The sequence below is a fragment of the Gryllotalpicola protaetiae genome, assembly GCF_003627055.1.
Lineage (GTDB): Bacteria > Actinomycetota > Actinomycetes > Actinomycetales > Microbacteriaceae > Gryllotalpicola > Gryllotalpicola protaetiae.
This window is the reverse complement of sequence record NZ_CP032624.1, coordinates 2423724-2654409: the sequence shown is the minus strand read 5'-3', so window position 1 is coordinate 2654409 and position 230686 is coordinate 2423724. Positions and strand designations below refer to the sequence as shown.

The 230686-nt window shown below is 68.9% G+C and carries 199 protein-coding genes, 2 tRNA genes, 3 pseudogenes and 1 riboswitch (2 of these 205 only partly in view); of the genes and pseudogenes, 98 read left to right on the top strand and 106 right to left on the bottom strand.

The window, feature by feature from the left end; genetic code table 11:
• Positions 1 to 473, top strand: the final stretch of a protein-coding gene (locus tag D7I44_RS12835) for an NADH:flavin oxidoreductase/NADH oxidase (protein WP_120789852.1). 613 nt of this gene lie to the left of the window's left edge; the window shows 473 of its 1086 coding nt (coding positions 614-1086); its start codon lies off the left edge, out of view; the stop codon is at positions 471 to 473.
• Between the two features lie 159 nt (positions 474 to 632).
• Here D7I44_RS12835 and D7I44_RS12830 read toward each other — a convergent pair whose 3' ends face one another.
• From D7I44_RS12830 to guaB1, 3 genes are all read right to left on the bottom strand, one after another.
• Positions 633 to 1670 carry a hemolysin family protein gene (locus D7I44_RS12830; RefSeq protein WP_120789851.1) on the bottom strand — a complete coding sequence of 346 codons (1038 nt, stop codon included), beginning with the start codon at positions 1668 to 1670 and terminating at the stop codon, positions 633 to 635.
• Entirely contained in the window at positions 1663 to 3015 is a 1353-nt protein-coding gene (locus tag D7I44_RS12825; RefSeq protein ID WP_120789850.1) for a hemolysin family protein, read from the bottom strand. Before D7I44_RS12825 ends, D7I44_RS12830 begins: the two co-directional genes overlap by 8 nt.
• Positions 3016 to 3102: 87 nt before the next feature.
• Positions 3103 to 4542 (bottom strand): GMP reductase, encoded by a 1440-nt coding sequence (gene guaB1, locus D7I44_RS12820; protein WP_120789849.1) that lies wholly within the window; start codon positions 4540 to 4542, stop codon positions 3103 to 3105.
• 149 nt (positions 4543 to 4691) lie between these two features.
• On the opposite strand from guaB1, the pseudogene D7I44_RS12815 reads away from it, so the two are divergent.
• Positions 4692 to 8380: pseudogene (locus D7I44_RS12815) on the top strand (multifunctional oxoglutarate decarboxylase/oxoglutarate dehydrogenase thiamine pyrophosphate-binding subunit/dihydrolipoyllysine-residue succinyltransferase subunit).
• 97 nt (positions 8381 to 8477) lie between these two features.
• Here the strand turns inward: D7I44_RS12815 and D7I44_RS12810 are convergent.
• Both D7I44_RS12810 and D7I44_RS12805 read right to left on the bottom strand, forming a co-directional pair.
• Complete coding sequence (locus D7I44_RS12810; protein ID WP_120789848.1) at positions 8478 to 8720, bottom strand: zf-HC2 domain-containing protein; 243 nt, start codon at positions 8718 to 8720, stop codon at positions 8478 to 8480.
• Positions 8717 to 9325, bottom strand: coding sequence for a sigma-70 family RNA polymerase sigma factor (locus D7I44_RS12805; RefSeq protein WP_181445630.1), 609 nt, complete (start codon positions 9323 to 9325; stop codon positions 8717 to 8719). The genes D7I44_RS12810 and D7I44_RS12805 overlap by 4 nt, the downstream gene beginning before the upstream one ends.
• Before the next feature lie 125 nt (positions 9326 to 9450).
• Here D7I44_RS12805 and aroA point away from each other — a divergent pair, with 125 nt between their 5' ends.
• The 4 genes from aroA (at position 9451) to bcp (ending at position 13495) form a co-directional block, all read left to right on the top strand.
• A complete protein-coding gene (gene aroA, locus D7I44_RS12800) occupies positions 9451 to 10827 on the top strand; it encodes a 3-phosphoshikimate 1-carboxyvinyltransferase (RefSeq protein ID WP_120789846.1) in 1377 nt (458 codons plus the stop codon).
• Positions 10824 to 11906 carry a ribosome small subunit-dependent GTPase A gene (gene rsgA / locus D7I44_RS12795; protein WP_120790951.1) on the top strand — a complete coding sequence of 361 codons (1083 nt, stop codon included), beginning with the start codon at positions 10824 to 10826 and terminating at the stop codon, positions 11904 to 11906. The genes aroA and rsgA overlap by 4 nt, the downstream gene beginning before the upstream one ends.
• Before the next feature lie 86 nt (positions 11907 to 11992).
• Positions 11993 to 13003: a LacI family DNA-binding transcriptional regulator gene (locus D7I44_RS12790; RefSeq protein WP_120789845.1), complete on the top strand. Its 1011-nt coding sequence runs from the start codon at positions 11993 to 11995 to the stop codon at positions 13001 to 13003.
• A gap of 9 nt (positions 13004 to 13012) precedes the next feature.
• Positions 13013 to 13495 carry a thioredoxin-dependent thiol peroxidase gene (gene bcp, locus D7I44_RS12785; protein WP_245979602.1) on the top strand — a complete coding sequence of 161 codons (483 nt, stop codon included), beginning with the start codon at positions 13013 to 13015 and terminating at the stop codon, positions 13493 to 13495.
• A gap of 68 nt (positions 13496 to 13563) precedes the next feature.
• On the opposite strand, the gene D7I44_RS12780 is transcribed toward bcp, so the two are convergent.
• Positions 13564 to 13959 (bottom strand): hypothetical protein, encoded by a 396-nt coding sequence (locus D7I44_RS12780; protein WP_162940267.1) that lies wholly within the window; start codon positions 13957 to 13959, stop codon positions 13564 to 13566.
• A 217-nt stretch (positions 13960 to 14176) separates the two neighbouring features.
• Here D7I44_RS12780 and D7I44_RS12775 point away from each other — a divergent pair, with 217 nt between their 5' ends.
• Complete coding sequence (locus tag D7I44_RS12775) at positions 14177 to 14425, top strand: WhiB family transcriptional regulator (protein ID WP_120789842.1); 249 nt, start codon at positions 14177 to 14179, stop codon at positions 14423 to 14425.
• 136 nt (positions 14426 to 14561) lie between these two features.
• On the opposite strand, the gene D7I44_RS12770 is transcribed toward D7I44_RS12775, so the two are convergent.
• The 3 genes from D7I44_RS12770 to D7I44_RS12760 are packed head-to-tail and all read right to left on the bottom strand — an operon-like array spanning position 14562 to position 17972.
• Positions 14562 to 16070 (bottom strand): sensor histidine kinase, encoded by a 1509-nt coding sequence (locus D7I44_RS12770; RefSeq protein ID WP_120789841.1) that lies wholly within the window; start codon positions 16068 to 16070, stop codon positions 14562 to 14564.
• On the bottom strand, positions 16054 to 17340 hold the full coding sequence (locus D7I44_RS12765; protein ID WP_120789840.1) for a CpaE/TadZ family protein: 1287 nt from the start codon (positions 17338 to 17340) through the stop codon (positions 16054 to 16056). The genes D7I44_RS12770 and D7I44_RS12765 overlap by 17 nt, the downstream gene beginning before the upstream one ends.
• Positions 17340 to 17972 (bottom strand): hypothetical protein, encoded by a 633-nt coding sequence (locus D7I44_RS12760; protein WP_120789839.1) that lies wholly within the window; start codon positions 17970 to 17972, stop codon positions 17340 to 17342. The genes D7I44_RS12765 and D7I44_RS12760 overlap by 1 nt, the downstream gene beginning before the upstream one ends.
• Positions 17973 to 18059: 87 nt before the next feature.
• Here D7I44_RS12760 and D7I44_RS12755 point away from each other — a divergent pair, with 87 nt between their 5' ends.
• Positions 18060 to 18338 (top strand): helix-turn-helix domain-containing protein, encoded by a 279-nt coding sequence (locus D7I44_RS12755; RefSeq protein WP_120790950.1) that lies wholly within the window; start codon positions 18060 to 18062, stop codon positions 18336 to 18338.
• 12 nt (positions 18339 to 18350) lie between these two features.
• On the opposite strand, the gene D7I44_RS12750 is transcribed toward D7I44_RS12755, so the two are convergent.
• Positions 18351 to 18941, bottom strand: coding sequence for a hypothetical protein (locus D7I44_RS12750; RefSeq protein ID WP_120789838.1), 591 nt, complete (start codon positions 18939 to 18941; stop codon positions 18351 to 18353).
• Positions 18942 to 19022: 81 nt separating this feature from the next.
• Here D7I44_RS12750 and D7I44_RS12745 point away from each other — a divergent pair, with 81 nt between their 5' ends.
• Complete coding sequence (locus D7I44_RS12745; protein ID WP_220093771.1) at positions 19023 to 19493, top strand: Rv3235 family protein; 471 nt, start codon at positions 19023 to 19025, stop codon at positions 19491 to 19493.
• Between the two features lie 11 nt (positions 19494 to 19504).
• On the opposite strand, the gene secA is transcribed toward D7I44_RS12745, so the two are convergent.
• From secA to mtrA, 6 genes are all read right to left on the bottom strand, one after another.
• On the bottom strand, positions 19505 to 22315 hold the full coding sequence (gene secA, locus D7I44_RS12740; protein ID WP_120789837.1) for a preprotein translocase subunit SecA: 2811 nt from the start codon (positions 22313 to 22315) through the stop codon (positions 19505 to 19507).
• Between the two features lie 175 nt (positions 22316 to 22490).
• Positions 22491 to 23195, bottom strand: coding sequence for a ribosome hibernation-promoting factor, HPF/YfiA family (gene hpf, locus D7I44_RS12735; RefSeq protein ID WP_120789836.1), 705 nt, complete (start codon positions 23193 to 23195; stop codon positions 22491 to 22493).
• 98 nt (positions 23196 to 23293) lie between these two features.
• On the bottom strand, positions 23294 to 24004 hold the full coding sequence (locus tag D7I44_RS12730) for a ComF family protein (protein WP_120789835.1): 711 nt from the start codon (positions 24002 to 24004) through the stop codon (positions 23294 to 23296).
• 63 nt (positions 24005 to 24067) lie between these two features.
• Entirely contained in the window at positions 24068 to 25774 is a 1707-nt protein-coding gene (locus D7I44_RS12725; protein WP_120789834.1) for an LpqB family beta-propeller domain-containing protein, read from the bottom strand.
• Positions 25771 to 27396 (bottom strand): MtrAB system histidine kinase MtrB, encoded by a 1626-nt coding sequence (gene mtrB, locus D7I44_RS12720; RefSeq protein WP_120789833.1) that lies wholly within the window; start codon positions 27394 to 27396, stop codon positions 25771 to 25773. The genes D7I44_RS12725 and mtrB overlap by 4 nt, the downstream gene beginning before the upstream one ends.
• Before the next feature lie 23 nt (positions 27397 to 27419).
• Positions 27420 to 28097, bottom strand: coding sequence for an MtrAB system response regulator MtrA (mtrA, locus tag D7I44_RS12715; RefSeq protein WP_120789832.1), 678 nt, complete (start codon positions 28095 to 28097; stop codon positions 27420 to 27422).
• A gap of 63 nt (positions 28098 to 28160) precedes the next feature.
• On the opposite strand from mtrA, the gene D7I44_RS18255 reads away from it, so the two are divergent.
• The 6 genes from D7I44_RS18255 (at position 28161) to aqpZ (ending at position 34272) form a co-directional block, all read left to right on the top strand.
• Positions 28161 to 29297, top strand: a complete 1137-nt coding sequence (locus D7I44_RS18255; protein WP_162940265.1) for a hypothetical protein — start codon at positions 28161 to 28163, stop codon at positions 29295 to 29297.
• A complete protein-coding gene (locus D7I44_RS18250; protein WP_162940264.1) occupies positions 29294 to 29944 on the top strand; it encodes a DUF4129 domain-containing protein in 651 nt (216 codons plus the stop codon). The genes D7I44_RS18255 and D7I44_RS18250 overlap by 4 nt, the downstream gene beginning before the upstream one ends.
• Positions 29941 to 30993: a DUF4350 domain-containing protein gene (locus tag D7I44_RS12705; protein ID WP_120789831.1), complete on the top strand. Its 1053-nt coding sequence runs from the start codon at positions 29941 to 29943 to the stop codon at positions 30991 to 30993. Before D7I44_RS18250 ends, D7I44_RS12705 begins: the two co-directional genes overlap by 4 nt.
• Positions 30990 to 31952 (top strand): AAA family ATPase, encoded by a 963-nt coding sequence (locus D7I44_RS12700; RefSeq protein WP_120789830.1) that lies wholly within the window; start codon positions 30990 to 30992, stop codon positions 31950 to 31952. The genes D7I44_RS12705 and D7I44_RS12700 overlap by 4 nt, the downstream gene beginning before the upstream one ends.
• A 92-nt stretch (positions 31953 to 32044) precedes the next feature.
• Entirely contained in the window at positions 32045 to 33364 is a 1320-nt protein-coding gene (locus tag D7I44_RS12695; protein WP_120789829.1) for a DUF58 domain-containing protein, read from the top strand.
• 116 nt (positions 33365 to 33480) lie between these two features.
• Positions 33481 to 34272: an aquaporin Z gene (gene aqpZ, locus D7I44_RS12690; protein ID WP_342768580.1), complete on the top strand. Its 792-nt coding sequence runs from the start codon at positions 33481 to 33483 to the stop codon at positions 34270 to 34272.
• 129 nt (positions 34273 to 34401) lie between these two features.
• On the opposite strand, the gene D7I44_RS12685 is transcribed toward aqpZ, so the two are convergent.
• Together D7I44_RS12685 and D7I44_RS12680 are read right to left on the bottom strand one after the other, a co-directional pair.
• On the bottom strand, positions 34402 to 35691 hold the full coding sequence (locus tag D7I44_RS12685; protein WP_120789828.1) for an MFS transporter: 1290 nt from the start codon (positions 35689 to 35691) through the stop codon (positions 34402 to 34404).
• Complete coding sequence (locus D7I44_RS12680; protein ID WP_120789827.1) at positions 35692 to 36687, bottom strand: stage II sporulation protein M; 996 nt, start codon at positions 36685 to 36687, stop codon at positions 35692 to 35694. It abuts the gene before it with no gap.
• A gap of 18 nt (positions 36688 to 36705) precedes the next feature.
• Between D7I44_RS12680 and D7I44_RS12675 the strand changes: the two genes are divergently transcribed.
• Positions 36706 to 37569, top strand: coding sequence for an RDD family protein (locus tag D7I44_RS12675; protein WP_120789826.1), 864 nt, complete (start codon positions 36706 to 36708; stop codon positions 37567 to 37569).
• A gap of 37 nt (positions 37570 to 37606) precedes the next feature.
• On the opposite strand, the gene D7I44_RS12670 is transcribed toward D7I44_RS12675, so the two are convergent.
• The gene (locus D7I44_RS12670; RefSeq protein WP_120789825.1) at positions 37607 to 37819 is read right to left on the bottom strand and encodes a DUF3499 family protein; all 213 of its coding nucleotides are present in this window, start codon (positions 37817 to 37819) and stop codon (positions 37607 to 37609) included.
• 90 nt (positions 37820 to 37909) lie between these two features.
• On the opposite strand from D7I44_RS12670, the gene D7I44_RS12665 reads away from it, so the two are divergent.
• Complete coding sequence (locus D7I44_RS12665; RefSeq protein ID WP_120789824.1) at positions 37910 to 38350, top strand: metallopeptidase family protein; 441 nt, start codon at positions 37910 to 37912, stop codon at positions 38348 to 38350.
• A 34-nt stretch (positions 38351 to 38384) separates the two neighbouring features.
• Here the strand turns inward: D7I44_RS12665 and D7I44_RS12660 are convergent, their stop codons facing one another.
• The 4 genes from D7I44_RS12660 to manA form a co-directional block, all read right to left on the bottom strand.
• The gene (locus D7I44_RS12660; protein WP_120789823.1) at positions 38385 to 39809 is read right to left on the bottom strand and encodes a DUF5719 family protein; all 1425 of its coding nucleotides are present in this window, start codon (positions 39807 to 39809) and stop codon (positions 38385 to 38387) included.
• Between the two features lie 3 nt (positions 39810 to 39812).
• Positions 39813 to 42788 carry a glycosyltransferase family 2 protein gene (locus tag D7I44_RS12655; RefSeq protein ID WP_120789822.1) on the bottom strand — a complete coding sequence of 992 codons (2976 nt, stop codon included), beginning with the start codon at positions 42786 to 42788 and terminating at the stop codon, positions 39813 to 39815.
• A gap of 59 nt (positions 42789 to 42847) precedes the next feature.
• Positions 42848 to 43171: a WhiB family transcriptional regulator gene (locus D7I44_RS12650; protein WP_120789821.1), complete on the bottom strand. Its 324-nt coding sequence runs from the start codon at positions 43169 to 43171 to the stop codon at positions 42848 to 42850.
• 247 nt (positions 43172 to 43418) lie between these two features.
• On the bottom strand, positions 43419 to 44711 hold the full coding sequence (manA, locus tag D7I44_RS12645) for a mannose-6-phosphate isomerase, class I (protein ID WP_120789820.1): 1293 nt from the start codon (positions 44709 to 44711) through the stop codon (positions 43419 to 43421).
• Positions 44712 to 44824: 113 nt separating this feature from the next.
• Between manA and D7I44_RS12640 the strand changes: the two genes are divergently transcribed.
• Positions 44825 to 46039 carry an acyl-CoA dehydrogenase family protein gene (locus D7I44_RS12640; RefSeq protein WP_120789819.1) on the top strand — a complete coding sequence of 405 codons (1215 nt, stop codon included), beginning with the start codon at positions 44825 to 44827 and terminating at the stop codon, positions 46037 to 46039.
• Positions 46040 to 46085: 46 nt separating this feature from the next.
• Here the strand turns inward: D7I44_RS12640 and D7I44_RS12635 are convergent, their stop codons facing one another.
• Together D7I44_RS12635 and D7I44_RS12630 are read right to left on the bottom strand one after the other, a co-directional pair.
• A complete protein-coding gene (locus D7I44_RS12635) occupies positions 46086 to 46487 on the bottom strand; it encodes a PIN domain-containing protein (protein WP_120789818.1) in 402 nt (133 codons plus the stop codon).
• Positions 46484 to 46729 (bottom strand): AbrB/MazE/SpoVT family DNA-binding domain-containing protein, encoded by a 246-nt coding sequence (locus D7I44_RS12630; RefSeq protein WP_120789817.1) that lies wholly within the window; start codon positions 46727 to 46729, stop codon positions 46484 to 46486. The genes D7I44_RS12635 and D7I44_RS12630 overlap by 4 nt, the downstream gene beginning before the upstream one ends.
• A gap of 96 nt (positions 46730 to 46825) precedes the next feature.
• Between D7I44_RS12630 and D7I44_RS12625 the strand changes: the two genes are divergently transcribed.
• From D7I44_RS12625 to D7I44_RS12615, 3 genes are all read left to right on the top strand, one after another.
• Positions 46826 to 48151 carry an O-antigen ligase family protein gene (locus tag D7I44_RS12625; protein ID WP_120789816.1) on the top strand — a complete coding sequence of 442 codons (1326 nt, stop codon included), beginning with the start codon at positions 46826 to 46828 and terminating at the stop codon, positions 48149 to 48151.
• On the top strand, positions 48148 to 49458 hold the full coding sequence (locus tag D7I44_RS12620; protein ID WP_245979600.1) for an O-antigen ligase family protein: 1311 nt from the start codon (positions 48148 to 48150) through the stop codon (positions 49456 to 49458). Before D7I44_RS12625 ends, D7I44_RS12620 begins: the two co-directional genes overlap by 4 nt.
• A 75-nt stretch (positions 49459 to 49533) precedes the next feature.
• Positions 49534 to 51558 (top strand): cell wall-binding repeat-containing protein, encoded by a 2025-nt coding sequence (locus tag D7I44_RS12615; RefSeq protein ID WP_120789815.1) that lies wholly within the window; start codon positions 49534 to 49536, stop codon positions 51556 to 51558.
• Here the strand turns inward: D7I44_RS12615 and D7I44_RS12610 are convergent.
• The 6 genes from D7I44_RS12610 to D7I44_RS12585 all read right to left on the bottom strand — a co-directional run bounded on the left by D7I44_RS12610 (position 51555) and on the right by D7I44_RS12585 (position 63428).
• A complete protein-coding gene (locus D7I44_RS12610; RefSeq protein WP_120789814.1) occupies positions 51555 to 52550 on the bottom strand; it encodes a glycosyltransferase family 2 protein in 996 nt (331 codons plus the stop codon). The two genes, D7I44_RS12615 and D7I44_RS12610, sit on opposite strands and share 4 nt — an antisense overlap.
• Position 52551: 1 nt before the next feature.
• Entirely contained in the window at positions 52552 to 53502 is a 951-nt protein-coding gene (locus D7I44_RS12605; RefSeq protein WP_120789813.1) for a glycosyltransferase, read from the bottom strand.
• 96 nt (positions 53503 to 53598) lie between these two features.
• Positions 53599 to 56064, bottom strand: coding sequence for a glycosyltransferase (locus D7I44_RS12600; protein ID WP_120789812.1), 2466 nt, complete (start codon positions 56062 to 56064; stop codon positions 53599 to 53601).
• Between the two features lie 10 nt (positions 56065 to 56074).
• Positions 56075 to 57643 carry a DUF2142 domain-containing protein gene (locus tag D7I44_RS12595; RefSeq protein ID WP_162940263.1) on the bottom strand — a complete coding sequence of 523 codons (1569 nt, stop codon included), beginning with the start codon at positions 57641 to 57643 and terminating at the stop codon, positions 56075 to 56077.
• The gene (locus D7I44_RS12590; RefSeq protein ID WP_120789810.1) at positions 57630 to 60347 is read right to left on the bottom strand and encodes a hypothetical protein; all 2718 of its coding nucleotides are present in this window, start codon (positions 60345 to 60347) and stop codon (positions 57630 to 57632) included. Before D7I44_RS12590 ends, D7I44_RS12595 begins: the two co-directional genes overlap by 14 nt.
• A 159-nt stretch (positions 60348 to 60506) precedes the next feature.
• Entirely contained in the window at positions 60507 to 63428 is a 2922-nt protein-coding gene (locus D7I44_RS12585; RefSeq protein ID WP_120789809.1) for a rhamnosyltransferase WsaF family glycosyltransferase, read from the bottom strand.
• Between the two features lie 144 nt (positions 63429 to 63572).
• On the opposite strand from D7I44_RS12585, the gene D7I44_RS12580 reads away from it, so the two are divergent.
• From D7I44_RS12580 to D7I44_RS12565, 4 genes are all read left to right on the top strand, one after another.
• Entirely contained in the window at positions 63573 to 64475 is a 903-nt protein-coding gene (locus D7I44_RS12580; protein ID WP_120789808.1) for an ABC transporter permease, read from the top strand.
• A gap of 25 nt (positions 64476 to 64500) precedes the next feature.
• A complete protein-coding gene (locus D7I44_RS12575) occupies positions 64501 to 65766 on the top strand; it encodes an ABC transporter ATP-binding protein (RefSeq protein WP_120789807.1) in 1266 nt (421 codons plus the stop codon).
• Between the two features lie 24 nt (positions 65767 to 65790).
• Entirely contained in the window at positions 65791 to 66960 is a 1170-nt protein-coding gene (locus tag D7I44_RS12570; RefSeq protein WP_120789806.1) for a glycosyltransferase family 2 protein, read from the top strand.
• Between the two features lie 106 nt (positions 66961 to 67066).
• A complete protein-coding gene (locus tag D7I44_RS12565) occupies positions 67067 to 67777 on the top strand; it encodes a hypothetical protein (RefSeq protein WP_162940262.1) in 711 nt (236 codons plus the stop codon).
• Here the strand turns inward: D7I44_RS12565 and D7I44_RS12560 are convergent.
• Entirely contained in the window at positions 67755 to 70043 is a 2289-nt protein-coding gene (locus tag D7I44_RS12560; RefSeq protein WP_120789804.1) for a glycosyltransferase family protein, read from the bottom strand. The genes D7I44_RS12565 and D7I44_RS12560 overlap by 23 nt on opposite strands.
• 75 nt (positions 70044 to 70118) lie before the next feature.
• Between D7I44_RS12560 and D7I44_RS12555 the strand changes: the two genes are divergently transcribed.
• The 3 genes from D7I44_RS12555 to D7I44_RS12545 all read left to right on the top strand — a co-directional run bounded on the left by D7I44_RS12555 (position 70119) and on the right by D7I44_RS12545 (position 75216).
• Positions 70119 to 71012, top strand: a complete 894-nt coding sequence (locus tag D7I44_RS12555) for a glycosyltransferase family 2 protein (RefSeq protein ID WP_245979598.1) — start codon at positions 70119 to 70121, stop codon at positions 71010 to 71012.
• A gap of 22 nt (positions 71013 to 71034) precedes the next feature.
• Complete coding sequence (locus D7I44_RS12550; RefSeq protein ID WP_245979596.1) at positions 71035 to 72186, top strand: glycosyltransferase family 4 protein; 1152 nt, start codon at positions 71035 to 71037, stop codon at positions 72184 to 72186.
• Positions 72187 to 72261: 75 nt separating this feature from the next.
• Entirely contained in the window at positions 72262 to 75216 is a 2955-nt protein-coding gene (locus tag D7I44_RS12545; protein ID WP_162940261.1) for a cell wall-binding repeat-containing protein, read from the top strand.
• A gap of 53 nt (positions 75217 to 75269) precedes the next feature.
• On the opposite strand, the gene D7I44_RS12540 is transcribed toward D7I44_RS12545, so the two are convergent.
• From D7I44_RS12540 to D7I44_RS12525, 4 genes are all read right to left on the bottom strand, one after another.
• On the bottom strand, positions 75270 to 75938 hold the full coding sequence (locus D7I44_RS12540) for a class I SAM-dependent methyltransferase (RefSeq protein ID WP_162940260.1): 669 nt from the start codon (positions 75936 to 75938) through the stop codon (positions 75270 to 75272).
• Between the two features lie 61 nt (positions 75939 to 75999).
• Positions 76000 to 76506, bottom strand: a complete 507-nt coding sequence (gene purE / locus D7I44_RS12535; RefSeq protein ID WP_245979592.1) for a 5-(carboxyamino)imidazole ribonucleotide mutase — start codon at positions 76504 to 76506, stop codon at positions 76000 to 76002.
• A 10-nt stretch (positions 76507 to 76516) separates the two neighbouring features.
• Complete coding sequence (locus D7I44_RS12530) at positions 76517 to 77245, bottom strand: glycosyltransferase family 2 protein (protein WP_120789800.1); 729 nt, start codon at positions 77243 to 77245, stop codon at positions 76517 to 76519.
• Entirely contained in the window at positions 77242 to 78207 is a 966-nt protein-coding gene (locus D7I44_RS12525; protein WP_120789799.1) for a UDP-glucuronic acid decarboxylase family protein, read from the bottom strand. Before D7I44_RS12525 ends, D7I44_RS12530 begins: the two co-directional genes overlap by 4 nt.
• Before the next feature lie 173 nt (positions 78208 to 78380).
• Between D7I44_RS12525 and D7I44_RS12520 the strand changes: the two genes are divergently transcribed.
• Positions 78381 to 80612, top strand: a complete 2232-nt coding sequence (locus D7I44_RS12520; RefSeq protein WP_162940259.1) for a cell wall-binding repeat-containing protein — start codon at positions 78381 to 78383, stop codon at positions 80610 to 80612.
• Positions 80613 to 80634: 22 nt separating this feature from the next.
• Here the strand turns inward: D7I44_RS12520 and D7I44_RS12515 are convergent, their stop codons facing one another.
• Complete coding sequence (locus D7I44_RS12515; protein ID WP_120789797.1) at positions 80635 to 81801, bottom strand: 5-(carboxyamino)imidazole ribonucleotide synthase; 1167 nt, start codon at positions 81799 to 81801, stop codon at positions 80635 to 80637.
• A 109-nt stretch (positions 81802 to 81910) separates the two neighbouring features.
• Here D7I44_RS12515 and D7I44_RS12510 point away from each other — a divergent pair, with 109 nt between their 5' ends.
• Positions 81911 to 82489: a GtrA family protein gene (locus tag D7I44_RS12510; RefSeq protein ID WP_162940258.1), complete on the top strand. Its 579-nt coding sequence runs from the start codon at positions 81911 to 81913 to the stop codon at positions 82487 to 82489.
• Here D7I44_RS12510 and D7I44_RS12505 read toward each other — a convergent pair.
• Together D7I44_RS12505 and D7I44_RS12500 are read right to left on the bottom strand one after the other, a co-directional pair.
• A complete protein-coding gene (locus tag D7I44_RS12505) occupies positions 82486 to 83061 on the bottom strand; it encodes a PH domain-containing protein (protein ID WP_120789796.1) in 576 nt (191 codons plus the stop codon). The two genes, D7I44_RS12510 and D7I44_RS12505, sit on opposite strands and share 4 nt — an antisense overlap.
• Positions 83062 to 83067: 6 nt before the next feature.
• Positions 83068 to 83862, bottom strand: coding sequence for a biotin--[acetyl-CoA-carboxylase] ligase (locus D7I44_RS12500; protein ID WP_245979590.1), 795 nt, complete (start codon positions 83860 to 83862; stop codon positions 83068 to 83070).
• Positions 83863 to 83893: 31 nt separating this feature from the next.
• Here D7I44_RS12500 and D7I44_RS12495 point away from each other — a divergent pair, with 31 nt between their 5' ends.
• The 13 genes and pseudogenes from D7I44_RS12495 (at position 83894) to D7I44_RS12435 (ending at position 98336) form a co-directional block, all read left to right on the top strand.
• The gene (locus D7I44_RS12495; protein ID WP_120789794.1) at positions 83894 to 85519 is read left to right on the top strand and encodes an acyl-CoA carboxylase subunit beta; all 1626 of its coding nucleotides are present in this window, start codon (positions 83894 to 83896) and stop codon (positions 85517 to 85519) included.
• A complete protein-coding gene (locus D7I44_RS12490) occupies positions 85516 to 85752 on the top strand; it encodes an acyl-CoA carboxylase epsilon subunit (protein ID WP_120789793.1) in 237 nt (78 codons plus the stop codon). Before D7I44_RS12495 ends, D7I44_RS12490 begins: the two co-directional genes overlap by 4 nt.
• Positions 85737 to 87032, top strand: a complete 1296-nt coding sequence (locus D7I44_RS12485) for a hypothetical protein (RefSeq protein WP_120789792.1) — start codon at positions 85737 to 85739, stop codon at positions 87030 to 87032. Before D7I44_RS12490 ends, D7I44_RS12485 begins: the two co-directional genes overlap by 16 nt.
• A 150-nt stretch (positions 87033 to 87182) precedes the next feature.
• Positions 87183 to 87468 (top strand): annotated as a pseudogene (locus D7I44_RS18760) (TRAM domain-containing protein); the annotation flags it as partial.
• A 99-nt stretch (positions 87469 to 87567) separates the two neighbouring features.
• Positions 87568 to 87768 (top strand): annotated as a pseudogene (locus D7I44_RS12475) (carboxyl transferase domain-containing protein); the annotation flags it as partial.
• Positions 87765 to 88001 (top strand): acyl-CoA carboxylase epsilon subunit, encoded by a 237-nt coding sequence (locus tag D7I44_RS12470; RefSeq protein ID WP_120790942.1) that lies wholly within the window; start codon positions 87765 to 87767, stop codon positions 87999 to 88001. The pseudogene D7I44_RS12475 and the gene D7I44_RS12470, both read left to right, overlap by 4 nt.
• A 227-nt stretch (positions 88002 to 88228) precedes the next feature.
• Positions 88229 to 91240: a cell wall-binding repeat-containing protein gene (locus tag D7I44_RS12465; protein ID WP_120789791.1), complete on the top strand. Its 3012-nt coding sequence runs from the start codon at positions 88229 to 88231 to the stop codon at positions 91238 to 91240.
• Positions 91241 to 91409: 169 nt separating this feature from the next.
• A complete protein-coding gene (locus tag D7I44_RS12460) occupies positions 91410 to 92702 on the top strand; it encodes a class I SAM-dependent RNA methyltransferase (RefSeq protein ID WP_120789790.1) in 1293 nt (430 codons plus the stop codon).
• A gap of 21 nt (positions 92703 to 92723) precedes the next feature.
• Positions 92724 to 93386, top strand: coding sequence for a response regulator transcription factor (locus D7I44_RS12455; RefSeq protein WP_120789789.1), 663 nt, complete (start codon positions 92724 to 92726; stop codon positions 93384 to 93386).
• A complete protein-coding gene (locus D7I44_RS12450) occupies positions 93373 to 94587 on the top strand; it encodes a sensor histidine kinase (protein ID WP_120789788.1) in 1215 nt (404 codons plus the stop codon). The genes D7I44_RS12455 and D7I44_RS12450 overlap by 14 nt, the downstream gene beginning before the upstream one ends.
• Positions 94584 to 95573 (top strand): hypothetical protein, encoded by a 990-nt coding sequence (locus tag D7I44_RS12445; protein WP_120789787.1) that lies wholly within the window; start codon positions 94584 to 94586, stop codon positions 95571 to 95573. The genes D7I44_RS12450 and D7I44_RS12445 overlap by 4 nt, the downstream gene beginning before the upstream one ends.
• A 242-nt stretch (positions 95574 to 95815) precedes the next feature.
• Positions 95816 to 96466: a Maf family protein gene (locus D7I44_RS12440; protein WP_181445566.1), complete on the top strand. Its 651-nt coding sequence runs from the start codon at positions 95816 to 95818 to the stop codon at positions 96464 to 96466.
• Between the two features lie 97 nt (positions 96467 to 96563).
• Positions 96564 to 98336, top strand: coding sequence for an acetyl/propionyl/methylcrotonyl-CoA carboxylase subunit alpha (locus D7I44_RS12435; RefSeq protein WP_120790941.1), 1773 nt, complete (start codon positions 96564 to 96566; stop codon positions 98334 to 98336).
• A gap of 21 nt (positions 98337 to 98357) precedes the next feature.
• Here D7I44_RS12435 and D7I44_RS12430 read toward each other — a convergent pair whose 3' ends face one another.
• A complete protein-coding gene (locus tag D7I44_RS12430; protein ID WP_120789785.1) occupies positions 98358 to 98945 on the bottom strand; it encodes a TetR/AcrR family transcriptional regulator in 588 nt (195 codons plus the stop codon).
• A gap of 89 nt (positions 98946 to 99034) precedes the next feature.
• Here D7I44_RS12430 and D7I44_RS12425 point away from each other — a divergent pair, with 89 nt between their 5' ends.
• Positions 99035 to 101167 carry a YhgE/Pip domain-containing protein gene (locus tag D7I44_RS12425; RefSeq protein ID WP_120789784.1) on the top strand — a complete coding sequence of 711 codons (2133 nt, stop codon included), beginning with the start codon at positions 99035 to 99037 and terminating at the stop codon, positions 101165 to 101167.
• Between the two features lie 117 nt (positions 101168 to 101284).
• Here D7I44_RS12425 and D7I44_RS12420 read toward each other — a convergent pair whose 3' ends face one another.
• Positions 101285 to 102721 (bottom strand): NAD(P)H-quinone dehydrogenase, encoded by a 1437-nt coding sequence (locus D7I44_RS12420; RefSeq protein WP_120789783.1) that lies wholly within the window; start codon positions 102719 to 102721, stop codon positions 101285 to 101287.
• A gap of 65 nt (positions 102722 to 102786) precedes the next feature.
• Between D7I44_RS12420 and D7I44_RS12415 the strand changes: the two genes are divergently transcribed.
• The gene (locus tag D7I44_RS12415) at positions 102787 to 103614 is read left to right on the top strand and encodes a purine-nucleoside phosphorylase (protein WP_120789782.1); all 828 of its coding nucleotides are present in this window, start codon (positions 102787 to 102789) and stop codon (positions 103612 to 103614) included.
• On the top strand, positions 103611 to 105302 hold the full coding sequence (locus D7I44_RS12410) for a phospho-sugar mutase (protein WP_245979588.1): 1692 nt from the start codon (positions 103611 to 103613) through the stop codon (positions 105300 to 105302). The genes D7I44_RS12415 and D7I44_RS12410 overlap by 4 nt, the downstream gene beginning before the upstream one ends.
• A 91-nt stretch (positions 105303 to 105393) precedes the next feature.
• Here D7I44_RS12410 and D7I44_RS12405 read toward each other — a convergent pair whose 3' ends face one another.
• The 9 genes from D7I44_RS12405 to D7I44_RS12365 form a co-directional block, all read right to left on the bottom strand.
• The gene (locus tag D7I44_RS12405; protein WP_120789781.1) at positions 105394 to 105834 is read right to left on the bottom strand and encodes a PTS sugar transporter subunit IIA; all 441 of its coding nucleotides are present in this window, start codon (positions 105832 to 105834) and stop codon (positions 105394 to 105396) included.
• A 32-nt stretch (positions 105835 to 105866) separates the two neighbouring features.
• Positions 105867 to 106985: an adenosine deaminase gene (locus D7I44_RS12400; protein ID WP_120789780.1), complete on the bottom strand. Its 1119-nt coding sequence runs from the start codon at positions 106983 to 106985 to the stop codon at positions 105867 to 105869.
• A 58-nt stretch (positions 106986 to 107043) separates the two neighbouring features.
• The gene (locus D7I44_RS12395; RefSeq protein WP_120789779.1) at positions 107044 to 108339 is read right to left on the bottom strand and encodes a thymidine phosphorylase; all 1296 of its coding nucleotides are present in this window, start codon (positions 108337 to 108339) and stop codon (positions 107044 to 107046) included.
• Positions 108339 to 108809 carry a cytidine deaminase gene (locus D7I44_RS12390; protein WP_120789778.1) on the bottom strand — a complete coding sequence of 157 codons (471 nt, stop codon included), beginning with the start codon at positions 108807 to 108809 and terminating at the stop codon, positions 108339 to 108341. Before D7I44_RS12390 ends, D7I44_RS12395 begins: the two co-directional genes overlap by 1 nt.
• Complete coding sequence (locus D7I44_RS12385; RefSeq protein ID WP_120789777.1) at positions 108799 to 110085, bottom strand: ABC transporter permease; 1287 nt, start codon at positions 110083 to 110085, stop codon at positions 108799 to 108801. Before D7I44_RS12385 ends, D7I44_RS12390 begins: the two co-directional genes overlap by 11 nt.
• Before the next feature lie 4 nt (positions 110086 to 110089).
• A complete protein-coding gene (locus tag D7I44_RS12380; RefSeq protein WP_120789776.1) occupies positions 110090 to 111391 on the bottom strand; it encodes an ABC transporter permease in 1302 nt (433 codons plus the stop codon).
• Positions 111388 to 112908 (bottom strand): ABC transporter ATP-binding protein, encoded by a 1521-nt coding sequence (locus tag D7I44_RS12375; protein ID WP_120789775.1) that lies wholly within the window; start codon positions 112906 to 112908, stop codon positions 111388 to 111390. Before D7I44_RS12375 ends, D7I44_RS12380 begins: the two co-directional genes overlap by 4 nt.
• 96 nt (positions 112909 to 113004) lie before the next feature.
• Positions 113005 to 114093 (bottom strand): BMP family lipoprotein, encoded by a 1089-nt coding sequence (locus D7I44_RS12370; protein ID WP_120789774.1) that lies wholly within the window; start codon positions 114091 to 114093, stop codon positions 113005 to 113007.
• A 142-nt stretch (positions 114094 to 114235) separates the two neighbouring features.
• The gene (locus D7I44_RS12365) at positions 114236 to 115360 is read right to left on the bottom strand and encodes a mannose-1-phosphate guanylyltransferase (RefSeq protein ID WP_120789773.1); all 1125 of its coding nucleotides are present in this window, start codon (positions 115358 to 115360) and stop codon (positions 114236 to 114238) included.
• Between the two features lie 190 nt (positions 115361 to 115550).
• On the opposite strand from D7I44_RS12365, the gene D7I44_RS12360 reads away from it, so the two are divergent.
• From D7I44_RS12360 to D7I44_RS12325, 8 genes are all read left to right on the top strand, one after another.
• Positions 115551 to 116690, top strand: a complete 1140-nt coding sequence (locus tag D7I44_RS12360; RefSeq protein ID WP_120789772.1) for a glycosyltransferase family 4 protein — start codon at positions 115551 to 115553, stop codon at positions 116688 to 116690.
• Between the two features lie 151 nt (positions 116691 to 116841).
• Complete coding sequence (locus tag D7I44_RS12355) at positions 116842 to 117978, top strand: magnesium and cobalt transport protein CorA (protein WP_120789771.1); 1137 nt, start codon at positions 116842 to 116844, stop codon at positions 117976 to 117978.
• A gap of 135 nt (positions 117979 to 118113) precedes the next feature.
• Positions 118114 to 118530, top strand: a complete 417-nt coding sequence (gene sdhC, locus D7I44_RS12350) for a succinate dehydrogenase, cytochrome b556 subunit (RefSeq protein WP_425459315.1) — start codon at positions 118114 to 118116, stop codon at positions 118528 to 118530.
• A 2-nt stretch (positions 118531 to 118532) separates the two neighbouring features.
• Complete coding sequence (locus D7I44_RS12345; protein WP_120789769.1) at positions 118533 to 118964, top strand: succinate dehydrogenase hydrophobic membrane anchor subunit; 432 nt, start codon at positions 118533 to 118535, stop codon at positions 118962 to 118964.
• 40 nt (positions 118965 to 119004) lie between these two features.
• Positions 119005 to 120801, top strand: coding sequence for a succinate dehydrogenase flavoprotein subunit (gene sdhA, locus D7I44_RS12340; protein ID WP_120789768.1), 1797 nt, complete (start codon positions 119005 to 119007; stop codon positions 120799 to 120801).
• Positions 120801 to 121586: a succinate dehydrogenase iron-sulfur subunit gene (locus tag D7I44_RS12335; RefSeq protein ID WP_120789767.1), complete on the top strand. Its 786-nt coding sequence runs from the start codon at positions 120801 to 120803 to the stop codon at positions 121584 to 121586. The genes sdhA and D7I44_RS12335 overlap by 1 nt, the downstream gene beginning before the upstream one ends.
• Before the next feature lie 59 nt (positions 121587 to 121645).
• A complete protein-coding gene (locus tag D7I44_RS12330; protein WP_120789766.1) occupies positions 121646 to 122236 on the top strand; it encodes a sulfite oxidase-like oxidoreductase in 591 nt (196 codons plus the stop codon).
• Positions 122233 to 123009, top strand: a complete 777-nt coding sequence (locus D7I44_RS12325) for an FAD-binding oxidoreductase (protein WP_181445565.1) — start codon at positions 122233 to 122235, stop codon at positions 123007 to 123009. Before D7I44_RS12330 ends, D7I44_RS12325 begins: the two co-directional genes overlap by 4 nt.
• Here the strand turns inward: D7I44_RS12325 and ptsP are convergent.
• Positions 122984 to 124633: a phosphoenolpyruvate--protein phosphotransferase gene (gene ptsP, locus D7I44_RS12320; protein WP_120789765.1), complete on the bottom strand. Its 1650-nt coding sequence runs from the start codon at positions 124631 to 124633 to the stop codon at positions 122984 to 122986. The two genes, D7I44_RS12325 and ptsP, sit on opposite strands and share 26 nt — an antisense overlap.
• Before the next feature lie 87 nt (positions 124634 to 124720).
• Here ptsP and D7I44_RS12315 point away from each other — a divergent pair, with 87 nt between their 5' ends.
• The 10 genes from D7I44_RS12315 (at position 124721) to ribH (ending at position 133253) form a co-directional block, all read left to right on the top strand.
• Entirely contained in the window at positions 124721 to 125842 is a 1122-nt protein-coding gene (locus D7I44_RS12315; protein ID WP_120789764.1) for a YihY/virulence factor BrkB family protein, read from the top strand.
• 33 nt (positions 125843 to 125875) lie between these two features.
• On the top strand, positions 125876 to 126718 hold the full coding sequence (locus tag D7I44_RS12310; protein WP_245979587.1) for an exodeoxyribonuclease III: 843 nt from the start codon (positions 125876 to 125878) through the stop codon (positions 126716 to 126718).
• Positions 126719 to 126788: 70 nt separating this feature from the next.
• Positions 126789 to 127796 (top strand): tryptophan--tRNA ligase, encoded by a 1008-nt coding sequence (trpS, locus tag D7I44_RS12305; protein WP_120789762.1) that lies wholly within the window; start codon positions 126789 to 126791, stop codon positions 127794 to 127796.
• Positions 127793 to 128422: a GNAT family N-acetyltransferase gene (locus D7I44_RS12300; RefSeq protein ID WP_120789761.1), complete on the top strand. Its 630-nt coding sequence runs from the start codon at positions 127793 to 127795 to the stop codon at positions 128420 to 128422. The genes trpS and D7I44_RS12300 overlap by 4 nt, the downstream gene beginning before the upstream one ends.
• Positions 128419 to 129153 (top strand): HAD family hydrolase, encoded by a 735-nt coding sequence (locus D7I44_RS12295; RefSeq protein WP_120790938.1) that lies wholly within the window; start codon positions 128419 to 128421, stop codon positions 129151 to 129153. Before D7I44_RS12300 ends, D7I44_RS12295 begins: the two co-directional genes overlap by 4 nt.
• A 59-nt stretch (positions 129154 to 129212) precedes the next feature.
• Complete coding sequence (locus D7I44_RS12290; RefSeq protein WP_120789760.1) at positions 129213 to 129473, top strand: hypothetical protein; 261 nt, start codon at positions 129213 to 129215, stop codon at positions 129471 to 129473.
• Positions 129474 to 129586: 113 nt separating this feature from the next.
• A riboswitch (FMN riboswitch) is annotated at positions 129587 to 129713 on the top strand.
• A 69-nt stretch (positions 129714 to 129782) separates the two neighbouring features.
• Positions 129783 to 130853, top strand: a complete 1071-nt coding sequence (gene ribD / locus D7I44_RS12285; RefSeq protein WP_245979584.1) for a bifunctional diaminohydroxyphosphoribosylaminopyrimidine deaminase/5-amino-6-(5-phosphoribosylamino)uracil reductase RibD — start codon at positions 129783 to 129785, stop codon at positions 130851 to 130853.
• Positions 130854 to 130865: 12 nt separating this feature from the next.
• The gene (locus D7I44_RS12280) at positions 130866 to 131498 is read left to right on the top strand and encodes a riboflavin synthase (RefSeq protein WP_120789759.1); all 633 of its coding nucleotides are present in this window, start codon (positions 130866 to 130868) and stop codon (positions 131496 to 131498) included.
• Entirely contained in the window at positions 131495 to 132754 is a 1260-nt protein-coding gene (ribA, locus tag D7I44_RS12275; protein WP_120789758.1) for a GTP cyclohydrolase II, read from the top strand. The genes D7I44_RS12280 and ribA overlap by 4 nt, the downstream gene beginning before the upstream one ends.
• Before the next feature lie 22 nt (positions 132755 to 132776).
• The gene (gene ribH, locus D7I44_RS12270) at positions 132777 to 133253 is read left to right on the top strand and encodes a 6,7-dimethyl-8-ribityllumazine synthase (RefSeq protein ID WP_120789757.1); all 477 of its coding nucleotides are present in this window, start codon (positions 132777 to 132779) and stop codon (positions 133251 to 133253) included.
• Positions 133254 to 133422: 169 nt separating this feature from the next.
• Here the strand turns inward: ribH and D7I44_RS12265 are convergent, their stop codons facing one another.
• Together D7I44_RS12265 and D7I44_RS12260 are read right to left on the bottom strand one after the other, a co-directional pair.
• The gene (locus D7I44_RS12265; RefSeq protein WP_120789756.1) at positions 133423 to 133869 is read right to left on the bottom strand and encodes a pyridoxamine 5'-phosphate oxidase family protein; all 447 of its coding nucleotides are present in this window, start codon (positions 133867 to 133869) and stop codon (positions 133423 to 133425) included.
• A 48-nt stretch (positions 133870 to 133917) separates the two neighbouring features.
• Entirely contained in the window at positions 133918 to 134364 is a 447-nt protein-coding gene (locus D7I44_RS12260; RefSeq protein ID WP_120789755.1) for a DUF2269 family protein, read from the bottom strand.
• Positions 134365 to 134560: 196 nt separating this feature from the next.
• On the opposite strand from D7I44_RS12260, the gene D7I44_RS12255 reads away from it, so the two are divergent.
• On the top strand, positions 134561 to 135967 hold the full coding sequence (locus D7I44_RS12255; protein WP_120789754.1) for an MFS transporter: 1407 nt from the start codon (positions 134561 to 134563) through the stop codon (positions 135965 to 135967).
• Between the two features lie 125 nt (positions 135968 to 136092).
• Positions 136093 to 137913 (top strand): ABC transporter ATP-binding protein, encoded by a 1821-nt coding sequence (locus tag D7I44_RS12250; protein WP_120789753.1) that lies wholly within the window; start codon positions 136093 to 136095, stop codon positions 137911 to 137913.
• Between the two features lie 68 nt (positions 137914 to 137981).
• Here the strand turns inward: D7I44_RS12250 and D7I44_RS12245 are convergent, their stop codons facing one another.
• From D7I44_RS12245 to D7I44_RS12230, 4 genes are all read right to left on the bottom strand, one after another.
• Positions 137982 to 138797 carry an ABC transporter permease gene (locus D7I44_RS12245; protein WP_245979583.1) on the bottom strand — a complete coding sequence of 272 codons (816 nt, stop codon included), beginning with the start codon at positions 138795 to 138797 and terminating at the stop codon, positions 137982 to 137984.
• Positions 138794 to 139642 carry an ABC transporter permease gene (locus D7I44_RS12240; RefSeq protein ID WP_245979580.1) on the bottom strand — a complete coding sequence of 283 codons (849 nt, stop codon included), beginning with the start codon at positions 139640 to 139642 and terminating at the stop codon, positions 138794 to 138796. The genes D7I44_RS12245 and D7I44_RS12240 overlap by 4 nt, the downstream gene beginning before the upstream one ends.
• Positions 139639 to 140565: an ABC transporter ATP-binding protein gene (locus tag D7I44_RS12235; protein ID WP_120790934.1), complete on the bottom strand. Its 927-nt coding sequence runs from the start codon at positions 140563 to 140565 to the stop codon at positions 139639 to 139641. The genes D7I44_RS12240 and D7I44_RS12235 overlap by 4 nt, the downstream gene beginning before the upstream one ends.
• A 92-nt stretch (positions 140566 to 140657) precedes the next feature.
• Entirely contained in the window at positions 140658 to 141140 is a 483-nt protein-coding gene (locus D7I44_RS12230; RefSeq protein WP_120789752.1) for an NUDIX hydrolase, read from the bottom strand.
• A 42-nt stretch (positions 141141 to 141182) separates the two neighbouring features.
• Here D7I44_RS12230 and D7I44_RS12225 point away from each other — a divergent pair, with 42 nt between their 5' ends.
• Positions 141183 to 142643: an aldehyde dehydrogenase family protein gene (locus D7I44_RS12225; protein WP_120789751.1), complete on the top strand. Its 1461-nt coding sequence runs from the start codon at positions 141183 to 141185 to the stop codon at positions 142641 to 142643.
• Positions 142644 to 142710: 67 nt separating this feature from the next.
• Here the strand turns inward: D7I44_RS12225 and D7I44_RS12220 are convergent, their stop codons facing one another.
• Positions 142711 to 143304, bottom strand: a complete 594-nt coding sequence (locus D7I44_RS12220; protein WP_120789750.1) for an isochorismatase family protein — start codon at positions 143302 to 143304, stop codon at positions 142711 to 142713.
• A gap of 94 nt (positions 143305 to 143398) precedes the next feature.
• Positions 143399 to 145060, bottom strand: a complete 1662-nt coding sequence (gene dacB, locus D7I44_RS12215) for a D-alanyl-D-alanine carboxypeptidase/D-alanyl-D-alanine endopeptidase (protein ID WP_245979579.1) — start codon at positions 145058 to 145060, stop codon at positions 143399 to 143401.
• Positions 145061 to 145217: 157 nt separating this feature from the next.
• On the opposite strand from dacB, the gene D7I44_RS12210 reads away from it, so the two are divergent.
• From D7I44_RS12210 to glpX, 4 genes are all read left to right on the top strand, one after another.
• Positions 145218 to 147863, top strand: a complete 2646-nt coding sequence (locus D7I44_RS12210) for a lamin tail domain-containing protein (protein WP_120789749.1) — start codon at positions 145218 to 145220, stop codon at positions 147861 to 147863.
• A 118-nt stretch (positions 147864 to 147981) separates the two neighbouring features.
• Entirely contained in the window at positions 147982 to 149697 is a 1716-nt protein-coding gene (locus tag D7I44_RS12205; protein ID WP_162940256.1) for a cation:proton antiporter, read from the top strand.
• A 90-nt stretch (positions 149698 to 149787) separates the two neighbouring features.
• On the top strand, positions 149788 to 151251 hold the full coding sequence (locus D7I44_RS12200; protein WP_120789747.1) for an NAD-dependent succinate-semialdehyde dehydrogenase: 1464 nt from the start codon (positions 149788 to 149790) through the stop codon (positions 151249 to 151251).
• 73 nt (positions 151252 to 151324) lie between these two features.
• The gene (gene glpX, locus D7I44_RS12195; protein ID WP_245979576.1) at positions 151325 to 152323 is read left to right on the top strand and encodes a class II fructose-bisphosphatase; all 999 of its coding nucleotides are present in this window, start codon (positions 151325 to 151327) and stop codon (positions 152321 to 152323) included.
• Between the two features lie 101 nt (positions 152324 to 152424).
• On the opposite strand, the gene D7I44_RS12190 is transcribed toward glpX, so the two are convergent.
• Positions 152425 to 153870 (bottom strand): helix-turn-helix transcriptional regulator, encoded by a 1446-nt coding sequence (locus D7I44_RS12190; RefSeq protein ID WP_120789746.1) that lies wholly within the window; start codon positions 153868 to 153870, stop codon positions 152425 to 152427.
• A gap of 123 nt (positions 153871 to 153993) precedes the next feature.
• On the opposite strand from D7I44_RS12190, the gene D7I44_RS12185 reads away from it, so the two are divergent.
• Positions 153994 to 155850, top strand: a complete 1857-nt coding sequence (locus D7I44_RS12185) for a phosphoenolpyruvate carboxykinase (GTP) (protein WP_120789745.1) — start codon at positions 153994 to 153996, stop codon at positions 155848 to 155850.
• Here the strand turns inward: D7I44_RS12185 and D7I44_RS12180 are convergent.
• The 3 genes from D7I44_RS12180 to D7I44_RS12170 form a co-directional block, all read right to left on the bottom strand.
• Positions 155847 to 156185, bottom strand: coding sequence for a hypothetical protein (locus tag D7I44_RS12180; RefSeq protein ID WP_120789744.1), 339 nt, complete (start codon positions 156183 to 156185; stop codon positions 155847 to 155849). The two genes, D7I44_RS12185 and D7I44_RS12180, sit on opposite strands and share 4 nt — an antisense overlap.
• Positions 156186 to 156263: 78 nt before the next feature.
• Entirely contained in the window at positions 156264 to 156992 is a 729-nt protein-coding gene (locus tag D7I44_RS12175) for a DUF1361 domain-containing protein (protein ID WP_120789743.1), read from the bottom strand.
• Between the two features lie 13 nt (positions 156993 to 157005).
• Positions 157006 to 157716, bottom strand: a complete 711-nt coding sequence (locus D7I44_RS12170) for an amidase domain-containing protein (RefSeq protein ID WP_162940255.1) — start codon at positions 157714 to 157716, stop codon at positions 157006 to 157008.
• Between the two features lie 88 nt (positions 157717 to 157804).
• On the opposite strand from D7I44_RS12170, the gene D7I44_RS12165 reads away from it, so the two are divergent.
• The 3 genes from D7I44_RS12165 (at position 157805) to D7I44_RS12155 (ending at position 160481) form a co-directional block, all read left to right on the top strand.
• On the top strand, positions 157805 to 158407 hold the full coding sequence (locus tag D7I44_RS12165) for a hypothetical protein (RefSeq protein ID WP_120789741.1): 603 nt from the start codon (positions 157805 to 157807) through the stop codon (positions 158405 to 158407).
• A gap of 635 nt (positions 158408 to 159042) precedes the next feature.
• Positions 159043 to 159759 (top strand): hypothetical protein, encoded by a 717-nt coding sequence (locus D7I44_RS12160; protein ID WP_120789740.1) that lies wholly within the window; start codon positions 159043 to 159045, stop codon positions 159757 to 159759.
• A gap of 2 nt (positions 159760 to 159761) precedes the next feature.
• Positions 159762 to 160481: a hypothetical protein gene (locus D7I44_RS12155; protein WP_120789739.1), complete on the top strand. Its 720-nt coding sequence runs from the start codon at positions 159762 to 159764 to the stop codon at positions 160479 to 160481.
• Between the two features lie 171 nt (positions 160482 to 160652).
• Here the strand turns inward: D7I44_RS12155 and D7I44_RS12150 are convergent.
• The 6 genes from D7I44_RS12150 to topA all read right to left on the bottom strand — a co-directional run bounded on the left by D7I44_RS12150 (position 160653) and on the right by topA (position 167621).
• Positions 160653 to 160728, bottom strand: a tRNA-Thr gene (locus D7I44_RS12150).
• A 48-nt stretch (positions 160729 to 160776) separates the two neighbouring features.
• The gene (locus tag D7I44_RS12145; RefSeq protein WP_120789738.1) at positions 160777 to 161430 is read right to left on the bottom strand and encodes a TetR family transcriptional regulator; all 654 of its coding nucleotides are present in this window, start codon (positions 161428 to 161430) and stop codon (positions 160777 to 160779) included.
• Positions 161431 to 161487: 57 nt separating this feature from the next.
• Positions 161488 to 163053: an alpha/beta hydrolase gene (locus tag D7I44_RS12140; protein WP_120789737.1), complete on the bottom strand. Its 1566-nt coding sequence runs from the start codon at positions 163051 to 163053 to the stop codon at positions 161488 to 161490.
• Positions 163050 to 164216 carry a DNA polymerase III subunit delta' gene (locus D7I44_RS12135; protein WP_120789736.1) on the bottom strand — a complete coding sequence of 389 codons (1167 nt, stop codon included), beginning with the start codon at positions 164214 to 164216 and terminating at the stop codon, positions 163050 to 163052. The genes D7I44_RS12140 and D7I44_RS12135 overlap by 4 nt, the downstream gene beginning before the upstream one ends.
• Before the next feature lie 10 nt (positions 164217 to 164226).
• On the bottom strand, positions 164227 to 164874 hold the full coding sequence (gene tmk / locus D7I44_RS12130) for a dTMP kinase (protein WP_120789735.1): 648 nt from the start codon (positions 164872 to 164874) through the stop codon (positions 164227 to 164229).
• Entirely contained in the window at positions 164871 to 167621 is a 2751-nt protein-coding gene (topA, locus tag D7I44_RS12125; RefSeq protein ID WP_120789734.1) for a type I DNA topoisomerase, read from the bottom strand. The genes tmk and topA overlap by 4 nt, the downstream gene beginning before the upstream one ends.
• A 149-nt stretch (positions 167622 to 167770) precedes the next feature.
• On the opposite strand from topA, the gene D7I44_RS12120 reads away from it, so the two are divergent.
• Positions 167771 to 168013, top strand: a complete 243-nt coding sequence (locus D7I44_RS12120; protein ID WP_245979572.1) for a hypothetical protein — start codon at positions 167771 to 167773, stop codon at positions 168011 to 168013.
• Between the two features lie 5 nt (positions 168014 to 168018).
• Here the strand turns inward: D7I44_RS12120 and D7I44_RS18245 are convergent, their stop codons facing one another.
• The 3 genes from D7I44_RS18245 to D7I44_RS12110 are packed head-to-tail and all read right to left on the bottom strand — an operon-like array spanning position 168019 to position 168966.
• Entirely contained in the window at positions 168019 to 168390 is a 372-nt protein-coding gene (locus D7I44_RS18245) for an Rv3654c family TadE-like protein (protein WP_162940254.1), read from the bottom strand.
• Positions 168387 to 168734 carry a TadE family type IV pilus minor pilin gene (locus D7I44_RS18240; RefSeq protein ID WP_162940253.1) on the bottom strand — a complete coding sequence of 116 codons (348 nt, stop codon included), beginning with the start codon at positions 168732 to 168734 and terminating at the stop codon, positions 168387 to 168389. Before D7I44_RS18240 ends, D7I44_RS18245 begins: the two co-directional genes overlap by 4 nt.
• A gap of 37 nt (positions 168735 to 168771) precedes the next feature.
• Positions 168772 to 168966: a DUF4244 domain-containing protein gene (locus tag D7I44_RS12110; RefSeq protein ID WP_120789731.1), complete on the bottom strand. Its 195-nt coding sequence runs from the start codon at positions 168964 to 168966 to the stop codon at positions 168772 to 168774.
• A gap of 303 nt (positions 168967 to 169269) precedes the next feature.
• Between D7I44_RS12110 and D7I44_RS12105 the strand changes: the two genes are divergently transcribed.
• Positions 169270 to 169746, top strand: a complete 477-nt coding sequence (locus D7I44_RS12105) for a hypothetical protein (protein ID WP_162940252.1) — start codon at positions 169270 to 169272, stop codon at positions 169744 to 169746.
• A 19-nt stretch (positions 169747 to 169765) separates the two neighbouring features.
• Here the strand turns inward: D7I44_RS12105 and D7I44_RS12100 are convergent, their stop codons facing one another.
• Both D7I44_RS12100 and D7I44_RS12095 read right to left on the bottom strand, forming a co-directional pair.
• Positions 169766 to 170806 (bottom strand): type II secretion system F family protein, encoded by a 1041-nt coding sequence (locus tag D7I44_RS12100; RefSeq protein ID WP_120789729.1) that lies wholly within the window; start codon positions 170804 to 170806, stop codon positions 169766 to 169768.
• A complete protein-coding gene (locus tag D7I44_RS12095; protein WP_342768578.1) occupies positions 170803 to 171948 on the bottom strand; it encodes a TadA family conjugal transfer-associated ATPase in 1146 nt (381 codons plus the stop codon). The genes D7I44_RS12100 and D7I44_RS12095 overlap by 4 nt, the downstream gene beginning before the upstream one ends.
• Positions 171949 to 172316: 368 nt before the next feature.
• Between D7I44_RS12095 and acs the strand changes: the two genes are divergently transcribed.
• Positions 172317 to 174290 carry an acetate--CoA ligase gene (gene acs, locus D7I44_RS12090; RefSeq protein WP_120789728.1) on the top strand — a complete coding sequence of 658 codons (1974 nt, stop codon included), beginning with the start codon at positions 172317 to 172319 and terminating at the stop codon, positions 174288 to 174290.
• Positions 174291 to 174467: 177 nt separating this feature from the next.
• Positions 174468 to 175316: an endonuclease domain-containing protein gene (locus D7I44_RS12085; protein ID WP_120789727.1), complete on the top strand. Its 849-nt coding sequence runs from the start codon at positions 174468 to 174470 to the stop codon at positions 175314 to 175316.
• Between the two features lie 94 nt (positions 175317 to 175410).
• Here D7I44_RS12085 and D7I44_RS12080 read toward each other — a convergent pair whose 3' ends face one another.
• Both D7I44_RS12080 and sp36 read right to left on the bottom strand, forming a co-directional pair.
• Positions 175411 to 175881 (bottom strand): RidA family protein, encoded by a 471-nt coding sequence (locus tag D7I44_RS12080; RefSeq protein WP_120789726.1) that lies wholly within the window; start codon positions 175879 to 175881, stop codon positions 175411 to 175413.
• Between the two features lie 9 nt (positions 175882 to 175890).
• Positions 175891 to 176049, bottom strand: a complete 159-nt coding sequence (gene sp36 / locus D7I44_RS12075; RefSeq protein ID WP_120789725.1) for a Sp36 family protein — start codon at positions 176047 to 176049, stop codon at positions 175891 to 175893.
• A 75-nt stretch (positions 176050 to 176124) separates the two neighbouring features.
• Between sp36 and D7I44_RS12070 the strand changes: the two genes are divergently transcribed.
• The 8 genes from D7I44_RS12070 to D7I44_RS12035 all read left to right on the top strand — a co-directional run bounded on the left by D7I44_RS12070 (position 176125) and on the right by D7I44_RS12035 (position 186288).
• Positions 176125 to 178881, top strand: a complete 2757-nt coding sequence (locus D7I44_RS12070) for a transglycosylase domain-containing protein (protein ID WP_120789724.1) — start codon at positions 176125 to 176127, stop codon at positions 178879 to 178881.
• A gap of 2 nt (positions 178882 to 178883) precedes the next feature.
• Positions 178884 to 179822 (top strand): metallophosphoesterase, encoded by a 939-nt coding sequence (locus D7I44_RS12065; protein WP_120789723.1) that lies wholly within the window; start codon positions 178884 to 178886, stop codon positions 179820 to 179822.
• Positions 179823 to 179908: 86 nt separating this feature from the next.
• Positions 179909 to 182302 (top strand): transglycosylase domain-containing protein, encoded by a 2394-nt coding sequence (locus tag D7I44_RS12060; protein WP_120789722.1) that lies wholly within the window; start codon positions 179909 to 179911, stop codon positions 182300 to 182302.
• Positions 182303 to 182361: 59 nt separating this feature from the next.
• Positions 182362 to 182438 (top strand) — tRNA-Pro (locus D7I44_RS12055).
• Positions 182439 to 182709: 271 nt separating this feature from the next.
• Positions 182710 to 183795: an efflux RND transporter periplasmic adaptor subunit gene (locus D7I44_RS12050; protein ID WP_120789721.1), complete on the top strand. Its 1086-nt coding sequence runs from the start codon at positions 182710 to 182712 to the stop codon at positions 183793 to 183795.
• Positions 183795 to 184493 carry an ABC transporter ATP-binding protein gene (locus D7I44_RS12045; RefSeq protein ID WP_120789720.1) on the top strand — a complete coding sequence of 233 codons (699 nt, stop codon included), beginning with the start codon at positions 183795 to 183797 and terminating at the stop codon, positions 184491 to 184493. Before D7I44_RS12050 ends, D7I44_RS12045 begins: the two co-directional genes overlap by 1 nt.
• On the top strand, positions 184490 to 185719 hold the full coding sequence (locus D7I44_RS12040; RefSeq protein ID WP_120789719.1) for an ABC transporter permease: 1230 nt from the start codon (positions 184490 to 184492) through the stop codon (positions 185717 to 185719). The genes D7I44_RS12045 and D7I44_RS12040 overlap by 4 nt, the downstream gene beginning before the upstream one ends.
• Positions 185720 to 185838: 119 nt before the next feature.
• Entirely contained in the window at positions 185839 to 186288 is a 450-nt protein-coding gene (locus D7I44_RS12035; RefSeq protein WP_120789718.1) for a MarR family winged helix-turn-helix transcriptional regulator, read from the top strand.
• On the opposite strand, the gene D7I44_RS12030 is transcribed toward D7I44_RS12035, so the two are convergent.
• Positions 186285 to 187295: an LLM class flavin-dependent oxidoreductase gene (locus D7I44_RS12030; RefSeq protein ID WP_120790930.1), complete on the bottom strand. Its 1011-nt coding sequence runs from the start codon at positions 187293 to 187295 to the stop codon at positions 186285 to 186287. The genes D7I44_RS12035 and D7I44_RS12030 overlap by 4 nt on opposite strands.
• A 75-nt stretch (positions 187296 to 187370) precedes the next feature.
• On the opposite strand from D7I44_RS12030, the gene D7I44_RS12025 reads away from it, so the two are divergent.
• Positions 187371 to 187829, top strand: coding sequence for a VanZ family protein (locus D7I44_RS12025; protein ID WP_120789717.1), 459 nt, complete (start codon positions 187371 to 187373; stop codon positions 187827 to 187829).
• 8 nt (positions 187830 to 187837) lie between these two features.
• Here the strand turns inward: D7I44_RS12025 and D7I44_RS12020 are convergent, their stop codons facing one another.
• The 15 genes from D7I44_RS12020 to D7I44_RS11960 all read right to left on the bottom strand — a co-directional run bounded on the left by D7I44_RS12020 (position 187838) and on the right by D7I44_RS11960 (position 205427).
• A complete protein-coding gene (locus D7I44_RS12020; protein ID WP_162940251.1) occupies positions 187838 to 188401 on the bottom strand; it encodes a hypothetical protein in 564 nt (187 codons plus the stop codon).
• A gap of 170 nt (positions 188402 to 188571) precedes the next feature.
• Positions 188572 to 189132 carry a hypothetical protein gene (locus tag D7I44_RS12015; RefSeq protein ID WP_120789715.1) on the bottom strand — a complete coding sequence of 187 codons (561 nt, stop codon included), beginning with the start codon at positions 189130 to 189132 and terminating at the stop codon, positions 188572 to 188574.
• A gap of 256 nt (positions 189133 to 189388) precedes the next feature.
• Positions 189389 to 189970, bottom strand: a complete 582-nt coding sequence (locus D7I44_RS12010) for a hypothetical protein (protein ID WP_120789714.1) — start codon at positions 189968 to 189970, stop codon at positions 189389 to 189391.
• Positions 189971 to 190169: 199 nt separating this feature from the next.
• Complete coding sequence (locus D7I44_RS12005; RefSeq protein WP_162940250.1) at positions 190170 to 190706, bottom strand: hypothetical protein; 537 nt, start codon at positions 190704 to 190706, stop codon at positions 190170 to 190172.
• Positions 190703 to 192529 (bottom strand): DUF4012 domain-containing protein, encoded by a 1827-nt coding sequence (locus D7I44_RS12000; protein ID WP_162940249.1) that lies wholly within the window; start codon positions 192527 to 192529, stop codon positions 190703 to 190705. The genes D7I44_RS12005 and D7I44_RS12000 overlap by 4 nt, the downstream gene beginning before the upstream one ends.
• A gap of 95 nt (positions 192530 to 192624) precedes the next feature.
• Positions 192625 to 193398, bottom strand: coding sequence for a hypothetical protein (locus D7I44_RS11995; protein WP_120789711.1), 774 nt, complete (start codon positions 193396 to 193398; stop codon positions 192625 to 192627).
• A gap of 590 nt (positions 193399 to 193988) precedes the next feature.
• Positions 193989 to 195092, bottom strand: a complete 1104-nt coding sequence (locus D7I44_RS11990; RefSeq protein ID WP_120789710.1) for a glycosyltransferase — start codon at positions 195090 to 195092, stop codon at positions 193989 to 193991.
• Positions 195089 to 196249 (bottom strand): hypothetical protein, encoded by a 1161-nt coding sequence (locus D7I44_RS18235; RefSeq protein WP_162940248.1) that lies wholly within the window; start codon positions 196247 to 196249, stop codon positions 195089 to 195091. The genes D7I44_RS11990 and D7I44_RS18235 overlap by 4 nt, the downstream gene beginning before the upstream one ends.
• Before the next feature lie 107 nt (positions 196250 to 196356).
• A complete protein-coding gene (locus D7I44_RS18230) occupies positions 196357 to 197553 on the bottom strand; it encodes a hypothetical protein (RefSeq protein ID WP_162940247.1) in 1197 nt (398 codons plus the stop codon).
• Positions 197554 to 198750: a glycosyltransferase family 4 protein gene (locus D7I44_RS11985; RefSeq protein ID WP_245980312.1), complete on the bottom strand. Its 1197-nt coding sequence runs from the start codon at positions 198748 to 198750 to the stop codon at positions 197554 to 197556.
• Between the two features lie 17 nt (positions 198751 to 198767).
• Positions 198768 to 199160: an acyltransferase gene (locus D7I44_RS18755; RefSeq protein WP_120789708.1), complete on the bottom strand. Its 393-nt coding sequence runs from the start codon at positions 199158 to 199160 to the stop codon at positions 198768 to 198770.
• 1290 nt (positions 199161 to 200450) lie between these two features.
• Positions 200451 to 201482: a glycosyltransferase gene (locus D7I44_RS18750; protein WP_120789707.1), complete on the bottom strand. Its 1032-nt coding sequence runs from the start codon at positions 201480 to 201482 to the stop codon at positions 200451 to 200453.
• A gap of 131 nt (positions 201483 to 201613) precedes the next feature.
• A complete protein-coding gene (locus tag D7I44_RS11970; protein WP_120789706.1) occupies positions 201614 to 203104 on the bottom strand; it encodes a sugar transferase in 1491 nt (496 codons plus the stop codon).
• A 200-nt stretch (positions 203105 to 203304) separates the two neighbouring features.
• On the bottom strand, positions 203305 to 203955 hold the full coding sequence (locus D7I44_RS11965) for an arsenate reductase/protein-tyrosine-phosphatase family protein (RefSeq protein WP_120789705.1): 651 nt from the start codon (positions 203953 to 203955) through the stop codon (positions 203305 to 203307).
• Positions 203952 to 205427 carry a tyrosine-protein kinase domain-containing protein gene (locus D7I44_RS11960; protein WP_120789704.1) on the bottom strand — a complete coding sequence of 492 codons (1476 nt, stop codon included), beginning with the start codon at positions 205425 to 205427 and terminating at the stop codon, positions 203952 to 203954. The genes D7I44_RS11965 and D7I44_RS11960 overlap by 4 nt, the downstream gene beginning before the upstream one ends.
• A 163-nt stretch (positions 205428 to 205590) precedes the next feature.
• On the opposite strand from D7I44_RS11960, the gene D7I44_RS11955 reads away from it, so the two are divergent.
• Together D7I44_RS11955 and D7I44_RS11950 are read left to right on the top strand one after the other, a co-directional pair.
• On the top strand, positions 205591 to 206262 hold the full coding sequence (locus D7I44_RS11955; protein WP_120789703.1) for a CPBP family intramembrane glutamic endopeptidase: 672 nt from the start codon (positions 205591 to 205593) through the stop codon (positions 206260 to 206262).
• An 89-nt stretch (positions 206263 to 206351) separates the two neighbouring features.
• Positions 206352 to 207167 carry an SGNH/GDSL hydrolase family protein gene (locus D7I44_RS11950; RefSeq protein ID WP_120789702.1) on the top strand — a complete coding sequence of 272 codons (816 nt, stop codon included), beginning with the start codon at positions 206352 to 206354 and terminating at the stop codon, positions 207165 to 207167.
• Between the two features lie 4 nt (positions 207168 to 207171).
• On the opposite strand, the gene D7I44_RS11945 is transcribed toward D7I44_RS11950, so the two are convergent.
• From D7I44_RS11945 to fgd, 4 genes are all read right to left on the bottom strand, one after another.
• The gene (locus D7I44_RS11945; protein ID WP_120789701.1) at positions 207172 to 207432 is read right to left on the bottom strand and encodes a hypothetical protein; all 261 of its coding nucleotides are present in this window, start codon (positions 207430 to 207432) and stop codon (positions 207172 to 207174) included.
• A gap of 198 nt (positions 207433 to 207630) precedes the next feature.
• Positions 207631 to 208980 carry a glycosyltransferase gene (locus tag D7I44_RS11940; RefSeq protein WP_120789700.1) on the bottom strand — a complete coding sequence of 450 codons (1350 nt, stop codon included), beginning with the start codon at positions 208978 to 208980 and terminating at the stop codon, positions 207631 to 207633.
• On the bottom strand, positions 208977 to 210290 hold the full coding sequence (gene wecB, locus D7I44_RS11935; RefSeq protein ID WP_120789699.1) for a non-hydrolyzing UDP-N-acetylglucosamine 2-epimerase: 1314 nt from the start codon (positions 210288 to 210290) through the stop codon (positions 208977 to 208979). The genes D7I44_RS11940 and wecB overlap by 4 nt, the downstream gene beginning before the upstream one ends.
• Positions 210291 to 210540: 250 nt before the next feature.
• Positions 210541 to 211557: a glucose-6-phosphate dehydrogenase (coenzyme-F420) gene (gene fgd, locus D7I44_RS11930; protein WP_120789698.1), complete on the bottom strand. Its 1017-nt coding sequence runs from the start codon at positions 211555 to 211557 to the stop codon at positions 210541 to 210543.
• A 529-nt stretch (positions 211558 to 212086) separates the two neighbouring features.
• Between fgd and D7I44_RS11925 the strand changes: the two genes are divergently transcribed.
• The 4 genes from D7I44_RS11925 (at position 212087) to D7I44_RS11910 (ending at position 215609) form a co-directional block, all read left to right on the top strand.
• Positions 212087 to 212656, top strand: coding sequence for an alternate-type signal peptide domain-containing protein (locus D7I44_RS11925; protein ID WP_120789697.1), 570 nt, complete (start codon positions 212087 to 212089; stop codon positions 212654 to 212656).
• Positions 212657 to 212788: 132 nt separating this feature from the next.
• Complete coding sequence (locus D7I44_RS11920; RefSeq protein WP_120789696.1) at positions 212789 to 213391, top strand: SipW-dependent-type signal peptide-containing protein; 603 nt, start codon at positions 212789 to 212791, stop codon at positions 213389 to 213391.
• Positions 213388 to 214971: a hypothetical protein gene (locus D7I44_RS11915; protein WP_162940245.1), complete on the top strand. Its 1584-nt coding sequence runs from the start codon at positions 213388 to 213390 to the stop codon at positions 214969 to 214971. The genes D7I44_RS11920 and D7I44_RS11915 overlap by 4 nt, the downstream gene beginning before the upstream one ends.
• 20 nt (positions 214972 to 214991) lie before the next feature.
• Entirely contained in the window at positions 214992 to 215609 is a 618-nt protein-coding gene (locus tag D7I44_RS11910) for a signal peptidase I (RefSeq protein ID WP_162940244.1), read from the top strand.
• A gap of 13 nt (positions 215610 to 215622) precedes the next feature.
• Here the strand turns inward: D7I44_RS11910 and D7I44_RS11905 are convergent, their stop codons facing one another.
• From D7I44_RS11905 to D7I44_RS11900, 3 genes are all read right to left on the bottom strand, one after another.
• Positions 215623 to 217188 (bottom strand): response regulator transcription factor, encoded by a 1566-nt coding sequence (locus D7I44_RS11905; RefSeq protein WP_120789693.1) that lies wholly within the window; start codon positions 217186 to 217188, stop codon positions 215623 to 215625.
• 42 nt (positions 217189 to 217230) lie between these two features.
• A complete protein-coding gene (locus D7I44_RS18225) occupies positions 217231 to 217389 on the bottom strand; it encodes a hypothetical protein (RefSeq protein WP_162940243.1) in 159 nt (52 codons plus the stop codon).
• Positions 217390 to 217567: 178 nt separating this feature from the next.
• Positions 217568 to 218257 carry a thymidine kinase gene (locus D7I44_RS11900; RefSeq protein ID WP_120789692.1) on the bottom strand — a complete coding sequence of 230 codons (690 nt, stop codon included), beginning with the start codon at positions 218255 to 218257 and terminating at the stop codon, positions 217568 to 217570.
• Positions 218258 to 218399: 142 nt separating this feature from the next.
• Here D7I44_RS11900 and D7I44_RS11895 point away from each other — a divergent pair, with 142 nt between their 5' ends.
• Positions 218400 to 219086, top strand: a complete 687-nt coding sequence (locus D7I44_RS11895; protein ID WP_162940242.1) for a CHAP domain-containing protein — start codon at positions 218400 to 218402, stop codon at positions 219084 to 219086.
• 43 nt (positions 219087 to 219129) lie between these two features.
• The gene (locus D7I44_RS11890) at positions 219130 to 219696 is read left to right on the top strand and encodes a YbhB/YbcL family Raf kinase inhibitor-like protein (protein WP_162940241.1); all 567 of its coding nucleotides are present in this window, start codon (positions 219130 to 219132) and stop codon (positions 219694 to 219696) included.
• A gap of 58 nt (positions 219697 to 219754) precedes the next feature.
• Here the strand turns inward: D7I44_RS11890 and D7I44_RS11885 are convergent, their stop codons facing one another.
• The 5 genes from D7I44_RS11885 to D7I44_RS11865 form a co-directional block, all read right to left on the bottom strand.
• On the bottom strand, positions 219755 to 220903 hold the full coding sequence (locus D7I44_RS11885) for an Rv2578c family radical SAM protein (RefSeq protein WP_120789689.1): 1149 nt from the start codon (positions 220901 to 220903) through the stop codon (positions 219755 to 219757).
• A gap of 62 nt (positions 220904 to 220965) precedes the next feature.
• Positions 220966 to 221742: an SDR family NAD(P)-dependent oxidoreductase gene (locus D7I44_RS11880; RefSeq protein WP_120789688.1), complete on the bottom strand. Its 777-nt coding sequence runs from the start codon at positions 221740 to 221742 to the stop codon at positions 220966 to 220968.
• 64 nt (positions 221743 to 221806) lie between these two features.
• Positions 221807 to 223225, bottom strand: coding sequence for a malate dehydrogenase (quinone) (gene mqo, locus D7I44_RS11875; RefSeq protein ID WP_245980311.1), 1419 nt, complete (start codon positions 223223 to 223225; stop codon positions 221807 to 221809).
• Positions 223226 to 223286: 61 nt separating this feature from the next.
• Positions 223287 to 224348, bottom strand: coding sequence for an aspartate-semialdehyde dehydrogenase (locus tag D7I44_RS11870; RefSeq protein WP_120789686.1), 1062 nt, complete (start codon positions 224346 to 224348; stop codon positions 223287 to 223289).
• A 4-nt stretch (positions 224349 to 224352) separates the two neighbouring features.
• Positions 224353 to 225657 (bottom strand): aspartate kinase, encoded by a 1305-nt coding sequence (locus tag D7I44_RS11865; RefSeq protein ID WP_120789685.1) that lies wholly within the window; start codon positions 225655 to 225657, stop codon positions 224353 to 224355.
• Between the two features lie 97 nt (positions 225658 to 225754).
• Here D7I44_RS11865 and D7I44_RS11860 point away from each other — a divergent pair, with 97 nt between their 5' ends.
• On the top strand, positions 225755 to 226849 hold the full coding sequence (locus D7I44_RS11860; RefSeq protein WP_120789684.1) for an NAD(P)/FAD-dependent oxidoreductase: 1095 nt from the start codon (positions 225755 to 225757) through the stop codon (positions 226847 to 226849).
• 360 nt (positions 226850 to 227209) lie between these two features.
• Positions 227210 to 227665: a hypothetical protein gene (locus D7I44_RS11855; protein WP_120789683.1), complete on the top strand. Its 456-nt coding sequence runs from the start codon at positions 227210 to 227212 to the stop codon at positions 227663 to 227665.
• Positions 227666 to 227685: 20 nt separating this feature from the next.
• On the opposite strand, the gene recR is transcribed toward D7I44_RS11855, so the two are convergent.
• Both recR and D7I44_RS11845 read right to left on the bottom strand, forming a co-directional pair.
• Positions 227686 to 228285 (bottom strand): recombination mediator RecR, encoded by a 600-nt coding sequence (recR, locus tag D7I44_RS11850; RefSeq protein ID WP_120789682.1) that lies wholly within the window; start codon positions 228283 to 228285, stop codon positions 227686 to 227688.
• Positions 228285 to 230686: the 3' portion of a DNA polymerase III subunit gamma and tau gene (locus D7I44_RS11845; protein WP_120789681.1), read on the bottom strand. It continues 142 nt past the right edge of the window; the window shows 2402 of its 2544 coding nt (coding positions 143-2544); the start codon falls outside the window, past its right edge; the stop codon is at positions 228285 to 228287. Before D7I44_RS11845 ends, recR begins: the two co-directional genes overlap by 1 nt.

Below are 230686 nucleotides of genomic sequence, written 5' to 3'. Positions count from 1 at the left end.
CGCTCGAGAACCGTGCGCGCCTGCTCATGCGCGTGCTCGACGCCGTGACGGATGCCGCGGCCGGCCGCGCCGCCGTCTTCGTCCGCTTCTCGGCCACCGACTGGCTCGAGGGCGGCTGGACCGAGTCGGACACCGCGACCGTCGCCCGGTGGGCGCGCGACGCCGGCGCCGACTTCTTCGACATCTCGACGGGCGGCAACGCCCACGCCGACATCCCGGTCGGGCCGGGCTACCAGGTGCGCTTCGCGCAGTACGTGCGCTCGCTCGGCGAGGTTCCGGTCGGCGCGGTCGGCATCATCACCGACGGCGCGCAGGCCGAACAGATCGTCGCGAGCGGTCAGGCGGATGCCGTGCTCATCGCCCGCGAGGCGCTGCGCGACCCGCACACCCCGCAGCGCTGGGCGCGCGAGCTCGGCGCCGATGAGCCGGCTCTCTGGCAGCCGCAGTACGAGCGCGCCCGCGTTCGCCGCTGAGCTGTGCGCGGGTGAAGACGCGTTTCCGCGGGTGAAGGTTCTCCCGCAGAAACGTTGTTTCACCCGCGCACGCGCGTGCGCGGGTGAAATGACACTTCCGCGGGCGACGTTTCTGCCGCGCACGCGCGGTTTCACCCGCGCACGCGGAAGGCGCCGGCGTCACTCCCGCCGCGTGGCGTCATGCACCTCGCCGACGAGCTCCTCGAGGATGTCCTCGAGGAACAGCACGCCGATCGCGCGGCCGAACGGGTCGGCCGTGCGCGCGAGGTGGGTTCCCGAGCGACGCAGCACCGCGAGCACCGATTCGATCTCGGCGTCGGAGTCGACGTCGACCAAGGGGCGGATGCTCGCCGCGGGGATCGGCACGTCGAACTCCTCGCCCTCGAGGTCGAGCACGTCTTTCAGGTGCACGTAGCCGACAGGGGTCCCCCGCTCGTCCTCGATCACGTACCTGCTGAACCCGTGCTTCGCCACCGCGCGCTCGACGTCGGCCGGCGTCGCGGACGGGGGCAGGGTCTCGATCGAGGCGAGCGGCACCGTGACCTCGCGCGCGGTCTTCGCGCTGAACTCGAAGGCGTTGGTGAGCGCGCCCGTCGAGTCCTGCAGCAGCCCCTCGCGGGTGGACTGCTGCACGATCGTCTCGACCTCCTCGAGCGTGAAGGTCGACACGGCCTCGTCGCGCGGCGTCACCCCGGTGAGCCGCACGATGCCGTTCGCCGCCCAGTTGAGCGCGTGCGTGATGGGACCGAACACGCGCCCCACGAAGACGAGCGGCGGGGCAAGCAGCACGACGGCCCTGTCGGGGAACGAGAACGACAGGTTCTTCGGCACCATCTCGCCCAGCACGACGTGCAGGAACGACACGATCACCAGGGTGATGACGAACGACGTGACGTCGATCGCGGTGTCGGACAGCCCGGTGAGCCCGAGCGGTCCGTGCAGCAGGTGGTGGATCGCCGGCTCTGCCACGTTCAGGATCAGCAGCGAGCACACCGTGATGCCGAGCTGTGTCGTCGCGAGCATGAGCGTCGCGTGCTCCATCGCCCACAGGGCCGTGCGTGCGCTGCGCTTCCCGCGCTCGGCGGCCGGCTCGATCTGCGAGCGCCGGGCGCTGATGACGGCGAACTCCGCGCCGACGAAGAACGCGTTGCCGGCGAGCAGCACGAACAGCCAGACGATGCCGGCCCAGTCAGACATCCATCTCACCCGCCTGCGCCGCGCTGTTGATCTCGACGGATGCCTGTGGCCGGGGTGTGAACGCCAGGCGGTCGACCCGGCGGCCGTCGAGCGCGGTCACCCGCAGCGTGCCGCCGTGGACCGCGACCGTGTCGCCGAGCTCGGGCAGGCGGCCGAGGCTCGCCATGACGAAACCGGCGACGGTCTCATAGCGCTCGTCCTCCGGCACCTCGATGGCGGCGCGGTCGAGCAGCTCGTCGGGGCGCAGCAGCCCGCTGAACTCGATCTCGCCCGTCGAGCCCGGAGCGAGCACGATGTCGATCGGTCCGGTGTCGTGCTCGTCGGCGACCTCGCCGACGAGCTCTTCGACGAGATCCTCGAGCGTCGCGACGCCTGCGGTGCCGCCGTACTCATCGACGACGACCGCCATCTGCAGGCTGCGCGCCCGCAGCTCGGCGAGCAGGCTGTCAAGTCGCATCGTCTCGGGCACGCGCAGCGCCTCGGACTGCAGCGCGCTCACGGGCACGCGCCCGCGGCGCTCGCGCGGAACCGCGACGGCCTGCTTGATGTGGACGATCCCGGCGATGTCGTCGATTCCGTCGTCGATCACCGGGAACCGCGAGTAGCCGGATTCCTGCGCGAGGGCGATCACATCGGCGGCCGTGTCGTCGCGCTTGACCGTCTCGAGCTGCGGGCGCGGGGTCATGACGTCGCCCGCGACGCGGCCCGAGAACATCAGGGTGCGATCGAGCAGGCTCGCGGTGTCCTGCTCGAGCACACCCTGCTCGGCCGAGCGGCGCACGAGGGAGCTGAGCTCCTCGGCGCTGCGGGCACCGGAGAGCTCCTCCTTCGCCTCGACGCCGAAGATCGCGAGCACTGCGTTGGCACTCCCGTTGAGCACGGCGACCGCGGGGCGGAAGACGCGGGTGAACACGGTCTGAAACGGAATCACGACGCGCGCTGTCGCGACCGGCAGCGCGAGCGCGAAGCTCTTCGGCACCAGCTCGCCCAGGATCATCGACGCGAGCGTCGCGACGACGATCGCGACGATCGACGCGGTGACGGTGGCCGCGGCATCCGTCATTCTCAGGGCGTCGAAGGCGGGCCGCAGCAGGCCGCCGATCGACGGCTCGAGGGTGAAGCCGGTGAGCAGCGTGGTCAGGGTGATGCCGAGCTGCGCGCTCGAGAGATGAGTCGACGTGTGCCGCAGCGCCTCGATCGTCATGGCGAGGCGGCTCTCGCCGCGCTCGCGACGGGCCTCGAGCTCGGCCCGGTCGAGGTTCACCAGTGCGAACTCGCTCGCGACGAAGAAGCCCGTTCCCACGATCAGGACGACGCCGATGCCGAGCAGCACCCACTCGTTCATGACAGGACGCAACTCAGCCGGGTGATCGGCCGAGGTCTATGGCTGCGCGCAGACGGGGGCTCCATACGACGCCAGTGTATCGAGCGACTACCAGCTGACCGGCAGCGCCTTGCCCTCTTCGTAGCCCGCCGCCGACTGCAGGCCGACGAGGGCGCGCTCGTGGAACTCGGCCACCGAGCGCGCGCCGGCGTAGGTGAACGACGAGCGGACCCCCGTCGTGATCATGTCGAGCAGGTCCTCGACCGAGGGCCGCAGCGGATCAAGATAGATCTTCGACGACGAGATGCCCTCGGCGAACAGCTCCTTCCGCGCCCGGTCGTATGCCGACAGCCGGGCGAAGCGCGCCTGCACGGCCTTGTTCGAGGCCATGCCCCAGCTCTCCTTGTACAAAGCCCCGGAGGCATCCGCCCGCAGCAGGCCGGGCGCCTCGATCGTGCCAGCGAACCAGGAGCCGATCATGACGGATGCCGCACCGGCGGCCAGCGCAAGCGCGACGTCCCTCGGGTAGCGCACCCCGCCGTCGGCCCAGACGTGCGCGCCCAGCTCGCGCGCGGCCTCCGCCGTCTCGAGCACGGCGGAGAACTGCGGTCGCCCGACGGCCGTCATCATGCGGGTGGTGCACATGGCGCCCGGCCCGACGCCGACCTTGAGGATGTTCGCGCCCTCTGCGACGAGGTCCTGCACGGCGGCGGCCGTGACGATGTTGCCGGCGACGAGCGGCAACCCGAGGTCGAGCCCGGCGACGGTGCCGAGCGCGCGACGCATGCCGTCCTGGTCGCCGTGCGCGGTGTCGAGCACGAGCACGTCGACGCCGGCATCCCGCAGCGCGATCGCCCGCGCAGCCACGTCGCCGTTGATGCCGATCGCGGCCGCGAGGCGCAGCCGGCCCTGGGCGTCGACGGCCGGCGGGTAGATCGTCGAGCGCAGCGCCGAGGTCTTCGACAGGGTGCCGATCACGCGCCCTTGCGAGACGACGGGCGCGAACTCGACGTCGGCCGCGTCGAGCAGGTCGAAGGCGGCGCGCCCGTCGGGAACGTCCTCCGCCTCGAGCGCGGCGAGCTCGCCGTGCACGAGGTCGCCGAGCCGGGCATCCGGCGGCACCACGGCGAGCCGCGACGCGAGCACCGCGCCGACGTACCGCTCGTCGGCGTCGTGCAGCACGATGCCGAGCCCGTGCACGGGCGGAACGTGCTCCAGGGCGTCGGCCGCGGTGTCGTCCGGCGACATCACGATGGGCGTGTCGTACGCGACCGGCTGCGATTTGACGAAGCGGATGCCTGCCGCGAGCTCCTGCGGGTGCAGGTCCTGCGGCAGCACTCCGAGACCGCCGCGCCGCGCCAGCGTCGCCGCGAGCCGCGGACCGGTGACCGAGTTCATGTTGCTCGCGACGATCGGGATCGTCGCGCCCGTGCCGTCCCCTGGCGCGAGATCGACGTCGAGCCGGCTGGTGATCGCCGAGCGGCTGGGTACCAGGAAGACGTCGGAGTACGTGAGGTCGTGCTGGGGTGCTTGGCCATAGAACCGCATGGCCCAACGCTATTGCGGACAGGGCACGTCGGGCACGGCGCATTGTGCACAGGGATTAGGCTTGATGCTCGTTGGGCTGCGTGGCCGGAACGCCTCGAAGTCCGGCGATTGAAAGACCTGACGTCAATGGAGAAGGTGGGCGATCAGCTGTGGCAAGCCAGTTGACTGGCACGGAAGAGGGACAGTTCGGAGCCAACGACTGGCTGGTCGAAGAGCTCTACGAGCAGTACCTCGCCGACAAGAACTCGGTGGACCAGTCGTGGTGGCCGATTCTCGAGCAGAAGCGCGCTGAGAGCGCCCAGGCCCCGACCCCGCCCGCTCAGGCGGCCTCGGCCCCGGCATCCCCCGCCCCTGCCACAGCTGCGACTGCAGCCCCGGCCGCGCCCGCAACCGGCCAGACGTCGACGCAGCAGCCGGTCGCGCGCACCACGTCGGTCGCGCCGAAGCCGACCCCTGTGCCTGCCGACGCCCCGGCCGCCGCCCCGAAGAACGACGGGCCGGCCGAGGCGAACGAGGTCGTCCCGCTGCGCGGCATGTCGAAGACGCTCGCCGCCAACATGGACGTGAGCCTGACTGTCCCGACCGCGACCAGCGTGCGCACGATCCCGGCGAAGCTGATGATCGACAACCGCATCGTCATCAACAACCACATGGCCCGCACGCGCGGCGGCAAGGTGAGCTTCACGCACCTGATCGGGTGGGCGCTCATCAGGGCGCTGAAGCAGTTCCCGACGCAGAACGTGTTCTACGACGTCGTCGACGGCAAGCCGTCGCTCGTGAAGCCGGCCCACATCGGCCTCGGCATCGCGATCGACCTGCCGAAGCCCGACGGCACCCGCTCGCTGCTCGTGCCGGCGATCAAGCGCGCCGAGACGCTCAGTTTCACCGACTACCTCGCCGCCTATGAGGACCTCGTCAAGCGCGCCCGCGGCAACAAGCTGACCGCAGACGACTTCAGCGGGGCATCGGTCTCGCTCACGAATCCGGGCGGCATCGGCACCGTGCACTCCGTGCCGCGCCTGATGAAGGGCCAGGGCTGCATCATCGGCGCCGGCGCCCTCGAGTACCCGGCCGAGTTCCAGGGCGCGAGCCCCGAGACGCTCAACGACCTCGGCATCTCGAAGACGATCACGCTGACGAGCACCTACGACCACCGCGTCATCCAGGGCGCGGGAAGCGGCGAGTTCCTGAAGATCGTGCACGAGCTGCTCGCCGGGGGGCAGGACTTCTACCAGGAGATCTTCGCCGCGCTCCGCATCCCCTACGAGCCCATCCTCTGGGCGCAGGACATCAACGTCGACCTCGCCCACCAGGTGAACAAGACGGCGCGCGTGCACGAGCTGATCAACTCGTACCGCGTGCGCGGCCACCTGATGGCCGACATCGACCCGCTCGAGTACCAGCAGCGCACCCACCCCGACCTCGAGATCGCGAGCCACGGCCTCACCTTCTGGGACCTCGACCGGAAGTTCGTCGCCGGCGGCTTCGCCGGCAACTACGGCGAGATGAAGCTGCGCGACATCCTCGGTGTGCTGCGCGACTCGTACTGCCGCACGGTCGGCCTCGAGTACATGCACATCCAGGACCCCGCGCAGCGCCGCTGGTTCCAGGACAAGCTCGAGCGCCCGTACGTGAAGCCGGGGCACGACGAGCAGCTGCACATCCTCACGAAGCTCAACGAGGCCGAGGCCTTCGAGACCTTCCTGCAGACCAAGTACGTCGGCCAGAAGCGGTTCAGCCTCGAGGGCGGCGAGTCCACGATCCCGCTCATCGATGCACTGCTTCAGGGCGCGGCGGATGCCGGGCTCGACGGCGTCGCGATCGGAATGGCGCACCGCGGCCGCCTCAACGTGCTGACCAACATCGCCGGCAAGACCTACGGCCAGATCTTCCGCGAGTTCGAGGGCGAGTTCGAGCTCGCCGGCACGGGCGATGTGAAGTACCACCTCGGCACGGAGGGCACCTTCGTCGCGGCCGACGGCAAAGAGGTTCCGATCTACGTCGCCGCGAACCCGTCGCACCTCGAGGTCGTCAACGGCGTGCTCGAGGGCATCGTGCGCGCCAAGCAGGACCGCAGGCCTGCCGGCACCTACACCACGCTTCCGGTGCTCGTGCACGGCGACGCGGCGCTCGCGGGCCAGGGCATCAACGTCGAGGTGCTGCAGATGTCGCAGCTGCGCGCCTACAAGACCGGCGGCACGGTGCACGTCAACATCAACAACCAGGTCGGGTTCACCACACCGCCATCCGAGTCGCGCAGCTCCGTGTATTCGACGGATGTCGCGAAGACGGTCCAGTCGCCGATCTTCCACGTGAACGGCGACGACCCGGAGGCGGTTGTGCGCGTGGCGAAGCTCGCGTTCGAGTACCGGCAGGAGTTCGGGCGCGACGTCTTCATCGACCTGATCTGCTACCGCCGCCGCGGGCACAACGAGGGCGACGACCCGTCGATGACGCAGCCCCTGATGTACGGCCTGATCGAGGCGAAGCGCTCGACCCGCAAGCTCTACACCGAGGCGCTCGTCGGCCGCGGCGACATCACGGAAGAGGAGTACGAGGAGGCGCACCGCGACTTCCAGTCCCGCCTCGAGCGCGCCTTCGCCGAGACGCACGAGGCGCAGACCTCGCCGATCCCGATCGTGACCCAGGTGCCGAAGAACGACGAGCCCGCGGCTGGCGAGCTCGAGACGACCGGCGTGCAGGAATCCGTCGTGCAGGCCGTCGGCGACGCGTTTGCCAACGTGCCAGACGGTTTCACGGTGCACAAGAAGCTCACCTCGCTGCTCAAGAAGCGCGTCGACATGAGCCGCGAGGGGGGATCGACTGGGGCTTCGCCGAGCTGATCGCGTTCGGCTCGCTCGTGCTCGAGGGCACCCCGGTGCGCCTCGTCGGGCAGGACTCGCGCCGTGGCACCTTCGCGCAGCGCAACGCCGTGTTCCACGACCAGGTCAACGGGCAGGAATGGGTGCCGCTCGCCAATCTCGGCGAGAACCAGGGCCGCTTCTACGTCTACGACTCGCTGCTGTCGGAGTACGCGGCGATGGGCTTCGAGTACGGCTACTCGGTCGAGCGCCCGGACGCGCTCGTGCTGTGGGAGGCGCAGTACGGCGACTTCGCCAACGGCGCGCAGACCGTGATCGACGAGTACATCGCGGCATCCGAGCAGAAGTGGAGCCAGCGCTCCTCCGTCGTGCTGCTCCTGCCGCACGGCTACGAGGGCCAGGGCCCCGACCACTCGTCGGCCCGCATCGAGCGCTACCTGCAGCTCGCCGCGCAGAACAACATGACGATCGCGCGCCCGTCGACGCCCGCGTCGTACTTCCACCTGCTGCGCCGTCAGGCCTACGCCCGCCCGCGCAAGCCGCTCATCGTGTTCACCCCGAAGGCGATGCTGCGCCTGCGTGGCGCGACCAGCGACGTGGCCGAGTTCACCTCGGGTCGCTTCCAGCCGGTCATCGACGACCCGGACGTCACGGACAAGGGCGCGGTTCGCCGCGTGCTCGCGTGCGCCGGCAAGATCTACTACGACCTCAAGGCCGAGCTCGCGAAGGAGCCGAACCCGGCGATCGCGGTCGTCAGGCTCGAGCAGTTCTACCCGCTTCCCAAGGCCGAGCTCGAGGGCGTCTTCGACAGCTACCCGAACGCGGAGGTCGTCTGGGTGCAGGACGAGCCGGAGAACCAGGGGGCTGCGCCGTACTTCGTCGACGCGGCGCGCCGCGCGGGCAAGCGCGACATCAGGGTCGCCTCGCGCCCGGCATCCGCCTCACCCGCTGTCGGCACGGCCAAGCGCCACGCCGTCGAGCAGGCCAGGCTGATGCAGGATGCGCTGAACATATAGTCGCGCCGGACGCGACCGCCGCGTCGCTATGGCTGGGTTGGGTGCGAAAAGGCCGCCGCTGCGTCAGCAGTCGGCGGCCTTCGTCGTTGTCGGGGTGTTACGCGTGCGTCTGGAGCGCGCGGAGCTTCGCGAGCACCTGCACGCGCAGCTCCGCGGGCGCCGTCTCGCGGCACGCGCGCTGCACGGCCTCGATCAGCACCACGCCGACCTTCGCCTCGCCGGCGCAGTCCGCGCACGTCTCCAGATGCTCGCGGATGTCTGCGGCATCCGCCGCCTGCAGCTCGTGGTGCAGGTATTCCTCAAGGTCCTTCTTGGCTTTGTCGCAGCCGCAGTCGGTCATCGTGTTCTCCTGGCAGGTGGGGTCTGGGCAGCGCTCCCCCGGTCGCGCGCGTAGTCGGACAGCAGATCGCGAAGCAGTCGCCGGCCACGGTGCAGGCGGCTCATCACGGTTCCGATGGGCGTCTTCATGATGTCGGCGATCTCCTGGTAGGAGAACCCCTCGACGTCGGCGAAGTACACGGCCATCCGGAAGTCCTCGGGGATGGCCTGCAGCGCGTTCTTCACGTCGGAGTCGGGCAGGTGGTCGATCGCCTCTGCCTCGGCCGAGCGCGTCGAACGCGACGTCGTCGACTCCGCGCCGCCGAGCTGCCAGTCCTCGAGATCGTCGATCGGGGTCTGGTACGGCTCGCGCTGCTTCTTGCGGTAGCTGTTGATGAACGTGTTGGTGAGGATGCGATAGAGCCACGCCTTGAGGTTCGTGCCCTGGCGGAACTGCGCCCACGCGGCGAAGGCCTTCACAAAGGTCTCCTGCACGAGGTCCTGTGCATCGGCCGGGTTGCGCGTCATGCGCAGCGCCGCGGCGTACAGCTGGTCCATGAAGGGAAGCGCCTGCTCTTCGAACGAAGCGGGCGGTGTCTCACTCGAGATCTCGAGGTCGTCTGTCATCGCCGCCAATTCTACGGCCCAGCCACTCGCCGACTCGGCGTCGGCTGCAGGCCGCTCGATGAGCGCGGTCGCGACCACAGGCATCCTTTCGCTGGCATTACGACATCTTCGATATCCTGCAACCGATGCAGTTCCGCACCTATTCCGCCCCAGAGTTCGAGCCGTACGGCGACAGCCGCCAGCCCGAGACGAACGAGCTCTGGGCCGCCCCGGTCGCACAGACCCCGATCGACGCCGATGTGGCGCTGCCCGGGTCGAAATCGCAGACCAACCGCGAGCTGGTCCTCTCGGCTCTCGCGGACGGCCCCTCGCTGCTCACGGCTCCCCTGCACTCGCAGGACAGCGACCGCATGGTCGAGGCGCTCGCAGGCTTGGGCACGGGCGTCGAGCGGATGCCTGAGGAGGGCCCCTTCGGCCCGGATCTGCGCATCACCCCGGCCTCAGAGCTGACCGGCTCGACCACGATCGACGCCGGCCAGGCGGGCACCGTCATGCGCTTCGTGCCGCCGGTCGCGGCGCTCGCACTCGGGCCCGTGACGATCGACGCCGACGACTCGGCGCGCGGCCGGCCCATGCATGCCATGGTCGACGCGCTGCGCGCCCTCGGCGTCGACCTCGCCGACGAGGGCCGCGGCGCTCTGCCGTTCACGATCCACGGCACCGGCCGGGTCGCGGGCGGCGAGATCACGATCGACGCCTCGAGCTCGAGCCAGTTCGTCTCGGGGCTGCTGCTGTCGGCGCCGCGCTTCGAGAACGGCCTCGTGCTGCATCACGCGGGCGAGCGCCTGCCGAGCCTTCCCCACATCGAGATGACGATCGCCGCGCTCGCCGCGCGCGGCGTCACGGTCGAGACGCCGGAACTCGGCACCTGGGTCGTCGCGCCCCAGGCGATCGGCGCGCGCGACCTCGCGATCGAGCCCGACCTGTCGAACGCCGCACCGTTCCTCGCCGCCGCGGTGGCGACCGGCGGCCGGGTGACGATCGGCAACTGGCCGGCCGAGACCACGCAGGTGGGCGCGGACCTCGCAACGTATCTTCCCCTGTTCGGCGCCGAGGTCACCCTCGACGGCGACCGGTTGACCGTACGCGGCACGGGCCGCATCACCGGCGTCGACCTCGACCTGTCGACCGGGGGCGAGCTCGCCCCCGCGCTCGCCGCGCTCGCCGCGCTCGCCGACACCCCGAGCGAGCTGACCGGCATCGGCCACATCCGCCACCACGAGACCGATCGGCTCGCGGCCCTCGTCGCCGAGATCAACGGGCTCGGCGGCCACGCCATCGAGCTCGCCGACGGTCTGCGCATCGAGCCCGCCGAGCTGCACGGCGGCGTCTGGAAGTCGTACAAGGACCACCGGATGTCGACCGCGGGAGCCCTCATCGGCCTGCGGGTGCCCGGCGTCGAGGTCCACGACATCGGCGCGACGGCGAAGACGCTGCCGCAGTTCCCCGAGCTGTGGCGCCGCATGGTCGCCGCCGCCCCGCACGGGGTGCTGCCCGCTTGAGCTGGTGGTCGGACTCAGACGACGATGACGAGCCGTACGGCGAGTACGACGAGTCCTCCGTGCGAGTCAGGCCGAACCCCAAGGGGAACCGCCCGCGCACGAAGCAGCGCCCCGGGCATGAGGACGCGCTCACCGGCCGGGTGCTCTCCGTCGACCGTGGCCGCTACACCGTGCTGCTCGATGAGGACGAGCCGACCGAGCACCAGCTGACCGCCTCGCGGGCGCGCGAGCTGCGCAAGCAGGCGATCGTCACGGGCGACCGCGTCGACCTCGTGGGCGACACCACCGGTGAGGACGGCACTCTCGCCCGCATCGTGCGCATCGGCGAGCGCACGACCCTGCTGCGGCGCTCAGCGGACGACACGGACGCCGTCGAGCGCATCATCGTCGCCAACGCCGACCAGATGCTCATCGTCATCGCCGCGGCGAACCCCGAGCCGCGGGTGCGGCTCGTCGACCGCTACCTCGTCGCGGCCTACGACGCGGGCGTGACACCGCTCCTGTGCATCACGAAGACCGACCTGGCCGACCCCGCCCCGTTCCTCGCGAACTTCGGCGCCCTCGACCACCTGACCGTGTTCACGAGCGCCCGCGACGCGATGCCGACGGCCGAGCTCGCGGCCGCGCTCGTCGGCCACACGACGGTCGCCGTCGGCCACTCCGGCGTCGGCAAGTCGACCCTCGTCAACGCTCTCGTTCCCGATGCGCACCGCGCGACCGGCCACGTGAACGAGGTCACGGGGCGCGGACGGCACACGTCCAGCTCCACCGTTTCGCTTCGGGTGCAGACGGATGCCGGCCGCGGGTGGATCATCGACACCCCAGGCGTCCGCAGCTTCGGCCTCGGCCACGTCGACCCGGCCAACATCCTGCGCGGCTTCCCCGACCTGGACGCCATCGCCCAGGAATGCCCGCGCGGCTGCACCCATCTGCCTGATGCGCCCGACTGCGCCATCGTCGAGGCGGTCGAGGCCGGGAAGCTCGGCCCGGCGGGGGCCGTGCGGCTCGACTCGCTGCAGCGGCTGCTCGCGACCCTGAAGCCGGGACTGGGCGGCTCCGCGTCGGCAGACGCGCCTTAACCGGTTCGCGCCCCGCGCCGGAATCCGTCGATATCATCGGCCCTAGGCGCACGACGTGGGCGTCACGTTCGCGAGGAGGCGCAGAGATGGCACGCGTGACCATCGCCGACATCGCCGCGCGCCTTGGAGTGTCGAAGGCCTCCGTCTCCTACGCGCTGAACGGCCAGGCCGGCGTCAGCGAGGCCACCAGGCAGAAGGTCGTCGCGATGGCGGCAGAGCTCGGCTGGCATCCCAGCTTCTCGGCGCGCGCGCTGTCGCGCTCGCGTGCCGACGCGATCGGCATGGTGCTGCGCCGTGACCCCGCACTGCTCGGCACGGAGCCCTACTACATGCGGCTCCTGGAGGGCGTGGAGGACGTGCTCTCGGATGCCGGGCAGAGCCTGCTCCTGCGCATGGTCGGAACCACGCCGGGCCGCGACATCGCCGTCTACGAGCGCTGGGCCGGCGAGGGGCGCGTCGACGGGGTCATCGTGCTCGACCGGGCCATCGACGACCCCCGCCCCGCGCTGCTCGCCAAGCTCGGGCTGCCGTTCGTGCTGCACGGCGTGCTGCCGGGGAACGAATCCGGCGCGGAGCGCATCGAAGACCAGCACCGCGACGCGCAGCTGCTCGTCGAGCACCTCTTCGAGCTCGGCCACCGGCGGATCGCCCATATCACCGGGCCGCTCGCGCTGGCACACGAGGTCGACCGCCGCAACGCCGTGCGGCAGGAGTGCGCCGTGCGCGACATCGCGGTCGAGTTCGCCGAGGCCGACTACACCTTCGACACGGCGTACGCCCGGGTGACGGAGCTGCTCGGCTCAGGCATCCGCTTCACCGCCCTGATCTTCTCGAACGACGTGATGGCCGTCGCCGGCCTGCGCGCCCTGGCCGACGCGGGCGCGCGCGACATCGCGGCCGTGAGCTGGGACGACTCGATGCTGTGCCAGTTCTCCTACCCGACCGTCACCGCGCTCGAACGCTACCCCGACCGCGCCGGCCGGCGCAGCGCGACGATGCTGCTCGAGCTGCTCGACGGGCGCAGTTGGAACACGGCCGCACCGAGCCCCAGCACCCTGGTCGTGCGCGAGACCAGCAGAGCCGCCGCCAGCCCGTAGGGTCGAATGGTGACTCTTGCTGTTCCGGGCCGCCTCGTTGCAGGCGATCGCGCCCCGCTGTTCTCCCTGCCCGACGCCGACGGCTCGCCCGTGTCGCTCGCCTCATTCGCGGGCCGGCACGTGATCGTGTACTTCTACCCCGCGGCTCTCACGCCCGCGTGCACCACGCAGGCGTGCGACTTCCGAGACGGGCTGCAGTCGCTGACGGATGCCGGCTACACCGTGCTCGGCATCTCGAAGGACCCCGTGGCGCAGCTCGCGAAGTTCGTCGAGCGTGAGAACCTCAACTTCCCCGTGCTGTCGGACGAGTCCCTCGAGGTCCACCGTGCCTACGGCGTGTGGGGCGAGAAGCAGCTGTACGGCAAGACGGTCACGGGCGTGCTGCGCTCGACGTTCGTGGTCGGCCCTGACGGCACGCTCGAGCACGCGCTCTACAACGTCAAGGCCAAGGGCCACCTCGGCATGCTGCGCAAGAAGCTGCGCCTCGCCTGACCTTCCCTTCGTGTGCGCGGGTGATACCGCGCTTCCGCGGGGGTCGTTTCGCCCGCGGAAACGCCATGTCACCCGCGCACGCGGGCGAGTGCGCGCGTGACGGGCGGGGTGAAGACCAGCACGAGGCCGGCGAGGCCCAGCGCGATGAGCACCACACCCTCGAGCGGCCCCGCGATCAGGCCCTCGAGGGCGCCGACGCCGACCACGAGCTGAATCAGCTGCCAGACGACCGTCAAGGGACGCGCCCAGCGCCGCTCGAGCCACACCCCGACAGCGGCGAGGCCGGCCCACAGGAATCCGATCACCAGGCATGCGACGAATGCGAACCCGTCGGCCTCGACGCGCGCGCCGTGCGCCGCGAACTGCACTATGGTGAGTGCGGTTGCACCGAGCACCAGCACCGCCTCGATGCTCAAGATCACCGCAAGGGTTGCCACGACCGCTCGCGATCCCTTATCAGACACGGGTTTCAGGCTTGTGTTCACAGGGTTATCCCACTCAAAACTATTGATCTGACTCCACCCCCCATGGGAGGATATAGGGGTCCGGTAAATCGCTCACGGGGCTGTGGGCAGGTCGAAAATCCCCACGATCTTAGGCCCTGATCCCCGGTCGTCATTTAAGCCGACGAGTTGACCCGAACCACCCTCGTCTGCTGTCTGCAACAAGAGGAGCATCCCCATGGACTGGCGCGACAAGGCTGCATGTCTGACCGCTGACCCCGAACTGTTCTTCCCGGTCGGCAACACCGGCCCGGCGGTCGATCAGATCGAGAAGGCCAAGCAGGTCTGCGGCCGTTGTCCGGTCACCGAGGTGTGCCTGCAGTACGCCCTCGAGACCGGCCAGGACTCGGGTGTGTGGGGCGGCCTGTCAGAAGACGAGCGCCGCGCACTCAAGCGCCGCGCCGCTCGCGCGCGCAGGAGCGCATAACGCGTCGCGCCCGCGCCGTAGCGCATCAGGTGCAGCTCGCGCCTGCCACGGCCCGTAGGAACCGGCCCTAGGACGCACGCTTGTTCCTACGCGCCGGCCGTTGCATAGGAACAATCCGGCGAATTAGGGCCCGACCCTACTGCGCGTTCGCGCCGGCCCCGCTCGTCAGGTAGCGCAGCGGGACCTCCACCGTCACCTCGGTGCCGGCGCCCATCATGGTGTGCCAGTCGATCGAGCCGCCCAGTTCGCCCTGGATGAGCGTGCGGACGATCTGCGTGCCGAGCCCGGCGCCGACCTTGCCCTCCGGCAGGCCGGTGCCGTCGTCGACGATCTTCACCGTGAGCTGCTCGTCGCTGCGCTCGGCGATGATCTGAACCTCGCCGGAGCGGTCGGCGAGGCCGTGCTCGACCGCGTTCGTCACGAGCTCGGTGAGCGCGAGCGCCAGAGGCGTCGCCGCCTCGCTGGGAAGCACGCCGAAGCGGCCCTTCTTCACCGGGTGCACCGAGGTGTTGTGGCCTGCGGCGACCTCGGCCACGAGCAGCAGCACGCGGTCGAAGACGTCGTCGAAGTCGACCGTCTGCGCGAGCCCCGTCGACAGCGTGTCATGCACGACGGCGATCGCGGCGACGCGGCGCTGCGCCTGACTGAGCGCATCCTTCGCCTCGTCGGAGTGGGAGCGGCGGGCCTGGATGCGCAGCAGCGAGGCCACCGTCTGCAGATTGTTCTTCACGCGGTGGTGGATCTCGCGGATCGTCGCGTCCTTCGTGATCAGCTCGCGCTCCTGATGGCGCAGCTCGGTGACATCGCGCACCAGCACGATCGCGCCGACCCGCTCGCCCCTGTTGCGGATCGGGATCGCGCGCAGCGACACCGTCACACCGCGCACGTCGATGTCGGTGCGCCACGGCGCCCGGCCGGTGACGACGAGCGGCAGCGACTCGTCGAAGGCCGCGTGCCCGGTGAGCAGACGCGTGGTCACCTCGGCGAGCGACTCGCCCTCGAGCTCGTCGGTGAAGCCGATGCGGTTGAACGCCGACAGCGCGTTCGGACTCGCGAAGGTGGTGATGCCCTCGACGTCGAGGCGGATCAACCCGTCTGAGGCGCGCGGAGCGCCGCGGCGCGGCCCGCTCGGCGCCCCGAGGTCGGGGAAGTCGCCGCTGGCGATCATCGAGAACAGGTCGTTCGCGCAGTCGTTGAAGGTGAGCTCCTGGCGGCCGGGGGTGCGCGCCTCGCTCAGGTTGGTGTGGCGGGTGAGCACCGCGATCGGGGAATCCGTCGTCCTCGCGCTCGCCGAGCCGAGCCGCCGCAGCACGGGCACCGCGCGCACCCGCGTCGGCGTCTCCTCGTACCATTCGGGGGCGCTCGAGTCGACGATCTCGCCCGTGTCGAACGCCTGCATCACCTGGGGGCGCCATTCCGGCCGGATCTTCTGCCCGACGATGTCGCGATAGAACAGCGTCGCCGCGCTCGACGGGCGCGAGTGCGCGACGGCGATGAAGCCGTCCTCGGTCGGCACCCACAGCACGATGTCGGCGAACGCGAGGTCGGCGAGCAGCTGCGCGTCGCCGACCAGCATGTGCATCCACTCGATGTCCTCGGGGGTGGAGCGCCCATGCGCGATGACCAGGTCACTGAGGGTCGACACGACTCAAGTCTAGAGAGCGGGCCGCTGCCTGCGCGGCGGGGTGCGCCCGCCTCGGTCGCGCGCTGCGGCGTCGCCGTGCCGGCGCGGGCTCTGCCAGGCCGAGCAGCGTGGAGTGCACCAATCTGCGGATCGCCTCGCGCGCCGCGGAGCGCGGGGCCGCCGCCGCCAGCGGGCAGGCCGCGAGCATCGCCACGTCGAACGCCTGAGGGTCGTCGGGGACCAGTGCGGCCGGGCTCACCCCGCCGAAGCGCTGCAGCGCGGCGGTCACCTGTCCACCGGGGTTCGCGCCGAGCACACCCGCTCGCACCCGGTTCACCACGAGGGAGTGCCGCGCGCGGGGCGCCGCCGCCTCGGCATCCGCCCGCCCGCGCAGCAGCCGGGACAGCCCCAGCGGGTCTGCGAGACCGACCGACACGAGCTGTGTCGCATGCTCGAGGGTCGTGAGCGTCGCCGCGTTGCGGCGCGGCGCGAACAGGTCGCTCGCGATCTCTTCGTCGGCCTCGAGGTTGAACCCCACATCGATCACCACGTGATCGACCCACCCGGCGACGGCGTCGATCACGCGCGCGACGCGCTCGCTGCCGAGCTCAGGCCAGCGACTCGGCCGGGCGATGCCGGTGAGCACGGCCAGCGAGCCGCGCGGCACGGGCACGTACTGCGCGACGCGATCGAACTCGGCGCGCGTGAGTGCATCGTTTCCCGCGAGGCGGCACGCGGCGGCGAAGCCGGGGGTCTCGTCGAGCAGCCCCAGCCAGGGCGCGACGGCGCCGCCGTAGCTGTCCGCGTCGATGAGGGCGACCGTGCTGCCGACGAGCGCCAGCTCTGCCGCGATCGAGATCGCGAGCGACGTGCGGCCCGGCGCCCCCGCAGGACCCCACACCGCGATGACGGATGCCTCGGCCGTCGCCGCCTGCGCCTCGCCTGCTGCGGGCACCGTCTGCGCCGAGAGCAGCCGCTCGAGCTCGGCCCAGCCCGCCGGCTCTGCGAAGACCTCCGGCGCCCCTGCGCGTGCCGCGACCTCCCGCTCGTCGGCAGTGCCGGCGAGCACGACCAGGCGCGTTCCGGTCGCGGCGGCCGCCGCGCGCAGCTCGGGCGTGAGGCGCGAGCGCGTCGCAGAGACGACCGCGATGTCGATCTCGTGCGCTGCGAGCGCCGTCGACAGCTCCCCGGCGGTCTGCACGCGCGCGACGACGGCGTGCCCGGCTGCGAGCGCCCCCGGCAGCAGCGCGTCCTCGGTGCGCCGGTCGAGGCTCAGCGCGAGCTGCGCCATCAGGCGCCCGCCGGCAGCACGGTGATGTCGTCGCCGTTGGCGAGGGATTCGAGCAGCTCGGCCGTCGAGTCCTTCGGCAGCCGCACCTCGACGGCGACCCCGCCGCCAGCGCCCAGCCCCGAGTCGCGCACCACCCGCACCACGGTGCCGCTCGGCACCAGCACGCGCGGCGCCTTGAACTTCGGTGCCCCCGCGCCGGCGCCCGCACCCGAGGCCTCGGCCGACCACACATCCACCGAGCTGCCGACGTCGACCGAGGCGGGCAGCTCGCCGTCGACGCTGATCACGACACTGGTCTCACGCTGCGCCGACGCCGCCCCGAGCGCCCCGACGGGCACGAGCTCGCCGGCGGCGATCGTGCGCGTGACGACCGTGTCAGGCTGCGGCGCCGCGTGCAGGTACGCCGACGCGGTCTTCCCGAGTCGCACCCGCACTCCCACCAGGTCGCCGGCCGCGACCTCGTCGCCTGCGGCGAGCGCGTGCCGGGCGGCGTACACCTCGACGCTGCGATCGGACGCGGCGACCAGCCCGGCCACCCCGGCGACCGATGCGACGACGAGCACGAGCCCGAGCAGGAAACGGGGCTCGCGCCAGGCGGGGCGGGGTCGGGGCGCAGGGCTGGGCGAGCTCATGGCACCATGCTGGCGAATCCGCAAGGGTCAGGAGAAAGTTATCCACACCGCACCCGGCGGCGCGCAGGTGTCGACACAATGGATGACATGATCAGCCACTCGGCAGGCGACGCCGCCCGGTTCCTGACGACGGCCGACTGCGCGGAGATCCTGAACGTCGAGGTCGCCGACGTGAGCGCCCTGGTCGAGACGGGCGAGCTGCCGGCGATCAAGGTCGGGGCGCAGTGGCGCATCGAGCGCGAGGTGCTCGAGTCGTACATCGCGAGCCTCTACGAAGAGCAGCGGCGGCACGCCCTGTGGGAGCAGTCGGACTACGCGAGCCTCGCCGAGCTGTCCGGCGGCACCATCATCCGCCCCGGGGACTGAGGCGGCGCGGCGTCAGAGCCGCAGCATCGTGATCGCCCCGAGCGCGACGACACGGCGCTCGAGCACGCTCGACTCGCGCCGCACGGCGCCGCGCTCGTGCACGGCGAGGTCGAGGTGATCAGCACCCACGCGGTCGATGGTGCCGTGCACCGGCGCCGGTTGCGCGCGGTCCGCCACGTCGACCGGGACGCGCCGGCGCGCGAGGTCGCGCAGGACGACGCCGATGCCGATCTTCCCGGTGAGCGCCTCGGCGGCGCCGGGCTTCTGCTCCGGCATCCGCCCTCTGCTCGCCTGCAGCTGCGCCGCACTCAACGAGACCGATGCGATCGCGCCGAGCGGCACCACGCACTCGCTGCCGCCTGCCAGTTCTGCCGCGAGCCAGTCGCGGCCCACAGTGGCGAGCGTGAGGTCGACGGCCGAGCCGTCGAGAAGGCGCAGCCGGATGCTTCGCTCGCCGGTCGCGACGAGGGCGGCGAGCCGCTCGCGCAGGCTCGTGCGAGCCGCCCGCAACCGTTCCTCCTCGCCCCGCTGCTGCGTGTTTTCGGTCACCAGCTGGGCCTCGAGCTGGGCCTCGAGGTCGTCGAACAGCAGGTCGAAGCGCATGGCCCGACGCTACCCGCGCACCTCAGGCGGGGAAAAAGTTATCAACAGTCGAAAGATCCTCTGGTGCCGCATGGGTGACCCATGAAAGGGTCACAAGCACTCGACGAGCGTCTCGTCGAGATCGCACAGGTTCTTGGGGGGAAGATGGCGAACGCACAACGCCATGAGCGGTTCGATGCCGATGATTTCTTCGGGGTTCAGCGCACGGCCGATCTGCCGGATCCCGAGCCCCTCATCACCAACCTGACCCGCTGCGTCATCGAGATCCTCGCGGGCGCCCGCGAGCTCGAGCAGATCGCGCGGTGGATCAGCGACGACGTCTACACGAGGCTGTCGCGCCGAGTGAGCTTCGCGGCCCGCTCGCGGTCGCTGAAACGCACACCTGCGCAGCGACCGCGCATCACGATCCTCTCCATCCGCACCTTCGAGCCCGACGCCGGCGTCATCGAGGCGACCGTGGTCGTGCAGATGCCACAGCGCGTGCGGGCCGTGGCGCTCCGACTCGAAGGCCTCGACTCGCGCTGGCGCGCGACGAGCATCAGCGTTCTCTGACGCGCTCTGAGCTACCTGCGGCGGTTCTGGGCCCGGCGCTCAGCGCGGTTCTGCGGCTCCGGCGCATCGGCGGCGGTCTCCGTTCGCTGGCCGAACGCCCCACGACCGCCCTGCTGCGCCGCGGGAGCCTGAGGCTCGCCCTGCTGCAGCTCACGACGGCGCGCTGCGCGCTCTGCGCGCTCCGATGCCGCCCGGTCGACCTGCCCGCCCTGACCGCGCACCTCGACGCCGCCCGAGTCGCTCGGCGCCGAATACGACAGGCCCTGCTGAGCAGACTGCCCGAGGCCCTTCGCCGCGACGCCCGAGACCTCGCCGGCGGCCTGCGTCACCTCGACCTCGAGGTTGAACAGGAATCCGACCGTCTCTTCGCGGATCGCGCCCATCATCTGCTGGTACATCGCGAAGCCCTCGCGCTGGTACTCGACCAGCGGGTCGCGCTGCGCCATGGCGCGCAGGCCGATGCCGTCCTTCAGGTAGTCCATCTCGTAGAGATGATCGCGCCAGCGGCGATCGACCACCGAGAGCACGACGCGGCGCTCGAGCTCGCGCATGGCCGGCGAGCCCAGCTGCTCTTCGCGGCGCTGATAGGCGACGTGCGCGTCTGAGATGATCTCGCGGCGCATGAAGTCGCGGTTGATGCGGCCCTTCGAGCCGGCCTCGGCGATGACCTCGTCGATCGAGATGCCGACGGGGTAGAGCGTCTTCAGCTCGCTCCACAGCGCGTCGAAGTCCCAGTCGTCGCCGTTGCCCTCGCCGGTGTGCTCATCGAGGACTTCGTCGATCACGTCGTCGAGGAACTTCTGCACACGCTCGTGCAGGTCGTCGCCCTCGAGGATGCGGCGGCGATCGGAATAGATCGCCTCACGCTGGCGGTTCAGCACGTCGTCGTACTTGAGGACGTTCTTGCGGATCTCGGCGTTGCGCGCCTCGACCTGCGACTGCGCGCTGCGGATCGCGCGCGACACGAGCTTCGACTCGATCGCGAGGTCGTCGGGCGTCGAGGCCCTGCCGAGCAGCGATTCGGCCGCGCCCGCGTTGAACAGGCGCATCAGGTCGTCGGTCAGCGACAGGTAGAAGCGGCTCTCGCCCGGGTCGCCCTGACGGCCGGAACGGCCGCGCAGCTGGTTGTCGATGCGGCGCGACTCGTGGCGCTCGGTGCCGAGCACGTACAGGCCGCCGGCGTCGCGCACCTTGTCGGCCTCTTCGGCGGCGGCGGTCTTGAGCTTCTCGAGCGTCTCGTCCCACGCGGCCTGGTACTCCTCCGGCGTCTCCTCCGGTGAGAGACCGCGCGCGTTCAGCTCGGCGACGGCGAGGAACTCGACGTTGCCGCCGAGCATGATGTCGGTGCCGCGGCCGGCCATGTTGGTCGCGACGGTGACGGCGCCGAGGCGACCGGCCTGCGCGACGATGGCGGCCTCACGGGCGTGGTTCTTCGCGTTCAGCACCTCGTGGCGCACGCCGCGCTTGGCGAGCAGCCGCGAGAGGTACTCGCTCTTCTCGACCGAGGTGGTGCCGACGAGCACGGGCTGGCCCGCCTCGTGACGCCGCACGATGTCCTCGACGACCTGCGCGAACTTGACCTCTTCGTTCTTGTAGACGAGGTCGGACTGGTCCTTGCGGATCATCGGCTTGTTGGTCGGGATCACGACGACGCCGAGCTTGTAGGTCGACATGAACTCGGCCGCCTCGGTCTCGGCGGTACCGGTCATGCCCGACAGCTTCTTGTACAGACGGAAGTAGTTCTGCAGCGTGACGGTCGCGAGCGTCTGGTTCTCGGCCTTGACCGGCACGCTCTCCTTCGCCTCGATGGCTTGGTGGATGCCCTCGTTGTAGCGACGGCCCATCAGGATGCGGCCGGTGTGCTCGTCGACGATGAGCACCTCGTCGTTCATGACGACGTAGTCCTTGTCGCGCTTGAACAGCGCGTTCGCCTTGATGGCGTTGTTGAGGAACGAGATCAGCGGGGTGTTGGCCGACTCGTAGAGGTTGTCGATGCCGAGGTAGTCCTCGACCTTCGCGATTCCTGGCTCGAGCACGCCGACGGTGCGCTTCTTCTCGTCGACCTCGTAGTCCTCGCCGGGGGTCAGGCGGGTCGCAAGCCGCGCGAACTCGGTGAACCAGCGGTTAGCCTCGCCCGACGACGGGCCCGAGATGATGAGCGGCGTGCGCGCCTCGTCGATGAGGATCGAGTCGACCTCGTCGACGATCGCGAAGTTGTGGCCGCGCTGCACCATGTCGGCGGCCTGCCACGCCATGTTGTCGCGCAGGTAGTCGAAGCCGAACTCGTTGTTCGTGCCGTAGGTGATGTCCGCCGCGTACTGCTCGCGGCGCTCCTCGGGCGTCTGGCCGGCGAGGATCACGCCGGTCGTCATGCCGAGGGCGCGGAACACGCGGCCCATGAGCTCGCTCTGGTAGCTCGCGAGGAAGTCGTTGGTGGTGATGACGTGCACGCCCCTGCTCGGGATCGCGTTGAGGTACGCGGCGGTCGTCGCGACGAGGGTCTTGCCCTCACCGGTCTTCATCTCGGCGATGTTGCCGAGGTGCAGTGCCGCGCCACCCATGATCTGCACGTCGAAGTGCCGCATGCCGAGCACGCGCCTAGCTGCTTCGCGAACAGCCGCGAAGGCCTCTGGGAGCAGGTCGTCGAGGGTCTCGCCCTCGGCCCAGCGCTCGCGCAGCTCGACGGTCTCGTTGCGCAGCTCTTCTTCGGTGAGCTCCTTGAAATCGTCTTCGAGGGCGTTGACCGCCTTGGCGTACCCCTCGAGCTTGCGCAGCAGCCGGCCTTCGCCGACGCGCAGGACCTTTTCCAGGACTGAGGCCACTGAAGAACTCCATGTTCATTGAGCGCCGTCGCTTCGGCGGCGCAGGCTGCGCAGCCCTACGGGCCGCACTGTTGGGACGGAATCCCGGCAAGTCTAGACCGGCAGGTTACTGAAGCCCTGAACGCAGAAAGGGGGTGGGGATGCCTGATGATCCCCACCCCCGATCACAGAACCGCTACCTGACGGACTCGAGCTTGCGCGCGGCCGTGGCGGCCTCCTGCAGCTCGTCGGCGTCGTCGTCGAGCTGGATCACGCCGTAGTCCCAGCCCTTGCGCCGGTAGACGACGCTCGGCCGCTCGGTCTCGGCGTCGATGAAGAGGTAGAAGTCGTGGCCGACGAGCTCCATGTAGTAGAGCGCGTCGTCGACGGTCATCGGAACGGACGCGAACGTCTTCGTACGGATCACGACGGGGCAGTACTCGTCCTTCTCCGGAGGCTCAGCGGCCTCGGCCTGCACCGGCACGGCGCCCGTCGCGAGCTGGGTGAGCGTGTTCCCCGAGATCGGCGTCAGGTCGGTCTGGGCGAACGCGCCGCTCGCCGCGTCGTGCAGCGAGGTCGGCCGGTGGGCTCCGCCGCGGTGCACCTTGCGGCGGTCCTTCGCGCGGCGGACGCGCTCCAGGAGCCGGCCGATGGCGATGTCGAATGCCGCGTACTTGTCGGCAGCCGTCGCCTCCGCGCGGACCACGGGCCCCCGTCCGACGAGAGTGAGCTCGACCTTGTCGTCGCCGGGGGTGCCCTTGCGGGTGGTGAGGCGCGAGAGCTTGATCTCGAAGACAAGAGCTCGCTCGGCCAGGTGGGAAACCTTGTCGGCCTTCTCGGTCACGTATTCGCGAAAACGGTCCGTGATCTGGGCGCCGCGTCCGACGATGTCGATTTCCATCGCAACCTCCTGTTCGCGGTGCGTTTCCCCCGTCGTTGCCGGTGGGAATCCTCGCACCTGCTATGTGCCGACCAACCTAGTTCGGCGCTCTGGCGATGTCACGAGGCTTTTCTCCGCATTTCGACGTCTGCTCCCAGCTTCGGCAGGCGCCGCTCGGTGCGTGCGAGCGCGACGGCGCCGAGCACGACGCAACCCACCGCGCGAAACGCCCGGTCAGCCTCCAATACGGTGGCCCCGGTGGTCACGATGTCGTCGATGATGAGCACCGCGCGCCCCGCCGCGGCAGATTTCACTGTCAGCGACTGCGCACGGTTCGCGAACCTCGATGTGGTATCTAAGTTGGATTGATCTTGAGTCTGTCTGACGGTGCGCAGCAGCCGGGAGTCACTAAAGCCGGCGTGGCGCAGCAGCAGCGGGACGTGTCGGTACCCACGGCGACGGAACGCCGAGCGCGAGCTCGGGATCGCCGCGACCTCGACGCGGCCGTGCAACGCGATTGGCGCCTCGACGAGCGCGGCGCGCACGACGCGGCGCAGCACCCCGGCGAGTGCGGGCGCGGCATCCGTTCGCCCACCGTCTTTGAAGGCGAGCAGGATGCTGCGCGGCGCTCCCCCGTAGTCGAGCGCGTGCCACACCGGGAGCTCGCTGCCGTCGTCGCGGCGCAGCGTCTCGTGCACGACCGGCGCCGCCGCGAGCTCTGCGCGGCACGCCGAGCAGAGCGCGCGATCAGGTTCGCCGCAGCCGGCGCACTCGGTCGGCGCGAGCACCGCCCAGGCATCCAGCACCGCTTCGCGCACGCCGGCCCACATGGCCACCGATCCTGCCCGACCCGCGCGTGGCGTGCGTCGCCGCCGGGCGCGGGCTGTGGACAGTTACTGGCCGCGACCCTGCTGCGTCGCGAGCACGTCGACATCGGTCGCCGCCGTCTGCCAGCCGTTGCCGGCCGGCGTCTCGAGCGAGCCGTCCGAGCCGAGCACCCAGAGATCGTTCGCCGGGTTGCCTGCGGCGAGCATCACGCCGCCCGCGGGGCCGGTGGTCGGGTCGGAGAGCGTGCCGCCGATCTGCTGGGTGACGATCGCGGTGCCTCCCTGCGGGCTGACCCCGAGCACCGCGACCGACAGTTCGTCGGTCCAGGCGAGGCTGAGGCCGGACGACAGGCCGAGGCTGCCGAGGTCGACGGGCTCGGCGATGCGCGTCGGGTGGCCGGTGGCGTCGCGCACGATGCCGGCCACCATCAGATGCGACTGCCCGTCGGTCGTGCTGACGAGGGCGGCGAGCCTGGTGCCGTCGCGCGAGACGGCGAAGGAGATGAGTTGCCGCGCGTCCGGCCAGGCGGCCGCCAGAGCCGCCGTCGTGCCGTCGCCTGCCGAGACGGCGAACGGCTTGCTCGCATCGGAGGCTCCGGACCACACGATGCCGTGGCTGTCGATCGATGGCGCGATGAGCCCGGCCCGCTGATCGACGCGCACCGGTGCGGACAGGCTCTGGGACACGGCGTAGACCGAGCCCCCCGCGAGCGCGGCCGCAGCCGTCCCGTCGCCGAGCGCCGTGACCGCGGTCGGGTGCAGTGCGACCACCTGGTCGGCGATGCCGCCGAGCGAGACGACGGATTTGCTCGAAAGGTACCCGAACTTGCCGCCCTTCAGCACGAGCGGGTTCGAGGCGATGGCGGGGTCGCGTGAGGCATCCGTCGCCCCGCTCACGCTCTGCGCCACGCCGCCGACGGTGAGCGCGACCGATGACGCGGTGGCGCCGAGGCTCTCGGTGAGCTGCTCGTCCATGCGGTTCACGGTCTGCTCGTCGGCGCCGGCCGCGACGGCGTTGAGGGCGACCTGCGCGACGCCCCCGTTCACCACGACCGCGCCGCTCGCAAGCTGCGTGCCCTTCGGGAACGCAGTGACGAGCGCGTCCTGCAGCCACGGCGAGGGGCCGGCGAGCAGCGCCTTGGTGATGCGCGTAGCGATCGTCGTGCGCGACGACGGGAACCAGCGCAGGTCGGGCACGAGGAAGCGGAAGTCGGGGCTGTAGAAGTACAGCTGATGCGGGCTGAACACATTCTGGAACTGGTCGCCGTCAATCACGATGCCGTTGGGCGCCTGCGAGATGCGCCATTGCCCGTGCTGCTTCACGAAGGAGTACGGCAGCGCCACCGGCGCCTGCGAGTCGGCAGCACGGTATTCGCCGGTCTGGTCGATGAACGCCTGCGGGGTGATGTCGACCTTGAGCTGGGTCGAGTTCACCCGAGTCGCCTCGGTGCGCAGCGCCGCGCGGTCGACCGTGACGGAGTAGTCGGGGTTCCACTGGCTGCGGAACGAGTCGGAGAGGAACTCGCGCGCGATCTGATAGCTGGTCTCCGGGCTCACGGCCGCCGCGATGAAGCCGTTCAGGATCTGCTCCTGCGACTCGCCGTCGCCCGGCCCGAGAGGGTGGTAGTCGATCGGCCCGAACGGGTCGTCGTGCGCGGACACCGACCCGCCGCGGGCCACGGGTCCGCTGCGGGGGATGGTGGCGCACGCGGTGAGAACGGATGCCACGAGCAGCGCGACCACGGCCAGCAGCCCTGCCGTGCGGAGCCTCATGACGCGCCCCCTTCCGCGTCGGCCGGCTGCAGCGGGATCGGCGACTCGGCGATCACCGCGCCCCGCCCTCGCGGCAGGGTGAGCCGGAAGCACGAGCCCTCCCCCGGGCGCGACCACACGTCGATGACGCCGCCGTGGATCAGCGCGTCCTCCTGCGAGATCGCGAGGCCGAGGCCCGTGCCGCCGATCGTGCGGCGCCGCGACGGGTCGGCCCGCCAGAACCGGTCGAAGACGTGGCCGACGTCGCTCTCGCTCATGCCCATGCCGTGGTCGCGCACGGCGAGCGCGACGGCGGTCGAGTTGCTGTCGACGATGACGTCGATCGGCTTGCCCTCGCCGTGCTCGATCGCGTTGCCGAGAAGGTTGCGGATGACGCGGCGGACGCGGCGGGCATCCATCGGCACCTCGGAGTAGCCGCCGGGGGCCGAGAGCCGCAGCTCGGTGCCGTTCGCGTGCGCGAGCGGCTCGAACTCCTCGATGGCGTCCTCCGCGAGCTTGACGACACTCGTCGACTCGATCTCGAGCGACACAGAGCCCGCGTCGTAGCGGCTGATCTCGAGCAGGTCGGACAGCAGCAGATCGAAGCGCTGGACCTGCGCGTGCAGCAGCTCGGCCGTGCGCGAGGTCGTCTCGTCGAAGGCGCCCTTGCGGTCGTAGAGGTGCTCAGAGGCCAGGCGGATGGTGGTCAGCGGCGTGCGCAGCTCGTGCGAGACATCCGACACGAATCTCTGCTGCAGCTGCGAGAGCGTCGCGAGCTGCGTGATTTGCTGCTGCAGGCTGTCGGCCATGGCGTTGAACGAGCGGGCGAGCGTCGTGAAGACGTCCTGCCCGTTCTCGGGGATGCGCACCTCGAGGTCGCCCGCGGCAAGACGGCGGCTGGTGACGGCGGCGAGCTGGATCGGCGCGACGACGAAGCGCACGACGACGAAGGTCACCGCCCCGATGAGCGCGATCAGGGCGACGCCCGCGAGCACGAGGGTGCGCTGCACGAAGTTCAGGGTCTGCTCCGCATCGCTCAGGTCGTAGCCGAGGAAGATCTGATACGTGCCGGCGGTCGGCAGCTGGATCTGAGCGCCGACGATGACGCCGGGGTGCGTCACCGTGTCCGGCGCGCCGTCGACGGGCAGCGCGACCGACTGCGAGTACAGCGTGTCGGACGACTTCGCGACGGCGGCCGCGAGCTGCGGCGAGATCATGGCCTGCGTCATGCCGCCCGCCGTGTAGTCGGTGGGCGCCTGCGGGTCGGCCGCCTGGCCCGGCTTGCGGATGAAGGCGAGCATGCGGCTCGACGAGGCTCCCTGGACTCGGGTCTGCACGACCTGGCCGAGCCCGAGCACCGTGGCCGGGTCGCTCGCGTCGGTCGCGTCGAGGGTCGCCTGCACCTGCTGCTGGGCACGGCTCGCATCGCGCAGCGCCTGCTCGAGGCGCGAGTTGTAGAGGTCGCTGCCGACCGAGTACGAGATGACGAGCCCGGTGACGAGGATGGCGACGCCCGAGAGGCAGACGGTGATCACCACGGTGCGGAACTGCAGCGAGCGCGACCACACGCGGGCGATCGCCGCCGGCCAGTCGGCGGGGCGGCGCCACCACGCCGTCGTCACCCGCAGAGCAGCCGTCGTCATGGGGTGAAGTTTAAGTGCGCGCGCTACGCGCCGGCGCGGTACCCGACGCCGCGCACGGTCTGCACGATGCGCGGATTGTCGGGGTCGTGCTCGACCTTGGCGCGCAGGCGCTGCACGTGCACGTTCACGAGGCGCGTGTCCGCCTTGTAGTGATAGCCCCACACCTGCTCGAGGAGCATCTCGCGGGTGAACACCTGCTGGGGCTTGGTCGCGAGCGCCAGCAGCAGGTCGAACTCGAGCGGCGTCAGGTTGATGCGCTCGTCGCCGCGGCGCACCTCGTGGGCGGCCACATCGATCGTGAGGTCGCCGACCTGGACCGACTGGCTCGCCGCGGCTGCGCTCGACGGGCGCAGCCGCGCGCGCACCCGGGCGACGAGCTCTTTCGGGTTGAACGGCTTCACCATGTAGTCGTCTGCGCCCGTCTCGAGCCCGCGCACCACGTCGGCCGTGTCGGACTTGGCCGTCAGCATGATGATCGGCACGCCGGAGAACGAGCGGAGCCGCTCGGCCACCTCGATGCCGTCGAGGCCGGGCAGCATGAGATCGAGCAGCACGAGATCTGGAGTGCTCTGCCGGAAAGCGTCGACGGCGAGCGCGCCGTCTGCGCAGAACACGGGATCGAAGCCTTCGCTGCGCAGGACGATTCCGATCATCTCCGCAAGCGCCGTGTCATCGTCGACAACGAGGATTCGTGTACTCAACTTCTCCCCAGATGGAGGCTCAAAAACGCAAGCCGATGGTCTGCGCTGTCTAGGTTAGTCGTTATGAGCGATCCGGCCGCCTGGCAGCCACCCCAGTACGGGGCCGCTCCCGCCTGGACCCCGCCGCCGAAGCCCGGGCTCATCCCGCTCCGGCCGCTCACCTTCGGCCAGCTGCTCGGCACCCCGTTCCAGGTGCTGCGCCGCAACGCGGGCGCGTTGTTCGGCTCGGCGATCCTCATCCAGGTCGTCGTGCTGCTCGGCACGCTGCTGATCGTCGGGGGCGTGACCGGCCTGTTCCTCTACCGGCTGTCGCGGGCGACGGATGCCGATCGCGACGCCATCACCGCGGGCGGCGTCGCCGCGGTCATCCTCGCGGCGCTCGTCACCGTCGCGCTCAGCGTCATCGCGAGCGGGTTCCTGCAGGGCATCGTCGTGATCGACGTCGCCAACGGCGTGCTCGGGCACAAGCCGCGCGCCGGCCAGCTGTGGCGCGCGACCCGCGGCCGGCGCTGGGCGCTCGTCGGTTTCGTCTTCCTCGTCGGCGCGGGCTTCGTCGTCGGCATCGCCGTGCTCGGCGGCATCGTGGCCGCGATCGTGATCCCCGGCGCCGTTAACGGCGGGAGCGGCGCCGGCGCGCTCATCGCCGTCGGCGTGATCGTCGGCATCCTGCTCTTCCTCGGGTTCCTCGTGCTGTGGGCGTGGGTGTGGGCGAAGACCTCGCTCGCGGCATCCGCCATCATGCTCGAGCGCCTCGGCGTCCGCGCCGGAATCGCGCGCTCGTGGCGGCTCGCCCGCGGCGGCTTCTGGCGCGTGTTCGGCGCCCAGCTGCTCGTCATCGTCATCTGCTCGGTGGCGACGCAGGTCGTCAGCACACCGATCTCGCTCGTCTTCCAGTTCGCAGTCGGCGCCGCTTTCCCGACCGGCACGCCGAGCTCGCTGACGGGCGTCGACACGACGTCGCTCACGATCGCCGCCGTGTCCTACGGCGCTCTGCTGCTCTTCACGCTGGTGATCGGCGCGGTGACCAGCGTCATCCAGGCGGCAGCAGGCGTCGTCGTCTACGTCGACCAGCGGATGCGCCGGGAGGGCCTCGACCTGACGCTCACACGCTTCGTCGAGGACCGGCAGGCGGGGCGCCCGCTCGGCGACCCGTTCGCGACGCCGCAGTTCGCGCCGCAGCCCGCGCCCGGCACGTGGTGAGCCCCAGCGCGGCGGGCGGCGGGCCACCGCTCACGCCCGACGACGACACCGCCCGGCGCTGGCTCGTCCAGGAGCTCAGCAAACCCGAGTACGCGTCGGCGCGGCCGAACTGGTTCGACGAGCTCAGCCAGCGGGTCTCGGACTGGTTCGACTCGCTGCACCTCGGCGGCACGGGCGGCTCCGGCGGCTGGCTCGCGGTCGCAGGCGGGGCACTCGTGCTCGCGATCGTCGTGTTCGCGGTGCTGCGCTTCGGCCTGCCCCGGCTGAACCGGCGCTCGCGCGCCGCGCGGCTCAGGGGTGAGGTCGCCGACACCCGCACGGCCGAACAGCTGCGCGCCGCCGCCGATCGCGCAGCCGCGCAGGGCGACTTCTCGCTCGCCGTGCTCGAACGCTTCCGCGCGATCGCGGCGTCGCTCGCCGAGCGCACGGTCGTCGCGGTGCGGCCGGGCACGACCGCGCACGAGGTGGCGCTCGCTGCAGCGGCCGTGTTCCCCGGCGACGCCGCCGGCCTCCGCGATGCCGCCGACACCTTCGACGCGGCACGCTATCTCGGCCGCGCGCAGGACCGCGGGTCGCACGAGCGGCTGCGCGAGCTCGACGAGCGGCTGCGGCGCACTGCTCCCGCCTTTGCGGCGGTGGCGCGATGACGGCGACGGATGCCCGTTCTGCGGCAGCGCCGGACCAGGCATCCGCCCCCGTGCTCACGCCCACGCTGGGTCGCCGTCTGCGCGCGTCCCGCGGCCGCATCGTGATCGGCGTGGTCGCCATCGTCGTGGCGGTCCTCGGCGTCCTCATCGCCGGGCAGTCGGCGCAGCAGCGGCCGCCGCTCGACCCGGCGAGCGCAACGCCGACCGGTGCGAAGGCGCTCGTCGAGGTGCTGCGCGCGCACGGCGTCGACGTGCGGCCGGCGACCACGCTCGAGCAGGCCGCCGACGCCGCGGCCGACGCGGCCCCGGACCAGGTGACGATCGCGGTGTACGACCCGAACCGTTTCCTTCCGGTCGCGAAGCTCGCCGGCGACGACCGCCTCGCTGAGCGCACGGTGCTCATCGCGCCGCCGAAGGGCATGGCGGACGCACTGCGGGCAGCCGGCCGGGACGTCGCCGTGATCCGCACGGCGAGCGTGCTCGAGAACCAGCACATCGCCGAGGGAGGCAACGCGGGCGAGGCGATCCGGCTGCTCGGCGGCACGCGGGTGCTGGTCTGGTACACGCCCGGCCTCAGCGACCTCGGAGTGACCGCGCCGAAGACCATCGCCGACCTCACGCCGCCGTGGGTGACGCCGCTCATCGTGCTCGCGGCGCTCATCGTCGCGGCGGCGGCCGCGTGGCGCGGGCGGCGCTTCGGCGCGCTCGTCATCGAGGACCTGCCGGTCGTCGTGCGCGCGAGCGAGGCGCTCGAGGGGCGCGCTCGGCTGTACCAGCGCTCCGACGCGCGGCTCACGGCGCTCGACGCCGTGCGCATGGGCGCGGTCGGGCGACTGGCGACGCGTCTCGGGCTGGGGCCGGGGGCGGCGGTGACGGATGTCTGCGCCGCCGTCGCCGCGCGACTGCGACTCGACCCGGCCGGGGTTCGCGGGACGCTGCTCGACGCCGAGCCCCGCACCGATGCCGAGCTCATGGAACTCACCCGGCGGGTGGCGGCGCTCGAGGCATCCGTCACCGGATCGAACCAACCTGGAGAATGGCACCGATGACAGCGGAAGACGATCAGCTCAGGCAGGCGTTCGCGCGGGTGCGCGACGAGGTGGGGAAGGCGGTGGTCGGGCAGGGCGGCGCCGTGAGCGGGCTCATCATCGCCCTGCTCGCGAACGGGCACGTGCTGCTCGAGGGCGTGCCCGGCGTCGCGAAGACGCTGCTCGTGCGCGCCCTGTCGACGGCGCTCGCCCTCGACACCAAACGTGTGCAGTTCACACCCGATCTGATGCCCGGCGACGTGACCGGCTCCGTCGTGTTCGACCCCGCGACGGCACAGTTCGAGTTCCGCGAGGGGCCTGTCTTCACGAACATCCTGCTGGCCGACGAGATCAACCGCACCCCGCCCAAAACGCAGTCGGCGCTGCTCGAGGCGATGGAGGAGCGGCAGGTCTCGGTCGACGGCGTCTCGCACCCGCTGCCCGCGCCGTTCATCGTCGCGGCGACGCAGAACCCGATCGAGTACGAGGGCACGTACCCGCTGCCGGAGGCGCAGCTCGACCGGTTCCTGCTCAAGGTCACCTTGCCGCTGCCCGAGCGCGACGCCGAGCTCGAGGTGCTGCGGCGGCACTCTGCGGGCTTCGACCCGCGTTCGCTCGCCACCGCGGGCGTCACGCCGGTCATCGGCGCGACCGAGATCGCGGCCGCCCGCGCAGCCGTCACCCGGGTCGGCGCGCGCGATGACGTGCTCGGCTACGTCGTCGACCTCGCCCGCGCGACGCGGCTGTCGCCGTCGGTGCGGCTCGGCGTCAGCCCGCGCGGCGCGACGGCCCTGCTCGCGGCCGCGAAGGCATGGGCGTGGCTGTCGGGCTACGACGCGATCACGCCCGATCACGTGAAGGCGATGGCCGTGTCGGTCTGGCGGCACCGCATCCAGCTGAGGCCAGAGGCCGAGCTCGAGCAGGTCACGCCCGACGCCATCCTGCAGTCGATCCTGCAGCAGGTGCAGGTGCCGATCTAGATGCCTGCGCTCGCCGAGACGTGCCAAAACGTCGCTGAGGCGGCGCGGACACCGCATTTCGGCACGTCTCGGCGCGGGCGCCGGAGGCGGCGATGGCGCTGACGGGACGGTTCACGGTGCTCGTCGCGCTGGGCGCCGTGCCGCTCGTGCTGCTCGGCGACACCGTCGGCGCCGCCTGGGGGGTGCTCGCCGGCTGGGTCGTGCTGTGCGCGCTGCTCGCGTCGGTCGATCTGTGGCTCGCCGCGTCGCCGCGCACGCTCGGGCTCGCGCGCGAGCTGCCCGCGCGGGTGCGGCTGGGCGAGTCGGTCGCGTCGGTGCTGCTCGTCGGCAATCAGGGGCGGCGGATGCTTCGGGCCGTCGTCCGCGACGCGTGGCAGCCTTCGGCCGGGCCCTCGACGGCGCGCCAGCGCGTCATCGTTCCCGGTGGCGAGCGCCGTGCCCTCACGCTGACGCTCACGCCGACGCGCCGCGGCGAGCGCCGCGTGGAGCAGGTGACGGTGCGGTCGTTCGGGCCGCTCGGCCTCGCCGCTCGACAGTCGGTGCTCGCCGCACCCGGGGCCGTGCGCGTGCTTCCGCCGTTCCTCTCGCGCAGGCATGTGCCGTCGCGGCTCGCGCGGCTGCGCGAGCTCGACGGGCGCACGGCGGTGAGGATCCGCGGCCAGGGCACCGAGTTCGACTCGCTGCGCGAGTACGTGCGCGGCGACGACGTGCGGTCGATCGATTGGCGGGCGAGCGCCAGGGCGACGACTCTTCCTCCCAAGCTCGTGGTGCGCACGTGGCGTCCGGAGCGCGACCGGCGCATCGTCGTCGTGGTCGACTCGAGCCGCACCTCTGCGGCGCGCATCGGCGACGAGCCGCGCCTCGACACCGCGATCGAGGCCGCCCTGCTGCTGTCGGTGATCGCCGACCGGGCCGGCGACCGCGTCGATCTGCTCGCGTACGACCGCCGGGTGCGGGCTCGGGTGCACGGCGCCTCGGGCGCGGAGTTGCTGAGCCAGGAGGTCGACGCGCTGGCATCCGTCAGCCCCGAGCTGATCGAGATGGACTGGCGCGCCGTGCCCGGCCAGGTGCGCGCGCTCACCGCACAGCGCGCGCTCGTCGTGCTGCTCACCTCGCTCGACTCGATCGGCGCGGCGCAGGGGCTGCTGGCGGTGCTCGGGCAGCTCACCGCCACGCACACGGTGCTCGTGGCATCCGTCACCGATCCTGTGGTCGCAGAAGCCGCGCGTCGCCTCGACGACCGTGCCGCGGTGTACCGCGCGGCCGCAGCCGAGCGCGCTCTGCTCGACACCGCGCGGCTCGGCGAGGCGGTGCGGGGACTCGGCGCGCACGTCGTCACCGGGACGCCCGAGGCGCTGCCGCCGGCCGTCACCGACGCGTACCTCGCGCTCAAGGCCGCCGGCCGCCTGTGACGTCGGATTTCGCGCCTGTCGGCGTTCCTGTTCCGCCCAGCGCGGCCCGTCGCTAATGTCACGCGTACGGGGGCACGCACGCACGCGCCCCTTCCTGTCGGAACAAGGAGCGCATCGTGACCACCGAGCCCGCCATCCCCGCTGAACCCTCGATCCCCGAGCCGAACCCGTCGTCGAGCTTCTTCAACCGCCTCGTCGCCGAGGCGCTCGGAACCCTGCTGCTGGTCGCCGGCGGCATCGGCACCGCGATTCTGGCCGCGAACTTCCCATCGGCCGCCCACAACTCGCTCGGCGTCGGGCACCTCGGGGTCGCGCTCGCGTTCGGTCTCACCGTCGTCGTCGGGGCGTACGCCTTCGGCCCGATCTCGGGCGGCCACTTCAACCCCGCCATCACCCTCGGCGTCGCTGCCGCCGGCCGGTTCCCGTGGAACGAGGTCGTCGGCTACATCGTCGCCCAGCTCGTCGGCGGCATCGTCGGCTCGTCGATCATCGCCGCCATCGCCTCGAGCAAGAGCGGATTCTTCGCCGCGGCCCGCGACGGCGGCTTCGCCTCGAACGGCTACGGCGACCACTCGCCCGGCCACTTCGGGCTCGGCGGCGCGATCATCGTCGAGATCGTCTTCACCGCGATCTTCGTCTTCGTCGTGCTCGGCACGACGGCGAAGATCGGCGCAGTCGGCTTCGCGCCGCTCGCCATCGGCCTCGCGCTCACGCTGATCCACCTGATCACCATTCCGGTCGACAACACCTCGGTGAACCCGGCCCGTTCGCTTGCGGCGGCGGTCTACGGGGGCGGCTGGGCGTGGGCCCAGCTGTGGGTGTTCATCGTCTTCCCGATCGTGGGCGGGCTGCTCGCGGGCTTCACCTACCGCCCATTGTTCGGCAAGACCTTCACCGCGGTCGCGTAGGCGCCCTGGCGCCCTGGCGCCGGTCGGCACCATACCTTCGGCGAGACAACACGTCGACTGGCTCCGCGACTCGGCCGGCGGCTCCGGCAGAGCCCTCGCGAGCACAGATCGCTCGACGCCGGCCGCGCGTCACTCCACCGACGCGACGCCATCCGGCAGCCGGCGCATCGTGCGCAGCGGCGAGAACAGCACGACGACCATCGGGGCGACGACAGACAGCCCGACCCCGAGCCACATCGTCGGCACGACGCCGAACCACCCGCCGAGCCATCCGGCGAGCGCGGCCGCGATCGGCATGACCCCCCACACGACGAAGCGGATCGACGCGTTCATCCGCCCCAGCAGCCGCGGCGGGCACAGCCGCTGCCGGAACGACACCTGCGCGATGTTGTAGTTCAGCACCGTGAAGCTGAACACGAACATGCCGCCGATGAGGAACGGGATCGCGGCGGTCGGGAACACCGCGGCGAGCATGAAGATCACACTGCCGATCCCGCTGGCGATCGCACTCCACACGATCAGCGAGCCCTCCCCCACTCGCCGCATCAACGACGGCGTCGCGAGCGCGCCGAGGATGCCCCCGGCCGCGCCGATGCCCTCGACGACGCCATAGACCGTCGGCGTGAAGTGCAGCTGTCGCAGCACGAACAGCGGCACCAGCGTCGTCATGAGCCCGTCGAAGAGGTTCATCGCGCCCGTGTTGATCGTGATGCGCGTCAGCAGATCGTGCGTGAAGACGAAACGCAGGCCCTCACCGATCTCGGCGAAGAGCGATGAGCTCTCGGATGCCTCACGCCTCGGCTCCTCGTCCCTGATCGTCGCCACCGCGATCATCGAGGCGACGTAGCCGAGGGCGGTCGCGAAGAGCAGCAGCGGCGCCTTGACGACGGCCAGCAGCGCGCCCGACAGAGCGGGACCGCCGACCCGCGCCACCTGCGCGCTCGTCTCGAGACCGGAGTTCGCGGGCGCGACGTGCTCAGAGATCACGAGCCGCGGCACGATGCTCTGATAGGTCACGTCGAAGAACACGGTCGCCCCGCCGACGACCGCCGCGACGGCGTACAACTGCCAGATGTGCAGCGCGCCGAGCAGCCACGCCGCCGGGATCGTCAGCAGAGCACCCGCACGCACGGCATCCGCCGTGATCATCACCCGCCGCTTGCGCATCCGGTCGACCCACGCGCCGACGGGGAGCCCGATCACGAGGAACGCGAGCTGCTGCGCGGCGGTCAGGAAGCCGACCTCCTGCGCGGTCGCGTGCAGCATGATGACCGCGATCACCGGGATCGCGAGCGTCCCGAGGTTCTCGCCGAGCTGGCTCAGGCTCTCGCCGACCCACAGCCTCCGGAAGTTCGGGTTGCGCCAGACACTGTGAAGGCGGGATGCCTCCGCCGAGGCATCCGCCGTCTCATTCGCCATCTACCCGGCCACCAGCTGTGTGGCGCCGCGATCGGCCTCGTCGAGATCGCCCGTCTCGCCTGCGCGCGCCGCGCGCCCGCCGACGACGAGCATGTACGCGAGGAACGCGAGCAGCGCGCCCGCGCCGATCAGCAGCTTCGCCCACACGGGCAGATGCGACGGCGTCACAAAGCCCTCGACGATTCCCGACACGAACAGCGACATCGTGAGCCCGATCGCGACGATGAAGAGCGCGCGGCCTTCCTCTGCGAGCGCGCGGCTGCGGGTGCGCGGGCCCGGTGCGACCCACGCCCAGAAGATGCGGAAGCCGGCAGCCGCCGCGACGAACACCGAGGTGAGCTCGAGCATGCCGTGCGGCAGCACGAACGAGAAGAACACGTCGCCCTTGCCGTAGGCGAACATCGCGGCGGCGTCGATGCCGACGTTGACCGCGTTCTGGATGATCACGAGCGCCGGGTAGATCCCCGTGATGCCGAAGGCGATCGCCTGCGCGGCGACCCAGGCGTTGTTGGTCCACACCTGGCCGGTGAAGCTCGCGGCGGGGTTCTCGCGGTAGTAGTCGACGAAGTCGCTGTCGACCAGCTTCTTGAGGTCGGCCTGGTTCGCGAGTGCGGCGAGCACGGCGTGGTCGCCGTTGATCCAGGCGGCGAGCAGCACCGCGATGCCGATGGTGGCGACGGCGACCGCGAGCGTCACCCAGCGCAGGCGGTACAACGCGGCGGGCAGCTGCAGCACGAAGAAGCGCGGCACCGCGCGCAACGGGTTGTCGGATGCCCCGGTGAAGCGCAGCCGCGCGCGCGACAGCGCAACCGACAGGCGTTCGCCCGGGATGCTTTCGCCCGCCGTCGACGCGATCGTCGACAGCTGCGCCGAGCCCGTCTGGAACAGCTCGATCAGCTCGTCGGCCTCGCGGCCGGTCAGTCGCCGCTTCGCAGCCAGGTGGGCCAGCCGTTCCCACTCGCCACGGTGGGCGGCGGTGTAGGCGTCGAGGTCCATCGTGCTTTGATGATAGCCATGGCCCAGGACGCGCCGACCGTCATCCCGCTCGCGGCGGGCAGGCGTGCCGACGAGGCCTCCGACGCCGTCGTCACCGGCGAGGCCGTCGCCCTCGCGGTGCGCCCGGCCGGGTTCCTATGGCGGGCCCTGTCCGGCGTCATCGACCTGGCGTGCTCGGTCGCGGTGCTGATCGGCCTGATCGTCATCATCACCTCCTTCGGCGACCGACTCGACAACGCCGTGCAGAACGCGCTGAGCGTCGTCGCCGTCGTGCTCGCGTTCCTCGCGTACCCGATCGTGTGGGAGGTCGCCTCGCACGGCCGCTCGGTCGGCCGCTTCGCCGTCGGCGCGCGCATCGTGCGCGACGACGGCGGCGCTGCAGGCACCCGCCATGCCTTCGTGCGGGCGCTTTCGGGAGTCGTCGAGATCTACGCGACCCTCGGCGGGCTCGCCGTGATCGTCGCCCTGCTCAACGGGCGCTCGAAGCGCATCGGCGACCTGCTGGCCGGCACCTACGCGCAATACGAGCGGGTGCCGGCGCTCACGCCGTCGCTGCTCGCAATGCCGCCGCAGCTCGCCGCATGGGCGCAGGTGGCCGACGTCGCCGCGCTGCCCGACCCGCTCGCGCGCCGGGTGAGCGCGCTCCTCGCCCAGCAGGCCAGGCTGTCGCCGCAGGCGCGCGCAGGGCTGTCAGCCGAGCTGGCGCGCGAGGTAGCGCCGTTCGTGCACCCGCTGCCCGCCGTCGACGCCGTGACGTTCCTCTGGGCGGTCTCGGCGGCGCGGCGTGCGCGCGAGGTGCGCACCCTCGACGGTGAGGCGCGCAGGCTCGCGGCTCTCACGCCGACGCTGGCGCGCCGGCCGAACGCCTTCCCCGACCGCTGACGGGCACTGCTGCGCCGATCGGCCGCCGGGCCGCGCGTCAGCCCGCGTTGCCGAGCGTCTGGTGCCGCACGACCTGCCAGCCGAGCGGCGCAGACAGCCGATCCGCGTGGTCGGCGCACAGGTCGAAGCCGTGCGGCGTCTTCACCGGCGCGAGCGGCCCCACGACGGCCATCGAGTCGGCGTAGACGTAGGTCAGAGTGGCGACCGCCTCGCGCTGACATGACGACTTGGAGCACTGACGGTCGAGCATGCCCCGAGACTACGCCAGGGTGCCGACGCGGGCCGTCGGCCTCGCCGAGCGCCAGGCACCCCGCGGGCCGGGGCGACGTAGGATTCGTGCATGCCCCGACCCCGCCGCGCGCAGCCCCCGGCCCCCGCCACGCGTCTCAACCGACACGGGCGGCGCGGGGTGCGCGGGCCGATCACCGGGCCGCACCTGCCGCTGCTGCAGGGGCGCATCGACTTCTTCGAGATGACGGTCGCATCGTGTGCCGACTATCTGAAGGGCCTGTGGCCGGACGCCTTGGGCGACGTCCGCTTCGAGATCGCCGCCGCCCCGGCCGGGGCACTCGGCCCCGAGGAGGTCGAGCGATGGGCGGTCGACGCCGGGCGCGGCCGCATCACGCTGTTCCGCGTGCCGATCGAGCGCCTCGCGAAGCTGCACCGCAACGACGAGCTGCACCGCCGCATGCTGATCGAGAGCTGCGTGTTCCGCGCGGTCGCCGAATACCTCGGCAAGGACCCGTGGGATCTCGCGCCCGACCGGTTCCGGCACTTCTGAGCCCATGGTCGCGGGTTATCGACGCGACTGACAGTTAGCGCGAATAGACCGTCAGGGCCGACGCGCTCGCGCCCGTCGGGTAGGCGACGTAGCCGGCGAGCTGACCAGGCGCCGAGTAGCCCACGGTGACGTAGAGCCCCTGGGCGTCGGTCGCCGTCAGGACGCCGCGCTGCGAGATCGGGCGCGAGATCGAGGCGCCCGCAGGCACGGCGACCGTGCTGCCGCCCGGCCCCTCGAGCTTCAACGTCACCGCGGCGCTCGTCGGATTCACGAAGTGCAGGAAGGCGGCGGGCCCGGGTGCGAGCGGGATCGCGATCGGCCCAGTGAGCGGCTGAGCGGCGGCGTACCATGCGAAATCCGACCCGGCAGCGGCATCCGTCGTCGTCGAGTGCACCGCGGCCACCACGGGCTCAGAGCTTTCCACGGTCACGGTGTAGGTGCCCTTCGCGAGCTTGTCGAGCGGCACCTCGGAGACGACGCCGTGGGTGACGGTGACGGTCGAGGCGGTGCCCGTGCCGCTGGCGCCCTCCGGCTTGACCCCGATGGTCAGCTTCGCGTTCTTGCCGCCGATCGGCAGCACGCGCAGCACCGGCACTCCACCGCCCGTGTCGGTTCCCGCGGTGCCCGCGCCTTGGGCCGCGGGCACCACGACCGCCCCTGGCACCACCACATGCTTGGACGGCGGCGCGGTCGGCCCCACGAAGTCGACACCCTGCGGTGTCACACCGGTGATCTCGGACTCCTGCAGCGCGGCGCTCACGGTACCGCCGGTGCTCGTCACGTGAACGACCGTCGCGCGCGCGTTCGGTGCGAGCCCCGAGAGCGGCACGGCGTGCTGGGTGTGCGGCTGCACGACGATTCCGCGGCCACCTGCTGCTGCGGCCTTCCCCTGCTCGAAGTACACGTCGATGCTCACGGTCGCGGCGACGTCGCCGGGGTTCGTGAGGATCACAAGGGTCGTCGCACCGAGCGAGGTCGCGCCGCCGACGAGCCACTGCTCGAAGTCGGGCTGTGCGCAGTTCGCCGCCGCCAGGCCGCGCAGATCGGCCGAGTTCGCGCTGTACGACTGCGCGGCGGCGAGCAGCGGCTCATGCTGCGCGCTGGACGCCGGCTGCTGGAAGGCCCCGGGGCCGGCGCCTCCGCCCGTGACGTCGGCGGCGGTCAGCTCGATCGATGCCGGCGACGAGCCGTCGCCGCCGGAGACCACGGTGGGCGCGCCGAGCGCGGACAGGCCCGAGGTGGACGCGCTCGACCCGAGCGCCAGCACCGGGCCGGGGCAGGCGACGGTCGCCGCCGCCGGCACGGGGGTGACGGTGCGTGACACGGGCTGCGCCTGGGCGCTCGGCAGCGGCAGCGTGAACGCGGCCACGGCCACCGCGGCGCTCGCGGCCAGTCCGGCTGCACCGGCGAGCACGCGCACGCCTGCGCGGGTCAGCGTCGTTCTGCGATCGGTCGCCACGGCTCAGGCCTCCTCGTCGTGGCCGCCGACGGCGGCGTAGGCGGGCTCGAGCCCCTCGTCCGGTTGTGGCTCGAGGGCCGCGGGTGCGCCGACCTCGGCATCCGCATCGGGCTGATCCGATGCCTCACCGTCGGTCGCACCGCGCGCAGGCGCCGCCCCGCCCGGGCCGCTCCGGCCGTTCTTCGGGCGGCGAGGTCGCCGCCGCGGCGCTGCGGTGTTGCCGATCGGAATCGCGAGGAGTGCGAACACCCCGAACACGACGACGAGCATCAGCACGATGAGCGGCTGCTGCCATCCGCCCGGGTCGGCAGGCACCGCGATCGGCGTGACGTCGGCGGCAGTGCTCCAGAGCGTGCCGGCCGCGGTGGTGCCGACGCGCGCGAGCAGCGCGTTCCCGTCCAGCGCGGTCGCGGCGCGATCACCGAACGAGCGGGCGCTGAGACCGGGCGAGGCGCCCGTGTGCAGGAACACGAAGCCGATTCCGAAGCGCGACAGGTCGTCGGATGCGTCGTAGCCGCTGCGTGAGACGAGATTCACCGCGAGATGGGCGAGGGCGCTGTCGCTCGGCGAGAGCTCGGGGTCGGTCGACGCCACGGTGCTCTGCTGATCGAGCGTGTCGCCCGAGCCGTGCACGATGCCGGCCGTCACGGTGCCCTGCGACACCGGGGTGACGACGAGCGTCGCGGTGCGCGGCTGAGAGGTCGCCTCCGCGATGACATAGGCGGGCAGCTGCCCGGCCGGGTTCGCGATCACCGCTGCGCCGCCGAACACGCCGACGAGGGCGAGCGGCACGATCGCGAGCAGCGCGCCGATGGACGCGACCCACGCCGGCGTGACGGAGAACCGCCCGAGCCCGGCGAGCGCGAACAGCGCGGCGCCGGTCAGACCGAGCCAGTACAGGCTGAGGCCGGAGCCGGTCCACAGCCCGACAGCGTGATCGCCGGAGACCTGCAGAGCGGTCTGCGCGCACAGCAGCGCGGTCGCGAGGCCGAGGAACGCGCCGAGCAGGGCGCCCGCGGTGCGCACGCTGGGGCGCAGGAACAGTGCGGCGAGCGCGAGCAGCGCAAGCGGAGCGACGAGCACCGTGAGCACGACGGCCACGACACCCGCCGGCCAGCCGAGGGAGTCCGCGAAGGAGTTCCACCCGCCGGTCGCGCCGCCGGGGAACCCGAGCATCAGCTGCCAGGTCGACGCCGAGTCGCCCGGCACGGGCACGCCGGGGTCCGCGAAGATGCGCACGGGGGTTCCCGCGGCGAGTTGGGCGAGCGCGAGCGGCAGGAACAGCGCGATCGCGGGCAGCGGGACGAACAGCGCGCGGAAGACGCTGCGTCCGCTCGCTGCTGTCCACAACAGCCACGCGATCGCGAGCGCGGGCACGAGCGACGGCGCGCACGCGGCGACCGCCGCGGCGAGCAGCGCAGTCGCACCTGCGGCCGACCACGAGCGCCGTGCGGTCACGGCGGCGAAGATCAGCCAGGGCAGCAGCACGTGCGCGAGGACGGCGGCGGGGCGCCCGTCGGCGAGCGCGGCGAGCAAAGGCGGCGCGAACGCCCAGGCGAGACCGAAGAAGGCGCGGATGCCTGCGCGGCGGGTGAACCGCGCGGCGAGCAGCCACGCGCCGATGGCCCCGAGCGGCATCGCGGCGAACCACACCACGACGAGCGACAGCGAGGGCTGCCAGAAGGTCAGCGTCCCGAGCAGGGCGAGCACGGCCTGGAACGGGTCGCTCGGCCCGACGAATCCGACCCCGACGTCGCGCCAGCCCCAGCCGACACTCGCCCACAGGTGCCCAACCGAGTCGTTCAGCGGCAGCAGGCCGCCGCCGCCCAGCGTGCTCGCGCCGAGCAGCCGGCCGCTGATGGCGACCGAGCCGGCGAGGGCGGCCAGCAGCACCCAGCCGCCGCCCGAGCCGAAGAAGTCCAGCTCGCGCCACTCTCCGTGCGCTGCGGTCATGGCGGCCTCGCGGGCGAGCATCCGCCTGCGTCGCAATTCTGATGGCGGCAGGCGCAGCGGCGCGATCACGGCCCAGCCGGCCCGTTTCGAGTGCGCGACATTGCGCCGGGCTGCGGCGAGGTGGCCGTCGGCGAACGCGGCTTGGAACGCGGCGGCGAGCTCGCCGCCGACGGCGCCCGGGCGCTTGCCGATCAACCACAGGATCGCGCGGGCGATGCCGAGGGGAACGAGCGTGAGCCAGTGCAGCACGAGTGCGGCGCCCGGGGCGTAGGCCATGCGCCGATGGAGCTGCGCGACCCGGCGCTGCCGGTGGCCGACCCGCTCGGCCCCAGTGCGCTGCGAGAGCCGCGGGCCGACGACGCCGTCGCCCCCGATGGCGAGCCGCGCACCGGGGGCGACCACGACGCGGTGCCCCGCGAGGCGCACGCGCACGCAGAAGTCGAGGCCGCCGTCGACGACGGGCAGAGCCTGATCGAGGCCGCCGGCCTCGGTGTAGACGCTGTGGCGCACGAGCATGCCCGCCTCGTGCACGCCGAGGACGTCGGAGGTGCCGTCGTGCTGGCCCTGGTCGAGTTCGTCCTCGACGAGCGGAACGGTGGCGCCGAACCTCGTCATGGTGACGCCGAAGCCGCGCAGGCGGGCACGATCGTCCCACTCGACGAGCTTCGGGCCGGCGACGGCGACCGAGGGCGACACCTCGCCCACGGCGAGCAGCTGCTCCAGGGCGGCGGGCTCAGGCGCGGTGTCCTGGCCGAGCAGCCAGAGCCACTGCTCGGAGTGGACGGGCGCGTCGAGGGCTCTGACAGCGGCCGCGACGGCGGCCGGGAAGCTCAGCTTCTCTTTGGTGGCGAGGTGCTGCGTTGGGACGAATGCGGCGACGGCGGGGGTCACGTCGCCGTCGGAGCCGGTCTCGATCACCACGACGGAATCGGGACGGCGGGTCTGTGCGCGAAGCGACTCCAGTGTGCGCTGCACACGCGCCGACCCGTTGCGGACGACGATGATGGCGGTGACTGTCTGAAGCATCGCGGTCAGCCTAGGTAGCCGAGAGCCTCACCCCGGGAGCGACTCGCGCCGCCGCGAAATCAACCAGCCCGTCGGCGCAGCTTGCGGCGTTCGCGCTCGGAGAGGCCGCCCCAGATGCCGAAACGCTCGTCGTTCTGCAGCGCGTATTCGAGGCACTGCGCGCGCACCTCGCACGAGGTGCAGATCTTCTTGGCGTCTCGGGTCGAGCCGCCCTTCTCCGGGAAGAACGCTTCGGGGTCGGTCTGCGCGCACAGCGCGTCGGACTGCCAGGCGAGGGCGTTCTCGTCTTCATCGACGTCGGCTCGGCGGACGCCGGGCACCCCCAGTCGTACAGGATCGACAAACCAGTCGTCCGGCACTGCGGAGCGATAAGCGTCAGTCATCGGTCTCCCTTTCCCCACCTGCTGCCGGTCGCGCCCGTCCGGCGCTTGACCAATTACACCCGTGTAATTCGCTCCGCGTCAAGTCGCGAATCGTAAAGGCAGACAGATCGCTCGCGTGGCCCGGGCGTGTCGCGTGTCGCGAAATTAATCGAATTGACGCCAAACGATGTCCACCCCCCAATGGGCGTCACACCCGAATCGGTCGCACCCGCGCGGGGGTAGACGAGTCGGCAGGCGGGCCGGGCGGCTATGCGCCGAACGCGACCCCCGTCGTCGCGAGGAACAGCTCTCCCGCTCCGCGCACCGTGAGCTCCTGCTCATCAGGCGTGATGTAGACCGCTTGGCCGCGGGCGAGCGAGAGACCGCCGGCCTGACCGGCGAGTTCCAGCGTGCCTTCCGTCGCGAGGGCGATCGCCGGTGCGCCGGGACGGAGCCTCACGGCATCCGTCTCTGTGCCCACCGTCGCGTGCACCAGTGCGAAGTCGGGCACGTCCGGCCGGAACACTTCGACGCCCGGGGCGAGCTCGACCGCGTCGAGCAGCGGCGCGGGCAGGGGCGTGAAGTCGAGCACGCGCGCGAGTTCGGGCACGTCGATGTGCTTGGGAGTGAAGCCGCCGCGCAGCACGTTGTCGCTCGCGGCCATGAGCTCGATGCCGAGGCCGGCGAGATACATGTGGATGTTCCCCGCCGGCATGTAGAGCGCCTGGCCCCGCACGAGGCGGACTCGGTTGAGCAGCAGCGAGATCACGATGCCGGCCTCGCCCGGGTACGCATCGCTCAGGGTGATGACCGTCTCGAACGGCAGCAGGGCGGGGTCGAGCGCGTCGACGCTCTCGAAGTCGTCCGAACCGCATTCGGCGAGCACGAGGCGCGCGGCGCGCACGGTCTCTGCCACGAGCTCGGCGACCTCTCCCCCGCCGGTCAGCAGCCAGGTCACCGCGTCGCGCAAAGCCGCGCCGTCGTCGGGCGCAGCTGAGAGCCGGTCGCCGAACTCGGCAAGTCGCGCCGCCGGCGCGTCGGCGCCGCGGGCCGCGCCGATCAGCCGCACGAGATCGCTCGCGACGGCTGCGCGGCTGCGGAATCCGCACAGGGCGTGGAACGCATCGGAGAGCGCGAACAGCATCTCGGGCTTGTGGAACGGGTCCTTGTAGTTGCGATGCGCGGCGTCGACGGGCACACCGGCCGCGTTCTCGCGGGCGAAGCCCTCGGCCGCCTGCGCGGGCGACGGGTGCGCCTGCAGCGAGAGCGGCGCGCCGGCGGCGAGAACCTTGAGCAGGTAGGGCAGGTGGGGCGCGACGCCCGCCGCCTGGTCTGCGGCGACCAGCTCGGGGCCGAGCGCCGATTGGGGGTCCGCCGCGATCCACGCCGCGAGGTCGGGCGCGGGCGAGCCGCCCTCGATGCGCGCGGGCGAGCCGGCATGCGCGCCGAGCCACAGCTCGGCCTCCGGGTCGCCGGACGGCGCGCGGCCGAGCAGCCGGGCGATCGCGGTCAGCGAGCCCCAGGCGTAGTCACGGGGGGTGTTGTCGATCCGCACAAACATCCGGGGCGCTCCTCGCGTCATCACGTCAGCAAAGCCACACCAGGCTACCGACCTGTCCAGCCCCGCCCGTAGCGTTTGCTGTGACCACCCAGCAGCAATGGAGCTCACCGGACATGACCGTCGAAACCGCACCCGCCACCGTCTTCGAGCCGCTCGCCGCGGACTTCTATGGATTCGCCAACGAGCTGACGGATGCGGAGAAAGCCGCCCTCGCACGAATCCGGGCGCACCTCGCCGCCGAGGTCAAGCCGCTCATCACCGAGAACTGGGAGAAGGCGGCCTTCCCGTTCGAGATCATCCCCGGACTGCACGAGCTCGGCGTCGCCGCCTTCGCGTGGGACGAGACGAAGCCGTTCCCCAACTCCGCCGTCTTCCGCGGCTTCGCCGCCCTCGAGCTGGCGCGCGTCGACGCCTCCGTCGCCACCTACGTCGGCGTGCAGAACGGGCTCGCCGCCGGTTCCGTCTCTCTCTGCGGCAGCGCCGAACAGCGCGCATACTGGCTGCCGAAGCTCGCCTCCGGCGAGATCATCGGCTCCTTCGGCCTCACCGAGCCGCTCTCGGGCTCCGACTCCGCGCAGGGCCTGCGCACGACCGCCCGGCACGAGGACGGCCCCGACGGCGGCCATTGGGTGCTCAACGGCTCGAAGCGATGGATCGGCAACGCGACGTTCGGCGACATCACCGTGATCTGGGCGAAGGACGAGGCAGACAAGCAGGTCAAGGGATTCATCGTGCCGAACGACACCCCCGGCTTCGTCGCCACCAAGATCGAGAACAAGACGGCGCTGCGCATCGTGCAGAACGCCGACATCACGCTCACCGACGTCATCGTGCCCGACGCGAACAAGCTCGTGAACGCGAACTCCTTCCGCGACACCGCGAAGGTGCTGCGGCAGACCCGCGCCGAGGTCGCCTGGTGCGCCGTCGGCATCGCGGTCGGCGCTTATGAAGCAGCGGTCGCCTACGCGAAGGAGCGCATGCAGTTCGGCAAGCCGATCGCCGCGCACCAGCTCGTGCAGGACCTGCTCGTCAAGTCGCTCGGCAACATCACGGCGTCTCTCGCACTGGTGGTGCAGGTGTCGCGGATGCTTGACGCGGGCGTGCAGCGCGACGAGCACTCGGCCCTCGCGAAGGCGTTCGCCACCGCCCGCATGCGCGAGAGCGTCGCCTGGTGCCGCGAGTCCATGGGCGGCAACGGCATCGTGCTCGACAACGACGTGGCCCGCTTCTTCGCGGACGCCGAGGCGATCTACTCCTACGAGGGCACCCGCGAGATGAACACCCTGATCGTGGGCCGCGCGATCACGGGCGAGGCCGCGTTCGTATAGTCCTGAGCCTGGACGCCAGGATTCCCACCGCGCCGATTGCAGCCCATCACACGAGGGTGTAGCCGACGCTGAGCGCGTCGTAGGTGCGTCTGGCGCGGGCATCTCGCGTCAGCAGGCGCAGCCCATGGTGCTGTGCCGTCGCACCGATGAGCCCGTCGTAGATCGCCCCGCCCGAGACTCCGGCTTCGGAGGCCCGGCGAATGAGCTCGCGGTGGGCGGGTGGGGGCAATGACACCGCCGTCCACGCGAGGCGGTCAAGGGCTTCGGCGGCTGAAGCCGCGCTGATACGGTGCCCGACGGGCAGCCGTGTCAGCACACTGAAGCTCTCGACGAGAACATGCGCCGGCACCGAGGTCACGGCGGAAACGGCCTCGCGGGCCGCGACGTGGGCCACGTGCCAGGGCAGCAGCGCCGGAATCAGCACGCTCGTGTCACAGGTCGACGTCATCGCCGCGTCGACTCGAGCGTCGCGCGAACGGCCTCGTCGCTCAGCCCCGCCACGTCGCCTCGCGGCACGATCACCGGGAGACCATCGCGGGACTCCACCGAAACCTCCAGGGGAGCGAACTCGATCTCGATGCGGCCGTCGGTGAACGACACGTCGACCGCAACGCCCGGGGTCAGCCCCATCGCGTCACGCACGGCCTTCGGCACAACGAGCCGGCCGGCAGAGTCGATGGTAGCAAGCATGGCAAAACGCTACCATTCGACCTCCCTTCGATGGGTCTCGGCACTTCGCGCAGCTCCTCGGCCATCGGCAGACGGCCCGCCGATACCCTTGGACGCATGACGAACCCGGTCGCGCGGCTGCACCCCGCTGCAGGCATCCTCGCGACTCTGTCGTTCTTCACCGTGTTCGCCGGTGATTTCTGGCGCAATCTGATCGGCTGGCCCGCCTATCTCGCGCTGGCGGGCGTGCTCGCGATCGCCAACGTGGTCTGGATCTTCATCGCCCGCCCGCAGCTGACTTTTCGCAAGTGGCCGAAGATGCTGCTGCTGTTCGTGGCGCTCGCGATCGCGTCGATCGCCTGGGCGCGCTACGAGGGCGTGAGCGGCCCCGGCGGGCACGTCGATGTGACGCTCGGCGTCGCCGCCCTGCTCGCGGCCGGCGTCGCGGGCCTCGCGCCCGCGCTGATCCTGAACCAGCGGCTGCTCGTCAAGGTGCTGAGCAGTGCGCTGCGCTGGGTGCTGGGACTGTCGCTGCTGTTCGAGCTGGTCGTCGCGCTGTTCGTGCGGCATCCGATCCTGCCGCTCATGCGCGTCGCGGGTGTCGACTACACGGGCAAGGTGCCCGGCGCGTTCTACTGGAGCCGCAACGATCTGCTGCACGGCGGCCCGATCCAGGGCATCGTCGGCAACGCCGACCTGCTCGCCATGTGCGCGCTCATCGGCCTGATCGTCTTCTCGCTGCAGCGGGCCGACCGCATCTCGCGGCCGTTCTGGGGCTGGTTCTGGATCGTGCTCGCCGCGGTCGAGCTCGCCCTCACCCGCTCGGCGACCGTGCTCGTCGCGACTGCCGCGACCGCCGTGGTGCTCGGCTTCGCGCTGTGGGCGCGCGCGCGTTCTCAGAAAGGCCGGGGGCCGCTCTACCTCAGCGCGCTGCTGCTGCTCGTCGTAGTCGTCGGCGGCGCACTGACCGCATGGCATGAGTTCACGGCCCTGTTCGGCAAGTCGCCGACGCTGACCGGCCGCACCGACATCTGGAACGCGGTGATCCCGCTCGCACAGCAGCACCCCGTGTTCGGCTGGGGCTGGCTCGGCTACTGGGTGCCGTGGGCGAAGCCGTTCGACGGACTCGCTGTGCGGCACGGTGTGCAGTACCTGCAGGCGCATAACGCGTGGCTGGATGTCTGGCTGCAGCTCGGCATCGTCGGCGTCGTCGTCTTCGCGCTGCTCGCCGTGACGACCCTCGGTCGCGCGTGGTTCATGGCCGTCGACCGGCCGATGCTGGATGCCTCTGGCAGGCATCCGTTCACCGCTGTCACGCTGCTGCCCCTGCTCGTGTTCGCCGCGCAGCTGGTGCAGTCGCTGGCCGAGAGCCGGCTGCTGCTCGAGAGCGGGTGGGCTCTGCTCGTGGTGTGGTCGGTGACGACGAAGGCGAGCCGCCCGTGAGCCGTGGGGGCGGCTGGCGGGCGTTCGAGGAGCCGCTGCGCAACTTCTTCGGCTCGGGGCGGTTCGCGAACTCGCTGTCGCTCGTGATCGTCGGGGCGGCGTTCTCGACCTTCGCGATCCTGAGGGTCGTGGGGTGGCCGGGCCTGGTCGGCGCGCTCACCACCATGGTCGTGCTCGCGACCGTGTCATTCGTCGCACGCCGCGGCCGGCACGACTCGCATGGACTGCTGCCGATCTCGCTGATCGTCTTCGTCGGCTGGTGCACGATCAGCGTGTTCTGGAGCGAGAACCCCGCGACCACGATCGCCTCGTCGCTGTACCAGTTGGCGTGGGCCTATCTCGCGATCTATCTCGCGATGGTGCGTGACACGATCCAGGTCGTGCGCGTGGTCGGCGACGTGCTGCGGTTCCTGCTCGCAGGCTCGCTGGCGCTCGAGGTGTTCAGCGGCCTCGTCGCGTCGGAGACCGTGCACTACCTCGGAGTGAGCGGAACGATCGCGCACTTCGGGCCGATCCAGGGCATCTTCGGGAGCCGCAACGCGCTGGCGCTGATCTCGGTGATCGCGTTGGTGACGTTCTTCGTGGAGTGGCGGACGCGGTCGGTGACCCGTGGCCGGGCGGCGCTGTCTCTGCCTCTCGCCGCGATCAGCCTTGCGTTGTCGCGATCGCCGGTCGCCGTCGCGGTGATCGCCCTGGTCGTCGTCGCGGCGCTCTTCCTCACGCTGCTCCGCAGCATCAGGGACGAGCGGCGGCGGTTCTCTGTGCAGGTGACGCTGGCCGTCGTGTCAGCGGTCGCGGCGGCGGCGGCCTGGGTGCTGCGCGACCCGATCATCGGGCTGCTCGACGCGCGCAGCATGCTCAACGTGCGGCACGCGCTGTGGATCCAGATCTGGGATTTCAGCAGGCAGAACCCGCTCGTCGGGTGGGGCTGGACGGGCATCTGGCGCGGCGACGAGTTCCCGTTCTCGCTGATCAACGCGTATGCGAGCACGCCGCAGTCGAACGGCCTCAACGCCTATCTCGACGTGCTGCTGCAGCTCGGCTGGGTGGGCGTGCTCGTGTTCGGGGTGCTCGTGGTGCTGGCGCTCGGGCGGTCGTGGCTGGTGGCCTCGAACAAGCGGTCCGTCATCCACACCTGGACGCCGCTGGTGCTGCTCGCGTTGCTCGCGACGTCGGCGACCGAGTCGGTCGCGCTTGTCGACTATGGGTGGGTTCTACTCGTGATCTGCACGGTGAACGCATCCCAGAACATGAGCTGGCGGAGTGCTGTGCCCGGGCCGTCGCTGCCCACGCGCGGCCCCCTGTAAGGGGGCCGCGCCCTGATCGTTGTTTTCTGCCACTCTGACGACTGAGCAGCACGTGCTGCACGCAGGGGGTGTGCAGTGATCAGATCGACCGGGCTCGCGGCCGCGCTGACCGCCGTCGCGGTCGCGATCGCGCTCGTGGCGCCGACACGCGCAGCGGCCGACGAGACGGCCGGCGCAGACCTCGTCGGCGCGTTCGACAGCGCGGCATTCGTGGCAGGCGAAGGCGTTGTGCTCTCTGGCTGGGCCATCGACCTCAACGCACCGCAGGCGGCGAACAGCTTCATCGACCTCACCTGGTCGGACGGAAGCCAGACCCGCGACCATTCGACCGAGTACTACCACGTGAGCGACCCGCGTCCCGATGTGGCCGCTGCCTACCCGGCTGCAGGGCCGGATCATGGCTTCTCCTGGGTGTGGGGGCTCCCTGGGCCGGGGACCTACACGTTCTGTCTATCGGTGGGCTCGTTGGTCACCTCGTACTTCGGACCAGACCACGACAAGTACTTCGAGAAACCGCTCGGATGCCGGTCTCTCACAGTGCCAGACGAGGTGTTCACCGGAGCGATCGACCAATTCGGGCCGAACCCGGCTGGGCCGGGATTCGTCCTCACGGGGTGGGCTGCCTCGAACTACGGGCTCCTGGGCATGATCACAGACTCCACCGGAACGCACGAGGGTCCCTACATCGGTGACGCGACCTTGACGATCATCCCGGACGACGGCAGCGCGCCGATCACGGAACCCGACTTCGGCTTCAACACGACAACGGTTCGCGCCGACGCGCCGCAGCAGCCCGCACGGAACTTCAGCGTGACCCTTCCAGGAGACGCGACGCGGAACATCGCCGGGACCTACCAGGTGTGCGTGAGCATGTCGAACTCCGCCGGACCGCCCGACGTGCACCTTCAGATCGCGTGCGCCTCGACCCACCTGCTCGCATTCAAGGCGAGCACGGTAGTTCCGGCAACGCCGATCCTGCTCGGGCAGACGGTCGCACCGGCCTCGGTGGCCGTCTTTCCCACCGAGGTCAGCACCGGCATGCAGTGGACAGTCGACGGCATGCCGGTCTCGGCCACCTCCTCGCTCCCGATCTCTGACTCCTATGTCGGCCACCAGGTCGACGGGTGGGAATGGGTCGCAGCGCCTGGCTACGTGAGCGCGTCGTTCGAGGTCGCGGGCGGCACCGCCTCGATTCCCGGAGTCACCACCGTGCGCGCCGCGGGAGCAGACCGCTATGCCACGTCTGTGGCGATCTCACAGCAGGAGTTCCCGGATTCCGCGGCGGGGACTCAGATGGTCTACCTCGCCTCCGGGGCAGGGTTCGCCGACGCCATCTCTGCGGGGCCGGCCGCCGCGGCCGCGAATGCGCCACTGCTGCTCACGGCGCCGGACGCCATCCCTCCGACGGTGCTGGACGAGCTGCGCAGGCTGCACCCCGCACAGATCGTGATCGTCGGGGGTACGGCATCGATCTCGACGGATGCCGCGGCTCAGGCGGCCGGCGTCGCACCAGTGACCCGAATCGCCGGCGCGGACCGCTACGCGACGTCGATCGCCGTCGCCGACTTCGCCTTCCCCGACGGCGCCGGCAGCGCGTTCGTCGTCAGCGGTGCGGCGTTTCCAGACGCGCTCTCGGCCGGTGCCGCAGCGGCAACGACGCACGGGCCGGTCCTGCTGACCACGCCCGAGACATCGCCGGTCGTCGCGGCGCTCACAAGCGCGCTCGGCTCATTGGGGGTGAAATCGGCGACGATCGTCGGCGGCACGAGCGCCGTCGACGCCGGGGTGCAATCCGCCATCGCCGCCGTCATCCCCGTGACGCGGCTGGCCGGCGCCGACCGGGACGCGACCTCGCAGGCGGTGGCCACCGCGTTCGCGAGCGCGACGACGGTCTACCTCGCGAGCGACGCAGGATTCCCTGACGGCCTTTCCGGCTCGGCGGCGGCGGGGCACGCCGCGGACCCCCTCATCGTCACCGGAGGTGGCTGCATTGATCCGGCGGTCATCGACAGGATCGTCGCGCTTGGCGCCAGCACGGTCGTGGTCGTCGGCGGCTATTCCTCGCTGGAGGTCGCGATCGACCGACTGCTCGCCTGCTAGGCCTGCTGAACCAGATCGCGCATGACGTCGAGCCAGCCCTGGCTGGCGTAGCGCGCGTACAGACCGCGAAGAGCAAGCTCCACCACACGCGGGATACGAGCGAGGCGGATGCCCGGCAGGCCGGCCCGCGCGCGCTCGAAGTCGGCCTTGGCGCGAAGCCGCGCGACGAGCTCTGCCTGCTGGCCTGAGGCCTGCGCCCAGTCGGCAAGATCGGCGAACTTGCGAGCGAGCTTCTCGTTGCGGTCGCCCCTCGGCTGCAGCATCCGCCCCACGCGATAGCGCAGAGTCGGCTCGTTGACACCGATCTCGTTCCTGCCGTGCTGGCGGTAGTCGACGGTCTGCTCGCGCAGCACCCGCAGGCCACCGCGCAGCGCCGCCATGACCGCGAGCCACTCATCGTGGACCCAGCTGTCCGGGAACGGGAGGGCGGTCTCGAGCAGTTCGCGCCGGAAGACCACCGTCGCGCCGGTCGCGAGGTTCCGGCGCAGTAGCGCCGCAAGCGGGTCGGAGGAGGCGATCGTCCGAAGCTCGGACTCGGTCACGCCGAGGCTCTCGAAGAGACCAAGATCCAAAGGCGCGCCGTCCCCGTCGACCAGGCGCGCGTCCGTGAAGAGCAGCAGCGCTGCCGCGTCGGCCGCGAATACCGCCGCCGCCCGCGCGAGCTTGTCGGGGTGCCAGACGTCGTCCTGGTCGCTCAGCGCGATCAGCTCGCCCGTGGTGGCCGTGATCGCGCCCTCGAAGTTCTTCGTGACACCAAGCGCGGGGCGGTTCTCGATCCAGCGCACCACCGGCCTGGCATTCGCCCCCTCGATGCCCCCGCGGGCAACCGCAACTGTGCCATCGCTCGAGTCGTCGTCCGAGACGATGAGCTCGGCGGGCGCCGTGGACTGCGACAGGATGCTGGCGAGCTGAGTCGCGAGGAAACGGCCACCATTGTGTGTGCACAGTGCAACACTGAAGATCGGCCGCGCCGCACTCTCGGCTGCGGGCATCTCAGTCCGACAGCCGTTCGTCTGGGCGGGACGGCGCCGGGTAGCGCAGGTAGCTCAGCCGCGCGTTCTCGCGGCGCGAGCGGGTGATGCCGTCGAGGGTGAAGCCGAGCAGTAACGTCAACGCCGCGAGGATGGCGAGAGACGACGCGAGAACAGCCGACGGGAATCTGGTGATCGTGCTGGTCTCGAAGAACTCGACGATCACCGGGATGCCGACCACGAGAGCAACGGCGAAGACGACGGCTCCAACGATGCTGTGGAACAGGACCGGTCGCTCGTGGCGGACGAGCTGCACGATCAGGCTGAGGATCTTGATGCCGTCGCGATACGTGTTGAGTTTGCTCTCGCTGCCCTCTGCACGATCCTTGAAGCCGACCGTGATCTCGGTCTGCGGCACCCTCAGGCTCGACGAATGGACGGTCAGCTCCGTCTCGATCTCGAACTCGCGCGATACCGCGGGGAACGACTTGACGAACCGTCGGGAGAACACGCGGTATCCGCTCAGCATGTCGGTGACCCGCGTGCCGAAGATCGAGCTGACGAGGTTGTTGAATGCGCGGTTGCCCGCCTCGTGGCCCGGACGGTAGGCGGTCTCGCTCACCTGCTCGCGCACGCCGAGAACATGGTCGAGGGGCCCCTCGAGCAACGCGTCGATCATCTTCGGAAGGGCGCTCGCGTCATAGGTGTCGTCGCCGTCGACCATCACGTAGATGTCCGCATCGATGTCGGCGAACGCGCGCCGCACCACGTTGCCTTTGCCCTTGACAGTCTCGTGGCGGACGATCGCCCCCGCCTCGAGCGCGCGCTCAGTGGTCGCGTCGTTCGAGTTGTTGTCGTAGACGTAGATGTCCATGCCTGGAACGGCCGCACGCAGGTCGGCCACCACCTTGCCGACGGCGACCTCTTCGTTGTGACAGGGGACGATGGCTGCGATCTTGAGGTCGTCGTACATGGGGTGCGTGGCTCCAGAGCAGGCGGACTCGCCCGCGTGGCGAGATCGATCGCTGATCAGCTTAATCGACGAGGTAGACCGCGCCTCGCCGGCGCGTCAGCGGGTGAGCCTGCGAACAGCCTTGCGGACCACCGTGACCGGCCCTCCGTTGCGCAGGTAGAACGCGACGAGCGAGAGGTCGTGCATCAGCCCGCGGCGCCTGCGCGGCTTGCGTGCGTTCGGCCGCTCTGCGGACACCCGGCCCGAGGCGACCAGGTCGGGCGCGTGCCGGCCGGCCGCGACGAATGCGGTCAGCGGCTCGAGCACGGCCTCCCAGTAGAAGCGCTGGCGGACCCGCGCGACATTCCTCTTGGCGGTCGCGGCGAAGCGCTCGTCGAACAGCACCTTGTCGAGTGCAGCCGTCAGCCCCTCGAGGTCTTCGGCGCCGACGACGATGCCTAGCTTCTCGCGTTCGACCAACTCGGCGAAGTGATCGCCCGCGGTGACGACCATCGGCAGCCCGCCCCAGAGGTAATCGAGGATCCGAGTGCGAAACGAGAATGTCGTCTCGACGTGAGCGAAATGTGTGCTGACGCCGGCATCCGCCTCGGTGAGATAGTTCTGCCGGTCGGCGTAATCGACCCACGAGTCGTTGAAGAAGACGTTCTTCCCAAGCGCTCCTAGCTCGGCGGCAAGCGCGCGCGACTCGGCGACGATCTGCATCTCCGGAACGCCGGGATGCGGGTGCTTGGTGCCCTGGAAGAGGAGGCGTACCTGGGGTCGTGTCTCCGCGAGGGCCGCGACTGCGCGGATGAGCGTCTTCGGATCGAACCAGTTGTACAAGCCGCCGCCCCACAGCAGCACCTTGTCGTCTTCGCCGATCCCGGGTACGACCCCCTTGAGAACGGCGCGCTCGTGCACAGGAGGCGTCGACGACAGGCCGAACGGCACAACGTCGATCAGCTGAGTCAGATCAGGGTCGTTTTCGTAGACCTTCGGGTTCAGTCGGCCCAATGCAGCGAGCTGGCCCAGGTAGAAGTGCCGCTGGCGCTCGGATGCGCAGAGGAAGAAATCCCCGCGCTCGAGCTGCTCATTGAGGACATCCGTGGCGTCGCTGACGTGCCGCGTCCATTCCGCCTCGCCCAGCTCGCGGCTCTGCTCGAGCTGCTCGAGGTGCATCGGGTCGTAGATGTCGGCCACGATGATCTTGCTGCTCTTGCGCAGCACGTCGAACAGCGCCATCGCGAGCCCCTGGAACACGATGACGTCGCTGTCCGCCTCGAGCCGGCGCATCGCGCGCTCGTCACCCGGGCGCACATGCTCGAGCGCGAACGGCGCGTCGCGCTCCTCGACCCGGGCGAGCGAGACGAGCGTCACCACGTTGTCGCGCGAAAGGGCCTCGGCCATCGCCCACGCCCGGATCGCCGGGCCGGCCATCTTCGTGCCGATCGGGTCGCCCGTGATGATCAGCACCCGTGTGGCTTGCGGCTGCTCGAACACGGGGAATGCCTCGGTGAGGGCAGAGTAGCCCTCCAGATAGCTGTCCTCGCTGGCCGCCGGCACATCCTGCTCGCCGAAGAGGTGTCGCATTCGGGCATCCGTCACGACCCGGTCGCGTTGAATCGACTCGCGGGACTGCCGCAGCGAGTCCAGGTTCTCGACGAACTGATCGATCGCGTAGGCACCGGCGAGGAGATCGCGGGAAACGGGGGCGACCCTGTCGTCGCTGCCCCCTCTGACGAGCTCGAGTTCGGCGGAATCCGCCCCAGCCCGGACGGTCGAGCGCCGGATGGCGAGCGCCATCGCGGGCGCTAGGGTGCGCGCGAGCGACTCGTCGTCGAGGTTCTTGTACAGGGTGTAGAGAGCGTTGCGCTCGAGGAGGAACTGCTCCTTGAAGCGACCGTACGACTCCATCGACGCGTGGTGCTTGTGGAACGCGAGCGACGCGGGCTCGTACACGAACCGATAGCCGAGCAGGTTCAGCCGCCAGCCAAGATCGACATCCTCGAAGAACATGAAGTAGCGCTCGTCAAAACCGCCGAGACGATCGAAGACGTCGCGCCGCACGAACATCGCCGAACCGGTGCCGAACAGCACGTCGTGGGTCCCCGGCTCACACTTCGGCACCGCTTCGCCGGTGAGCGGCTTGTAGCCCATCCCGTACCAGGTGAGACCTGCCTCGACGAAGTCGACGTTCTTGCCCTCCCAATCGAGGACACGGCTCGCGACCGCTCCGACGCGCGTGTCGGCCGCGAAGCGGTCGACAGCGGCGGCGATCCAGTTCTCGTCCGGGCGAGCATCGTTGTTCAGGAATGCGAGGTACTGGCCGGTCGCCGAGCGCACGCCCAGGTTGCACCCACCCGCGAACCCGAGATTGGTCTTGGATTCCACCAGCACAATGTCGCCCGCTTCTGCCTTGAGCCGTTCGAGACTGCCGTCGCCCGAAGCGTTCTCGACGACGACGATCTCGAGGCCCGGCCACCCCAGCTCGCGCAAGCGGGAAACGGCGTGCAGGGTGTCGTCGACTCCGCGGAAGTTCACGAGAACGACCGAGACCGTCCCTAGGGAAGCTGTGGCAGTCATCCCCTCAACTCTAGTTCGCCACGTCTGAGCGGATCGCCAGAGGGGTGGCCGGGCGGCCGCCGACCGTCCACCGTGCGACGAGCACCACAGCGGCCAGGCCGATCGAGACGAGCACGAGGACACCGACGTTGCCGATCGCGGGCTGCCATTTGGGGGCGGTGAACGCCCACAAATACGGCAGCGACTGGCCGACCGAATAGCGATGCAGGGCGGTGAAGAACGCGGCGAGGTGAAGCACGGCCGTCGGCACCCCCACGAGGAGGATCAGGCGGTTGGCCCCGGCGCCGCGGTCGGTCGACCCGAACCGGGACGCGAACAGCGCGCAGAGGAACACCCCGGCAGTGAACACCGGGAGGATGTAGCGGCCCTGCCAGATGTAGCCGACGCTCTGGACCGATTGCGCCTGGCTCAGCGGCGGCAGGAACAGGAAGACGAACGCCGCGAAGCCGATCGCGAGCCCGGCCCGACGCGTGCCGAAAAGCAGGCCGATGCCGATGAAGAGGCCGGCGAGCAGCGCCCAGATCATGGTCACCAACGCCGGTGACACGGTGTCGAGCCACCCGAACGTCCCGATGAAGTCGCGGGCATACTGCGGCGTATTGAGGAGCGTCACCTCGAACGCCCGCGCCGGGGAGTCCCTGGTCGGGTCCATTGATGGCAGGAATCCGCCGAATAAGCCGCTGGTCACTGTCCAGATGCCTGCGCCCACCGTCAGAACGCCAATCACGACGACCGCCACCCAGATCGATCGGCGTCGCACCACGGCGGCGTAGCTGCGCCACGGCAGCGCGATGAGCAGGCACAGCACGACGGTCAGCACGAAGATTGGCGACAGTGCGCGCAGGTTGACCGCGATGCCCGCGACCACCGTGCACGCGATGACGCGTGCACGGAACAGCGGCGCGTCTGGCGCGATCAGGAGCCCGGCGAACAGCACCGCGAACGTCAGCACGGAGATGGACTCGGTTCCGCTCGGCGTCACCATCGCTCCGAGGAAGTAGGCGGCCGGGGTCAGCGCGACGAATAAGGAGAGCGTGATCAGCCCGCGGCGTGCAAAGAAGCACACGCCCCAGAATGCCAGCGCGACGAACAGGCTCGCGAGCAGCGCTGAGACGGTTCGGGATGCCAGTGCCCCTGCGGTACCGCCGATGAACAGGGTCGGCAGGCCGACCACCGCGTAGTACAGCGGGTTGTAGTTGCCGACCCAAGACTGCGCCGTCGTGGTCGTATCCGGCAGTCGGTGCGTCACACCGACGGAACAGTCAGCCGTCGTGTCCGGCCTGAAGGCGAAGCAGTTCGGCGCCTCGCCGAGCTGTGCGAACGTGCTCGGCAGCGTGAAGTCGCGGATCGACGCGTCGTGGGTCGCTTCACCCGTGAGCTGGCCGCGCACCACCCCTGCAGCCTTTACGAGGTGCGCGTTCTCATCGGGCGACGCGGCGACCGGCGTCGCGATCACCCACGCGAAGAACACCACGAACGCACTGGCCCATGCGATCAGCAGGAACAGGACGGGCCGACGCGCACCGACTCCGAGCGTCGAGACCGCGCCGAGCTCGACCGCCGACTCAGCGCGTGACATTGGTGCAGCCGAGCAGCGTGTTCGCGGTGCCAGGCCCAACATTCATCGCGAAGACGCAGACGGACGACTCTCCAGCAGGTATCGGCACCGTGCCATCGTAACCGTGGGCCGGACCCGCATTGAGCGCTGAGAGTTGCGTCGCGACGTCCTGCCGGTCGACCGAAGCCGTGAGGCCACCCGCGTCGGCGCCGTTGATGTACACACGAACGGAAAGGGGGGTCGTCGCCTGATCGCCGTCGACAGTCCAGCCGACGACCTCGACCGAGGCACCCTGGACGACGGCCTTCTCGAAGTTCCCGATCGGGTTGCCGGAGGTGACGACGAGTGTCTTGCATCCCAGTGAGGTGTCTGCGGATGCCGGGCCGGCGTTCACCGCGGTGACACACACCTGGTGCGATCCGACGATCGTCGGCACGGTCGCACTGAACCCGTGGGCCGCGCCGTAACCCGGGTAAACGGCGGCGACATCGGGACGCGAGACGTCGGCGGTGGTCTGCGTCGCCTTCCCGTCCACGGTCACTCTGACCGTGATGGGAGCGGCCTGGTCCGGGTCAACCGCCCAGCCGGAAAAGGCGACGGTATCGACGCCGACGGTCGCCGTCTCGAGATTGCCCTGCGGCGAGCCCGTCGCCGTCGACACCGTCTTGCAGCCCAACGACGTGTCCGCTGCTGCGGGTCCGACGTTCACCGCCGTGAGGCAGAGGCTGTTGGTTCCGACGGGGATCGTGAGGCTCTGGCTGAAGCCGTGGGAGGTGCCATAGGCGGGAAACGCGGCAGCGACATCGGCGCGAGTGGAGCCGGCCGTGAATGTGCCGACGGTCTGAGACCCGACGGTGGCCTTGATCGTCGCCGGGCCCGCCGTGTCGGGATCGATCGCCCAGCCCGTCACCGTCGCCTTCCCGTTGGCGACCGTGGCGCCCTCGAAGTTGCCGTACGGCGGCCCGGACGGCGTCGACACCGTGCGGCATCCCAGCGTCTTGTCGCTCCCCGCGCCGACGTTGCCTGCGATGACGCACACGGTGCTCGTGCCGAACGGGATGACGGCCTGGACGGAGAAGCCGTGCGCAGCGCCGTAGCCGGGCAGCGCGTTGGCGACGTCGGGCCGATTACCGTCAGCCGTGCCGGTGGCCGCGGCCACGCCGTTGACCGTGACCTTGACCGAGATCGGCCCTGACTGGTCGGGATCGAACGCCCAGCCGGTCGCCTGCGCGCGTCCGTTCACATAGGCGACGCCCTCGAAGTTGCCCTGCGGGGCTCCCGTGCCGACGACGACGGTCCGACAGCCGCCGAGTTGTGGATTGGTCGTGCCCGCACCCGTGTTTATCCCGTAGGCGCACACGACGTCCGTGCCGGTCGGCAGCGTGAGCTGACCGGAGAATCCATGGGCCGCGCCGATGCCGGGCATCGCGCGCGCCACGTCCGGCCGGTTGCCGTCGGCGGTCAGCATGGCCGTCCACCGGCCGTTCACATAGAAGTGGACGTCGATGGGGTCTGACGTGTTGCCGTCGACCGCCCAACCCGTCACCGTCGCGGTGCGACTCGAGGTCGAGCCGAGGCTGAGCGACTCGAAATTGCCCGTCGGGTTGTCAGGCAGGCTCGTCACCGTGCGGCATCCGATCAGGGCATTCGCGTGCCCCGTGCCGCTGATGCCGTACACACAGTACTGATGCGTACCCGCAGGCAGCCCGACGGTGATGTCGAAGCCGTGGTTCGCCCCGTACCACGGCATCGATGCGCCGACGTCCGGGCGCGACACCGACGCGATCGACTGCGCGAACCACTGGCCGTCGAGGTAGACGTGGACATCGATCGGCGACTGGCTGTCAGGGTCCACCGCCCAGCCGGAGAGCTCGACCCTGTTCAATCCGGCAGCGGCACTGTCCAGGCTGCCGACCGGGCTCGTGCCCCAGCCGGGGTTGCCGAACCACGCGTTGTAGTCGACCCAGAAGTTGCGGTTGCCGTACGCCGAGCAGCTGTCGCCCACGCCGTTGAGGTTGGCGAGAGCGGCCGCGTTCGGCTGGTACGGCGTGTAAATATAGAGGTCTGCCGTCGCCTGGTTCTTGATCTGGACCGTCGTGCCGCCGCACCCGGCGTTCGGGTTGTACTGGACGTAGCTCGCGCCGATCTTGTACTGGTAGCTGTTCGGATGCGCCGAGTAGTATTTCAGCTGCCAGGCTGCGCCATAGACCTGCTTGAAGAAGCCCGCGGTCGCGGACGAGCAGGGCGCCGTGTCCGGGCAGTTGTAGCCCATCGCGTGTGCGTAGCCGGACGACGTCGGCGCGACGCTCGTCACCAGCCCCTGCTCCTTCTCGAGCATGACGATGAGAACCCGCGGATTGATCCCGCATGTCTGGCCGACGTGCGCGATGATGCTCGCCGCAGACTCGCTCGCGACTCCGCCGTACTGGCCGCACCCGCTCGCTGCGGCGGTGGTGGGGGTCGACTCGTGGTAGTCCTTGAGACACGGGTACCCGTTGGCGGCAGTGCATCCGCCCTCGCGAGCATTGAGGAACGCCTGGACCGCGTCCGTGCTCATCGAGCCCGAGTCGTAGAGCGTCGCGTCGGAGATGATGTCGCCCGGGTCCCAGTCAGCCGCCGACAGCGCCTGGGCGGGCGAGCCGGGAAGCAGCGCGAGGGTCGCGGCGACGCAGATGGCCGCAATGCTGCCGGCCAACGTTCGCGCGAGGACGCGCTTCACGCTCATTCGACTTCCTCTCGGGCCCGGCCTCTGGCCGATGGACGCCGCAACGGGCGCTGCCCGACGCGAATAGCGTGTCGAGACTAACCGAGCGCCCCAGCCTGGGCGCCAGGGCGTCCCGGCGAGTCCCGCGACGGCCAACGGACTGCAGTGCGACCGCGGGGTCTAGCCCTGCTCGGGGTCCGACAGGTAATCGTAGATCCCGGAGAGGGCCGCGTCCCAGTCGCCGTGACCGCGATCGATCGTCGCCAGGGCGCCCGCCGAGAGCCGGCGCCTGAACTCGACGTCCGTCACGAGGCGGTCGAGCTGCTCCACGACGTCGTCGAGCGTCATCATCGAGAGCGCCGAGTCCTCGCCGTCGTGGAACAGCCAGCGGAACCAATGGCTGTCGGGCGCGACCATCGGCACACCGGAGGCCATCAGCTCGAGCGGCAGGTACGACGGATGCCGGGAGATCTGCATCGTCAGACCGATGTCTGTCTCGCGGTAGAGCGCACCGGTCGCCCGGTAGTCAAGCAGACCCATGTCGATGAAGTCGGTGCTCGGCGGAAGGTAGCGCGCGCCGGCTGCGATGATGCGAACACGGTGACCGTGCCTTCTCTTGATCTCGGTCAGCGCGGCTCCGGCCAGCTCCCAGCAGTTGCGGAAGTGGTCCCGCGCGTAAACGAAGATCGTCACGGGCTCGTCCGGGTCCTTCTCGCGCCGACCGTCGGCGTGATACACCGAGCGATCGACCGCTGGCGAGAAGAACATCGCCTTGCCGCCGAACTCGCGCGTGTAGGTGTCGTGCATGCTCGCGGTGTTGCAGATGCCGTAGAGGCCGAGCTGATAGGTCTGCTCGGTCATCGCGAACATCGTGCTCGCCGGGTAGAACGCCGACTCGTAATCCTGCACCAGATAGAACTTCCGGTCGACGCCCGGAGTCTTGGCCAGGTGCGCCGCGGTGAGCCAGAGCGTGGCGATTCCTGCGTCCGCCGGAGGCAGCGCCGCGAGCTCGTCGTCGTGGCCGGTGTAGAACACGATGTCGGAGGCCGTTCCCAGGCCGTCGAAGGCCGCGTCCAGTGCGGAGCGCACATACAGCTCGTTCGGCGCGGCGAGCATGATGAACCGGTTGCGCACGCCATGGTCACGACGAAGCTTGTCCGCAATGCGGAATGCCGTATTGAGGCCGCCGAAGAACGGCATGTCGATGTCGGGGATGTACCAGTTGATGGTCTGCACCGCGCGGCGCCCGACGAGGCCTGCGTGCTGCGCCGCGATCGCCTCGACGGCCTCTCGCGAGACCGAAGCAGTGCCGAGCAGGCCGACCGCTTCCTCGGCGATGCCCATGTTCTGCTTCACCACGATGTGCGGTCGGCCGAGCGCCTCCTGCAACTGGCGCACCGGTACCGGCTCGTTGTGTCCGGCCAGCCTCGGAGTCGAGGACGATCGCGACAGCACCGCCGGCCAATAGGGGTCGCCGTTGCGCAGCCACGGCGCGTACCGCCAGTACGTCGCGAAGAAGTCCTCGTACGGCACGGAGCTGCCGCGAGTGATCGACTCGTAGTGGCGCACCGAATCGAAGGGGATGACGACGTTGCGCCGCCCGGCGATCACCTGGTCGAGACCGAGTGCGACATCGCTGCCGCATAGGATGAAGCGCTCGTCGAAGCCGCCGGCCGCGTCGAAGTCGGATCGACGAACCGCCACGCACGCGGCGGTGACGGCGAGCGAGTCGCGGTACCAGAGAGTCGGCCCGATGAGCGTGTTGCTTCCGTCGGGAAGGCCGTTGAAGATGTTGTCGGCGGTGCCGCCCGGGCCGATCACGACTCCGCCGTGCTGAATCGTGCCGTCATCGCGGCGGTGCTGGAACCCGACGGTGCCGACGCCGGGCCTGAGGAGGTGACCCACGAGCTCGCTGAGCCAGGTGGGGTCGACGATCTCAGTGTCGTCGTTCAGGAACACGATCACATCGGAGTCGCTTGTCGCCGCTGCGACGTTGTTGACCCGCGAATAGTTGAACGGGGTCTCAGACCACCATGTGATCTCGAGACTCACACCGAACTGGGATTCCTCGTACCACCGGACGTTCTCTTCGCTCTGCTCGCCGTTGTCGAAGATGGTGACGGTGAAGGCGGGGTAATCGGTGGCGGCGAGCGTCGGCAGCAGCCGCTCGAGGTTGCGTCGCGAGTGCCGCGTCGGGATCACGATCTGAACCGTCGCCGCGGTCTCCGACTGGAATCGCGCTCGCAGGATGCCGCCCGACAGCTCGACCGCGGCACGCTCGCCGCGCTCGGCGAGCACATCTTCAACCATCTGCGCATCGGCCTCTGTGGGCAGAGAGACGGACGGGTCCGAGTGCTCGGTCAGGAGCACATGCCCGACGTGCATCACCTCACGATCCGCGAAGCCCGCGCCGAGCAGCATCCGCCAGATCCCGCGGTCATTGAGCTTCGCCTCCCCCACTGCGGTCCGGGCTCTGGACAGCTCGAAGGCGAACGCGCGCCCGATGTAATTAGCACCGAGGAGCGTCTCCGGCGACCAGCCGGGCCGGAAGCGACCAGGCAACCGGTCCGCGCCGTGCCCGAACAGATCGGTGTCGAACGTCAGCAGCTTTGCGGCCGGGTCGACGCGGTGCGACCGTGCGATCTCGACCAGCGCATCCTCGGCAAGTTCCGAGCCCGCCGCCAAGAACATCACGAAGTGCGCGTCATGCTCAGCCGCCGCCGCGACGGAGTCGGCGAGGGGTGTCCCGCCCGGCTGTTCGATCATGACGGCGAAGACGTCGTTCTGCCGCGCGATGGACTCTCCGGTGCGGGCCGCGTCTTCGGCCTTCCCGTTGGACTCGACGACGACGACGAATCGAGTGAGGTCAGCCACATGCTCGTGCGACCGACGACGCGCGAGCTGGCCGGCGAGCACCTCCGCGTACAGCCTGTCGACGCTCTGCGGCCGCTTGCTCAGCGCCTCAGCGCGAGCCACGCGACCGTAGTCCCTGGTCTGCCTGGCGACGCGATATGCGACCCGTGCATAGGCGCCGGTGAGCGAATCGGCCGACAGCCGCACGCGAAGGCTCCCGACGACCCGAGTGCGGAGTTCCCTCAGCATCAATTCCCCTCGTCTTGGTAGGCCCGGCGCGCGCGGCGCGCTGCGGACCGGATTAAGTCTAGGGTGCGGGCACGCGGCCGTTCCGGGGACCGCCCAGAGCCCGTGGATATACTCAAGCGGTTCTCAACCGGGAGGCCTCCATCCATGACACCCCAAGAACGGTTCGCCGCTCTTGCTGAGCAGCCGATGACGCTCGTCACCTCGCACTCCGCGTCGCTCGGCGCGAGCTGGGCGGCACTGCGAGACGTGCTGAAGCAGCGCGAGATGCTCGGCCTTCTCGTCCGTCGCGACCTCAAGTCCAAGTACAAGGACAGCGGGCTCGGATTCCTGTGGACGCTGATCCGCCCGCTGACGCAGCTCTTCATCTACTTCGTCGTCGTCGGCCACTTCCTCGGCGCCGCACGCGGCATTCCGGACTTCGCGGTCTACGTCTTCACCGGCCTCGCGGCATACGGTCTGTTCAGCGAGATCGTGTCGAGCGGAACGAGCTCGATCGTCGTGAACTCCGGTCTGATCAAGAAGATCTACCTGCCGCGCGAGGTCTTTCCGCTGGCCAGCGTCGGGTCCGCGCTGTTCAATTTCGGCATCCAGCTCGTCATTCTGATCATCGCGACCCTGCTCGTCGGCAAGCCGCCGATCTCGGCAAACATCATCTACTTCATCCCGGCGCTGCTGGTCCTCTTGACCTATGGCACCGCGCTCGCCCTGCTCTTTGCTGCGATCAATGTGTATCTGCGCGACATCCAGTACCTCGTCGAGGTCGCGCTGATGGTCTTGATGTGGGCGTCCCCGATTCTGTACTCCTGGGAGATGGTCGCCGGGACCGTCGGGCAGCCGCTCAGCGACATCTATGTGGCGAATCCGATCACCGTGTCGGTCATGGGCTTCCAGAAGGCCTTCTGGCTCGCCGGCGATGGCGGCGCGGTCGTCTACCCCGGCCACCTCATGCTGCGGTTGCTGATCTCATTCGTCATCGGCCTGGTGCTCGTCGTTCTCTGCCAGCGGGTCTTCGCCCGGCTGCAGGGCAACTTCGCCCAAGAGCTCTAGTCGACCACCCAGAAAGCCGAACGCCGTGGCCAAGTCCCCCACCGTCATCGAAGTCCGAGATGTCTCGAAGAAGTTCACGATCCGCAAGGACAACTCCTTGAAAGAGCGCCTCGTGACCTTCGGCCGCAGCGGCCGTCGCTACAAGGAAGAGTTCTGGGCTCTGCACGAGGTCGACCTCACGATCGAGGCGGGGACGACCATCGGCCTGATCGGGCACAACGGCTCGGGCAAGAGCACGCTGCTCAAGGTGATCGGCGGCATCCTCGATCCCACGAGCGGGTCAGTGGCGCACCGCGGGCGCGTCGCTGCACTCCTCGAACTGGGCGCGGGATTCCACCCAGACCTGACCGGGCGCGAGAACGTCTTCCTCAACGCGTCGATCCTCGGCTTGAGCCAGGCCGAGACCGAGGAGCGCTTCGACGAGATCGTCAAGTTCAGCGGCATCGGGAAGTTCATCGACACTCAGGTCAAGTTCTACTCGTCCGGCATGTACGTGCGACTCGCGTTCGCCGTCGCCGTCCATACGGACCCCGACATCCTGCTGGTCGACGAAGTGCTCGCGGTCGGCGACGAGGCGTTCCAGCGCAAGTGCCTCGACAAGATCCGCGCGTTCCAGCGTGAGGGCCGGACCATCGTCCTCGTCACCCACAACCTCGGCCAGGTCATGGAGCTGTGCGACCGTGCGGTCCTCCTCAACCAGGGCTCCGTCGTCATCGACGGCGACCCGCACGCGGCGGTCGAACAGTTCCGCACGATCCTCGAAGGCCGCCGCCGCAAGGAAGACGAGGCCGCGGACATCCCTGTCTACACCGGTCCGCGCACGGTCGCGGCGCGAGCATATGCCAACGGCCGAGGAACGGAAGAAGCCGTACAGGCGGGCGACGAACTCATCGTCGAGGTCGACCTGGACACCGATCAGCCGACGGACGACTGGCAGATCGCGGTGCAGATCGACAACGTGCAGGGCCTGCCGGTGATCGGCACGAGCATGAAGTGGCTCGATGTGCACGCCGGAACGCTCGACGGCCCCCGACGCATCAAGTTCGTGCTCAAGGACGCGCGGTTCGGCGAGGGGCGCTACTTCGTCAACGTGTCGATCATGAGCTGGGACGGCATCCATCTGCATGATTGGCCTCAAGCGTGCAGCTTCAAGGCGCCCTACCACCCCGACGCGTACGGCGTGATGTACGCGGAGTCCGAGTTCGCCAACGACGACCTCACTCGGATCCCGGTGCGCGGCGAGCTGAACACAGAACAGAACAAGGCGTCGGGACCGAGCCGATCCGCCTAGCTCGCCGGACTGAAAGGAGCCCTCATGCGCTTGGTCATGACGATGATGGTCCGCGATGAGGCGGACGTCATCGAGGCCATGGTCGAGCACCACTTCGCGCAGGGTGTCGACACCATGCTGATCACCGACAACGGCTCGATCGACGGCACGACAGAGATCCTCGAACGGCTCGCGTCAGCGCACGACGTCGTGCTGATGCACGATCCGGTCCATGCGAAGCAGCAGAGCAGCTGCGTCACGCGCATGGCCAACGAGGCGTACACGGAGCACGGCGCGGATTGGGTGATCAACGCCGATGCCGACGAGTTCTGGGTGCCTCGCGCACACGACTCGATCCATGCGGCGTTCGAGACCTACCCGAGGGAGTTCGGCGCCTTCGAGGTGCATGTCGAGGACATGACGGGGCTGCCAGCGGCACGCGGCACCGGGCTCGAGCGACTCATCTATCGCGACCTGCGCTCCACTGCGATGCTGCGAGGCGTCGGGCTGCGCGACCACTCCGCAGCGGACGCGGTGCACATCGGCGCGAGCGGCGTGGTTGTCGCACAGGGGAACCACGCTGTCAGCATCCCGAGCTGCGGCACCCCCAGCGCGGCCGAGTCCATTGAGGTTCTGCACTTCCCATGGCGCTCGTGGGACCAGTTCCGCCGGAAGGTCGAGAACGCGGGGAAGGCATACGAGTCGAGTCCGGACCTCGTACCGAGCCCGAACCACCACGGCATGCGTGACTACAGACTGCTGAAGGAAGGACGCCTGCTCGCGTCCTACCTTCTTCGCAGCCTCACGCCCGCGCAACTCGACGCCGGAATCGCGGATGGCTTGTACGTCGAAGAGACAAGGATCCGCGCCGAGAAGCTTCCGCAGCAAGCTGACGATGAGCTCGAATACGACGCCAGCGAGATGGTCGACCTGCTGCGCGGCCTGGCCGCGACTCAAGGCGAACGCCTGGCCGCGACCGCGGCCGACGCCGATCAAAGGTTCGCCGATGCGAAGGCCTACATCGAGGGCGCCGGCCGGGAATGGCAGGCGGAACGCGAAGCCCTTCACGAGCGGGCGGACAGGCTGGCCCAGCGCGTCGAGCAGCTGTCGGACGAGCTGGTCGCGACCCGCGCCGCACTCGAGGGTCTGCGCGGTCGTAGATCGGTCAGGATCGTCGACGCGGTGAATCGCGTCGCGACCCGGCGCCGCGCCTGACGTGGCGGTCGGTCGGGTGCTCCGCGCTAGGCTGCGCCCCGCACGGCTGATCGCGGCGCTGCGCTGGCGCATAGCGATGGGCCGCTACCGCCGTGGCCTGTTCCGCTTGAGCACTCTGAAGCGTGGGGCGGCGGACCCGGCATCGGTGCCCGTCATCATGTGCCTGTGGAACCGGCCGGAGCGAATCGACGCCATACTCAGGCAGCTCGACCGCCAGCACCGTCCGGTGCGGCTGCTGCTGTGGAACAACGCGCCCGCCAAGGCGCGGCACTATCGCGAGCGAGTTGCTTCGTTCACGCCGAGCGGCTCGCTCACCGAGGTGGCGCTGTACACCAGCCGCCTCAACGTCGGCGGCTTGGCGCGGTTCTTCATTGCGCGCAAGCTGTGGCAGGCGGGCGCACGCGGAAGCTTCATCATGCTCGATGACGACGAGGACATCCGGCCGGAGTTCGTCGACGACCTGCTCGCCAGCGCGGGCCCGCACGTGATCGCGGGGTTCTGGGCTTGGAAGATGAAGAACGACTACTGGGCGCGCACGCCCGCACTGCCGGGCGAGATCGCCAGCTACGTCGGCACCGGCGGCAGTGTGTGCGACCTCGACATCGTGTCGGACCCGGCCTTCTTCACCACGCTGCCGCGCTACTACGCATTCCTCGAAGACCTGTGGATGTGCGGCTTCGCGCGTCGCCGGGGGTGGCGCCTCGTCAAAGCCGACGTGCAGATCGACTTCGTGCTCGACGAGACCAATCAGCACCACGAGCTCGGAGCGCTGAAAGGCGAGTTCTACCGCTATCTCAGGCTGACGGACCCCGATTAGCTCGTCGCCCGCGTCGGCCGCCTGCCGTCGCTACCCGGCCTGTCGACCAGACGGTGCGCTGCAGAACGAGCAGCACGATGCCGACGACGATCGCGGCGGCACTGGCGCCGAGTGCCGGCGTGAACCAGCGCGGCCAGTAGTGGAAGCTGACGGTGTGGCGCCCGGCGGGCACCGCAACCATCTGGAAGATGCCGGAGGACCCGACCGTCGCGCTCGCGCCGCCCACCTGCGCGCTCCAGCCGGGGAAGGCGAGCTCGCGTCTGGTCAGAGTGGCGGGGCCGTCGCAGTCGACGACGACGCTGTCCCGGTTGGATGCCTGCACGTCGCAACCGGGCGCCGAGAGGTACGGCGCAGGGGCCGGCAGTTCGTAGATCTTCGTGGTCGCGTCAGAGAACGCGACGGTCAAGCCCGCCTTGGTGGCCTGGTCTGCGGTGATCATTTCACTACCGGCGACGACGTACTTCACACCGAGTTGCTCGTAGTTGGACAGGTTGCGCAGGAACTCGCTGACCGGCGTCACCGCATCCGTGGCATCCGCGTCATATTGCCCGTCGAATGACACCGGGCCCTCGAGCTGATCGAGCTTCGGCCCGATGTAGTCGGCCCAAGTCTTCGGCACAGGAAGGTTGTTCTCATTGATCGAGGCGATGCCGTAGTAGGACCCGTAGTTCGGCTGCAGGATGCCGAGACCGAAGAACCGCGCGTCGCCGAGATGCTGCTGCAGGAAGGACACGGGCGCCGTGTCGACCGCCGCGGGTCGCAGCGTTGCGCCGAACTGCGGAACGACGAACATCCCGATCGCCTCGAGAACGAGGATCGGGGCGAGCGCGACCCGCGCGGGCCGCCAGCCGAGCAGTGCGCCGACCACCGCGGCGATCACGATCATGGTCACGACGATGAAGAACGCGAGCCAGATGTCGATGTGAGGAACGACGGCGTGACGGTGCACGAACAGGGTGGCCAACGCGGCGAGCGCGAGCGCGCCCACGCCGAACACGACGGCGACGACGATGCGCAGCCATCGCGCGCCTTCGCGCTGCCAGATGGCCTGAAGTCCGAGACAGGCCAGCACGATTACGGCGAGCGACACGGATGCCGGCAGGTAACGATAGGCCGCGATCGAACTCACTCCCGGAATGAGGTCGAAGACCCGCCCGATGACAGGCACCCCGTATACGCGGGCGACGGCGAACACCGTCCACGCGGCGAGCAAGATGCGCAGACCGAGCGGCGGCCGGCGAGCCACCGCACCGAACACCGCGACACCGGCCGCACCGAGCGTGACATAGCCGCCTACGTTGCCCCAGATCGCGGCGATCGTCCCGGAGGAGTCGGCGCCCGCCAAGCCCCAGACCGGACCGAGCATATAAGGAAGAGCGAACGACAGAATCCCGAGCGCCGGAACCGACGTTCCCGCGAATCCGCCGTTGTGCGCACCCGCCCAGCTGTTAGGTAGATAGTCGACGAACGCCACGAGTAGCGGCGCGGCCACCGCCACGCCGAGCGCGCCGCCGGCCACCACCGACAGCAGATAGGCGGCTTTGCGCTCAACCGCCGGCAGCCGGACGAGGGCCCATGCCCCCGCGAGCAGGGTGTCGAGGAACGCGACCTCGGGAAATCCGGCAAGCAACGACAGCGCGACGCTCGCACCGACGATCAGCCACCCGCGCGCGCGAAGGATGCTCTGCGACTCACGCGCTTTTTCGATGCCATAGATCAGCCAGGGCAGGAAGGCGATGGGGTTGACTACCGCATTCGCCAGCCACGCGAACTCGCCGTTGAGCGCAAACAAGGCGCCGCCGGTGACGGCGATCCACGGGGCGATCCGCAGCCGCTTGAGCAACAGGTAGGTGCCGATCGCCGCGATGAGCTCGAGCACCATGTGGAATATCAGCACGCCATTGGGCAGCAGCATGAGCCAGGTGAACGGGAAGAACGACGCCGCCTGCATGCCGCCCGCGAGCGGTTCGCCGATCCCCTCGTCGTGATTCCACAACGGCACCTTGCCATCGAGCAGCTGGTGAACGGATGCGACTCCGAGCGCCTGGGTGGTGAAGCCATCGTTCGGATCAATGGTGGCGAACCCCGTGACGACGGGAGGCGCCGGAGAGGTGACGGTGAGCCCGCTGCGCTTGAGGAGCGGATCGGGGTTCGAGTACGTCAGATAAACGGCGTTGGCGACCAGCACGACCGCCACAAGCACGAGGAGCGAGATCAGTTGCTCCGGCCAACGCCGGCGTGCAGTGGTCGCGGGCTCGTGGGTCACGGAGTCGACCTTATTGCACGAGCGTCTAGCAGAGTGCTCAACGGTCCATGGATCGACCACCCATAGACTGTGCCAGTGCAGGCGGAGAGGACGAAAGTGGCAGGTGGCGAGAGTCCCGGCCACGTCGTGGATCCCACGTTGGCCGTCATCTCGGTGAGTTACCACTCGCAGGTCGCACTGCGCGAACTGGTCGAGTCGATCGCGGCCGGAAGCGTGCTGCCCGCGCAGACCGTCATTGTGAACAACGCGGTCGACGACACCCTCGACCTTCCTGAGTTCGCCGGCCTCATGCACGTCGACCCCGGCGCCAATCTCGGCTACGGCGGCGGCGTGAACGCGGGCGTCCGCGCCCTTGACCCCGCCATCGAGTGGGTCCTCGTGACGAATCCCGACGTCACCCTTGAGTCGCACGCGCTCGAGTCGCTGCTGGACGCCGGTCGCGCGGAACCCACGGCAGGCGAGCTCGGCCCGCGCATCCTCGAGACCACGGGCGAGGTCTACCCGTCCGCACGCGAGCTGCCGTCGTTGCGCACCGGCATCGGGCACGCACTGTTCGCGAACGCATGGACGGCGAACCCATGGACCCGCCGGTATCGCGGCGAGAACAGGGTGACGACGGATGTCTGGCGCGAGTCCGGCTGGCTGAGCGGTTCGTGCTTCTTGGTGCGCCGCTCGGCGTTCGACTCCATCGGCGGCTTCGACGACTCGTATTTCATGTACTTCGAAGACGTCGATCTCGGGGCGCGGCTGTCCGCTGCGGGGTGGCGCAACCTGTACGTGCCTGGCGCAGTGGTCACGCATTCTGGTGCCCATTCCACCTCGGGGTCTGCGGCCTCCATGCGGGCGGAGCATCATCGCAGCGCGTACCTCTACCTGTCGCGGAAGTACTCCGCGCCGTATCTCTGGCCGCTGCGCGCCGGGCTGAGAGTCGCCCTTGCGGTGCGCGCGCGCTTCACGAGCCGCGGCTGATCTTCGATAGCCTCTCCACACCATGACGACCCTGCGCGCGATCGCCGACGATGCGGCCTCGCGCACCTCGGTGCAGCCTGCAATGAACGGTCTCACCCGCTACGCGGGTGAGCTGACGCGTGCTCTGATCGCGACGGCGCCCCCTGCCTGCGATGTCGAGCTGATCCTGTCGCGACGAGGCCGTGGCGAGCTCGCCGAGCTCGCCGCTCAGTTCCCCGGCGCGACACGCACGACGGTCGCGAAGCTGTCGCATGCTGCGCTCGCCACCGCGTGGGCGAACGGCGTGAGCGTCGCTGCCGGGACCGGCATCCTGCATGCGCCGAGCCTGTTCGCGCCGCTCGTTCACACCGATCGCTCGGCCGCGCGGCAAATCGTCGTGACCGTTCACGACACCCTCGCGTGGACTCATCCTGCCTCACTCGGTCACTCGTCCGCCGCGTGGGCACGGCGCATGGCGCATCGAGCGGCGAAGCACGCCGACGCGGTGGTCGTCCCTTCGCACGCCGTCGCCGCCGAACTAGCGGAGCGGGTCGACCTCGGCGAGCGCGTTCGCGTCATTCCCGGCGCGACGAGTCCGGGGATCGTGCTGCCCGACGACCCGGAAGTGCGGGCCAGTTGGTTGCGGCTCCCTGAGCGATTCGTGCTGGCTGCCGGTTCGATGGACCCCCGCACCGGAGTTGGAGAGCTGATCCAGGCGGCCGCGCTGCCGGATTTCCACGAACTGCCACTGCTCATCGTGGGCGCCGACGAGTGGCGTGGGCACCGCATCACCGAGACCGCGATGCTCGCCGGCCTTCCGGAAGGACGGGTGCGCCCGCTCGGCGCCGTCAGTGACTCCGACCTCGCGCTGCTGCTGTCGAGGGCCGAGGCCTTTGTCGCGCCGAGCTATGCAGAGGGCTTCGGCCTGATGGCGCTCGAGGCGCTGGCGTTCGGAACCCCTCTTGTGCACTCCGATGCCCCCGCGCTCGTCGAGCTGGCTAGCGGTGCCGGCTGCCAGGTCGTGCGTCACGACGCAGGCTCGAGCTATGCCGAACGACTCGCGGCTGCCGTGGATGCGCTGATCGTCGGTGACGCAGACCGCTCATCCCTCGCGGTGCTCGGCCGCGACAGGGCCAAGGCGTTCAGTTGGCGCGACTCGGGTTCCCGGGTGTGGCAGTTGCACGCGGAGCTGTGAGGGGACGACCGGACACCCGCATTGGGGGTTAGTTGACTCTTTCTCACTATATGCCGACGTTGCTTGACTGATGGCGTGAACCTTCGCGTCCCGGCATCCGTTCTGGCAGTATCCGCACTCGCAGTCGCTCTGCTGACCGCAGCGACCGTGGCGCCCGCAGCAGCGACAAGCGGTTCGATCACGACCTCGCGCGTGTCTGGAGCAGACCGGTACGCGACCGCCGTCGCTGTCGCGCAGGACGGCTACCCGAACACGGCGCCTGTCGTGTTCATCGCCGCTGGGACCAACTTCCCCGACGCGCTCGGCGCCGGGCCCGCGGCGGCGAAGCTCGGCGGCCCCCTGCTGCTGACTCCGCCTGGCGGGCTGCCCGATGAGGTCGTCGCAGAGCTCAAACACCTCAACCCGGGCACGATCGACATCATCGGCGGGACTGCGGCCATTCCGGACCCGCTGTTCCAGCTGATCCAGGCGGCCGTGCCGGGCGCGACCGTCAACCGACTCGCGGGCGCCGACCGCTACGCGACCAGCCGCGCCGTCGTCGGGAACGTCTTCACCACCGCCCACACTGCGTACCTCGCCACGGGCGCCAACTACCCCGACGCGCTATCTGCCGCGGCCGCCGCCGGTTCGCAGGCAGACCCGGTCATCCTGATCAACGGTTCCGCCACCACCCTCGACTCTGACACCCTCGCCGAATTCGCGCAGCTCGGCGTGACCGACGTCGTCATCGCGGGCGGGCCGGTCTCGATCTCGGCCGCGATCGAGGGTCAGTTGGATTCGCTCCTCGGCGCGGCCCACGTCACCCGCCTCGGCGGCGCGGACCGCTATGAGACCTCGGCGTTGATCGGTGCGCACTCCTTCACCTCGGCGACCAAGGTCTACCTGGCGGCCGGCACCGAGTTCCCCGACGCGCTCGCCGGATCCGCTGTGGCCGGCGCGCTGCACGCGCCGCTGCTCACCGTGCAGCCGGGGTGCGTGCCCTACGACAGCTACGCCGACCTCACCGCTCTCGGCGTCACCCACGCGACCCTGATCGGCGGCACCGCGGCCCTCAGCTCGAGCGTCGACAACCTGCGCAAGTGCGACCCCGAGCTCTCGATCGTTGCCGGGGTCGCACGGGCGCCGCACCCCGGGCCTTCGACCGAGAGCTCCATCGACGCGGTGGACACCGCTACCGATCACGCAGGCAACGTCTATGTGCTCGACGCCACAGCCCTGCGAATCGAAAAGATCACGCCGACGGGCCAGCTCAGCTTCGTGGCCGGAAACGGAACCACCGACGACCCGACACCCGGTGCGGCCATCGACAGCGGACTCGGCTCGCCAACGAGCCTGGCCGTCGACGGCGCGGGTGATCTCTATCTGTGCACCCAGAGCAGGATCGTCAAGATTACGACTGCCGGCACGCTCTCGTACGTCGCAGGCGACGGCACGTACGGGGCATCGGTGCCCGGCCCCGCGATGGCGACTCCGATGAACGCCGACGACCTGGTGGTCGATTCGGCCGGCGACATCTTCTTCATCGACGCCAGCAACGACACAGTGGACAGGATCACGCCGAGCGGGAGCCTCTCCATCGTCGCCGGCGACGGAAGCTGGGGCGCGCTGTCACCAGGGCCTGCACTCGACAGCGACCTGAGCCCCTCGGCCGTCGCGGTGGATTCAGCAGGCGATCTGTTCATCGACAACTTCGACGACAAGCGCGTCGCGAAGGTGACGGCCTCCGGTGTCCTTTCGATCGTCGCGGGCGACGGCAGCGCAGATGTCCCCCGGGCGGGATCAGCCACGGCGACCGGCCTCGGGGAGCTGTCCGGCGTGGCGGTCGACTCTGTCGGCAACGTGTTCATCGGGGACACCCGCGACGGCGACAACTACCTCGAGAAGATCAGTCCCTCCGGCCAGCTGTCGATCATCGCGGGTACCGGAAGCTACGGCGACCCGGTCCCGGGCCCCGCAGCAGCGAGCCCCATCACCTACCCGCAGGCGTTCTCTGTCGACACGTCGGGGAACCTCTTCTTCGCCGACGACGGCGTCCTCGAAGAAGTCACTGCGAGCGGCACGCTCGCACTCCTCTCAAGCCTCGCCGCCGGCGAGCCGAAACCGGGCCCCGCAGATCAGAGCCCTCTGGGCATGGGCGTCTTCGGCACTCTGGGGCTCGCCACTGACTCCGCCGGCGCCTACTACATCGCCGACGCGACCAACTCGGTAATCGAGAAGGTCGATGCGTCCGGCACACTGTCGATCGTTGCGGGCGGGGGCGCTCGCGATCCGCGGACGCCCGGCCCCGCCAAGGCCGCGCAACTGTTCAACCCGCAGGGCGTCGCCGTCGACGGCGCCGGCAATCTGTACATCGCCGACACGCACAACGCGCTCATCGAAAAGGTCACCCCGGCCGGGCAGATGTCCGTTATCGCCGGCGACGAGAGTTTCGGCACCGCGACCCCGGGCCCCGCGACGAACAGCGCGCTCGTCGGACCGCTGGACGTAGCCGTCGACGCAGCCGGGAACGTGTATGCGAACGACGGGGCGCAGATTCTCAAGATCACTCCTCTCGACATGCTCTCGGTGTTCGCGGGCAACGGATCGAACGGAGCCCCCATCCCCGGGCCAGCGGCGAGCAGCCCCCTCGGCTCGCCGTGGGGCATGGCTCTCGATTCCTCCGGAACCCTCTATATCGCTGACGCGAGCAGCAGCGCCGTGGAGAAGGTCTCACCGTCAGGCGTCCTTTCCATCGCGGTCAGCTCACGCGACGTCGCCGGTTCACGCGCAGGCTCGACGACCGACTTCTTCCCCCTCGATGTGGCGGTCGACCGTGCGGGCGACATCTTCATCGCCGACGGCGGCTACCCGGTCGTCGAAGAGCGCACCGCGTCCGGCACGATCACTGCGATCGCGGGAACCGGCTCATGGGGCAACCCAGCGCCGGGACGCGCCCTCAACAGCAGCCTCAACCCGGAATCAGTCGCGCTAGGCCCGACGGGCGAGCTGTACCTGACCACCGGGGCGGACGTAGTCAAGCTCAGTTGGTGAGAGCGGGCGCGTCGCGACCGCGGAAGCGTCGACGCCGGCCACAACCCGGGGCGTCAGCTGCGACCGGGGCGACGCTCGAACACATAGAAGTCCGCAAGGGTCAACGGGAACTGTTTGTGCGGATTGTCGATCGTCCGCGCGAGGCGCCAGTCCGGCTTACCTGCGTCCACCCAATCGGTGAAGCGCCGATAGCGCATGTGCAGGGGCAGGTCCGTCCGGTTCTCATTCGGCGCGAACACGACGACGAATCGGCGAGAGTGATCGAAGAGGGCGCTCATGTACGCCGCGTAGACCTCATCCTCGACCAGGTGGTAGACGACATCAAGGCTGAGCGCGAGATCTGCAGGCGGCAGGCCGATGGGGATGTTCCCGCCCTCGATGAGGATGAAGGACTTCGACCTGTCGGTCGCGTAGCGCTGTCTGCACGCGGCGATGACGGTCGGTGAGACGTCGAGGCCGACATAGTCCTTCACCGCGAGCATCCCGAGCTGGTTCCCGTCGCCGCAGCCGAACTCGATCACCCGCTGGAGGCCCTGCTCTGCGATCAGGTCGTTGAGCACCTGCGCCTTGAACTCTGCGACGACGCCGTAGCTTCCTGCCCCGGAATCCCCGCCGCTGTTGTATCGGCTCTCCCAGTAGGACGCCGATCCGTCGAAGTCCCGGCCCGGCCCCTCACCACGCCGTCCGATCCTCGCCAGCACGCGAGCGACAGCCGTTCGCATGCGCGCGAGTGGGCCGATCACGTATCGCTCCATGCGTGCGGTTGTGCGTCGCGAGCCACGTTCACAGACCGGCGATCAGCGCCTGGTTCTTCTGCTCGACGAGAGCCTCGAGCTCCTGCGCGTACGCGGCGACCTGTGCGGAGAGCTCCGCGTTACCCGACGCGAGGATGCGCGCAGCGAACAGGCCCGCGTTGGACGCACCGTTGATCGCCATCGTCGCGACCGGGATGCCCGCGGGCATCTGCACGATCGACAGCAGCGAGTCGAGTCCCTCGAGGCGCGCAAGCTGAACGGGCACCCCCACGACCGGCAAGGTCGTGACGGAAGCCACCATGCCGGGCAGGTGGGCAGCGCCACCTGCGCCCGCGATGATGACGCGGATACCTCGACCGGCCGCCGCCTTCCCGAAGGCGATCATCTTGTCCGGCGTGCGGTGAGCCGAGACGACCTCGACCTCATAACCGATGCCGAATCGGTCGAGCGAATCCGCCGCGGACTTCATCGTCGGCCAGTCGCTGTCGGAGCCCATAATGATCGCGACCTCGGCCGCGCCCTGCATCAGTGGCATGTCGGTCATGCTAACCAGCGGTGGCGATCTCGGGGTGCCTACGGCGAGAGCCTTCCTTGACACGCAGCTTCGTGAGGATCCAGAGCGCCTCGAAGCCGTCCTTCGCAGTGATCTTCTTGCCCTCCTCGCGAGTGCGCGCCTTGTACGAGATCGGCACCTCGTACGGGCGGTAGCCGCGCGAGAGCAGTTTCGCCGTGACCTCGGCCTCCATACCGAAGCCCTTCTCCTTGATGTCGAGCGAGCGGTACAGCTCGAGCGGCATCAGCTTGAAGCACGTCTCGACGTCCGATACGTAGGAGTTGAACAGGATGTTGGTGAAGGTGTTCACACCCTTGTTACCGATCACGTACCAGTACGAGAACGACGTGTGGCTCGAGAACGCCCGGGTTCCGTAGACCAGGTCAGCCTCACCCGACAGCACGGGCTCGAGCAGCAGCGGGATCTCCTGCGGGCGGTACTCCTCGTCGGCATCGCAGATGATCATGTACTCGCCGGTCGCGAGCTCCGCCGCCTTGCGGATCGCCGCGCCCTTGCCCTGGTTGAACGGCTGGTGGAACACGAGGGCGCGGGAGTCCGTGATCGCGTCGAGGATGCCGGGCGTGCTGTCCTTGCTGCCGTCGTCGACGATCACGTACTCGACCTCGACGCCATCGGGCCACCCGATCGCGAACAGATTGTCGAGCACCTTCCGCAGCGTCGCCTGCTCGTTGTACACGGGCATCAGCACGGACAGCTTCATTCGGGTCTCCTGGAGTCGTGGGCGCTTCTCGAGTGGGTCCTGAACCACTCGACGGTCTCTGCCAGCCCCGTCTCGGAGTCGACCTCGGGCTCCCAGTCGAGCAATTCGCGAGCGAGGCTGATGTCGGGGCGACGGCGCTCGGGGTCGTCGACGGGGCGAGGCTGGTACGAGATCTCCGACGTGCTGCCGGCGAGCTTCACGATCACCTCTGCGATCTCGCGCACCGTCTGCTCACGCGGGTTGCCGATGTTGATCGGGCCGGGCTGGTCAGAGTCGGCGAGGGCGAGCACGCCGCGCACGAGATCGCCGACGTAAGTCAGCGAGCGCGTCTGTGTGCCGTCACCGTGCAGCGGGATGGGATCGTTCTTCAGCGCGGCCGCGGCGAACGCCGGGATCATGCGACCGTCGCCGAGCGCCATGCGCGGGCCGTAGGTGTTGAAGATGCGCACGATGCCGGTGTTCACGCGGTGGCTGCGGCGGAACGCGGCAGTCAGCGCCTCCGCGTACCGCTTCGCCTCGTCGTAGACGCTGCGCGGGCCGTTCGGGTTCACGTTGCCCCAGTAGCTCTCGGGCTGCGGGTGCACTGCGGGATCTCCGTAGACCTCACTGGTCGAGGCGAGGATGAACCGCGCGTTATCGCGCTCGGCGACGCGCAGCAGCGCCTCGGTCGCGATCGAGCCCGCGTGCAGGGTCTCGATCGGATACTTCATGTACCAGGGCGGGGATGCCGGCGACGCGAAGTGCAGCACGAGGTCGAAGTGCCCCTCGACCGACAGCGCGTCGGCTGCGTCGTGGTGCAGAAGGATGAAGTTCGGTTCGTCGACGAGATGGTCGACATTCGTCCGACCGCCGGTGAGCAGAGTGTCGATTGCGACGACCTCGTAGCCTCGACGAAGAAGCTCGTCGCAGAGATGCGAACCAACGAAACCTGCACCACCGGCAACAAGTGCGCGCTGGGGCATTGAGCGGAGTGGCCTTTCCTCGCGCGCCTCGCGCGCGGTCGCCAGCGAGGTTATCACGCGACTTCCCGGCCGGCTCGCCGACCCTCTGGGCGCCGACCCTCTAAACGGGGTAGTGCACTGCCCGCCCCCTACCGGCTTTCATGTGGTCTACACCGGCAGCTAGACGGGGGACTATGAACACGCATCCGCGCCTCGCACGTGCACCACGACTGCGGCGCGCTCTCGGACTCGCCGCAGCGACCGCGCTCGCCGTGGCCGGCCTCTCTGTCGGCGTCTCACAGGCCGCCCTCGCAGGGACGGGCCCGTACACAGTGCGGTCGACGTTCGAGGGCGTGGGCGACCACGCTTCTCCTGCCGTCGGGAGCGACTTCGACTACTACACCGGCGAGCTATGGGTAGCCGGCTACGGCGCCGGCACGGTGACGGTGGTCGATCCGAGCACGGGTGTCATGCCTCACGTCATTCGAGTCGGCACGCAGTACGCCAATCAGGGACCGCTCGACATCGCCCTCGATCAGAGCGACGGGCTCGCGTTCGCTACCCGCCCCACGATGAACGACGTCGCCGTCATGGACGACGCCGACTACACGCTGCTGGGGTATATCCCGGTCGGCGCCGGACCCTCAGGAATCGCAGTCGACAGCTACACCAACCTGGTCTTCGTCACCAACAGCAGCGACAACACCGTCTCGATCATCGACGAGGCAAGCGGTGACGTGAACACAGTGAGCGTGGGCACCGATCCCATCGCTGTCGCGGTGGACGGAACCACCGGCACTGCAGTCGTCTCCAATGCGGGAAGTGGATCGATCTCCGTCATCGACGAAAAGTCGCTCTCGGTCACGGGAACCATCCCCGTACCCGTCGGCTCGAGCTCGCTGCGCGCCCTTGCCGTCGACGAGGCCCGCGGTGTGGTGTTCGCTGCCGACAACGCCGACAAGGTGTACTCCTTCGACGAGGCGTCGGGCCGCCTGACTGCAATGGTTCCCTTCCTCGGTACCGGCGGCAGCGCCACGCCGGGTCTCTCAGTGGACCCCGCGACCGGGGAGGCATTCCTTTCCGCAGGCGAGCTGCGGCCGATCGACCCCGGAACGTACACTGAACACGCCGCGGTGAACTGCGCCGGGCCGATCGGCGCTTCCTCGCATCCCCTCGAAGCGAGCGGCCCCAGCATCGACCCCTACAACAACATCGTGTACTGCGTGAATCAAGCCGCCACGACCATCACCGCTATCCAGGAGCCGATCTCGTTGAGCGTCTCCGGGCCGAGCGTCGGCGACGCCGGCACCGTCGGGCAGCAGTTCCTGGCGCAGTTCACCGCACGCGGGCCCGCGCCGGTCTCCTTTGTCATCACGGACGGAGCGGTGCCACCCGGCGTGACACTGGACTCGCAGAGCGGCGTGCTCACGGGCGTTCCCACGAGCAGCGGCAACTACGAATGGGCAATCACCGCAACCGACGCGGGCTCCGACGCCGTGACCCAGTGGTTCGGCTGGACGGTGCTGCCGCAGGTCAACCGGGTCTACGGCGACGACCGCTTCGCGACCTCGTCCGCCATCGCCGGACAGCTGGGCGGCGCCAAGGGCGGCACAGTCTTCATCGCATCCGGCATGAACTACCCCGACGGGCTGTCAGCCGGCCCCGCGGCTGCCGCGAATCACGCACCCGTGCTCCTCACCGCGCCGAGCGTGCTCCCGGACTCTGTTGCTACGCAGGTGTCTCAACTCGCGCCGTCGAAGATTGTCGTGATCGGCGGGACCACCGCGATCCAGCCCGGCGTCGTCGGTCAGCTACAGACGCTGGCGCCCTCCGCGACCATCACGCGTGTCGCCGGCGACGACCGCTTCGCGACCTCCATCGCCGTCGTAAACGAAGGCTTCACCTCAGCGGACACCGTCTATGTGGCATCCGGCTTGAACTTCCCCGACGCCCTCGCCGCCGGCGGCGTGGCAGGAGCGCACGGCGACCCGATCATCCTCGTCAACGGCGGAGCGAGCACGCTCGACCCCTCGGTCGCCGACGAGCTCGCCGCGCTCGGCACCACCCACATCGACGTCATTGGCGGCACGGCCTCGATCTCCGCCGCTCTCGCCGCCGCGCTCGGAAGCTACGGCACCGTAACGCGACTCGCCGGCGCCGACCGCTTCGCGACCGCAGAGGCCGTCAACATGGATGGGTACACCTCAGCCTCGACAGTGCTGCTCGCCTCGGCCGCCAACTTCCCCGATGCGCTCTCGGCGTCATCCTGGGCAGGCCAGATCGGCGCGCCGCTGTTCCTCAGCCAGGGCTCCTGCGTCCCCGACGACACACTGACAGACATCCTCGACCTGCACCCGTCCAAACTGACGGTCATCGGCGGCAGCGCAGCACTCACCGAATCCGTCGCAGAACTCACACCCTGCTGACCAGCGGTTGCCTGCGCCGCGGTCAGTCCTCGAAGAAGGCGGCGGCTGCCCTGGCATCCGCCAGAACATCGTCGAGCCGCGCGCCCGAGACCGTGACGTGCCCGACCTTGCGGCCGGGGCGCGACTCCTTGGCATAGCTGTGCAGCTTCGCGGCGGGGAACTCCCCGGCAACGGCGGGGTAGCGGTCCTGCATGAACTGCCCGACCGGGCCGCCGAGCACATTGATCATGACCGACCATGCGTCGCGCGGGCGCGTCGAGCCGAGTGGCAGGTCCAGCACGGCACGCAAGTGCTGCTCGAACTGGCTCGTGACGGCTCCGTCGATCGACCAATGGCCGCTGTTGTGCGGGCGCATCGCGAGCTCATTGACGAGCACGCGTCCGTCGCGCGTCTCGAACAGCTCGACGGCGAGCATTCCGGTGACGCCGACGCCCTCGGCGACGCGCACGGCGATGTCGCGGGCGACCTCCGCGACGGTTGACGCCGACCCGTCGAGGCCGGTTGCGGCATCGGTGGCGGTCGGCGCCGGCGCGATCACCTCGGCGCACACGCCGCCCTTCTGCACGGTCTCGACCACGGGATATGCGGCGATCTCGCCCGACGGCCGTCGGGCCACCTGCTGCGCGAGCTCGCGGACGAAGTCGACGAGCTCCTCGACGATCAGCGAGCCGCCGCGGCCATCTTCGGCGAGCACGGTGAACCAGTCATCCGCCGCGTTCTTGTCGTCGACGACGCGCACACCCTTGCCGTCGTAGCCGCCGCGCGCGGTCTTCACGACCGCTCGGCCGCCGTGGGCGTCGAGGAAGGCGCCGAGTTCGTCGGCGTTCGAGATTGCGGCCCAGTCGGGCGACGGCAGGCCGAGCTCGGTGATCTTGTGGCGCATCAACAGCTTGTCCTGCGCGTACAGCAGCGCGTCGGGGCCCGGATGCACGGGCACACCAGCCTCGACGAGGGCATGCAGCACGTGCTGCGGGACGTGCTCGTGATCGAAGGTGATGACGTCGACCGTCTTCGCGAAAGAGAGCACCGTGTCGAGGTCGTGGTAGTCGCCGACGCCCGTCGCAGCGAGTTCGGCCGACATCCCCGGTGCCTCTTCGAGCACCTTGATGATGACGCCCAACGAAACGGCGGGCGGGATCATCATGCGGGCGAGCTGGCCGCCGCCGATAACTCCGACAGTGCTCTTCATGGATCCAGCGTATCGGCGCCGCCCTCACGGATTGCCCGGCTCGGCGCGACTAACATGTGACCGTCTCGCGTCAGTTCACGCGATATCGGCACAGATCGGAAACCTCCTCGTGAAGAACCTCATCGTCGCGCTGTACGACCGGTTCATCCGCGACGCGCTGAAGTTCCTCGTCGTCGGGGGTGCGGGCTTCGTCATCGACGCAGGAGTGTTCAACCTGATGCGCGTCGGCGCGACCGGCCACGGCCACTTCTTCCAGGGCCCGATCGGCGCGAAGATCGTCTCCGTGGCGGTCGCGACCATCGTGACCTGGGTGGGCAATCGCTATTGGACATTCCGTGAGCACCGGCGCCAGAACTATCTGCTCGAGTTTGTCGAGTTCACGGCCATCTCGCTCGCCGGGCTCGGGCTCAACCTCCTCTGTCTCTGGGTCTCGCACTACCTGCTGGGCTTCACATCGCTACTCGCCGACAACATCTCGGGAACGTTGATCGGAACCGTCCTCGCGATGGTGTTCCGCTTCGTGCTGTACCGCTACTGGGTATACGGCCACTACCGGAAGGATGGCTTGACCGCGGTCAAGGATCGCGAGGCCCGCGCAGCGACCGCCGCGATCTACGAGTCCGAGTCGGATGCCTCACATGACCGCTTCGCGACCGGTTCGCTCCCCGTGGTCGGCGACGCTGACTAGCGCCCCGTCCACACCGTCGTCTGCCGCGTGATCGTCGGCGACTGCATCACCTGACGCTGCGCCGCCTGCAGGCTCGCCGCGTTCTCCATCAGGTCGTGCAGCGCCACCTGCACGGTCCGTGCACGCGGGATGTCTCGCAGCACCAGCACCGTCTCCCCCGCGACGGTGATCCGCAGGTTCCCCGACCCGAACATCGCCTGCAGCGGCCCACGGCCCAGCTCCACCTCGTAACCGCGCGTGTGCAGCAGCTCCTGCCGCCGCCGCGTGAAGAACCCGCGCCGCACGACGATGCGGCGCGTCGTGATGATGAAGCGCCGCGACAGCCACGAGAAGTAAGGCAGCAGGAACAGCAGCAGCACGAGCAGCGCGGCGGCGATCAGCACCGCGAAGCGCGCCCAGCTCGCCTCGAACCGCTCGGCGAAATACCCGTAGCCGCCGCACACGAGAACCAGCGCGACGGCGGGCCAGAACAGCGCGCGCGCATGCGGGCGCAACCGTGCCACGACCCGCTCAGGCGGGCCTGCGACGGCCTCGGGGGCCGCCGCCGAGCGCGGGGCTACCGGTCGGGCCATGTGCAATTAATACCGCAGGTGGGTCACGTCTCCGGCCGCCACCGCCGCGGGTCCGGCATCCGTTATCACCATGAGACGTCCGCCCTCGTCGAGTCCGGTCGCCTTCGCCACCTGGATCGTGCCATCGGGCAGCTCGATGCGCACCTCGCGCCCGACGGTCGCGCACTCGCGCTCGATGAGCGAGCGGATGCCTGAGCCATCCGCGTCCCCCCCGGAGTTCGCCAGCTCGTACATGAGCACCCGCAGCTCATCGAGGTAGGCGGCCACGATCGCATCGGCGTCCGGCTCCGCCACCCCCGCGAGGCGCAGCGACGTCGCCGTCGGGGCGGGAAGCTCGTCGGCGCCGATGGTGAGGTTGAGGCCAGAGCCGACGACGACGGCCGAGGCGTCCGGCAGCAGCTCAGCCAGGATGCCGCACACCTTCTTGCCTGAGATCAGCACGTCGTTCGGCCATTTGAGCTCGACGCCCGCGGCGCCTGCCGCGGTGATGGCCCGCTTCATCGCGACGCCTGCAAGGAGCGGCAGCCAGCCGAACGCGCCCACCGGAAGGCTGCCGGGCAGCTCGTCCGGGCGCAGCAGCACCGAGATCGCGAGGCTGCTGCCGGGCGGAGCGCTCCACTGCCGGCCGAGCCGGCCGCGACCGGCCGTCTGCTCGTCGGTCAGCAGCACAGAAAGATGCGGCCATTCCGCCGGCGAAGCAGATGCCTGCTCGATCAGCTCGCGGTTGGTCGACCCCGCACGCTCCACAACAACGAGCCGGGACGCGACGGACCGGGTGCGCGGCAGATCAGGAAGACTCACGCCCACATTCTTGTAGGAAACCGTCAACGGTATGCGGCCAACCCTCGCAGGTAGGGTGAAACGCGTGACCGAAGACGCCCCCGATCTCGCGACCACCGCCGGCCGCATCGCCGACCTCAAGGCCCGCTACCACCAGGCCGTGACGGTGAAGGAGGAAGGCAGCGCCGAGAAGCAGCACTCCAAGGGCCGGCTGACCGCCCGCGAGCGCATCCTGGGCCTGCTCGACCCCGGCACCTTCGTCGAGTTCGACGAGTTCGTGCGGCATCGCTCGACGGGCTTCGGCCTCGAGGCCAAGCGCCCGCTGGGTGACGCGGTCATCACGGGCGTCGGCGCGGTGGGCGGCCGTCAGGTCGCGGTCTTCAGCCAGGACTTCACGACCTTCGGCGGCTCGCTCGGCGAGGTCGCCGGCGAGAAGATCATCAAGATCATGGACCACGCCCTCAAGACGGGCGTGCCGTTCATCGGCATCCTCGACTCGGGCGGCGCCCGCATCCAGGAGGGCGTCGTCGCCCTCGGCAAGTACGCCGAGATCTTCCGCCGCAACACGGCTGCCTCCGGCGTCATCCCGCAGATCTCCATCGTCGTCGGACCGGCGGCCGGCGGCGCGGTGTACTCCCCCGCCCTCACCGACTTCGTGATCATGGTCGACAAGACGAGCCACATGTTCGTCACCGGCCCCGACGTCATCAAGACCGTCACCGGCGAGGACGTCGGCTTCGAGGAGCTCGGCGGCGCGCTCACCCACAACAAGCTCTCGGGCGTCAGCCACTACCTCGCGACCGACGAGGCCGACGCGCTCGACTATGCGCGCACCCTGCTCGGCTACCTGCCCGACAACAACCTGACGGACGCGCCGGTCTACGACATCACACCAGAGCTCGAGATCACGGATGCCGACCGCGAGCTCAACACGCTGATCCCCGACTCCCCCAACCAGCCGTACGACGTGAACCGCGTCATCGAGCACATCGTCGACGACGGCGAGTTCCTCGAGGTGCAGCCGCTGTTCGCTCCGAACATCGTGATCGGCTTCGGCCGTGTCGAGGGCCGCTCCGTCGGCATCATCGCGAACCAGCCGAACGCGATGGCCGGCACGCTGAACATCGACGCCGGCGAGAAGGCCGCGCGATTCGTGCGCTTCTGCGACTCGTTCTCGATCCCGATCGTCACCCTCGTCGACGTTCCCGGCTACCTTCCGGGCACCGACCAGGAGTGGACCGGCGTCATCCGCCGCGGCGCCAAACTGCTCTACGCGTATGCGGAGGCCACGGTTCCACTCGTCACGATCATCACGCGCAAGGCATACGGCGGCGCGTACATCGTGATGGGCTCGAAGCAGCTCGGCGCCGACATCAACCTCGCCTGGCCGACGGCCGAGATCGCGGTCATGGGCGGCCAGGGAGCGGTCAACATCCTGTACCGCTCGCAGATCTCGGATGCCCGCGAGCGCGGCGAAGACGTGCAGGCCCTTCGGCAGAAGCTCGCAAGCGACTACGCCTACGAGGTCGCCTCGCCGTACCTCGCCGCCGAGCGCGGCGCGCTCGACTCGGTCATCGAGCCGGCCGCGACCCGCACGTCGATCATCAAGGCGCTGCGCTCGCTGCGCAGCAAGCGCGCGTCGCTGCCGCCGAAGAAGCACGGGAACATCCCGCTGTGACTCCGAGGCATCGCGCCGCAGAGCCCGAGCAGGCCCCAGTGGACCTGCGCTTCGTCACCCACGGCCTCAGCCCTGAAGAGGTCGCGGCCGCGACGGCCGTGCTCACGGCCGCGCTGCAGCAGCAGGCGGCCGACGCTCGTGTGGCCCCCGAGCGCCCGTCGGCCTGGTCGCGCTCGACCCGCGGCCTGCGCCGCCCGCTGCGCGGCGACTGGCGGTCGTGGCAGCAGCCGTGAGCGGCGTGCGACGGCGGCCGTGGAACGCGGTGCTCGCCGCCGCGCTGTTCATCGTCATCACGGTGCTCGCCTGGCTGCGCATCCCTGCTCGCGACCGCGGCGTGATGTGGGCGGAGGACGGCCGGAATTTCTTCTCCGATCAGAACATCCACGGACTTCGGCAGGTCCTGTTCGCGCCATATGAGGGCTATCTGCAGTTCGCCCCGCGGCTGATCGCGGCATTCGCCGATCACGCCGCGCCCATCAGCGGGGCCGCTGAAATCATGACGGGTGCATCCTGCGTGGTCGCCGGCCTCGTAGGCGCCCTCATCTTCCTGCTCGCCGCCGACGTCGTGCCGTGGCGACCGGCACGCGCGCTCATCGCCGCCCTTCCGGTCCTCATCGCGTGCGCGCCCGTCGAAGTACTGGGGACGGCCGCGAACGTGCACTCCGTCGTGATGTGCGGCGTCCCATGGCTCCTTCTCTACTCCCCCCGCACGCGCTGGTCGGCGATCGTGCTCGCGGCGATCGCCTGCGCCGCGGCGCTGACCGAGCCTCAGGTGGCGCTGCTGCTGCCCCTGCTGCTGTGGCGCTGGCGCGAGCGCCTGAGGTGGATCGTGCGCGGCGGCCTTGTCGTCGGGCTGCTCGCCCAGTTGCCTGCCTTCCTCACCACGCCCCGCGACGAGTACAAGCACGTCGCCTTCAGCTTCCGCTCGAACGCGCTCGGTTTCCTCGACAGCGCCGTGCTCGGAGCGACGTTCTCCAACGCGCACACCTCGGGCGAGGTCATGGTGTCGGCGCTCTGGCTGCCGGTCGCAGCGCTCGCGGCGGCATTCGGCGCGGCGGCGGCCGTCATCGCGCTCGGCACCGCCGACCAGCGGGTCGCAGCGATCGTCCTGGTCGCCGCCGCTCTGGCCGTGTGGCTGGTCAGCTACAACTTCAACCCGGCGTCGTCACTGCTGCGGTACGACCAGTTCTCGGCCGCGACGTGGCGCGCCGGCGGTCTCACGCTCCGGTACGGCTACGTGCCCGGCGTGATGCTGCTGTCAACGTTCCCCCTGCTTGCCGCAGTGCTCCGGCAACGCAGGCAGCTCGCCGCCCCCATCGCCCTCACGCTGATCTGCCTCGTGGTCGTCGCCACCCAGTTCGTTCCGGCTCGCACGCAGCGCACCGACGGCGCGCTATGGAGCGAGCGGTCCGCCGCGGCGCTCCGCAGCTGTGAAAGCTCGGGGGCCGGGGTCGTCCCTGTCCAGCAGGCGCCGAGCTGGTGGACCGCGAAAATCAGCTGCGACAGCCGCTAGGGCGGTCCTCCAGCAGGGGCATGGGACGACGATTGACGGATGCCTGCCCGCAAGCCGCCCCGTCGCCCCCAGCGCCCCGCCGCAGCCATCGACCCTGCCGTCGGCACGGAGGTCGAGCTCGAGGTGACCGGCGTCGCCCACGGCGGCGTGATGGTCGCGCGGCACGAGGGCCGCGTCGTCTTCGTCGCCGACGCGATCCCGGATGAGCGCGTGCACGCCCGGGTCACCGACGCGAAGAAGTCGTTCTGGCGCGCCGACACGCTCGAGGTGCTCGCGGCGAGCCCGCACCGGCAGACGCACGTGTGGGCCGAGGCATCCGTCGACCGCGACCCCGAGGGCCGCGCCGGCGGCGCCGAGTTCGGCCACATCGCGCTCGCGCACCAGCGCGAGCTGAAGCGCCAGGTCGCGGCCGACGCGCTCGCGCGCTTCGCCCGCATCGAGGCCGACGAGCTTGAGGTGCAGTCGCTTCCCGGCGACGACGAGACGAACGGCACCGGCTGGCGCACCCGCGTGCGGCTGCAGGTCGCCGCCGACAGACGTTCAGGCCCTTCGGCAGAAGCTCGCAAGCGACTACGCCTACGAGGTCGCCTCGCCGTACCTCGCCGCCGAGCGCGGCGCGCTCGACTCGGTCATCGAGCCGGCCGCGACCCGCACCGCGATCATCAAGGCGCTGCGCTCGCTGCGCAGCAAGCGCGCGTCGCTGCCGCCGAAGAAGCACGGGAACATCCCGCTGTGACTCCGAGGCATCGCGCCGCAGAGCCCGAGCAGGCCCCCGTCGACCTGCGCTTCGTCACCCACGGCCTCAGCCCCGAAGAGGTCGCGGCCGCGACGGCCGTGCTCACGGCCGCGCTGCAGCAGCAGGCGACCGACGCTCGTGTGGCCCCCGAGCGCCCGTCGGCCTGGTCGCGCTCGACCCGCGGCCTGCGCCGCCCGCTGCGCGGCGACTGGCGGTCGTGGCAGCAGCCGTGAGCGGCGTGCGACGGCGGCCGTGCACCCCGATCGTCACAGGGCCCGGTCTCGCGTGCATTCGCGCGATCGTGCGACGGCGGAGCCGCGGCACCCGGACTGGGGCCGCTCGTAGCCCGTGCCGCCCTATACGGTCGGAGCGAGATACGTCCGCGCCGACGAAGGGCGACAATGAGGCCACCCACTCCGACGGGCGCTCAGAACAAGACCAGAGATCGCACGTGCCGGTTATGTCGGCTCTGGCAGGATCGTCGGTGAAAGTCCGCCTCGAAGGCGGGCCGGTGCTGTTGTGCGCACTCCTTCTCGTAACAGCGGCAATGCTTGCCACCCCGGAAACATCCGCATCAGCGGCGCCCCCTGCTTCCTCGATAGCCGTGTCGAGGGTCTCCGGCGCCGATCGATACGCGACAGCGGTGGCACTCGCGCAGGCTGGTTACCCTCACGGCGCGCCCATCGTCTTCCTCGCGAATGGGACGGAATTCCCTGACGCGCTCAGTGCTGGTCCTGCAGCCGCCAAAACCGGTGGCCCTCTGCTCCTCATCCCGGGATCCGGGATGCCGTCAGCCGTGGCCGCTGAGCTGCAATCCCTGAACCCCGCGAAGGTCGAACTGGTCGGCGGAACCGCCGTCATCCCGTCAGCCGTCGAATCCGAAGTGCAGGCACTCCTTCCGTCGGCCGCAGTCGATCGCCTCGCAGGGGCGGATCGCTACGGGACGTCGCAGGCTATCAATACGGTTTTTTCGAAGATTTCGACCACGTACCTCACCAGCGGACTGAATTACCCCGACGCCCTCTCCGCGGGTGCGAACGCGGCGGCCGAGGGCGCCCCGATCATGCTGGTAAACGGCGCTCTTGATAGCCTCGACCAGGGAACCCGGGATGAGCTACTAGCCAGTGGCGTGCAGAATATTGTCATCGCAGGCGGCACGTCAGCGGTGTCTGCGGGGATCCAGGCAGAACTCGTCGCTTTGAACGGCTCGCCCACCGTGACCCGACTCGGAGGCGCCGACCGCTACTCCACCTCTCAACTTATCGCGAAGCGGGACGTCGGCGCCGCAACGCACGCGTTCCTCGTCTCGGGCGAGGAGTTTCCGGATGGGCTCACGACATCCGCAATCGCTGGCGCCGAGCATGCTCCGCTCTTCACGGTCGAACCCGGGTGCGTGCCGAATCAGACATATCAGGAGCTTCTCGACCTCGGGGTGACGTCAGTCACCCTCGTCGGAGGAACGGCGGTCCTCTCGCCCGACGTTGCAAGCCTCCACACCTGTCAGCCCTTCAAGGCCGCACCCAAGCTCTCGATCGTGGCCGGCACGCAAGTGTTCCCGCATTCTGGGTCAGCACTTGAGAGCAGCCTCGATGAGCCCACCGCCGTCGCCGAAGACGCCGCAGGAAACATCTTCATTGCGGACACCGGCAATCACGTCGTCGAAAAGGTGACCCCGTCCGGAACGATGTCCGTTTTCGCCGGCGACGGCTTCTCAGGTACTCCGACTCCCGGTTCCGCGACGTTCAGCGATCTGGAAAATCCGACAGGTCTGGCCACGGACTCAGCTGGGAATCTCTACATCGCCGACGAAGACTACATAGAGAAAGTGACGCCCACAGGATCACTCTCGGTGCTCGCCGGCGATGGCATCTCGGGGGCACCAACCGCAGGCCTCGCTAATCAGAGCGACCTCCAAGGGGTCGAGAAGATCGCTCTCGACAGCGATGGCGACGTCTATGCAAGTGGTAGCTCAAACATCGAGAAGATCACGGCCGCCGGTGCGCTGTCGATCGTGCTGAACCAAGGAACGAGCGCCCTCGCCGTCGACCCTTCCGGCAACCTCTACTTCTGCGACAGCGAAGACGACTACATAAAGAGGCTCGCTCCCGACGGGGCGATCTCGATCTTCGCTGGAAACTTCTCCCGCGCCTACCCGACGCCGGGTCCGGCGACGAGCAGCAGTATCGGCGATCCGACCGACCTGTCCACAGACTCGGCCGGGGACTTATACATCGCCGATTCCTATGGGAGCGACGTCGCTGAGGTAACCCCCGACGGGACGCTCTCGATCACGGCCGATCTCTATCAGTTGGGGGTGTCCATCCCGCCAAGCGCACCGATCGGCAACTCGTTGGGCTCGGCCGTCGACCCCGCGGGCGACCTCCTCATTGCGGAGTCTGCCGATGACGAGGTGCAAGAACTCCCCGCAAATGGGGCTCTGCACACCATCGCAGGCAACCGATATTCAAACGTTCAGACCCCGGGGGCTGCACTCGCCACTTCGCTGGGGGAGCCTTCGGACGTCGCGGTCGATTCATCGGGAAATCTCTATGTTGCCGACGCCAAGAACGAAGTCATCGACAAGATCAGCCCCTCGGGGCAGCTCTCAGTGGTCGCGGGGAATGGAAACGGCGGCTCGCCGACGCCCGGGCCTGCGACAGCCAGCGATCTGGGGTGGCCGCGAAGCCTCGCGGTGGATTCATCGGGAAACATCTACGTCGCTGACATCGGCAACAGTGTCATCGAGAAGATCACTCCGGCCGGCGAACTCTCCATCGTGGCGGGTCGAGGCACCGCCGGTGTGCCGTTCCCCGGAGAGCCGGCAGTTGACAGCAACCTGTCACCCAATGGGATCGCTGTCGATCCGTCGGGCAATCTCTTCATCTCAGACAGTGCCGACGGCATCGTCATGAAAGTCAGCCGAGCGACGGGGATCCTCACAATTGTGGCGGGCTACCTCGACTCGTACGGGGGCGTTCACGGGCAGCCCACGCCCGGCCCGGCAACCAGCACGGCCCTTGAGTTTCCGACCGGCGTCGGGACGGACGGCGCCGGCAACGTGTTCATCGCCGACGCGCACTACGTCGTCAAAGTGACCCCCTCGGGAGTCCTCTCGATCGTCGCCGGGAACGGTATTCAGGGCGAACCGTCAGTCGGCCCTGCCCTGCAGAGCAGCCTCCAATTCCCGTCGGCAGTGGCAGTGGATCCGAACGGCGACGTGTACATCTCCGACGTGGACCACGTCGAGGAGGTGACACCCTCTGGCTCGTTGTCGGTCGCGGCCGGGAACGGCAACTCCTCCGCCCCGACGCCGGGAAGCGCGTCTGCCAGCGGGTTGTTGCCGCTGTTCTCCGACCAGCCCCTGTTCGAAGATGCCATCACCTATGGGCTCCAACTCGGCGGCATAGCCAGTGACTCGAACGGGAATGTCTACCTAGCTACCGGTTACGACATCGCAAAGTTGAGCAGATAGCCACGTGGCGACGCCGCTTCGGACTGTTCCTACCAAAGAGATTCCGTTGTCGACCACGGACGCGGCCACGCAGCACTGATTCGCGCACCGGCGGCTGGAACGCCTGCCATCGCGCTTCCGCAACGACGGTCTGGCGCATTCCCTCATTCGGGGATGCGACGATTGACGGATGCCTGCCCGCAAGCCGCCCCGTCGCCCCCCGCGCCCCGCCGCAGCCATCGACCCTGCCGTCGGTACGGAGGTCGAGCTCGAGGTGACCGGCGTCGCCCACGGCGGCGTGACGGTCGCGCGGCACGAGGGCCGCGTCGTCTTCGTCGCCGACGCGATCCCGGGTGAGCGCGTGCACGCCCGGGTCACCGACGCGAAGAAGTCGTTCTGGCGCGCCGACACCCTCGAGGTGCTCGAGGCGAGCCCGCACCGGCAGGCGCACGTCTGGGCCGAGGCATCCATCGACCGAGACCCAGAGGGCCGCGCCGGCGGGGCCGAGTTCGGCCACATCGCGCTCGCGCACCAGCGCGAGCTGAAGCGCCAGGTCGCGACCGACGCGCTCGCGCGCTTCGCCCGCATCGACGCCGGCGAGCTCGAGGTGCAGGCGCTGCCCGGTGACGACGAGACGAACGGAACCGGCTGGCGTACCCGCGTGCGGCTGCAGGTCGGCCCGGACGGCATCGTCGGCCCGTACGCGGCGCGCTCGCACACCGTGATCCCGGTGCGCTCACTGCCGCTGGCAACCGCGGCGATCGCCGAGATCGCTCCCCTCGCGACGCGGTTCAGCGATGCGGCATCCGTCGATCTCATCGCCCCGTCGAACGGCCGCGCGCTCACCGTCGTCACGACCCGCGACGGCAGCACCCCGCCCCTGAAGCCCATCGTCGAGGCAGTCGGCGACCGCCGGTTCGAGCTCGACGCGCTCGGCTTCTGGCAGGTGCACCGCGAGGCGGCACGCGCCCTGACCGCGGCAGTGCAGCGAGCGATCGACGCCGACGCGTTCGACCCGCGCGCCGCCAACCTCGACCTCTACGGCGGCGTCGGGCTGCTCGCCGCGGCGGTCGGCGACCGCTTCGGTCAGGCGACCCGCATCACGAGCGTCGAGTCGTACGAGCCGGCGACCGACTTCGCAGCCCGCAACCTCTCCGACTGGGTGGGCGCGCGCGCCATCACTGCCCGCGTCGAGCGCTTCGTGAGGAACCTCGCCGACGATGCCACCGCGGTCGAGCGCGGCCGCCAGCGCGCCGCAACGATCGTGCTCGATCCGCCGCGCGCGGGCGCCGGGAAGGCCGTCATCGACGAGCTCGTGCGCACCGAACCGGCACAGCTCGTCTACGTCGCGTGCGACCCTGTCGCATTCGCGCGGGACGCCGCGCTGCTCGGCGAGGCCGGCTACGGCATCCGCTCGCTCGAGGCCTTCGACCTGTTCCCCAACACCCACCACCTCGAGCTGGTCGCCCGGCTCACCAGATAGGCCCGCCACTAGGCTTCTGTCATGGTGACTGTCGCGATCGTCGACGACCACGAGTCGGTGCGCCTCGGCCTGCGTGCCGCCTGCGGCGACGCGGGCTTCACGGTGACCGGCGAGGCGGCGACCGTCGACGCTCTGGTGCCTCTGCTCGCCGACGCGCCGACCGACATGGTCGTGCTCGACCTCTCGCTCGGCGACGGGTCGACGGTCACAGACAATGTGAAGAGGCTGCAGGATGCCGGCAGCGCCGTGCTCGTGCACTCGATCGCCGACCGGGTGCAGGCCGTGCGCGAGGCTCTCGCGGCGGGTGCGGCCGGGGTCATCCCGAAGTCGGCCCCCACGGGGACCGTGATCGACGCGATCCGCACCGTCGCCGAGGGCGGCGTGCTCAACAACCTCGAGTGGGCGAGCGCGATCGACGCCGACAACGACTTCGCACGCGCGAAGCTCGGCCAGCGCGAGCGCGACGTGCTGCACCTGTACGCGTCGGGATTGCCGCTGAAGGCGGTCGCCTCCGAGCTCGGCATCGCGCACTCGACGGCGCGCGAGTACCTCGACCGCATCCGCGTCAAATACGTCGAGGTCGGCCGGCCGGCGCCCACGAAGGTCGATCTGCTGCGCCGCGCCGTCGAAGACGGCATCCTGCCGGGGCTCGCCCCCGACGCACCGGGCGATGAGCAGCGCTGAGCCGCTTCCCAGCGCGCTGCCGCCTGCGCCGCGCTACCCGCTGACGCAGGCGCGCATCGAGACGATGGTCTCGCGTGCGATCGTGCTGTTCGGCCTCGTGTTCGGCGTGCTCGTGATCCCCACTCTGATCACCCAGCAGGGCGAACTGCCGCAGCCGCTCGGCTGGCTGCAGGCGGCTGCCCTGTGCGTCTGCCTGCTGTGGGCGGTCGTCGGCGCGGTGTCGCAGCGCGGCGTCGGCGCCGCGACCACGGTGTTCGCGATCGTCTATCTCATCGTCGTCGCCCTGTGGCCGATCACCGTCGCCGGCTCGAAGGTCGACGGCACGCCCTGGCTGTGGACGCTGTGCACCGTCGCATCCGCCTATGCAGCCGTGCGATTGCGCGCCTGGATGGCCGCCGTCTACGTCGTGCTCGCCCCCGCCCTGTTCGGCATCGTGCTCATCGGGGTCTCCGACGGGCGCGAGTGGGACATCGCCGTGCTCGACGCGATCTACGCGGCGATCGTCGGAGCGGTCATCCTCACCATCGCCTCGCTGCTGCGCAATGCCGCCGCCGCCGTCGACACTGCGCAGCGCGCGGCACTCGACGGCTACGAGCGCGGCGTGCGCGAGCACCTCGGCGAGGCCGAACGCGTCGAGGTCGACGCCCTCGTGCATGACAGCGTCCTCACCACCCTGCTCGCGGCGGCGAGCGCCCGCACCCCCGAGACGAAGCAGCTCGCGGCACGCATGGCCGAAGACGCGCTGGGTCACCTGTCATCGACGAAGCCGGTGCCGACGTCACTGCCCGAGCAGTTGACGGACGCCTGGGCGCTGGTCGCCGGCATCCGCAGCGCCGCCGCGTCCATCGCCCATCGACCTCGCTTCCTCACGGACGGGCCGCTCGCTGCGCGGCTGCCCGAGAGCGTCGCCGAGGCGCTCACCGCCGCGACGGTGCAGGCGATGATGAACAGCTCGCAGCACGCGGGCGGGGCCGACGTCGCGCGGTCGGTGACGTTCTCCGGCATCGGCGCCGGCGACACGGCCGGCGTGCGCATCGAGATCGTCGACGATGGCGTCGGCTTCGATGTCGCGCGGGTGGCTCCGCGACGGCTGGGGCTCGCGAACTCGATCGTCCAGCGCGTCGAGATGGCCGGCGGTGTCGCGCGCGTCGACTCCGCGCCCGGCGTCGGCACGGCCATCACTCTGAGCTGGCCGTCATGATCGCCCTCTCGCGCGTCGCCATCATCTCGCTGGCCGTGCTGTTCTCGGTCTATCACGTCGTGCTCGGTCTCTCCGCGCTCGGCATCCCGCTGTCGCCGTGGCCGACCGTGGCCTCGCTCGTGGCGTTCGCCGCCGCGATCACGCTCAGCCTGCTGCGGCCGCGCACACGCGTGCTGCGCGTCTGGATCGCGGCCTTCGACCTCGCGGTCTCGATCGCGATCCCGCTCGCCGTCACCTCGCAGCTCGCCCCCGACGCGAACAACGGCTACGCGACCTGGTACGTCGCGGCGGTCGGCACGCTGCTCACGATCGTGATGGTGCGCGGGCGCGACGTGTGGGCATGGGTCGGCATCGGATTCCTGGCGCTGTACACGATCTGGTGGGCGGGCCTGGACGCGTTGGGCGATCTCGGCGTGGTCGGCTCGGTCGTCTGGGTCGTCGCCGCGAACGTCGTGATGTACGCCGTCACCAAGACCGCAGAGGACGCCGAGCGGTTCGCCGAGGTGGAGCGCAAGGCCTCAGAGTGGCGCGCCGCGTACGACGCGCACGTCGTCGAGCGCCAGCACCGGCTCGAGCACACCTACACGATGGCGGAGCCCCTGCTCACCGAGATCGTGCGATCCGGCGGCGAGCTCAGCGACGCGCAGCGCTCGGAATGCCTGCTCCTCGAGGCGACGATGCGCGATGAGATCCGCGGGCGAGGGCTGCTCAACGACGAGGTGCGCAGCGTGGTGACGGCCGCCAGGCGGCGGGGCGCCGCGGTCAGCCTGCTCGACGAGGGCGGCCTCGACGAGCTCGACGCGGCGCGGCGCGAGAGCGTGCTGACTCGGCTCGCCGACGCGCTCGACGGCGCCGACGCCGACACGCTGATCGTGCGAACGGTGCCGCGCGCAGAGGATGTCGCCGTGACGGTCGTCGGGCTGAAGGCCGCGGAGGACGGCGATGACGAGAGCGACGTGACGCTCTGGCTCGAGATCAAAGGGTGAACCACCAGGCTTGCGGTGGGGGCGGGAACCCACCCCCACCGGAAGCCTCGAGTCAAGACGATGACCCGAACATCGCCCCGACTCCCCCAATGGCACTCGCCCTGCATACCCTTTTCGGCGAGTGATTGGACAGCCTCTGCTGAAGAGAGTCACTGTGTTGTACCAATGGTCGCGCTAGACCTGCGTATAGAACAGTCGGCTCTTATGAGGACACGATGCGCGGCACCCCATAGGGTGTGGCCATGCGCCTCTACCTCGCGTCGACGTCGCCCGCCCGGCTCTGGCTGCTGCGCAACGCGGGCATCGAGCCGGTCGTCGCACCGTCGCACGTGGACGAGCCGGCGGCCGTCGCCGCAGCCGAGTCAGAGCACGGCGCACTCGCGGCAGGCCACATGGTGCAGTTGCTCGCGCGGGCGAAAGCCGAGGCGGTGGTCGGCACCGAGATCGACGGTGCGCCCATCGACGGCATCGTCGTCGGCTGCGACAGCGCCTTCGAGCTCGGCGACACGATCTTCGGCAAGCCCCACAGGGCCGACATCGCGACGCAGCGGTGGCGCGGCCAGCGCGGCCGCACCGGGGTGCTGCACTCCGGCCACTGGGTCATCGACCACCGCGGGGGCGAGGTTCGAGCTGCGGTCGGCGCTGTGGCGCAGGCATCCGTCTCATTCGTCCCGGATATGACGGATGCCGAGATCGACGCGTACGTCGCAAGCGGCGAGCCGCTGCAGGTCGCCGGCGCGTTCACGATCGACAGCCTCGGCGGCGCGTTCATCGAGCGCATCGACGGCGACCCGTCGACCGTCGTCGGCATGTCGCTTCCGACGCTGCGCAGGCTGATCCGCTCGCTCGGCGTCGAGTGGACGGCACTCTGGAATCTGGGCGACCGGGTCTGAGCGCCGGTCACACGGCTGGGTGTTGCGACAAAGCCTTTCGGAGAGTTTTGTCGATGCCAGCCAAATGCGGCCCCGTGAGGCTTCGTAGGCTGGGGTGGTGCCCCGTATCTCCAAAGTCCTGATCGCCAACCGTGGCGAGATCGCCGTTCGAGTCATCCGCGCAGCACGGGACAGCGGGATCGGGTCGGTCGCGGTCTACGCCGACCAGGACAGGGACGCGATGCACGCCCGCCTCGCCGACGAGGCCTACGCGCTCGGCGGCACGACGAGCGCCGAGACCTACCTCGTGATCGACAAGCTGCTGTCGGTCGCGCGCCGCTCGGGCGCCGACGCCGTGCACCCCGGCTACGGCTTCCTCGCCGAGAACGCCGACTTCGCCCGCGCCGTGATCGACGCCGGGCTCGTCTGGATCGGCCCGAGCCCCGAGGCGATCGAGCGCCTGGGCGACAAGGTGAGCGCCCGCCACGTGGCAGAGATCGCCGGGGCGCCGATGGCGCCCGGCACCCTGAACCCGGTGGCGGATGCCTCGGAGGTCGTCGCCTTCGCCGACGAGCACGGCCTGCCCGTCGCCATCAAGGCTGCCTTCGGCGGGGGCGGTCGCGGTCTCAAGGTGGCGCGCACCCGCGAGGAGATCCCCGAGCTGTTCGACTCGGCGACCCGCGAAGCGGTCGCGGCGTTCGGCCGCGGCGAGTGCTTCGTCGAGAAATACCTCGACAAGCCGCGTCACGTCGAGACCCAGTGCCTCGCCGACGCGCACGGCAACGTTGTCGTCGTCTCGACGCGCGACTGCTCGCTGCAGCGCCGTCACCAGAAGCTCGTGGAGGAAGCGCCCGCGCCGTTCCTCACCGACTCGCAGCGCGACGAGCTGTACCGCGCGTCGAAGGCGATCCTGAAAGAGGTCGGCTACCTCGGCGCAGGCACCTGCGAGTTCCTGATCGGCCAGGACGGCACGGTCAGCTTCCTCGAGGTGAACACGCGCCTGCAGGTCGAGCACCCCGTCTCCGAAGAGGTCACGGGCATCGACCTCGTGCGCGAGCAGTTCCGCCTCGCCGAGGGCGGCGTGCTCGACTACCCTGACCCGGAGCCCCGCGCGCACTCCTTCGAGTTCCGCATCAACGGCGAGGACGCGGGCCGCAACTTCATGCCGGCGCCTGGCCCCGTGCACGTGTTCAAGGCAGCGTCGGGGCCCGGCGTGCGCGTCGACTCGGGCGTGCAGGCCGGCGATGAGATCTCGGGCGCGTTCGACTCGCTGCTCGCGAAGCTGATCGTCACCGGCGCGACCCGCGAGGAGGCGCTCGAGCGCTCGCGCCGCGCCCTCGACGAGTTCGAGGTGGCCGGCCTGCCGACCGTGCTGCCGTTCCACCGCGCGATCGTGCGCGACCCCGCGTTCGCCCCGGCCGGCGGCGAGCCGTTCAGCATCTACACGCGCTGGATCGAGACGGAGTGGTCGGGGGGTGTCACACCGTGGAGCGGTGCGGCGGATGCTGCGCCGCACACCCCCGAGGAGCGACACAGCATCGTGCTCGAGGTCGAGGGGAAGCGCGTCGAGGTCACGCTGCCGTCGAAGCTGCTGCTCTCCCCCGGCGCCCACGCCGCGCGGCCCGCGCCGAAGCGCGCCTCGGGCGGGCGCGCCGCCGCCGGCACGCCCGCGGCCTCCGGCAACGCGATCACGGCGCCCATGCAGGCGACCGTCGTGAAGATCGCGGTCGATGAAGGTGCCGAGGTCGTCAAGGGCGACCTCGTCGTCGTGCTCGAGGCGATGAAGATGGAGCAGCCGCTCGTCGCCCACAAGGACGGCCGCATCGAGGGCATCAACGCGACGGTCGGCGCGACGGTCTCGAGCGGCACCCGCCTGCTGAGCATCGTCTGAGCACCCTGCCGCGGGCCGAGGTCAGTCAGCGAGAGCGAACCGGGTCAGCTGCACGCTGATCCGGTGGGCCATCGCCTCGACCGAGTCACGGCCGGTGAGCGGCGTGCCGAGCCAGTTGCTCAGCAGCCAGACGATGCCGCCGGACAGGATCACGACGCTGTCGCGAATCTCCTCGGAATCGGGGTCGGCGACCGCCTGCAGCGGCGACCGCTCCAGGATGCGGCGCGCGACCAGGTCCACGGCCGCGTTGACCGCGGCACCCGTGCGCGGCCCGTGCAGCACCCGGCGATAGAAGTCCCGATGCGCGGCAAGGTGCTCGAGCAGCTCGTGGACGACCGGCTCGACGCGCGCGAGCCAATCGCCGACCGACGGCGGGACCGGCTCATGGCGCTCGAACTCCTCGTCGAGCCGTGTCACGGCGGCGGCACGAGCGAGTTCGGCGAGGTCGCCGAAGTGCTGGTAGAACGTGGGCCGCGTGACCCCGGCCGCCGCGACCACCTGAGTGATCGACAGCTCTTCGAGGTCGTACGCGTCGAGCAGCTCGGTGCCCGCTGCGACCAGCGCGCGCTTCGAGCGCGCCGCGCGTGGATCATCGCCTGCGGCATCCATGCGCTCATCCTTTCAAACCTTCAAATTGACAGTCGTAAACTAAGCTCGCATACTAATTTACATCTGTAAAGCTGAGTGAGGACGGGACCATGGCGAAGCGCCTGCCGGCGACGGCGACCGATCGGAAACGCAATCGCGCCGTGCGCGTCGCGATCGGCGCGATCGCGTGCATCCCGCTGATCTACGGGGGCGCGCTCGTGTGGTCGAACCAGGACCCGACACATCGGCTCGACGAGGTGCCCGCAGCCGTCGTCAACCTCGACCAGCCTGTCTCCAGCGACGGAGACACCGTCGCGGTCGGAAAATCTGTGACCGCGAACCTGCTGGACGACGACTCCGACCAGGATTTCGCGTGGACCAAGACGGATGCCGCGGAGGCACGCGCCGGTCTCAAGGACGGCCGGTTCCTCGCCGTGCTCACACTCCCGAAAGACCTCTCGCAGAACGCGGTCTCCATGGGCTCGTCCGATCCGATGGACGCCCGCGGGTCCACCGTCACGATCACCACCAACGACGCCGAGAACTTCATCATGGGCACGATCGCGAAATCCGTGGGAACCGCGATCACCCAGTCGGCCTCCCAGTCCGTGTCCGCTGACTACCTGCGCCAGGTGTACGTCGGCTTCAACGACCTCGGCACCCAGCTGAACACGGCCAGCGACGGCGCACAGCAGCTCGCCTCCGGCGCCGATGAGCTCAAGTCCGGCACCGCTCAGCTCTCCAGCGGGGCCGCGCAGAGCGCTGCGGGCGCCCAGCAGCTGACGTCGGGCCTGGGCTCGCTGTCGTCCGGCGCGCAGTCCCTCGCGACCGGAACGTCCCAGGTGGCCTCCGGCGCCTCGAGCCTCGCCAGCGGGTCGCAGAGCCTCGCGACGGGCGCCGACACCCTCAGCGGCGGCCTCGCGCAGCTGAACAGCACCGCCAACGATCCGTCGACCGGCGTGCAGGCTGCGGCATCCCAGCTCGCGGCTGGCGCGCAGCAGCTCGCCACCGGGCTGAACGGCGACGGCACGGCCGCGAATCCCGGGTACATCGCTGGCGTCAACGGTCTCGCAGAGAGCTGCGCGCAGCTGCGGATAGCGGGGCTCGCAGGCAGTGGCACCCCCGCCGGCCAGCTGTGCGCCGCCATCGACACGATCGCCGGCACCACTTCCACCGGCGCGCACCAGAACAGTGATGCGCTGAGCGCGGCCGCAACCGCGCTCGCGGGCGGAACGGCCCAGCTCGACGCCGAGGCGCCTGCCCTTGCAAACGGCATTGCGCAGGCATCCGCCGGCGCTGCGCAGCTCGGCGGCAAGCTGCACGATGCTGCGAGCGGTGCGCAGAGTCTCGCATCGGGCGCGCATCAGTCCGCGACCGGAGCGCAGCAGCTCGCCGCCGCCGCCGCGCAGGCGCACGACGGCGCCGCCCAGCTCAGCGCCGGGACCGCCCAGCTCGCGGACGGCGCCCAATCCGCGGATTCCGGCGCGGCGACACTCGCCTCGGGCTCGGGCGAGCTCGCCGGCAAGCTCGCGGACGGCGCGAAGTCGGTTCCGAGCTTCACTGCGGCGGAGAAGGCGCACCTGAGCAAGGTGGCCTCTCAGCCGGTGAGCCTCGAAGCGACGCACCTCAACCCGGTGCCGGCCTACGGGTACGGCCTCGCTCCCTACTTCATGTCGCTCGGCATGTGGGTCGGCGGCCTCGCGATCTACATGGTGCTGCGGGCCATCCCGCGCCGGTCCATCGAGAAGGGCCGGCCCGGCTGGGTCAGCGCCCTGCTCGGCTACGCTCGCGGTGCCGGCGTCGCCCTCGCGCAGGCCGCGGGGATGTACCTCATCGTCACCCTCGGGGTCGGCGTGCACCCGGCCCACCCGGTCGGACTCGCACTCTTCCTGGGGCTCGCGGGGCTCGCCTTCACGGCCGTGAACCACGCGCTCATGATCGTGTTCGGCAGTCGGGGCCGCTTCCTCGGATTGCTGCTGATCGTTCTCCAGCTGTCCGCCGCGGGGGCGACGTACCCGATTCAGACGACCCCGGGCTTCTTCCAGTTCCTGCACGGGCTCTTGCCACTGACCTACGCGGTGGACGCGATCCGCTCACTCATCGCCGGCGGAACGGCCGGGGTCGGGCAGGGTGCGCTCGCCATGGTGTGCTGGCTGATCGCCACGCTCGCGGTCTCGGTCGGCGTGACGGCGTACCGGAAGATCCGCAAGGTCGACCTGGTGCTGCCCGACTTCGCGATCTGAGCCGTTCCCTTCCCGGCTTGGTCGCATATGGCCCGCTTTCGGCGCGAAAGCGGGCCATATGCGACCACGGAAGGGGCCGTTCGCGACCACGATGCGATCACGAACGTCGCAGCGGGGTCAGCCCACGATGTGCATCGCGCGGGCGGCATCCGTGATCGCGCCCGAGAGGGACGGGAAGACCGCGTAGGCCTTCGCGACGTCGTCGACCGTGAGGCGGTGCTCCACGGCGAGCGCGAGCGGGAAGATCAGCTCGCTCGCGCGCGGCGCGACGATGACGCCGCCGATGACGGTGCCGGAGCCCGTGCGGGCGAAGATCTTGACGAAGCCCTCCTTGATGTTCTGCATCTTCGCGCGGGCGTTGGTCTGCAGCGGCAGCTTGTAGATCTCGCCCTGCGCGATGCCGTCCTCGATCTGCTTCTGCGACCAGCCGACGGTCGCGATCTCGGGCTGGGTGAAGATGTTCGAGGTCACGTTGCGCAGCTCGATCGGGTTCACCGCGTCGCCCATGGCGTGGAAGACCGCGGTGCGACCCTGCATGAAGGCGACGGATGCCAGCGGCAGCACGTCGCTGCAGTCCCCAGCCGCGTAGATGTTCGGCACCGAGGTGCGCGCCACGCGGTTCACGCGGATATGCCCGGTCTGCGTCAGCTGCACGCCGGCCTCCTCGAGGCCGATGCCCGCCGTGTTCGGAATCGACCCGACCGCCATGAGGCAGTGCGAGCCCTCGACGGTGCGGCCGTCTGAGAGGGTGACGAGCACCCCGTCATCCGTTCGCTCGACCTTGTCGGCGCGCGACTTGGACATCACGTCCATGCCGCCGCGGGTGAAGACGTCCTCGAGGATGCGGGCCGCGTCCGAGTCCTCACCCGGCAGCACCTGGTCGCGGCTCGAGATCAGCGTGACCTTCGCACCGAGGTTCATGTAGGCCGAGGCGAACTCGGCGCCCGTGACGCCTGAGCCGACCACGATGAGGTGCTCGGGCAGGGCCTTCAGCGTATACAGCTGGGTCCACGTGAAGATGCGCTCGCCGTCGGGCTTCGCCGTCGGCAGCTCGCGCGGGCTCGCCCCCGTCGCCAGCACGATCGTGTCGGCCTCGATGCGGTCGAAGTCGGTGCTGCCGCGGCCGGTGCCGGTTGAGGCGACGACCGTGTGTTCGCCGTCGAGGCGGCCGACGCCGTCGATGATGGTGACTCCCGCACGCACCAGCTCGCTGCGCATGTCCTCGCCCTGCTGACGCGCGAGGCCGAGAATGCGCTTGTTGACCGCGGCCAGGTTGACGGCGACCTCCGGCCGGTGGGGTCGCAGATCCTCGCCGCGGGTGAAGAACTGCACGCCGAGGCCGACCGCGTCGGGGATGCCCTTGGCCGCCTCTGCGGTCGCGATCAGCGTCTTCGACGGCACCACGTCGGTGATGACGGCCGAACCACCGATGCCCGACCGCTCGATGACGGTGACGTCGGCGCCGAGTTGAGCGCCGGCGAGCGCCGCCTCATAGCCGCCGGGGCCGCCGCCCACGATCGTGATCCGCTGCTTCCGCTCGAACTCGAAGGCCATAGTGACCAGTGTGCCGCACGCCGGGTTACGCACAGGTGTCCGATGGTGCGCAATAAACTCCAGACATGGCCGAAGCCTCGATTCTTGACCTGCCCGAGACCGACCCGTTCGACATCGCTCGGCAGGCCGCCGCGCAGATCGCCGAGAAGACCGGCGTCGCGAAGCACGACATCGCCCTCACCCTCGGCAGCGGCTGGGGCAAGGCCGCCGACCTGATCGGCGAGACGGTCGCGACAATCCCGGCCACAGAGGTGATCGGATTCCGCAAGCCGGCGCTCGCGGGCCACGTGGGCACCCTGCGCTCGATCGCACTGCCGAACGGCAAGCACGCGCTCGTCATCGGGGCGCGCACGCACTTCTATGAGGGCCACGGGGTGCGGCACGTGGTGCACTCGGTGCGCACGGCGGCCGCGGCCGGGGCATCCGTCATGGTCCTCACCAACGGCGCAGGCGGAATCAAGCCGCACTGGCAGGCCGGCACTCCGGTGCTGATCAGCGACCACATCAACCTGACCGCGTCGAGCCCGCTCGAGGGCGCGACCTTCATCGACCTGACCGACCTGTACTCGAAGCGGCTGCGCGAGCTCGCGAAGACCGTCGATGCGAGCCTCGACGAGGGCGTGTACGTGCAGTTCCGCGGGCCGCACTACGAGACGCCGGCCGAGGTGCAGTTCGCGAAGACCATCGGCGGCCACATCGTCGGCATGTCGACCGCGCTCGAGGCGATCGCAGCGCGCCAGGCGGGGCTCGAGGTGATCGGGCTGTCGCTCATCACGAATCTCGCCGCCGGCATCTCGCCGACGCCGCTCTCGCACGCCGAGGTCATCGAGGCGGGGCAGACGGCAGAGCCCGTGATCTCGGCGCTGCTCGCCAAGATCGTGGGGCTGCTGTGAGCGATCCGCGGGTGGATGCCGTTCTCGACGCCGCCCGCGCGTGGGCCGCGCAGGACCCTGACGCCGAGACGCACGCAGAGCTCGAGACCCTGATCGCGCGCGCAGCCGCCGGCGAAGAGACTGCCGTCGCCGAGCTGCACAACCGCTTCGACGAGCGTCTCGCCTTCGGCACGGCCGGCCTGCGCGGCGAGCTCGCCGCCGGCTCGAACCGCATGAACCGCGTGCTCGTGACCCAGGCGGCGGCGGGGCTCGCCGCCTACCTGGTCGAGAAGTACGGCGGGCAGGCATCCGTCGTCATCGGCTATGACGGCCGCAAGAACTCGCGCGTGTTCGCCGAGGACTCCGCCGCGATCTTCGCCGGCGCGGGAGTGCGAGCCATCCTGCTGCCTCGTCTGCTGCCGACCCCCGTGCTCGCCTACGCCGTGCGCCATCTCGGCGCATCGGCCGGCGTGATGGTGACGGCGTCGCACAACCCGGCACGCGACAACGGCTACAAGGTGTACCTCGGCGGCGACGACCACGGCTCGCAGATCGTGCCGCCGGCCGACGCCGAGATCGCTGCGCACATCGCCGCGGTCGCCGCGGCGGGGCCGATCACCGCGCTGCCGCGGTCCGACGCGTTCGAGCTGGCCGACGAGTCGCTGGTCTACGCATATGTCGCGGCGACGGCCGCCGTCGCAGGTGCCCTGCCGGAGGGCGTCGGGCTCGACGTCGTCTACACCGCCATGCACGGCGTCGGGTGGGACACCGCGTCGCGCGTCTTCGAGGCCGCGGGCCTGCCGCTGCCGCTCAGCGTCGCCGCCCAGCAGGAGCCGGACCCGGACTTCCCGACGGTGTCGTTCCCGAACCCCGAGGAGCCGGGCGCGCTCGATCTCGCCGTGCGGACCGCGCGCGAGCAGAGCGCTGAGCTGATCATCGCGAACGATCCGGACGCCGACCGGTTCGCGGTGGCGATTCCGGATGCCTCAGCCGACGGCGGCTGGCGGCGCCTGTCGGGCAACGAGGTCGGCACGCTGCTCGGCTGGGCCGCCGCAGAGGGAGAGGCCGGGGCGCGGCACGGCGCCCACCACGTGCCAGGGGTGCTCGCGGCATCCATCGTCTCCTCCCCCGCGCTGCGGGCGATCGCGGCGCACTTCGGGCTCGACTACGTCGACACGCTCACCGGCTTCAAGTGGATCTCGCGCGCCCCCGGCCTGCTCTTCGGCTATGAGGAGGCGCTCGGCTACCTCGTGAACCCCGAGACCGTGCGCGACAAGGACGGCATCTCGGCGGCAGCCCGCTTCCTCGCCCTCGCGCTGCGCTGGAAAGCGGCCGGGCGGACCATCGCCGACCAGCTCGAGGCGATCGGCGCCGAGATCGGGCACTACTCGAGCGGGCAGATCTCGCTACGGGTCACCGACCTCTCCGAGCGCGGGCGCATCATGGACCGGTTGCGCGCCGAGCCGCCACGGGTGCTCGGCACCGTCGCAGTCGCGTCGTTCGACGACCTCGCGACGGGCATCCCCGGCCTGCCGGTCGACAACATCCTGCGCATCGTGACCGCGGACGGCGCGCGCGTCATGATCAGGCCGAGCGGCACCGAGCCGAAGCTGAAGGTCTATCTCGACGTGCGCGGGGATTCGCGGGCGGATGCCGCCGCGAAGGTCGCGGCGCTCGACGCCGCGCTGCGCGAGCTGCTGGCGACGTAGCACGCACAAAGCGGCAGAGCTGCGCGACGAACCGTGCAGGCCGCCGACTGCGGCTCGAGATCGCGACGATCTCCGCCTTTGTGCGCGCCCGTCAGCCGCGGAGGATCGCGCGCACCTCTTCGGCCGCCGTCGCTGCGCGCAGTGCCGGGATCGCCCGGGGGTCGTTGAACACGTTCGCGATGTCGGCGACCAGGCTGACGTGCGTGTCGGGGCTCACGCTCGCGATGCCGACGACGACCGAGACCGGGTCGTTGTGGGCGTGCCCGAAGGCGACCGGCTCGGCGAGTGTGACGACCGAGATGCCGTCGCGGCGCACGTCGGGGCCGGGGCGCGCATGCGCGAGGGCGAGCCCGGGCGCGACGACGATGTAGGCGCCGAACTCGTCGACGACGGCGATCATGCGCTCGGTGTAGGCGTCGGTCGCGGCACCGGCGCGCACGAGCGCCGCACCGGCCAGGCGCACCGCGGCGCGCCAGTCGGCGGCCACCGCGTTGAACTCGATGGCGTGGTCGGGCACGTCGGGCAGCGGCATGATGTCGATTTTAGCGAAGCTCGGCGTGACTTCTACACAGCGTCGAAGCCGGCGGCGATGCGGTCGATGAGCTCCTCGCGCTCCTCGATCGGCAGGAACGCTGCCGCCGCCGCGTTGAGCTGGAAGGTCTCGAGGTCGTCGAGTCGGTAGGCGAACACGTCGGCGAGCAGCGACAGCTCGCGGCTCAGGCTCGTGCCGCTCATCAGGCGGTTGTCGGTGTTGACGGTCACGCGGAAGCCGAGCTGGTAGAGCAGGTCGAACGGGTGGTCGGCCATCGTCTCGCCCCAGTGTGCGATCGCACCGGTCTGCAGGTTGCTCGTCGGGCTGGTCTCGAGCGCGATCTCGCGGTCTTTCACCCACTGGCTGAGCAGGCCGAGTGAGACATATGTGTTCTCATCGTCAGCCCGCTCGATGATCAGGTCCTCGGCGAGCCGCACACCGTGGCCGAGCCGCAGCGCGCGCCCGTCGAGCAGCGCCGACGTGATCGAATCGAGCCCGTCCGCCTCGCCGGCGTGCACGGTCACGGGGAACCACTCGGCGGCGAGGTAGTCGAACGCGCCGCGCATCGTCGATGCCGGGAAGCCTGCCTCGGGGCCGGCCGTGTCGAAGCCGACGACCCCACTGTCGCGATGCCGCACGGCGAGCCGCGCGATCTCGCCCGCCTGCCCCGGGTTCTGGCGCAGGCTCGACAGCAGCTGCCCGATGCGGATGAACCCACCGCCCGCACCGACCGCTGCCACCGCTTGGTCGATGCCCGCCTGCACGGCCTCCACGGCCTGGTCCAGGCTGAGCCCGTGGGTGAGGTGCTGCTCAGGCGCCCAGCGGATCTCGCCGTAGACCACGCCATCGGCGTGCAGATCCTCGACAAACTCGCGGGCCACACGAGCGAGCGCATCGGCGGTCTGCATCACGCCGACCGTCACGTCGAACGTCTTCAGGTACTCGACGAGGCTGCCCGCGTGCGCGCGTGACTCGAACCAGGTGCGCAGGGTCTCGGCGTCCCTCACGGGGAGCTCGAGGCCGGCCTCGTCGGCGAGCTCCACAATCGTCTGCGGCCGCAGGCCGCCGTCGAGGTGGTCGTGCAGGCTCACCTTCGGCAGGGCGTTGATGCTCGCGCCCTCGAGCAGGTATTCGCGGTCCGGTGCGCTCATGCTGTTTCTCCGATCGGGCGGCTTCGCCGCCCGGAGGCGGTGCGGGGCACGCCGCGGGTCACTGCGTGACCCTTTCCACGACCAGCGGCGACGGTGTGTGAGCGGATGCCTCGCCGATCTCCCACGCCCCGTCGAGAGCTTCGAGCGCGCGCTCGAAGCGAGCGGCATCGTCCGCGGCGAGGGTGAAGAGCGGCTGACCGGCCGTGACGGTGTCGCCCGGCTTCGCGTGCAGCTCGATGCCGGCGGCGTGCACCACCGGGTCCTCCTGCCGGGCCCGGCCGGCGCCGAGGCGCCACGCGGCGATGCCGAACGGCAGCGCCTCCTGCCTGGTGAGCACGCCCGAGCTCGGCGCGACGACCGTGTGCGTCTCGCGCGGCTCGGGCAGCGCCGCGTCGGGGTCGCCGCCCTGCGCTGTGACGAAGGCGCGCCAGCGGTCCATCGCACGGCCGTCCGTGAGCGCGGCCTCGACGTCGGCGTCGGGTTGACCGGCGAGCGACAGCATCTCGCGCGCGAGGGCGACCGTCAGCTCGAGGACATCAGCGGGGCCGCCGCCCGCGAGCACCTCGACCGACTCGCGCACCTCGTTCGCGTTGCCGATCGTGAGGCCGAGCGGCACGTTCATGTCGGTGAGCAGCGCAGAGGTCGCCACTCCGGCATCCGTGCCCAGCTCGACCATCGTCTGCGCGAGCTCGCGCGCCTTCGCGAAGTCCTTCATGAACGCGCCAGAGCCGAACTTGACGTCGAGCACGAGCACGCCGGTGCCCTCCGCGATCTTCTTGCTCATGATCGACGATGCGATCAGCGGGATCGCCTCGACGGTGCCGGTCGTGTCCCGCAGCGCGTACAGCTTCTTGTCGGCGGGCGCGAGACCCGCGCCGGCCGCGCAGATGACGCCGCCGACCGGGCCGGCGAGCTGGGCGAACACCTCATCGTTGCTGAGCGACGCCCGCCACCCGGGGATCGACTCGAGCTTGTCGAGGGTGCCGCCCGTGTGCCCGAGTCCGCGGCCGGAAAGCTGCGGCACCGCGACGCCGAAGCATGCCACGAGCGGCATGAGGGGAAGGGTGATCTTGTCGCCGACGCCGCCCGTGGAGTGCTTGTCGGCCGTCGGCTTGTCAAGACCCGAGAAATCGAGCCTCTCGCCCGAGGCGACCATCGCCATCGTCAGATCCCGGATCTCCTGCCGGGACATGCCGTTCAGCAGGATCGCCATCGCGAGCGCCGACATCTGCGAATCGGCGACGTAGCCGCGCGTGTACGCATCGACGAGCCACTGGATCTGCGGGGTCGTGAGAGAGCCGCCGTCGCGCTTGGCGCCGATCAGCTGGACCGCGTCGAAGGGTTCGACCGCCATCAGTTCGCATACTCCTCAAGGGTTCGTGGTCCGAAGGCATCCGGCAGGACCTCGTCGATCGTCTTCACACCCGACACCGTCTCAAGAAGCATGCCGTGAGCGGAATGCTCGAACAGCAGCTGCCGGCAGCGGCCGCACGGCATCAGCACGGCACCGCGCCCGTCGACGCAGGTGAACGCGACGAGCTTGCCGCCGCCGCTCATCACGAGGTCGGAGACGAGCGAGCATTCGGCGCAGAGGGTCACACCGTAGGAGGCGTTCTCGATGTTCGCGCCGCGCACCGTGCGCCCGTCGTCGACGATCGCGGCGGCCCCGACGGGGAAACGCGAGTACGGCGAGTAGCTCAGGTGCATGGCATCCGTCGCGACCTGGCGCAACGCGTCCCAATCGACGGCGGATGCCTGTGCCGATGAGCGCTGCGTCTCTGAACGCTCTGCCTCTGAACGCTCTGCCTCTGAACTACTTGACATACGGCTTCCCATCGGCGGCGGGGGCTCTCGACTTCCCGACGAGACCTGCCACGGCGAAGATCGTCACGAGATACGGCAGCATCAGCAGGAACTCGCTCGGCACCGGTGAGCCGATGATGCCGAGGGTGTTCTGCAGGTTGGTCGCGAAGCCGAACAGCAGGGCGGCGAGCGTCGCGCGGATCGGGTCCCACCGGCCGAAGATGACCGCGGCGAGGGCGATATAGCCCTGACCGGCCGTCATCTCCTTCGTGAACAGGCCGACCGACCCGAGCGTGAAGAACGCCCCGCCGAGGCCGGCGATCGCGCCGGCGAGCGACACGTTCCAGAACCGCGTGCCGTTGACGCTGATGCCGACCGTGTCCGCAGCCTGCGGGTGCTCGCCCACGGCCCGCACGCGCAGCCCCCACTTGGTGTGGAACAGGCCGTACCAGACCGCGGCCACCGCGACGTAGGCGATATAGACGATGATCGAATGGTCGAAGAGGACCGGGCCGACGACCGGGATCTCGGACAGGCCCGGGATCGGCAGGTCGGGCAGCGTCATGCGCCGGTTCAGATGCTCGGGGTCGGCCGCGAGGATCTTCGTGTAGCCGAAGTTCGTGAGACCGGTGACGAGCACGTTGATCACGACGCCGACGATGACCTGGTCGACGAGGTACTTGATCGCGAACGCCGCGAGGATGAACGCGACGAGAACGCCGGCGACGGCGGCAGCCACGAGGCCGAGCGTCATCGAGCCGGTCGCCGAGGCGACCAGCGCAGAGCAGAACGCTCCGCCGAGCAGCTGGCCCTCGATGGCGACGTTGACAACGCCCGCGCGCTCGCCGATGACCCCGCCGAGCGCGCCGAAGATGAGCGGCACCGACAGCGTCACCGCGCCGAGCAGCAGCGAGGTGATCGGCAAGGGCCGCTGCCCCGCCGCCGCCCAGGTGAGGAATCCGACCATGAACACGAAGGCGAACAGCGACGTGTACCAGAGGGGGATGCGGATGCGCCGCCATGCGGCGACCCAGCCCAGCGCGGCCATGATCCCGCAGACGATGGCGAGGGCGAGGCCGACCGGTGCGGCCGAGATGATGACGTCGGGAATGCGGAAGAAGTCCTCGCTCTGACTGAAACGGAACTCCGTCTCCCCCGGGCGCGCGAAGACGATGAACATCAAGGTGGCGCCGAGGGCGAAGATGCTGAGCGCGATCGGCACTTTCCAGCTGCGCACATCGACCTTCTCGAGGACGATCGGCGACGCGTCGGGGACGCCTGCGGTGATGGTGCTCATGGCCTCAGGCCTCCTTCGCGACGGACTTCGCGGCACGACGGGGGCGCCTCGAGGCGGTGCCGGGCTTCGGCAGGCCGAAGATGGCCCGCACGAGCGGCGGCGCGGCGATGAACAGCACGATGAGCGACTGCACGATGAGCACGATGTCGATCGGGATGCCGTTGGCGGCCTGCATGACGTAGCCGCCGGACTTGAGCGCGCCGAACAGCAGACCGGCGATGAACACGCCGAGGGGCTTCGAACGGCCGAGGAGCGCGACGGTGATCGCGTCGAAGCCGAGGCCCGCGTCGAAGCCCGACGAGAAGCCGCCTGGGGTGGTGGCGAGAACCTGGTTCACACCGGCCAGTCCGACGAAGCCGCCGGCGATCGCCATGCCGTAGATGTACATGCGCTCGACGCCGATGCCGGCGGTGCGCGCGGCGCTCGGGTTCTCGCCGACCGCACGGAACCGGAAGCCGAGGTTCGAGCGGTTCATCAGCCACCAGTACGCGAACGCGGCGGCGATCGCGAGCACGAACGCCCAGGTGACCGTGTAGCGGATGCCGAACAGGCCGGGCAGCTGCGCCGCCTCGGGGATCGCGGGCGACTTCGGGTTGTTCGTACCTGCGGCCTGCAGCGCACCGGGGGTGCGCAGCAGGAACGAGATCAGATAGAAGGCGACGTAGTTGAGCATGATCGTCACGATCACCTCGTGCGCACCCGTCTGCGCCTTCAGCCAGCCGACGATGCCCGCCCAGAACGCGCCGCCCACGATGCCCGCCAGGATCGCGACGATGAGCGCGAGCGGAAACGGCATCGGGAACGACCAGGCGACCCAGCCGGCGAAGGCGCCTCCGATGAGGATCTGCCCCTGGCCGCCGATGTTGAACAGGCCGATGCGGAAGGCGAGCGCGATGCCGAGGCCGCCGAAGATCAGCGGCGTCGCGGCGCTCAGCGTGTTGGTGAGCGGCTGGATGCCGCCCGCGAAGTCGGGCCGCCCGGTGTTGTAGATCGCGCCCTCGAACAGCGAGCGGTAGGCGCCGCCGACGGCATTCCACACCGCCTGCAGCATGTCGGACGGCCGGGCGAAGAAGTAGCCGGCGGTCTGCTGCACGGTCGGGTCGGTCACCGCGATCAGCACCGCGCCAACGACGAGCGCCAGGAACACGGCGAGCACCGAGATCACGAGGCTGCCGCCCATGATGTCGCGCAGCGCCTGCTGCCCGCGGCTGGTCACGGGCGACGGCGCAGGCGGCTGCGGCGCGGCCGGTGCGGCGGACGCCTGCTGCTCAGGCTCCGGCGCCGTCGGAGGGGTCGTCTCGCTCATGCCGCCTCCCCGGCGACCTCGGGCGACTCGCCCGCCATCATGAGGCCCAGCACCTCGCGCGGGGTGTCCCCCGGGACGATGCCGACGATGCCGCCGCGGTACATCACTGCGATGCGGTCGGCGAGCGCGACGACCTCGTCGAGCTCGGTCGAGACCACCACCACGGGCACGCCGTCGTCGCGGGTCGCGACGATGCGCTTGTGCACGAACTCGATCGAGCCGACGTCGAGGCCGCGGGTGGGCTGCGCGGCGACGAGCAGGCGCAGCTCGCGGGACAGCTCGCGGGCGAGCACGACCTTCTGCTGGTTGCCGCCGGACAGGCGGCCGACCGCGGTCTGGATCGACTGGGCGCGCACGTCGAACTCCCTCACCTTCTCTTCGGCGAAGGCGTTCAGCACCTTGGTCTGCAGGTTCGCGCCGCGCACGAACGGGGCGCCGGACGAGCGGTCGAGCATCAGATTCTCCGCAATCGTGAACTCGCCGACCAGCCCGTCCTCGTTGCGATCCTCCGGCACGAAGCCGACGCCGGCGTCGAGCACCTGCCGCACCCCCTTGCCGACGAGCTCGGTGCCGTCGAGGGTGATCGACCCCTCGACCCTGGGCTGCAGCCCGAGCAGCGCCTCGGTGAGCTCGGTCTGCCCGTTGCCCTGAACCCCGGCGACGGCGAGGATCTCGCCCTGCCGCACCTCGAAGCTGACGTCGTTGACGACCTTCTGGCCGAACGCGTCGAGCACCGTCAGGCCGTTCACGACCAGCGCGGCATCCGCCGGCTTCGCCGGGTCCTTCTGCACCGTCAGCTCGACGGCGCGGCCCACCATGAGGGACGCGAGCTCGGAGTTGCTCGCCGTGGGCGACGCCTCGCCGACGACCTTGCCGAGGCGGATGACGGTGATGCGGTCGGCGACCTCGCGCACCTCGCGCAGCTTGTGGGTGATGAAGACGATGCCGGTGCCCTGCGCCTTGAGCTGGCGCATGATGCCCATCAGCTCGTCGGTCTCCTGCGGGGTGAGCACGGCGGTCGGCTCGTCGAAGACGAGCACCTTCGCGTCGCGGCTGAGCGCCTTGATGATCTCGACGCGCTGCTGCACGCCGACGGGCAGCTGCTCGACGACCGCGTCAGGGTCGACGTCGAAGCCGAAGCGCTGCGAGATCTCGCGCACCTTCGCGCGGGCGGCCGGCAGGTCGAGGCGGCCGAGGCCCTTGGTCTGCTCATGGCCGAGCATGACGTTCTCGGCGACGGTGAACACCGGGACGAGCATGAAGTGCTGATGCACCATGCCGATACCGGCCTTCATCGCATCGCCGGGGCCGGCGAAGTGCTGCACCGCGTCGTCGAGCAGAATCTCGCCCTCGTCGGCCTGGTAGAGGCCGTAGAGCACGTTCATCAGGGTGGATTTGCCCGCGCCGTTCTCGCCGAGCAGACAGTGCACCTCACCGGGCTCGACGGTGAGCGAGATGTGGTCGTTGGCGGTGAGGCTGCCGAAGCGCTTGGTGATTCCGCGCAGTTCGAGCTTCATGGGGAAGACGCTACCTTTCCGCCCGGGTCGGGCGACAGATAGAGAACGGTCGGCCGGGGAGATCGTCCCCGGCCGACCGCTTCAGGATCTACTGGATCAGGACTTGGGGGATGCGGGCGAGTTGACCGTGATCGACCCGTCGATGATTCCCGCCTTGATCTTGTCGATCTCACCCTGCAGACCCGGGTCCACCTTGGACTCGAAGTCGTGGAACGGGGCGAGGCCCACGCCGTCGTTCTTCAGCGTTCCGACGTACGGGGTGTTGCTGAACTTGCCGGCTGCGGCGCTCTTGACGACGTTCTCGACGGAGGGCTGGATGCCCTTCATGACCGAGGTGAGCAGGATGCTGCGCACCGACGGGTCGGTGTTGTAGACATCAGCGTCGACGCCGATCAGCGCGATCGACTTGCCCGAGTTCTTGATGGCGGTCGCGGCCGACTGGTAGATCGGGCCGCCGACCGGCATGATCACGTCGGCGCCCTGGTCGATGATGCCCTGGGCCGTGTTCTGCGCGGTGTCGTTGGCGTCGAAGCCGCCCGTGAACGAGCCCTTCTGGCTGTCGACGTTCCAGCCGACGACCTTGACGTCCTTGTTCTTCTGCTTGTTGAAGTACGCGACGCCGTCGGCAAAGCCGTCCATGAAGATGGTCACGGTCGGGATCTGCATGCCGCCGAAGGTGCCGACGACGCCGGACTTCGAGAAGCTCGCCGCCGCGTAGCCGCCGAGGAACGCCGCCTGTGCGGTGTCGAAGATGATCGGCTGCACGTTGTCGGCGGTGATCGAGTTGTCGTCGATGATCGCGAAGTTGGTGTCGGGGTTCTGCGCCGCAGCCGCCTTCGTCGCGTCGGCGAGGTTGAAGCCGACCGTGATGATCAGGTTGCAGTTCTGCGACACCATGCTCGAGATGTTCGGCGCGTAGTCGGCGTCGGTCTTCGACTCGGCCGTCTTCGGCTTGACGCCAAGTGCCTTGGACGCGTCCTGAAGGCCGTTGTAGCCGAGCTCGTTGAACGAGTGGTCGTCGAAGCCGCCCGAGTCCGAGATCATGCAAGGCAGGAAGTCGCTCTTCTTGGCGGTGGTCGAACCGCCGCTCGAGGTGGACGGCGCCTGAGCGCATCCGGCGAGCAGCGCGACGCCGCCCGCCACGGCGATCGCAGAGACGATCACCTTTCGTGCTGTGATTTTCACTTTTACCCCTCCACAGGTATTGCAGGGTGCCGCGCATGTGCGCGCGCGGACACCAGGACGACGCTACCCAACGCGCGGGCGCGCGACGCACCGCGACCGCACTTCTTAATGGGGCCGTTACACGCCAGCGCGCGGATGCCTGTCACAGCACGTCCGTCGACCCCTGCAGCTTGAGCGCGTCCACGACGGACTTGACCCGCTGGGCGTTCTCGATGGTGGTGACGAGGAGGGCATCTGGGGTGTCGACGACGACGATGTCCTTGACGCCGATGAGGCTGATGATGCGCTTCGACCCGCTGACCACGATGCCGCTCGAGGCGTCAGCCAGGACTCGCGCGTTCTCGCCGAGAATCGCGAGGTCGGCTTTGCGGCCGCCCGAGTTGACCTTCGCGAGCGAGGCGAAGTCACCGACGTCGTCCCAGCGGAACAGACCGGGGACGACCGCCATCTTGCCCTCGGCGGCGGCCGGCTCGGCCACCGAGTAGTCGATCGCGACCTTCTCGAGCTTCGGCCAGATCCGGTCGACGGCCGGTCCGCGCGTGGCCTGGTCGTCCCACGCGGCGGCGAGCTCGAGCAGTTGCTCGTGCAGCACGGGCTTGGTCGTGGCGAGCTCGTTCAGCAGCACGTCGGCGCGCGTGATGAACATGCTCGCGTTCCAGAGGTAGCTGCCGTCGCGCAGGTAGCCACGCGCCGTGGCGAGGTCGGGCTTCTCGACGAAGGCCTCGACCATGCGCGCGTTCGGCGCCCCCTCTGCCCCGAGCGGCGCCCCCTGCTTGATGTAGCCGAAGCCGACCGCGGGCTCGGTGGGGCGGATGCCGATCGTGACGATGCGCCCGGAGTCCGCGGCTACGACGGCCTCGCGAACGGCGGAGTCGAAGAGCGGCACCTGGCTGATGATGTGGTCCGCCGCGAACGAGCCGATGATCACGTCCGGCTCACGGCGCTGCAGGATCGCAGCGGCCAGGCAGATCGCCGCCGTCGAGTCGCGAGGGTCGGCCTCGAGCACGATGTTCGCGTCGCGCAGATCGGGCAGCTGCTCCTCCACCGCTGCACGGTGCGCGCGGCCGGTGACGACCATGATGCGGTCCTTGCCGGACAGCGGTGCGAGGCGGTCCCAGGTGTCGCGCAGCAGGCTGTTGCCGCTGCCGCTCAGGTCGTGGAGGAACTTCGGGGCGATCGCCCGTGACAGCGGCCACAGCCGAGAGCCCACGCCGCCCGCTGGGATCACAGCGTGGAAACGGGACAGCGCGTCGCTCGATCCGGCCATGCCCGCAACCTTATCGACTCGCGACGTGCGCGATTACCCGGCCGTAGCGACGCGGCTACTTGCTCGCCGCGTCGCGCAGCGACTCGCGGCGGGCGGGGACCGCCGCGACATATGGGAGTTACACCGGTGTGCTTTTCCGGTTCACAGCGGGTTCACCGAGGCGCCATGACCAGAACCCAACATCGAGAGCATGCGGGTAGCTGTGGTCAGCGAGAGCTTTCTTCCCACGGTCAACGGCGTCACCACCAGCGTGTGCCGGGTCCTCGATCAGCTCGCGGCTGCGGGGCATGAGGCGATGGTGATCAGCCCGGCAGCACCGAAGGTGCCGAGCCACTACGCGGGCTTCCCGGTGCACACGGTGCCGGCTATGGCCTATCGCCAGTTCCCGGTCGGGCTGCCCAACCCGCAGGTCGCGCGGATGCTGGCCGACTTCCGCCCGGACGTCGTGCACGCCGCCAGCCCGTTCCTGCTCGGCGCACAGGCGATCGCGGCGGCGAACCGGCTCGGCGTGGCATCCGTCGCCGTCTATCAGACGGATGTGGCGGGCTATGCGCGCCGCAATCGCATGGGTCTCGCCCAGGGTGCCGCCTGGCGCCTCATCAAGTGGGTGCACGACGGGGCGACGCTCACCCTGGCGCCCTCGACCTCATCTCTGGCGGACCTCGAGGCCGCGGGCGTCGAGCGCCTCGCCCGCTGGGGCCGCGGCGTCGATCTCGAGCGCTACCACCCCAACAACCGCGTCTCGCCGCTCGCCAGGCGCTACCGCGACTTCCTCTCGCCGAACGGCGAGGTCGTCGTCGGCTACGTCGGGCGCATCGCTCCGGAGAAGCAGGTCGAGCGACTGCGGTGCCTGCGCGGCATCCCCGGCATGCGCCTCGCGATCGTAGGCGATGGACCCGCGATGCCGAGCGTCCAGAGGTCGCTGCGCCCGCTTTCCGTCACCTACCTCGGCCGCCTCTCCGGCGACGAGCTCGCCGCCGCGTACTCAGCGCTCGACGTGTTCGTGCACACCGGCGAAGAGGAGACGTTCGGGCAGACCGTGCAGGAGGCGCACGCCTCTGGCCTGCCCGTCGTCGCGCCCGCGGCAGGTGGGCCGCTCGACCTCGTCGAGTACGGCGCCGACGGGTACCTCTTCCGCGATGACTACGAGCTGCGGAATCAGGTGCGGGCGCTCGTCGGCGACGGCAGCCTGCGGCTGCGCATGGGCGAGGCCGGTCGGCGTGCCGTGCTCGATCGCTCGTGGGCGGCGATCTGCGAGGAGCTGTTCGCGCACTACGAGGCCTCGATCGCCGAAGTCCGCGCCGCGCACCGCGCGCGCGTCTCCGCGTGACGTGTGCGCGGGTGAAATCGCGTGTGCGCGGGTGAGCTTTCTCGCGCAAACGTGTCGTTTCACCCGCGCACACGCCTACATAAGCGCCGGGGGTACCCTCAAGGGTTGGCACGCGCCAGGCGTGCCCTCGTCAGCCGGGGAGGTGTCAGTCATGGCCCAGCGCAGACTCCGTGTCCTGCCGCCGATGCCGTTCGTGAACCGTCGGAACGCTGCATCGAGTCCCTCGGCGCCGAGCACGGCGCCCACCCCGACGAGACCCGGCCGGCGCACCATCGTCGACTCGGCGATCTACCTCGACGGCATCCGCGTCGCCTCCCCCACGTCGCTCGCCGACACTTTCCGTGCGCTGCACGACACCCCAGGCGGCATGGCGTGGATCGGGCTCTACCGCCCGTCGCAGGCCGAGATCCACTCGCTAGCCGAGGAGTTCGACCTGCACGAGCTCGCGGTGGAAGACGCGATCGCGGCGCACCAGCGTCCGAAGCTCGAGCGGTACGACGACACCCTGTTCGTCGTGCTGCGCGCAGCCGACTACCTCGACGTTCCGGAAGAGGTCGCATTCGGCGAACTGCACGTCTTCGTCGGACCGAACTTCGTGATCACGGTGCGGCACAGCGAGTCGCCCGACCTCTCGCATGTCCGCCGCCGCATGGAGGCGGACCCCGAGCTGCTCGCGATGGGAACCCAGGCGGTGCTGTTCGCCATCATCGACACGGTCGTCGACGAGTACGCCCCGGTCGTCGCGGGCCTCGCCAACGACATCGACGAGATCGAGACGCAGGTGTTCGAGAACCTCGACGCCCAGGTGTCGCGGCGCATCTACGAGCTCTCGAGCGAGGTCATCGACTTCCAGCGGGCGATCCACCCGCTCGCGACGGTCGTCGACAGCCTGCAGGCAGGGGCGGAGAAGTACCACGTCAACGAGGAGCTGCAGCGCAACCTGCGCGACGTAGCCGACCACCTCACGGTCGTCAGCGAGCGGGTCGACGGTTTCCGGTCGATGCTGCGCGACATCCTGACGGTCAACGCGACCCTGGTCAGCGAGCGGCAGAACGCCCGCATGCAGGCGCTCTCGGAGCTCAGCCACCAGCAGGGCGAGGACACGAAGAGGATCTCCGCGTGGGCGGCGATCCTGTTCGCTCCCACCCTGATCGCGAGCATCTACGGCATGAACTTCAACGACATGCCCGAGTTGCATTGGACGCTCGGCTACCCGTTCGCGGTGCTGCTGATGTTCGTGCTCGGCTTCGGGCTGTACTTCTGGTTCCGGCGCCGCAACTGGCTCTGATCGCCCCCGATTTGTCTTGACGTCGAGATAAATTAGGGTGGCCTTACTGCCGGCCGCCTGGGCGCGCACCTAGACTGAACGAGCAGAAGACGGATGCATCGCAGCATCCGCTCGCACAGCCAGGGAGGGTTGTTCGTGTCAAGCCAGACGATCGATGTCCCGAAGCCGAGGCCGTCCCGGCCCGGCGGGACCCTCTATCGGGGCCGCGAAGGCATGTGGTCCTGGGTGCTGCACCGCATCACCGGCGTCGCGATCTTCTTCTTCCTGCTCGTTCACGTGCTCGACTCGGTCGTGCTGAACATCTCGCCAGAGGCATATAACGCCGTCATCGGCACCTACAAGAACACGCTTCTCGGCATCGGCGAGATGGGCCTCGTCGCGGCGATCTGCTTCCACGCGATCAACGGCCTGCGCATCATCGCCGTCGACCTGTCCCGCTGGGCCGCCCGCAACCAGCGCCTGCTGTTCTGGGTCGTCGTGATCATCTGGGCGATCCTCGTCGCCGGCTTCGTGCCGACGCAGATCTACCACATGAGCCAGGAGGTGCACTAGCCATGACGACCACCATCGAGAGCCCGCGCACCCCGGCATCCGCGCGGAAGAAGCGCCGCACCAACTGGGAGAAGTGGGGCTGGATCTACATGCGGGTCTCGGGCGTCGTGCTCGTGATCCTGATCTTCGGCCACCTCTTCGTGAACCTCGTCGCAGGCCAGGGCATCGCCGCCGTCGACTGGGCGTTCGTCGCCGGCAAGTGGGCGAACCCGTTCTGGCGCGTGTGGGACGGGCTGATGCTGTGGCTCGCGCTCATCCATGGCGGCAACGGCATGCGCACGCTCGTGAACGACTACGCGCACAACGTCACGATCAACCGGGTGCTCAAGTGGGGCATCCTGCTCGCAGTCGTCATCCTGATCATCCTCGGCACCTACACGGTCACGGCCTTCGACCCGTGCCCGACCGACCCGAGCCTGAGCTTCTGCAAATAGCAGCGGTTCGTCCAGCAGAGTCCGAACAGAGAACGAGAACGTGACCGTCCACCACCACCAGTTCGACATCGTGATCATCGGCGCCGGCGGCGCAGGCATGCGCGCGGCGATCGCCGCGGCCGAGGCGTCTCAGGGCACCTCGGTGAGCGTTGGAGTGATCACCAAGCTGTACCCGACGCGCTCGCACACGGGCGCGGCGCAGGGCGGCATGGCTGCGGCGCTCGCGAACGTCGAAGAGGACAACGCCGAGTGGCACACGTACGACACGATCAAGGGCGGCGACTACCTGGTCGACCAGGATGCCGCGCAGATCCTCGCCAAAGAGGCGATCGACGCCGTCATCGACCTCGAGAACATGGGCCTGCCGTTCAACCGCACGCCCGAGGGCAAGATCGACCAGCGCCGCTTCGGCGGCCACACCCGCGACCACGGCAAGGCTCCGGTGCGCCGCGCCTGCTACGCGGCCGACCGCACGGGCCACATGATCCTGCAGACGCTGTTCCAGAACTGCGTCAAGTACGGGGTCAACTTCTTCAACGAGTACTACGCGCTCGACCTGCTCTACACCGAGGGCAAGGTCTCGGGCGTCGTCGCCTACGAGCTCGCCACCGGCGAGCTGCACGTCTTCCAGGCGAAGGCCGTGATCTTCGCGACCGGCGGCTTCGGCAAGATGTTCAAGACCACGTCGAACGCGCACACCCTCACCGGTGACGGCGTCGGCATGATCTGGCGCCGCGGGCTGCCGCTCGAGGACATGGAGTTCTTCCAGTTCCACCCGACCGGCCTCGCCGGTCTCGGCATCCTGCTCACCGAGGGCGCGCGCGGTGAGGGCGCGATCCTGCGCAACGCATCGGGCGAGCGTTTTATGGAGCGCTACGCGCCGACCATCAAGGACCTGGCGCCCCGCGACATCGTCGCCCGCTGCATGGTGCAGGAGGTGCGCGAGGGCCGCGGCGCCGGCCCCAACAAGGACTACGTGCTGCTCGACTGCACGCACCTGGGCGCCGAGATCCTCGAGACCAAGCTGCCGGACATCACCGAGTTCGCGCGCCTCTACCTCGGCATCGATCCCGTCGTCGAGCCGGTGCCCGTGATGCCGACCGCGCACTACGCGATGGGCGGCATCCCCACCAACAACGACGCAGAGGTGCTCCTCGACAACGCGACGCCCGTGCCCGGGCTGTACGCCGCGGGCGAATGCGCCTGCGTGTCGGTGCACGGCTCGAACCGCCTCGGCACGAACTCGCTGCTCGACATCAACGTGTTCGGCAAGCGCGCCGGCCAGAACGCGGTCGCCTACGTCCTCGGCGGCGTCGAGTTCGCGCCGCTGCCCGAGGACCCGGCGGCGAGCGTGCAGGCGCTTGTCGAGCAGGTGAAGGGCGCGAGCGGGTCAGAGAACATCGCCGTGCTGCGCAAGACCCTGCAAGAGAACATGGATGACAAGGCGCAGGTCTACCGCACGGCGGACTCGCTGCGCGAGATGCTGCACATCATCCACGACCTGCGTCAGCGCTACAAGAACATCGGCATCCACGACCGCGGCGCCCGCTTCAACACCGACCTGCTCGAGGCGATCGAGCTCGGCTTCCTGCTCGACCTCGCCGAGGTGGTCGTGTACTCGGCCATGAACCGCGAGGAATCCCGTGGCGGCCACATGCGCGAGGACTTCCAGAAGCGCGACGACGAGAACTGGATGAAGCACACGATGGCCTACCTGACGGGCGACGCCACCTCGCCCGACCCGGAGGACCACATCAAGCTCGACTACAAGCCTGTGGTGTTCGTGAAGGGCGCGGACGGCGAGCTGCTGTACCCGCCGATGGAGAGGAAGTACTGATGTCGATCGCAACTGGCACGAGGAACGAGGGCGGCCAGCAGGCAGAGGCTCCGAGCGCCGCGCCGTCCGTCGACGTGGTCCTCGCGACCGTCATCATCCGCCGCTACGACCCCGAGACCGACAGCGAGCCGCGCTGGGTCGACTACGACGTCGAGGTGTACTCGACCGATCGCGTGCTCGACGTGCTGCACAAGATCAAGTGGGAGCAGGATGGGTCGCTCAGCTTCCGCCGCTCGTGCGCGCACGGCGTCTGCGGCTCCGACGCGATGCGCATCAACGGCCGCAACCGGCTCGCCTGCAAGACGCTGATGAAGGACCTCGACCTGTCGAAGCCGGTCTACGTCGAGGCGATCAAGGGGCTCCCCCTCGAAAAAGACCTGATCGTCAACATGGACCCGTTCTTCGAGTCCTTCCGCGAGGTGCAGCCGTTCCTGCAGTCGCACCAGCCGACGCATCAGGGCAAGGAGCGCCTGCAGTCGGCCGCGGACCGTGAGCGCTTCGACGACACCACCAAGTGCATCCTGTGCGCGGCGTGCACCTCGTCGTGCCCCGTGTTCTGGACCGACGGCCAGTACTTCGGCCCCGCCGCGATCGTGAACGCGCACCGCTTCATCTTCGACTCGCGCGACGACGAGTCGCAGGTGCGCCTGGATATCTTGAACGACAAGGAGGGCGTGTGGCGCTGCCGCACGACCTTCAACTGCACCGAGGCGTGCCCGCGCGGCATCCAGATCACCCAGGCGATCGCCGAAGTGAAGCAGGCCATCATCCGCGGTCGTCGCTAGGTTCGCCTGAACCGTTTCGTCTCCTTGTGCGCCATGGGCGGGGACCTTAGTCTCAGCCCATGGCGCTCATCTCGTCCGGCTTCCTGGGCCGTCGCCGCAGCGATCCGTCACTGCCACCCGGTCAGTACCTGACCGAGAGCTTCCCCGTGCTCTCCGCGGGGCCGACCCCCCGTATTCCGCTCGAGCAGTGGACTTTCACGCTGAACCTCGGCCGCGGCCAGCAGAAGGTATGGACCTGGTCTGAGTTCATGGCCCTTCCGCAGGAGGAGATCACCAAGGACATCCACTGCGTCACCAGCTGGTCGAAGCTCGGCACGACCTGGCGCGGTGTCGCGATCGACACGCTCTTCGAGGGCATCAGCCACGAGTTCCAGTACACGATGGCGCACTCGTACGGCGGCTACACGACGAACGTGCCGCTCGCCGATCTGCTCGGCGGCAAGGCGTGGGTCGCGTGGGAGTTCGACGGCAAGCCGCTCGCCGCCGAGCACGGAGGCCCGGCCAGGCTGCTCGTGCCGCATCTGTATTTCTGGAAGTCGGCGAAGTGGGTGAGCGGCCTCGAGCTGATCCCGAACGACCAGCCCGGCTTCTGGGAGTCCAACGGCTACCATCTGCGCGGCGACCCCTGGCTCGAGCAGCGTTACTGGTGAGCTCAGAACAGAGCGCGGCCACCGCGGACCAGCACCGCGCGGCCAACAGCTGGCGGGTCGCCGAGGTCATCGCTGCGCACTTTGAAACGGATGCTTCGCACGAGGGCGCCGCGCGCACGCTGAGACTGCGCGCACCGGGGCTCGGCAGCGAGCTCGCCGGGCAGCACATCGACATCCGCCTGACGGCACCCGACGGGTATACCGCCCAACGCTCCTATTCGCTCGCGCTCGCAGAAGGCGGGGACGAGGCCGAGATCACGGTCGAGGAGCTCGCCGACGGCGAGGTCTCCCCCTACCTGGTGCGCGGCATCGCGGTCGGCGAGCAGCTCGAGGTGCGCGGGCCGGTCGGCGGCTGGTTCGTCTGGCACGAGGAGGATGACTGGCCGGTCGTGCTCATCGCCGGCGGCTCGGGCGTCGTGCCGCTGATGGCGATGGCGCGCCGCCACCGGGCGGTAGGCAGCGCGGCGCGGTTCATCATGCTCTACTCGGTGCGCTCCCCCGACCGGGTGATCTACGGCGACGAGCTGCACGAGCTGGCATCCGACCGCGCCGCGCCCTTCGACCTGATGCTGTTCTACACGCGCGAGGCGCCCCCGGAGTCGACCCGGCCCCCGGGGCGGCTCACTCGCGACGAGGTGGCGACGGCCGCGATGGACGAGGACGTGCGGTTCTTCATCTGCGGCCCGACCGCGTTCGTCGAGACGGTCGCGAACCGCCTCATCGACGACGGGTTCGACCCCGACCGGATCAAGACCGAGCGATTCGGCGGCTGACCTCGGCCCGGGCATCGGCGGCCGAGCGGGCGGCCACGGCGAGCGCGGCGAGCTCGCGCGCCTGCGCGAGCGTGTGCCCGGCGAGCTCTGCGCGCACGTCCGCGAGCAGCGCCGGCGACATCGACAGCTCGGTCGCGCCGAGTCCGACGAGCACGACGGCGAGCAGGGGGTCGCCCGCGGCTTCGCCGCACACGCCGACGGGGATGCCCGCCGTGGCCCCCGCCTGCCCCACGAGCCGCGCGAGGCGCAGCACCGCGGGGTGCCACGGATCCTGGAACGCGGCCACCGAGCCGAGCATGCGGTCGGCGGCGAGGGTGTACTGCGTGAGGTCGTTGGTGCCGATCGAGATGAAGTCGACAAGCGGTGCCAGCTGGTCGGCGAGCACCGCCGACGACGGGACCTCTGCGGTGATGCCGACCGACGAGACGCCGAGAGAGCGCGCGAGGGCGACGAAGTACTCGGTCTCGTCGGCATCCGCCACCATCGGCGCCATCACGCCGAGCTCGACGCCGGTGAGATCGCGCGCGGCGACGAGCGCGCGCAGCTGATCGCCCAGCACGCCCTCGTGCTCGCGGAGCGCGCGCAGCCCACGGCGGCCGAGCGCGGGATTCTGCTCGTGCTCGTGCCCCAGGAACGCGAGCTGCTTGTCGGCGCCCGCGTCGAGCACGCGCACGATGACGCGGCGGCCCGTGAACGGGCGGAAGGCATCGGCGTAGCGAGCCGTCTGCTCGGCGACCGACGGCGCCGCCTGGTGATCGAGGTAGAGGAACTCGGTGCGCAGCAGCCCGACGCCTTCCGCGCCGAGGGCGAGTGCGGACGAGGCATCCGTCGCATCGCCCAGATTGGCGAGCAGCGGAATGTGCGTGCCGTCGGCCAGCGCCCCGGGCGTCGAGGCGCAGGGCGCGTCCGCCGAAGCCCTGCGCGCACGAGCGCCGGCGAGCTCGGCACGACTCGGATCGGCGACGACGCACCCCGCGGGCGCATCGACGACCACGAGCTGCCCGTCGGCGAGGTCGCGGCAGCCTGCGGCCCCGACGATCGCAGGCAGGCTGCGCTGTTTCGCGAGGATCGCGGTGTGCGACGTCGGGCCGCCCGCAGCGGTGACGATCGCCAGCACCCTGTCGAGGTCGAGCGCGGCCGTGTCGGCCGGGGCGAGATCGTGCGCGACGAGCACGAAGGGGCGATCGGATGCCGGGATCTCAGGCGCCTTCACACCGGAGAGACGCGCCACGGTGCGCCGGCAGACGTCGTCGAGATCTGCCGCGCGCTCGGCCATCGCGCCGCCGAGCCCTTCGAGCAGCGTGCGGTACGAGCCGAACGCGTCGAACACGGCGCGCTCCGCGCACTGGCCTGCGTCGATGCGCCGTGCGGCGTCGTCGATCACGGACGGGTCCTGCGCCATGAGCGACTGCGCCTCGAGCACGTCGCGGGCGGCGCCGTCGACGAGAGCTGCGCGCGCGGCGAGCTCCGCAGCGGTTCCGGCGAGGGCGGCGAGCAGGCGGGAGCGCTCGGTCGCAGCATCCGCCACCCGCGGTGAATCGAGAGGGTCCGGGATCGGCTCAGCCATGCGCAGGACCGCACCGACTGCGATGCCGCGGCCGACGCCGATGCCGTTGATGCGCATGGTCCTCCTCGACGGCCCAGCTTACGTGGCGGCCGAACGCGGCGCGGGGCAGCCCGATTGCCGCCCCTCCCCTGCGAAAATGGCGGGATGACGGTCCGTGAGTCCGGCGCCAGCGCGGTGGAGCAGGTCAGGGACGTCGCCCAGCGCGCCCGCGAGACCCGGCTGGTTCGGTTCGTGCAGCGCTACACGCGGGCGAACGGGCCGCTGCTCGGGGCCGGTATGGCGTACCAGTCGGTGTTCGCCCTGTTCGCCGCCCTCTGGGTCGGCTTCTCGGTCGCCGGCATCTGGATCAGGTCGAACGACGACCTCTACAAGCAGATCATCGCGATCGTGAACCAGGCCGTCCCCGGCCTCATCGGCGTCGACGGAGTGATCACTCCGCAGACCCTCGCCGGCGCGGGCGTGACGCTGTCGATCACCGCGATCATCGCGCTCATCGGCCTCGTCTGGACGGCGCTGACCTGGCTGTCGTGGACCCGCCGCGCCATCCGCATCCTGTTCGGGGTGGGACGCGACAAGCGCGGATTCATCGTGCAGCGCAGCGTCGACGCGGTGCAGGCGCTCGCGTTCGGGGTGGGTCTGATCGTCTCCGCGCTGATCGCGGTGCTGACCCGCCAGTTCCTCACCGGCATCCTCGACTACGCCGGTCTCGACTCCGGCTCGCCCGTCTCGCGGTTCTGGCTCGGCGCGCTGAGCGTCGGGGTCTCGCTGCTCATCAACTTCGGCACCCTCGCCGGCATGTACCGGGTGCTGTCGCGCCTCTACATTCCGTGGCGCAGCCTGCTGCTGGGGGCGGCCCTCGGAGCGGTCGCGCTGTCGGTGCTGAGCCAGGCGAGCAGTCTGCTGCTCGGCGGCGCGACCCGGAACGCGCTGCTCGCGCCCTTCGCCGTGTTCGTCGGTCTGCTGCTGTGGTTCAACTTCGTGTGCCAGGTGATCCTGCTCGGCGCCGCGTGGATCGCCGTCGGCATGGAGGACCGCGGCATCTCGGCGCGCCGCCTCACCGCCGAGGAGCAGGAGGAGGAGCGCCGCCGTGCGGAGTTCGCCGCTCATGTCGAGGCCGCGCGTGAGGCCGTGCGCGAGGCGAGCGCACGCTACGAGGCGAGCAGCGGCTGGATCGAGAAGCGGCGCAACCGACGCGCGCTGCTGCACACGCTGCGGATTCTGCAGAACGTGACGGCCGGCGACCCCGAGCGGCTGCCGCGCGCCTGATGCATGTCGGATGCCACAGCTAGTCTTTCTGTTATGGCGAAGTCGACCAACCTGCGCATCGCATCGGTCAATGTGAACGGCATCCGCGCCGCGTACCGCAAGGGCATGGCCGATTGGGTGAACAGCCGCGGCGCCGACATCATCGCCATCCAAGAGGTGCGCGCGACGGTCGACGACCTGTCGGGGCTGCTCGGCCCCGAGTGGGACATCCTGCATGACGAGGCCACCGCGAAGGGGCGGGCCGGCGTCGCGCTCGCGAGCCGGCGCAAGGCCGAGATCCACCGCGTCACCTTCGGCGACGACGACTTCGACTCCGCCGGTCGGTGGCTCGAGGCCGATTACGACGTCGACGGCACCATCGTGACCGTCGTCTCGACCTACGTGCACTCCGGCGAGGCCGACACCCCGAAGCAGGTCGAGAAGTACAAGTTCCTGGACGCCCTGCTGAAGCGCCTTCCCGAATTGAAGGCGCACAACCCGCTGTCCGTCTTCATGGGCGACCTCAACGTCGGGCACCGCACGCTCGACATCAAGAACTGGCGCGGGAACGTGAAGCGCGCGGGCTTCCTGCCGCAGGAGCGCGCGTACTTCGACAAGATCTTCGGCGCGGAAGGCGAAGAGGGTTACAACACCGGCTCAGCCGGGCTCGGGTGGGTCGACCTCGGCCGGAAGTTCGCGGGCGATGTCGACGGGCCGTACACGTGGTGGTCGAACCGCGGGCAGGCATTCGACAACGACACCGGCTGGCGCATCGACTACCAGGTCGCGACGCCCGAGCTCGCGGCGAAGGCGACGTCGTACGCCGTCGACCGCTACCCGAGCTACGACGCCCGCTGGTCGGACCACGCGCCGATCGTCGTCGACTACAAGCTTTAGGAACCCCGATCATTGAGGAGGATGCCGCAAGGCATCCGTCTCGAAATGATCTGAACTCTAGGAAATCCGCATGACCAAGCCCCGCCTGTACTCGGGCATTCAGCCCTCGAGCGACTCGCTGCACCTCGGCAACTACGTCGGGGCGCTGCTGCAGTGGCGCGGCATGCAGGACGAATACGACGCGTTCTTCTCGATCGTCGACCTGCACGCGCTGACGAACGCCGCGTTCGACCCCGCGACCCTCGCGGCGGCGTCGCGCGGGCTCGCCGCGCAGTACCTCGCCGCCGGCGTCGAGCCCGGGAAGTCGACGCTGTACGTGCAGTCGCACGTGCCGGCGCATGCTCAGCTGGCCTGGGTGCTGAACACGATCACCGGGTTCGGTGAGGCGAGCCGCATGACGCAGTTCAAGGACAAGTCGCAGCGCTTCGGCGCCGAGGGCACGACGGTGGGGCTGTTCGACTACCCCGTGCTGATGGCGGCCGACATCCTGTTGTTCGACGCCGAGGTGGTGCCCGTCGGTGACGACCAGAAGCAGCACATCGAGCTGACGCGGAACCTCGCGGAGCGGTTCAATGCGCGGTTCGGCGAGGTGTTCACGGTGCCGTCCGGCAGCTACCCGGAGGAGGGCGCGCGCATCTACGACCTGCAGGATCCGACGTCGAAGATGTCGAAATCCGCCGCGACGGATGCCGGGCTGATCTGGGTGCTCGACGAGCCCTCCGTGACACGGAAGAAGATCATGCGGGCGGTCACAGACACCGGGGCTGAGGTGCGGTACGACTGGGGCACGAAGCCCGGTGTGACCAATCTGCTCGAGATCTACACGGCGATCACCGGCGTCTCTGTCGCTGCCGCTGAGGCGGAGTTCGCCGGGAAGGGCTACGGGGACTTCAAGCGCGCCGTCGCCGACGCGGTGATCGCAGAGCTCGAGCCGGTGCGGGCGCGAGCACTCGAGCTGCTGTCGGACCCGGCCGAGCTCGACCGGCTGCTCGCGCTCAACGCCGCGCGGGCGAGCGAGGTCGCTGAGGCGACGCTGAAGCGCGTGTACGACGCCGTCGGAATCCTGCCGCGGGGGTGACCGTGGAACCGGTCACGCTGCGCAGCGAGAGACTCGTGCTCTCCGTTCCGAACCTGGGCGACACCGACCGCGTCTTCGAGTACTGCCAGGACCCGCTGTTCGAGACGTATCTGTCGACACCGTGGCCGTATCACCGCGCCGACGCCGAGCACTTCCTCGGCGACATCGTGCCGAGCGGGTGGGAGATCGGGCGCGAGTTCATCTGGGCTCTGCGGGAAGCGGACACGGGCCCCCTGCTCGGAACCGTCGGGCTCCACCGGCGACGCGCCGACGACCCAGGGTCGCTCGACGTCGGCTATTGGCTCGGGGCTCCGCACCGCGGGCACGGGTACATGGCCGAAGCAGTGCGCACCGTGGTCGCGTGGGCCTTCGAGAATGCGGTGGCGGTGACCGTGCACTGGGAGTGCGCGATCGGCAACCTCGCCTCGGCGAACACCGCCCGAGCCGCGGGGTTCCGCTTCACCGGCATCGGTCCGTCGCAGGTCGCAATGCGCGACGGGTCTCACCCCGACCACTGGCATGGACGGCGACTCGCGGGCAACGTCGAAGACTCGGTTCCCTACCTGGCGTGGCCGACCGAGTGGCAGCCGGAGCGCCCGAGCAGCGCCGCGGGTGCCGACACGTGACGCCTCCCGAAGTGGTGCTGTTCGACCTCGACGCGACCCTGTTCGACCACCCGGGGGCGTTCCGCCGCGGCATCCTGAGCCATGTCGCCGCGCTCGGTGCGCCGTACGACGCCCTGGCAGCCGATGAGATCGTCGGGGCGTGGCAGGTCGCGGAAGACCTGCACTTCGACCGCTATCTCGCCGGCGAGCTCGACTACGAAGGCCAGCGCCGCGCCCGAGTCCGCGACTTCGTCGAGCGCTTCGGCGGCGGTGTGCTCAGTGATGACGAGGCGCTCGATTGGTTCCGGGGCTACTACACCGCCTACCGCGACGCGTGGAGTGCGTACCCCGAGGTGAACGACGCACTCGATGCGCTCGAGGCCGCCGTGCCGGGTGTGCGCTTCGGCATCATCACGAACGGAGAGCTCGCGCTGCAGGCGCGGAAGGTCGAGAAGATCGGCGTCGCGCCGCGCATGGAGCACGTGATCGCGTCGGCCGAGTTCGGCGCCGCCAAGCCCGACCCGCGGATCTTCGCCCACGCCGTCGGGCGCTTCGGCGTCAGCCCGGCAGCGGCGGTGTACGTCGGCGACCGCATCAGGGTCGACGCCCTCGGCGCGGCCGCGGCGGGGCTCGCCGGCGTGTGGATCGACCGCGACGCCCGCGGGTGGGGCGACTACGAGGAGGAGGCCGCCGCCGCAGGCATCCGCCGCATCATGTCCCTCACGGATCTGCCGGTCGCACTGACGACGTAGTCGCCGGCTACGCACAAGGGCGTATTGCCGCCGCGCCCCTGCGGGCGGACGGTGTCGGCATGAAGGCACCTATCCGTTCGACAGCCGCGGTTCTCGCCGCCGCGGGCCTGCTCGCTCTCGCCGGCTGCGCCGGCGGAGCGCCGGCCGGCCTCACCGACGAACACCCGACGCCGACGACGGCGCCGATCGAACCGCCGACACCGCGAGTCACAGTTCCCCCCACCGACTCGCTGCCGATCGGCCGCGTGCTCGTTCCCCGAGCCGCGCCGCCCGCGCCGGAGAAGCTCCCGCCAGGAAGATTCGCGAAGCGGCCGCAGTGAGCCCCGCGGGCATCCGGTACAGGGTGTGACGGATGCCCACGCGGGACCCCGCGTCGGCGCATGACGGCGGACCGAGCAGGGAATACGCCGCGAGGCTATGCTTGTTGCGCAATATGTGCTCCGGGGTCGGTGAGAGTCCGAACCGGCGGTGAAAGTCCGCGAGCCCTTGCCGAACGTGGCGGGGTTGAGCCGGTGGAATTCCGGCACCGACGGTTAAAGTCCGGATGGGAGGAAGCACAGCGCGCCGGTGACGGTGCGTGATTGTCGCTTTTGCGTCGCCCCGGAGCCGAGAAGGCCCGGAGGGAACAGATGGACGCGGAGCGGTTCGAGGCGCCGATGCGCCGAGCGCTCGCGCTTGCCGCCCTCGGCCCCGCGCGGGGCGTGAACCCGCGGGTCGGGTGCGTCATCCTCTCCGCATCGGGCGAGGTCGTCGCCGAAGGCTGGCATCGCGGCGCCGGAACCGCGCACGCCGAGGTCGACGCCCTCTCCCAGGCCGCCGACGGCGCGGCGCGAGGAGCGACCGCCGTCGTCACCCTCGAGCCCTGCAACCACACCGGCCGCACGGGGCCGTGCAGCGAGGCGCTCATCGCAGCCGGCGTGGCGCGCGTCGTTTTCGCGGTCGACGATCCCGGAGCGCGGTCGCGAGGCGGCGCCGCACGCCTGCGCGAGGCAGGTGTCGACGTGATCGGCGGCGTGCTCGCCGATGAGGTCGAGGGATTCCTGGCCGACTGGCTCTTCGCTGTGCGCCACGACCGCCCGTTCACCACCCTGAAGTGGGCGTCGAGCCTCGACGGCCGCACCGCGGCGGCCGACGGCACGAGCCGCTGGATCACCGGGCCGGCCGCCCGCGAGCGTGTGCACGAGCAGCGCGCCGCGAGCGACGCGATCCTCGTCGGCACGGGCACGGTGCTCGCCGACGACCCGAGCCTCACCGCGCGCGACGCAGCGGGCGCGCTGCGCGAGCACCAACCCGTGCCGGTCGTGGTCGGGCTTCGTGGGATCCCCGACGACGCGGCGCTGTGGAACCACCCTCAGGCGCCGATCCTCCTCAAGACACACGAGCTGCGGGACGCGCTGCACGAGCTGCAGCAGCGCGGCATCCGCTCGCTGTATGTGGAAGCCGGCCCGACGCTCGCCGACGCGCTCATCGCCGCCGATCTCGTCGACGAATTCGCGATCTATCTCGCCCCCACTCTCATCGGCGGCCCGCGCACGGCCACCGGCGACCTCGGCGTCCGCTCGATCATGGAGCAGCGCCGCCTCGAACTCGGCAGCGTCGAGCGCCTCGGCGACGACGTGCTGATCACCGCCCGGCCCGTCGCCGCGGATCTTCATTCATCGCTCCGCGATGAGCCGATCAGCGGTCACGCCGCGCACTAAGGAGACACACCCATGTTCACCGGAATCATCGAAGAGATCGGCGAGATCACCCGCGTGCAGCAGTACGGCGACGCGGCGCGCATCACCGTGCGCGGCCCGCTCGCGATCGACGGGGCCAAACACGGCGACTCGATCTCGGTCAGCGGCGTGTGCCTCACCGTCGTAGGTCTCGAGCGCGACGAGTTCACGGCAGACGTGATGCGCGAGACGCTCGAGATGTCGACGCTCGACAAGGCCGCGATCGGCACCCACGTGAACCTCGAGCGCGCCGCGCAGCTCGGCGACCGGCTCGGCGGGCACATCGTGCAGGGGCACGTCGACGGCACGGCCGTCGTGCTGTCGACGGCCGACGGCAGCGCCTGGCGCGTCGTGCGCCTCTCGCTCACCCCCGAGCTCGCGCCGCTCGTGGCGCGCAAGGGCTCGATCGCGATCGACGGCACCTCGCTCACGGTCAGCGCGGTGGGTGGCGACGCGCTCGACGGGTACTGGTTCGAGGTGTCGCTCATTCCCGAGACCCTCGCCGCCACGACCCTGGGCCAGCGGGTGCCGGGCGACCTGGTGAATCTCGAGACCGACATCGTGGCGAGGCAGGTCGAACGGATGCTTCAATTCCGCGTTCCTTCGCAGGAAGAGGTGCACGCATGAGCATCGGAACGATTCCCGAGGCGATCGCCGCGCTGCGCGCCGGCTCGCCGATCATCGTGGCCGACGACGAGAGCCGCGAGAACGAGGGCGACATCATCATCGCCGCCGAGTTCGCGACGCAGGAGTGGCTCGCCTGGATGATCCGCAACACGAGCGGATTCGTGTGCGCGCCGATGACCAACGAGATCGCCGACCGCCTCGAGCTGCCGGTGATGGTCGTCGACAACCGCGACCCGCTCGGCACGAACTACACCGTGAGCGTCGACGCGGCCGACCGCACCTCGACGGGCATCAGCGCGGGCGAGCGTGCGCACACGCTGCGCGTGCTCGCCGACCTGGATTCCACGCCTGCGTCGCTCAACCGGCCGGGGCACGTACTGCCGCTGCGGGCCGTCGACGGCGGGGTCCGCGCGCGAGGCGGGCACACCGAGGCATCCGTCGATCTCATGAAGCTCGCGGGACTGACGCCGGTCGCCGCGATCGCCGAGGTGGTCGCGAACGACGGCGAGATGATGCGCCTGCCCGGGCTCATCGCGCTCGGCGAGGAGAAGGGGCTGCCGGTCGTCACGATCGCGGCGCTCATCGAGTACCTCAATGAGTTCCACGCGGACACCCGGCTCGAGACGCTCACCCCGATCCCCGAGTCGAGCAGCGTGACCTTCGAGGTCGAGACCGGCCTGCCGACGACGCACGGCTCGTTCCGGGTGCGCGCGTACCGCGATCGGATGACCGGGGCGGACCACGTCGCGATCATCGCGGGCGACCCCGCGGAGCACGGCGCGCTCGTGCGGGTGCACTCCGAGTGCCTGACCGGTGAGGCGTTCGGCTCGCTCAAGTGCGAGTGCGGGCCGCAGCTGGATGCCGCGCTCGACACCATTCAGCGCGACGGCGGCGTCGTGATCTACCTGCGCGGGCACGAGGGCCGCGGCATCGGGCTCATCAACAAGCTGCGCGCCTACCAGCTGCAGGCCGAGGGGCTCGACACGCTCGACGCGAACCTGGCGCTCGGGCTGCCGGTGGACGCGCGGGACTACACGGCGGCCGGCGACATCCTGAAGGATCTCGGCGTGCGCTCGGTGCGCCTGCTGACCAACAACCCCGACAAGGTGAGCCAGCTCGAGTCGCACGGCATCAGGGTCGATGAGCGCGTGCCGCTCGTGGTCGGGGTCGGCGCGCTCAACGCCGGCTACCTCGAGACCAAGCGCGATCGTATGGGGCATCTCATCGAGAGCCTCGGCGTCGACCAGCACCAGTAGAACCCCCGAAAGGAACAGCAGCATGGCCGGAAGCGGCGCCCCCACCGAGTTCGAGAAGATCGACGCGACGGGCCTGCGCGTCGTCGTCGTCGCGGGCACCTGGCACGACGTCATCACCGACGGCCTCATCGCCGGCGCCCGTCGCGTGCTCGAGGAATCCGGCGCCCGTCATTCGCTCGTGCGCGTTCCCGGATCGTTCGAGCTGCCGGTCGTGGCGAAGGCCGCGCTCGAGGCGGGGGCCGACGCGGTAGTGGCGCTCGGCGTGATCATCCGCGGCGGCACCCCGCACTTCGAGTACGTCTCGTCGGCCGCCACCGACGGCCTCACCCGGGTGGCGCTCGACACGGGCAAGCCGGTCGGCTTCGGCGTGCTCACGCTCGACGACGAGCAGCAGGGTCTCGACCGGGCCGGCCTGCCCGGCTCGCAGGAGGACAAGGGCGCCGAGGCCGCGCACGCCGCGCTGGCCACGGCGCTCACGCTGCGCGCGCTGCGCAGCTGAGAGGGCGAATGCCCGGGGCTGCCGCGCAGCAGTTGCCGCTCGGGCGCAATCGGGTCGATCGGGCACAGCGGTCTGGTCGAAAGCAGCGCCCGACCAGCGCAACTGTGCCCGACCGGCACGGCGCCGGGGCGCCGGGGCGGTGCCGGGGCGCCGGGGCGGTGCGACGGCGCTAGTCGGTGGGCTCAGCAGCCGGGTCGACCTCTGGCTCCGCGCCGAACTCGAAGCGCCGACCCGAGACCGACGTGACGTCGATCGCAATCAAATGGCGCTTCACCGTCGGCACCCACGGCTCGAGGCCGAGCTGGTCGACGGCGTCGACCTCGTCCTGCGCGATGGCCTCGCGCGGCGTGCCCTTCGCGACGACCGACCAGGCCCCCGTCGAGTCGACCTGGTCGACCTCGAGGGCGACCGGGTGCCCGACTGTTGCGCCGAACAGCTTGGTTCCCTCGCCGGTGCGCAGGTAGACGGTCGGATGCCTCGCGACGAAGTTCACGGGGAAGATCTCAGGCGCCCCGGCGATCACGACGGCGAGTCGCCCGTAGCCGGCCGAACCCAGTAGCTCCCAGCTGTGGCCGGCCCCCAGCTCGGTGGCCGCAGGGACATCGTTGTCGCTCATACCGCCAGTCTGCGACAGACCGAGCCGGGCGACAACGGGCTTCAGGCTCTAGGGGCGGAACGCCATGAGGATCACGACGACGACCAGCAGGATGGTCGACACACCTGCCGTCGCGGCCACTGCCGAATAGGCGGCCGGGCGGCGCAGCTTCTCGCCCTCGGCAGGCGCCGCCGCGCCCTCGATCTCCTCCGCACCGCGACGCAGGTTCGGTACGATCACGAAGACACTCAGCACGAACGCGCCGGCGTAGAGAACGACCGACAGCCAGACCCAGAGCCGGGTGAACGGGATGTCGGCGGTGCCGAGCGCCGCGAAGCCCAGCACGAACACGACGAGTGAGGCCCAGCTGAAGATCGACACCGATCGCGCGAGCCCGCGCACCTGCTTCGCGTCGAAGTTGCGCAGCGCCCGCAGCCCCGTGTGAGGCAGCAGCGCCATGGGGCCGATGATGAAGACGGCGAGGATGACGTGCAGCGCGATGAAGACGTGGGCCATGCCACTCAGCCTAGTGATCGGCCGATCGGCGCACCCGCCCCGGCGTTACCACGTTGCACGGCGTAGACTGTTGTCTTTCGCACCCGCCACAAGCGACTCGACGAAACCCTGATGCCTCGGCCCGCCGGCTGTACCCTGCCCGGCTCGAGCTGAACAGGCATCCGTTTTCTCATCTCACGAATCGCACGGGATCCTCATGTCTGTCTCTGCCACCCTCGAGGCCTCGAACACCACCGCGGCGAATCCGCGGTCGCGCGTCGTCCTCGCAAGCCTCATCGGCACGTCCGTCGAGTTCTACGACTTCTACGCCTACGCGACCGCCGCCGTTCTGGCCTTTCCCACCCTGTTCTTCCCCACCGGCGACCCGACCACCGCGCTGCTCGCCAGCTTCGCGACCTTCGGCGCCGCCATGGTCGCGCGGCCCATCGGAGCGATGTTCTTCGGCCACTTCGGCGACCGCATCGGGCGCAAGGGCACCCTGGTCGCGTCGCTGCTCACGATGGGCATCGCGACGTTCCTGATCGGATTCCTGCCGACCTACGCCGCCATCGGCTGGTGGGCGACGCTGCTGCTCATCGTCCTGCGCCTCGCACAGGGCTTCGCCCTCGGCGGCGAGTGGTCGGGCGCCGCGCTCATCGCGACCGAGAACGCGCCGGCCGGCCGACGCGGCTGGTGGGGCACGTTCCCGCAGCTCGGTGCGCCGATCGGGTTCATCATCGCGAACCTCGTCTTCCTCGTGATCAACACGATCTGGCCCGGCTCGTTCCTCGCCTGGGGCTGGCGCGTGCCGTTCTTCTTCTCGGCGCTCATGGTCATCATCGGCCTGTGGGTGCGACTGCGGCTCGTCGAGTCGACGACGTTCCAGAAGGCCGTCAAGGCCGACGCGATCGTGAAGCTGCCACTCGGCTCCCTGCTGCGGAAGAACTGGAAGGGCGTCGTGCTCGGCACCTTCTACATGCTCGCGACCTATGTCGTCTTCTACCTCATGACGACGTTCACGCTGAGCTACGGAACCCGCCTTCCCGCGCACGCCGCCGCCGCGGCCGCCGCGAAGGCCGGCACGCCGTTCAACGCGGCGAGCTACGTGCCCGGCCTCGGCATCCCCTATACGCACTTCGTGCTCATGCAGATCCTCGGCGTGATCTTCTTCGGCGTCTTCACGCTGATCTCCGGGCCGATCGCCGACACCATCGGACGCAAGAAGCTGCTCATCGGCGTGACGATCGCGATCATCGTGTTCGGCCTCACCTTCGACCTGTTCCTCGCGCCGCGCGGCGACGCGACCTTCGAGGGGGCGCTCGTGCAGGCGTTCCTCACGATCGGCTTCACTCTGATGGGCATCACCTTCGGCCCGATGGGCGCGCTGCTGCCCGAGCTGTTCCCGACGAACGTGCGCTACACGGGCTCGGGCGTCGCCTACAACATCTCGTCGATCCTCGGCGCGGCGCTCGCACCGCTCATCGCGGTGGCGCTCTGGGGCGCGGCATCCGGCCGCACCTGGCTCGTCGGCGTCTACCTGTCCGTCATGGGCGTGCTCACCCTGATCGCGCTGATCATCGGCCGCGAGACGAAGGACGTCGAGTTCCACGACCAGCTCGCGTGACGCGCGCGTGCGCGTGCGCGGGTGAAATCGTCGATTCGCGGGGGAAGTTCCTGCCGCGTACACCTCGCATCACCCGCGCATGCGCGCAGTCCGTGCCCAACCCGGAATCCTAGAATCGGGGCGCCATGAGTGATGTCACCGCCTCTGCTCCCCCACCCCCCGCTCGCCGCGGCTTCGGCCGCCGCCGAGCTTCCGACGAAGGGCCGCGCGCATCGTTCCGGCAGCTGCTGCCGTATCTGCTCGAGCACCGCCGCGTGCTCGTCTGGGTGATCGTGCTGTCGGTGCTCGGCGCCGCCGCGTCGCTCGCGCAGCCGCTGCTCGTGAACCAGGTGATCACGCGCGTGCAGCACGCGTCACCGCTCGGGTGGCTCGTGTGGGCGCTCGTCGGCCTCGTCGTCGTGGCCGGGCTGCTCTCCGGCTACCAGCACTACCTGCTGCAGCGCACCGGCGAGGGCGTCGTGCTGTCGTCGCGCCGGCGCCTCGTCGCACGGCTGCTCAACCTGCCGATCGCCGAGTTCGACCAGCGCCGCACTGGCGACCTGGTCAGCCGCGTCGGCGCCGACACCACCGCCCTGCGCGCCGTGCTCACGCAGGGGCTGATCGATGCGATCGGCGGCGCGCTCACCTTCGTCGGCGCGCTCGTCGGCATGCTCATCATCGATCCCGTGCTGCTCGGCCTCACCGTGCTCGTCATCGCGGTCTCGGTCGTCGTCGTCGTGCTGCTCTCCGGCCGAATCCGCAACGCGTCAGCGCAGGCGCAGAAGAAGGTCGGCGACCTGACCGCCGCCGTCGAACGCGCGATCACCTCGGTGCGCACCATTCGCGCGGCCGGCGCCACGGCACGCGAGGTCGCCGCCGTCGACGAGGACTCCCGCGGCGCCTGGCAGATGGGCATCCAGGTCGCCCGCATCTCGGCGATGGTCGTGCCGGTCGCCGGCATCGCCCTGCAGGTGTCGTTCCTGGTCGTGCTCGGGATCGGCGGCTATCGCGTCGCGTCCGGGGCCATCTCGGTGGCATCCCTCGTGACCTTCATCATCTTCCTGTTCATGCTCGTCATGCCGCTCGGCAACGCGTTCGGCGCGATCACCTCGGTGAACTCGGCGTTGGGCGCACTCGGCCGCATCGAAGAGATCATCGCGCTGCCCGGGGAGGACGCGCGCGATGCGCAGACCGCCTCACTTGCTCAGCTGCGGGCGGATGCGCCGGCCATCGCGTTCGACAGGGTGTCGTTCGCCTATCCGGTCCTTCCGGGTGAAGCAGAATCGGCCCCGGTGCTGCGCGAGGTCTCGTTCGACGTGCCGCGCGGCAAGCGCACCGCGCTCGTCGGGCCTTCCGGTGCTGGGAAGTCGACGTCGCTCGCGCTCATCGAGCGGTTCTACGACCCGACCGCCGGGGCGATCCGCATCGGCGGGGTCGACGTCGCCGACCTGCCGCGCGACGAGTTGCGGGCCCAGCTCGGGTATGTCGAGCAGGATGCCCCTGCACTCGCCGGCTCGCTGCGCGACAACCTTCGCCTCGCCGCGCCCGATGCGTCCGACGACGCGTGCCGCGACGTCCTCGAGGCGGTGAACCTCGGCGAGGTGCTCGCACGCTCGCCGCTCGGCCTCGACGCGCCCGTCGGCGAGGAGGGCGTTATGCTCTCCGGCGGCGAGCGCCAGCGGCTCGCGATCGCGCGGGCGCTGCTCGCCGCTCCCCCGATCCTGCTGCTCGACGAGTCGACGTCGTCGCTCGACGGCCGCAACGAGCAGCTCATGCGCGAGGCGATCGATGCCGTCGCCGAGCACCGCACGATGATCGTCATCGCGCACCGTCTGTCGACCGTCGTCGACTCGGACCAGATCGTGGTGCTCGATCATGGCGAGGTGGTCGGGGTGGGAACGCACTCGGAGCTCGTGGCATCCGTGCCGCTCTATCGCGAGCTCGCGAAGCACCAATTGCTGGTTTGAGCTCAGCGCACGGGTGGGCGCGGCTGGCAGCGCCGGGGCAACCGCCTCGTCCGAGGTGAGTCCCCAGGCTATTTCAAGAACAGTGCGCGCAGCCGCGCGGTCGTGAGCACCAGGCCGGCCGCGATCATGCCGGCGTAGTAGAGCACGTGCCACACGAGCGCCGTCGTGATGACGCCGGTGGTCAGGCCGCGCACGAGCTCGATGCCGTGCCACAGCGGCAGGCATTCGATGACGATCTGCACCGGCCGCGGGTAGACGGTGATGGGGAAGAACGTCGACGACAGCAGGAACATCGGCAGCAGGACGAAGAAGATCCAGTCGAGCTGGGTGAACGTCTTCATGAAGCTCACGATGCCCATGCCGAGGCTCGCGAAGCCGAAGGCGATGATCAGCAGCGCGGGGAACGCCAGCAGCGCCGTCCACGACAGGTTGAGGCCGACGGCCCACATCACGCCGAGGAACGCCAACCCATAGAGTGCACCGCGCAGCAGCGCCATCATGATCTCGCCGAGCGCGACGTCGAGCGGCCCGAGCGGCGTCGCGAGCATGCCCTCGTAGAGCTTCCCGAAGTTCAGCTTGAAGAACACGTTGAACGTCGAATCCATCACGGCGCCGTTCATCGCCGACGTCGCGAGCAGCGCCGGCGCGATGAACGCCGCGTAGCTGATGTGGTGGCCGCCCGTGTCGACCGTGCCGATCAGCGCACCGAGGCCGACGCCGAGCGACAGCAGGTAGAGCACCGGCTCGAGGAACCCCGAGACCACGACGAGCCAGTTCGTCGACCTCGTCGCCATCCAGCTGCGGGCCATCACGGCGCCCGGATTCCCCGCGAACACCGCCCCGAGCAGGCGCGGCCTCGAGCGGCCCGTCACAAGAGCGCTCACTTGTTCAGCTTCTTCCGCGCGAGCCGGCGGGCGATCTGCCACCCGACGACGAAGGTCGCCACGAGATACGCGAGGTGCACGGCGATGAGCCAGGCCGGCTCGCCGAGCCCGTACGTCGCGTCGCGCGCGAGCTGCGTGCCGTGCCAGAGGGGCGACACCCACCCGATCCACTGCAGGTAGACCGGCATCAGCGACAGCGGGAAGTAGGTGCCGGAGAACAGCGTGAGCGGCATGACGATGAACCGCAGCACGAGCGTCTCTTGGCTCGCGTCTTTGTCGAGGGACGTGATGTAGGCGATCAGCGGGCCGCCGAACGACAGTGCGGTGAGCAGTGCGGCAAGGACCGAGAGGATGCCCCACCCCGACTGCACCGCACCGAACGCCCACATGATCAGGAAGTAGACGAGGCTGTTCGCCGTGATGCGCACGCTCGTGTAGATCACGTTCCCGTCGATGATCTGGCCGGGCGACAGCGGCGCGGCATTCATGCCGAAGAACGTCGGATTCCACTTGAACCCGAGCCTGATCGGGAAGATGAACTCTTCGGACGCGGTCTGGAACGCCGCCGCCGTGAGCAGCGCCGGCGCCACGAACACGAGGTATGACACCCCGCCGAGGTCCGCCGCGCCGGCCCCGCCGCCGATGAGCGAGCCGAGCCCGAGGCCCATCGCGAACAGGTACAGCACCGGCAGGCCGAGGGCGGGGACGACGTTCGACGTCCAGGTGCGGCGCGCCGTCGTGAGACGGTGCTCGAACACGAAGAGCGCCCCGAAGCGCCGCGGGCGCACGGCTGCCCGGCGGGCGAGTGCGGCTGCAGCATCTGCCGTCATCGCGTTCGCCGTCATTCGATCAGGCTCCGCCCGGTGAGCCTGAGGAACACGTCTTCAAGCGATGCGCGCCGCACGAGCGACGTGATCGCCTCGAGCCCGCGGCCGCGGACCGCCTCGAGTGCGGCCTCGCCGTCGTCGGCGTAGATCAGCACCCGGTCGGGCAGCACCTCGACCCGGTCGCCGATTCCCTCGAGCTGGGCCGCCGCCGCCGCATTGCGCTCTGAGCCGAAGCGCAGCTCGAGCACCTCGCGGCTCGAGTAGTGCCTGATGAGCGACGACGGTGTGCCCTCTGCCATGATGCGCCCGTGGTCGACGACGATCAGGCGGTCGCAGAGCTGCTCAGCCTCGTCCATGTAGTGGGTCGTCAGCACCAGCGTCGTGCCCTGCTCTTTGAGCCGGAACAGCCGGTCCCACAGGATGTGCCGCGCCTGCGGGTCGAGCCCCGTCGTCGGCTCGTCGAGCAGCAGGATCTTGGGGTCGTTGATGAGCGCCCGCGCGATCGTGAGTCGCCGCTTCATGCCGCCGGAGAGGTCGTCGATGCGGGTCTTCGCCTTCTCGGTGAGCTGCGCGAACTGCAGCAGCTCGCCCGCGCGCTGCTTCACGAGCTTCCGCGGCAAGCCGAAGTAGCGGCCGTAGACGATCACGTTGTCGAGCACGGGCAGCTCGAAATCGAGGTTGTCGGTCTGCGGTACGACGCCGAGCTGCGAGCGGATCTCGGGCCCGCTGCGATCGGGGTCGAGCCCCAGGATCGACAGCTCGCCGCCCGTACGCGGCGACACCGCGCCCACCATGCGCATCGTCGTCGACTTCCCGGCCCCGTTCGGCCCGAGCAGGCCGAACGACTCACCAGAGGCGACCTCGAACGAGACACCGCCCACCGCCTCGACCTCGCCGAAGCGCTTCGCGAGGTCGGTTGCAACGATCACCGGTGCGGCCATGACCACCACGGTATCGGCGGGCACCGACATCGGGACAGGGCGATCATTTCGAGACGGATGCCGGCGGCACCCTTCTCACCGACCGGGTCGGGTCAGCGCTGGAAGCGCGCGGCCACCTCGTCTGACGCCGCGACCTCGATGCGCTCGCGATGGTCGTCGCGCATCGGCGGCAGCGCACCGAGGCGGAACCAGGCGGCCTCGGTGTTCTCGCCGTCGGCCGGGAACGGCTCGCCGGAGACGTAGCGGCACCGGAACGTCAAGTCGATGTACCGCGACCGGTCCCCGTTGCCATAGACGACGACACGCTCGTCGACGTGCACACGTGCGAGCCGCTCGGCGACGGCGACGATATCGGCCTCTTCGAGCACCTCGCGTTCAGCGGCGACGGCGGGCGGTTCGCCCGGATCCACGATGCCGGTCACGGCCGTCCACTCACCGTTGTCGGAGCGCTTGACGAGCAGCACCTCGCGGTCGGGCCCCTCACCGCGCAGCACCACCGCGGTGACGCCGGACAGCCACAGCTCGTCGTTCCCGATCTTCTCGCGCAGGCGCAGGACGAACTCCGGGGTCGGCATCGCCCCAGACTATCGAGCGCGTCCACGCCGTAGGGTTGAAGAGTGACCGATACCCAGGCGCTCACCGTCGACGCCGCCGTCTCCGCTGCCCAGTCCGCCTTCGAGGCCGCCCGCGAGGTGCCGCCGGCCACTCGCCGAGCGTGGCTCGACGCCCTCGCCGACGCGCTCGACGCGAACGCCTCCGAGCTGATCGCCCTCGCCCACGACGAGACCCATCTGCCCGTCGGCCGGCTTACCGGCGAGCTGACCCGCACGGCGTTCCAGCTGCGGCTGCTCGGCGCCGACGCTGCGACCGGCGAGCCGCTCGGGGCGACCATCGACCACGCCGACCCGGGCTGGGGCATGGGCCCCCGCCCCGACATCCGCCGCGTCGCGGAGCCCATCGGCGTCGTCGGCGTCTTCGGCGCCTCCAACTTCCCCTTCGCGTTCAGCGTGCTCGGCGGCGACAGCGCCGCGGGCCTCGCCGCCGGCTGCGCAGTCGTGCACAAGGCGCATTCCGCGCACGCGCAGCTTGCCCGCGCGACCGCCCGCATCGCGGTCGAGGCGCTGGCGGCAGCCGGCGCACCCGACGGCCTGTTCTCACTCGTCGAGGGCCGCGAGGCCGGCACCGCACTCGTGCAGCACCCGCTCGTCAAAGCGATCGGATTCACCGGTTCGACCTACGGCGGCCAGGCCCTCGCGGCCCTCGCCGCCGCGCGGCCCGAGCCGATTCCCTTCTACGGCGAGCTCGGCAGCACGAATCCCGTGTTCGTCACCGAGAACGCGTGGGCGACGCGACGCGACGCGATCCTGGCCGGCTACGTCGGCTCGTTCACCCTCGGCATGGGCCAGTTCTGCACGAAGCCCGGCTTCCTCGTCGTTCCTGCGGGCGAGCGCGAAGCGCTCGTCGCGGGGCTGACGGATGCCGCGCCGACCCCGCCGCACGCGATGCTCTCGCCCGGGCTGCGCGAGTCGTTCGAGCGCTCCCGCGACGAGCTCGAGGGCACGGCGGGCTTCGAGCTGATCGTGACGCTGCCCGGCTCCGATGACGCCCCTGAGGCGACCGTGCTGCGTGCGTCGGCCGAGACCGTGATCGCGAACCCCGAGCTGCTCGAGCACGAGATGTTCGGCCCGGCCAGTGTCGTCATCGAATACGAGACGCCCGAGCAGCTCGCCGCGGTCGCCGAACGCATCGGCGGCCAGCTCACCGCCGGGGTGCAGGCCGAAGACGGCGACGACGTCGCCGCCCTGCTTCGCACCCTGTCCGCGCACGCGGGCCGCGTGCTGTGGAACGGCTGGCCGACGGGTGTCACCGTCAGCTATGCGCAGCAGCACGGCGGCCCATTCCCTGCGACGACGGCGCCCACCACCACCTCGGTCGGCACCGCGGCGATCGCCCGCTTCCTGCGACCGGTCGCGTATCAGGATGTACCGGATGCCGCACTCCCCGCACCCCTCCAGGAATCCAACCCCTGGGCAATCACCCGCCGCGTCGATGGCGTGATCCTCCCGGCGGCCGGCTGACCGGCCTCGGTCGTCACAAAGTCACGGACGGGTCGCGCGTGAGGTGACTTATCGACGACCGAAAGCTCTATCGAGCCGCGGTCACACTGGCGCTGGACGCGAGCTCGGCGCCCGCGGCGGCCAGCTCGTCCAGAGCGGCGTGCGACGAAGCATCCGCAACGCCTGCGATCAGGTCGGTGAGCACACGCACGCGCTCGCCGTCCGCGATCGCATCGAGCGCGCTGGCCCGCACGCAGTAGTCGGTCGCGATGCCCACGACGTCGACGTCGGTGATGCCATGCGCCTGGAACACCTCGCTGATGCGCTTGCCGAAGTCGTCAGCGCCTTCGAAGGCGGAGTAGGCCGGGCGGCCCTGCCCCTTCTTGACGTGCACGTCGATGCGATCGGATGCCAGTGCCGGGTGGTACTCGGCGCCCGGCGTCCCGCTGATGCAGTGCGGCGGCCAGCTGTCGACGAAATCGGGGTGCGCAGAGATGTGGCCGCCGTTGTCGTTGCCTCCGTCGTGCCAGTCGCGGCTCGCGACGACGAGGTCGTAGGCATCCGCATGCTCGTCGAGCAGCCGGGTGATGCCGGCCGCGACCGCCGCACCGCCCGTGACGCCGAGCGAGCCGCCCTCGGTGAAGTCGTTCTGCACATCGACGATCAGCAGCGCGCGGCTCATCTACTCATTGTCGCGCCGGTCCTCGCCCGGCGCGAGTCGCTACGCGACGCGCCGAGCACGTAGGCGCGTCGCTATGGCTGAGAAAGCCTGCCGCTTACGAGTTGCTCAGATTGTCGCCGCAGCTGTAGATCGCCGCGGTCAGCGAGTCGATCGCGGCGCGCGCGCTGTCGCCCACATTGCCGAGGGCGTAGATCGAGAAGACGAGCTGCGAGCCGTCCTTCGCATTGATGACGCCGGCGAGCGTGTATGCGCCGTCGATCGAGCCGGTCTTCGCGTGCACCTGGCCCGTCGCAACCGCCGAGGCGCCGGTGAAGCGCCCGTAGCTCTTCGCCAGCGTGCCGCTCTGCCCGGCAATAGGAAGCGCGTCGTAGATGACCCCGAGGCCGTTCTCGCGGTTCAGCACCTTCGTCAGGTACGAGCTGAAGAACGACGGGGGGACCCGGTTGTCGGCCGAGAGCCCGGAGCCGTCGATGATCGTGAGGCCCGAGGTGTCGACGCCGATCTTCTTGAGGGCGGCGGTGTCGCCCGCGTCGATCGCTCCGAAGGTGTTGCCGGCGCCCATCTTGATCGCGACGAGGCGCGCGATCATCTCCATCACGGTGTTGTCGGAGTTCTGCAGCGCCTCGGTGATGAGCGCCGAGATCGGCTGCGACTTCACCACGCCGAGCTGGGCTGCGCCCTGCGGCGCGCTGCCGGCGCCGTCGTACTTCGCCCCGAGATCCTGCGCGAACGCCTGGCCGGCGTCGCCCACGGGGTCGGTGCCGCGAGGCGACTCGAGCTTCGTGGGGCTCTGCTTGTCGCCATCGGCCATAAGCGCCGCGATCTCGGCGGTCGACCCCTCCGGCGTGCGCTCGGGGTTCTCATGCCAGCTCGCCTGCCAGGTGGGGCCGCCGAACAGCGACGCATCGGCGACGACCGAGGTGATCGGCTGCCCGGCGTTCGACGGATCCGCCGCCCAGGCCTTCTTCACCTGGTCGGCGAGGTCGGTGAGCGTCGGCGCCCCCTGATACCACTGGGGCTTGCCGGTGCCGAGGGTCGGGTCGCCGCCGCCGACGATGACGACCTGGCCGGGCTGCGAGCCCTTCACCGCGGTGGTCGAGATCTGGTAATCGGCGCCGAGCGCCGAGATCGCGGCGCCCGCCGTGATCGTCTTCATGACACTCGCGGTCGGCGCGCCGGTGCCGCCGTTCCGGTCGAACAGCACCTGGCCGGTCTTCGCGTCGACGACCTGCGCCTCCAGTGTGCCGAGCCGCCCATCTGAGGCGGGGCCGGCGACCGAGCAGGTCTTCAGCGCTGTGGCGGCGGCGGCCGGGTTCGCGGTCGGGCGCCCGGTGGGCGTCGGGGTCGATGAGGGGGTGGCGGATGCCGAGGGGCTGGCGGTGTGCACGGGGGCGTTCAGCGCGGCGGGCTGGGCGGGGCCGCCGGTCGCGGCGCCGGCGGCGAACGAGCCGCCGCCGATGATCAGGAAGGCCGCGGTGGCGCCTGCCGCGACCCAGCTGCGCGGGTGCGTGCGGATCGACGAGAGGATGCCCGCCCAGGCGCGCGCCGGAGCGCTCGACGCCTGCGGACCCGATGTGGAAGAGACGACGACCGGCTGAACGAACGCGGCGGTGCCGGCTGCCGCGGGCGAGGCCGCCGCGGGAGCGGCCATCGCCTGGGTCGGCTGCTCGACGATGGCACGCTCGTCGGTGCTCAACGGAGTGAACGGTTCGGTCGGGGGGAACTCGTCACCGAAGGGGTCTCTCGGGTCGGTCACCCTGCGAGTGTAGCCAAGGCATCCTGGCAGGCCGCGGCGAGGCCGCCGGCACCTTAACAGAAGATGAATTTCTGTCACAAGCATCGGCTGAGGCATCCATCGCGCGATTGGCTTCGATCAGAGCCCCATCATCTCCCAGACCCGAGGGACAAGTTCTGTGACTGCACCGCTGCGCCGGAACGCCGGCGTCTTCCTGGCGACCACTTCGATCATCGCGGCGGCGCTGGTCGCAATCCCGATGGCAGCGCAAGCGGCGCCGCCGGTCGGCGTCGACCTCTCGCAATACCGACTCGTCGGACGGTACGCGCTGCCGGAGGCGCCCGCGACTCCGGCACCCGCCGGCAGCCTGCTCGCGCAGGAGGCCTCGTCGGTCACCTACGACTGGGACACCGACACGCTGTTCGTCGTCGGCGACGGCGGCACCTCGGTCGTGCAGGTCTCGAAGACGGGCGAGCTGATCGACAGCGAGACCCTCGCGGCGGGCAGCAGCCCGCAGGGTACGGAGTTCTACGACACCGAGGCGATCACCTATGTCGGGAACGGCCAGTTCGTGCTCGGCGAGGAGCGCTACCAGCAGGTCAATCTCTTCACCTATCAGGCGGGCGCGACCCTCACCCGAGCCGATGTGAAGACGGTCAAGCTCGGCGCGACCATCGGCAACATCGGAATCGAGGGCTTCGCCTACGACCCATCGACCTCGACGGCGAGTGCCCCCGGCTTCGTCGGCGTCAAGGAGATCGACCCCAAGGGCGTCTTCCAGACGAACATCGACTTCGCGGCGGGCACCGCCACCAACGCCGACACCGGCGGCGAGCCCGCGAACCTCTTCGACCCGGCGCTCGTCGCGACCGACGACTTCTCCGACGTGTACCCGCTGTCGAACCAGCCGTCTCTGGCGGGCACCGACCAGGCATCCGACCTGCTCATCATCAGCCAGCAGTCGGGCGAGATCGTCGACGTCACACGTGACGGCACCACGCGTAGCTCTCTAGCGATCACGGATGCCGGGGCGCCGCTCTCGGTGCCCGATGAGACTCACGAGGGCATCACGATGGACCGCGACGGTGTCATCTACACCGTCAACGAGAACGGCGGCGGCGACGCGAGCCACCCGCAGCTGTGGGTGTACGCGCCGAACCCGGTCACAGCGCCGCGCGTCGCGGTCACCGAGGTCGACGCGGCCGGCAGCGGCGCCTCGTACGCGGCCGACTGGTTCGAGCTGACCAACACCGGCTCGACGGACATCGATCTCACCGGCTGGAAGATGGACGACTCGTCGAACGCCCTCTCGACGGCGGTCGCGCTGCGCGGCCTGGCCACGCTGCCCGCCGGCGAGTCGGCGGTGTTCCTCGAGAACGACGACGCGGCGGCCACGCCTGACTCCTCGGTCGCCGCGGCCTTCTCGACGGCGTGGTACGGCTCGCCCACTCCCCCTGCCGGCTTCCTGGCCGGCTTCTACGGCGGCTCCGGCGTAGGTCTCTCGACGGGTGGCGACGGGGTCAACCTCTTCGACGCCGCGGGGAATCACGTGACCGGCGTCTCGTTCGGGGCAGTTCCTGCGGGCGGCGCGACGCTCGACAACTCGGCGCGCCTCGGAGCGGTCGCGGCGCCCGTCACGATCTCGCGCACCTCAGCCGAGTCCGTGTTCGGCGCCTTCACCTCCCCCGGCCAGTTCAAGGAGGTCGGCTCGCCCGACGGCCTCGCGCCCACCGGCGGCGGCACCACCCCGCCGCCCACGGGCGGCACGGTCGTCGTCACCGAGGTCGCGCCGTGGGGCAGCGGCGACTCGCCCTACGCGGCCGACTGGTTCGAGCTGACCAACACCGGCACCACGACCGTCGACCTGACGGACTGGAAGATGGACGACAGCTCCGCGTCGATCGGCACCGCGGTGGCCATGGCCGGAGTCGCATCGCTTCCGGCGGGCGCCTCGGCCGTGTTCTTCGAGGACACGAGCGGCACGGATGCCACGATCGAAGCCGCCTTCGCCGAGGCCTGGTTCAGGCAGTCCACGCTGCCGGCCGGCTTCCTCATCGGCCACTACGGCGGCTCGGGCGTCGGCCTGTCGACCGGCGGCGACGCGGTCGCGGTGTTCGACGCGACCGGCGACCTCGTCACCGGCGTCGCCTTCGGCGGCTCGCCCACCGCTGCCCCGTACGCGACCTTCGACAACACGGCGAACGTCGGCTCGTCGACGCTGCCGCTGCCGACGATCTCGACGCTCAGCGCGGTCGGCGTGAACGGCGCGTTCCTGGCCGCGGACGGCGCCGAGATCGGCTCGCCCTCCGGCGCCGCAGCGCCCGATCTGGTCGCGCCCACGGTGACCTTCTCGGGCGACAAGGGCAGCTACGGCATCCTCTCTCAGATCTCGATCACCTCGGCTGCGACCGACAACGTGGGCGTCGCGAGCTCGACGCTTCCGAGCGCGGTCGGGCCGGCCTGGTCGTTCGGCGCGGGTTCGCACACGCTTGCGGCGAGCGCGTCGGATGCCGCGGGGAATGTGGGGAAGGCATCCGCCGACTTCACCGTGACCGTCGCGTCGGGCGATCTCTCGAAGCTGACGACGCAGTGGGTGCAGAGCTCCGCCAAGTACAAGTCGAGCAACGTGATCGTGAAGCTCGTCGCGACCGTGCTGGTGGCGGCGGTGAGCTCGGCGCTGCTCGCCTTCAACCCGAAGGCGAGCGCATCGGCGAAGGCGGCACGGGTCTCGGCGTACGACGCGGCGGTCCGCTCGCTGGCCTCGGCCGGCTGGCTGACGAGCTCGCAGGCGGCCACGCTCACGGGCCTCGCCGCCGCGCTCTGATTCGGCTCCGGACGTCACGAGGTCGCGCGCCGGCGCTGCCGGGCGTGACTTCGTGACGGCCGCGCGCCCGGTATCGTCGTTGGCATAGATGACGCATAGCTGAACGGCGGTGATGGGCATGGAGACGGAGGTCATCCTGCTGGCCGCCGTCGGGGTGCTCGTGCTGGTGGCGGCTACCGGCCTCTCGCGCCGCATCGGCGTCGCGGCGCCCCTGCTGCTCGTCGCCATCGGCGCGGGGCTCAGCTACCTGCCCGGCGCCCCGGCGATCCACCTCGAGGCCGAGTGGATCCTGCTCATCGTGCTGCCGCCGCTGCTCTACGGCGCGGCGGTGGCGTTCCCGGTGATCGACTTCCGCCGCAACCTGCCGCCGATCGCGTTCCTCGGGGTCGCGCTCGTCATCATCTCGGCGGTCGCGGTCGGCTGGGTGCTGTTCATCGTCTTCCCCGACCTGGACCTGGCGAGCGCGATCGCGCTCGGCGCCGTGCTGAGCCCGACCGACGCCGTCTCGGCGACGTCGATCGCGAAGCGCATCGGCCTGCCGTCGCGCATCGTCACGGTGCTCGAGGGCGAGAGCCTCGTGAACGACGCATCCGCCCTCGTTCTGCTGCGCACCGCGACCGCCTCGATCGCCGCCGTCTTCGACCTGCCCGCCGCCGTGGGCAGCTTCTTCTGGGCGACGTTCGCGGCGATCGTCGTCGGCGCGGCGGTCGGCGCGCTCGCGGTGTTCGTGCGGTCGCGCTTCAAGGACCCGGTCATGGTCACGTCGATCTCGTTCGTGATCCCGTTCTTCGCCTACGCCCCCGCCGAGGCGATCGACGCCTCCGGCGTGATCGCGGTCGTCACGACCGGGCTCATCGTCGGGCACTACAGCGTTCGCTCGCAGACGATCCAGCTGCGCTTCGCCGAGCAGACGAACTGGCGCACGGTGCAGTTCATCCTCGAGAACGGCGTCTTCCTGCTGATGGGCTACCAGCTGCGGGAGTACATCGACGATGACATCCATGCCGGCTTCCAGCCCGGTTACACAATCGCGATCGGGCTGCTCGCGGTCGCGGTGCTGGTCGTTGTGCGGCTCGCCTTCACCTTCCCGCTGTTCGCGCTGCTCGCCCGCCGCAGCAGACGCATCGCGGCCGGGCGGCACAGCCTGTGGGGCATGCTCTCGGTGCGCGTGCGCCAGCGGCTCGTCGCACTACGGCACCGCGGCAGCGACGTCGACTGGCGCCATCAGCTCAAGCGCCGCTACGAGTCCGACCGCGCGTTCCACGCCCGCGAGGCGCTCGGCTGGCGGTCGAGCGCGATCATCGGCTGGTCTGGCATGCGCGGCGTCGTGACGGTCGCGGCCGTTCAGTCGTTGCCGACCGACACGCCCTATCGTGCGGCGCTGATCCTGATCGCGTTCACCGCGGCGACCGCGACGCTGCTGCTCGGCGGGCTCACGCTGCCGAGCCTCGCCCGCGCGCTCGGGGTGCGCGAGGCGGAGACGGCGCCCGGCTCAGACATCCGCGCCCTCTTCACCGAGCTGGCGCGCACCGGGCGCGAGGTGCTCGCGGATCCTGAGCTCGCACGGCCTGACGGCACCCCGTTCTCGCCCGACGCCGTCGAGCAGATCGACGGCGAGATCGCCCGGCAGGCGCACGTCGCCGAACGCAGCCTGCCGTCGACGCCGAGCGGCAAGCAGTCTGCGGAACTGCAGGAGCTGCGCCGCCAGGTGTTCGCCGCCGAGCGCGAGGCCCTCGCCGACGCACGCGCGACCAGCACCTTCGGCAGCGCGGCGCTCGACACGGCCGAGGCGATCCTCAACACGATCGAGGCGCAGACCACCGCCGACGGCTGAGAAGGGCGGCGGGCGGATGCCTGCGGTGCGTGCCGACGCGGAATCCGGGGCATTATTCGTAGTGACGAGACCCGTTGAGGAGAGCGATCTATGAACGAGCGTGAGAGCGCGTTGCTGGCTTCTGTGCAGAACAAGCTGTTCATCGGCGGCGAGTGGGTGGATGCCTCGGGCGGCGGCACCTTCGACGTGCGCGACCCCGCGACGGGCGAGGTGATCCACTCCATCGCCGACGCGACGCCTGAGGACGGCATCCGCGCGCTCGACGCCGCGGTCGCCGCGCAGGACGCCTGGGCGGCCACAGCACCGCGAACCCGCAGCGACATCCTGCGGCGAGCGTGGGAGCTCGTGCAGCAGCACAAGGACGACCTCGCGCTCATCATGACGCTCGAGATGGGCAAGCCCTACGCCGAGGCGCTCGGCGAGGTGACCTACGGCGGCGAGTTCCTACGCTGGTTCTCCGAAGAGGCCGTGCGGATCACGGGCCGCTACGGTCTCAACCCGGAAGGGACGGGCCGCATCATCGTCGCCCAGCGCCCGGTCGGCCCGTCGTTCTTCATCACGCCGTGGAACTTCCCGCTCGCGATGGCGACGCGCAAGATCGCGCCGGCGCTCGCGGCCGGGTGCACGGTGGTCGTGAAGCCGGCGCAGCTCACCCCGCTCACAACCGTGTTCTTCACGCAACTGCTCGTCGAGGCGGGCCTGCCCGCCGGCGTCGTCAACATCGTCACCTCGTCGTCGTCGAACAAGGTCGCCGCCCCGATCATCGCGGACCCGCGGCTGCGCAAGCTGTCGTTCACGGGTTCGACCGAGGTGGGCCGCAAGCTCATCGCGCAGGCCGCCGACGGTGTGCTGCGCGTCTCGATGGAGCTCGGCGGCAACGCCCCCTTCGTCGTCTTCGAGGACGCCGACCTCGACAAGGCCGTCGACGGGGCCATCGCGGCGAAGTTCCGCAACATCGGCGAGGCGTGCACGGCGGCGAACCGCTTCATCGTGCACGAGTCCGTCGCCGACGAGTTCGCCGCGCGCGTCACCGAGCGCGTCACAGCGATGAAGATCGGCCGCGGCACCGAGGACGGTGTCACGATCGGCCCGCTGATCGACGACGACGCGGTCTCCAAGGCTTCGGAGCTCGTGGCGGATGCCGCACGCCGAGGCGCCACGATCACCACCGGCGGCCACCGTCTCGACGGCGCAGGCACCTTCTTCGAGCCGACCGTGCTGACGGGCGTGCGGCCGGGCAGCTCGATCCTGCGCGAGGAGATCTTCGGGCCGGTGCTCGCGATCGCCACCTTCGACACCGAAGACGAGGCCGTCCGGCTCGCGAACGACACCGAGTACGGCCTCGTCTCCTACGTCTTCACGCAGGACCTCGCCCGCGGCCACCGCATGATCGACCGCCTCGAGACCGGAATGATGGGCCTCAACGTCGGTGTGCTCTCGAACGCCGCGGCGCCGTTCGGCGGCGTCAAGCAGTCGGGCGTCGGCCGCGAGGGCGGCTTCGAGGGCATCCACGAGTACCTCTCGACCAAGTACACGCTGCTGCCCGTTTCCTAGATCGGCAAGAATCCGGATTCTTGCCGCCATCGTGGCGGTTCGGCGGCGTCGCCGCGTGCCTAGCGTCGAAGACATGACCCTTCTCACGCAGCCCGCAGGCCCCCGCGACACCGACGTGCTCAGCCCCGACCGCAACCTCGCGATGGAGCTCGTGCGTGCGACGGAGGCCGCCGCCATCGGCGCCTCGAGCTGGGTGGGCCGCGGCCGCAAAGAGATCGCAGACGGCGCGGCCGTCGATGCGATGCGCGCCTTCCTCGGCACCGTCGCCTTCGACGGCACCGTCGTGATCGGCGAGGGCGAGAAGGACCACGCGCCGATGCTGTTCAACGGCGAGCGCGTCGGCACCGGCGACGGGCCGGCGTGCGACATCGCCGTCGACCCGATCGACGGCACCTCCCTCACCGCCACCGGTCGCGCGGGCGCGCTCAGCGTCATCGCGGTGAGCGACCGCGGTTCCATGTACGACCCGAGCGCCGTCTTCTACATGGACAAGCTCGCCGCCGGACCCGAGGGCCGCGGCGTCGTCTCGCTCGAGCAGTCGGTGGGCGACAACATCCGCGAGCTGGCGCGGGCGCTCGGCAAGCATCCGTCTGACCTGCGCGTCGCCGTGCTCGACCGGCCGCGGCACGAGGGTCTCGTCGACGAGATCCGCACCGCGGGCGCCGGCACGCGCCTGCTCTCCGACGGCGACGTCGGCGGCGGCATCGACGCCGCGCGCCATGGCTCGCCGATCGACCTGTGCCTCGGCATCGGCGGCACGCCCGAGGGCATCATCACGGCGTGCGCCATCAAGGCGCTCGGCGGCGTTCTGCAGGGGCGGCTCGCGCCGCGCGACGAGGCAGAGGCGAAGAAGGCGACGGATGCCGGGCACGACCTCACCCGCATCCTCGACCTCGACGACCTGGTCGCCGGCGACAACACCTACTTCGTGGCGACCGGCGTCACGGGCGGCGATCTGCTGCGCGGGGTCGAGCGCACCTCACGTGTGATCCGCACCGAGTCGATCGTGCTGCGCTCCGCGAGCGGAACGCTGCGCCGCATCTCGGCGGAGCACCTCCCCGAGAAGTGGTAGCCGCCGAGGGCGGTCGCCTCAACTGCGCTGAACGGTCACCGCTGCGTGCTGCGTCGCGCGCTAGCGCGCGGCGGTGACCGTCTGGCGCAGTTGACGCAAGGTCACTCGGGGGCCGAGTGCCGCTCGAGGAACTCGTAGAGCTCGGCGTCGTCGACCCCCGGGAAGTTCCCTGACGGCAGCGGCGACAGGATGTGCGTGTGCGCGCGCGCCGACGGCCACGCGGCGCGGTGCCAACGCTCCTCGAGCTCGTCGGGGGCGTTCTGGCAGCACCTCGGATCCGGGCACGTCGAGACGGCGCGCACCGTCGTCTCGCGCCCCCGGAACCACTTCGCGTCGTCGAACGGCACCCCGAAGGTGATCGAGAACCGGCCGTCATCGCCCGACCCGACCTGCGTCTCGCACCAGAACGTGCCCGCTGGGGTGTCGGTGTACTGCGCGAGCGCGGTCGTGTGCTGGTTCGACGCGAGCGCCGCCCGCGCCCCGAACTTGCGGCACGCGAACTGCCCCTCGACCGCCCCCGTCACGTCGGCGGGCAGCGGCAGCCCGTCGTTCTCGTACACCCGGTAGATCGCCCCGTCGTAGCCCACCCGCAGGAAGTGCACCTTCAGGTCGAGGTGCGCGGTCGCGAGGTTGGTGAGCCGCATCGCCGCCGACTCGTGCGTGGTGCCGAAGGCATCGCGGAAGTCGTCCACCGCGAGCTCTCGGCGCTTCTTCGCACCCTGCAGGTAGGCGACCGCGGCCGACCGCGGCATCAGGCACGCCGCGGCGAAGTAGTTGATCTCGAGCCGCTGCTTGAGGAAGGTCGCATAGTCCCCCGGCGCCTCATGCCCGAGCACGCGATGCGCGATCGCCTGCAGCGCCATCGACCGCAGCCCGTGGCCGCCCGGAATCGACGCGGGCGGCAGGAAGATGCGCCCGTGTTCGAGGTCGGTGATCGACCGCGTCGAGCGCGGCAGGTCGTCGACGTAGAGCAGCTCGAAGCCGAGCTGCTCCGCCATCGTGGCCACCTCGCGATGCGTCAGCGCGCCCTGGGTGTGCCCCGTCGCCTTCACCCGATCCTCCGCCTCCTGCTCGATATCCGGCAGGTAGTTGTCCTGCGCACGCATCCGCTCGCGCTGCTCCGTGTTCGCTCGCCGCGCCTGCTCGGGCGTCGCGATCTGCTCGCGCGTGCGCCGCGCCAGCTCGCGGTGCATGCCGACGAGCGCCTCGAGCACCTCGGTCGGTGTGCCGCGCGTCGGCCGTACGACCGGCAAGCCGGTCGATGCGTAGAGAACGGATGCCTGCGCCCGCGTCAACTCGATCTCGAGCGCGCTGCGCGCGTCGGGCGCCTCGTCGCTGATCAGCTCGGAGAGCTCGACCTCGAGCGCCGCGGCGAGCGCGCGCAGCAGCGACAGCTTCGGCTCGCGCCGCCCGTTCTCGACGAGCGAGAGCTGGCTCGGCGCCGCCTCGACCTTGGCGCCGAGCTGGTCCAGGGTGAGCCCGCGCGCGGTACGGAAGTGACGGATGCGGCGACCCACGGTCACCAGGTCGACGTTGCCCTGAGCCATGACATGACCCTATGTCAAGAATCCGAATTCTTCACCCGCTTTTCCTCGAACAGGCGACGGATTCCTGGCCCAGAGTGGCATCACGGCACGATCTTCACCCAACCTGACGAAGGAGCAGCCGCCATGACAATCCTGGAAGCCCGCCCCCAGACTGAGCGGCGCACTGCTGAGACGCCCGCCTCCGACTCCGACGTGCGCGCGTGGGTCGACCAGGTCGCCGCGCTCACCCAGCCCGAACGGGTCGTGTGGTGCGACGGCAGCGACCGCGAGCGGCACGAGCTCACCCAGGTGCTGCTGGACGAGGGCAAGCTGATCAGACTCAATGGCGAGTACCGGCCGGGCAGCTACCTCGCCCGCAGCGACCCCGACGACGTGGCGCGGGTCGAGAGCCGCACCTTCATCTGCTCGACGAGCCGCGACGACGCGGGCCCGACGAATAACTGGGTCGACCCCGATGAGATGAAGCACGAGCTGACCGGCCGGTTCGCGGGCTCGATGCGCGGCCGCACGCTCTACGTCGTGCCGTTCTCGATGGGCCCGGTCGGCGGCCGGCTGTCGAAGCTCGGCGTGCAGCTCACCGACAGCGCCTACGTCGCACTGAGCATGCACATCATGACCCGCGTCGGCACCGGCGCCCTCGCGCTGATCGACGCCGGCCAGTCGTGGGTGAAGGCGTTGCACTCCGTCGGCTCCCCGCTGATCGACGACGACGGCGCCCGGCATCCTGATTCGGAGTGGCCGTGCAATCCCGACAAGTACATCGCCCACTTCCCGGACACCCGCGAGATCTGGTCGTTCGGCTCCGGCTACGGCGGCAACGCGCTGCTCGGCAAGAAATCCTTCGCGCTGCGCATCGCGAGCGTCATCGCCCGCGACGAGGGGTGGCTGGCCGAGCACATGCTGCTCATCAAGCTCACCTCGCCGGTGGGCCGCCCCTTCCACCTCGCCGCCGCATTCCCGTCGGCCTGCGGCAAGACGAACCTCGCCATGCTGCGCTCGACGCTGCCCGGCTGGCGCGTCGAGACGCTCGGCGACGACATCGCCTGGCTGCGCCAGGGCGAGGACGGCCGGCTGTGGGCGATCAACCCCGAGGCCGGATTCTTCGGCGTGGCTCCGGGCACCGGGGAATCCACCAACCCCAACGCGATCGAGACGATCTGGGGCAACACCATCTTCACCAACGCCGCCCTCACCGACGACGGCGACGTGTGGTGGGAGGGCATGACCGACACGGTCCCGGGCCACCTTCTCGACTGGACCGGCGCCGACTGGCACCCCGGCCTCGGCCGCCCGGCCGCGCACCCGAACGCGCGTTTCACGGTGTCCGCCGCGCAGTGCCCCTCGATCGCCGGCGACTGGGAGGCGCACGACGGCGTGCCCATCGACGCGATCATCTTCGGCGGCCGCCGCGCCAGCAACGTGCCGCTCGTGCTCGAAGCCCGCTCATGGGACCACGGGGTCTTCCTCGGCGCGACCATCGCGAGCGAGCAGACCGCCGCGGCCGAGGGCGCGGTCGGCGCCCTGCGCCGCGATCCGTTCGCGATGTTGCCCTTCTGCGGCTACAACATGGCCGACTACTGGGCGCACTGGGTGTCTGTCGGCGAGCGGCTGGGCGCGAACGCGCCCAAGATCTTCCAGGTCAACTGGTTCCGCAAGGGTGCAGACGGCCGCTACCTGTGGCCGGGTTTCGGAGACAACATCCGTGTCCTCGAGTGGATCGCTTCACGACTCGAGGGCACGGAGCCGGCGGCGGTCGACGGGCCGCTCGGCCGCGTCCCGGCAGACGGCGCGCTCGACGTCTCGGGACTCGGGCTCACGGATGCCGACCTCGACGAGCTCTTCGCCGTCGACCCCGCCGCGTGGCAGGCCGAGGCCGACCTCACCGAGGAGTTCTTCGCCGGCTTCGGCGACCGGGTTCCGACCGAGCTGCACGCGCAGCTCGCCGAGCTCCGCAGTCGCCTCGCCGAGAAGCAGGGCTAGGCGTCGACGAGCGGAGCGTCCAGCCGCCACACGGTCGCGGGCAGGGGCGCGGTGATGCGCACGGCCACCATTCCATGGCGGATCAGTGAGGCATCCAGCCCCTCGAATGCCATACGCGCATCGTCGCCGATCGTCACCAAGCCACGGCGCTCATCGAGGCTGATGGGGTCGAACACCAGGGGCCGCTCGACCGTGACCTCGAGGCGCACACCCGTGGCGGGCATCACCTCGGCGTCGACGAGGGGCTCAGCCGTGAGCAGATGCGCTGCCGGAAGCAGCAGCAGATACGTCACGGTGCTGGCGCCGACGACGCGAGTGCAGCTGTAGACCGACATGAGATCACCCCTGTGAAAGACGCTAGGGGGCGCGCAGTGCAACACGCTTGCCCCAGTGCTGGGGACTGACCCGGGGACCTATGAGAACAGGGCGCGATAGAAGATCACATAGATCGGCACGTAGACCAGCGCGACGAGCACGGCATGCGACAGCACGAAGCCGCCCGCTTCGAGAGCTCGGCCCGGCTCACGCAGGTGCGTGATCAGCTTGTGGGCGAGGGATGCCGGGTGCCGCACGTCCCAGCTGTTGAAGCGCAGATACCGGCCGAGGTACACGCCGAGCGCGCCGAGCACGATGACCACGCCGGCGAATACCCAGCTGAAGCCTGGCGCTCCGGTGCTGTGGCCGTTCGGGTCGGCGAGCAGCACGAAGCCGGTCTGGACGATGGCGAGACCGGCGATGGCGTTGGCGATGCCGGAGAGCGTCAGCGTCAAGGTCTGCACGATGTCGAACCAGAGCGGCACAGGGTCGGATTCCTGCCTGTGGCTGAAGTTCAGCTCGGTGATCAGGTAAATGGCGTTGGGGAAGAACAGCACCCACAGCACGGTCGCGACGACGAGATAGATCCAGACGAGGACCACCGCGCCTTCGTGCAGACCCGCGGCAAGCACCTCAACCACCGGCGCGAGCAGCAGCAAGCCCGCGATGCCGACGAGCGCGCCGACGACGGGCAGGAACGAGAGCGCGATGTTGACGAGCATCGGCCGGTACAGCCGCACGCGGTAGACCGCGGCCCGCAGCACGATCAGCACCGCGGCGTACACGTTCAGTAGAACGATGGCGATCAGGTCGACGAGCGCTGCCATGGTTGACCTGTGTTCAGTTCGTGTCGCGGGTGAGATGGAAGACGACGTACTTCGCGCCCGGATGCTCGGTGGTGACCTCGTCGTCGAGATCGCGGAAGTCGTAGTCGATGTTGTGGCTGGCCATGCTGATCGACGCCTGTCCCCCGGCGGTCGTGATGCGGTCGATCACCTGCACGTGGTCGGGGGCCGCCGAATAGCCGCCGCTCGCGTTCTTCCACCAGAACATCACGACGTCGCCGACGGCGTACTTCGACCGGTCGCTCTCGCCGAGCTCGACGAGGCCGAGCTCCGACGCGTTGGCGCGGAGGTACGTGTACATCGAGGGCACGAAGGCCCATGCCGAGCTCATCGCGTTCGGGCCGTGGTTGAACCACTTCGAGTTCATCGTCCAGCCGCGCTGCAGCAGGGTCTGGCTGACGAAGTTCGCGCAGTCGCCGCCGTTGGGGTTGTCATCGCCATAGGCCGCCGAGTTGTACGTCTTCCAGTACGTCAGCGCGTAGTCGACCTGGCGCTGCTGCGCTGCGGAGAGCGGCGCGTTCAACGGCACTGCCGCCGCCGTCAGGGAGGGGGTGGGCCTGGCCTCGAAGATCGGCGATTCGGCCGCGCGAAGCGAGACCTCGCTCGCGCCGGGGGTGAAGAGCCGCCCGATCGCCCAACCGCCGACGGCGAGGACCGCCAGGATCAGCATGACGCCGACCAGTTGACCTCGGAGCGTGAGCCTCACAGGGAAACGATAGACGGCACTCTCGCTGAAACCGTGGAGATCTCGCATCACTCTGGACATAGACGCTCGTCGGGGATCGAATTGAGGAATGCAGTTCTTCTCCGCCTCACGCAACGACGATGCACCGGAGCCGTCGATTCATCGCACGCCCGAGTGGCTTCAGCCGCCGGCCGATGAGATCCCGAACCCGGTGCCGACGACACGGGTGCTGTGGCGCAAGCCGGGTGTCGCTCTCACGCTGAGGCGCATCGACGCGTACTCGAACGGCTGCTCGTTCCGCATCCAGGCCGACGCGCGCCGCGAGGACGGTATGGACCGAGACCGCTGGGACGAGATCATCGACGCACTGTCGAACCACCGCCAGCGGCACCGCGACCTGGAAGGGCGCATGCGCTTCGGCGTCACCGTCGCCGACGGACGCAGCGCCAGCGCAGATCGCGGATTCCGGGTGGAGCTCGGCGAGCACGAGGACCCGTCCGGCCCGATTCTGACCATCAACCACCACGGAGGCGGCGGATCGGACAGCGAGTACGCCATGGGCTACCGGCTCTGGCTGTGGCCGTTGCCGCCCGCCGGACCCCTCACCCTCCATTTCCAGTGGACGTCCCTCGGCATCGACGAGGGGTCGACGGAACTGGACATGACCCCGGTCGTCGCGGCCGCCGCTTCGACGACACCGATCTGGACGTGAGATGAAACCGAGTCGGGCCGGTTTCAGGCGCGGAGGCACACGCGAAACGTCTTCAACCGTCGCTGCGTTGCCGCCAGTAGCCGGGTCGGCGTCGGTCATGCGCGTAGCTGAGGATCACGAGCACATATCGTCATCCACGGCGTAGATCATTCTGAACGGGAAGCCGTGGACGCGTCTGGATCTCATGGTCGGCTTCCCAGCCGGGCCAGGCACTGCGGGCCACGCATCTGGCCATTCCGCTGCGTCTTTGATCGCGACTTCGACCGCATCCAGGAACTCGAATCCCAAGCCGTCGCGTTGCTCGTTGTAATAGGCAAATGCCGCGAGCAGTTCGTCGCGGGCCTCGGGACGCTCTCTCTATCGGCTGTCACCGCGAAGCGCTCTAGGCGCGGTGTTTGCCGACCGAATTCGACTATTCGCCGAGAGCTTGGCAGTGATCGCAGATGGTCCGATGACTGGGCGACTCGATCAGCGCAGTACGCCAACTCCGCTCCATCGCGGACGCAATCGAACGCGGGTCACGCAAGTAAGGCGAGCGTCGCTCCGCGGAAACGCCACAGAGCACGGCCAATTTCTTCGAGATCCTCGGCGACCTGGCCATTGCAAACTGCTTCCGAGGTCGGAAGGATTATGTAATGGTCGACTGGACAAGCGCGCAAGTCGCGGAACGCCTTGGCTTAACCCAGCGCCGCATCGTAGAACTCCTGCGCGATCGCCGCATCGCCGGTCGGCAGATGCCCGACGGAACTTGGCTCATCGACAGTGACTCCGTCCTCGGCTACGAGAACGTCAACCGCGGCCATGCCGGGCGCGAGATGAGTCCCGCCACTGCGTGGGGACTCCTTTGGGCGCTATCTGAGAAGCCAGCGCCATGGCTCGCACCACACACGAAGAGTCGTATCCGCAACCGACTCGCACATCAGGATGCGGAAGGGCTCGCGCGCGCCGTCGCAACCAGGACGCGTGCGCACCGCTTTCGCAGCGCGAACACCGAACGCATCATTCCGGATGTAATCGCGACGGGGCGCCTGGCACTGTCGCTCTTCGGACAGCTCGTACCGCCTACAGCCGGACTCCGCGACCTCGTCGGTGACTCTCGGCGCGTGGCGGGCTATGTGCCCTCTGGCGAGACGATGGAGCGCTTCGCGAGAACCCATTTCATGCGCGCGGACACCGGCGGCCGGGACGTGCTCTACGAAAACACACTGCCCATTGAGTACAAATCCGAGGTCATGCCGATCGCCGTGATCGCTGCGGATCTCGCGCTATCCATCGACTCTCGCGAACGCAGCGCCGGCCTGACCGCACTTGAGGACTTGAGGGACCAGTGGCTGGCGCAACACACGCGGTAGACATGGGCGACGACGACATGCTGCCCGCTTGGCAGACGGTCGCCGAATTGAGCCGGACCGATGTCGCGCGGGACCTTGTTCTCGTCGGCGGCCTGATGGTGCATGCGCACGCAGCCCGCGGTGGAGTCATCGCGCCACGCTCGACCAACGACGCCGACTTCTTGGTCAACTATGTGACAGCCAGGTCAACGCTCATCGGCGCAAGATCGTCACTCGCGGGCCTCGGATTCAAGCTGGACGGCGACGGCGTATATGCCTATCGGTGGCTACACGAGGATGGCCGCAAGGTCGACGTGATGGTGCCCGAGCACAGCCTGCCACCAGCAGCTCGGCTGTCGCGGAGACCCGCCCTCGAAGTTCCTGCGGGAAGGCAGGCCATTCAGCGTCGCGACACGTATCGAATCCAGTTCAACTTGGGCGTCGGCATCGAAATCGGCGTCCCAGACGAACTCGGAGCGCTCGTGGCGAAAGCGGCTGCGTTCCTCGTCGACCAGCGCGACCGCGAAAGGCATTTGGGCGACTCAGCCACGCTGCTGGCTAGCGTCACCGATGCGTCCGCGCTCGACTACGCGAGTCTCAACAAGAGCGACAAGAGGCGGCTGCACGCCATGCACAAGCAACTGGCCGACGGTAGCCATGCCGGCTGGGCCGTCCTTGAGGAGGCCGACCGCGCGCATGGACGGTTCAACTTGGACGTAATCGCTGCCGCCGCAGGAGTCTAGCCAGGGCCACAAGCGCCGCGGCCGGAAGGAGGCGGAGCCCAGTTTGAATGAGCGCATCACGAACAACGAATAGCTCAAGCCGGGACACCCCGGGGACACGTGCATACTTGAAGGAAACCCGCAACCGCTGGACACGCAGAAAATCCCCGGCTTGACCGGGGATTTCTCTTGTGGAGCCGCCTAAGGGAATCGAACCCTTGACCTATTCATTACGAGTGAATCGCTCTGCCGACTGAGCTAAGGCGGCGTGGCGGCGAACCGCACACGATCAATGAGTTTACAGGATGCCGGAGGTTCAGACGTTCACCTGAGACGACAGCAGGTGCAGCTGCTCGAACGACCTGTCTACGCAGGCGGCGAGCCGTCCCTTGCCGCCGCGCTCCGCCCAGCTGGCCCAGGCGTTCCGCAGGCCGGCGAACGAGACGAACACGACGAGCCGCGCCCGGTCGCGCAGCGCGCTCGGATCCGCTTCGAGCGCGGGGTCGAGCACGACGAGCCGCTTCGAGACCAGCTCGATCATCTGGTTCGTCAGGTCTTCCATCGTCTCCATGCGCTGACGGAACAGGTGGGGGTGGCGCAGCATCACCCGCATCCGCTGCTCCTGCAGCTCGTGGGTCGCCCGCGTCTCTTCATCGCTCTTGGCGTCGATGAACCCGGCGATCAGCGCGCGGATGCCGTCGAGCACGGACTGCTCGGCAGGCGCCGTGAGGAACGCCTCGACCTTCTCGGGCTCTGGCGCCTCGGGCGCGTGCCCGATGACGGCGGCCTCTTTCGACGGGAAGTAGTTGAAGAAGGTGCGCGGCGACACATCGGCCGCCTCGGCGATCTCGTCGACGGTGACGTTCTCGTACCCCTTGTCGAGCGACAGGTCGATCGCGGCCTTCTCGATGGCCCTTCGCGTGGCGACGCGCTTGCGCTCGCGCAGGCCCGGCTCCTTGACGTCAGTCACTCCACCATTATCGTTGCAGTGCCTGCAAATTTGCACCACGTGCGTCGTGCGATGACGTCAGCACATCGGATCGGTCGCGGGCACCTGTCCCTTCACGAAGTAGTCGTCGACCGTGTTCAGGACACACGCGTTCGAGCGGCCGTACGCCGTGTGCCCCGAGCCCTTCCAGGTCACCAGATGGCCGTTCTCCAGCTGTTTGGCGAGATTGACGGATGACTGGTACGGCGTCGCAGGGTCATTGGTGGTGCCCACCACGAGGATCGGCGCGGACCCCTTCGCGTGCACTGGCGCCGGTGTGCGCACCGGCTTGAACGGCCAGTTCCAGCAGGTGATGCCTCCGTAGGTGAAGAAGGGACCCATCACGGGAGCCACCTGCGCGACCCGCTGCGCCTCCGCCTGCATGTGCGCGAGGTCATCGTCGAACTGATAGTCGAGGCAGTCGACCGCCTGGAACGCCACGGCGGTGTTCGTCGTGTAGTTGCCGTTCTGATCCCGGTCGTTGTACTGATCGGCCAGGATGAACGCCACTCGCGCGCTCCCCTGCGTCACCGTCTTGAACAGGACGTCGAGCTCAGGCCAGCTCGCCGTGTCGTACAGCGGCGTGATGACCGCGAGCAGAAGCGTGCTCGCGCCCAGCATCCGCCCGTCCGAGTTCTTGATCGGCGTCTGCTGCACTTTGTTCAGCAACCCTGCGACCGCACTCATCACGGAATCGACCGTGCCCTTGAACGGGCAGGTCTTGTCCTGCGTCAGGCACCACTGCGCATAGGCCCTGAGGTTCGACTCGAAGCCCTGCGCCTGCAGCTCGGTGAGCTCGTCGTAGCTCGACGCGGGGTCGACCACGCCGTCGAGCGTCATACGACCGACGTTCTTCGGGAAGAGGTCGGCGTAGATCGCGCCGATCATCGTGCCGTAGCTGAAGCCGAGGTAGTTGAGCTTCGCGTCGCCGACGTTCGCGCGCAGCATGTCGAGGTCGCGCGCCGTGCTCGCGGTGTCGACGTGGCCGAGCAGCTGGCCGGTGTTCTGCTCGCACGCCTGACCGAGCGAGGTCACCGCCTGCTTGCTGGCGTCGAGCCACTGCGGGCTGCCGCGCTCGCCGGGAACGATGTCGTACAGCCAGCTGTCGAGGCCCTTGTTGTCGTAGCACTTAACCGCCGACGAGGCCCCGACCCCGCGCGGGTCCCACCCGATGACATCGAAGTTCTTCTGCAGCGTCGCCGAGGTCGCGCCCACCCTGCCTCGCACGAACGCGACACCGGAGACGCCGGGGCCGCCCGGGTTGACGAACAGCGAGCCGAGCTTCGCGCCGCTCGCCGGCTTGCGGATCAGCGCGAGGTCGATCGGGTCGCCCTGCGACGGGTGCGCCCAGTCGATCGGCGCCTTCGCGGTCGAGCATTGGAAGCCGCCGGAGCAGTCCGTCCACACGAGCTGCTGCGTGTAGAACTTCTGCACGGCGGCCGCGTCGGCCGGCGAGAGGTCGGCACTCGCCGTCGGCGACGCGACCGGCGTCGAGGTCTGCGTCGGCAGCTTCTGCTGCGCCGAGGTGCAGCCGACCAGCAGCACCGCAGCGGTGAGTGCGACGGCAAGAGCGCGCACCCCGCGCCACCTGGAGGCGCGCCTCATGCGGCCGCCACCGCGATCGCGGTGGCCAGCATGGCCTCGAGCGCGAGGGTCGGATTCACGTTCGCGTCGATGCGGGTTCGGGATTCGGCGACGGCGTCCATCATCTTCAACGTATCCGCCGGGGTGGTGGTTCGCGCAACCTCGCCGAGCGCGGCCTCGCGCTCGCGGTTGACGAGCGGCGCCTCGCTGCCGAGCTGCAGCATGAGGACGTCGCGGTAGAGCGAGAGCAGGTCGACGAGGATGCGGTCGAGGCCGTCGCGCAGGCTTCGCGTCGCGCGCCGCTTCTGGTCCTCCTCGAGTGCGCGCAGCTGTGCGCGCAGTGCAGGCGGGATCGTGCCGCCCGGCTCGACGCCGAGCGAGCGCAGCGCGTGCTCGCGCTCCTCCGCATCGCGTTCCTCGGTGATGGCCTTGCCGTCTTCCGTCGCGATCTGCACGAGGCGCGCAGCCCCGAGAACAGCGGCAGAGATCGAGCGGATGCCGAGCGCGAGCGCGAGCGTCTCGTCACGCCTGGCTCGGGCGTCGGCGTTCGTCGCGAGCCGCCTCGCCATGCCGATGTGCGATTGCGCGTGCCGCGCCGCCTGCTCGGCCAGCTGCGGCTCGATGCCGTCGCGGTGCACGAGCAGCTCGGCCACGTCGGCGATCGTCGGCACGGTGAGGCGCACCGTGCGCACGCGCGAGCGGATCGTCGGGAGAAGGTCGGCGTCGCTCGGCGCGCACAGGACCCAGACGGTGCGCTCCGGCGGCTCTTCGAGCGACTTCAGCAGCAGATTGCTCGTGCGCTCGGTCATGCGGTCGGCGTCTTCGATGACGAGCACGCGGTAGCGGCCGACCGACGGCGAGTACTGCGCGGAGCGCACCAGCTCGCGCACCTCGTCGATCGTGATGATGACCTTCTCGGTCGCGAGCACCGACAGGTCGGGGTGCGTGCGCGCCTGCACCTGGCGGTCGGTCGCCTCGTCGCCGTCGGCGCCCGCATGGCTGAGCAGGGCGCTCGCGAACGCGAAGGCGAGGTTCGACCGGCCGGAGCCCGGCGGGCCGGTGAGCAGCCACGCGTGCGTCATCGCGTTGCCGCCGTTCGCGGGGATGCCGGGGTCGGCCGCCGCGGCGGCGCGCAGCACCGCGATCGCGCCCTGCTGCCCCGTCAGCTCGGCCCACACACTCATCGGGTTCAGGCTACCCGGCGGTTCCGACAGTCCCGGAAGTTCTCAACAGGTCCGTGACACGTTCACGGATGGCAGCGGCCAGTTCGTCAGCTGGCAGGGTCGCATCGAGCACGAGCCAGCGCTCGGGCTCGGCATCCGCCATCTCGAGGTACGCCGCACGCACCCGCACGCTGAAGTCGATCGCCTCGGCCTCGATGCGGTCGAACACCTTCTGCGCCGCGTCGATGCGCTGCCGCGCGACCGACGGGTCGAGGTCGAGCAGCACGGTGAGCTGCGGGTACAGGCCGCCCGTCGCCCACTCGGAAAGCCGGCGCACCTCGTCGGCGCCGAGCACCCGCCCCGCGCCCTGGAACGCGACCGACGAGTCGATGTATCGGTCTTGGATCACGACCTCGCCGCGCTCGAGCGCCGGCCGCACCTTGGTGGCGATGTGGTGAGCGCGATCGGCCGCATAGAGCAGCGCCTCCGCGCGCGGCGCGATGTCGCCGCGGTGGTGCAGCACGATGTCGCGCACGAGCACCCCGACCTCGGTTCCACCGGGTTCGCGGGTCGCGGCGACAGTGTGACCGGCATCCGTCAGCCATCTCGCCAGCGCGTCGAGCTGAGTCGTCTTGCCTGAGCCGTCGAGCCCTTCGATCGTGATGTAGAGGCCGCTCACTTCTTCGCTCGGCTGCGCGTCGTCGTGGTCTTCTTCGCCGCGGTCGTCGACGACGAACGACGGGCCGCAGGCTTCTTGGCCGGACCCTTCGCACGCTTGTCGGCGAGCAGCTGCACGGCGCGGGCGAAGTCGACCGCCTCGACGTCTTCCCCGCGCGGAATCGTCGCGTTCGTCTCGCCGTCGGTGACGTAGGGCCCGAAGCGGCCGTCGCGCACCCGGATCGGCTTGCCGCTGACGGGGTCCGCCTCGAACTCCTTCAGCGCGCTCGACGCACGGCGGGCGCCGTACTTCGGCTGGGCGAACAGCTCGAGCGCCTCGGGCAGGGTGATCTCGAAGATCTGGTCCTCGCCGTTCGGCAGGCTGCGGGTGTCGGTGCCCTTCTTGAGGTAGGCGCCGTAGCGGCCGTTCGCCGCCAGGATCTCGTCGCCCGACTCGGGGTCTGCGCCCACGGTGCGCGGCAGCGACAGCAGCTTGAGCGCCGTCTCGAAATCGACGGTGTCAACGCTCATGCTCTTGAACAGCGACGCGGTGCGCGGCTTGGGAGCGGCCGGCTTCTTGGCGGCGCGCTTCTTCGGCTTGGCATCGGATGCCTCGGCCACCGTGTCTTCGGCAGGAGCCTCTTCGGGCAGCACCTCGGTGACGTACGGACCATAGCGACCGTCCTTCACGACGATCTCCTTGCCGTCCTCCAGAGTGCCGAGCACGCGGTCAGCCTGCTCGGGCGCCTCGGCTAGCTCGCGCGCCTTCGCGGGCGTGAGCTCGTCGGGGGCGAGGCCCTCGGGGATGTTGACGCGGCGCGGGGCGACGTCGGGGCCTGCCGCCGGGTCGGTGACCTCGAGGTACGGGCCGTACTTGCCGATGCGCAGGGTGATCTCGTCGTCGATGCGCACCGAGTTGATCTCGCGCGCGTCGATCTCGCCGAGGTTGTCGACGACGCCGCGCAGGCCCTTGTGGGCCTCGGTGCCGAAATAGAACCCCTTCAGCCACTCGCGGCCTTCGTCCGCGCCGTTCGCGATGCTGTCGAGGTCGTTCTCGAGGTCGGCGGTGAAGTCGTACTCGACGAGGTCGCCGAAGTGGTCCTCGAGCAGTCTGACGACCGAGAACGCGATCCAGTTCGGTACGAGCGCCTGCCCGCGCAGGGTCACGTAGCCGCGGTCGATGATCGTGGAGATGATCTGCGCGTAGGTCGACGGGCGGCCGACGCCCAACTCTTCGAGCGCCTTGACGAGGGATGCCTCGGTGTACCGCGGCGGCGGCGTGGTCTCGTGCCCCTTGGCCTCGACACCGGCGTTCTCGAGCGCCTGCCCGACGGTGAGCGGCGGCAGCTTCTCTTCGGCGGCTCCGGCGGCGCCGTCGGAGTTGCGCTCCTCGTCGCGGCCTTCTTCGTAGGCGTGCAGGAAGCCGCGGAACGTGATGACCGTGCCAGAAGCGGTGAACTCGGCGACCGTGCCGTCGAGCTCGCCGCCGACGACCTTCGCCTCGATCGCGACCGAGGCCGTCGAGCCCTTCGCGTCGGCCATCTGGCTCGCGACGGTGCGCTTCCAGATCAGGTCGTACAGGCGGAAGTCGTTCTGCGACAGCGATTTGCGCACCTCGTCAGGGGTGCGGAACGTCTCGCCGGACGGACGGATCGCCTCGTGCGCCTCCTGTGCGTTCTTCGACTTCCCCGTGTAGTGCCGCGGCTTCTCGGGCACCGTGTCGGCACCGTAGAGCGCAGCGGCTTGGCTGCGGGCGGCCTTCGTCGCCTGCTGCGACAGCGACGGGGAATCCGTTCGCATGTAGGTGATGTAGCCGTTCTCGTACAGCGACTGCGCGACGCTCATCGTCTGACGCGCGCTGAAGCGCAGCTTGCGCGCCGCTTCCTGCTGCAGCGTCGAGGTGGTGAACGGCGCGGCGGGCCGGCGCGAGTACGGCTTCGACTCGACCTTCGAGACCGTCACGACGGTCGCGTCTGCGCGCAGTGCGTCGGCAAGTGCGAGGGCGGATGCCTCGTCGAGCTGGCGCGCCACGCCGGTCAGCTTGCCGGAGTCGTCGTAGTCGCGGCCCTGCGCGACGCGCGTTCCGTCGAGGCGCTGCAGACGCGCCTCGAACGGCGCGGTGTCTTCGCCCGGGGTGAACTGGGCGGTGAGGTCCCAGTAGCTGGCGGCGACGAACGCGAGGCGCTCGCGCTCGCGGTCGACGACGAGACGGGTTGCGGGTGACTGCACGCGACCGGCTGAGAGGCCGGGAGCGACCTTGCGCCACAGCACCGGGCTCACCTCGTAGCCGTAGAGGCGGTCGAGCACGCGCCGGGTCTCCTGCGCGTCGACGAGCTCCATGTTGAGGTCGCGGGTGTGGTCACGCGCGGCCTCGATGGCTTCGCGGGTGATCTCGTGGAAGACCATGCGCTTGACGGGGACCTTCGGGTTCAGCACCTCGCGCAGGTGCCACGCGATGGCCTCGCCCTCGCGGTCTTCATCTGTTGCGAGGATGAGCTCGTCGGCGTTCTTGAGCTCGCGCTTCAGGTCGCTGACGACCTTGGTCTTGCCGTCCGAGACCACATAGATCGGCTTGAAGCCGTTGTCGACGTCGACGCCGAACTTGCCGAGCGGGCCCTTCTTCTGGTCGGCCGGAAGATCCTTCGGCTCGATCAGATCGCGGATGTGCCCCACCGAAGCCATCACCGTGTAGCCGTCGCCCAAATACTGTGCGATCGACTTGACCTTCGTCGGCGACTCGACGATGACCAGCTTCTTTGTGCCCGGCACCTGACTCCTTATATATGTGTGTGGCGCGCCGTTGAGCCTTTGCAGGCTGAGGATACACACAAGCAACGGCGGTGATCCTCGAAAAATGCCGATGCTCGGCGCCCCGGTAGGGGGTTGCCGCCGCGGCCACGCTGAGCACAATGGGCCGCATGAGTATGACAACGGCACGCGGAACGTACACCGCGAAGCTACTCGACGGCCCGCTCGAGGGCAGGACCGTCGCCGCGAGTTTCCTCGACAGCGGCGACCCGCAGGGACGCATCGTGCTTCCCGCGAACGACCGCGGCAAGAAGTATGTCTACCGCCGCAACGGCGAGATCAGCGAATTCGTCGACGGCACCGGCGCGCCGGGGGCCGTCGACTACAGCTACTTCGGCCCCGAGTTCGAGTAACGGTTTCAGGGTGTTCCCGGCGGTCCGGCCCGGGCGCGGGCGCTGAGCTCGAAGCGCGACCATCCGCGCGAGGCGGCGACGACGGCGACGAGGCCGTCGGTCTCGCACGATGTGATGGATGCCTGATCGAGCGCCGCCGCCCGCGCCGCGTTCTCGCACGGGTAGCCCGCGTTGCGCCCCGACAGCGTGTCGGCTGCCGCCAGCGCGCCCGCATCGGCGGCGGCCTGCACGCCCTGCTGCGCTGCGAGCGCGCCGAGCCCGAGAACGGCGGCGCCGCTCACGAGCACGATCGCGCCCAGCACCGCGACGGCGAGGACTGACCCCGAGCCGCGCTCACGTCGCAGCCGATGCCCGACGGCACGCCGGTGCCGAATCACGGACCCGCTCCCCCGGCCTCCGCCGGCACGGCGTCTGCGGCGAGCGCGCAGTCGCGCGCCGACAGCGAGACCATGCCGAGCCCGATCGGGCCGAAGCGCGCCTCGCGTGCGAGCGCCACGCAGACGAACGACCCGTCCGCGCTCTGGGCGAGGCTCGCCCCCGGTGCGGCCGACGCCACCCGTGCGCGCACGGCGGCCGGGTCGTCGCCGCGAGCAAGCATCCGCGCGCCACTCGATGCCAGCGATCCGAGCACGACCTGCTGGCCGATCACGTTGACCGCACCGAGGCACAGAGCCAGCACGAGCATGACGCTCGGCAGCACGACGGCGAACTCGGCGGTCACCGTGCCGCGTTCGCCGTCGCGGCCGCCCCTGCTCGGCTCAGCTGCCGACCGTGAGCGCACGGTGCACCAGGTCGGTGAGGATGCCCCGTACCTCGTCGCCCTTCAGGATCACGACCAGCAGTCCGGCGAAGCCCACGGCCGCCATCGTGGCGACCACGTACTCGGCGGTGGCCGACCCCGCCTCGCTGCTCAGGCGGCGGGCACGGACCCACACGGTTCGAATCGTATTCATCGGTTCTTCCCTCTCATCTCACGGGTTGCGGCGCGGGTGAATCGATGGTGTCGCGCACCGCCGGCCCCGCGCCGCGGCCCCGACTCTGATCGGTGGACAACGCGTCGAACCGGTGCCTGTGCGCGGAAAGACCGACCGGTCTCTTGACCGGCATTGGGGCCGCGGCTAACGTCAGTGCTCGTGTCTGTTCAGTCGGTGATCGCCGTGACCCCGGGGAGCCTTGCCTCGTCCGAGGCATAGCCGCTCGGGCCGGCCTTCGCCGACCCTTCCCGGTTTGATTCACGACCACCCCACACGACAGGCATGACCATGAACGACTCGAGCTGGAGCGATCGCGCGCTCCGCGACTTCATCACCCGCATCCGCGACCTCGACTTCGGCATGCACCTCGGCGAGGACGAGCGCGACGGGTTCATCCGCCAGGCCGAGGTGCGCCTCGTGCCCGAGGTGCGCCGGCGCGTCCTTGCGGAGATCGGCGCGACCATCGACGCCCACGGCGTCGCCTCTGTCGCGTTCGAGACCCTCGAGCAGGAGACCTGGGGAAAGCGCCACACCTGGCTGATGGTGACGACCGACCCGTGGGCGTTCCTGACCGACCTCGTCACCGACGAGGTGCGCGGAGCGTACAAGGCCAGCGCTCGCTCGCGCGCCGACGCGAAGCGGCTCAAGGGCATCGCTGAGGCGAGTCCGCGGGCCGAGCTCATGCCGACTCCCGAAGCCGTCGAGGTCGGGGAAACCGGCGAGCGCGACGACGTCGAAGAGGAGGATCCGGTGGCGTGAGCCGTTCGGGCATCCGTATCTAGGCGAGACGGATGCCCGAACCGGTGAGCAGCGCCACGAGCACCGGCACCACGCCGAGCAGCATGAAGGCCGGCAGCACGCACACCGAGAGCGGCACGACGAGCCGGACCGCGACGGATGCCGCGGCTGCGCGCCCCGCCGCATCGGCGTCGGCTCGGCGACGCTCGGCTTCGGCGAGCAGCAGTCCGACCGTCGGCGCGCCGGCTCGGGCCGCGAGGTCGAGCACGGCGTCGACGGCGGCCTCGTCGGCGTCGAGCGCGTCGCCGTTCAGGAATGGGGCGTGCTCGGCGAGGGCGCTCACGGCGAGCCCACGCGCGCGAGCCACCGACGTACCCGACTGCATCGCCACGGCAACAAGCTCGGGCAGCAGCCCCGGCACGAGCTCGCGCGGCTCGGCGGCAGCGAGCAGTCGGCCGCTCCACCGCCGCGAGCCGACCATCAGGGCGACACCGCCGCCGACGCACACCCATCCCACCGGAGTCGCCGTCAGCACATGCACGGTGTCGAAGCCGAGCAGCGCCCCGAACCCGAGCGCGACCAGCGGAAGCAGACCCACGAGCCTCGCTGTCGCCCGCGGCCCCGCGAAGGCGACGCCGAGCTCGCGATGCAAGGCAGCAGCCCGGCGGATGCTTGCCGCGAAGCCCGCCAGCGCCGCGCCCGGCGGCGCCCCCGACCTCATCGCCACCGACCACGTCGCCGCGAACAGACCCCACGCGACGGCCGGATGCCGCTCGGCTCGGCTCGGCGGCGCGTTCGCGCACTCCGCGGTGATCGCGGCGGCGACGTCGCGGGCACGAGCGGCGACGGCCGCCGCCACGGCGAGCACGCCGAACGTTGAGGAGCGCGCGGCACGCGCGTCGCGAAACGATCCCCCGCTGCGACCCTTTCGAGACGCCGGCTCCGCGGACTCCGCAAGGGTCGGGCTCGCCTCAGAGAGAAACCCCCATGCCCGCTCCGGCGTCACTCCCGCCGCGAGCAGCACGGCGAGGCGCTGCGCGACCGCGGCGACCTCGTCGAGAGCATCGGCGACGCCGTTCATCGCTCGACCACCTGGAGTCGGCCCGAGGCATCCGCCGTCAGCTCACCCATCGCCGCGATCACGCGACGCCCCTCGACTCGAGCCACGTGCACCACCAGGTCGATCGCGCTCGCGGCCTGACGCGCGACGGCGTCGGCCCCCAGCCCCGCAAGCGCGCCGAGCGCCTCGATGCGCGCGGGCACGTCGGCGAGCGAGCTCGCGTGCAGCGTTCCTGCGCCGCCGTCGTGGCCGGTGTTCAGCGCGGAGAACAGCTCGCGGATCTCCGCGCCGCGACACTCCCCCACGACGAGCCGGTCCGGGCGCATGCGCAGCGCCTCGCGCACGAGCCGCGCCAGACCGATCTCGCCCGCGCCCTCGAGGTTCGCCTGCCGCGCCTCGAGCGACACCACATGCGGGTGGCGCACCTGCAGTTCGGCGAGGTCCTCGATGATGACGATGCGCTCGCCCGGCGGCGCGAGCGCCAGCAGTGCGGCGAGCAGTGTGGTCTTCCCCGATCCGGTCGCGCCGGTGACCAGCAGGTTCTTCCGACCGACCACCGCCGCCGCGAGCGCCGCTCGCTGCGACTCGGTCGCGGTGCCCGCCGCCGCCAGCTCGTCGAGCGAGAGTCCCGCGGCGCGCGGCACGCGGATCGAGATCGCCGTGCCGCCCACGGAGACCGGCGGCAGCGCCGCGTGGACACGGATGCCGCTGCCGAGCCGCACATCGCCCAGGGGCGACGCCACGTCGAGGTGTCGCCCGCCGAGCGCGATCAGCCGCACCGCAAGAGCCTGCGCCTCGGCTTCGGGCAGCGGCCGCACGTCGTCGCGCCGCAGCCCTGCGCCCTCGTCGAGCCAGACCTCGCCGCCGGGCGCGACGAGCACGTCGGTCACCGCTGGCAGGGAGAGGTACGGCGCGAGCGGACCGAACGCGTCCGCCAGCTCGGCGTCGAGCGCGACGGAAGGAGGCGGCAGCCCGACGACGCCCCCGCGCGCGGCCTCGATCCCAAGGGAAGAGAGCGGCGGCCCGACCGCTCCCCCGGGCCCGCCCCGCGCCTGACTCGAAGCCGGGGGCGTCACCGTCGGGCCGCCGCGCGACCGCGACTGCGCCACGGCACGCCGCGGCACGAAGGGGGCCTGCGGTTCTGCGGCGGATCGATCGGTCACGTGAGGAACGCTAGGAAGAACCTCGGACGCCGCGCAGACCGGCGGGCTCTGAACGGTGGAGCAAGCATCCGCCCGCCGCCCTGTGAGCGGGAAGAGCGACCGAACCCGCCAACAGAACAAGCCCGTTAAACAGAAGGGGGCGGCACCAATTGGGGGGAACTGGTGCCGCCACAGCGACGCGATAGTTGGGGGGAACCACGCACGCCGCGAGCTCGTTGACCGAGCCGTGTTTCAGTGTACGCGATAGCGCACCAGGTGCAACATATTCAATCGTCGAGGTTCGAACGGTTGGTGGCGTAGGGTCAAAACCGCGGTCTCAGAGTCCCCTCGGCCGGCCCCATCCACGTCTCGCAAAGGAGCGAACACGCATGGTCGACACCATCGACAATCTGATGCACGAGTCTCGGCGCTTCCCGCCTGACGAGGCCTTCAGTGCGAATGCCGTGGCGACCCCTGCACTGTACGAGGCAGCGAGCGAAGATCGCCTCGCCTTCTGGGCCGAGCAGTCGAAGAGCCTGTTGCACTGGTCGAAGCCGTTCACTCGAACACTCGACTGGACGAACCCGCCCTTCGCGAAGTGGTTCGACGACGGCGAGCTGAACGTGGCCTACAACTGCCTCGACCGGCACGTGCTGGCCGGCAACGGCGACCGCGTGGCGCTCTACTGGGAGGGCGAGCCCGGCGACTCCCGTGCCGTCACCTACGCCGAGCTCACGGCCGAGGTGAAGAAGGCGGCGAACCTGCTGACCGCCCTCGGCGTGCGCGAGGGCGACCGGGTGGCGATCTACCTGCCGATGATCCCCGAGGCGATCGTCGCGATGCTTGCGGTGGCCCGCATCGGTGCCGTGCACTCCGTCGTCTTCGGCGGATTCTCGGCCGAGAGCCTGCGCGCCCGCATCGACGACGCCCAGGCGAAGCTCGTCATCACCGCCGACGGCGGCTGGCGCAAGGGCAAGGTCGCTCCGCTCAAGCCGGCGGTCGACGAGGCCCTCGCGATCGACCACGGCGACGGGCCGGCGAAGTCGGTCGAGCACGTGCTCGTCGTCAAGCGCGGCGAGAACCCCGTCGACTGGACCCCGGGGCGCGACCTGTGGTGGCACGACGAGATCGCCCAGGTGAGCGACGAGCACATGGCGAAGCCGTTCGCGGCCGAGCATCCCCTGTTCATCCTGTACACGTCCGGCACCACGGGTAAGCCGAAGGGCATCCTGCACACCACGGGCGGATACCTGACCCAGGCTGCCTACACCCACAAGAACGTCTTCGACCTGCACCCCGAGAGCGACGTCTACTGGTCGACGGCCGATATCGGATGGATCACCGGCCACTCCTACGTCGTCTACGGCCCGCTCGCCAACGGCGCCACCGAGGTGATCTACGAGGGCACCCCCGAGACGCCCGAGCCCGGCCGCTGGTGGGACATCATCGAGAAGTACAAGGTGACCCTCTTCTATGCGGCGCCCACCGCGATCCGCGGCTTCATGAAGCAGGGCCGCCAGATCCCGCAGTCGCGCGACCTGTCATCGCTGCGCCTGCTCGGCTCGGTCGGCGAGCCGATCAACCCTGAGGCCTGGGTCTGGTACCGCGAGATCATCGGCGACAACAAGACCCCCGTCGTCGACACGTGGTGGCAGACCGAGACCGGCGCGATCATGGTCAGCGCCCTGCCCGGCATCACCACGCTGAAGCCGGGCAGCGCGCAGGTCCCGCTTCCCGGCATCTCGGTCGATGTGGTGACGGATGCCGGGGAATCCGTCGGCCCCGACGAAGGCGGCTTACTCGTCATCACGGAGCCGTGGCCGTCGATGGCGCGCGGCATCTGGGGCGACCCCGACCGCTTCATCGCCACCTATTGGGAGATGTTCAAGGACCGCGGCTACTACTTCGCCGGCGATGGCGCCCGGAAGGACAAGGACGGAGAGATCTGGCTGCTCGGCCGCGTCGACGACGTCATGAACGTCTCCGGTCACCGGCTCTCGACCGCCGAGATCGAGTCGGCGCTCGTCTCGCACCCGCTCACGGCGGAGGCGGCCGTGGTCGGGGCATCCGATGACACCACCGGTCAGGCCGTGGTCGCGTTCGTGATCGTCAAGGACTCGCAGCGCGAGAACGCCACCTCGCCCGACGAGGTCGCCCTCGAGCTGAGGAACCATGTGGCGCAGCAGATCGGCCCCATTGCCCGGCCCCGGCAGGTGTTCGTCGTGAACGAGCTGCCGAAGACCCGCTCAGGGAAGATCATGCGCCGCCTGCTGCGTGACGTGGCCGAGGGCCGCGAGGTCGGTGACACCACCACTCTCGCCGACACGGCGGTCATGCAGGTCATCGCGAAGGCGGTCAACTAGCGCGGGCGCGACACCGCGGTGTCTGTCGCCTGGGGCTCACGTTTTCGCGAATAACGTGAGCCCCAGCGGCATTCTTCCTCACGTCTCTCCCTGCACAGGGGTGGACCATGCAGAGCCCTCCACAATTGAGCGCCACCATGAAGGGGCGGATGCCTGAGCCCGACGATCCTGTCAGGCATGACACCCACCCAATACCTCGACCTCAACGCCGGCTTCGGCACTCGGGGCAAGCTGCGCGACCTTGGCTGGACCGATCCGCAGCTCCGCCGCTTCGTCGCGTCCGGACAGCTCATCGCAATCGGCAGGCACGTCGTCGCCCGACGAGCCGCAAACCCGGAACTGCTCCGCGCCGTACGCCTCGGCAGCAGACTCGCCTGCGTCAGTGCAGCACTTCATCGTGGGCTCTGGGCTATTGACGACGAGAAATTCCACGTGGCACCGCGCGCCCTCAACTCGCATGCAGCCCCCGACGAGGTGACGCCGCCGGCTGTGCTGCACTGGACCAGGCATCCCGTGGACCCTGTCGGTGACCTGTTCGCGCTGGAATCCGTCGTCAACATGCTCATGCACGTCGCGAAGTGTCAGCCCGTTGAGTACGCGGTCGCGGTATTCGACTCCGCAGTGCGCCAGGGTCAGATCCACATCGACGAGTTGCGCGCTTTGGCGAAGGTGTACGGGGGCCGCTTCCGGCGAGTCGTGGCGCTGACGAGCACGCAATCCGACTCGGGCATCGAGTCCATCGCGCGGGTACGGCTCTTCTGGGCGGGCATCGCCACCAGGGAACAGGTGAAGATCGACGGCCACCCGGTCGACTTGCTGATCGGCGATCGGCTGATCATTCAGCTCGACGGCAAGCAGCACCTGACGGATCCCGTGCAGCTCGCGCGCGATCGGGCTCAGGATCGGCGGCTGAAGCGCATGGGGTACACGGTGCTGAGATACGGGTATGCCGAGGTCATCTTCGCGTGGGCCGATGTGGCTGAGGAGATCGGGCGGACCATCGCGCAGCGGCTCCACCTCTGGTGACCCTCGAAGCGCCTGCGGTGGAAACCGCGTGGGGCGCACGAAATCTCCGAAAACGTGCGCCCGAGAGCGATTCCACCGCGGAACCCCCGGGGGGTTAAACGAACTCGAGGACCAGCTCGACCTCGACCGGCGAGTCGAGCGGCAGCACCGCCACGCCGACCGCCGAGCGAGCATGCGCCCCGATCTCCGGGCCGAAGACGGCGCCGAGCAGCTCAGAGGCGCCATTGACGACCCCGGGCTGACCGGTGAAAGAGGGGTCGGATGCCACGAACCCGACGACCTTCACCACCTGGGTGATCCGGTCGAGAGACCCGAGCACCGAGCGCGCCGCCGCCAGCGCGTTGATGGCGGCAGTCCGCGCATAGTCATGAGCGTCAGAGGCAGGAACGAGCCCGTGCCCGTCGCCGACCTTCCCGGTCGCGGGCAGAGCGCCCTCCACAAGAGGCAGCTGCCCCGCCGTGTAGACGTAGGAACCTGACACGACGGCGGGAACATATGCCCCGGCCGGCGCCGGGACGGACGGCAGCACGATGCCCAGTGAGGCAAGCGTCGATTCAGCAGGCATCCGCACGCCTCAACTCTCGGCAACCGGCCGCTTGAAGAACGCGATCAACCCGCCCTCAGCCGAGGTGATCACCTGTACGAGTTCCCACCCCTCTGAACCCCAGTTGTTCAAGATCGCGGTCTCGCGGTGAAGTAGAAGGGGCGTCGTGACGTATTCCCAGCGGGGCAACGGATCTCCTCAGAATCGGGCGCGAGCACGCGCTGGCGAGCAAGTTGCCAGCCAGTCGCCTGTAACCTGCATCCTATGTCTGCCCGAAAACTCACTGCCAGAGGTGTGCTCGGCGGGCTGCTCGGCTTCGTTGCGATGAGCGCGGTGGCCGGTCTGCTCGTCGCTGCAGCGGTCACACCTGCTGTCGCGGTGACCGGCATGGCTGCGAACAACAGCATCGGCGTGTTCCAGGGCCTGCCCGAATACTTGAAGATCGACTCCCTGGCGACGCGTTCGACGATGTACGCGAAGCAGGGCGGCAAGGACGTGCCGATCGCGACGTTCTACTCGCAGAACCGCATCGTCGACACCTGGGACCAGATCAACCAGATCACCAAGGACGCAGCGGTCAGCACAGAGGACCCGCGCTTCTACTCCCACGGCGCGATCGACGTGCAGGGCACGACGCGCGCCCTGGTGAACGACCTGCTCAACAAGAGCGGCGAGACGCAGGGCGGCTCGTCGATCACCCAGCAGTACGTGAAGAACGTGCGCCTGCAGACCTGCGAGAAGTACAACGTCCTCCCTGACGACACCGGCACGGCTGAGCAGCAGCAGGCGGCGCAGGCGGCGCTGACGAAGAAGTACCAGGACTGCTACAACAGCTACACCGACGCGACCGGCCTCGACGGCCTCTCGCGCAAGGTGCAAGAGATGAAGCTCGCCATCGGTGTCGAGAAGAAGTACAACAAGCAGGACATCCTGCTCGGCTACCTCAACATCGCGGGCTTCGGCGGCCAGGTCTACGGCATCGAGTCGGCCGCGCGCTACTACTTCAACACCACCGCCGCCCAGCTCAACCTGCAGCAGGCGGCCACGCTCATCGCGATCGTCAACAACCCGAACAACCTGCGCATCGACCTGCCGAACAACAAGCTGAACGGCACGGCGAACGGCTTCAAGGCGACACTCGACCGCCGCAACTACGTGCTGCGCTCGATGCTCAAGGCCAAGACGATCACGCAGCAGCAGTACGACGACGCGGTGAAGACGAAGATCGAGCCGACGATCACGCCGCAGCCTTCCGGCTGCGCCCAGGCCGCCGGCCAGGACGCAGCGTTCTACTGCGACGCGGTTATGTACGAGATTCAGCACAACCCGGTGTTCGGCAAGACGCAGGACGATCGGGATGCCCTGCTGAACCACGGCGGGCTCAACATCTACACGGCGCTGAACCTCGACCTGCAGAGCCAGGCGCAGCAGGCGCTCAGCAGCTACATCCCGCCGAGCGACCCGAGGTTCAACATCGGCGGCGCCGACGTGTCGGTCGAGCTCAACACGGGCCGTGTCGTGCTCGCCGTGCAGAACCGGCCGTTCAACCCGACGACCACGTCACAGGGCAATTCGACGCAGACCGCCTACACCTTCGACTACAACCACGGCGGGTCAAGCGGATTCCAGACCGGGTCGACCTACAAGGCGTTCAGCCTCGTCGAATGGCTGAAGGCCGGGCACGCCCTCAACGACATCGTCAACGCCCCCGTCAGCCGGGCGACGATCCCGCAGAGCAAGTACCACAGCTCGTGCGACACCCCGAACGGCCCCGCCTGGCAGCTGAAGAACGACGAATCGGGCGAGGGCGGCCCGATGACGGTGCTGAAGGCGACCGCCCTGTCGATCAACACCGCCTTCGCGGTGATGGGCGAGCAGTTCGACCTGTGCTCGCTGCGCAACGACGCGGCCGCGCTCGGCGTGAAGCCCGCGTACCCGTACGAGCAGCAGTACAACTCCAAGGGTGTGCTGGTGAATGTCACCGACGCCAACGGCAAGCCAGTGCCGGCACAGCTCGCCGACAACCCGTCGTCGATTCTCGGCACCAACTACGTCTCCCCGCTCGACATGGCGGTCGCGTACGCCGGCATCGCGAACGGCGGCAAGACCTGCAGCCCCATCTACATCGACAAGGTGACGGATGCCACGGGCAAGGATCTGCCCGTTCCGCAGACCACCTGCACCCAGGCCATCGACCCGAAGATCGCGGCCGGCGTGACCTACGCCCTCGCCAACGGCCCGCTGGTCGGCTCCGGCACGGGTGCCGCCGCGAACCCGAAGGACGGCGTCCCGATCATGGGCAAGACCGGTACGGCCAACGGCAAGGACGGTGAGCCCGGCGTGCAGAACTGGCTCGTCACCTCGACGACCAAGGTCGCGAACGCCACCTGGGTCGGCAACGTCTCGGGCAACTACGCCTTCCAGGACTTGACGTTCAACCACGTCCAGGGCCGCAACGTGAAGTTCCCGATCGCGAAATCGATCCTCACGAACCTCGACAAGACGTACGGCGGCGACGCGTTCCCGACGCCCGATGCGCTCAGCGTGAACGGCCCGCAGGTCGGCATCCCCGATCTCTCGGGGAAGACGCCGCAGCAGGCGCAGCAGGTGCTCGAGGGCCTCGGCTTCGTCTTCGCCGACGGCGGCCCGCAGCCGGGCTCGCAGCCCGCCGGCACCGTGCAGAGCACGAACCCGCCCGCAGGATCGAAGCTCAGCAAGGGCTCGACCGTGACGATCTACGAGTCCGACGGCAGCCAGGTGCTCGTGCCCGATGTGACGGGCAAGAAGCTGACGGATGCCGTCGCGACACTCATGGCGGCGGGCCTGACGCCGCAGGTGCCCGGTGGCGTCAGCGACCCGAACGGCACGGTCACTGCCGAGAACCCGGGCGCGAACACGCCCGTGAACAAGGGCACAGCTGTACAGCTGCAGGTGCAGCCGAGCGGTGGCGCAGGTGGCGGCCAAGGCGGCGGTGGCGGGCCCGGCGGCGGCCAAGGCGGCGGCCCGGGAAAGAACCCGTAGCCATGACCCGCAGCCCCCTGCGCACTCTCGGCGCCGCCGCACTCGCGGTCGGCGCCGTCGGCGCTGCGACCTTCGCCTACGCCTCGCTGATCGAGAGGAAGCAGTTCACGCTGCGCGAATTCACCGCGCCGGTGCTGCCGGCGGGGGCCGAACCGATCAGGGTGCTGCACCTGAGCGACCTGCACATGGCGGCGTGGCAGCGCGAGAAGCAGGTGTGGCTGACGAAGCTGGCACAGCTCAAGCCCGACCTCATCGTCGACACGGGTGACAACCTCGGTCATGAAGACGGACTGATCGGCATCCGCGCAGCCCTCGAGCCGTTCAAGGGTGTGCCCGGTGTGTACGTGTGGGGGTCGAACGACTACTTCGGGCCGAGCCCCCGCAACCCGGTGAAGTACTTCACGGGGCCGAGCAGGCTGCACCCGAAGCCGACCTCGCTCGACATCGCGGGTCTGAAGGCGTATCTCGACGGGCTCGGGTTCACCGACCTCAACAACACGGCAACGGCGATCGAGATCAAGGGCACGCGGCTCGAGTTCTTCGGCGTCGACGACCCGCACCGCCACTACGACGACCTCGATGCTGCGGCGGATGCCTTGGCCGGCGTGGCGGCAGAGGGAAGGTCCGTGCGCATCGGCGTCGCCCACGCCCCCTACCAGTACGTGCTCAACAGCTTCATCGACCACGGTGCGCGCCTGATCTTCGCCGGCCACACGCACGGCGGCCAGGTGTGCGTGCCGGGCTGCGGTGCGCTCGTCACGAACTGCGACCTGCCGCGCAAGCAGGCGAAGGGGCTCAGCATGTGGCGCCACCAACTGCGCTCGGCATACCTGCACGTGAGCGCGGGCCTCGGCACGTCGATCTACGCGCCGGTGCGCTTCGCGTGCAAGCCCGAGGCGACGCTGCTGACCCTGGTCCCTGAGGGCCAGGCATCCGTCTAGCCGCTCACGTAACGCATGCACAACGTTCAGCGCGCACTCGGGCGCCCTCTAGGGAAGCTTTGATTCGGCCCGGTTAGCCTGAACCGATGTCTTTGTCTGGGTCGGAAGCCGGTCGCCGCACGAGGCTCGCCAAAGCACTTGGCGGCTTCCTCGGCATGAGCGCCATCGCGGGGGTTCTCGTCGGCGTGCTCATCGCGCCGGCGGCGATCGCGGGCACGACGGTGACGAAGTCGGGCATCGAGTCGTTCAACGCTCTGCCCGACTACCTCAAGATCGAGGCGCCCGACCAGTACACGACCTTCTACGCGACGCAGAACGACCAGTGGGTCAAGATCGCGCAGTTCTACTACCAGAACCGCATCGACGTTCCGTGGGACCAGGTCTCGCAATCCGTCAAAGACGCGGCCGTCGCCACCGAGGACCCGCGGTTCTACTCCGAGGGCGGCGTCGACGTGCTCGGCATCCTGCGCGGTGCGGCGAGCACGGTGTCGGGGAATGGCACGCAGGGCGGCTCCTCGATCACGCAGCAGTACGTGAAGAACGTGCTGGTGCAGCGATGCGAGGCCGACTACCCGATCGACGCGAACGCGAGCACCAAGGTGCGGACTGAGCAGCAGAAGAAGCTCAGCGCGTGCTATCAGGATGCCGCGGGGGTGACTGTCCCGCGGAAGATCCAAGAGATCCGCTACGCGACGGGCGTCTCGAAGCAGTACTCGAAGCAGCAGATCCTGCTCGGCTACCTGAACCTCGTCGGCTTCGGCGGCCAGGTCTACGGCGTGCAGGCGGCCGCCCAGTACTACTTCAACACGACGGCGGCGAAGCTCGACCTGAACCAGTCGGCGACGCTCGTCGCGATCCTCAACAACCCGGCGAACCTGCGCATCGACCAGACCAAGGCGCAGAACCCGGGCAGCAACCCCGAGAACGGCTTCAAGGCGACGAAGGACCGCCGCGACTACGTGCTCGACCGCATGGTCAAGAACCACAAGATCACGCAAAAGCAGGCCGACGACACGAAGAAGCAGCCGATCACGCCGACGATCACCCCGACGCCGACGGGCTGCACGAGCGCGCAGGCGAACGACGCGGGATTCTTCTGCGACTACGTGCAAGACACGATCCTGAACGACACGACCTTCGGCAAGACCGCGGCCGACCGCGAGCGCTTCTTCCGCCGCGGCGGCATCAACGTGTACACGACGCTGAATCTCGACCTGCAGAACACGGCGCAGGCGTCCCTCGACCAGTACATCCCCCATTCCACGGGCGACCCGAGCTTCCCGCTCGGAGCCTCGAACGTGTCGATGGAGGTCGGCACCGGCCGCGTGGTCACGATGGTGCAGAACAAGACCTACAGCGCGGGCGCCACCAGCGACCCCGGGGCGACGTCGCTCAACTACAACACCCCGTACGCGTACGGCGGTTCGAGCGGATTCCAGACGGGGTCGTCGTTCAAGCCGTTCGTGCTCGCGGAGTGGCTCGAGCAGGGGCATACGCTCTATCAGTCGGTCAACGGGTCGAGTACGACGTTCGCCTACAACAAGTACCAGACACAGTGCAACTCGACCGCGCCGTACCAAAGCTACGGCACATTCTCGGTGAAGAACGACACGCCGTCCGAGAATGGCGTGCGCACGGTGCTGCAGGGCACGGCGCAGTCGATCAACACGATCTACATGATGATGGCGCAGCAGCTGAACCTGTGCGACGTGCATCACCTGGCTCAGTCGATGGGCGTCGACGTCGCGAACCCCAACAAGAAGACGGGTGGCGGCACCTGGTCGACGTCACCGACAAGCGCCATCGGCACCAACAACGTGTCGCCGATCCAGATGGCGCAGGCCTACGCAGCCTTCGCCAACGGCGGCATCACCTGCACTCCGATCGTGATCGACAAGATCACGCGGACGGATGACGGTTCGAACGTCGCCGTGCCGAAGACCAAGTGCACGCAGACGATTCCGAAGGACATCGCGGACGGCGTGATCTACGCCCTCAAGACCGTGCTCACCGGCAACGGCACAGGCGTGCTCGCGAACCCGCACGACGGGGTGCCGCTGTTCGGCAAGACCGGTACTTCCAACGACGCCATTCAGAACTGGATCGTCACTTCGAGCTCGAAGGTCGCGCAGGCGACCTGGGTCGGCAACCTCCAGCAGAACCCGAGCAAGAGCCTGCGCAAGACGGGCTTCCGCGGGGTGACGAATCACCGGTATGTGCAGGGCGGCGACGCGAAGCTGGTCGTGGCTGAGCCGATCATCGCGGCCCTGAACAAGGTGTACGGCGGCGAGAACTGGGACGCTCCCCCGTCGAGCATGCTCTACGGCAAGAACTACAAGCCACCGGTGACGACGGCCCCGACCGCACCGGCGACGACGCCTGCTCAGCCGACGCAGCCCACGCAGCCGACCCAGCAGCAGCCGACCCAGCCGGCCGAGCCGCAGAACCCGGTCGTCCCCCTCCCCACCCCCAGCGGCTAGCCCCTCGATTCGAACCCCGCCCCCGAATCGGCTAGACTGGCGGAGGCCTTCGGGCCACTCGGGGTGTGGCGCAGTTTGGTAGCGCGCTTCGTTCGGGACGAAGAGGTCGTGGGTTCAAATCCCGCTACCCCGACCAAAAACTTGCATAATGCAACGGCGGAAGCCCTCCCTTCGGGGAGGGCTTCCGCCGTTTCCGCACGCGGTTCTTTGACGAAGAGCTCGTGCTCACACCGGCGCGCGATCCTCCTCAAGGATGATTTTCGACCCTATTCTGTCGTTTAGGTTCCGCCCGCCGGTCGATGGGCGGCATCGTTGACCCAGTGGCGCCAGCGCGCACCCGCACAGGAGCGATCCAGGCGCGCTGCCCCTCGGGGAAGCCCACCACTCGACAAGGAGACGCGACCCGTATGACCGCAGCTTCCCCGGGCGTCGTGCGACGCTGGGTGTTCCCCATCCTCCGCATCCTGGTGTTCGCCGCCATCGGCGTCGCGCTCGTGAAGCTGGCCTTCTTCAACGGCGCGACCTCAGGCAGCGACCAGATCGTGCCGACCGGCGCCGTCAGCGATCCGGTCACGACGGTCCACACGGGGTCCATCCACAACGACGTCAGCCTCTCGGCGACGGTGTTCCCTGACGCAGCGGTGCCTGTGCGCGCGAGCGTCACGGGTGAGATCACCAAGGTCTCGGCGACCGCAGGGCAGCACGTCGACGGCGGCACCGCCCTCGTCACGATCAAGCAGACCATCGAGTCGACCGGAACGGTCACGAAGAACCAGACGACGACCGATCCGGATACGGGCGAGGTCACGACCACTCCGATCACGGAGCCCGCACCGCCGGTCATCAAGTACGTCGTCGTCCCGGCCGGCGCAGCCGGCACCCTGTCCTCCCTCACGGCGCTCGTCGGTCAGGAGGTCGCGGTGGGTGACGTGCTCGCGCAGGTCGCCCCGCCGACCTTCAACGTCTCTGGCACGATCGCCGCCGTCGACCAGTACCGGCTTCTCTCGAAGCCGACGGAGGCGCAGGTGACGATTTCCGGCGGCCCCGAACCGTTCACCTGCACCGGGCTGACGATCAGCGCGCCGCTCGCCGGCTCGACGGGCGGCGCGGGTGACTCTAGCGCCCCGGCCGGCGACACCTCTGCCGACAGCTCGGGGTCGCCGGCCACCGGCGGCCCGACCGTGCGCTGCGCCGTGCCCGCCGACACGACGGTCTTCGCCGGCCTCGCGGCAAAGGTCAAGATCAGCGCCGGCTCCGCCGACGACGCCCTTCTGGTGCCCGCAACGGCGGTGGAAGGCGCGGGGGCGGCGGGCACCGTCTATCTTCCGGGCGCCGACGGCGCCGCGCCGACACCCGCCAAGGTGCAGCTCGGCATCTTCGACGGCACCTCGGTGCAGATCGTGTCCGGCCTCAAGAAGGGCGACGAGATCCTCGAGTTCGTGCCGTCGAAGTCCGACGAGCAGCACGCCGCACAGGCAGGATTCGGCGGCTGATGGCGATCCTCGAGCTCGAGGGCGTCACGCGCGTCGTGCCGATCCCCGATGACGAGCCGTTGCACATTCTTCGTGGCGTCGATCTCGTGGTCGACGCCGGCGAGCACGTCTCGATCGTCGGCCGCAGCGGCTCGGGCAAGTCGACCCTGCTCAACATCCTCGGCCTGCTCGACGAGCCGAGCGACGGCAGCATCGTCTTCGACGGTGTGCCCGTGCGGCGCATGTCGGCGGCGGCCCGCGACCGGCGGCGCGGCCGCGAGGTGGGCTTCATCTTCCAACAGTTCAACCTGCTGCCGGGGCGCACGGCAGTCGAGAACGTCGCCACGCCCCTGCTCTACGCGCATCCGCGTCAGTTCTGGCGACGCCGCCGGCTCGCCCTCGACATGCTCGATCGCGTCGGGCTCGGTGAGCGCACCGAATGGGTGCCGAGCCGGCTCTCCGGCGGCGAACAGCAGAGGGTCGCGATCGCGCGCGCACTGGTGCGCGGGCCGCGTGTCATCCTCGCCGACGAGCCGACCGGCGCGCTCGACATCGACACCGGACGTGCCGTGATGAGCCTTCTCGACGAGGTCGCCCGCGACACCGGCGCCGCCCTCGTCACGATCACGCACGACCCCGACATCGCCGCGCTCGCGAGCCGCCGCTACCGCCTCGAAGACGGCGTGCTGCGCCCGGCGCTCGCAGAGGTCGCCTTATGAGAGCCATCACGGGGCCGATCAGCGTGCTGGTGGAGGCCTGGGCGGAGTTCCGCGTCTACCGTGCCCGCGTCCTCATGTCGATCATCGGCGTCGCCGTCGCGATCATGGCACTCACCGCGATCGCGGCCATCTCGGCCGTCGCGCAGCAGGCCGTCGTGGAAGACATGGAGCGCGGCAGCGGGCGCCCCGCGATGCTCAGCATCAATCCGCCGTACACCGACGACGGAAACCCCGCCGTTCCCGTCACCGCCTTCGACGCGCAGGTCAGGAACGAGCTGAAGCGCTACGACATCCGCTACTGGAGCCGCCAGGGCTCTCCCCAGATCACGCTGCGCGGCCTGCCGGACGACGTCTACCTGCAGTCGTCCACGGTCGACGCGGCGTACGGCACGATGTTCCGCACCCGCATGGTCGAAGGTTCCTGGTTCTCCGCGCAGGACAGCCGACGGCTGGTGCCCGCCGTGGTCATCAACGAGGGCCTCTGGAAGGTTCTCGGCAGTCCCGACCTGCGCACGCATCCGGTCGTCCACCTGTCGAGCCCCACGGCGATCGACGCGGTCGTCGTCGGCGTCGCCTCCGGCGGAGACGCGCACTACACGCAGCTGTGGATGCTCTACGACGCGTACACGGCGCTCGTGCCCGCTGATTCGCCCACACAAGACGGCAACCAGGTCAGCTATCTCGCCTGGGTGCCGCCGCATCACGCCTCCGCGCTGTCGCAGCGTTTGGGCGCCGATCTGTCGCGCGCTGCGGGCGATGGGATGACCGTGGATGTCGGCCGTCAGGACTATCAGTCGGGCGGCGGCAGCGACCCGCTGCTCTTCGTCAAGGTCGTCGGCGGGGCGGCGGCCGGCCTGATCCTGCTGCTCGGAGCCCTCGGGCTGCTGAACATCTCGATGGTGACGGTGCGGGCGCGAATCCGCGAGATCGGCATCCGCCGCTCGTTCGGCGCGACCGCCGGCCGCGTCTTCGCCGGCGTCATGATGGAGAGCGTCGTCGCGACGGCGGTGGCCGGCATCGTCGGGGTGATGGCGGCGATCCTCGCCCTCGAGAACCCGCTCGTCTCGGGCTTCCTCCGGCGGCAGGGGCTGCAAGACATCCCCGCGTTCCCGCTGTCGGCCGCCGCGCTCGGCCTGCTCGTCGCCATCGGTGTCGGCGCTCTCGCGGGGCTGCTGCCGGCTCTCGTCGCGGTGCGGGTCAAGCCGATCGACGCCATCCGATACTGAACACGGCAGTGCCCGGCGCAGCATTCCGTTGCTGCGCGACAACAAATCCCCCCTGTTGCGGCTGACGAATGCTCTGTTTGCATAGTGCATCGGATGCCTGGGCCGACTAGGTTTCATGCATGGCACGCCCGAAGTCATCCCGAGCAGCGTTGCTCGACTCGATCTTTGAAGAGATCAATGTGATCACCCGCCGCGGCACCGCTCGCGCCCGCCGACTGGCAGCCCCGCTCAGCTACGTCGAGCACTCGCTGCTGCAGTTCATCGGCTCCACCCCCGGGTGCCGCGCCACCGACATCGCGAGCTCCTTCCACCTCAACCGCTCCACCGTGTCGCGGCAGGTGTCGGCGCTGCTCGACCACGGGTTGGTCGAGTACACGGCGCGCAGCGAGGACTCCCACCACCGCGGCCGCGAGCTCGCGCTCACCGCCGACGGCAAGCAACGGCTCGCCTCGGCCCGGGGTGAGCAGCGGAAGGCGTCGTTCGAACGGCTCGCCGACTGGAGCGACGATGAGCTGTCGCAGTTCGCCAAGCTGCTCGACCGCTACAACCTGAAGGAGCCGCGGGTTTAGCCCTGCAGCGACCGCACGATCTCCAGCGAGCGCTTCCGGTTCTCGAGCGTGGCGCCCGCAGGCTGCACCATGAGCTCGTCGACGCCCGTCGACGCGAGCAGCGACTCGAGCTGGGCGCGCACCTGGTCGGGCGTGCCGACCGCTTGGCGCGCGTTGCGGTGGGCGATGAACTCCTCCTCCAGAGGCGAGAAGGAATAGGCGAGCGCCTCGTCGATCGACACCGGCGACGGCTTCTGCCCCTGACGCATGCGGATGAACGAGATCGCACCGGGCAGCATCTCGCGGCGGACGACGTCGGCCGAGGCATCCGTGATCACCGTCACCGCGATCATCGAGTGCGGTGCCTCCAGGAATCCGCCCTCACGGAAAGAGTCGCGGTAGATCTCGAGCGCGCGCTCTGTGTTGTCGCCCGAGAAGTGGTGGGCGAACGCGAACGGCAGGCCGAGCGTGCCCGCGAGCTCGGCCGAGAAGCCCGACGAGCCGAGCAGCCAGATCTCCGGGGCGTCGCCGAGGCCGGGCACCGCGAGCAGCTGCGCCATCGGGTTGTTCGGCGACATGCCGTGGAAGAAGCCGATGAGGTCCATCAGCTCGCGCGGGAAGGCGGAGGCGTCGAGCCCCTCCTGCGTGCGGCGCAACGCGAACGCGGTGACGCCGTCGGTGCCGGGCGCGCGGCCGATGCCGAGGTCGATGCGGTCACCGTAGAGCGCGCGCAGCGTGCCGAACTGCTCGGCCACGACGAGCGGGGCGTGGTTCGGCAGCATCACGCCGCCCGAGCCGACGCGCATCGTTTGCGTGGCCGCGGCGACCGCCCCGATCAAGATGGCGGGCGACGACGAGGCGATGCCCGGCATGCCGTGGTGCTCCGCGAACCAGTAGCGGCCGTAGCCGAGCGGCTCGGCGTGCTGCGCCAGCGCGATCGAGCCGGCCACCGCGTCGGCATTCGTCTGCCCGAACCCACGCCAGGCGAGGTCGAGCACGTTCAGGGGCACATCAGTGAGCGCAGTCATCATTATCGGCAACAGGGCAGAGCGGTGGCGGATTCCTCACCGTGCCGATTCGATAGAAGAAGCTATTCTGAGCATATGTCATCTTTTGTTCGGCGAATGGCGGTGGCGGCCCTCGGCGTCGTCCTGCTCGTGGTGGCAGGCATCGTGCTATGGCCGACGCACCCGAACGCCTCCTGGTTGTTCGGCGACGCCGACCGACTGCTCACCCCGCTGGTCGGCGACGGGCTGCCGGGCATCCTGCTGCACTTCGGCGCGCTCGAGCTGGCCGCGAACATCGCGATGTTCGTCCCGCTCGGCTTTCTGGGCACGCTCGCCCTGCCCCGCCGCGGCTGGTGGGTAGCGCCGGTCGCATGCTTCGCGCTGTCCGTCACGATCGAGATGACCCAGTTGCTGCTCCTGCCCGATCGCACGTTCTCACTGCGCGACATCGTCGGGAACACCCTCGGGGGCCTGCTGGGCACGGTCCTCGCCGCTGCTGCTCGTGGAATCGCGGGCGCGGTCACCCGGCGTCGGCGCAGCACGGCCGTGGAATGATGCCCGGGTCAGCGCCTTCTGCTGCGCGGGCGGCGACGAACCGCCGCGACGGCCCAGAGCACGACGCCGAGGCCGGCCGCGACGCCGGCCCCCCACAGTGTGCGGTAGTCGATCGTCGTTCCGGTCTTCGCCAGCCCCGCCGCGACCGGTTTCGGGTCGACCGCACCGCACGCGGCGGTCACGGTGACAGTGCCGTATGCGGCGTTCTGCGTCCCCGGCTCGACGAGGTTGACGTTGTAGACGCCGCCCGCCCCGTGCCCGAAGTCGAGCGAGAACGCCGCGCCGCCGTCGCTGGAGCTCGTGATCTGCTTACTGACCTGCGCCGCGGTGAACATCGCGAACGTCGGCGATGCGGATGCACCCGAGACCGACAGCGTCAGTGCGACATTGCTGTCGAAGGTGTGAGCCGGAATCTGGCGAGTCAGGCTGCTGCACGAAGCGATCGACGCGGACCACGGGTCGGGCTTGAGCGGCGTGTAGGGCGCGGGGTCCGCCTGCGCGGCGAACGGAACGACAACGGCGAGCAACGCGGCCGCGCCAACCGCGGCAGCTGAACGAGAGAGTACGTGCATCGTGATCACATCCGGACATACCTGAGTTTTTCTCAGTTTATGAATGGATGCTTCAGCGCAAATCCCCCCGATGGGGTAACACTCCGACGGGGGTCAGGTGATGTGCGCACAAAAAACCGCTCCCCCCGGAAGATCTCCGAGGGGAGCGGTCGAGATGGTGCGATCGGCGCTCAGGCCTGAGCGTTCTCCGCTTTGCCGTCACGCTTGCGGTTCATGTTCCGCACGACGATGAACCCGCCGCCCAGCGCGACCAGGCCGACAGCACCCCACACGGTGGCGAGCGAGATGTAGGTACCGGTGGTGGCCAGGCCGCTCGACGCGCCGGCGGCCGAGGTGCCGGGGTCGAGGGTCGCCGTTGCGACGTGGCCGTCGGCGTCGGTCACCGTCGCGGTGATCGGTGCGCTGGCGCTCGCGGGCACGGTCACCGGAATGCTGGCAGCACCGGTGCTGGTTGCGGTTCCCGCGGCGTAGGGACCGGAGGTGGCGGCGAGGAACGCGGCCGAGGTCGGCACCGGGCCTGCACTCGTGAACGTGATCGTCAGCGTCGAGCCGGGCGTGAACACGCCGGGGCTGAAGGTGATGGTGATGGTGCCGCCGGGCGTGATCGTGATGGTGACGGCCGCCGGAACGCCCGGCGTGTACGTGTCGGCGGCGTTGGCCGCAACAGGAGCGGCGAAGACCGCGCCGACGACGATCGACGACGCTGCGACGATCTTGGTGAGCTTGTTCATGTTCGGGGCCCCCTGATAGCTGTTGACGGATCAGATTTCGGCTCTGAACAGTCGAAGCCCCGGGTTGGGACACCCACAGCAAGCGAGCCGGCACCTGCTACACGCGTTTGAGTGTAACCGGCTGTGTGAAGCCTGAATAGGGGGTGGTGTTTCGCGCAGGTTAATCCGTATAAGGCCGCGGGTGAACTTCCGCGCGAAAAAGCGGGGCGAAGCACAAATGCTTCGCCCCGCCAGAATGTCGGAAAGTGACGGCGAGTTACGCCGCGTGGGCCGCCGCCGGGCGGTCCTTGCGGCGAACCGCGACGCGCACCGCGATGAGACCGCCACCCAGCGCGAGCAGCCCGACCGCGCCCCAGATGGTCGCGATGGAGATGTACGTGCCGGTGGTGGCGAGGTTCGAGCCCGCGCCGGTGCCGGCAACCGCGATGGTCGCGGAAACGACGTGGCCGGTGGCAGCGTCGGTGACGGCGACCTGGATTGCGCTGCTGGCGTCTGCCGGAACGGTGGCGCGCAGCACGGCAGAGCCGGTGCCGCTGGCCGTACCGGTGATCGGGTTGGACTGAGCCGCGACGAAGACCGCGGGGCTCAGGGTTCCCGTGGCGGGGACGTCACCCGTGCTGGAGAACACGGCTGAGATCGAGCCACCATCGGTGAAGGTGTGGTCGCCGAAGTTGATGGTCACAGCCGCGCCCGGCGCAACGGCGCCCGCTCCGCTAGGGCCGGTGACGACCGGCGTGGTCGGCGGCGTGTAGTCAGCCGCGTTCGCGGCAACAGGGCCGGCGAAGATGCCGCCGGCGACGATGGCTGAGGCGATGAGCGTCTTGGTGAGGTTCTTCATAGTCGGTTCTCTCGATCTGCTGTGGAGCGCCACACCGCCGAACGCACCCCTCCCCCATAGGAAGCGAACGATGGCAGGAGACGGTCGGGCATCTTCTGCTGCTGATGCGCCTCTCGGGAGACGGCGCCTTGCCAGCCTATGGGAAGCACTTTCCCAGCACGAACTTGTTGCATGACCCCAGTCAGAGGGGTTGACAGGCTCAGTTCCGAGACCGGCGCCGCACGGCGGCGATCACCAGGGCGGCGATGCCAAGAGCAACGAGGATGCCGGCGAGCCAGACGACCCACATCGCGATGTTGGTGCCCGTCCAGGCCAGGGCGCTGCCCGACTTGCTCGGCACCGTGATCACGCCGGAGACGCTGTGCCCGTCTGGGGTCGAGACGGAGGCGTTGTAGACGCCGACGGCGTCGTCGGGGAACACCAGCGTGAAGGCGACAGATCCATCGGCATCCGTCTGCCCGACCGCCAGGTTGACGGTCGCGCTGCGCACGGCCGCGTCGAACGCACCCAAAGTCGGCGCCGGGCCGCTGCCCGAGATGATGGCGGTGGCCGCGGCGTGCGGGCCGAGGCCGTTCACGGTGATGCGGTTCGAGCCGGCGTGGGCGGTGACCGAGAAGGTTCCCGTCGTGGCCGGCGGGTAGGTGGCCGCCTGGGCTGCAAGAGGCACGCCGATGGCGAGCATCAGCGCGAGCCCGAGGCCCGCGACGGCGCGCAGCGCATGCCGCATAGTGGTCACTTCAGAACCGTCCCACATTCGAACTTCCCCCGCGAGACCGAGACGGGATTGATCTGCGGCGTCACGTCGACGGCAGGCTTCCCGGTCTTCCCCTTCTTGGGATTGTAGACAAGTCGCACGGTCGAGCTCTCGCCCGCCTTCACGTCGACCACGTATTGGGCGACGCTGCGGTCGCCGTCTTTCACGAACTTGACCGGCTCTGCGCCGCCCTTGCCGTCGAAGGCGTTGCCAAACTCGACGTCGGGCGAGCCATACACGGTGACCTGCGTGCGCATCGTGCCGACGGGTACGCCAAACGAGCCGCCGCCGCTGACGTACTCAGGCAGCGAGGCGACCTGGTCGGGCGCGACGCCGTTCTTCAGGGTGATCTCGACGACGTAGAGCGGGCCGACGTTCGAGCACGTCAGCTGCCCCGTGGTGACTGAGGTGTGCAGGTAGTAGTCCATCTTCGAGCCAGTGCCGTCGGCGAGGTACACGCCGAAGCGCTGCTCCCCCGCTGCGGACTTCGGCGGGCCGCCGGCAAGCGTCGTCTGCACCAGCTGCTTCTCTTCCTCGGGCTTCGCGCTCCACACCCGCATGCGTCGCTCGTCGCCGATGTGCGCGAAGGCCGTGAGCATGGCCGCCGGCTCGAACTGCCCGGCCGTGAGCTTGGAGAAGATCGCGCCGGACGCCACGTCGAAGAAGGCATCTTGCGCGTTCGGGTCGCTGAAGCGGGCGTACACATCGGAAAGGAGAGCCTTCACGACGTTCTGCGAGGTGAGCTCGGTCTGCTGCGGGGTGCCCGCGGCCACCGTCACGGGCCCGGTCGCCTGCAGGATGTACTTGAGCGCGACCGGGTCGAGGCTGACCACCCCGTCGACCGACTGGCCGAAGCGCTGCTGCCACATCGCCATCGCCAGCTTCGCGCTTTGATCGAAGTGCGGGGTGAGCGTGACGTCTTGCATGTATTCGCCGGTGATCTGGGTGAACAGCTCGTTGGTCGGCGCGGCGAGCGGCGCGATCGGCTGGTCGTAGGGGCCGAAGCTCGAGCCGGAGTACTGGCTGTCGAAGGAGATCGACCCATGATCGGCGGTGACGTGGATTACCGAGCCAGGGATGCCACCGCTCGCGCGTAGTTCAGCATTGTTGAGCACGAGAAGCAGGTAAGTGCGCGGGCTATCTTGCCCAAGCATGCCCGGCAGCAGGGTGGCGGCGCGGCTCGCGGCACCTGTAAAGGCTGCGACCTGGTCAATCTTCGTCGTGTACTGGTCAACCGCGGTCGCGAGGGGCGCGACGACACCCTTCGTCGAGACCGCGTGGGCAGCGCGGGCGCCGGCCTGAACCGCAGTGTCTGCCTTCGCGAGAGTGGGCGCGGCAGTGGCGAGCGGCGCGACGTTCAGCGCGCCGTTCTGCGGCTTGAAGCTATCGGCGTTAAGTTCGCCTGCGAGCCTCGTCAAGGGGTCGAGCCCGTTGCCCGTGACGGATGCCGCACTGGCCGACAGGCCGCTCAGAGCTCGCAGGTTGGGTCCGAGCCACGGCGTCTTCTCGACAACCCGGTAGACCGGGTCGGAGGTCAGGGCGTGTGCCTTGTCCGCCCGCTGGCGAAGCCCGGACGCCGCACTCGTCGCCGCGGCGGCGTCACCGTTCATGATGTCGGTCTGAATGGTGTTGGCGACGGGAAGCGCTCGGCGCAACTCATTTGCGGCGAGGATTCCCCTCACCCCCGCCCACGCGATCGCGGCCACGGCGATGAGCAGCACAGCGGCGATCAGCCAGCCAACCCATCGCTTCCCCTTGTTGCGGCGCTCGCGGCGGGGGCGGCGGTCGGCGGCGGCTGTCGACATGCGCCCCATCTAATCAGAGGGCTGCTGTGAGCCCGGGGAGTGCCCGGCACGGGTGACGGGAGTCGCCGCACAGCGACCCCCGCCAGTCCCTGATGCTAGGCCTTGGCCCGGTCCTTGCGGCGGGTGACCGACCGCATGAACACGAAACCGGTGCCGAGCGCGAGTAGGCCCACGGCTGCCCAGACGGTGGCCAGCGAAATGTACGTCCCGCTCTGGGCCAGTGTGTCGGGGTCGACGGTCGTGGCCGACGACGACGCCGGCGCGGCAGCGCCGGCGTTTGGCGCGGCGGCTGGTGCCGCCGGGGCCTCGGCCGGAACGGTGACCGACTGGGTGACAGCCGTGCCGGCGCTGTCGGTCGCTGTCGCATTCAGCGTCTGGCCGGCGAGGTCTGCAGACCCGCTCGCCTTCAGCTGAGCCGTCAGAGAACCATCAGCAGCCGCGGTTCCAAGGCCGATGCTTCCCGACTCATCGGCAGTGAACGTGCCAAAGAACGAGAAACCCCCGAAACCGGTGAAGACAATGTGGATTATCGAACCGGGGTGGAACGTGTGGGCCGGGAAGAAGAACGGGAACCACCAAAACCCGCCCCACCAGAAGGGCTTGGGGTGGTGGTGCGGCGGCTTCGGCGGCCTCGTCGGCGGGTAGGCCGGCTTGGTCGGGTGCGGCTTGGGAATGGGCTTGCCCCACCCCGTTCCATGGTCCTTCCCCTGATCGTTGCCAGTGTGGGAAAGGGCGACCGGAGCCGCAGCCGAGTTGACAGAAACGACGGAAGCAGTGGCAACTGGTGTCGCACTCGCAGCAAGGGGAACCCCGAGCGCGAGCGCCGTACCAGCGACCAGCGCGAGCGCCGTCTTCGTAATCTTGTGCATTTTCGTCCTATCCGCAGGTCGGTGTGGATGTAGGCAATGCGTGATTTTCACTTAGCGGGCCGGCGATGACCGAGAGCAGAGCTTCTGCCCCCGTTTGGGTGCCATCAAGCCCGGACTTCCCCAGGCTAACGAGCTTCAGATTCGACGCAAGGGTTGTTTACGCAGGATTTGCGTCAGCCGTGGTGCGTGATTCTCATGGAATCAATCCGCAGTCGAGCGAATGCAACTCTCGAGGTCGGTCCAGCCGGCTTCTGCAACTTTCGAGACATTGAGTAGCCTCTAGGAGTTCCGTCGGACTTCGAGACGTCCTACTCGGCGCCGCCAGGAAACACGCGACACAAGCAACCGGCTCAGCGACCTCGTGACAACGATACATTCGGCGCGAACGCAGCCGTACCGGACCGAAAGCGTTTGCGCCGGCGATCAATGCCCGATCGACGTCTAGGAACTCGGAGAAAACTAGCGCAACAGGAATCCGTAACTCTGGCTGGCAATGGAGGCATCCTACCCACTCGGACCGTTAGGCCTACATTCCGAAACCAGCGGCGCCGATCCGACGCGGTTCCTGGCGGAGCTTCTTAGCCTTATGCCTAGGAGCTAAGAACCGCACTAAGTGCGTCGTAGTACGCGGAGTCCGACCGATCCGAGTCCCAATAAGCCGAAGTCGCCTCCGCACCACGAGCAAGCCGCTCGCGTAGGCGCGGAGTCGCAGCCAGTGAACGGAACGAACGCGCCAACTCCCCAACATCGCCCACGTCTACCAACAACGAATTTGAACCATGAGTCAAAACGTCGGCTAGCCCGGGAATTCGGGTTCCAACGACCGGCTTGCCCAGGGCGAGCGCCTCCATAACAGCGACCGGAAGTCCTTCATGTTCGCTAGGAAGGCAAAAGACGTCCGCCGCCGCAACGTAGCGCCAGCCATCCGGCTGGCGTCCCATGACTGTAACCACGTCGGATAGGCGATTGTCTTCGACATATGACACCACACGGGGATGCTCCGGGCCATCCCCGATCATGATCAACCGCACCCCAGTTGTCCTGGCAATCTGTTCGACAGCCTTAACAACATCGAGGGGCCGCTTCTCCGGAACAAGACGGCCGCAATACACGACGATGAGATCGGGATCCTGAGAAGCCCAACGAGCTCGCTGTTCAAGGATCCAAGCCGAATTGTCCCGCATCCAGGCACGCATTTTGGAAACCGGAACACCTTGGTGCTGAACGGCCACTTGGCGGGCCCCGCGCAAGACATTCCCTGCAGTTGCCCCGCTGCTAACGACAAGCGTGAGGTCTGCGCCAGGGTTGCTAAGAGCGGATGCCCACTCCACAATTTTTCGGTTGTAAGAGGTATTGTGAACCACTTCAACCACAGGTACTTTAAGTAATCCAACCTGTCGGCTAAGCTTCAACAATATTGCTGGCGAAGGCGAATGTACCACGATAATATCCGGCTTTTCGCGTTTTGCCAATCTCATGATTTGCCAGTGAGCTCGAAGGATAGAACTGCTCGATGGGTGAACAATCTGCACGCCCACAGGGGCGGTTATGGCGGCCTCAAGAGCATCTTCGACAGGAAGAGTGTTTACGAGAATCGTATCATGAGACGAAGACGAGGTAGCGGTGAGTCGATTCACGAGCAACTGCTGGGCCCCACCCTGGTTCATGGAGCGAATGACTTCAAGCAGCTTCATGTTGACCTCGGGTTGATATCACTAGATGTATAACCACTAAATCCCGGGTTCTTCATTCGAGAAGAGATGGCGCGGGATACAAGAAGGATATAAACAATCGTCAGAATGGACGAAGCCGACCCAATAGCAAGTAATGCTACTTGATCACGCAGCGCCAGAAGAATAATTACCACGGCCGAAGCGCGAACGAGAGCCCAAGTTGCACGAGATTTCTCCTCGCCCATCATGACTAGGAACTTGTTGATTGGCCCCAGTGTCACGGTCGCACCCCAATAAAGCGTGGCCGCTGCAACGACAGCGGCCACGTTAGCCGCTGAAAGTCCCGCCAACGAGCCACTAACCCACGCCAATGCTATTCCAGCGGATACAGCGATTGCACCTAATCCGAGCCCCGAACCCGTTGCACTGCGCAAGGTCAATTGCGCGTCCCGTGGTGCCGATGCTCGAACGGCGCGCGCGAACCGAATGTCATATACCGGCGCAACCAGCTGTTGACCCACAGTGGAGAATCCGCCCCCGACTCGAGTCACGACCCCCCAAGCACCCGCGACTGTTCCCAGGGAACCGATGACAATCCCCGTTACCTGCGAGGCAACGCCATCAAGAAGACCACCGGCGATCACGCCCACATGAGAACCGACATAATTCACTAACCCTCGGGCGGAAATATCTGAACGGGTTCGCATTACTTCTATAAGTCGCGGCCACTTTGCGATCAGTCCATACAAGCCGCCAACAAGAAAACTTGCGGAACTTGCCAAAATCAGGGCGCCCGCACGCCCCTCAAGTAAGCAAGCGCCCAACGTGAAGGCGGCGCTCGTCCCTCCGTACCATAACCGCATTCTCGCAATCGAGCCAAAGTCGCCTTCGCGGACAAGAAATGCAATACCGAAATTGTAAATTGCCTGACTCACAAGCATGACGGCAACAAAAGCGGGAACCATCACCCCGAAATGCAAGAGACCCACCAGAGCGAATGTGACCGTCAGCCCCACAATTACGACCGCAGCGAGAAGCAACCCACTCGCAACGATTCCAGTCTTCGCTCTGCCATCAGCATGCTCAGCCGGCAAGACCGACGGCATTCCGCACGCTGCTGCGATCACGAGAGCCGTCGAAATGGCGGACACCAACACCAACTGCGCCACTTCGCTCACCAAGCCAAAGCTGATCGGCAGCAATAGAGACACGAATGTAAGAAGTTGCCCCGCGAGCCCGAGCCAACCGTGCCGAAATACGCTCGCACCCCACGAAAAGACTGCCTTCACCGCTGCCTCACCCTGCGGTCGCGCGGTCGTATCTCACGCATGCCAGCCCGCTCGTTAACTTGCGACGCTTCATGTCGAGCCACGCCGTACGAACAAATAAGCACCCCAGCCAACAGCACCGGTGTCACGTGACGCAGCGCGGACCCATAGTCAGGCTCAAAGAGGGCCTGAACCACAACAAAGGCAGCGAGGATACAAAACGCCCGAGCGTACCTAGGGGGATTCATGCGGATGGCCCCAATTCGCCCACGCGATCTATGCGAGAACCCAATGAGAATCCAAAGCGCGGTTAACGCGAACGTCAAGGCGACGTAATAAAGTCCACCACTAAGCAATAGCGGTATCGGCACAACAAGAAAGGCACCGGTAAGGACGTTATTTATCACTCCACCGAACGGCTGCGCTATAGACACGTAGGACGGGATCGCGGACTGCGCGTCTAGTGAGTCTTCTCGCGCATCATTCACCATCGTTCGAAAATGATCGGGATCTACATGAAGAACGAACGACAGGCCAATACTTACCACAGCGATAGTAAAGGCGATTCCGATTAGAACGGAACGTAGCCGCCATCGATCGATACGCGCAAGTCGATATATAAGATAGACCAGCGCGACAAGATACCAATATGACCGGAACCAGTTGGCATACAAAACCATGGAGCCCAATATTACGAAGTCCCATCGCTTGCGCGCCGGACTAAATAGCACCAAGGCCAGGATAGGGAGAACGAGAACGTCTTTCGAATAGAAGCCGAGGAATACAGCTGCGAAGAAGAAGGCTAAAAAATAAACCACACCTTGATACCACGCATGGGCTAGCCTTCGCGTAGACGTCCTTACGAGAATAGCGAGCAATACGAAAGCAGAGTAACCAAGAATGCCTGCGAGGAGAGTTTTATCGCCGAGATGAAGCCACCGATAAAACCCCGCGATATTTCCGAACGACTTATCGCCAAATGCAGACCCTATCCCCTGCGCTATTGCTTGAATACGCAGGCCGTCAAGCGAAAAGCGCATCGGCAGAAGCCGCTCGCGAAGAACAACGACCGCATAGCCCAGAGCGATACCAAACCAAAATAGATAGTCGACAAACTGATCTACTCGCGCGTTGCTTTCTTTAAGCCCGCCCCCGACCTCGATATGCCCAGCTATGGAAGAGCGTCGCAATATATGAGTCATAACTGCTACCACCTATTGCGCATATATTCCAGCTAGTCGAGCTTCGAACTCGGACTGACCGTAGTTTTCGCGGGCCCATTCTTGCGCGCGAAATCGAAGAGCATCCAAATCTCCAGGCGAGTCATGAGCGCTTCGAATAAGCGTCGCAAACTGGTGCGGCGAGTCGGTGATCCCGAGATACTGTTCGTCTCTTCCAATTCCTTCGCTCGCAACAGTAGTCGCTATCACGGGAAGCCCGGCAGCCATCGCGCTAATAACCTTAAACTTGACTCCGCTGCCCTTGAAAAGAGGAACAACAAATAGATCGGCCTCGTAGTAGAACGGATCGAGGCTTTCAACAAAACCTGTAACTTCAACATTTCCGAGCCGTGCCGCTTCATCTATTAGCTCAGGGCGCGGGTCTGCGCCGGCAACCACAAACTTGTAGTCACTACGATTTGCAAACTCGGCCCAAACATTGTGAAGGAACCACATGACTCCATGATGATTTTTCTCGAGCCCCAGCGCACCCGTAAATAGCGCGACCGTCTCCTCACGCGGCAAGCGTGTGGACGGCCTCTGCTCTGTACCCGCCAGCGGTGGAGAAATGACAACGACGGGCACAGCGGGTGCGACGCGACGGAGTAGCGCCGCATCCTTATCACTGAAAGTAATAATCTGATCCATATTGGGCAGTATGCGTCGCTCAGCCCGAGCGGCTACACCCCGGCGAAAATTCGAATACAAGCGCATCAATATCGACGCCGACGCGTCAGCGTTCCGCTGCCAAAGTTGCTCGTAAACGTCATGGCACACCAGCACAAGTCTGGCGTGACGGTTTTGCTTCCTAACCCACTTCCACAAGTTGGCGGAGTGAGTCCACTGAAATTCGACGACATCACTTTGCGCTACCGCGGCCTTCACATTGGCGTCACGCTTTACGCACACTTCAGCGTCAAGGCCCAGCGAAAGACCCCTAAATGCGTCAATTAGCTTCAATGGCCGTCCATAAAGTCGGTGCGAGCGAGGAAGGACCACGCGAATCGACCGAACTTGCGACTCCGCAACCTCGGCGTTCCTTCCAGCGCCACTGTCACCCGGCGATACAACAGTCACGCGCCACTGAGCTCTCACCAACGCCTCGACATGCCGTAAAAAGTAGCCCGCTCCAGCGCTACGCTTTGAAACCCCAGGAAACTCAGGACTTATCGACACCACTACCTTTGGCATCCGCGCAGGTTCGCTCACTATGGTGCTTCTCCATCGTCAGACGCCGCAGATCGAATAATTCGGGCCGGCACGCCAGCAGCAACGGCATCTGCTGGCACATCATGTGTTACTACAGCATTAGCGCCGATCGTCGCGTTTTTCCCAATCGCCACTCCCCGGGTCACTACTACACCGGCCCCGAGCCATGACTGGTTCCCGATAGCAACGGGCGCAATCTTATACTCTAGGCGAGCATTGGGCGGACCATGATCTTCCGTATGAATTGAAACGTTCTCGCCTAGTAGAACTTTCGACCCGATGGTTATAGTTCCGAAAGCCGAAAGTGTCGCGTTCTTTCCAATGTAAGTGTCATCGCCGATCAGTAACGACGCATCGGCCCCCACGACAATGCGAGCTCCGACATCCACCATGACGTCCCTGCCAAGAATTAAGCGACCACCGTGGCCAATGCGAACCAAACTCGGGCGCCGAATAATGTATCTTGAACCCGACACCCGTCCACGAAACGCGAGTCGATAACACGCGGCGATGAAGTAACCCACAACCCCTCGAAGCGACAAGGCAGCGGCAGCGGCAGCGGGCTGATCCTCTGGATTGGTTTTATTCACGTCGCGTCCCGCAAGAGAGAGCGCAACTGGTCTTTCCAGTCGGCAATTGCCGTGCGAGGCAGCCGAATTGAGACTTCGTCGCGCATTCGCTCGATTGCAGATGCCAGATCTTCTGTGACCGCTTCCGCCTCCAGAACGGGAAATGCGGTGTCCTTACCTATCTCACGCGCACGATTGTCGACCGTTACTACAAGCGATGGGCGACCCAATTGGCTTGCTCGAATGCCTGCATGGAGGCGCGTACCTACGTATGCGCGGCCCTCAAGAGCAGACTCAAAGGCCGTGAGGCCACCAGGAATGACGTCAACTCCACGGGGCAAGTCGAGCGACCCAATGTAGCTATGATCGCCCGTGCCTTGTGGCCAGAGCTTCACTCGCGAAAATACCTGAGTCAGCGTCCGTAGCATCGAAACGTCGCGCCGCGGGTCGGCACGATAGTCCGTTACTGTGGTTACTACCTCGGTCTCACCTTTCAGTCGAGGAAGTTGATCAGGAAGACTCCACATTGTCGGGCACCCGGTGTTGACAGCGTGCAATCCTACACTTCGCAGCATTGACGCCGAGTATTCGTCGCGCGTAGAAGCACCTAGACCTCGGAAGAATATCCGTCGATAAAGAGCGCTCCGGATCGCGCCCACCGGCCCCTCATAATCGCGCCAGCCAGCTCCAATATGTAGTACTTTACCCTTTGTCACGAAGGCCTCAGCCGGGCCAACGCGCCAGGGTCGCGGGCGCCAATACTTTGATGCCAAAATATTGGTACCCGTTACGAGGACCAAATCGGCCTCATGAACTGTGCGCCAGTCGGTTGGCCGCATGTATCTCTGGGAGCTCACGCGCCCGAGATCGACCAATTCGGGGAATTCTCTATCGATTGAGCGAGAAATAATATGGTCGCCCATGTTTCCCGAGTAAAGCGACGTATCCAGGTAGATCGCCCTCATGCGTCCACACCCACATAAAAAACAGCGTCCATGTTCTCCTCCATAGGCTCCGGGCGGGTTGACAATTGACCTTTCAGGTGCCGTTCATTTAGCGCGGCCCTCTGGTAGGGAAGACAAGGGTCGTACACCCATTGCTCTTGCATTCTGACTAAGCGAGCGGTGAGCCCGCGGCTTCATCAACAGGCTCCAGACTTGGGCGATCATGTCGCAGTTGAAAGCGCTCTGTCTCGTACACTCTTGCGAGAGCCACCCTCAACTTATCAGCGGTATGCCCAGCAAATATGTTCCTCTGCCGTTCTAGCGCCACCAACCGATCGCTGGATGACATCAGCTTCCTGACGCACCCAACTATGTCAGTCGGCTGCACAATCGCGTTTGGGATTCTTAGTCCGCGGTTCCACGCCGCCGACCGGACTATAACCGGTAAGCCGGCAGCGTCCGCCTCAAGCAAACCGATCGGAAAGCCTTCCCATGCGGCGGAATGTATGTAAATGTCCGATTCCGCAAGCGCGGTGAAGACATCCTCACGGTCGAGCCACCCGAGGATATCTACTCCCGCGCCTTCCAACTCCTTCCGCCAAACGGGAGGGCCGTCGCCGATCCACCGTGCCTCGACGTTAAATCCTTTTCGACGCAAAGCCTCGACACTCGCCGCAAAAAAGCCCGGGTCCTTCTGAGCGGCAATCCGGCCCGCACCCACCAGACGGAGCCTCGGCCCCGACCGGCGCGGCCCCTCATGGAGTTCGAGTATCGAATCGCGGGGATAGATATTCGGGACGTATTCAACTCGCCCTCGCGACCCTAGCCAACTCGATAATTCTGCTTCCCTCGGCGAACACGCAGCAAAAACGGTCGTGTTAAACGACAGGATCCATTCAGCTGACCAATACAAGGCCCGCACGAGAGCCGGTAGGTCCGCCCGTTCAAACGCATAGCAATGCGGCGTGTAGACGATTCGTCGACTAGTAGACTTAGGCATTGCGAATCGCGCATACAAGCCTCCAAGACTGGAGTGGGCATGTACAGTGACGTCACTAAACCGTTTGATCATTTTGCGGATGGTGAGAACTCTTCGGGCGTGACCGCGAGGCAGTTCAATTACAGTAGAAAACCCTTCGAGATCCGCGCCGCGTATTGGCGCATCCGCCCGCGTCGCATAAACGAGAACATGATTGGCCATGGGCACGCTCTGCACGTAATCCCGTATTGCAGCCGCGACGCCACCACCAAAAGACTCGGTGACATGAAGAATGGTGAGTTGCGGGTCCTGCTTAGTTTGCCGGCCGGTGCTAGAGACAACTACTTTCGATTTCAATACGCCCCCTCACTCGCAACGACTGCTCGGGCTGTCCGCCACAAGATATTAAGATCTCCGGTAATTGACCAATTCTCCACATAATAGAGATCGAGCCGCACAGATTCTTCCCAAGACAAGTTTGAACGCCCGCTCACTTGCCACAACCCCGTGATCCCGGGTTTCACCAAGAAGCGCCTATGCGCATGTTCGTCATACTGGGCCAATTCTCGAGCCAAAGACGGGCGCGGACCAACGAGGCTCATGGTGCCGTTGATAACATTGAATAGTTGGGGGAGTTCATCGAGGCTATATCGCCGAAGCACCTTTCCCACCTTTGTTATTCGCGGATCGTCCTTAAGCTTAAAAAGCACCGCATTGCCTGCATCACGCTGTTGCGTTTCCAGAGCGGCGAACCTCGCTTCTGCGTCTTGAATCATCGAACGAAATTTCAGCATTTTGAACGCCTCACCATTGAGGCCAATGCGCTCCTGCCTGAACAGAATCGGGCCCGGAGAGCTGAACTTCACGGCGAGCGCGACGGAAGCAAGCACAGGGGACATCAAACCGATAACCAGGCTCGCAGTCGCGATGTCAAAGACGCGCTTGGCCACCAGTTTGGCTCCGCCGTAACGCGGCGTCTCTACGTGAATCAAGGGCAAACCGGCAACCGGGCGCGTATGGATGCGGGGGCCACCGACGTCAATGATGCTCGGAGCAACAACTAGATGTTTCTTTCCGGGCTCAAGTTCCCAACTAATTCGACGCACTCGATCGTTGGTGAGCTCATCGCCTCCCGTAATAATGACGGTGTCAGCGTCGAGCTTCGTCATCACTTCGGCAATAGCGTCAATGGACCCGACGACGGGAATGGATAGGCGCTGCAATTCGGCAAAGCCAGACGGCTGCGGCAAGCACGCACCGACGACGCGATAACCTGCGTCCGGCCAGCGGGCAAGTTCCACAGCAGTCTGGACCATCGACGCGGCAGAGCCAACAAGAAGCACCCTCGATGAATACTCCCCGTCGCTTCGTCTCACGCGAAGCCACTGTCGCCACATCCACCTCGTTGCGAGCAGAACCAGCGTGCCGACAGGAAACGCGATAAGGACATAACCGCGCGCAAGATCAAGCTTCAGCAAGAAGGCAGCGATCGCGATTAGCCCAAAAAGCCTCACCGAAACGCTGACCAGGCGTGTGTACTCGGTACTCCCCGTGCCGATGGTGCGCGCGCTGCGGGTGTCGTCGAGTCCAAGCGCGGCAAGCCAAATCGCAACAATTACAAGCGACACTGCTGAATAGCTGATGCCATCCAGGTACGGGAAGCCGTTGGCCTTCGCGATGACGTCACTGTCGATGCCGAGCCACAAAATTTGTGTCCCGAAGACGACCCACGCCAGCACAAGGGCATCAGTGATCGTAAGGCGAAGTGCATAGCTCTTTCGCCAATTTCCAACGCTGCGAGTCGGCGCTATGGAAGGAACGCCGACCAGGGTGTGGTCAGCCATTTCGGTTTCACTTTCGTGTCGTCGGTCACCACGGAAGAGCACAGTCGGCCCCCTCCCGATGAGAAAAGCCTAGGTCACATCCGAAGAGCCTGCGACGACACCTGCGATAGTCAGCCAAGCTCTGCGGTCTGAGATCAATGACCGAGCCGCTCCAGAAAGTCGCTCTGATCATGGTCTTTCTGTTGCTCATAGCAACGAGATCAAACAGGACGAAAGGAGAATGTCAGCGACGGCCCCCCAGAACTGGGCTCGCCGGGCCCTCGTCCAGACTCCCCGGCGCGCGTGCGTCCTAATGCATAGGCGATCGTGTCAACGGCACCCGCGATCTTTCGCCCGACCTCGTCGTAAACCGCCTGCGGCAGCCCGATCGGATCCTCGATGTCATCGCGGTTCCGGTCGCGCTGCGGGTCGAGACCGCGACGGGCGGTTGCCTCGGCTACGAGCTCAGCCGGCGTGAATTCGGTCGTCCTCTCCCTCGCGGCCCCTTCGACGAGCCGCGCGAATTCGGTCAATGTGAACGCGCGCCGCACGGCGCTCGGCTGCATTTGCACGGCCTTGGCCCGGTGGTCGCGAGCGAGGCCGAGGACCAAGTCGGCGCGTGCCACAGTCGCCACATCGAGTCGGCGCGCACGGTGGTCGCAAGCGTCCCTTTCTCCGACGCCGTAGCGTCCGGCGACGCGGATCATCTCGACCGTCATCTGGTCGCCCGGGCGCGCGATCATGCCTGCACCCTCGATCACGAAATCTGGCCGATCAGCAAGCCGGTGCCGAAGAAGAAGCTCGACCAGGGGCGACCGGCAAACATTCCCCGAGCAGATCGCGAGGATGCGAAATCCGCTCGTCTCAGTCATGCGCGCGCTGCTTCGGCCTTCTTCTCGGCACGCGAGCGCTTCTTCTTGCCGCGGCCGTCGGCCTGCTCCTCGCCGTAGTAGCCATAGCCGTAACGACCGTAGGCGTACGCATCGGGGCCCTTCGTCGGCACCATCGTCATCACGATGCCGCCGACGCTCGCGCCCACCTGCTCGATGGAGGCGACGGCCGAGCGCAGCTGGCTCTTGTGTGTGCGACCGGCCGCGACGATGACGAGCGAGCCCGTCGTGATCTTGCTGAGCACCGCAGCGTCGGTCACGGGCAGCAGGGGCGGGGCGTCGTAGAGCACGTAGTCGAACTGCTCCTCGAGCATCTCGACGAGCTTCGCCATGCGCTTGCTGCCGAGCAACTCGCTCGGGTTCGGGGGAACGCGACCCGCGGGCAGCACGTAGAGGTTCGACTTGCCCCAGCGCTGCACGACGTCGGCGAGCTCGACCTTGCCCAGCAGCACATCCGTGAGGCCCGCCGCGCCTTCGAGACCGAGATAGCTCGCGAGCTTCGGCCGGCGCAGGTCGGCGTCGACGACAAGGATGTTGCTCGAGGTGCTGGCGAGCGCCAGGCCGAGATTCGCCGTGGTCGTGCTCTTGCCCTCTTGCGCGAGAGAGCTCGTCATGACGAAGCTGCGCCCTCGGGTTCGGCCGACCGGTTCGCCATCGGTGATGATCTCGGCGTCCTCGCCGATGTTGAGGAACTGCAGGTTCGTACGCAGGGTGCGGAAAGCCTCCGCACGATTTGAGAACGGGTCGTCGGCGACCACGAGCGGGCGCGACGGCGCCTTCGGGTCGAAGGTGATGCCACCGACGATCGGCGCCGGGCTGATCGCCTCGATGTCGTGCTCGGTGCGAATGCGGGTGTCGAGCGTCTCCCGCAGAACCGCAACCGCCACTCCGATGGCGAGGCCCACGAGAAGGCCCAGCGCGATGTTCAGCGGGATGTTGGGGCTGCTGGGCGAGAGCGGCACCACTGCGTCTTGCACGCGGCTGAGCTTGACGGGCGAGACGTTCTGGTCGGCATCCGTCGTCTCAAGCGCCTGCACCACGTTGCCCAGGCTCTCGGCCGTTGCGTTGGCAAGATCTGCCGCGCGCTTCGGGTCGGTATCGGTCGCGGTGATCTCGAGCAGCGTGGTGTTGAGCGGCGCCGACGCGCTGATCTGCTTCGACAGCTGACCCGCCGTCATGTCGAGGTGCAGGCCGACGATCACGGGCTGCAGCACTGCCGGCGTCGAAACGAGGCCGGCGTACGAGGTGATGCGATCTTGCGAGTAGTTCTGGCCCTGCAGCAGATCGTTCGCGTTGTTCCCTGTCTGCGTGCTCACGAACACTTTCGAGTTCGCGGTGTAGATCGGGCTGCGCGTCGCCGAGTACGCGGCCGCCGCGCCCACGCCGAGCACGACGAAGACGACGATGAGCAGCCACCCCTTGCGGAGGACGCGGATGTAGTCGCTGAGTTCCACAGACCTGCCTTTGAGAACGGTGCGCCCCGAACGCACCTACGGCGCCATGATGCCACAGCCCGGCTGAATTCCGGCGCGGGGCGGGGGTTGGGGTCAGGTGCTCGTTTCGAGACGCGCGCTGGCGCGCGCTCCTCAACGGGTGGGTCGGCTCTAGCGTTGGGGCATGACTGACACGCCTCGAGCCGCTGCCAGCAACGCCACACCGCGGGCGACCGTCGCGCTGGCATGGGCGATCGGCGCGCTCATCGTCGCCGTGGTGCTCGCGTTGACGTTCCCGGCCTGGCGCTACAAGGTGTCGTACCCCGTGATGCTCACGTCGACCTATCTGCTGACCTGGGGGCCGCTCGTCATCGCACTGATCGCGACGGTCGTCTTCTGGCGGAAGTTCCTCGGGTTCCGTGCCATCGACATCTACCTCGGCCTCATGATCGGCGTCGTCGGCCGCGCCGTCGGCATCATCATCCAGTTCTTCGCCACGGGAAGAATGCCTGCCAGCGACATCATTCTGGGCAGCGTCGGCGGGGTCTATGTCTTCACCTCGGTCATCGCGCCCGTGGTCATCGCGCCGCTCATCGAAGAGCCGTTCTTCCGCGGGCTGCTGCAGGGGTCGCTCGGCCGCTTCCTTCGGCCGTGGGGCGCGCTCATCATCACCGCGGTCATCTTCACGGTCGTGCACACCATCGCCGACGGCTGGTCGTGGACGCTGATCGTCACCCTGCTCGTCTTCGCGCTGCTCGCCGGCTACGTCACCCAGCAGACGAAGCGGCTCGCGCCCGCCATCGTCGGGCACGCCGTCTTCAACGGGCTCGCGGCGTTGATCACCTGGCCGTGGTGACTTCGCCCCGCACCCGCCGCCGCGCGGCCCCTACAAATGGGGCCACGTACACCCGCCGCCCGCACCGGGCTCGCTCATAGGGTCGATAAGTGCCCCGGAACCCTCAACGCCCCGTCGGCGGTACCGGTGTACTCACCTACGTCGGCGTCGCCGTGTTGCTCGTCGCCGCGGTCGCTGTCGCCGTCTTCGCGCTCACCAAGAACAGCGGCGGCAACCTGTCGGCCGTGGCCGCCGGCTACACGCCGCCGACGCTGTCGTCGGCTGAGAGCACCCCCGCGGTCGCACCGTCGACGAGCCCGGCCGCCACGGCGTCGAGCCCCGCGCCGACACGCTCTGCTCCGGCATCCGATCACCCTGCCCGCGTCGTCTTCGTCGGCGACGGCTATGCGCACTCCGACGACGCCACCGACGCCGCACACGGCTTCCCCGCCCTCGTCGGCGCCGCCGAGGGGTGGAAGGTCGACGTGGTCTCGTGCGCCCTCGCCGGCTATGTCGCCAAAGGGTCGTGCGGAACGAACTACGCCGGGCTCATTCCTCAGATCGTCGCCGCTTCGCCCGACATCGTCATCGTGACCGGCGGCCGCAACGACGTGCCCAGCGCCGCTTCCACGGCCGCCGCCGCGACTGACTTCTTCACGCAGCTCGCCGCCGCAGTGCCCGCGGCGACCGTCTATGCGGTCTCGCCCGTCTGGGACAGCAGCCACGGTCAGGCAGCGCTCGGCGTCGTGCAGCAGGCCGTGCAGACCGCGGCGAGGGCGCACGGCGCGAGCTATCTCGACATCGGCGAACCGCTGCGCGACCACCCGGAGTTCATCACCGCCGGCAGCGTTCTGCCGAACGACGCCGGCTACGCCGCATTGGCGGCGGCGATCGAGAAGGCGCTGCCTCCTCCGAGCGCCGGCTGACGCGTCACCTCTCGACCGGCATCCGATCTTCGCCCAGATAGCGGGAGATCGTGACCTGCACCGTACGGAAGCGATGGCGGACGCGGACCATCACTCCCCCGCGCTGGCGCACCAGTGCGCACGCCTCCGGGCTCAGGCGCAGCGAGCTGTCCCACACGGGCTGCCAGCCGCGCATCGTGTAGTACTCGACGATCTTCGGCTGCGCCGCCGCATTGCCGAAGTGCCGCTTCGCATATCGCTGCGCCGCGGAATCGTCCGTCGCCATCGTGGCCCTCCCGGCATCCGTTCACTCAGGTTGCTGAGGTGCGAGCGGCCGTTTGACGGACTGTGTGGAGGACCGGAAGCGGCCGATGTCTTCATCGACCGCAGCCGTTCCAGTCTCGTTCGCCGCGCGCGTCGACCACAATCCGACTCAGCGAAGTCATAAACGCCCCACTTCGGGGCACGGCGCACAGCGCACGGGCTACGCGATCGCCTCGCGCGCGGTCTTCGTCCAGCTCGTCACACCGCACAGCTGCCGGATCAGCGCGTGGAACAGCGTCGGCACCAGCAGCCACGTGTAGATCGGGTACAGCACGGCCCCCACGACGATGCCCCACAGCACGCCGACGACGCCGCGGCGCCGTGCGCCCGCGACGATCGCGGCCGGCAAGACGGCGGCGATCGACGGCGTGAAGACGACGAGCGCGATGAGAAGACGCGCCGCCAGTGGGCTCTCGTGCTCGATGAGCGTGTAACCGAAATCGAAGACGAGGTCGGCGGCCACCAACAGCTGCACGATCGGGGTGAGCAGGTAGAGCAACGCGTCCAGCCGGGCATAGAGGGCGTGCGGCATCCGTCGCACCGAGGCGGACAGGCCGATCGCCTGCCATGCGCCCTGGGCCCATCGCGTGCGCTGCCGGTAGAGGCGCCGCAGCGACGACAGACCCTGCTGCTCGACGGTCACCCGGTTCTCGTGGATGCTGCGCCACCCGTGCTGCACGAGCCGCACGCCGAGATCCTGATCTTCGGTGAGGCGGTCGCGCCACGGGCCCGCGCCGGTCGCGACCTGCTCGAGTGCGGCCAGGCGATTGAACTGGCCGTTCCCGCCCATGTTCGCCGACCCCCAGCTGCTGCGCCCGGCCTGGACGACGTGACCGAAGATCCCGAACTCCAGATCTTGAGCACAGGCGAGCGGATGCTTGCGGTTGTAGATCCTGACGAGAACCTGCGCCCCGCCGACGGTCACGTCGGCGAAGCGCGTCGCGAGCACGCGCGGGGCGGCGGGGTCGAGCCTTCCGTCTGCGTCGACGACGCCGACGATGACGTGCGCCGTGTCGAACGCCGCGAACTCGGGCTCGGCCAGCACGGTGTCGCGCACGTGGAAATATGCCGCGTTGAGGGCGGCGGCCTTGCCGCGGCGCGCATTCGGCGCACGACGGGTCAGCACGCGCAGACCCGGCACGTTCATGCCCGCGAGGATGTCGCCCGTGCGGTCGTCGGAACCGTCGTCGATGACGACGATGACGCGATGCGCCACATCGACCTGCTCAAGTCGCGACACGCTGTCGCGGATCGTCACCTCTTCGTTGAGCGCGGGCACGAGGAACACCCAGAGGAAGTCATCGGCGGTGGGGCCGGGGTTGGCGTTGGGCGTGCCTGCACCCGTCGCGGCGCGCCGCCTGCGATGCCGCAGCGCGTGCCGCGCAGCAGAGACGCCGATCGCGATCGCCTGCACGAACATCAGCGTGACCAGCGCATAGATCGCCCAGAACGTCACGGCGACCCAGATCGGTGCGTCGCCGGTGACATCCCACCACGGAAACGGACTCACGCCGCATGCCTCGTGCCGTCTGCCCGGCCGACGCTGCGAAGCACCCGGCCGCGGTCGAGGGTCAGCTGGAACGGCTGCGGCAGCTCGGTTCCGAACACGATGTGCTCGCTGGCGAGGGCGATGCGCTCGGCAGCATGACCGTCGCCATACGGGTTCGCGCGGGTGCTGCGGTACCTGTACTCGTCAGCATCGTCGAGCAGGCGCCGCACGGCGGCGACGATCCGCGCGGCATCCGTGCCCACCAATTCGAGCGTGCCCGCATCGATGCCCTCGGTGCGCTCGGTGGTCTCACGCGTGACGATCACCGGCACGCCGAGCGCCGGCGCTTCCTCCTGGATTCCGCCCGAGTCGGTGACGACCACCGTGGCGCGGCCGAGCAGGCGCGCGAACTGCGCGTATTCGAGCGGTTCGGTGAGGAGGACATTGGGGATGCCTGCGAGGATCTCGCTGAGCGTCGCCCGCACGCTCGGGTTCGGGTGCAGGGGAACGACGATGCGGGCATGCGGATAGAGCTCGGCGAGCTCACGGACACCGGTGGCGATGCTGCGCAGGCCGTCGCCCCAGCTCTCGCGCCGGTGGGCGGTCACGACGACGATCGGCCCGGTCGCGGTGGCGTCGAGCTCCTCAAGACGCGGGTCGGAGTACGGAGTGCGCAGCGCCGCGACGGACAGCAGCGCGTCGATCGCGGTATTGCCCGTGACGAAGATGCGCGACATCGGGACACCCTCGCGGACGAGGTTCTCGAAGTTCACCGCCGTCGGCGCGAAGTGCGCCGTCGCGATGCGGGCGATCAGCTGACGGTTGAGCTCTTCGGGGAACGGGGAGAGGGTGTCGCCGGTGCGCAGACCCGCCTCGACGTGACCGATCGGGATGTGGGACTGAAAACAGGCGAGCGCCGCGGCGGCCGCGCTCGTGGTGTCGCCGTGGACCAGCGCAGCCACGGGAAAATCCGGGTGACCCGGCTCGCTCGGGAAGGTCGTGCGCAGGTAGTCGTCCATGCATTTCGTCACGTGGGCGAACATCGCGTTGAGCGTGCGACCGGTTGCGAGCTCGGGGAACTCGACGTCAGGGCGGATGCCACCGAGCGCGAGCACCTCACGCACCAGCCCCGCGTGCTGGCCGGTCGAGACCACGACGACGCGAGAGCGGCGGCGCTCGCGGAACGCCGTGATGACGGGAAGCATCTTGATCGCTTCGGGCCGGGTCCCCACGATGAACAGCACGACGGGGCCGAGGGCGCCCCAGCGGGCGGCGTTCTCGAACTCGGTGTCGAGGTGCCGGGCGGCGGTGTGGTCGAGTGCGGGAAGCATGGGGCCCCCAATGGGTATGCGTGTGCCGGGCAGGCACGAATCGGGCGAAGAAGAGACGCCACGCGGGTGTGGGCCGAGTCGGGTCGCGGCGCCCTCTTTAATTGAGACATACTCCGCTCGCCAGAGGCGTCGGTCTTTCGTCCCAAACCGCCGTTCTTGCAGCCGGCATCGGGGAACTAATCAGGAGGCGTTCAGACTTCGGGTGTCTCAGCCTTCCCCGTTGGTCGCGTATGGGGCCACCTGTGACCGTTCAGAGAGCGCGCAGGAGCGGCGCGAGGTCTTCTTCGAACTGGGTCAGGAAGCGGCGCTGGTCGTGGCCGGGGGCGTGGAAGACGAGGTGGGTGAAGCCCCAGTCGACGTACTGCTTGATGTCTGAGACGACCTTCTCGGGGTCGCTGCCCACGATCCAGCGCTGCGCGACCTGCTCGATCGGCAAGGCATCCGCCGCCTTCTCCATCTCGACCGGGTCCTTGATGTCGTGCTTCTGCTCTTTGCTGAGCGACAGCGGGGCCCAGAAGCGCGTGTTCTCGAGCGCCAGTTCGGCGTCGCGGTCGTAGCTCAGCTTGATCTCGATGGTGTGATCGATGGCGGATGCCTGCCTGTTCGCCGCCTCTGCGCCTTCGGCAACCGCCGGCACAAGCTCGTCTTCATAGAGAGCCCGGCCCTTGCCGCTGGTGCAGATGAAACCGTCGGCGGCGCGGCCCACGTAGCGGGCCACCGTCGGGCCGCCGGCCGCGATGTACACCGGGATCGGCGCCTCGGGCTTGTCGTAGATGCTCGCGTCGTGGGTCGAGTAGTACTCCCCCTCGAAGCTCACGCGCTCGCCGTTCCACAGCGCGCGGATCAGGCGGACTGATTCCCGCAGGCGCGCGAACCGTTCCTTGAAGTCGGGCCAGCCCTGCTCGCCGGCGCCCTGCCAGCCGGTCGCCACCTCGTTGAGCGCCTCGCCGGTGCCGACACCGAGGATGATGCGGCCCGGGTAGAGGACGCCGAGGCTGCCGAACGCCTGCGCGATCACCGCCGGGTTGTATCGGTAGTGCGGGGTCATCACGCTCGTGCCGAGGGTGATCGTGCTGGTGCGCTCGCCGGCCGCGGCCAGCCAAGTCAGCGCGAAGGGGGCATGACCGCCCTCGTGCCGCCACGGCTGGAAGTGATCGGAGATGAACGCACTCTCCATGCCGTGCGCCTCAGCCTCGACGGTGAGCTCAACCAGTTCGCGCGCACCGAACTGCTCAGCAGATGCCTTGTAACCCAGCTTCAGAGTCATATCGATTCGAGCCTACGCTCGGGAGGCCGCAACGTGGAGGGCAGTGTGTGGCGCGGCGCTGGGTTGTGGGGCAGACGCTGGCCGCAGGTCGCGGCCGGGGGCTCTCACAAAAGCGGCAACTCTGCTCAATATGGCCCCGGAAACGCCACAGCGGCGCCCGCGGCGCCAACATTTCCGCTTTTGTGCACGGCGATCACCCCGCCGGATCGATGCATTCGTCGTTGCGATTAGTGAACCGGTTCAGTTGCCGGGGCTCGAGGTCGTCACGCGAGCAGGGGTAATTTCCGGCTCGCCGGGATTAGTGACGGGATTATTTCGTGCAACCAGGGCAGACCGATCAGTCTCGCGCTGAGATTCTTTCGGAAGTCGCGCAGCACTCACGCAACCCGAACGCACGAGTGCACCGGACCTGGGCCACCCGAAGGCCCGGGTACGCGCGCGGCGGGACCCGACCCAATACTCCGCGGCCAGACCGCTGCGCTTTCGCGCGCTCGGACGCGGATTCCGAACAGGAAAGCACACCCGAACCATGAACAAGCTCATCAAGGGCGCCGTCGCGGGCGCCGCAGGTATCGCTCTGCTCCTCGGCGGGGCGGGCACCTTCGCCGCGTGGAACAGCAGCAAAACCGCAACACCGGGGACCGGCGTTCAGACCGGCCACCTCTCCATCGACGCTGCGACGGCCGACGGCTGGTACAGCGACAGCTCATTGACCAGCGGGGTCGACACCGCCAACTTCCATGCTGTCCCGGGCGACACCCTCTACTACAAGGCGACCGCGACGATCGCCGCGACCGGCGACAACCTCGCTGCGAAGATCGGCGTCGATCCCACCACGCTCGGAGCGACCCTCGGGAACAAGGGCGCCACCGGCACTGTGACCGCCTCCGTCCTTAAGGTCACCGGAACCGGCATCACCGATGACAACGGGGTCTACTCGTTCGATGCGACCGGCAGCGACATCATTGCCACCGTGGTCATCGAGGTGGACTTCCCGTTCGGCGATGACACCGAGAACACGCTTGCAGACGGCCAGGGGGCCAGCATCAGCCTCAACCCGATTGACATCACGCTGACGCAGATCGAGAAGACCGCCTAGCGATATGGCCCACCCGAACCGAATACGGCTCCGCGGTATTCGGTTCGGGTAGCGCACTCGGTACTACCTGGTGCCGGACCGAGATTCCGGTCCGGCACCCCTTCTCTTTTCAAATCGTCATCAGGACGGGCGATGGCAGTAAAGCAAAGCGATGCAGGCGCACGACGTACCCGCCGCCGCCTGCTGCCGACCCTTTGGTTCATTGCACTGGTCTCGACCGGCATAATCGTCGGGTTCGCTGGCACTGGTGGCACTTATGCAGCCTGGAATTCCTCGGCGACCGTTTCGGGCGCGACGATCACAACCGGCTCGACGACCATCGTGGTGGGCAAAGGCGCAAACCCGACCTTCGCGTCAAGCTACGCCCTTGGACCAGTCTCAAACGCGATCGGCCCCGGCGACACCGCCGCATCCTCATTCACGGTGAAGAACACCGGAACAACACCGGTCACCTTGAGTGCGACGATCACTCTTTCAACGCAGGCGAACGACCTGACCAACGCGCTGTCAGCCGGCGTGGTCGCGGTGCCCACCGAGGCGAGCTGTTCGAGCGCTTCGGGGACCGCGAACACTCCGCTCGCCTCGCCTGCCCCCATCGACATCACGCATGTGGCCGCGGGGGCGACACAGAGCCTCTGCCTGCTGCTCACTCTGCCGGCGACGGCGCCGAACGCGGCCCAGGGCCAAACGGCCCCTTTCACTTTGACCCTCACCGGAACGCAGGCAGCATCATGATCCGACTGCGTCGACGCGTCATGATCGCGGCCGCCGCCGCGATGGTGGCCGCGCTCGTCGGTGTGGCGAGCAGCGCCGTCGCCCAATGGACGAGCGGCGACACCGTGAACGCCAGCATCAGCGCCGGCAACGTCGGATTGACGCTGAGCGGATTCGACAAGCTCTCTGCAAACTACTCATCCAGCGGCATCCTCACCTCGTCGGCACAGGTCACCGTGCACAACTCGTCGACCCTGCCGCTGCGCACCCTCACGGCGTCGACGGCGATTCCCGGCGGCAACGGCTCGCAGACCCTCGCGTCCAAGGTCTCCGTGAAAATATGGCCAGGGTCCTGTGCCAGCATGCCGTCGACGGGAGTGATCTCCGCGACGTGGGCGACAATGCCCAACTGGCTCGCCAACCAGAGTGCGCTCGCAGCAGCGGCCGACGCGAGCTACTGCATTCAGTCCAGCATCTCGGCCACTGACGCCAACAGCAATCCGAGCCTGACGCTCTCCCCAGTCGTGACCGTCACGGGAAACGATTACAACTTCTCGACCGGCGCGGTTGCGGCCGCGAGCTTCACGCTGGCCACTCTTGCATCCACCGATCCGCAGACGGTGACGCCAGGGCAAGTCGGCGTCTCATTGCCGTCTGGGTCGAACCTCTCGGACGTGAGCATCACGATGCCGCAGAAGGACCCCGATTGGGGAACCACGGCGACGACGAACATCGATTCGACGACCGGAACGATCAAGAATCAGCAATACACCTGCATGGTCATCACCGTCACCGGGCAGACCACTGCGAGCGGCGACTGGAGCTTCCAGCTCGACAACTCGGTCGCCCCGTTCAACAGAACCGCTCTGACCGACGCAATGTTCGCACAATCGAGCTACCAGACCGCGAGGATTCTCGCGAAGCCGCAATCCGGCGTCGGCGTCTACACGATCGGCGGGATCCACAAGGGCTCAGCGACCACCTTCAACCAGCAGGTGTGGAACGACGCCAAAGGCTCCGACGGCTTCAACAGCTATGTGTGGAACACGCCCATCCCAGCGCCACCCCCAGGCCAGCCGCCACTGACCACGCAGGTGCACCTCTGCCTCAACATTGGCAACACCCCCCAGTCGCTCAATCCCGGCGCAGGTACCTTCTCGGTCGCCCAGCCTGTTCTGGCCGGGTGCCCTGACCAGAATGCCGACCCTACGAAGGACCTGACGCAGAACCCGGCAATGCCCGCTGGCAGCGGCCTGCTCACCTCATCCATCCCTGCGGGCGGCAACGGCGCAGTGGTGTGCCTCTACGTGAAGCTCACGGGTCTGTATCCCCACTTCTACATCGGCTACTCGTTCTCCATCGACTGGAAAGGCCTGCTCGCAAACAGCGGACTGAGCAGTGCCCAACAACAATCACTGGCGAGCGCAAGCGCCTACAACTGGAAGGCGTACGGCTCCGACTTGTCGACCGACCAGGCCCCGGCGACCCTGGGCTCGGATGGAACTCTGAACTGGTCGATCGCACAGCAGCACACGCCGCTCGAGATCACGAACGGGATGACGGTGGTGCTCACCGCCAGAATCCCCCTGCCGGCACCATGAGCGTGCGAGAGGACGACCGCATGACCATCGTCACAGCATCGGTCGAGGTCACAACGAACGACGCCACTACGCCCGCCGCAAAGCGCGGCGGATTCTGGCGCGCGCTCGGGACCGGGATCAGCGCCGGCATCCTTGCCATCATCATCGGCATCGCCGCCGTGACCGTCATCATTCCGCACGCGACAGGAGCGACTCCGCTCACCGTGCTGACCGGGTCAATGCGGCCTCATCTGCCGCCGGGCACACTGCTCGTCGTGCGGCCGGTGAAGCCGGCGGACATCCGTATCGGCGACGTCGTCACGTATGAGCCGAACCCAAACGACGCATCCACCGTCATCTCGCACCGCGTGATCGCGATCACCTCGGGCACTGACGGCAGCCGCGTGTTCACCGTCAAGGGCGACGCGAACAACACGGCCGACGCGCCCGTGCAGTCGAAGCAGGTGGTTGCGAAGCTCTGGTACTCGGTTCCGCTCATGGGGTGGGTGAACTCGGCGGTCAGCGGCGTGCACCGCGGCTGGATGATTCCCGCCGCCGCCGCCCTGCTGATCGGGTATGCCCTGTGGAACGTTGTGTCCGGCCTCATCGACCGCAGGCGCAAGCGGGCGAAGGAACGCCAGAGCGCGGAATCCGCCTAGCCCTCGCCGAAACCTAGATCAGCCCGCGGTCGCGAGCGAGCGTGACCGCCTGCTCGCGGCCGTCGACCCCGAGCTTGCGGTAGATCGCCTGGTTGTGCACCTTCAAGGTGTTCACCGACAGGTGCAGACGCGCCGCCACCTCGGCCAGCGACCCGCCGTACGCGAGCTCGCGCAGCACGCTGAGCTCGCGGGGCGACAGCTTCACCGCGGTGCGCCGCGCCGGCGCGAACATCAGCGGCATGCGGGCCATCCCGTCGAGCTGAGGATCGCTGAGCCGCTCGCCCGCGAGCTGCAGCAGCTGCGCGAAGTCGGCATGCGGAATCACGACGAGCGACGAGACGAGCGAGTTGTCGATGGCGAGAAGGCAGGCGTCCGTGAACGCTGACACCGCGGTCGTCGTCTCGCCGGCCTGCAGTGCCACGGCCGCCTTCACGAGCAGGGCGGGAATCAGCTGGCGGGGCCACTTCGGGTACTCCGAGATGACGGTGTCTGCGTCGCGCTGCGCCAGCGCGTCGTTGCCGACGGCGAGCTCGGCCGCCGCCCGCACGCCGAGCGCCCAGGCCCCTCGCTCGACGCCCTGAAGCTGGGTGAGCAGATCGATCGAGCGGTCGGGCCGGTCGGCGTACAGGTGGACGAGGGCCTCGATGTAGCCGAACGTCGTGACGTTGTGGTTGCCCTCGACGAACAGCTGAGAATCCGACGCCTGCGCGCGCTGAAGCTCGGACAGCAGCACCGTGGTGCTCGAGCGCCCCGCCGAGAGTCGAAAGATCGCCGTCTGCGCGAGGGCGATCAGGCGGTGCTCGTCGACCGACCCGTCCGGCCGCTGCGCCAGCATCTCGAGCGCCGCGTCGGGCTGAAGTCGGTCGGCCAGGCGCACCGCCGCCGCGATCATGTCGGTGCGGCGCCACGCCTGTGACGAGCGACTCGACGCCACCAGCGCCTGTGCGCGCTCGACCCACCGGTCTGCGTGGACGCCACCGCCGCCGAGCGTGTGGATCCAGGCGATCTCGCCCGCGGCATCCGCCGCAGCTCGCGTGTTCTCGAACGCGATCCCGAGCTCGTAGGCGCGCTCGAGCGTGCTGAGAGCCTCGGTCTCGAGCACCGCGAACTCGAACGACAGCCCCCACTGCAGGTAGCCGTCGGCCAAGCGATGCTGCACCGCGTCGCGCTCCGGCTCACGCGCCTCGGCGAGCCGCTCGAGAGCAGTGCGCGCAAGCTGCACCGCCTCTCCAAAGCGGCCGGCGGTGCGCGCCGCGATGCCGCGCGTGGTGAGCGTCAGCAACGTGTCTGCGAGGGAGCGCGGGGGGTGGGGCAGCGCCGTCTCGACGTAGGCGCCGGGGCGCAGCGACGAATCGAGCATGACGAAGCCGAGGTACCGGCGAATGCGATCCCACGCCGGTCGGCTCGCGAGCTCAGCGGGTGACAGCTGATCGGCGACCGCGCGCAGCACGGCCACATTGTTGCTGATGAGCACCGGCCAGTTGGCCTCGGCGATGTCGACGGCGTCGTCGTGCCGGTTCTCAGACAATGCGAGATAGATCAGCGACGCGACCCGGTCGTGTTCTTCACGCTCTGTCACCTTGACGCCCTCCTTGGCGACAAAGGATAACCGGCGGCGGTATCAGCCAGCCGATTCCTCGATGCCCTTGTACCGTTCGCCGCCGACGAGTTCGACCCAGCGCGCATAGTCGTGGTCCCGCCCGATCGGGCACGCGCACGACACTTCGATGCGCTGACCGTCTCGGCCGAGGTATACCTCCACATGTTTTTTGAACGGCATGGGGCTCCTGGAACTGGCGGGGTGAACGGGCGGTGTACCGCCCGGTCTATTCAGCCAAACCCTCCCCTGGCCGGTCAATACCGGAAATGCGCCCAGTTCAGGGGTTTTGCTCGAAATCGCTCACCCAGAAGTGGGGCTGTCGGCCAGGCATCCGGTCGATCGTCTATAGAATGCGCTCCTACATGAAGTCGGCATCGGGCGCGTCGGCGTACGCCGGCGCCGCGCCACCCGGCCAGTGCCGGCGACCGTTGTTGAGCGTGCCATGCGACTCCTGCAGATAGCAGAGACCGCAGAGCGATTCATAGGTGACGGATGCCTGCAGCTGGGCGCCCTCGTCGATGGCGACCTGTGCCCCGTCGAACACGTACTCGCCGTCGATGACGCGCGCGTTGAAGATCGCCTTGCGGCCGCACCGGCAGATCGTCTTCAACTCCTCGATCGCATGCGCGACCTCGAGCAGGCGCCGGCTGCCCGGGAACGCCACCGTCTGGAAGTCGGTGCGGATGCCGTACGCGAGCACCGGCACATCCTCAAGCAGCGCGATGCGCAGCAGGTCGTCGATCTGCGCCTCCGTGAAGAACTGAGCCTCGTCGATGAGGAGCGCGCTCACGTCGCGGCCACGCGTGTTGAGGATATGGCTGCGGTGCTGCTGGAAGGTCAGGTAGATGTCGGCACTCGAATCGACGGTGAAATCGACCGTGCGCGTGAGGCCCAGGCGGCTGACGACCTGGTCGTCGCCCTTGGTGTCGAGGGCGGGCTTCGCGATCAGGACGTTGTGGCCCCGCTCCTCATAGTTGAACGCCGCCTGGAGCAGCGCAGTGCTCTTGCCGCTGTTCATCGCCCCATAGCGGAAATACAGTTTGGCCATTCGTTCATCGTATGGCGGGCAGTAAAGATGCGCCGCGAACACCCCGACACGGGGGTACGCGAAAGTCGAGCAATCGTCGTATATTCACGCCATGGCCCCGCGCCACACTGAAGTCCTCCACCCCGGACGACGCGAACTGAGCTTGTCAGCGCTGAGAAGCCCGGCTCGCGCCGTCGTGATCGCGTTCGCCGCGTGCGTCGCGGCGTTCTTCGTGCAGCTCCCCGGCGCGGCATTCGCCAACGGCGGCGGTCAGACGCAGTTCCAGCCGCTCGCCGGAGTCACCGTCGGCGACCCGGCCGACCCTCCGACGCCGATGGGCGCCGCGATCGCGACGCTCGCGCTCGCGCAGCTCGGCCGCGGGCTGAACGGTCCGAACACGCTCGACGGGCGCGACTTCGCCGACAGCAGCGCACTGCCCGGCGCCTGGTGCGCGGAGTTCGCCGCGTGGACCTGGGCATCGTCGGGCGCCCCGATCGGCGGCCTCGACGGCTGGGCCGGCAGCTTCTTCGCGTACGGCGTGCAGCACGGCAGCTACCATGCCAGCGGGCCGCGCGTCGGCGATGCCGCAGTGTTCGCACTGTCGGCCCCGGTCGCCTCAGCCGCAGCCTCGGGCACCCTCGCTCAAACCCACGCCATCTCGCACGTCGGCATCGTCGTGGCGGTGTCGCCGACCGCGATCACGATCGTCAACGGCGACTGGGGCGATGGCCGCGGGGGCGCCCAGCTCGTGCGGCTCTCCGCATTCACGGCAGGCCAGTCGCATGCCGGTGACTACGCCCCCGGCATGCGACAGTACATCGCCGGGTACGTCGACCCCGTCGGCCTGTGAAGTTCAACGCGCACTACCAGCCAAGAACGGACAGACTGAGCCCATGGCTGCCAACCCCATCGGCTACGCGCTGCGCAACCGGCACGCCGGCCACCACACGCTCGTCTGGGCCCGCTCCGACGTGAACGCGCCCGAGGGCTTCGCCCTGACGAGTCCCGAGTTCGAACACGGCGGGCGGATCCCCGAGCGGTTCCGCGGCAAGATGTTCGGCCCCAACGTGTCGCCCGCTCTCGCGTGGACCGAGCCGCCCGCCGACACGATCGAGCTCGTGCTGATCGTGCAGGACCCCGATGTTCCGATGGGGAAGCCCGCGACGCATGCGCTCTCGGTCGGCATCGACCCTGCGCTCGGCGGCCTGCCCGAGGGGGCGCTCGCGAACCCCAGCCCGATTCACGGCATCGTGCACGGCAAGGGCGCATTCGGCCGTCTCGGCTGGGCCGGCCCGCTACCACCGCGCTCGCATGGGCCGCACGCCTACGTGTTCCAGTTGTTCGCCATCGATCGGCCGATGTCGCTCGCCCCGGGGTTCGCCCTCGACGATGCCCTGCACGCGATGCGCAGCCACGTCATCGCCCGCGCCCGCCTCGATGGGATCTACGAGAGCGTTTAGTGCGGATGCCGGCGCGTGGCCTCGGCCCGCGGGCTGGGGTGGCGCGTCCAAAACGGGCTCAGAACAGGGTGGGCTCAGGGGCGAGCGTTGCCGCATCCGTCTCTTCGAAGAAGACCAGGGGTCTGTGCCGCTCGCCGTCCGCGTCGATGCGGGTCGCACGACCGCGCCTTTGGATCGGCGCGCCGTCGATCGCATCGCTCGCCGCGAGCGCCGACGACTCGACGCCGCCGGTGACCAGGTCTTCACGGCCACGCGTGAGACCGTGCTTCGCGATCAGCGGCTTGATGCGGCGGGCGAGCCACTGGCGGTACTCCTTCGGGGCGTAGGTGCGGCCCTGGTACAGCTCGGCGTACTTCCCTATCAGTTCGGGGTGCTCGCGCTCGAGCCAGAAAGTGAACCACTCCTTCACGCCCGGCTTGAGGTGCAGCGCCGTGTAGAGCACGGAGTTCGCGCCCGACGCCTTCACCTGGCTGAGCGCGTAGTCGAGGTGCTCGGTCGTATCGGTGAGGAACGGCAGGATCGGCATCATGAACACGCTGCAGTCGAGCCCCGCGTTGCGCACGGCGGTGACAGTGGCGAGCCGCTCCTTCGCGCGCGGCGTGCCGGGCTCGACCGACTGCTGCAGCTCGTCGTCGTAGATCGCGATCGACATCGCGAGGTCGACAGGCACGCGCTCCGACGCCTCCTTCAGCAGCGGCAGATCGCGCCGCAGCAGCGTGCCCTTCGTCAGGATCGAGAACGGAGTCCGCGCCTCGGTCAACGCCCCGATGATCTCGGGCATCAGCTTGTAGCGCCCTTCCGCGCGCTGATACGGGTCGGTATTGGTGCCGAGGGCGACCGGATGCCTGCTCGCCTGCCACTTCGGCCGCGCGAGCTCGCGCCGCAGCACCTCGGCGACGTTGACCTTGACGATGATCTGCGAGTCGAAGTCGCGCCCCACATTGAGCTCGAGATACTTGTGCGTTGGCCTCGCGAAGCAATAGATGCAAGCATGAATGCATCCTCTATAGGGGTTGATCGTCCACGCGTAGGGCATCACCTTCGAAGCGCCCGGGACCTGGTTCAGCGCCGATTTCGCCAGGATCTCGTGGAAGACGATGCCATCGAATTCCGGCGTGCGCACTGTGCGCACCAGATTGTTCAGCTTCGCGAGGCCCGGCAGCGCCTCATCGGTCTCGACCCCGAGTTCTTGCTTCTCCCACCGCATCCACCAATTAGAACACCGATTCGATCTGTTCTCCACCTAGTTTCGAACATGTGTATAACTCGTCAGTCGGCTTCGGCGACGCCCCAGATCGGCCCCTGCAGCAGCGCAAGCGGCCCGGTGAGCGAGCCGCCGTCGACAGGCAGGGTCACCCCCGTGATCCACGACGCGTCGTCAGAGGCGAGGAACGCGATCGCCGCCGCGATGTCGGACGGCTCGCCGACGCGGCCGAGCGGGTAGAGCTTCACCATGGCATCCGCCCCACCGTCTTGGCCGGCCCAGACCCGCGTGCGCACCGTGCCGGGCGCGACCACGTTGATCCGCACCCCGGCAGGCCCCAGCTCGACGGCGAGGTTGCGCGCAAGCAGCGACAGGCCGGCCTTTGCGGCCGCATACGCCGGCTCGCCGTATGCCGCGACCCCGTTCACCGAGCTCACGAGCACGATCGCCCCGCGCGTCTCGATCAGCGCGGCACGGCACGCGCGGATGAGCCGCACCTGCGCATGCAGGTTGAGGTCGACCGTGGCCTGCCAGTGCGCCTCATCGAGCCCGTCGGCGACCGGTTGATCGCCACCGGCGACCCCTGCGAGCACATCGATGCGGCCGAAGCGCGCGCGGGCGTCGGCGACCGCACGATCGACGGATGTCGCATCGAGCACGTCGCAGCCGAAGACCGCTGCGCGGTCGGAGTCGGCGCGCCAGTCGAGCCAGTCGCGCGCGACCTCGGGCTCGCGGTCGAGAACGGCGACGAAGGCGCCCTCGTCAAGCATCCGCTCGGCCGTTGCCCTGCCGATGCCATTCGCACCGCCGCTGACGATGACGACGCGGTCCTCGAACCTCATGAAGACAAGGTACCGATGGTTTCGAGACGCGCGGCAGAGCCGTGCTCCTCAACCAGCGGGTGGGCTACTTGGGCAGCCCCAGCACGCCTGCCGTGCGCTGCATCGTGGCGCGCGCGAGCTCGGGGTCGGTGTCGAGCTGCTGGCCGAGCGTCGGGATCAGCGTCTTGAGCTCGCTCTGCCACTCCCCCGCATACTCGCTCGGGAAGCACTTCGCGAGCACGTCGAGCATGATCGACACCGCCGTCGAGGCCCCCGGCGAGGCGCCGAGCAGGCCGACGATCGTGCCGTCCTCATGCGCGATCACCTCGGTGCCGAACTGCAGCACGCCGCCCTTCTTGGCATCCTTCTTGATCACCTGCGCGCGCTGACCCGCGGTGATCAGCTCCCAGTCCCCCGGCTGCGCCGTCGGCATGAACTTGCGCAGCTCGGCGAACTTGCCCTTGCGGGTGAGCAGCAGCTGGCTGATCAGGTAGCGCAGCAAGACCAGGTTGTCTTTGGCGACGTTGAGGTACGGCCCGATGTTCGACGCCCGCAGGCCCGCGGGCAGGTCGAGCACGCTGCCGTACTTGAGGAACTTGGGGTCGGCGCCCGCGTACGGCCCGAACAGCAGCGACGCCTGCCCGTCGACCACGCGCTTGTCGAGGTGCGGCACGCTCATCGGCGGCGCGCCCGCCTCGGCCTGCGAGTACACCTTCACAGCGTGCTGACCGACGACCTCGGGGTTCGTCGTCTTGTAGAACTGGCCGGAGATCGGGAAGGTGCCGAAGCCCTTCGCCTCCGGAATCCCCGAGGCCTGCAGCACCTTGAGCGCCCAGCCGCCCGCCCCGACGAAGACGAACTTCGCGTCGATCGTGCTCGTGCGCTGCTCGACGAGCTGCCGCACCTTGACTCGCCACAGTCCGCCGCGCTTCTTCACGCCGCGCACCTCTGAGTTCAGCTTCAGCTCGGCGCCCCCCGCGACGAGGTTGTCGATGAGCCGCTTGGTGAGAGTGCCGAAGTTCACATCGGTGCCCGCGATCGACCGCGTCGCCGCGAACTGCTCGTACCTGTTGCGCCCGCGCATCAACAGCGGCGCCCAGGTCTTGACCACGTCGCGGTCCTCGCTGTACTCGAGCTCTTCGAACAGCACGTGCTTCGTCAGCGTCTCGTGCCGCATGCGCAGATACTCGATATCGCTCGGCTTGCGCACGAACGTCATGTGCGGCGCGGGATTGATGAAGTCGGATGCCTGCCCCAGCACCCCCTCTTCCACGAGCTGCGCCCAGAACTGGCGGCTCTGCTGGAACTGCTCGTTGATCTGCAAGGCCTTCGTCGGGTCGTCCGGGTGGGGCATGTAGTTGAGCTCGCACAGCGCGCTGTGGCCCGTGCCCGCGTTGTTCCACGGGTTCGAGCTCTCTTCGGCGACCGCCCCGAGGCGCTCGAGGATCACGATCGACCAGTCGGGCCTCACCCGCTTGAGGAAGGTTCCGAGGGTGGCGGACATGATGCCGCCGCCAATCAAGACCACATCAACGGGGGGTTTGTCGCTCACCCGTTCATCCTATCTAGACGGTTGCGACGGCCCTTCGCGCTGCGATCAGCTCGGCAATCTGGACCGCGTTCAACGCCGCGCCCTTGCGCAGGTTGTCGTTCGAGACGAAGAACGCGAGGCCGCGGCCCTCGGGCGCGCCCTCATCGGCGCGGATGCGGCCGACGAACGACGGGTCCTGACCGGCGGCCTGAAGCGGCGTCGGGATGTCGGAGAGAACGACGCCCGCGGCATCCGCCAGCAACTCGGTCGCACGCTCGGGGCTGAGCGGACGCTCGAATTCCGCGTTGACCGACAGCGAGTGGCCCGTGAACACCGGCACGCGCACGCAGGTGCCCGACACGAGCAGGCCCGGCAGCTCGAGGATCTTGCGGCTCTCGTTGCGCAGCTTCTTCTCTTCGTCGGTCTCGTTCAGACCGTCGTCGACGAGGTTGCCCGCGAACGGAATCACGTCGAACGCGATCGGCCGCTTGTAGATCTGCGCCTCGGGCAGCTCGACGGCCGCGCCGTCATGCACGAGCTCGAGCAGGCGATCGGATGCCACGGCCGCACGCGCCTGGGTCGCGAGCTCTTCGGCGCCCTTGAGACCGGAGCCGGAAACGGCCTGGTACGTCGAGACGATGAGGCGTCGCAGGCCGGCCTCGCGGTCGAGCACCTTGAGCACGGGCATGATCGCCATGGTCGTGCAGTTCGGGTTCGCGATGATGCCCTTCACAGCCTGGTCGAGGGCGTGCGGGTTCACCTCGGAGACGATGAGGGGAACCTCGGGGTCCATGCGCCAGGCGCTCGAGTTGTCGATGACCAACGCGCCGGCCGCGGCGAAGCGGGGCGCCGCAGCGCGCGAACCCGTGGCTCCCGCCGAGAACAGCGCGATGTCGATGCCGCTCGGGTCGGCGGTCTCGACGTCTTCGACGACGATCTGCTCGCCCTTGAACTCGAGGGTCGTGCCGGCCGAACGCGCGGTCGCGAAGAAGCGGATGCTCGCGATCGGGAAGTCCCGCTCGGCGAGAAGGCGGCGCATGACCGCGCCGACCTGACCGGTGGCGCCGACGACTGCGACGTGGAATCCGTTGCTCATGTTCTTACCTTCCGGTGCCGGCGTAGACGACGGCGGTGTCCGAGCCGTCGAGGCCGAAGGCGGTGTGCACCACGCGTGCGGCCTCGGCGAGCACGTCGGCGCGGGTGACGACGGAGATGCGGATCTCGGAGGTCGAGATCATGCCGATGTTGATGCCGGCCTCGGCCAGGGACCGGAACAGGTGGGCGGAGACGCCGGTGTTGGTGCGCATTCCCGCGCCGACCAGCGCGAGCTTGCCGATCTGGTCGTCGTACTGCAGCGACTGGAATCCGATCAGGTCCTGCTCGGCGCGCAGCGCCTGCAGTACCTTCTGCCCGTCGGCCTTCGGAAGCGTGAAGGAGATGTCGGTCAGCCCCGTCGCGGCGGCCGACACGTTCTGCACGATCATGTCGACGTTGGCGCTCTGCTTCGCGACCGTGTCGAAGATCGCCGCGGCCTTGCCGAGCACGTCGGGCACGCCGACGACGGTGATCTTGGCCTCGGTCAGATCGGTGGCGACACCGGAGATGATGGGCTCTTCCACTTTTCCGTTCTCCTGCATTTCGCGCTTGAAGCGCTCGGCGGTCTCGGCGGCGGTCTCATTGACCACCAGGGTTCCCTCGTTGTTGTTGAACGAGGATCGCACGTGCAACGTCACGCCGTGGCGGCGCGCGTATTCGACGGCGCGGATGTGCAGCACCTTCGCGCCGGCGGCGGCGAGCTCGAGCATCTCTTCGCTCGAGATCGTGTCGATCTTCTTCGCGAGCGGCACGATGCGCGGGTCAGACGTGAAGATGCCGTCGACGTCGGTGTAGATCTCGCACACGTTCGCGTTCAGCGCCGCCGCGAGCGCCACCGCCGTGGTGTCGCTGCCGCCGCGGCCGAGCGTCGTCGTGTCACCGGTCTCGGTGTTGAAGCCCTGGAACCCGGCGACGATCGCGATCGCGCCGTCGTCGAGCGCCTCGCGGATACGGCTCGGCGTCACGTCGATGATGCGCGCCGCGCCGAAGCGGTTGTCGGTGATCATGCCGGCCTGATAGCCCGTGAAGCTGCGGGCGTCGTACCCCATCGTGCCGATCGCCATCGCGAGCAGCGCCATCGAGATGCGCTCGCCGCTCGTGAGCAGGATGTCGAGCTCGCGCGGCTCTGGCATCGGCGTCACCTGGTGAGCCAGGTCGATGAGCTCGTCGGTCGAATCGCCCATCGCGCTCACGGCCACGACGACCTCGTTGCCCGCCTTGCGCGTTTCGACGATGCGCTTGGCAACGCGCTTGATACTCTCGGCATCGGCGACGGAGCTGCCGCCGAACTTCTGCACGATCAGCGCCACGGGCTCTCCTGGAGTGTTCTGGGCTCGGGTGTGATTTGGGGTTCCGTCTATTCTACGGCGGGTTTCGGGCGGGTTTCGTCAGGGCTAGCGTGACGCCATGGGCGCTTCGCGGGTCGTGGTTCTGGGGTCGGGCGTCGCGGGGGCCGCGACAGCGTTCGCTTTGGCTCGACGCGGCGCTGCCGTGACGGTCGTCGACGCCGATCTGCCGGGGCGGGCGACGGATGCCGGTGCGGGCATCATCCAGCCATGGTCCGTGTCCCGTGAGGGCGAGTTCTACCGCCTCTACGCCGACGGCGCCGCGTTCTACCCGTCGTTCATCTCGGCGCTCGCCGCGCACGGGGTCTCCGACATCGGTTATCGCCGCCCCGGAGCGCTCGTGCTCTCGGCCGACTCGGCCGAGCTCGACGAGGTCGAGGCGCGGCTGGCCGCTCGGGCGTCTGCCGTGGATGCCGATGGCGCCGAGATGGGCGAGGTGCAGCGCCTCGATCAGGGCGAGGCGCGCACGCGCTTCCCGCTGCTCGACCCGACGCATTCGGCGCTCTGGATTCCGGGCGGCGGCCGGGTCGACGGGCGGATGCTGCGGGCCGGCCTGCTCTCCGCGGTGACGAGCCTCGGCGGGGTGCTGCGCGAAGGGACCGGTGTGCTGCACGCAGCGGGCACCAGCATCCGAGTCTCTGTCGACGACGAGTTGCTCGAGGCCGACGCGATCGTGGTCGCGGCCGGCGCGTGGACGAACCTGGTGCTCGCGCCGCTCGACTTCTCGGTGCCGGTCGAGCCGCAGAAGGGGCAGATCATCCACTTCCGCGTCGACGCGGACACATCCTCGTGGCCGGTCGCGCAGCGGACGAACTCGTCGCACTACCTGCTCGCGTTCGACGGCGGCCGCATCGTCGCGGGTGCGACGCGGGAGTTCGGCAGCGGCTTCGACACGCGCGCGACGGCGTTCGGCATGCAGGAGGTGCTGAGGGCCGCGCTCGTGGCCGCGCCGGGGCTCGCGAACGCCGAGGTTCTTGAGACGCGGGTCGGGCTGCGGCCGCTGCCGCTGCCGCACGACCAGCTGCCGCGGGTGTCGCGGGTCGACTCCGGCGGCTCGGTTCCCGTCTGGGTGAACGCCGGGTTCGGGGCGGCGGGGCTCACGATGGGCCCTCTGGTCGGCGACCGGCTGGCCGCGACGATCGTCGGGGCGCTGTGAGCGCTTCCGCGCCGCCGCGCGCCGCGCGCCGCGCGTAGGCGCAGTGCACGCGTGGACGTCGCCGCACCGTGCGCCCGTACCCACCGCCCTCGCAGCGCGCGCGTAGGAACCGGCCGCAAGACGCGCGGTTGTTCCTACGTTTCAGGGAAATCCGTAGGGCCGGTCGCGCGGAATAGGGCCGGTTCCTACGCGCCAGCGGCCTGGTGGCCCGCTGCCGGCGCGACGACGACGGCGCGATCGTGACCGATCGGTGATGGCGGATGCCTGGTGCGGGCGCCGCCTGCGAGGGATGCTCTCGACATGGGCTGGACGCATCGCCCCGACTCCCAACGGCCCAAGTCTGGGCGTTTTGTACGAATCGTGATCCCGATCGTCGTCGTCTTCGCGGCCGTCTTCATCGCGGCATCCGTCACGCATTCGATCAAGACCGGCGGCGGCAACGACCCGGCCGAGAAGTGGGGTTGTGGGCTGGCGCACCCAGTGGTCTCGCCGACGCCTGCGGCCGTCGGGCAGACGATCACCATCACCTCGGGCTCAGCACATTGCGCGCGGGACCTGCCCGACGGGACGGGGTTCGAGGTCACGGTCGTGCCGGGCGATGGATCGGCCGCGAGGGTGAGCGGTACGGCATCCGTCCACCGTGACGGATCGTTCGCGATCTCGCTGACGATCCCCAACGATTTTCCCGCCGGAGAGGCGTCCGTGCTCGTGGGCGATGGTGAGTACGTGCCCTGTCATGACGCCGGCGCGGGAGGCAGCGGTGACATGCGCCTGGTCTCGTGCGCGGCAGCGGAGACACGTTTCGTCGTCGGCTGAGGTCAGCCGAACGCGGGCTTTCAGCCCACTACGACGCGACGGCCCTCGAAAGCGCGGCCGAGGGTGACCTCGTCGGCGTACTCGAGGTCGCCGCCGACCGGCAGACCCGAGGCGAGGCGGCTCACCTTGATCTCGAGCGACTTCAGCAGCCGGCTCAGGTAGGTCGCCGTCGCTTCGCCCTCGAGGTTCGGGTCTGTGGCGATGATGACCTCTTCGACGGTGCCGTCGGCGAGCCGCTGCATGAGCTGGCGGATGCGCAGGTCGTCGGGCCCGATGCCGTCGATCGGGCTGATCGCGCCGCCGAGCACGTGGTACAGCCCGCGGAACTCGCGGGTGCGCTCGATCGCGACGACGTCCTTCGCCTCTTCGACCACGCAGATCAGGTTCTGGCTTCGGCGCGGGTCGCGGCAGATCGAGCAGAGGTCCTGTTCGGAGACGTTGCCGCACTGCTCGCAGAACCGAACTTTGTCGCGCACCGCGAGCAGCGTCTCGGCGAGCTTGGTCACGTCGAACGACTCGGTCTGCAGAATGTGGAACGCGATGCGCTGGGCCGACTTCGGCCCGATGCCGGGCAGGCGGCCGAGCTCGTCGATGAGGTCCTGGACGATTCCCTCATACATCAGCGGCCCCCGTTGCCGTCAGGCAGCTGCTGCTCTTCGATGAACCGCGCGTTCAAGATCTCGCGCACGACGGCCTCGCCGTAGCGCTGCGGGCCGGGCGAGCTGTGCTCGCGAGGGTCGGTCGAGAAGCTGGGCCCCTTGCGCGGACCCGCCGCTTCCGCCTTCACCGGCGGTTGAGTGGCCGGCGCAGTCGGCGTATCGAAGGCCTTGGGCACCGGAGGGGTCTCAACACGCGCCTGCGGCGCTGCTCGGCCATCGGAGGTCGGAGCCGCGATCGGCGAAGCATCCGGGTCTTCGTCAAAGCTCGGCGCGTCGTCATCGCTCGGCGCGACCGTCGACCAGCCTTCATCATCGACGGCAGGGGCGACGGATGCCTCGGCCGTGCTCTCCTTCGGGAGGGGCGGCACCGCTTGGAGCTTCGGCCGCTCTTCGACGGCAGGGGCTTCGGCCGGCTTCGGCGCCGCAGCAGCCGAACCGCCACCGGGAATCGCGACGGTCGCCCAAGTGGTGACCGGGGTGGCATCTTTCGGCTGCGGCGGGACAGCAGTCAGCCGCGGGGTCCCGGACTCCGACTGCTGAGGAGCACCGACAGCACCCGCCTCGACGACGTCTCGCGGCGCGGCCTCTCGACGCGGCGCTTCGCTCTGCCGCGGAGCGGTCGGCGCCATGGACGTCGCAGCTGGGGCGGGTGCCGGCGCGGAAGGGGCCGGCGCCGCGGACGGCGTGACCCCGAAGCCCTCGGCCTTCAGGCTCTGCGCGAAATCCGTCGCGGTCTTCGCCACGAACTTCACCCGCACGCCCAGAATCTTCTGGATCGACTCGCGCAGCACATCGCTGACGTTCTGGGTCTGACCGGCCTGCGGGCGGAAGCTCGCGATGTCGTTCTCGCTCGGGAACGTCAGCGTCAGCACGTCGTTCTCGAACTTCCGCACCGTCGCGGTCGCGACGACGAGCCACGCCGTCGACTTCACCGCCTTGACCGCATCGAGGACCTGCGGCCAGGCATCTTTCACGAGCTGCAGGGTGACGGGCCCGACCGGCTTCGGGGCGACCTGCGGCTGCGCGTCGGGCTTCTGCGCGGCGACCGCGTGGGCTGCTGCACCTGGTGCACCGAGCGAGCCGGGCTCGCGTGGGGCGGATTCCGCCGCAGCGACGGGCGCCTCTTCATCGACGCCGGTGACCCCCGGGGTCGCCCAGCCGCCGGGTGCCGCCGACGGCCCCGGACCCCGCGCAGCGGTCGTCTCGAAACCATCGGCGGAGCCGTCCCTCGCGGGCATGGCCCGCTCGGCGCCCGCTGCGCGACGAGCCGCCGGGTCGTCGTCGCGCTGCGGCGCAGGCTCAGCGACCGGAGGTGCAGGCGCGGGGGCCTTGGTCGACGCATCCGTCACACCCACTCGCCGTTCGAGGCGCTCGACGCGTGCCATCGAACCCGCCTCGTCGGCTGTGGGAATCAGCGCGCGGGCGATCATCAGCTCGAGGTGCAGGCGCGGCGAGGTGGCGCCGGACATCTCGGTGAGCGCAGCGTTCACGATGTCGGCGATGCGTGACAGCTCGGCCGAGCCGAAGGCGCGGGCCTCGGCGCCCATGCGCTCGAGCTCGTCGGCCGGGGTGCCGCGCAGCACGGCCGCCGCCTTGTCGGGACCCGCCGCGGCGATGATGATGAGGTCGCGCAGTCGCTCGAGCAGGTCTTCCACGAAGCGGCGCGGGTCCTGCCCGGTCTGGATGACCCGGTCGATCGCCGCGAACGCCGTCGACGAGTCGCGCGCGGCCATCGCCTCGACGATCTCGTCGAGCAGCGCGGAGTGGGTGTAGCCGAGCAGCGCGACCGCCCGCTCGTAGCCGATCTCGTCGCCTTCGGAGCCCGCGATGAGCTGGTCGAGCAGCGACAGCGTGTCACGCGGCGAGCCGCCGCCCGCCCGCACCACGAGGGGAAGCACGCCGGGGGCGACGTTCATGCCCTCTTCGGCGGTGAGCTTCTGGACGTAGTCGAGCATCATCGCCGGCGGCACCAGCCGGAACGGATAGTGGTGGGTGCGCGAGCGGATCGTGCCGATGACCTTCTCGGGCTCGGTCGTCGCGAAGATGAACTTCACGTGCTCCGGCGGCTCTTCGACGATCTTGAGCAGGGCGTTGAAGCCCGCAGAGGTCACCATGTGCGCCTCGTCGAGGATGAAGATCTTGTAGCGGTCGCGGGCCGGCGCGAACACCGCGCGCTCACGGATGTCGCGCGCATCGTCGACGCCGTTGTGGCTCGCCGCGTCGATCTCGACGACGTCGAGCGAGCCCTGGCCGCCGCGGCCGAGCTCGACACAGCTCGGGCACGTTCCGCAGGGCGTGTCGGTCGGGCCCTCTGCGCAGTTCAGGCAGCGGGCGAGGATGCGGGCGCTCGTGGTCTTGCCGC

Coding starts and splice junctions, on each gene's coding strand:
- D7I44_RS12405 (WP_120789781.1), bottom strand. CDS start 105,834: ATGCCGCTGCCCGACGTGCCCGACCACGCCATCGAGTTCAACGCGGTG.
- D7I44_RS12050 (WP_120789721.1), top strand. CDS start 182,710: ATGACCGCAGCTTCCCCGGGCGTCGTGCGACGCTGGGTGTTCCCCATC.
- D7I44_RS12345 (WP_120789769.1), top strand. CDS start 118,533: ATGACGACCACCATCGAGAGCCCGCGCACCCCGGCATCCGCGCGGAAG.
- D7I44_RS12515 (WP_120789797.1), bottom strand. CDS start 81,801: ATGAAGAGCACTGTCGGAGTTATCGGCGGCGGCCAGCTCGCCCGCATG.
- guaB1 (WP_120789849.1), bottom strand. CDS start 4,542: ATGCGGTTCTATGGCCAAGCACCCCAGCACGACCTCACGTACTCCGAC.
- D7I44_RS12020 (WP_162940251.1), bottom strand. CDS start 188,401: ATGCACGTACTCTCTCGTTCAGCTGCCGCGGTTGGCGCGGCCGCGTTG.
- D7I44_RS12580 (WP_120789808.1), top strand. CDS start 63,573: ATGACACCCCAAGAACGGTTCGCCGCTCTTGCTGAGCAGCCGATGACG.
- D7I44_RS12155 (WP_120789739.1), top strand. CDS start 159,762: ATGGGCGACGACGACATGCTGCCCGCTTGGCAGACGGTCGCCGAATTG.
- D7I44_RS12665 (WP_120789824.1), top strand. CDS start 37,910: ATGCCCCGACCCCGCCGCGCGCAGCCCCCGGCCCCCGCCACGCGTCTC.
- D7I44_RS11880 (WP_120789688.1), bottom strand. CDS start 221,742: ATGAGGTTCGAGGACCGCGTCGTCATCGTCAGCGGCGGTGCGAATGGC.
- D7I44_RS12390 (WP_120789778.1), bottom strand. CDS start 108,809: ATGTCAAGTAGTTCAGAGGCAGAGCGTTCAGAGGCAGAGCGTTCAGAG.
- D7I44_RS12700 (WP_120789830.1), top strand. CDS start 30,990: ATGACAGCGGAAGACGATCAGCTCAGGCAGGCGTTCGCGCGGGTGCGC.
- D7I44_RS12630 (WP_120789817.1), bottom strand. CDS start 46,729: ATGCTTGCTACCATCGACTCTGCCGGCCGGCTCGTTGTGCCGAAGGCC.
- D7I44_RS12160 (WP_120789740.1), top strand. CDS start 159,043: ATGGTCGACTGGACAAGCGCGCAAGTCGCGGAACGCCTTGGCTTAACC.
- D7I44_RS12460 (WP_120789790.1), top strand. CDS start 91,410: ATGCCTGCCCGCAAGCCGCCCCGTCGCCCCCCGCGCCCCGCCGCAGCC.
- D7I44_RS12465 (WP_120789791.1), top strand. CDS start 88,229: ATGTCGGCTCTGGCAGGATCGTCGGTGAAAGTCCGCCTCGAAGGCGGG.
- D7I44_RS12600 (WP_120789812.1), bottom strand. CDS start 56,064: ATGACTGCCACAGCTTCCCTAGGGACGGTCTCGGTCGTTCTCGTGAAC.
- D7I44_RS11945 (WP_120789701.1), bottom strand. CDS start 207,432: ATGGCGACGGACGATTCCGCGGCGCAGCGATATGCGAAGCGGCACTTC.
- D7I44_RS12190 (WP_120789746.1), bottom strand. CDS start 153,870: ATGGCTCAGGGCAACGTCGACCTGGTGACCGTGGGTCGCCGCATCCGT.
- D7I44_RS12375 (WP_120789775.1), bottom strand. CDS start 112,908: ATGAAGCTCGAACTGCGCGGAATCACCAAGCGCTTCGGCAGCCTCACC.
- D7I44_RS12085 (WP_120789727.1), top strand. CDS start 174,468: ATGACACCCACCCAATACCTCGACCTCAACGCCGGCTTCGGCACTCGG.
- D7I44_RS12230 (WP_120789752.1), bottom strand. CDS start 141,140: ATGCCGACCCCGGAGTTCGTCCTGCGCCTGCGCGAGAAGATCGGGAAC.
- D7I44_RS12420 (WP_120789783.1), bottom strand. CDS start 102,721: ATGGCCTTCGAGTTCGAGCGGAAGCAGCGGATCACGATCGTGGGCGGC.
- D7I44_RS12445 (WP_120789787.1), top strand. CDS start 94,584: ATGATCGCCCTCTCGCGCGTCGCCATCATCTCGCTGGCCGTGCTGTTC.
- D7I44_RS12440 (WP_181445566.1), top strand. CDS start 95,816: ATGCGCCTCTACCTCGCGTCGACGTCGCCCGCCCGGCTCTGGCTGCTG.
- D7I44_RS12240 (WP_245979580.1), bottom strand. CDS start 139,642: ATGACGGCGAACGCGATGACGGCAGATGCTGCAGCCGCACTCGCCCGC.
- D7I44_RS12760 (WP_120789839.1), bottom strand. CDS start 17,972: ATGAGCTCGCCCAGCCCTGCGCCCCGACCCCGCCCCGCCTGGCGCGAG.
- D7I44_RS12265 (WP_120789756.1), bottom strand. CDS start 133,869: ATGAGCGACAACGATGTCCCTGCGGCCACCGAGCTGGGGGCCGGCCAC.
- D7I44_RS12450 (WP_120789788.1), top strand. CDS start 93,373: ATGAGCAGCGCTGAGCCGCTTCCCAGCGCGCTGCCGCCTGCGCCGCGC.
- aroA (WP_120789846.1), top strand. CDS start 9,451: ATGCAGTTCCGCACCTATTCCGCCCCAGAGTTCGAGCCGTACGGCGAC.
- D7I44_RS11965 (WP_120789705.1), bottom strand. CDS start 203,955: ATGACTGAGACGAGCGGATTTCGCATCCTCGCGATCTGCTCGGGGAAT.
- D7I44_RS12255 (WP_120789754.1), top strand. CDS start 134,561: ATGTCTGTCTCTGCCACCCTCGAGGCCTCGAACACCACCGCGGCGAAT.
- D7I44_RS12610 (WP_120789814.1), bottom strand. CDS start 52,550: ATGCCCGCAGCCGAGAGTGCGGCGCGGCCGATCTTCAGTGTTGCACTG.
- D7I44_RS12570 (WP_120789806.1), top strand. CDS start 65,791: ATGCGCTTGGTCATGACGATGATGGTCCGCGATGAGGCGGACGTCATC.
- D7I44_RS12725 (WP_120789834.1), bottom strand. CDS start 25,774: ATGAGGCTCCGCACGGCAGGGCTGCTGGCCGTGGTCGCGCTGCTCGTG.
- D7I44_RS12605 (WP_120789813.1), bottom strand. CDS start 53,502: ATGTACGACGACCTCAAGATCGCAGCCATCGTCCCCTGTCACAACGAA.
- D7I44_RS12100 (WP_120789729.1), bottom strand. CDS start 170,806: ATGAACGGCGTCGCCGATGCTCTCGACGAGGTCGCCGCGGTCGCGCAG.
- D7I44_RS12705 (WP_120789831.1), top strand. CDS start 29,941: ATGACGGCGACGGATGCCCGTTCTGCGGCAGCGCCGGACCAGGCATCC.
- D7I44_RS12505 (WP_120789796.1), bottom strand. CDS start 83,061: ATGGCCCGACCGGTAGCCCCGCGCTCGGCGGCGGCCCCCGAGGCCGTC.
- D7I44_RS12080 (WP_120789726.1), bottom strand. CDS start 175,881: ATGCCTGCTGAATCGACGCTTGCCTCACTGGGCATCGTGCTGCCGTCC.
- D7I44_RS11920 (WP_120789696.1), top strand. CDS start 212,789: ATGGCAGTAAAGCAAAGCGATGCAGGCGCACGACGTACCCGCCGCCGC.
- ribH (WP_120789757.1), top strand. CDS start 132,777: ATGGCCGGAAGCGGCGCCCCCACCGAGTTCGAGAAGATCGACGCGACG.
- D7I44_RS12830 (WP_120789851.1), bottom strand. CDS start 1,670: ATGTCTGACTGGGCCGGCATCGTCTGGCTGTTCGTGCTGCTCGCCGGC.
- D7I44_RS12590 (WP_120789810.1), bottom strand. CDS start 60,347: ATGAGCGTGAAGCGCGTCCTCGCGCGAACGTTGGCCGGCAGCATTGCG.
- D7I44_RS12825 (WP_120789850.1), bottom strand. CDS start 3,015: ATGAACGAGTGGGTGCTGCTCGGCATCGGCGTCGTCCTGATCGTGGGA.
- mqo (WP_245980311.1), bottom strand. CDS start 223,225: ATGTCCGCCACCCTCGGAACCTTCCTCAAGCGGGTGAGGCCCGACTGG.
- ribD (WP_245979584.1), top strand. CDS start 129,783: ATGGACGCGGAGCGGTTCGAGGCGCCGATGCGCCGAGCGCTCGCGCTT.
- D7I44_RS12200 (WP_120789747.1), top strand. CDS start 149,788: ATGAACGAGCGTGAGAGCGCGTTGCTGGCTTCTGTGCAGAACAAGCTG.
- D7I44_RS12635 (WP_120789818.1), bottom strand. CDS start 46,487: ATGACGTCGACCTGTGACACGAGCGTGCTGATTCCGGCGCTGCTGCCC.
- D7I44_RS12380 (WP_120789776.1), bottom strand. CDS start 111,391: ATGAGCGAGACGACCCCTCCGACGGCGCCGGAGCCTGAGCAGCAGGCG.
- D7I44_RS12640 (WP_120789819.1), top strand. CDS start 44,825: ATGACCGTCGAAACCGCACCCGCCACCGTCTTCGAGCCGCTCGCCGCG.
- D7I44_RS12585 (WP_120789809.1), bottom strand. CDS start 63,428: ATGCTGAGGGAACTCCGCACTCGGGTCGTCGGGAGCCTTCGCGTGCGG.
- acs (WP_120789728.1), top strand. CDS start 172,317: ATGGTCGACACCATCGACAATCTGATGCACGAGTCTCGGCGCTTCCCG.
- D7I44_RS12205 (WP_162940256.1), top strand. CDS start 147,982: ATGGAGACGGAGGTCATCCTGCTGGCCGCCGTCGGGGTGCTCGTGCTG.
- D7I44_RS12015 (WP_120789715.1), bottom strand. CDS start 189,132: ATGAACAAGCTCACCAAGATCGTCGCAGCGTCGTCGATCGTCGTCGGC.
- mtrB (WP_120789833.1), bottom strand. CDS start 27,396: ATGACGACGGCTGCTCTGCGGGTGACGACGGCGTGGTGGCGCCGCCCC.
- D7I44_RS11910 (WP_162940244.1), top strand. CDS start 214,992: ATGACCATCGTCACAGCATCGGTCGAGGTCACAACGAACGACGCCACT.
- D7I44_RS12180 (WP_120789744.1), bottom strand. CDS start 156,185: ATGTCGGTCTACAGCTGCACTCGCGTCGTCGGCGCCAGCACCGTGACG.
- D7I44_RS12685 (WP_120789828.1), bottom strand. CDS start 35,691: ATGGCGAATGAGACGGCGGATGCCTCGGCGGAGGCATCCCGCCTTCAC.
- fgd (WP_120789698.1), bottom strand. CDS start 211,557: ATGACTCTGAAGCTGGGTTACAAGGCATCTGCTGAGCAGTTCGGTGCG.
- D7I44_RS12525 (WP_120789799.1), bottom strand. CDS start 78,207: ATGCCCCAGCGCGCACTTGTTGCCGGTGGTGCAGGTTTCGTTGGTTCG.
- D7I44_RS12745 (WP_220093771.1), top strand. CDS start 19,023: ATGAAAGGGTCACAAGCACTCGACGAGCGTCTCGTCGAGATCGCACAG.
- D7I44_RS11870 (WP_120789686.1), bottom strand. CDS start 224,348: ATGAGCAACGGATTCCACGTCGCAGTCGTCGGCGCCACCGGTCAGGTC.
- D7I44_RS11985 (WP_245980312.1), bottom strand. CDS start 198,750: ATGCCAAAGGTAGTGGTGTCGATAAGTCCTGAGTTTCCTGGGGTTTCA.
- D7I44_RS12385 (WP_120789777.1), bottom strand. CDS start 110,085: ATGAGCACCATCACCGCAGGCGTCCCCGACGCGTCGCCGATCGTCCTC.
- D7I44_RS11990 (WP_120789710.1), bottom strand. CDS start 195,092: ATGAAGCTGCTTGAAGTCATTCGCTCCATGAACCAGGGTGGGGCCCAG.
- D7I44_RS12280 (WP_120789759.1), top strand. CDS start 130,866: ATGTTCACCGGAATCATCGAAGAGATCGGCGAGATCACCCGCGTGCAG.
- D7I44_RS11995 (WP_120789711.1), bottom strand. CDS start 193,398: ATGCACAAGATTACGAAGACGGCGCTCGCGCTGGTCGCTGGTACGGCG.
- D7I44_RS12765 (WP_120789840.1), bottom strand. CDS start 17,340: ATGGCGCAGCTCGCGCTGAGCCTCGACCGGCGCACCGAGGACGCGCTG.
- D7I44_RS12290 (WP_120789760.1), top strand. CDS start 129,213: ATGAAGGCACCTATCCGTTCGACAGCCGCGGTTCTCGCCGCCGCGGGC.
- D7I44_RS12755 (WP_120790950.1), top strand. CDS start 18,060: ATGATCAGCCACTCGGCAGGCGACGCCGCCCGGTTCCTGACGACGGCC.
- D7I44_RS12360 (WP_120789772.1), top strand. CDS start 115,551: ATGCGGGTAGCTGTGGTCAGCGAGAGCTTTCTTCCCACGGTCAACGGC.
- D7I44_RS12750 (WP_120789838.1), bottom strand. CDS start 18,941: ATGCGCTTCGACCTGCTGTTCGACGACCTCGAGGCCCAGCTCGAGGCC.
- D7I44_RS12025 (WP_120789717.1), top strand. CDS start 187,371: ATGTCATCTTTTGTTCGGCGAATGGCGGTGGCGGCCCTCGGCGTCGTC.
- recR (WP_120789682.1), bottom strand. CDS start 228,285: ATGTATGAGGGAATCGTCCAGGACCTCATCGACGAGCTCGGCCGCCTG.
- D7I44_RS12060 (WP_120789722.1), top strand. CDS start 179,909: ATGTCTTTGTCTGGGTCGGAAGCCGGTCGCCGCACGAGGCTCGCCAAA.
- trpS (WP_120789762.1), top strand. CDS start 126,789: ATGACCAAGCCCCGCCTGTACTCGGGCATTCAGCCCTCGAGCGACTCG.
- D7I44_RS11955 (WP_120789703.1), top strand. CDS start 205,591: ATGACTGACACGCCTCGAGCCGCTGCCAGCAACGCCACACCGCGGGCG.
- D7I44_RS12550 (WP_245979596.1), top strand. CDS start 71,035: ATGACGACCCTGCGCGCGATCGCCGACGATGCGGCCTCGCGCACCTCG.
- D7I44_RS12120 (WP_245979572.1), top strand. CDS start 167,771: ATGAGTATGACAACGGCACGCGGAACGTACACCGCGAAGCTACTCGAC.
- D7I44_RS12250 (WP_120789753.1), top strand. CDS start 136,093: ATGAGTGATGTCACCGCCTCTGCTCCCCCACCCCCCGCTCGCCGCGGC.
- D7I44_RS12415 (WP_120789782.1), top strand. CDS start 102,787: ATGGCCGAAGCCTCGATTCTTGACCTGCCCGAGACCGACCCGTTCGAC.
- D7I44_RS11900 (WP_120789692.1), bottom strand. CDS start 218,257: ATGGCCAAACTGTATTTCCGCTATGGGGCGATGAACAGCGGCAAGAGC.
- ptsP (WP_120789765.1), bottom strand. CDS start 124,633: ATGCGCATCAACGGCATCGGCGTCGGCCGCGGCATCGCAGTCGGTGCG.
- D7I44_RS12140 (WP_120789737.1), bottom strand. CDS start 163,053: ATGAGGCGCGCCTCCAGGTGGCGCGGGGTGCGCGCTCTTGCCGTCGCA.
- D7I44_RS12805 (WP_181445630.1), bottom strand. CDS start 9,325: ATGACAGACGACCTCGAGATCTCGAGTGAGACACCGCCCGCTTCGTTC.
- D7I44_RS18225 (WP_162940243.1), bottom strand. CDS start 217,389: ATGCCGTTCAAAAAACATGTGGAGGTATACCTCGGCCGAGACGGTCAG.
- D7I44_RS12730 (WP_120789835.1), bottom strand. CDS start 24,004: ATGTGGGCCGGCGTGCGCGAAGCGGTGCTGGATGCCTGGGCGGTGCTC.
- D7I44_RS12425 (WP_120789784.1), top strand. CDS start 99,035: ATGGCGAAGCGCCTGCCGGCGACGGCGACCGATCGGAAACGCAATCGC.
- D7I44_RS11925 (WP_120789697.1), top strand. CDS start 212,087: ATGAACAAGCTCATCAAGGGCGCCGTCGCGGGCGCCGCAGGTATCGCT.
- D7I44_RS12040 (WP_120789719.1), top strand. CDS start 184,490: ATGAGAGCCATCACGGGGCCGATCAGCGTGCTGGTGGAGGCCTGGGCG.
- D7I44_RS12595 (WP_162940263.1), bottom strand. CDS start 57,643: ATGTCACGCGCTGAGTCGGCGGTCGAGCTCGGCGCGGTCTCGACGCTC.
- manA (WP_120789820.1), bottom strand. CDS start 44,711: ATGTTTGTGCGGATCGACAACACCCCCCGTGACTACGCCTGGGGCTCG.
- D7I44_RS12335 (WP_120789767.1), top strand. CDS start 120,801: ATGTCGATCGCAACTGGCACGAGGAACGAGGGCGGCCAGCAGGCAGAG.
- D7I44_RS12400 (WP_120789780.1), bottom strand. CDS start 106,985: ATGAGCGCACCGGACCGCGAATACCTGCTCGAGGGCGCGAGCATCAAC.
- D7I44_RS12680 (WP_120789827.1), bottom strand. CDS start 36,687: ATGGACCTCGACGCCTACACCGCCGCCCACCGTGGCGAGTGGGAACGG.
- ribA (WP_120789758.1), top strand. CDS start 131,495: ATGAGCATCGGAACGATTCCCGAGGCGATCGCCGCGCTGCGCGCCGGC.
- D7I44_RS12310 (WP_245979587.1), top strand. CDS start 125,876: ATGGCGAAGTCGACCAACCTGCGCATCGCATCGGTCAATGTGAACGGC.
- glpX (WP_245979576.1), top strand. CDS start 151,325: ATGACCCTTCTCACGCAGCCCGCAGGCCCCCGCGACACCGACGTGCTC.
- D7I44_RS12530 (WP_120789800.1), bottom strand. CDS start 77,245: ATGAAGCTGTCCGTGCTGATGCCCGTGTACAACGAGCAGGCGACGCTG.
- D7I44_RS11890 (WP_162940241.1), top strand. CDS start 219,130: ATGGCTGCCAACCCCATCGGCTACGCGCTGCGCAACCGGCACGCCGGC.
- D7I44_RS12455 (WP_120789789.1), top strand. CDS start 92,724: ATGGTGACTGTCGCGATCGTCGACGACCACGAGTCGGTGCGCCTCGGC.
- D7I44_RS12330 (WP_120789766.1), top strand. CDS start 121,646: ATGGCGCTCATCTCGTCCGGCTTCCTGGGCCGTCGCCGCAGCGATCCG.
- hpf (WP_120789836.1), bottom strand. CDS start 23,195: ATGGAAATCGACATCGTCGGACGCGGCGCCCAGATCACGGACCGTTTT.
- D7I44_RS12625 (WP_120789816.1), top strand. CDS start 46,826: ATGACGAACCCGGTCGCGCGGCTGCACCCCGCTGCAGGCATCCTCGCG.
- D7I44_RS12165 (WP_120789741.1), top strand. CDS start 157,805: ATGCAGTTCTTCTCCGCCTCACGCAACGACGATGCACCGGAGCCGTCG.
- D7I44_RS12395 (WP_120789779.1), bottom strand. CDS start 108,339: ATGGCGGTCGAACCCTTCGACGCGGTCCAGCTGATCGGCGCCAAGCGC.
- D7I44_RS11970 (WP_120789706.1), bottom strand. CDS start 203,104: ATGGCTGACCACACCCTGGTCGGCGTTCCTTCCATAGCGCCGACTCGC.
- D7I44_RS12175 (WP_120789743.1), bottom strand. CDS start 156,992: ATGGCAGCGCTCGTCGACCTGATCGCCATCGTTCTACTGAACGTGTAC.
- purE (WP_245979592.1), bottom strand. CDS start 76,506: ATGCCACTGATGCAGGGCGCGGCCGAGGTCGCGATCATTATGGGCTCC.
- D7I44_RS12000 (WP_162940249.1), bottom strand. CDS start 192,529: ATGTCGACAGCCGCCGCCGACCGCCGCCCCCGCCGCGAGCGCCGCAAC.
- D7I44_RS18255 (WP_162940265.1), top strand. CDS start 28,161: ATGAGCGATCCGGCCGCCTGGCAGCCACCCCAGTACGGGGCCGCTCCC.
- D7I44_RS12070 (WP_120789724.1), top strand. CDS start 176,125: ATGTCTGCCCGAAAACTCACTGCCAGAGGTGTGCTCGGCGGGCTGCTC.
- D7I44_RS12810 (WP_120789848.1), bottom strand. CDS start 8,720: ATGACCGACTGCGGCTGCGACAAAGCCAAGAAGGACCTTGAGGAATAC.
- D7I44_RS18750 (WP_120789707.1), bottom strand. CDS start 201,482: ATGGCCAATCATGTTCTCGTTTATGCGACGCGGGCGGATGCGCCAATA.
- D7I44_RS12495 (WP_120789794.1), top strand. CDS start 83,894: ATGCGGCCAACCCTCGCAGGTAGGGTGAAACGCGTGACCGAAGACGCC.
- D7I44_RS12135 (WP_120789736.1), bottom strand. CDS start 164,216: ATGAGTGTGTGGGCCGAGCTGACGGGGCAGCAGGGCGCGATCGCGGTG.
- D7I44_RS12235 (WP_120790934.1), bottom strand. CDS start 140,565: ATGGCCGCACCGGTGATCGTTGCAACCGACCTCGCGAAGCGCTTCGGC.
- D7I44_RS12315 (WP_120789764.1), top strand. CDS start 124,721: ATGACGGTCCGTGAGTCCGGCGCCAGCGCGGTGGAGCAGGTCAGGGAC.
- D7I44_RS12260 (WP_120789755.1), bottom strand. CDS start 134,364: ATGGCCCACGTCTTCATCGCGCTGCACGTCATCCTCGCCGTCTTCATC.
- D7I44_RS12675 (WP_120789826.1), top strand. CDS start 36,706: ATGGCCCAGGACGCGCCGACCGTCATCCCGCTCGCGGCGGGCAGGCGT.
- D7I44_RS12045 (WP_120789720.1), top strand. CDS start 183,795: ATGGCGATCCTCGAGCTCGAGGGCGTCACGCGCGTCGTGCCGATCCCC.
- D7I44_RS12355 (WP_120789771.1), top strand. CDS start 116,842: ATGGCCCAGCGCAGACTCCGTGTCCTGCCGCCGATGCCGTTCGTGAAC.
- D7I44_RS12775 (WP_120789842.1), top strand. CDS start 14,177: ATGGACTGGCGCGACAAGGCTGCATGTCTGACCGCTGACCCCGAACTG.
- D7I44_RS11915 (WP_162940245.1), top strand. CDS start 213,388: ATGATCCGACTGCGTCGACGCGTCATGATCGCGGCCGCCGCCGCGATG.
- D7I44_RS11885 (WP_120789689.1), bottom strand. CDS start 220,903: ATGCGGTGGGAGAAGCAAGAACTCGGGGTCGAGACCGATGAGGCGCTG.
- D7I44_RS12650 (WP_120789821.1), bottom strand. CDS start 43,171: ATGACTGACGCTTATCGCTCCGCAGTGCCGGACGACTGGTTTGTCGAT.
- D7I44_RS12220 (WP_120789750.1), bottom strand. CDS start 143,304: ATGAGCCGCGCGCTGCTGATCGTCGATGTGCAGAACGACTTCACCGAG.
- D7I44_RS12010 (WP_120789714.1), bottom strand. CDS start 189,970: ATGAAGAACCTCACCAAGACGCTCATCGCCTCAGCCATCGTCGCCGGC.
- D7I44_RS12185 (WP_120789745.1), top strand. CDS start 153,994: ATGACAATCCTGGAAGCCCGCCCCCAGACTGAGCGGCGCACTGCTGAG.
- D7I44_RS12110 (WP_120789731.1), bottom strand. CDS start 168,966: ATGAATACGATTCGAACCGTGTGGGTCCGTGCCCGCCGCCTGAGCAGC.
- D7I44_RS12655 (WP_120789822.1), bottom strand. CDS start 42,788: ATGCTTCAGACAGTCACCGCCATCATCGTCGTCCGCAACGGGTCGGCG.
- D7I44_RS12430 (WP_120789785.1), bottom strand. CDS start 98,945: ATGGATGCCGCAGGCGATGATCCACGCGCGGCGCGCTCGAAGCGCGCG.
- D7I44_RS12030 (WP_120790930.1), bottom strand. CDS start 187,295: ATGACTGCGCTCACTGATGTGCCCCTGAACGTGCTCGACCTCGCCTGG.
- D7I44_RS11860 (WP_120789684.1), top strand. CDS start 225,755: ATGGGCGCTTCGCGGGTCGTGGTTCTGGGGTCGGGCGTCGCGGGGGCC.
- D7I44_RS12520 (WP_162940259.1), top strand. CDS start 78,381: ATGAACACGCATCCGCGCCTCGCACGTGCACCACGACTGCGGCGCGCT.
- D7I44_RS18755 (WP_120789708.1), bottom strand. CDS start 199,160: ATGGTGGATGTCGGAGCTCGCATTGTCGTGGGGGCCGATGCGTCGTTA.
- D7I44_RS12065 (WP_120789723.1), top strand. CDS start 178,884: ATGACCCGCAGCCCCCTGCGCACTCTCGGCGCCGCCGCACTCGCGGTC.
- wecB (WP_120789699.1), bottom strand. CDS start 210,290: ATGCTTCCCGCACTCGACCACACCGCCGCCCGGCACCTCGACACCGAG.
- D7I44_RS12790 (WP_120789845.1), top strand. CDS start 11,993: ATGGCACGCGTGACCATCGCCGACATCGCCGCGCGCCTTGGAGTGTCG.
- D7I44_RS12365 (WP_120789773.1), bottom strand. CDS start 115,360: ATGGCCGGATCGAGCGACGCGCTGTCCCGTTTCCACGCTGTGATCCCA.
- D7I44_RS12035 (WP_120789718.1), top strand. CDS start 185,839: ATGGCACGCCCGAAGTCATCCCGAGCAGCGTTGCTCGACTCGATCTTT.
- D7I44_RS12670 (WP_120789825.1), bottom strand. CDS start 37,819: ATGCTCGACCGTCAGTGCTCCAAGTCGTCATGTCAGCGCGAGGCGGTC.
- D7I44_RS12695 (WP_120789829.1), top strand. CDS start 32,045: ATGGCGCTGACGGGACGGTTCACGGTGCTCGTCGCGCTGGGCGCCGTG.
- D7I44_RS12105 (WP_162940252.1), top strand. CDS start 169,270: ATGACCATGAACGACTCGAGCTGGAGCGATCGCGCGCTCCGCGACTTC.
- D7I44_RS12540 (WP_162940260.1), bottom strand. CDS start 75,938: ATGCGAACGGCTGTCGCTCGCGTGCTGGCGAGGATCGGACGGCGTGGT.